We start from the raw sequence: 171,244 nt of genomic DNA on the forward strand, positions 1-171,244 counted from the left end.
TAACCCCCTTGCCTGCCCATTCATTCGCAAACGATTTGGTTAAGCCGGCAACGGCATGCTTACTGGCAGTATAAGCCGGAACTCTTACCCCGCCTTGAAATGAGAGCATGGATGCAATGTTAATGATTTTGCCAGAACCTTTTTCAATCATATGTTTGCCCGCTTGGCGGCAGATTTGAAAAACGGCATTTTGATTGACATTTATCACATCCAGCCAGTCCTCATCTGAATAGTGTTCTGCTTCGGCCCTTCGAATAATTCCTGCATTGTTCACTAAAATATCGATACGATCTGTTATAGACAAGGCATTTGCGACCAATTGAGTTGCAGCACCTTGTTTTGATAAATCTACTTTTAATGCATGAAAAATTCCACCGATTGATTCTATTTGGTTTCGAGTAGCTGACATATCACTCATGCCTGCACCGATTACAACAGCCCCTGCCTCGGCTAACCCCACTGCCATGCCTTGCCCGAGCCCACGGCTAGCCCCTGTAATTAAAGCAACCTTTCCTTCTAATGAAAAAAGTGATGTCAAGACTTTCTCCCCTTCCCTGCTGATCTTATTTTTTAATAAATGTGTTAAACTTGTCTGTTGAGGAAAGCGATACTTTCGTCAATATAAGGTTCTTTTGTTTCTTCTAATATGATATTGATAAATGGTTTCTTCTTATTAATCATATTTAAAATGAAATCATAGTTTAAAAGTCCCTTACCCACCGCAGTAGGTATTAACTGGTTATCTTCGACGATAAAATCCTTCGCATGAAGAACTACTACCCTATCACCCAATAACTCCATTGTTTCCTGTAAAATCTCTTCTTGATTTTTGTACGTATCCCTCGTTAGGAGATTTACTGGATCTAGAATCACTTGAAGATTATTAGAATCGATAGTATCTAACAATCTTCTCATTACCTTTGGAGAATAGACAGGGTGGTTCACCCCTGGTTCGATTCCAACAATAACACCAAATTTTTCTGCTTCTTGTACGAGCTCCCGGACACTTTCAACTACTTCTAAAAAAGGTTCTTCTTTGAAGTTTTCTTCGGTATAGGAGATTTCAGCGTTTACATTACCTGTTTCGGTTGCAACGATGCTGCAGCCAAAATCCCTTGCATAACGGATATGCTCTTTGAATCGCTCTATTCCTTTTCTTCTTTCAACTTGGTCCGGGTGAATCATATTGAAATAGCATCCTAACACAGCAATTTGTATATGATGTTTCGAGAATTCTTTGCCAACATAGCTGGCTAAACCTGGACTTAAACTACCATATTTGGTATTAATAGTTTCTATTGATTTACTTAAGGCTAACTGGACAGATGTCAGCCCTTTACTAGCAATTTCTTTCACTAATTCTTCTAATGGACGGTTTTCAATATCATGGGCTCTTATACCAATATTCAAATGGATCACCTTACCTATCTCTTTTAAACTAAGTATTGTATTATCGTAATTCTTCCATTTTTACATGGTCCATATCTGTATAAGTAATATTTTCACCGCACATTCCCCAGATAAAAGTATAATTACTTGTAGCTGTTCCTGTATGGATTGACCAACTTGGTGAAATAGCAGCCTGCTCATTTTTCATGATCAAATGCCTAGTTTCGTCTACTTTTCCCATAAAATGGAATACACGAGTTTCTGGCTCCATATCAAAGTATAGGTATACCTCCATCCTCCGTTCATGGGTATGACAAGGCATGGTATTCCAAACACTCCCAGGCGAAAGCATCGTTAGCCCCATTTGCAGCTGACAGCTTTCGCAGACATTCGGGTGGACATATTGATAGATTTTACGTTCATTCAGTGTTCCTGGGGCACCTGCTTCTAAAGGTGTAATTTCGTTTATGTCGATTTTTACGGTCGGATATTTATGATGTGCAGGAGTTGAGTTAATATAAAATTTCGCAGGATTGTTAGGGTCAACCGAACGGAATAACACCTCTTTGATTCCTTTACCAACATATAATCCGTCTTTACGCTGCATATTGTATTCCTCACCGTCAAGGATGACAAAACCATCTCCACCGATGTTAATAATCCCCATTTCACGACGTTCTAAGAAGTAATTAACTCCAAGCTCTTTATCGAGTTTAATCGTTAGTTCCTTATCAGCAGGTGTAACCCCGCCAAAAATCATTCGGTCAACATGAGTGTAAGTTAGATGTACCTGACCTTCTTCAAAAAGTGATTCTACTAAAAATTCTCTTCTTAATTCTTCGGTAGTATACTTTTTTATATCCTCTGGATGATGTGCATATCGAGTTTCCATTGAGCATTCTCCTTTTCCATTGTTTTCTATCATGTTTAACGATTTATTATTCCTGAACCATTTTCTACTACTCGAAAAATCTCATCTGCTGTAAATGCATTACAATCTCCATAAACGGTATGCTTTAATGCTGATGCTGCTGTAGCAAAAGCAATTGTCCGCTGTGGTGCGAGGTTTTCTAGTATTCCATATAAAACCCCGGCGGCAAATGCATCCCCTCCGCCCACACGATCTACTATAGAATCAATATGATGTATTTTCGATTGGTATAGCTCGTTGTTTGTATAGAAGTTCCCTTGCAGCTTATTTGCCGATGCCGACAGGACATCTCGGTAGGTTGAACTTATAAATTGGAAGTTTGGATACATTTCTTGTATTTTTTTATAAAAATAGATTAGTCTGTCTTCACGTTGAAGAGTTTCGTCTGCAGGCTCAATCCCTAGTAGATGAATAGCGTCTAGTTCTCCACAAAAGCATATGTCTATATATGGAAGCAGTGGCTTTATAGCGTCTGATGCTTCCTGTTGACTCCATAAGGATGAGCGATAATTAAAGTCAAAGCTCGTTTTTACACCTGCGATCTTAGCACTTTTTAAAGCTGCCAGCACAATCTCTCTTAGATTTGCTGAAAGAGCAAGAGTGATTCCTGTTATGTGGAAAAGTTCAGCCTCATGAAATATTTCATCAAAGTTTAGCTCATCGATTGAAAGCTTTGAAAAACTCGAATATTTCCGGTCATATGTTACTTGTGCACTTCTTTCACCGACACCAGATTCGAGGTAATAGGTTCCTAGTCGTTCCCCGCCTTTTACTAACAAATCTGTTTGAACAGAATGGGATTTTAAGTGTCTTTCAACTGCTTTCCCCAGCGGGTTATTGGGAACTTTACTTACGAAATATACATCGTATCCAAATTGAGACAGTGATACTCCTACATTTGCTTCCGCACCACCATAGGTCATGGTAAGCTGATTTGATTGATAGAGTCTCTCGCCCGTCAAAGTGGATAAACGCAGCATGATTTCACCGAATGTGACGATTTTTTTCATCTTGATGCCTCTCTTGCCTCGTTTACTCGATTCACATATTGCCTTGCCATTTCAGTAATTTTATCAAAATCACCTGTTTTTGCCGGGGCAACTAAATTACCACCAACACCAACAGCGACACACCCATTTTTAATCCAGTCTGCTGTATTTTCTAAGCTTACACCGCCAGTAGGCATAATGTTTACTTGTGGAAGAGGTGCTTTAACTGCTTTAATAAAGTCTGGCCCAAACTCACTGCCTGGGAAAAGCTTAATAATGTCCACACCAAGCTCAAGTGCATGTTTCATTTCTGTTATTGTCATACATCCTGGCATGTAAGGGACTTGATATAAATTACAAAGCTTTGCCGTTTCTTCATCAAAGCATGGACTTACAATAAATTGTGCTCCTGCTAAAATTGCAATACGTGCAGTTGCTACATCAAGAACTGTTCCCGCTCCAATTACAATTTCTCCATCTTTCCCATAAATAGCTGTGAGTTCTTTAATCACTTCATCAGCACCTTGTACGGTAAAGGTTACTTCAATACCAGCAATGCCGCCTTTTACACATGCTTCAGAGATTTGGATTGCTTTTTCTTTTGAATCAGCTCTGACAACAGCCACAACTCCACAATCTGAAATTCTTGTTAATACATTTAGTTTTTTCATCTATTTAGCCCTCATTCTCTTATATTCTGTGATATAAGTACTCTACTAATGAAAGAATTGCCATTGATTGTCCATATGGCATAGCAGTAACAGGAATTTCTTTATAAAACTCTTGTGTTTCACCCATCGCGGTACCAGCAGATACGTTTTGTAATTCTCCGTTTACATTAATATTTTCAATCACCGCTCTAATTGCCATTAATCCCATATCCATATATTTCTTATCAACATAGCGTTTACGGACAGATCTTAATGTTCCAAAAGCAAATCCGGCTGTACAAGAAGCTTCCAAATAGGAGGCAGGGTCTTGCAAGAGAGTGTGCCATAAACCGTTTTCATTTTGGCATAACTGTAATGCTTCTAGTTGTCTATCTAATGTATCGATTAACACCTGACGAACCGGATCCTTTTCAGGTAGTTCTACTAAATCCAAGAACTCAGGAATCGCAATGGTTACCCATGAATTCCCACGCCCCCATAATGCTTTAGCAAAGTTATGGTTTCCTTCAAACGTCCAGCCATGGAACCATAATCCCGTTTTCTTATCAAATAAATATTTAATATGTATTAAGAACTGTTTCTTGGCTTCTTCAACATATTCTGGTTTATTTAACAATAAACCAATTTTTGTTAAAGGCAGAACGCTCATCATCAAGGTGTCATCCCATAATTGCTGATAATTCTCATTACCAAACACAATATGCTGAAAACCGCCATCCTTTGTTCGTGGCATATCATGATACAACCAGTCACCCCATGTTTCTAAATATGGAAGGTAGGTAGGATTGCCTGTTTCTTCATACAAATATGCAAGCGTTAACATTTGTACCATCGTGTTAACATTTTTTTCTACTGGAGGTTCTTTAAATTGATCTTCAAACCATTTAACGATGATTGATAAAACTTCTTCATTTTTCGTTAATTTATAATATTTCATCATTCCATACAGACCGACTCCTGCTGTCCATTCCCAATAGTTAAAGCTTTTGTTATCAATTTTTCTTCCATCTGCAAGTGGAATTGCATACTTACCATCCGGATCATTTAAATTAACTAGATTTTCAATAAGCAATTCAATTTTCTTCTCAATTTCGAATTTATGCAATTTAACTACCTCCTCTTAATTGAATCGTAATCAAAGGGATATAAGGTAAACATCTGAATTTATGATAGTGCTTTCACTCTTTATTATATTTAAACTTTTTTTAAATAAAATTTAAAATTCAGTTTTCTTTTATCAAAAAACAGTGTTTCCTAATGCAAGTTAATAGAGAAAAAACTCCTTCGGTTCTTTTAGACCGTGATAATAGACTTAAATAGCCATTTTTGATAAAAGAGTACACTGTATTTTTATCATTAATATCTGAATTTTAAATTTAGTATTCAGAATAATTGAAATATAATAAAAAGTGCTTTTAACATCCTTGATTCTAGCTGAATGGGTAGCCACATGAGTCATGAGCGCTCGTTAAGAGAGGTGATCATATAATTTTTTGTAAGCGCAACCATAGCTATTGTTTGTTCCCGACTATTGGAAAATTAATTTTTAAGGAGGGTAATTAAAGTTGAAAAAACATTCAATTACAAAAAAGGTTCTAGCCACTGCTGTTGCCTTACCCCTGTTGTTATCAAATTTTTCAGGTGTTTCAGCAGAAACGATCAAGCAAACTACAAAACAAGGCCAAGGAATCCAATTAGAATATCTTGATCGTGGTTTAGTTGCTATTCCCACATCTCAGGGTGTATTTATGAGTTGGAGATTGTTAGGGAATGAAGTGAAGGGGTACTCCGAAACGGGATTGACCGGTGTAAATTTCAATGTGTATCGGGATGGTAAAAAGATCGCGACGGTCAATGACAGTACCAACTTTGTTGATAAAGAAGGGAACGCTGCTTCTAAGTATTATGTAAGTTCTATCCTAGATGGAAAAGAATTAGATCAAAGTTCTTCCGTTACGGCATGGGGAAAAGCCTATTATGATTTGCCCCTAAATAAACCGGCCGATGGTGTCACCCCAGCAGGTGAAAGTTATACTTATTCGGCTAATGATATGAGCGTTGGGGATGTTGACGGTGACGGACAATATGAATTCTTTGTCAAATGGTATCCTTCCAATGCAAAGGATGTGTCACAGGTTGGCTATACCGGCAATACTTATATTGATTGCTACAGGTTTGATGGAACACTTCTTTATCGAATTGACTTAGGTGTTAATATTCGGTCAGGTGCACATTATACACAATTCTTAGTATATGATTTTGATGGCGACGGAAAGTCTGAAATTATGTTTAAAACGGCTCCTGGTACAAAGGTTATCAAATTTGATAAAGAAGGAAAGGTAACTTCCGAGAAGTTTATTAAAATGTCTAAAAAAGACATTGCTGCTGGGTATAGCAATAATGATGATTACCGCTTGAGCAGCAAAGATTATTATAATCATGTCGTTAATATGTTTATGGACTGGGATAAGCATGAAGAAGTAGTAAAGGGTAACTGGCCAAAAACACTTGAAGAATGTTTTGGAATTGAAAAGAAATATAACTATCCGCTATCTAAAGAGGATGCTGAAAGTTTAGCGGATTATTTCATGGATGTATATGCACCAAGCAGAAGCGCCCGGAACAATTTAAGAGCATTTGAAGGCTTTATTGTGGATGGACCTGAGTATTTATCAGTCTTCAATGGAGAAACTGGTGATGAAATGGATACGATTGACTATAAACTGGGACGCCATGATGATGGTCTGATGTGGGGCGACTATGCGATGGCCAGAATTGAACCAGGTAACCGTGTAGACCGTTTCCTTTCAAGTGTAGCTTACCTGGATGGCGAGAAGCCATATGCAGTATTTGGCCGAGGGTATTATACAAGAACCAATTTGGTTACATATAGCTGGGATGGTAAAAAGATAAAGGAAAACTGGGCAGTCGACAGCGGATGGACTCCGATGAGTAATCCATTTAACGATGGCCCGCACGGTAAAGATGGCACAGATCCAGTATACGGTTCAATCACAACCCAAGGGGCTCACTCATTAAGTGCAGCAGACGTTGATGGTGATGGAAAACAAGAGATTGTCTATGGCGGGGCAACCATTGATCATGACGGTTCCTTGTTGTACAGCTCAATGGATACCATGCCAGCAGAAAGTGCAGCACCGGGTACCACTGCTAGAGTTGGGCATGGGGACGCTCTTCATGTAACAGATATTGATCCAAATCGACCTGGTATGGAAATCTTTATGGTTCATGAGGGTGCAGCGTCGGCTCCATTTGGATATGCACTTCGTGACGCGAAAACAGGAAAAACAATTTATGGCGGCTATACAGGAAAGGATACAGGACGAGGTATGGTTGGTGATGTTGATCCTTCACACCCTGGTTTAGAAACCTGGGCAGTCGGATTATGGACTGCAGATGGTAAGCAAATTAATACTAAAGCGCCTGGTACGAACATGAACATTAAGTGGTCCGCAGATATGACGACACAAATCGTCAATGGTGCAGAAAATAATACACCTACTATTGACGATTGGCAGAAAGGCAAGGTTCTTACTGCTTCAGATACACGAACAAATAATGGAACAAAGGGTAACCCAAGTTTAGTTGCTGATATTTTTGGCGACTGGCGCGAAGAGCTGTTGGTAAGGACCACTGATAGTTCTGCGATGCGAATTTATTTGAGCACAGAGGTTACAAACCATAAATTATATACGTTAATGCACGATCCTCAGTACCGGGCAGAAGTAGCAAGACAGAGTACCGCTTATAATCAGCCTTCTTATACAAGCTTTTACTTCGGAAGTGATACTGATTGGGCAAAGGTTCCGGTCCCTGAATTCATTATGCCTAGTGTTCTATCTGCATTAGAAAACGAGATGGCAGAACTTAGAAAAAATAAAGAGTTAACTGATCCGCTATTCAGTCAGTTAGACAACTCGCTTAAACAAGTAAAACACCACTTGGAAAAAGAATCTGTCCAAAAAGCATTAGAATTTATGGAGAAATTCATGGCAGAGATTAATAAGAAGAACAATGAAACCTACCTATCTTCTGAAGGTAAACTCAACTTGACCCATAACGCTCAATTATTCATGAATATGCTTAAAAAAGAGTAACGATTAGATTCCTAGATTTACAAAAGACTCGCAGCCTTTTGGCTGAGAGTCTGCCCCCCGCTCTCCGTATATAAAAAATACAGACGCCTGAATTGAATTCAGACGTCTGCTAAATTAAAGTGTTTACCTTTATTTTTAGACATTATAGTTGTTTAGAAGTTCGTAAACTTCTGTATCTAATTTCTTGGCAAGTTCGGGATTATACGTCTTTTCATATTTCGGTTCAACCGTCACCTTGCCGCCGTAAAACATAACATTCTCCACTTCTTCAATATCAATAGTTACCACACACAGCTTCATGGTCCTTTCGATTACTTCAGAAACGCGAGCGTTGCCACGCACTGAATAGCAGCTTCCCCCTCCAATCAATCTGACGACCACATTGGGATTTCTCTGGATATTTTTAATACTTGATGCTTTATGACCAAGGGCGACCTTTATTTGTGTGCCGTCCGGGTTCGCATATACCCATGAAACAACGCTCAATTGCGGAAGCTTTGTTTCCTCATCAACCCTGGGCCCAGCCTTTAGGATATAATGCCTGCATATCTGGCCCGCCAATCAGCTCATATTTTTTCATAAGGTCATCTACAGAAGCTACTCTGCCTGCTGTAAGTGCACTGAAAAAGCTGTCAGTACCATTCGGTCCGCCTTCTGGTGCTGCGCCATTATCACCTAAAAGAACAATCATGGTATTTTCGTATTGTCCCGTTTCCTTCAAATAACTGACCAGCTTGCCGACTTCTTCATCGGCCTGTGTAATGTATCCAGCATATGCCTGCATAAATCGTGTATAAAGCTTCTTTTGATCTCCTGTAAAACTATCCCATTTCCCCACTGTTGGATCCGAAGGTGCAAGCGTGGGGAAATGGGATAATGCCAAATTTCTTTTGACGCTCAAAGCGCTCCTGGCGGATGGCATCCCAGCCTTTATCATAGACCCCTTCGTACATATCAATATATTTTTCAGGCACCTGTATTGGAGAATAACCCGCGCTGAAGTCATAATTCAAAAAGAATCGAAACCTGATCCGTAATATATTGCTTAGCATGTGCTAGCACATCATCAGCTAAGCTATATCCTTCAGTCTTTGGTGCTTCAATCAGTTCATTTCCGTTTACCAGCTGTGGTTTGAACTGGCCTGTTTCGCCATCCATATAGCCATAATATCTATCGAACCATTTGACAGCGGCCAGTAATCGAATGGTCCTGCAGGTCTTACTGTATGGATAGGAGCAATGTGCCACTTTCCGACACCAAATGTGCTAAAGCTATTTTCTTTTAATATCTTGGTTACTGTTCCCGCAGCAGGAGTGACACCTCCCTGGAGGTTAGGCCGGTCGGGGCCCAATGATACATTTGCTACAAGTCCCATTCCGACAGAATTATTTTCTCTGCCGGTCAGGAGCGAGGCTCGTGTTGGTGAACATAGTGCAGTGGCGTTAAAGTTATTGTAGCGGAGTCCGTCTGCAGCCAGCTTGTCTATATTAGGTGTTTTTATTTCCGACCCGTAGGTGCCGAGGTCGGAGAAACCGATATCATCCAGAACAATATAGACAATATTTGGTTTTTTGTCGCCATTTGCGTATTGGGTTGGGTTTTTTAGAACTTTTTTCGTATTTTCTTTTGGTTTTTCGCTTGTTTTTGCGAATGAAATATTTGAACTGCATGCTGTCATAGTGGCCGTGAGGGTGAGCATTGAGCCAAGGGCGAGAGCCTTCATTATAGGCTTGGTACTAGTATAGTTGTTTACCAATTTTTCATTTCCCCCTTAATATTATGGAATATTTCTATCTATGAAACTTCTTCTCGTTCACCATTTGGTACTTAAGTTCATACCTCCCCATCTTTTTAATCAAGTAAGCGCTTCACTTATTTAAAAGTATAGGTCAGTATAATTGATTAGAGAAATATAAAATATCGTTTACAGTAATACGAATCTTGTATATATTCCAATAATTCAGTCTGCTAGTTCTACCATTTTACCTTAAGTTCCTTCGATAAAATCCATTTTAGTGTAAAAAAACACCCCGCAAACGCGGAGTCTTATAAGTCTGCAATTAGAGAAAATGGTAGAAACAATATCAATAAAGACCGTTCCATGATGATGGAACGGTCTTTTTACTAATTTTTTTGGTTTGCTTAACTTATCTAGTAAACGCCGCAGGTACCCCGCCATCTACTGTTAACATACAGCCAGTCGTTCTATCTGATTTTGATGAGGCAAAGAATGCAATTGATTCAGCGATATCTGAAGGATAGATATTAACTAAAAGAGTTGTACGTTTGCGATAGTGCTCTTCTAATTGATCAGGATCAATTCCATATGCTGCAGCACGCTCTTCACGCCATCTTGAACCCCAAATCGCTGAACCTTGAAGTACTGCATCTGGAAGAACAGAGTTTACACGAATTCCATATTCGCCGCCTTCAGCCGCAATACATCTTGCTAAGTGTGTTTCAAGTGCTTTCACAGAGCTGTAGGCAGCTGCATTCTTGCCAGCGTACACTGAGTTTTTCGATCCGATAAATACCATGTTACCGCCAATAGCTTGATCTTTCATTTGCTTGAATGCTTCGCGGGCAACTAAAAAGTAACCTGTACCTAATACATTCATATTTAGATTCCACTCTTTGAGAGTTGTTTCTTCGAATGGACTTGATGTTGCAAGACCTGCGTTGTTGACAATAATGTCTACACCGCCATATGTTAGTGCTATTTGGTCAAACGCTGCTACAACTTGCTCTTCACTAGTAACATCCATCTTAACGGCAAGAGCACGATTCGCCCCGAACTTTTCATTAATTTCAGCAGCAACCTTTTCTGCACCTTCCAAATTTAGGTCAGCAAGCACAACATGTGCACCTTCAGAAACAAGACGACGAGCTGTTGCACTACCAATTCCACCCGCACCACCGGTAACAAAAGCTATTTTTCTAGAAAATTCTGCCTCTGCAGGCGCAAGTGTTAATTTATATAGCTCTAATGGCCAATATTCAACGTTGTAGGATTCATTCTCGCTTAAAGATACGAAGTTTCCTAATGTAGTAGAGCCTTTCATAACAGCAATCGCACGATGATATAATGCCCCGCTTACTCTAGAGTTGCTAACATCCTTTCCAGAGTTCACCATACCAACCCCAGGAATAAGGATGACACGTGGAGCAGGTTCAAATATTTTATCGCCTTCATTTTTGTTGCGCTCAAAGTATTCTTTGTACTGTGCTTTGAAATTGGCAATCCCTTCTTTTACACTAGCAATTAAGGCTTCTACGTCTTTCGTTTGTGGATCCCAATTGATATAAAGTGGGACCATTTTTGTGTGGACAAGATGGTCTGGACATGCCGCACCTACTTGAGAAAGCTCTGGTGCTTGGTGACTGTTTACAAATTGAATAACATCTTCACCACGGTCAAACGTTAACAGCATTTTCTTTTCATCACTTACTGCTCCGCGGATTACTGGCATTACTTTTGCTAGGATGCTAGTTGCTTCTTCGTCGGTAAGAGATTCATATTTTTGACCGCCAAAAACTGCTGCCTCATCAATTCTTTCATTAATATATAGTTCTGCTTCATTAATAATTTCAATTGTTTTGGCATAGGACTCTTCTGAAGTTTCTCCCCACGTAACAAGTCCATGTTTTTCCATTAAGACAAGCTCCGCATTTGGGTTATTTCTTACTCCTTCTGCGATCATTTTTGAAAGTGTAAAGCCTGGCCGTACATATGGAACCCAAACAAAACGATTTCCAAAAATCTCTTCAGCAAGCTGCTTCCCATTATCAGCACAGCAAAGGCTAATAATCGCATCTGGATGTGTGTGGTCTACATGGTTATATGGTAAGAACGCATGTAATAATGTTTCGATCGATGCTCTTGGATGTTTACTATCAATCATGCAATGTGAAAGATAGGACACCATATCCTCATCAGTCATTTCATCAAGTTCAAATAGTGGACGGATATCTTCTAGGTTTAGGCCTGTAAAGTTATGAGCCTTCATTGTTGCCAAATCGGAACCGCTTCCCTTTACCCACATCACTTCTATATCACGACCGCGAAAATCCTTTTCAGTTGTCTTCATCGATGTATTGCCGCCACCCCAGTTACATACGGCACGATCTGATCCAATCAAGTTGGACCGATACACTAATTCTTCTACTCCTTTTAAAACTTGTGATGCCTTTTCAGTATCCCAAAGATTCTTTACCATCTGAATTCCCCCGTTTGTTTGTTAATATGTTTATTATATTCTGTTTTTATTATAAAACATTTTTGTTTATTTTTGAATATACAAAATAAATTTTTTTATTTTTTATTTATTTCCGTTTATATCTTTTTTTATCTGCTTTCTAGGATTCTTGCACAATGAATAACCAAACATCTTGTCCTAGGATTAAAGCGGACTCTAATTTATCTGCACGATTTCGACATAGACAAAACATACCCTCTACAGAAAGACCGCTACCATTTAAAGATAGCGGTCTACTCTTATTTAATAAGGTAAATTATGATGATTTGTTTTTATTATAAATATCAAAAGCTACTGCAGCTAATAATACAAGCCCTTTAATACCTTGCTGCCAATCTATTCCTAAACCTAGGATAGACATTCCGTTATTCATGACACCCATAACAAGTCCACCAATAATAGCCCCTGGAACCGTACCTACTCCACCATATGCTGATGCCCCGCCAATAAAACACGCAGCAATCGCATCAAGTTCAAAAAGATTTCCAGCTCTAGGTGTTGCAGCATTTAATCGAGCTGCAAATAGAAGCCCAGATAGAGCAGATAACACTCCCATATTTACAAAGACCCAGAATGTGACCCGCTTTGTTTTGACCCCTGATAAACTGGCTGCTTTTTCATTTCCACCTATCGCATAAATGTGACGTCCTGCAATGGTTTTTGTTGTAATAAATTGATAAGCCAAGATTAATAAAGCCAAGATAACTAAAATATTAGGAATTCCTTCGTAAGTAGCAAGAACATACACAAATACATTAATTAAGGCAACTATTGCAATAATCTTCAAAATGAAAATTCCTATAGGTGAAACATCTAAATTGTATTTTATTTCAGCTTTTCTAATTTTCAATTCATTGAAGATTAGAATGACAGATAGCAGAGCTCCAATGGCAAGAGTTAAAATATGAAGGTTCGCTCCACCAAACACATCTGGAATGAAACCTGAGCTAATTTTTTGAAATGTTTCAGGAAATGGGGCGATTGATTTGCCCTCCAACACAACCATGGTCAATCCTCTAAACAAAAGCATTCCTGCTAGAGTAACAATAAACGCAGGAATTTTGACATATGCCACCCAAAATCCTTGCCAAGCGCCAATAAGTGCACCAATTAATAATGAGATTATTATTGCGGCTGAGATCGGAACTTCATAATTAACCATTAATATAGCAGATATAGCTCCAACAAAGGCTGCTATTGAACCTACCGATAGATCAATATGTCCGGTAATAATAACTAAAATCATTCCTATTGCCAATACTAAAATATAGCTATTTTGCAAGATTAGGTTTGTAATATTTAATGGTCTTAATAAAATACCATCTGTTAGAACTTGAAAAAGAATCATAATTGAAACTAGTGCCAAAATCATACTGTATTGTCTCAAATTATTTTTGAAAAATTGTAAAATGTGATTTACTTTTGGTTCACGAACTGCAACTTTCTCGTTTTCAGCCGTTTTATGCGTTAACAATTGCATGTTTTGCTACCCCCTAAACCATACTTTTGGTCATATATTTCATAATACGTTCTTGAGTTGCTTCTTCTTTTAAAACTTCTCCTGTTATTCTGCCCTCATTCATTACATACACTCGATCACAAATCCCAAGAATTTCTGGCAGCTCTGAAGAAATGACTAAAATCCCTTTTCCATCTGTAGCCAACTGATTAATGATTGTGTAAATTTCATACTTTGCGCCTACATCAATACCTCGAGTAGGTTCATCTAAAATCAGGATATCAGGTTCTGAAAAGATCCATTTACTCAATACAACTTTTTGTTGATTTCCACCACTCAGATTTCCAGTTTTCTGATGAATACTAGGAGTTTTAATTTTTAATTTTTCACGGAATTTTTCCGATTCAATAATTTCTTGGTTCTTATTAATAACAAATTTGTTGGTTATCTTATTAAGGCTGGCTAATGTAATGTTTTGTTTAATATCATCCATTAAGATTAACCCGTTAACCTTTCGATCTTCAGAAACATAAGCGATTCCATGTTCGATTGCCTGACTAACATTATTCAAATGGATTTCTTTACTATCTTTATATATTTGTCCCGTTATTTTCTTTCCATACGATTTCCCAAAGATACTCATTGCCAACTCTGTTCTTCCTGCGCCCATCAAGCCGGCAATACCAACAATCTCACCTTTACGAATATGAATATTCACATTATCAATTAATTTTTGATTTGCATGCATTTCGTGAAAGACATTCCAGTTTTTCACTTCAAAAATAGTATTTCCAATTTTCGCATCCCTTTTTGGATAGCGATTCGTTAATTCTCTTCCTACCATTCCTTTGATAATTCTGTCTTCTGAAATTTTGTCTACTTTCATATCTAGAGTTTCTACGGTTTGGCCGTCTCGCAAAATTGTGATGGAATCCGCCACTTTGGAAATTTCATTTAATTTATGCGATATAATAATGGCTGACATGCCCTGTTTTTTAAACTCTAATAAAAGATTTAATAGGTTTTCACTATCGTGTTCATTTAAAGCAGCAGTAGGTTCATCCAATATTAATAATTTTACATTTTTAGATAGTGCCTTCGCTATTTCCGTTAATTGTTGTTTCCCTACACCCAAGTCTGCGATTTTTGTATTTGGTGATTCGTTTAAACCTACCTTTGTCAGCAGTTCTCTCGTCCTTAACACTGTTTCATTCCAATTGATAATTCCATTTTTCGCTTGTTCGTTACCAAGGAAAATATTTTCAGCAATCGATAGATATGGAATCAATGCCAGCTCTTGATGAATAATAACAATCCCTAATTCTTCACTTTGTTTGATGTCCTTAAATTTACAAACCTTTCCATCAAACAGAATATCCCCAGTATATGAACCATGTGGATAGACACCACTCAATACTTTCATTAAAGTGGATTTCCCAGCCCCATTTTCTCCACATAAAGCGTGAATTTCGCCCTCTTTTATCTTTAAATTTACATTTTGTAGTGCTTTGACGCCTGGAAACTCTTTTGTAATATTCCTCATTTCTAAAATTATCTTTGACATGTTTCACCACAACCTCGCAATTTTATAAAATGATTTAGTGACGGTTCTTCAACTGTCACTAAATCATTTTAATCACTAATTATTTACTTAGTTCTTCCTTTTTGTAATATCCAGAATCAACTAAGACAGATTCATAGTTTGCTTTATCAACTGAAACCGGTTCAAGCAGATATGAAGGAACGACTTTTTTACCATTGTCGTACGTTTTTGTATCATTTACTTCAGCTTTTTTGCCCTTTAAAACGGCATCAGCCATAGAAACAGCTTTTTTAGCCAATTCTCTTGTGTCTTTAAACACTGTTTGTGTCTGTTCACCTTTTATTATTGATTTAATAGAAGCTAGCTCAGCATCTTGTCCAGTAATAATAGGAAGTGGTTTAGTAGCTGATCCATAACCAACACCTTTTAAAGATGATATGATCCCGATACTGATTCCATCATAAGGTGATAAAACGGCATCTACCTTGTCAGTGGTATAGTGGGCACTTAATAGATTATCCATCCTAGCTTGTGCAACTGCACCGTCCCATCTTAATGTGGCACCTTGTTCAAATGACTTTTGACCGCTTTTTACGACTAATATCCCCGATTCAATATAAGGCTTTAATACTGACATTGCCCCATCAAAAAAGAAATAGGCATTATTATCATCTGGCGATCCTGCAAACAACTCGATATTGAATGGGCCCTTTCCTGCCTTTAAACCTAATTTTTCTTCAATATAAGAGCCTTGTTGAACACCTACTTTAAAGTTGTCAAATGTTGCATAATAGCTGACATATTTACTATTTTTAATTAAACGATCATATGCAATGACTTTAATCCCTTGCTTGTTTGCTTTGTCTAAAACATCTGTTAAGGCTTCACCGTCAATTGACGCAATTACTAAAACGTTTACACCCTTCGTAATCATATTCTCAATTTGAGATACCTGATTCTCTACTACGTCTTCTGCATATTGCAAGTCCACTTTATAGCCTAACTTTTCAAATTCTTTTTTCATATTTTGACCGTCACTTACCCATCTTTCCGATGACTTTGTAGGCATCGCAAGTCCTACAAATCCACTATCTCCACTTGTACTTTTACTTCCACATGCTGCCAACGAAAATAATAATGTAATTAACATAATTACTGACAACAACTTTTTCATCTGAATCGCCCCTTTTGTTTATTTCAAATTTTATGTTTTATTCCTTGCTATGAATATATCACCCTGTCATTTTTTCGTCTTTTCAATAAAACAACTATTTTTATAAAAATACAACTTAACTTTAAGCGCTTTCAAAAAATACTTCATAATAAAAACAAAAATTACCCACTAGGTTTGAAAGCACTTTTTGTTCGAAATTCCCCGTAAACAAAATAGAACAGTCCAAATGATTTTATTTGGACTGTCCCTTAGTACATTCATATTTGGCTAATTAAACTATATTACTCCTATTCTTTACTAGAAATCGAACTTGAAAAACCTGCACCTTTTCGATACTGGTTGGGAGATACACCCATTACTTTTTTAAAAGCAGTACTAAAATAATGCTGTGTGTCATATCCAACTTTTCCGGCAATTTCAAGAATAGAAAGTTCTGTGGAGTTTAGCAGCATAATAGCCTTGCTGATTCGCATATTTGTAATCATACTAACAAAAGAAGTACCTAATTCCTTTTTCATTATCCTGCTTAGATAAACAGGGGATACTTGCAGATACTGTGCCAATGATTCCAATGTCAAATCTGTTTCTGAAAAATGTTCACTAAGATAGGATCTCGCACGCCGGACGATCGGTGAGATCTTTAAATTTTCATACATCATTGTTTCGCAGTGTTTATAAATTTCAGAAATCGCAAATGTTTCTCCAGTTACTTGCTCAAAGTGCATATTCGGTGTCGTGTTCAAATAATTTTTTAATTTCTTTGACAACAATAATACGACATCTTCTTGTACATTTCCCCAAATACAAACTGATATAAACCCTGAAGGGTCACGAAAAACAACTTTTTGGAAGGGTTCAAGTGCTTCAGCAACGATATCTTCTGTAAAATTAAATAATTGTTTATTATTTTCATTCAATAAAGGTTTATTGATATAAATTTCATGACATTGAATGAGACCAAACTGTTTCGGGCATTCTAGAGGCAAATGTAAGAATTTTAGTTGTTTAATAATTTCAGATTCTGTCATATTCCCTTTTAGCCATTCCTGACAAAAATTTTGCTGTAAGAGAGGGATATTTTTTATGATTTGGTCTTTCGCTAATGCTAAGTACTCACTTTGCTGTTCTCTTTCTTCCAATTGTTTTCTTATACTCTGTAGGACGTTTTGTAATTGATCAGGATTTGCGGGTTTGAGAATATAATCATTAACATTTAAGCGTAATGCTTCTTGGGCATATGTAAATTCGTCATGACCTGAAATAATTATTATTTTACAGTTTGGCAAACTCTCTCGTACATGTTTAATTAAAGTCAAACCATCCATAATTGGCATATTCAAATCTACCAGCAATATGTCTACTGAATATTCGATGGCAAGTTCGAATGCTTCTTCTCCATCTTCCGCTTCTGCTACAACCTTCATATGAAGCTCTTGCCAATCTACAGATTCACGAATTCCTTCACGTATTATCGGCTCATCATCTGCAATCAATACATTCCAATGATTTTGCACACAATTTGCTCCCCTTTCTAACTCTTTCATCGCTTCATTTTTCTCTGATGGCAGGAAGGACCACCTTTACTGTTGTACCCTTACCTAATTCACTATCAATTGATATACCATAGGCATCTCCAAAAGTCAGTTTAATTCTGGCTTGGACATTAAGCATCCCATACCCGAAATTCTCACTTCCTTTATATTGCTGAGATTGAGAAAATAACGTTCCCAATTTACTTCTTAGAGCTTCAAGCTTTTCAGGAGGAATTCCCTTCCCATCATCCATTACATGGAAAACTATATTTCCTTCATGTTCTTCTGCTTTAACGATAATATGACCAGGCCCTCTCCTTTCTTTGATTCCATGATATATGGCGTTTTCTACGATTGGCTGTAATACAAGCTTTAATACATTGATCTTTTCAACATTTGAAGCAATATTTAAGGTGTAATTTAATTTATCTTGATATCTAGCTTTTTGGATCTTTAAATAACTGTTAATATGTTCCATTTCTTCTTTTAGAGGAATTATATTGTTACCTTTACTTAACCCAATGCGGAAAAGTCTTGATAATGACTCTACCACCTCAGCAACATCTACAGCACCTTTTTTCCGGGCCAGCCAATGAATTGTGTCTAACGTATTGTATAGGAAATGAGGTTTAATATGAGCCTGAAGACTTCGTAGTTCAGCATCACGTTTTTGACGCTCTTGCAGCTCATTTAGTGTTATAAGTTTATTTAATTGAACAAGCATCGTATTAAAGCTGCGGCCAAGTAACCCGATTTCATCCATTCGTTCTCCTTTGTAACGGACAGACAAATCTCCAGATTCCGCTTTACGCATAAACGACATGAGTTGCCTGATTGGTCTTGATATAGAATAGGATAAATAATAGGAGGCCCCAAGGCCAAACAAACAAACGAAGAAGACAAAACTAATCACATAAAAATGAATTTCCCTTACCTCTAATACTGATTCTTTTGTAGAAAATACACCTACAGTTGTCCAACCAGTAAAAGGAGACTTTCTATATATGAATTGAAGCTTATTGCCTTTAACTTTTTTTGAGAAATTCCCGGATTCATTCGAATGGAGCCACTCAATAGGAATCTCGTTAAGAAAGGGCTCGGATGGTGAGTAGATATTTTCGCCTTTATCGTCAATCACCATTAAATAACCTGTTTTACCTAAGCGAACATCTTTTGTCGCTTCCGATATCACTCTGAGCTTCATATCAATTAATATTACACCCTTCACTTGCTGGGTTTCAGGGTCTAAAATTGCTCGTACAACTGATACAACCTCGTCATCCTTGTAATGTATATGGCTAGTTATGTTTCTGCTGAATGGGTGCCCTAAGATTTTGAAAATCCCTTCACTTTTCACAGCAGCTTGATACCACGCCTCTTCAGTGAGGCTTTTCATCGAGCGGGTATACATGTCGTTACTGATGTACTGACCATTGCTGTTTACCACAAGAATGCCTGCTACTTCTGGATACAACGTTGTAAGCCCTTGCAGAAATGTTCGTATCTCATAATCATCCTTTACCCCTTGGCTTTGCTCGCTTTTTTTCTCGTACAAAAATTGTTTAATTTCCGGGTTAAAAGCTATCAAATAACTCATGTTTTGCATGTTACCGGCATAGAAATCCAGTGTTTTATTGACTTGACCAATTAACTGCAGTGTATTTTGGTTCACTTGTCTCTCTATAATGCGGTCTACAGTCCATCCTGTCAGAAACCCAAGACCAATAGATGGAAGAATACTGATTAACATTAAAAGAACAATTAACTTAAATCGGATAGGAAGGTTGTTAATTTTAAAAAAAAAATTTTTGTCCAATATCTTCGAATCTCTCATTTTCTTGGCGGCTCACTTTGCATAGTAATTTTCTAAATTTTCTTTAGTAACAATAGAAATCCCTGTATCAACATATGATGTCATTGGAGGTTTATCGGAAAATTCACGTTTTATTATTGGAGAATTTTTATGTTGGAGATCAAATAAAAACAGTAAAGACCAAAAACCCATCCTCCAGGTACCTTGAGCCAAGGTTGCAGATATGGTACCATCTTTAATCAGATCCAGAGTTTGTTTATCTGTATCAAAACTTACAATTTTCACTTTTTGATTCTTCTTGAGGAGACTGACGGCTTTACCGACCCCAACCCCTCCATTGGCTTCAGTAGCAAAAATACCCTTCAAATCTGGATACTTCTTTAAGAGGTTCAATGCGACCTTGCTTGAAACAAGCTGATCCCCCTTTCCATCTTTTACTGCTATCACCTCTACCCCAGTAGTTTCTTTCTTAATTGTGTCTAAAAATCCTTTTGTTCTTTCTTGATGATTTAATTGATTGGGAGATGTAATGACAGCCACTTTTCCTTTTCTCCCAATTAGTTCAATTAACTTATGAGCTGCAGTTATACCAGCTTTATAATTATCAGTCCCCAAAAAAGAAGACACCTTGTCCAATGCAGCGCCTGAATCGAATAAAACTACAGGAATACCCATATCCCGTGCTTTTTCAAAAGTTTTAGCTAATGCGTCAGGGTCGATAGCGGATATCGCAATTCCCGCAGGCTTTTTGGCAATCACCTGTTCCATCACAGTAATTTGTTCATGTATATCATGCTGCGTAGCCCCCCGGTATTCAACTGATACATTCAATTTCTGAGCTGCATCCTCAAACCCTTTTAAAGAGTTCTTCCAATAATCAATTCCTGACTGGAATGTAACCATTACGAACTTCTCACTAAATTCTCCCTGACCTTCTCCTTGCGTTAGTTGGGATAAATGCGACTCATTAATATGATAGTTATATAAGTATAGAAAGTAGACGATAAATAAGAAGGCATAGATTTGTAATAGCTTTTTCAATTATGAATCCCCTTTCAAAAAACTATCAACTTATGTATTCTGTTTACTAAAATCACTAGTGTCATTTTTATAAAAGCCCTTACATTTCAATGATTGGAAGATTCATTGAGCATAAGTTTCAATTATTGCATCATTACTATATTCTTAGCTAATAGCTGATTTATTTTTACTAACTCTGGATCAGAAAGTTCTTTATCTTTGCCATATCATACATTTTCCTGCGATAACTCTCAATACTTTTTTCTTAAAAAAATGCTTTTCTCAAAAATCTTTAACCCTTTTATCCTTGCATACATTTTGGTCTTATTAAAAAGAAGCTTTGTTAATTCCCCACTCAGGAAATAACAAAGCTTCTCAGGTACTAGTAGGAGTCAGGCTTATTTTTACTCTTGTACAATCTGGTAAAGTTCATTTCGATCAATGATGCTGCCTGTAAATTCATGCGTCAACTTTCCATCCTCGTTAAAAATAAACGTTTTGTTATCATGTAAAACTTCCGAATTCTTTTTTTCAAAATGTTAAATTGGCACTCACTTCGTCACCCTCAATCCGAATAATGCGGGGTTGGCGCATGAATTATTCATGCGCCTTTTTCAATCATCAATAGGCCTTGAGTTTATCTTTCTCATCAACCTGTAGTCTAGAAAGCATCGGCCTGTTGTTCTTCCACTCCACATGAACTGGAAGATTGAAAAACGCCGTTAGTTTTTGACTAGATATCAATTCACATGTCTTTCCATCTGCAAAAACTTGTCCCTCTTTTAGTAATAAGGTTTTAGTGAAAACTGGTAAAATTTCTTCGATATGATGTGTTACATAAATCAATGTCGGAGCACCGGGATTTTCTGCAATTTTTTCAATCGATTCTAACAGTTGTTCGCGCGCGATAAAATCCAATCCATTCGTAGGTTCATCGAGAATGAGCAAAGAAGGTTCAGCCATCAACGCACGAGCAATTAAGACACGTTGCTTTTCCCCTTGTGATAATTTTTCGTAATTTCGGTTCGCATACCTTATACAACCAAGTGTCTCCAATAGTTCAACAGCCTTTTTTCTCATTTCATCTGTCGGTGTTTCGTAAAGACCGATGGAAGCAAAGGCACCACTTAAGACAACCTCAAACGCATTATCCCCTGGATGAAATTTTTCCTGAAGGGATGAAGAGACAAATCCGATCTGTTTACGCAGTTTCTCACTTAGATAGGTTTTCCCAAATTCCATCCCCAGTACAGTTACTTTTCCTTTTGTCGGGAAATAATAGGCATTTATTAAATTTAATATGGCTGTCTTACCCGAGCCATTTAATCCAAATAAAACCCAGTTTTCTCCTCTATTAATCTTCCAATTTATATCTTGTATAATCCAATTTCCTTCTCGTAATAACGAGACATTTTCAAGCTTTAAAACCATCATTAATACTCCTTTCTATCATTCGTAGGTTGAATATAAAATTTTGGTAACCCTATTGTACCAAATTTTCAGAAAACAAAAAATAAGTCCCACCAAAATGAGGACTTAAAAAAGGGCTATGAATCTTTTAGATGTTTATTCCTTAAACAAGGACCTTTTTCAGTTTTTCCGTAAGTGCTGGTATCACTGTTTTGTAGTCGGCGATTACACCGAAATTGGCCCGTTTAAAAATGGGTGCTTCTGAATCTGTGTTGATGGCAACAACGGTCTTCGCACTGGTAATGCCTGCTAGATGCTGGCTGGCACCGGATATTCCGACCGCAATATAAAGGTCTGGAGCAACAACAGCCCCCGTTTGTCCTACCTGCAGGTTAGAAGGAACCCATCCAGCGTCACATGCTGCCCTTGAAGCACCGACTGTCCCGCCCAGTAGTTCTGCAAGGGACTGCAAATCTTGAAAGCCTTCAGATCCGCCAAGACCTCGACCGCCGGAGACAATAATTGTAGCATCCTCAAGACGGATATCTGACAAGGCCGACTGAATCTTCACCACCAGTTTTGTTAAAACGACTTCCTCTGGAACGGAGTAATCAACAGAAATGATTTCACCTATGCGTGTTGAATCAGGTACAGCCAGTTCCTGACTCTTTTGGCGAATGCCTACAACCACCTTAGGACGTGTAGTTGAATACTCCCCATATGCTTTATCACCATAAATTGGGCGCACCCATGTCAGCTTTCCGCCTTCAGTTCTAAAATCAGTCACCTCTGTTATGGCAGATGCGCCAATTCGTGTAGCCAGTCGACCTACAAGATCCTTACCCATTCTATCGAAGGAGAGGAGCAGCGTATCGGCATCAGATTGTTGGAAAACAGTGAAGAGGCTATCTACGTAAAGTTCAACCTGATATTCAGAAAGTAAAGGATTATTAATGGTATATACTTTGCTTGCTCCAAAGGCAATTGCTTCCTTTGCACCAGCCTCAGTTGCGGGTCCAACCAAGACAGCCTCCACACTTCCGGCGGTGGCACTTGCCAATCGACTGCCGAATGCCAGTGCTTCCTTGGCACCAGGGCTTAGTGATTCTTCTTGCTGATTTGTAAAGATAAGGATTTTGGACATAGTTTGAGACCTCCTATAATATCTTGAGTGCCAAGAGCTTGTCAGTCAATTCAGCTGCGAGCTCTGAGCCATCGCTGCCAGAAAGGATTTCGCAATTGACATCTCTGTTTAGGACGTAGGCCCGCTCCAATTTAGCGCCCGACTGACACCGAACATGATCTAAATCAATATCATCTGATTCAAATCGGGTAATTGGCTTGCTCCTCGCAAGTCGGATATCTTTAACCTTAGGGAGGCGAGGGACATTTGCCTCATAACTGATAATTGTAAAAACAGCTGGAAACGGAACACTCGCCACAGTATAACCGCCTTCTGCTTCGCAAGTAGACTTCACTCTGTCTTCATCCAGTTCAAGTTCGGAGACAAGCGTCACACAAGGAATCCCAAGTTCTTCTGCCATGACTGGTCCAACAAGGCCTTCCTCAATGTCACTTGCTTGATATCCGGTCAGTACAAGCTCCGCACCACCAAGGGTTTTGATTGTTTGCGCAAGGATATGTCCAACGGCCTGACCGTCGAGATTTTCCCACTCCGAATCCCAAATTCGTACGGCAGCGTTTGCCGTGAAGGCAAAGGCTCGACGCAGCACTTCCTCCGAGGATTCGTCACCCAGGCAGATGGCAGTCACCGTAGCACCCGGTGTTTTATCTCGAAGTTGAATAGCCAATTCAAGTGCGTTCTCGGCAAAAGAGTCCAAAACCATGTCGGAATCTCCATTCACCGGACGATTGGTCTCTGGGTCAATTTGAAAATAACGCGGAGTAATTTCCGGATCAAGAACATGCTTTAGGCATACGACGATATGCATCTCTAGTTCACCTCTTGTCTTTTTATTTGGTTAACCTTTTACTTCTACTCCTGCCCTTACTGCTAATCCTCGCTGGTTAGTAGGATTTGGGTATGGATCTAATGCGTACATTTCTCGTAATCGTGCAACCGCTTCTGCTGGTGGTTTTGAGTTGTAGTAACCGCGCCGGGTCATATATACTCCTGACACTCTTTTTAGGTCCGCTAGTGATTCGCACATCTTGATTCCGGCACCAAATGAGTCAACGACAGGTACGTCACCAATCCTTGAAATCCCGAAGGTTGCAAGGAAAACGTTCATCGGCCCCTCTCCTGGGACAATCACATCGGCTCCTTGAGAGATGGCAGTCTCGGCTGCTCTTCGAAATGCTGCAATAACTGGCTCAGGATTATTGAAGCCTGCGAGCACATCATCAAAGCCTGACTCCAGCGGAACAATAGGTCCGAGCTTTTCGCCGAGGCCGTACCGGGCGGCGTTTTGTCTAAGTTCGTCTGCCAATGGGGTTAAAAAATTGACTACTCCGATACGGTCTCCAAGCATGGATGCCATATGGAAGGAGGCTTGCCCATAACCAACCACAGGGATATCAACGAGCGTGCGTGCCTCCAAAAGACCTACGTCAGGAATGGTCCCAATAAACATCGCATCGTATCCTGCGGCTTCAGCCATTAATGCAGCACGAACGAACTGCTCCCGGTGCAAGTTCTGCAGGTAGAAATGAGTAATAAAATGCCCGGGGTAATGTGTGGGATATGTCTCTTCAGACATGCCATGTAGAACGACCTCCACGTCTGGTCGTGCAATCTTCCGCACATGGTTCATGATTGCATCTCGGTATTGAGGAACCCGGTCAATCGTGGTTAGGCTCTGATGCCAGATTTTCATAAAATTTACCTCCTTTTTGTGCTTTTTTCGAAAATATATATAAAAAGTTCGTTTTTGTTATTAGATTTGTTTCAAAAAAGTGTATCGATGTTTATTTTTGCGGAAATTCATCGTTTGTTAGTGAAATTTAATAGTCTATAAGCGAATTCTCAAGCCATATCAGCGGATTTCCCAGTTCTATCAGTGAATCTAATTTTATGAGCGAATTTAACCATTTTATGGGCGAATTCACCAATCTTATGAGCGAATTTTTTAGTTTTATGGGCGAATTCACCCATTCTATGAGCGAATACTAATCTGAGCCTTTCCAAGCCCATGCAATTCAATTATTTTACTGTTACCTCTTTCAATGCCTCTTGGACTGCTATCCGTCCAAAGACCGCACATTTCCCTAAAGAACTTCCGGTCATGTAACCTGCCCCGTGGAATCCACCAGTCACTTCTCCAGCTGCAAACAATCCTGGAATGGGCTCACCGTATGGATTCACCACTTGTGCCGCTGAGTTCACCGACACCCCTGCGTATGTTGCCAGCATCGCAACTGTCGACTCAAATGCATAGAATGGTGCCTTCTCAATTGGTGTTGGTTTTCCATAGTTATGTGTTAATGACTTCCTGCCGAATTCAGGATCTTCTCCATCCTCAATTCCTTGATTGTATTTGGAGATCGTTTCTTCAAAAACCTCAAGTGGTACATCAATACAGTCAGCCAAATCCTCCAATGTGTCCGCCTGGTACAGAAGGCGGCGGCGCTTCAGTAATTCCAAATCATAGAGAGGATCATCATGTACACTCTTGTTCATTACCGTTTGGTCCCAAACTTGGAAACTAACTTGGTCAGGCTGCTCGAAAGCAGCCTTTCCTAATAGTTTATAAGAAATAGACTCGTTAACGAACCGTTTCCCAAATTGGTTGACCATGATTGCACCCTTGTAGAAGGCTAACCCTTGAGACTTTACTGGTCCAGCAGCTGTAGGATGAAATCCATAGGTCCCATTCAGGTATGGTAAATCCTTTAACCAGGCCCCATGCTCACATGCCATCCGTATTCCGTCCCCATGATTTCCACGGCCGCCAATCCTTAGTGCTCCCTTTAATTGGGGAGCAAACTGCCCTAAAAGATCTTCGCTTTTTGCAAACCCTCCTGATGCAATGATTACCCCTTTGGAGGCATGCACAAATTGCTCTACCCCTTCGGCCACATATAAAACACGATCAATCCGACTATCGTCATTTTTCAATAGTCTTCGTGCCGGAGCATTAAATCGAATGGTCACGTTTGACATCTGCTTAACCCTTCGGTTAAGTGTTTGAATCGCTTGGTGTGGGTCAATAATATGTCCGCGGGGAACACTGTGACCGCTAACCGCTTCGAGTGAGCGGAACTCAACACCGTGCTCAATAAGCCAATTATATGTCTCTAATTGGTGCTGGCCATAGGCTTCAACAAGTGCCTGTTCATTCACCCCGCCGCCGACCTCGATCATGTCATCCAATAACGACTCAGTCGAATCGATGATACCTGCCTTCTCTTGCATATCTGTTCCGGCAAAGGCCATATACCCTGAGCTAAGAACCGTACTTCCGCCCAGTTCATCCTGTTTCTCAAGGAGCAGGACGTGTGCACCCGCTTCACCTGCAGCAACAGCAGCACACATCCCCGCTAGTCCGCCGCCTAAAATAATCAAATCATAGGTTTCCATCCATCAACACCCTCTTACTCTAGGTTATTTAGCACTTCTAATGCTGCCTCGCAAACCTGCATATCGTGAGTATAATGTCCGCCACTAACCCCAACACCGCCAATCAGTTCGTTATTGATTTTGATTGGATAACCACCGCCAAAAATAATCAATCTTGGAGTGTGAACAATCCCATGCAGCAATGGTGGATCATCCTTTAATCTGTCGTACCATTCGTGTGTTGCTCTATTATAAGTGGCAGCAGAAAATGCTTTATTTTGAGCAATTTCCAAACTTAATACTGGTGCACCGTCCATGGCAGCAAACGCTTTTAGGTTCCCCACGCGATCAACGATTGAGATGCTAAACGGCATACCTAGTTCTTTTCCCTTAACAAGTGCCGCCTCTAACATTTTATTAGCAAGTGCTAGACTGATATTTTTTGATTCAATAGCTGGAATTAATTTTTCCATTATGATTTCCCCTTTCAACTTTTAGAAATATTTATAAATTTACTGGTCGTCCGTAACCAAATGCTTCAATAGCGGTTGCAGTGACAGCGACACTTTTTGGTAAACATAAATCGACGATGACATTAGCAAGGTCACGTGGATGCAACCAATTGTCTTTATTCACATCAAAATCATCCATCATCTTTGTATTTACTGGACCTGGACAGACCGCATTCACTCTAATTTTGTATGGCTTTAATTCTTCACCCAGTGCTTTGGAAAATCCGAGACATGCGTATTTGGAAGCAATGTAGGCACTTCTGTCAGGACCGCCTTTTGTTCCCCAAATCGACGATAGATTGATGATCACACCGTGTCTTTTCTCCATCATTTGCGGCACGACTGCCCGAGTACATAAATAGACTCCACGAATATTAACATCTTGTACAAAGTCCCATTCTTTAACCGTCATTTCATGGAACGGCTTAAGGAGCATGACACCCGCATTATTGATTAATATATCAATCGAACCCAAACTTTCTTGTGTTGTCTGGACTGCGTGATTTATATCCTCTTCTGAACGAACATCCCCGGTAAAGGCGATTGCTTTGCTCCCAACCACCTCAGAAATATAGGAAGCAGTTTCTTTGCTTTCAGATTCATTGTCGGAAAAAACAGCAACTTTAGCACCTTGTTTCGCTAGGAGAATACAGGTCTCTCTGCCGATTCCTCTGCCTCCCCCTGTTACTAACGCCACCTTGTCTTTTAATTCCAAAAAGCCTCACCCTTTCTCAAGAAAACCATCTACTTAAACCTCTAATTTCTTTGAATCAGTTACGTAAGCAACAGCATGACCACCGGCGCGGCGGCCAAACACAAGACCCCTTAGCACAGATGTCCCGCCTGGATATTTCCCGTAATAAAGACCAGCCGTTTCACCGACTGCATATAAACCTGGAATCGGATCATGATCTTGAGACAGAACACGCCCATTCGTATCGGTAGCTAATCCACCGTTGGTGAAAACATTGGAGCAGACAATTGGATAGGCGATAAACGGAGCCTTATTAATCGGAATCGCCCAATTGGACTTTGGCGGCGTAATTCCAATCGCCTGTTTTCCATCTTTTTTATCCCAATGAAATTCACCCGGTTGAACAGCAGCGTTATAGGATTCAACCGTAGCCGTTAATTGGCCGACAGGCACGCCAATCTTCTCCGCCAGTTCTTCAATCGTATCAGCAACAATGGCCGGTTTATCGGTTTCCACAGCTCGTTCATAGTTTGGAATTTCATACATCTTTTGATCGCCGATCATATAGGCAATATGTCCAGGAAGATCGTGAAATATTGTCCGTGCAACCTCTTCATATTGCTCATCGACTGTTGTTTTCCCCTCATCAACGAAACGATTTCCATTCTGATCGACTAGAATAAAGTAAGGGTATGTCATTACAGCAGCCTCTTCCCGTTTACTTCTTGGGTCGACCGGTTCAGCATGGAAAGAATCAAATTGACCAGCCGTTTTTGCCCCTAGCTCCATTGCCATCCGGATTCCTTCACCTTTGTTAAACAATCCACCCTCGGCTACTGTCCGAACTTTATGAGCATCTCTGCCAACATATTGTGCCATCATCTCCTGATTTCCCTGAAATCCACCTGAAGCTAACACAACAGCTCCCACTTTTAATTGAAGTGAGGTTCCACCTTTGACACGCACCATTAGTCCATTCACTACGCCCTCGTCATCAAGAAGTAATTTCCAAGCAGTTGCCTCGTAAATAATCTCTACGCCAAGTCCACCTGCACGGCGGGATAGTGTGTCAACGATGGCACGACCGCCGCCTACGGGAAGCAAACGTGGCCTTGATGCGGTCAAAAACATTGTTGGCAGGTAGTCAAACTCGACCCCTTTTTCCTGGACCCAGCGAAGTGTGCTGCCAGCATCCTTGGCGAGAGTTTCTATGTACTCCCGATCGGAATAGTTGTCTGAAAAAGCCAGCATGTCTTCTACGAAGTTATCAGCAACTTCATCGAGATTCTTCATCCGCATATAGGAGGCAGTCCAACGAGAATTTCCACCCCTATGGTCATAATCAGCTCGTTCTAAAATAGCTATTTTTAAGTTCTTATTTTCCTTTTTAGCCGTTTCAGCGGCAGATAATGCGGCTGAGGTCCCGGCAACTCCACATCCAATGACTACGATGTCGTAATCTACTTTTCTCCCCACAACTTAGTCCTCCTTTAAAGTTCTTAATTTATTAAAAAAGTAAAATTACTTTTTAATTAATGACTGATTTTCTCCATACTTGTTTTCCCACTCTTTAATCTGATTGAGTTTAAAGAGTGATTGTCGCTCTTCCCACGTACAAATTAACTCGTGAACATTTTCGTGTGAACCTTCGGCTTTTAATATTCTTAACGACTCTATGATTCCTTTGATGGCAGAGCGAAGAACAGTATTAGCGCAAAGCATGATTTTAAATCCGATCTCTTCTGCTTCTTTCAAGGTAATCAGCGGGGTTTTACCGCCTTCTACCAGATTTATTACCTGTGGTATCCCTTTTAATGAGCTGGTAATTTGCTTTAATTGTTCCATGGTTGTCGGCGCTTCAACAAAAATAATGTCGGCTCCAGCTTCCGCATAGGCATTTGCCCTGTCCAATGCATCTTCCATGCCATTTACGGCTAATGCATCCGTACGGGCGATGATTGCTAGATTTTCATCTCTCCTAGTGTCAACAGCGGCTTTGATTTTCCCAACCATTTCTTCTTTTGAAATAACATCTTTCCCATTGAAGTGGCCGCATTTCTTAGGTGTAACCTGGTCTTCCATTTGAATCGCTGCTACACCTGCTCTCTCAAACTCTCTTACAGTACGGATAACATTAATCGCATTACCAAAGCCTGTATCGGCATCGACGACAATCGGAATGGTCGTCACATCCGTCATCCTTGCTACAATGTCAACCACTTCTTTTAAGGAAGTCAAGCCTACATCCGCCCACCCTAATTGAGCATTGGATATTCCAGCACCAGTGGCGTATATCGCTTGAAAGCCGATTTCTTCTATTAATCTAGCGGACATTGCATCATAAGCACCTGGTAAGATAAATGAACCAGGTTGGTGTAAAAGTTTTTGGAACTCTTTCGTTTTATTCACTTTTTATAGCCCCCCTTTTTTAAAATTATCTTTTATTAAAACTTCTGGTTATCCGATTTGAACAACTCCTTGAATCCACTCATTCTCTTGATAAGAATTTTTCACTTTTCCGAGGATTTGTTCGTGCCAAATGATAGAAAAAACACCATTATAATTGGATGCTAACTCTGAAACTGATTTTAGCGGAATCAATTCTTTCTCTTTTGTAACAATCATTTCTAGTACTTGTGATTGATTTGCTCTTCTTACCGTTACTAAATATTTTCCCGGAGCAGGCAATGTATAATGAGGCCTTACACTTAGTGAAGTACCGTCCCATTCACATGCCACTTCATAGAGACGTCCTAAAAATGCTGGCAGATCCTCAATATTTCCACTTGCCAATTTTTCACGAATGCAGGTTGAACTAATTTTCTCCCCCTGGTATTCCACTTTATCCACCTTCGTCACTTCGAGGATCCCGCCTGAATCACTTATCAAGCGGTCCATATTTCCAACTCCACGAAAACCATAGGTATAATCAAAGCCGGCAACTGCATGGACGACACCAAGATCAACTAAATACTTAGCTGCAAACTTTTCTGGGGAAAGTGACGCAAATTCTCTATCGAATTCAACGATATAAAATATGTCGACCCCCAGTTCACAGAATATTTTTTCCTTATCAGAAAGCGGCATCAGATAATCAACATGTGTCTTTCCATTGGATAAAACTGTTTTCGGATGTGGAAAGAAACTCATCACAGATAGTGAAAGATTCCTTTCTTTTGCTTTCTGAAAAGCTGTTTTAATCACTTCACGGTGTCCATTATGAATACCATCAAAAAATCCTAGGGCCATGACGCTGAGGCTTGCTTTTTGCTGATAGTCCGCTAGATTTTCCGGGTTCAAATAAATCGTTTCCATGCAGTTCCCTCCTAATCATTTAACCTAAGCCTCAATCATTATTAAATATTTTTCGTATTGCTTGAAAGACCACATAATTCTCGGCCAAAGTTTTCTTTGGATGTAATTGGCGAAACTGTTCTGTGGGTGTATAAGGCAGCAAAGTCACGTCCGATTCTTTGCATCGGGTTCCCATTGCCCACATAGGCCGAACCCGTTGCAAGGATTAAGATATCGATGGCTTCCTTACAGGACTGCACCGCATAGCCGATATTGGCCAATGCCTTGACTCTTTCAAATTTGCTCATGTACTCGCCACTTGCAGCGCAAGCATCAAGGCGGTCAGCAACTTGGTAAAAGTGCATGGCAGCGGTTTCAATTTTTAGCGATGCTTCTGCCGCTTGATGATGAGTGGTAACGGCATCACTTAGGTATTCAACCCCCAAATTCGCCGCCCTTCGATTTGGCAATTTTTCCATGAATAATTCTAAAGCTGCCTTCGCCATTCCTAAGCCCGGAACACCGATTGACATCGCCAGCGCAGGGAATAGTGCTGTATTATAGAGTGGAATATCTCGAAAATGATCAGATTGAAACTTTCCAGCAATGGCGTCTGTAAAGGATACAACCCGGTGATCTGGAACAAAAACATCTTTCATATTGATACTGTTACTTCCTGTGCCGCAAAGTCCCATTACATGCCAATCGTCCGTAATTTCCACTTGGCTCATTGGTAAAGTAATCAAGCCTTGATCAACGACGTTTCCATCTTCATCGACAATTGGCATTCCGAAGTATCCCCATGTCGCATGAAGGGAACCAGAGCAAAACGGCCAATAACCTTCTTCTATGATGTAACCGCCTTCAACCTTTTTCACCTGAATCTTTCTTGGTTCAAATACACCTGAAAAAACAATATCATCACCAGATCCGTAAATTTCATGATGCGTCATTTCAGAAAAGGATTCCGATATCATCAATTCCCGAATACAACATAGGGCAACAATCCAGCCAGTTGAACCGCAGCCACGGGAGATTTCCGTCACAATATCCGTATACGTTCTCATGTTTGTTTGGTAGCCGCCAAATTGTTTTGAGCGAAGGATATAGAAAAGGCCGGACTCTTTTAATTCGTTAATTGTGGCATCTGGAATTCTCCGAATTTCCTCTGTCTCTTTTGCCCGTTCACGTAATCTTGGTACAAACGATCGTGCCTTTTCTACCAGTTCAGTCTGTACATCCAAAATAGTACTCGTCATCATTGCATCTCATCCCTTCCCATTTGATTTAGCCCATCTATTTTAGTAAGTATTAAATGAAGTTTTGTTCATAATTAAATTTTAGAAAATTCGGTAACTTCAATCTAGAGTAAAAATCGTTTGAGTTAGCGCAGTTTTTAGATAGTTTTTATTGGTTTTTATCTAAAGAGGTATTTAATTTACACATTTAATAACTTTTTTACATTTTAAATCCATAAAAAAGCACCTAAAAGAAGATTTTTAGGTGTTTTTACTGATAGACTTATCACTCTACTTGCGGATAACCAGTTCTAACTTGCGCTTAAGCAATCCAACTTGCGGATAATGAGTTCCAACTTGCGCATAAGCCACTCCAACTTGCGGATAACCGGTTCCAACTTGCGCTTAACCTACCCCAACTTGCGGATAACCGGTTCCAACTTGCGCTTAACCTACCCCAACTTGCGGATAACTGAATTTAGTTAGTATCTAAGGGCATTCGATTCCAATCCTGCCAGAACCCGCCCGTAGTTTTCTTTTGTAATCGTTGGTGAAAGCGAGCGGTGTGAATACAGTGTCCAAAAATCACGGAAAATTCTTTGGAGAGGGTGTCCCTCATAAACAAACCCTGATCCACTGGCGAGCATCAAAATATCCAGAGCCTCTTTACACATCTGATTTGCATAACCGATATCTGCCAATGTCTTTACTCGTGCGTGACGATCCATGTGTTTCCCGCTTTCCGCCCAGGAATCAATCTCATGAACGACACGATAATAATGCATTTCAGCGGTATCAATTTTTAAAGAGGCATCAGCCAACAGAAGATGGGTGCTTGTGGCATCTTTGGAGTATTCAACCCCAATATGACTAGCTCTTCGATTGGGAAGGAATTCCTGGAAGAAATCCATTGCAGCCTTCACCACACCTAAGCCAGGCAAACCTAATGATAAGATCAGGGATGGAAAGAGTGCCGAATTATATAGTGGAATATCACGTAGGTGCTGTGAATTAAAATTTCCGTTCAAAACTTCAGAAAATGAAACGCAACGATGTTCTGGGATAAAAACATTGGTCATTTTAACACTGTTGCTGCCTGTTCCTTTTAAGCCCATCGTATGCCAATCATCCATGATTTCTAACTCATCAAATGGCACCGTCATTAAAGCTTGATCGACTAATTTTCCGTCCTCATCTGTAATTGCCATCCCAAAGTATCCCCATGTCGCATGAAGGGAGCCAGAGCAAAACATCCAAAATCCTTCTTCAACCAAATACCCGCCATCCACTTTCTTCGCAATCCATTTTCTTGGTTCATAAACCCCAGCAAATAGAACATCTTCCTCATTTTCTCCAAAAATCTCCAAATGCGTTTTTTCTGTAAAAGATTCAGCGACCATTAGTTCCCGAATCGCACAGAGCGCTACAATCCAGCCAGTTGAAGCACAGCCCCGAGAAATCTCGACAATACAATCTGCATAGGTCTTCATATTGGTTTGTAAGCCGCCATATCGTTTCGGACGGAGCATCTTGAACATACCTGCTTCCTTTAATTCCTTTATTGAGGCTTCAGGGATTCGACGAATTTCTTCCGTTTCCTTCGCCCTTTCCCTTAATTTCGGAACTAGTGAGCTAGCTTTTTCTACAAGAATATTGTCAAATTCTTTAAGTTTCGTCATTAAAGCATCTCCTCTTTTTCTTTTACTTGAGTAATAAAGCGTGAGGCGTTTTCACCGGCAATTTTCCCGAATACCGACCCTGCCATTAATCCAGCACCACCAGGGTAGTTAAAGTAGAATAGACCGCCTACCAGTTCACCCGCAGCATATAACCCGGGAATCGATTGGGACAATACATCTTGAACTTCGGTATTGGTGTTTATTTTTAAGCCGCCAAACGTAAAGGTAATCCCGCACGTAACGGCATATGCTTCAAATGGACCTTGATCCAGGGTATTTGCCCAATTGGATTTTCTTACCGCTAACCCATCTGTACAACGGCCATCTTTAATATTAGGGTTGAATGGTATATCTTTACGGACAGCCTCATTATATTCCGCTATCGTCTTTAAAAAACCTTCCTTATCCACACCGTCAAGCTTATCAGCCAATTCTTCTAAGGTATTAGCTTTTACCTTTGTTACCTTTCTTCCCCGATATTCGTCGCGTAGAAGCCCGGCTACTTTAGCATCGAATATCTGCCATGCAAATTGTCCTGGCTGCTTGAGGATCAATTTCCCATATCTCGCATAGGTATAATTTCGAAAGTCAGCCCCTTCGTCGACAAACCGTTTTCCTTCGGCGTTTACTAGGACTCCAAACGGATAGCTTAGTTTTTGGAACCCTTCTGTAAATTCAGGTAAATAACGATCTCCGCCAACTGAATGACAGCCTGACCAGTTTCCAGCTGCAAGTGCTCCAATATTTAGCGCCATTTGAATGCCCTCGCCGGTGTTAAAACGGCTCCCTCTTGCTTTTGCTAAATCCCAATTTGGACCTAAGTATCGAGTTCTCATCTCTTGGTTGGCATGAAAACCCCCAGATGCTAAGATAACTGCTTTCGCATGGACTTTTGTTGTTTTTCCATTATGTTTAAAAACCACCCCATGCACCCCATCATCATCGTGGATGAGTTCGGTCGCCATCGCATTAAATAATACATGAACACCTAAATGTTCAGCTTCCTCGTGGAGTGCACCGACTAACCCTGGACCTCCACCAACAGATTCAACAATCATTCCGCCCCAAAATTTAAAGATGCCATCCACTTTAAAGGCTTGGCGACCGTAAATCGGCACCCACCTGACTTTATGGGACTGCATCCATTTCATCGTTTCAAAGCTTTTACTTGTTAAGAGGGAAGCAAGCTCTGGGTCGGTACGATATTCCGTTATACGGCACATATCATCAAAAAATTCTTCCTCAGTATAGGAACCAAAATCTGTCATGTCTATATCTTCCTGTGTAAGGTCAGGCATAATTTGCTTTAACTCATTGACATCCTTGTAGGCAAAACGAATAGAGCCATGGGTAAACGTGCTATTGCCCCCTTTTTCAACCTCTGGAGCTTTTTCAAGCACAATGACATTGGCACCATTTTCCCGTGCAGCTATTGCAGCACACATTGCGGCATTCCCTGCCCCTACTACAACAATATCAGTTTCATAGATTTTGTTTTCCTTCATAAGACTGTCCCTCGCTTTCAAAAAAGCTGACTCAAGCTATTTCCTGAGTCAGCTTATACATCACGCTTCGATCGTTGGTTTATTCAGTTCCTTATCGCTTACGGTTTCTCCCCAATAGGTGTTAGCAATCAAGTGCTCTTCTTCCGTCCACTCGACCGGTTCCCAGTCTGGTTCAAAAATTAAATAGGATCCGCTAAATAATTCCACACGGCAGCCGCTGCCAGGGTCACATACATAGAGATAAAACGCTTGAGATACCCCATGTTTACCAGGACCAATGAATTTAATGCCTTCTTCTGCAAGAATATCAGCAGCCCTTAGGATATCTTGGGCATTATCGTGCCAATAGGAAATGTGATGAAGCTGGTTCGGTGTTTCTGCTTGCGGTCTTGAAATAACTGCAATATCGTGCACTAAAGGAGTAACGCTCATCCAGCCTGCGACAGTCGTTGTTTTATGATATTTCACATATTCACGTAGCTTAAACCCTAATTGGCTGCCTAAGTAATCGAGTATTTCACCGACATCCATGGAAGTAGCAATATTTACATGGTCAAATCGCCTTGGAGAGCAACCGCGCGCCCATGCTTTGTACGTTTGATTTTTTAAGACAGAACGTCTTTTTTCATCTGCTTTAGGTTTTTCTACATCATAGTAAATTTCAAAAGAATGCTGGCTTGGCAGTTTAAAGCGTATCGCCCTTCCTTGTCCGGCTTCTTCGCCCGCTTCAATCCAGTTAACCTCTGTTCCAGCTTTTTCAAGTAGCTGGGCAAATCCTTCCACATCTTCCGGTCGTTTCGTTCTCCATCCAATATGATCGACGTACCCTTTCTCTCCTGCTGTTAATGAGAGGGAATGATGTTCAAAGTCGCCCCATGCACGTAAGTAATAGGTTCCGTTTTTTTCTTCTGTTACTTCTAATCCAATGACATCCCTGAAAAACCATAATGATTTTTCCAAATCCGGTGTGACGAGTGCTACATGTCCTAACTTTGCAATCTCTGGTAAAGTCATCTTTATACCTCCGCTCCTAATGTTTTTTAGATTGTACTAGAGAAATAGTTTTGAATTAAATTATTAAAACTTTCTTGGTTCTCAATTTGCGTCCAGTGGCCACATTTACCGTATACATGCAATTGAACATTCTGGAGATGCGAGAGTAGGTAATAGCTAGATTCAACTGAGCAAACCATGTCATCACGTCCATGAACAAGTAAGATTGGGTTTTGGATCCGTTTAAGTGCTGTTACTGGCACAGGGACAGCTGCTGTTGCAAAGATGGATTCGTTGGAAAGATGTATTTCCGGACGCATCGCTGTCACATATCGAGTAGCAGCAAGTGAGTCAATTTCTGGGGCAAGTTTTTCCACATCATACACGAACCAGCCCATAATTTGACGCATTTTCTTTTCGGATGGATTGTCGTAGAAGCCCTTTGCCCGAGCTAGTTCAGGACTTAGCTTTGTATTCGGTGTCCCTCCAGGTCCCATTAAGACAACCCGGCCAAAACGTTCAGGATATTCTAGTAATAGTTCCAATGCAATGGAACAGCCTAACGAATTTCCAACCACGTGAGCCTTTTGTATCCCGTAGCGATCTAGCAGTTCAATCAGCTGATTTACCCAAAGGTCCATCCATCCCTGTCTGTTCTTTGGAGTTGACTCAGGATGTCCACTCTGTCCGAAGCCAAGCAGGTCTGGAGCAATACAGTCATATGTTTCACCGCATGCATTTAATGCGTATCGCCAGTTAGCCCATGCGAAAACACCTGGTCCTGAGCCATGTAAGAATAATATAGTTTCAGAATTCCCCTCACCCGAGCGATTTACAAATGTTTCAAAGTTATCCGTTTTAACTAATTGTTGAGTAATGTTTGCCATTATGAAATTCTCCTCCTTCTGTAAAAAAACAATCATGGGAATATCCATTAGAATGTAACCCTTTTCATTTTTTTATATTTTAACCCTATCTAAATTTTAGAAAATTCAATAATTTTAATCTAGAGAAAAAATCATCTGACTTCCTACTATTTTTAGATAGTTTTTATTGGTTTTTTAATTATATTTCTACGACTATTTTGTCTTCTATTTCATTCTGATCTTTCTTCGCTAATTTAAGTGTTGTAAGTGTGATTAAACTGATAAGCAGGAATCCAGCTATAATAAACATCGCTTGATTAAAATTGAAAACACCCATTATATATGGGCCAACGAATCCGCCTAATGAGGAAAGAGTGCTTACTAAAGCAATGCCTACAGGTGCAGTAGATTCTGAGAAGAAGTAAGTGATATATGCATAAAAAGTACCTGATATACCATATAAACCTGCGGAAGTAATGGAGAGCATTAAGACCATAAGTGGAACGCTTGAAACAAAAGCACAGCCAATGAATCCAACCATGGCAATAAACACACTTGCTCCTAAATGCAATTTGTGTGAGTTCGTTCGATCTGCATTCCATCCCGTAAAAAGAATCGACGGAATCGCAACAATCGATGGAATCATAGCTAACCAGCCAATTTGTAAGTTAGTCGTTGAAGATGAAGACAAAGATTTAATAATGGTTGGCATCCAATAAGAGAGTGCATTCACAGCGATAAAACCAGCGATATTAAATAAAGCTAATTTCCACAATTTTGACTCTTTCAACATGCCGAGATGAGAGGTTTTATTTAACTTGGCACTTAATTTTCGTTCCTTATCTAATTCTCCCTCAAGCCATTTTTTTTCTTCCGTCGTTAACCATTTTGCGTTAGCAGGTTTATTGGTCAAATAAAAAATAACCACAACACCTAAAATAACAGCTGGGAAACCTTCTAAGATAAACATCCATCTCCAACCCGCCAAACCACTCCATGAAATTGTATCCATGATCCAAGTTGACAACGGGGCACCGATCAACGCACTTAATGGCAAGGCAACAAAAAAGAGCGCTGTTGCTTTCCCGCGTTCCCGTGCCCTAAACCAAAACGTTAAATATAGTATGATCCCTGGGACAAATCCCGCTTCAGCTGCACCCAGTAAAAAGCGTAATATATATAAATGGGTTGCTGATTGGATAAAGCCTTGTAACACAACGACAATTCCCCAAGTAATCATAATACGGGCAATCCACAACCGTGCCCCCACCTTATTCAAAATCATGTTACTAGGAACTTCAAAGAGGAAATAACTGATAAAAAATAGACCAGACAACAAGCCAAATACTTCAGCTGTTAATGACAAATCCGCATTCATCTGTAAGGCTGCATAACCCATATTAACTCGGTCTAAAAAGGCAACCACATACAAAAGCAAAATAAATGGTAAAATTCTCTTCATTGTTTTCTTCACCGTGCTTTTTTCAATTAGATTAATAGATTGTCCTTGAGTCAAATAAATTCCTCCCTATAAATAGCTTATATTTGAAAGTGCTTACATTTTTATATTTTAGAAAATTCTGTATATCGTATCTAGAGTAAAAACTGTTGGAATTTACTCTATTTTCAAGTTGTTTTTGTTGGTTTTTATCCAATGATGAACTCAATAAATAAGAGCAATCCAATTAGGACTGCCCTTAGTTGTTTATATTTTTAGCTCTCCTAATGCCATCAGTGAGTCAAGAATTAGCAAGAGCTGATAGCTTTGGGAAGAATCCCGCAAATCTTTATTGATGAGCGTTTCAATCTTATTGATTCGATACATTAGACCACTCATAGATAAGGAAAGGTCATCCATCGTCTGCTGAAGTTTTCCACCATTGGATAAAAAGACATAGAGTGTTTTCAGTAACTCTTTTTGTTTCACATCATTTAATTTATATAGTGGTCCTAATTCTTGTTTTGCAATTTTCTTAATCCCGCTTACATTTTTTGAATTTATTAGGACACCAACTATCCCTAGATCTTTAAAACCATTAATTTTTTTATCTGTGGACATCCGTAAGGCAATTAATGACTCTTCGAAATAATCCAATATACTCTCAATATCCTCGGATTTATCGCTTATTCCGACTTTATATTGATAAGATGAATACGTTGTTTCAATATGTTTCAGGATTTTTTGCATTATAGCGATAATATTTGCTGTTTCGGGTATCAGCATTATAATCTGACCCTCATACTGACCAATTAACGCTTTATATCCTTGGATATCGAGATACTTGGCAATGGTCTCTAATATTTGGTCATAGTGATCAAAGCTATTCTGGGTGGTCTTTCCCTTCTCTTTATAATCAATTGCGGCAATATAAAAAGGGTTCTCAAGGTCAAAGCCCATATGCCGGCCACGCTTGATAATTTCCTCCTTGGAGGAATATTGCCCCTTAAGGATTTGTTCTAAAAAATACCCCTTCATTTTTTCAAGTGCTTCAAAACTTGTTTTTTCGTTTAATAGGTACAATGAGGCGGCATTAGCAACCCTCTCAATAAACATAATATCCGTTTCTGCACTTTTCCCTGGTTCATTTAAATAAAAAAAGGTACAATATCCAATTACTTTTTTTTGGACAATAATGGGAGTAATCAATCGTTCCTGATTTTCTGTCTTTATTCTAGTCGTTTCATTAAATAATGGCAGCAGGTTGTGATTATTCCTATTTTTTCGAATTAAATTCTCTTTTAGGTTGTTATTAAGACTAATATATTGCTCTTCTTTCAGCCCTGAGTATACAATTTTTTGGAAGCTTAAATCTTCAATAGAAATTGGGATTCTCAATAATTTAAAAGTGCTATCAGCAATATCCTGAAGATTGCTTCCATTCGAAACACTTTCCGTTAATTTCTTATGAAATTTAGATACGGTTTCGATAAAATTCCGCTGCTCTAACAATTGCTCATAAGTATACTCCAGTTCATCAATGATATTACTTTCATGATAGAATTTAAGTTCCTCTTGAATTTCATTTCCCCAATCCTCTTGCAGTCTTGCTTCGAAGCAGCATTCAGCATCTCCCATTGCAATACAGCTAATTTCCTTAACAATGACACTCTTCCTGCAGACAGTTGACATATAACCACTTGCATATCCAGTCAAGGTATGACATACCGGTGCTTCTGATTGGCCATGGTGCTTGATATGCTCCATTGCTTCAAATGAGTCAATCCATTTTCCTTTGCCAAGGATCGATTTAATGGTTTCTGAATCACTCATTTCGAGTATTCTTTCGGACTTCATGTCTCTAAAATGTCCCGTGCTTAAATGAAGAATCGATGCTTGATTAAGAAGGTCATTGATCGATGAACTTGTTTTCATTGCTTCTTCTGCATCACTAACACCTAAATTCCAACCATAACGAAGTAGAAACCCTTTTGCTCTTTTAGTCCCTAGATTCTCTATTAATCCTTTCCTTAGGAGGCCAAAAGCAGCAGAAGTTGAAAGGATTTTTTTATTTCCATCTTCTGTGGAGCTAGGTTTATATGATTGGGCTAAGTTACTCAATATTAATTCCCCCTCTCAATTTAAGGGTTAAAAGGAGTTTACATGGCTTTTCTTTATACTTGGAACGACTTTATTTATTTGTTCGCCAAGATCGATTAATCCATTTGAGCTACGAATTTGGCAGCGAATGACATCGCCATCCTTCAGGTATTTGCCACTGATTAATTGTCCCTCTTCAAGTAAATCCAACTTTTGTTGATAAGGAATAGCCATGTTTGATAAAAGTTCCAATACTTGTGGAGTTAAATTTAGAGCAACCCCGCCTGCAGTTCCAGTAACAATCAGATCCCCTGGGGATAAATCCATAATTTCCGAGAGCTCTGTAAGGGTTTCTGCTGGTTTGTAAAGCAGTTGATTTGAATTGGCAGATTGCCTTAATTCATCATTCACCCAAAGATTTAACTCAAGATCATGAATCAATGGCAGCTCTTCCTTGTCAAGCAAATAAAGATAAGGACCTGTTGGACAAAAAGTTCGGTAGCTCTTACCTTTCAACCATTGCCCCTGAGAAAGCTGAACATCTCGCGCAGAAACATCATTAACAATCACCAGCCCGGCGATATACTGATGAAGGTTTTCGTCAGTTATATCTGACGCCTCTGCGATTTCTGTTCCAATTACGAGACCAAGCTCCAATTCATAATCTAGTAGTTTAACATCGTGCGGCCTTACAATTTCGCTAGTGGCGCCGCAAAGGGAACTGTCAGCTTTGCTAAAAATCATATTAAATGGAGCTCGTGCAGCTTCCATTCCCGTCTCAGCACGATGCTCTGAGTAATTGACTCCCTGACAAACGATTCGTGCTGGCTTTGTCACTGGACTCAAAATGGTCACTTCATTTAATGCAACACATACTGTATTATCTTGAGTATTGATGGTATGAGCTTCTTCTTTCCCATGCTCCAAAAAATCAGCTAAACTTTGGTATGTACCTGATAAAAGGCGGATTTGATCTCCTGATACCACTCCCCATTGCTCTTTTTGTTTATGTTCAAATCTAACAACTTTAATACCCATTTTACTACCCCTCATTTTATGGAATTTTTTTCTTACAATAAAGACCCCTCACATAACGATATACAAGGAGTCTTCAAACATAAATCGTACTAGTGTTTTATTTATTTTTAACGGTTTCTTTTGAAGCTCGCTGATACTGAACCCATATGTTCAAATTCTGCTGTGAATGTATCCCCATCCTCTATGACTATCGCCTTTGAAAGAGCTCCAGCAAGAATAACTTCACCAGCATATAGAGAGATACCGTAATTTCCTAGGGCATTAGCAAGCCAGGCAACGGCTTGAGCAGGATTCCCCATTACAGCTGCACTTACAGCAGAGTCCAAAAATTCATTATTCCTAAATACATTCATGCTAATTTTGGTGAGGTCAAGCCCATCTATCTTAGCAGTTGTTTTGCCGATAACCGCCCCTGCTGAAGAGCCATTGTCTGCTACCGTGTCTTCGAACTTGATTTGCCAGTCTCTAATCCGACTGTCAATAATTTCGAGTGCCGGTACAATGTAATCGGTCGCTTCGATGACGTCATTCATTGTTACTCCAGGACCACTTAAATCTTTTTTTAAGACAAAGGCGATTTCGAATTCAATCTTTGGCTGGATGAACTGATTTAGTCCAATCGTCTCTCCATCCTCATAGATCATGTCATTAAGAAGGTGCCCATAATCAGGCTCGTTCACATTAAACATATCCTGCATTGCTTTACTTGTGAGACCGATTTTTTTCCCAACAATTACTGCACCTTTATCCACTTTATGATGAATTTGGTGCAGCTGAATTTGGTAGGCTTCATCCACAGAAATTTCTTCTGTGGATGAAGTAAAGGGAGCAATCGGCTGTTTCTCACTTTCCGCTTTCATTAGTGCTGTAGCAGCTTTTTGAATATCCATTACCATTGCTCCTTTATGTCGATGCTATTAAAGCATGGTTGTGATTTTTTTTAATTCGATGTAACAGTTGATTCCTCTATTAAAGTACGATAGCGTCCGCTATAAAAAAGAAGTGGTTCAGCATCTTCAAGCTTAATATCAGTCACCTTGCCGATAAAAAGGGTATGATCCCCTTCGACGTGCTCAGCAGTTACTTCACAGGCAATTTGGGCGACGGCACCAGCTAATACTGGTTTCCCATCAAGACGATTAAAAATGACTTCCCGTGGCTCTTTTATTTGTCCAGCAAAAATCATTGAAAGTTCCTGTTGATCCGCAGCTAAAATATTGACTGAAAATGTTTGACTTTGTTTTATTTTCTCAAGGATTTTAGCTTTTTCCCCAATCGAGATTACAACTAGCTTTGGACTAAGTGACACTGACATGAAGGCATTTGCAGTCATTCCATGCACATCACCTTCGACATCTGTTGCAATAACGGTTACACCTGTTGCAAATTTTCCCATGGCGGTTCTAAATAATCGATCATCCATTCTAATGACCCCTTTCTGCTTTTCCGATTGTGTTATTTTAAGTTATCTACTAAACTCTTATGCTTCAATCGTCGGATTGTTTTCTGGTAGTGTGTCCGTTTGGTCGCCCCAGAAGGTAAAACCAACATCCATTTCATCCAAAGTCCACACGATCGGCTCCCAGTCTGGTTCAAAGATTAGATACCCATTGGTGAACAATTCCAAGCGGACTCCGCTGCCTGGATCGACAACGTAAATGTACATAGCTTGCGAAATACCGTGCTTACCAGGACCTTTAAACTTTATCCCATTTTCAGCTAAGATATCTGCCGCCCGAAGAAGATCTTGGGCATTATCAAGCCAGTAAGACAAATGGTGAATTTGATGTGTCGATGGTGAAAATGGATCATGGCTTACTGCGATATCATGCACCAATGGTGTGACACTTAACCAGGCACCAATTAAAGATTCATCTGGAGCTTGAACACATTCCCTCATTTTAAAACCTAACTTTTCTATTAAATAATCAGAAATGACATTTGCCTTTAATGATGATAGGAGATTGACATGGTCTATTCTTCGTGGTGATACGCCGCGTGCCCATGATTTATAAGTCTGATTCTTTAATACCGACCGTTTGGACGGCTCCGCTAATGTCTTTTCCATGTCATAATAAATTTCAAAGCGGTGCTCACTTGGTAATTGAAAGCGAATCGCTCTTCCTTGGCCCGCTTCTACACCAGCTTCAACCCAATTTACTTCTGTCCCTGCTTCCTTTAGAAGCTGGGCAAATCCTTCAACATCTTCCGGTCGTTTTGTCCGCCAGGCAATGTGGTCTACATACGACTTCTCTCCTGCAGTAATTGAAAGCGTATGATGTTCAAAATCACCCCATGCACGTAAATAATGGGTACCGTTAACTACTTCTGTTTCTTCAAGACCAATTAACTCTTTGAAGAACCAAAGTGATTTGTCAAGATCCGTTGATACTAATGCAACGTGCCCTAATTTTGCGATTTCTGGTAAACTCATACCATATACCTCCTTGATTTTTATGAAAATTATCAATTAATCTAATTTTGGTAATAGTCAGATATTTAAGGTTGCACTTTTGAAAAGATTAGTAGAAGGATATTAAACAAAATAAGTATTCGGTTCTTGTCCGCACAAGACTCTTCCATAGGTTTCAATTAAACTTGATGGAGTGATAAAGCCATGTAAATGCATGGTTAAAAAATCTCGATAAACTCTTTGAATTGGGTTTGTTTCATACGTGAACATCGAGCCAACCCCAGCAACTAGGAGATCAATCGATTCTTTACATAATTGGTTCACATAACCAAAGTCTGCTTTTATTTTGACAATTTCATTTTTATCCAATACCTGTCCACGCTCGGCATAGGAATCAATTTTATCTACAGCTCGATAAAGATGCATCTCAGCTGAATCAATTTTCAGCTGCGCTTGGGCAACCTGGTGATGTGTTACTGGTGCCTCAGCTTGTTTGTTATAGAAAGTATTTCCTATACCCGCTTTTGGAAGCCTTTCCATATATAAATCCATTGCGGCCTTTGCTAGTCCCAACGCAGGTGCTACAATCGACAAAGTTAGTGAAGGAACAAAAGATGACCTGTATAAGGCGACATCTTTTAGTGGCTCAATGAGATAATGGCCTTTACTGGCTAGACGATCTAATGACACACGGTGATCTGGTACAAACACATTTTTAATATGACAGCTATTACTGCCCGATCCCTTTAAGCCCATTACATACCAGTCGTCAAGGACCTCTAATTCGTTGCGAGGAATAACCATAATAGCCATTTCTACGCCGCCGTTTTCATCGAAGATTGGAAACCCAAAGTAACACCAGTCAGCATGTGGACTTCCTGATACAAACGGCCACTGCGCTTCCTCGATAAAATAGCCGCCATCCACCTTTTTGATGTCACATTTGATTGGTTTAAAATTCCCAGCTAGGACAACATCTTCCCCTTGTTTGTAAATTTCGCTTAAAGCTTTTTCTCCAAACGTATAAGAAATCATATAATCCCTAATATTACTAAGTGCGACAAACCAGCCTGCCGACCCATTTCCACGAGAAATTTCAGTGACAACCTCTGTATATGTCCGCATATCTGTTTGATAACCGCCAAATAGATGTGGACGTAATACTTTTAACGTCCCTTCATTTTGCAAATCATCAATAATCTCTTTGGGTAATGAATTAGTCTTTTCAATTTCTTCCCCATATTCACGTAATTTTGGAATCAGAGACCTAGCCTTTTCCACCAATTCTTTTTTTGTGTCCAACACCCTTTGTTCCATTCGAGTACCCCCCGCAATAATAGTAGTTGTTCTTTCTTTCATTAGCCGTGGAAATGATTAGTTAAACACACGTTGGTTTAAATCAATGTCCTGATATTTTTCTCCTACTAACTTAGCTACTCGACGCATATGTTTCTCCATTAATCTTTTGGCCATTTTACTGTCCTTTTCTCGTAGACTATAAAAAATGATCCAATGCTCCGTTTGAGACTGTTTCCGACGTTCATCCGTGAATAACTCTTCCGGATTACCTACAAAATTCAGATAATCCCAAAGTGTCTTCGCGAGATTAAAGGTATAAGTTAACTTGGAGGCTTCATAAATGATGCGATGAAAATCGATATTTAAGCTAGAGTATTCATCAGCTGATAACCCAGGATTATCCATTTTTGTTAAGATTTCTTCCAAAAAACAAAATTCCTCTTCGTTCAGATTTAATGCAGCCTGCTCAGTCATTAATGCATCTAAATTGGCACAAACTAATAATCGTTCTAAAACCTCTTCTGGGTCAGGTCTTTTTACGAAGACACCAACCTGCGGAATAATTGTGAGAAATCCTTCTTGCTCAAGTTTAGATAATGCCTTGTGGACGGGTGTCCGGCTCATATTTAGTTTTTCCGTAATCTCATTCACATTTATCGAGGTTTCTGGTTCCCAGATTCCTTCAATAATTAATCTTTTAATATAGCGATAAGCCTTATCAATTTTCATATCATACACCTGCTATTTTCTAGGATTAGTTACCCCTATAATATGTTAATTCGCTAGCGAGTGTCTATTGTCACTTTAGGATATACTAGAGTTTTATCCTAATCTACTATAATGACGATCAAGGGTGTGTTAGTTTTAGTTTATAGGTCACCATTGAAAAAATCAGATGTTAATTTGATAAATCTTTCTTTTTGTTCGACTTGCGCCCAATGACCACAGCGCTTAAAGACATGCAGCTGTGCATTTGGCAAATAGTCCATTACATAAAGGCTGCTTTGGAGTGGTACAAAACGGTCAGCATGTCCGTGAATTAGTAAAATAGAATGGTCCATCTGTTTCAGTGCTGAAGGCGGGATAAGCATATCCGACAAATGTGATTTCGAGAAATTCTCCTCATATGATCTGCGAACTTCGGGCTTTAAAAATAGCTCTAATCGTTCTGCAACAATCTTTTCCAGCTCATCTTCTAGGATACTTTTATCATATAAAAACCAACTTAATAAATTTTTAAACGCTACAGGATCTGGGTCTTTATGAAAGTTTGCCAATTTAGCAAGTTCAGGGGTTGGTTCGGTTAAACCTCCGCCTGCCCCCATTAATACAACACGATCAAAACGTTCAGGTGCGTACATTAGTAGATGCTGGGCGATGACACCACCGAGAGAGTTTCCAACTAAATGTGCTTTTTCTACCCCTAAATCATCCATCAGTGCCAAAACCTGCTTAATTCTCTCATTCATCCACTCGGCACCATTTTTTGGGTATGTCTCAGGATGGTCTGTATTTCCAAACCCGAAAATATCCGGTGCGACTACATGAAAATTCCCATTAAAATGTGGTAATATGTGCTGCCAGTTTGATTTAGCACTTACCCCTGGTCCGCTCCCATGAAGGAATATGATCGTTTCAGAGGAGTTATCACCACCTTCATGTATAAATGTTTGATAGCTTCCTGTTTGAACCTTCTTTGTTTCAACTGCTGTCATATTCGTTACCCTCACTTTGTAAAAATAATTTTTCATGTTAATTCTTATTACTCTAAAATTTCAGTACCGTATTTTTACTACACGTATAGTGGAAAAATTGGTAATAAAAGCGCTTTCTTTAACTAACTATAATTTTACCTTTGTTCATTTGACTTTGTCAATAAATTCTGAATACTTTTTCAAAAACTTAATCGGTTTGTAAGCGCAGAGGGAATTTTTATTAATACCCTTTTATGATTAGAGGTCTTTTAATAACTTCCATTATTTCAGACGCTGGTAAGCCGTTTTCAATTAGTTGAACCATTACTTTCATATATCGATGAATATGGTTAAAATATTTTTTATATCCTGTACACAAATAGTTTAATCCTGGCTCGCCATCAGGTGTTTGAAGAAAGCGGTGTTTTGGACACTCTCCGTTGCACGCAAAACGTACTTCACATGTTTTGCAGTAGTCCGGAAGAGAGGATTTTTTATTTTCCCCAAATACTCTTTGTTTGTTAGATTCAATCATTTCAACAAATGTATTGTCGAAAATATTCCCCAGTTGGTATTCAGGATACATAAAATGATCACACGAATACACATCTCCATTGTGTTCAACCATCGCAGCCCTTCCACAAGTTTCTGCAAATATACAAGTTGTTGATGGGAGTCCAAGCCAAGAGGTAAGAGCTTGTTCAAAATTCATTACAAGAATTTTTCCTACATCCTTTCTTACCCACTCTTCAAAAATAGTGATAAGAAAGTCACCATACTTCTCTGCTTCTACCGTCCAAGTGGAAACAGCTTGCTGTGCTTCTTCCTGATTTACGGAAGGTGGTGTGGCATGTCGAAGCCCAATTTTTTTGGCTTCCATATCCGGCATTCGTTCAACAATAGGAATGAATTGAATGAACTCTACTCCTTCCTCTTTAAAGAAATGATAGATTTCAAGAGGATACTTAGAAGAATACTTTGTCACACAGACTAACACATTAAAATTCACCTTATATTTTTTTAATAGACGCAAAGCTTTCTGAACCTTATGGAATGTTGGTTCCCCTCCACGGTCAACTCTATATTCATTATGAATGTATTCCGGACCATCAAGACTAAGGCCTACAAGGAATTTATGTTTTGCCAGAAATTGACACCATTCTTCATTTAAAAGTGTACCATTCGTTTGCAGAGAGTTGGTGATTCTTTTCCCGCTACCATACTTCTTTTGCAATTCAATCACTTTCTTATAAAAATCAAGACCCATTAAGGTGGGTTCCCCCCCCTGCCAAACGAACGGAATTTCATTAACATCTTGCGATTTTATGTATTGCTGAATAAACTCCTCTAACGTTTCATCTGACATCCGAAAACGACCTTTTTCGGAAAAGAAAGCTTCTTTCTCTGTATAAAAACAATAATGGCAATCAATACAAATTGGACCTGATGGTTTGGCTAGAATATGAAATCCTTTTGTTTGTTCATAGGTTTTCTCCATTTTTATTCTCCTTCGTTTCTTAGAATATAAGCCAGTAACCCCATTGGCACTGGCTTATATTTCTTTTTTTATTTACTTAATCGCATTTCATTTTTCTACTTCAATTCATAGACGACTTTTTCAATCTCTCCTGAAAATTCGAACGTTCCTTCATTTTGGTAGGCTGGGCTTACAGGATAGAGTGTATCCTTACCGATATCCAATCCTTCGAAGGCAATTTTATATTGATGTGTTTTGTCAATACTACCTTCTCCGACTTTCCGTCCATTAATATATAGGCTTCCAATACCTTTGTTGGCTTCAGTTTTACTAAACTCAAACCGGATTGCTGATTTTCCTACAGGCACATCTTCTTTCGATTCAATTCGATAAACAGCATTTCCCATGTTGTATTCATAAACTAGCTTGTTATTTTTTATATATAACGTATAACCACTCTCATAACCTCCTAAAGCAACGAGGACGCCATCATCGGTTGCGCTGTCACGTTCAATTGGGACCGTGATGGAATAGGTACGGTTAATAATGAATGGTGAAGCTGACTCTGATAAACGGGACATTCCAGGGTAAAATGTAAAGGTATTTCTTGCACGGATGGAATCCGCAGGGATAGTTAAAAATCCTTCTCCAGCGATATCTGTCATTGGATATACTCCATATTTCCTTGCTTCCTCCTCCCATAACTTCTTCAGTTCATTTACCTTTTCTGGGAATTTTGCCGCAAGGTCATTTGTTTCAGAAAAGTCTTCTGCTACATGGTAAAGCTGCCAGATATCCTTTTCATAAGGGTCTCCTTTCTTATGGAGTGTTAACGCTTTCCAACCGTCATGATATATGGCCCGCTGCCCTTTATTTTCAAAATACTGTGTTTTCTTTCCTAATGATTTGGAACTTTTAAATGAATCGGCAAAACTCTTGCCTTGAAGGCCCATTTGCTTTACTCCCTTTATCTCCTTAGGTATATCAATTCCTAATACATCATAAACAGTGGGAGTGATATCACTTACATGTACATACTGATTGCGAATCGCTCCTTTATCTTTAATCACCTTTGGATAATAAACAATCAGCGGTGTATGAATTCCTGCTTCAAAGGTTGTAGCTTTATAGAATTTAAAAGGGGTATTACTTACTTGAGCCCAGCCAGTCGGAGATTCTGCTCCTGCTCGTTCACTTCCTATATCGTCGATATGCTTAACAACATCTTCTAATTTTTCAGGTACATCGTTATATGGGAGTGTATGATTAATCGATCCTGTATTTTTGCCCATGGAACTAGTCCCGTTATCTGATAAGAAAACAATCATTGTATTTTCCAATTCCCCGACAGAGCGTAATTTCTCAATAAAGCGGCCAATTTGCTCATCGGTATGCGTCAAAAAGCCTGCGTATGTTTCTTGGAAACGGATAAACGCCTTTTTCTCATCATTAGTAAGTTGCTCCCACGGCTTAACTCCTGGGTTAAGTCCAGGTAATTTAGTGTCTTTTGGAATAATCCCTAATTGTTTCTGCTTATTAAACCTTTCTTCCCGGATTTTATCCCAGCCTTTGTCATATACCCCTTTATACATATCGATATATTTCTTTGGAACTTGAACTGGTTGGTGCTGTGCACCAAAAGATAAGTATAGGAAAAATGGTTTTTCTGGATTCACTGAAGATTGGTCGGTTACATATTGATTGGCTCGATCCACTATATCCTCAGAGAAATGATAGTTTTCCTTCTTAGGTACATCAACCGGACTGTTATCCTGTATTAATTCTGGTCTATATTGATCACCAGAGTCCTCAAGAAAACCGTAGAAGCGGTCAAAGCCTTTGCCTAGCGGCCAATTTTCATAAGGACCAGCAGGAGTTACTTGGTGGGAAGGGGATAAGTGCCATTTCCCTAATGCGTAATTATTGTAGCTATTTTCGCTAAGAACTTCAGCAATTGTTCCCGCTTCCGGATAGATTCTGCCACGTTTGTTTTCATATTCAGGGCCCATATCAAAATTGGCTACTGTTGACATTCCTATATCATGTGGATTCCGTCCTGTAAGTAAAGCTGCACGGGTTGGTGAACACACCGGCGTTACATGGGAATTGTTATAACGAAGTCCGTTTTCCGCTAACCAATCTAAGTTAGGCGTTTTGACTTCGGATCCATAGCTTCCAATATCAGAAAAACCAGAATCGTCTAAGACAATATACACAATATTTGGTTTGGGTGAGTCCTCTCCTTCTTTTTGCTGGCTTTTTTGTTTTTGTTCATTTGTTTTCTGCTTTAAAACCTCTGCTTTTACTTCCTGACCCGTAATATTTTTATAGGAACACCCTGAAAGTAGTGCTAATGCAGAAGCTACCGCAGTTAGCTTTTGAAATGGTGACTTATTAAGTACTTTTAAACCTTTATCCAATGTATCTCCTCCTCCTCAAATCTTTCATAGTGACAAATAATAGCGATGCTTTTCAACTAATAGCCAAATCTATCATTTATTAACCTGTTTATTTTCATCAGACGATAAGAAGGTAGAATTATGAGAAATGATATTTCCCATACCGCCGCCAACATTTATCTTCTGCCCTGTCACATAATCCGATAAGTCAGAAGCCAGAAACAAACAGACTCCTGCAATATCCTCAGCCGTCCCCATTCTCTGCATTGGAACTTCTTTATTGGCAAGAGCCTCTGTAAATTGATCTCGTTCAGGACCAGGCGGCATTAATTCGTCCCAAAAAGGAGTCATGATGGGACCAGGTGAGATGACGTTTGCATGAATTCCGAGCGGTGCAAGTTCAAAGGCAAGATTATGGGTGAGACTCTCGACTGCTCCTTTAGCAGCATGGTAATGAAGGACAACGGTATAGGCGTTAAAAGCCCCAATGGAAGAGAAATTAACGATTTTACCAGATTTTTGTTTTTTCATGTAGGGTAAGATTTCCATGATTGGATTAAGGGTACCATTAAGGTTTAGCTTCATGGTTCTGTCCCAATCATTCATATTAATGTTTTCACTACTTCCGTTGGCACCAAAGGTACCTCCAGCACAATTTACTAAAATATCAATTCGGCCAAATTCCTCAATTGTACGATCTACTGTTGTTTTAATGGTTGATTGATCAGTAACGTCCACCTGATTATAGGCGCGAGCTTGTCCTCCGCCTGTTTGGATGTTTTCAGAAACGATACGGGCAGCATTAAAATCCAAATCGGCAATGACTACGGTCGCGCCTTGTTCGGCGAATTTTTTAGATGTAGCTTCTCCCATGCCCTTTGCTCCACCAGTTATAACGGCTATTTTATCTTTTAACAGCATTTTATATCCTCCTTTGCTTTTTGGATTGATGTCTATATTCCTCTTACACCGCCATCAGATACAATGGATGTACCAGTCATATAGGATGATTCATCAGAAACCATGAATAAAATTGTTTTTGCCTGTTCTTCTGGTGTGGACATTCTGCCCAATGGGATGATTTTTTCCATGTGAGGGGTATTCGGATTATCGGCAATCATTTCCGTATAGACCACACCCGGCAATAAGCAATTCACCCTGATGCCTTTTCCGGCATACTCAGCAGCTACTACCTTTGACATATGGGTGATTCCTGCTTTAACAAAACTATAGAGGGCATGGGTAGGCATGACACTGACTGCAGCTAAAGAGGTCACATTGACAATGTTTCCTGAAGACCGTTTTTCCATATGCGGAAGGACCAACTGCATGGCACGGAAATAAGAATACGCATCAAGTGCAACGAATTCATCCCAATCACTGTTTGTTAGTTCAATAAATGGTTTTTCAATAATTCTCCCTGCATTATTGATAAGAATATCAATTTGACCAAATCTCTCTAACGTACTATCTACTAAATTTATGATTTGTTCTTCGTCCGTCATATCTGTCTGTACGAAGATCGCTTCTCCTCCCTGGCTATTGATGGAATCAACGATTCTTTCTCCGTTTTCCCTTCTTCTTCCGACAACTACAACTTTTGCACCCTCTGCAGCAAATAATTTAGCGGTTGCTTCGCCAATCCCGGAAGTACTGCCCGTTACAATCGCAACTTTATTTTGTAATCTTTGTAATGAATTCCCCATCATACGTCCCCTCTCATGTAATAATTTTTTTCATATAAAAAGCTAAAATGATGAATTTTCTACTCATCATTTTAGCTTTTTCTTTGTCATTGACTTAGAGTAGCCTCAATATCCCTTTTCGGCTTCATTACCGAAATGGCCCAAATGATTGCTAATGCAACTAATCCAATTGCACTAACTGCTAATGGGAATCTACCTATATCTTGGTTAAATATATTTTGAATCACTTGAAATCCAAAAGGCCCTAAAATCCCTCCAATCCCTTGCCCTGCAACCACTAAACCTACATTTGAAGGAGCACCTACTGGAGTTAACTCAGAAACCCTAGTAAATACTCCTGGAATGCCAATACCCATCGCAAAGCCACCGAATACACTTCCAATTAAGATCATTGTTAGAGTTGGAGAGTAGTAACAGATGGCCATTCCAACACCGGTCATTAAAACAGCAAGCGGTAAATACATGGTTGGAAGTTTGTGTTTTATCTTCCCAAAAAGGAAACCAGCTATTAAAGTACCAAAAGTAAAGATGGATATAGCCAAACCAGCTTCTGTGGCATTACCTAATTTATCCGCTTGAATGACAACTGAAATATTTACTACATAGCCAAAAATTAGCGCTGAATAAAAGACCTGTCCGAGACTTACCCAATAGATTGCTTTTGGCAATTTAATCTTTACGGCTGCCTGATTACTATCGGCTTTAGATACCTGTTTCTTCTCAGGCTCGGGCAGGTAAAGGATTGTAATAGCAAGAATCCAAATAGGGAACAGGTAGGTTAGGAAACCATAATGCCACCCATAAGCATCCGCTAAGATCCCTCCAACCAATTGGAAGAAAATTGCTCCGATACAGGCAATTGTTGATGTACCAAATCCAATCAAGAAATCTCTTTCTCTTCCATCAAAGAAATCTGTAATAACGTCCACCGATAACGGCATTGTAATCCCGACACCAAGTCCTAATATCCCTCTCATAGCAATTATCAACCATAGGTTATCAATAAATGTTGGAAGGACTCCTCCGATGATGAAAAGGCTTAAGCCGACAAACAATAGTGTTCGCTTCTTGAACATTTTGGAAAGTTTACCATAAAAGAGAGCAGGAACAATTTGTATTAATCCTGGAAAAGTAGCAACTAACATAACAATTGTGGGGTCATATTGTGGAAATGCCTTAATGATGTCAGCCATTATTGATCCTGCTACCCCTGCAGCTACATCTTGGAAAGCAAGAATAACAACCAAAAACTTAAGAAAATTTCTGCTGATGGTCTTTACTGCCATTGGTAAACCTCCCATATCATTTCATAAATGTTTTGAAATAGATAATGAATCCGCTTTCAAAATAAAACAAAAATTTCGAGCAGGTTGTTTTGTTGGCCATCAAAACAACAGAACTAAAATTTTAATTTTACGTTTATTACTTTTTTAATTGTATAAAACGGTAAAAAAAGCGCTTTCTTTTACTAACTGTAATTCTACATACCTAATAAATACTTGTCAATATATTCTAAATATTTTTTATTTTTAGAATTAGAGTCGTTATTTCGCGAAAACACTAAAAAATGCCCTGAAAATTTCAGGGCATTTTTTACATATCGTTATCAAGTAAAATTTTACTGATAATCTTTGCTTATCGAGTCTATTTTTTATAATCTTTTCAAAAATTAGTAAAAAACTAACCAATCTGCTTAACCCACCAATTACTCCTCTGCTAACAATCGGTATTTTCCACTAAAATAGATTAATGGCTCAGAATCTTCAACTTTAAGATTGGTTACTCTGCCAATAAAGAGTGTGTGATCACCTTCATCATGCTCCGCTGATACTTCGCAAACAATTTGAGCAGTTGCTCTTGGTAAAACAGGTATACCCTCGAGGCGGTCAAACACAATTTCTTGTTGATTTTTCGACTGTCCCGCGAAAATCATTGATAATTCTTGTTGATCTGCCGCAAGTATATTGACTGAAAAGCTTTTACTTTGTCTTATTTTTTCAAGCATTTGTGCTTTTTCAGCAATTGAGATTACGACAAGTTTTGGATTTAGAGAAACAGACATGAATGCATTCGCAGTCATTCCATGGACATTTCCAGCCACTTCCGTTGCGACCACCGTTACCCCTGTTGCAAACTTTCCCATTGCGTTTCGAAATTGACGATCATCCATAATTTCACCTCGCTAATTTTTATTTTTCTTTATTGCCTTTTTTTTCAAACGACGATACATCCGATATCCTTTTCTCACCGCATCGACGATAAAAAATGGGATAGGCGGATGATATTTATATATATATGGTAAATAAATCTTGTAATAAGCTTTTTTTAAATCTTTCCATTTTTTGCAGTACCCTTGTTTATAAAAATCAGAAATATCAACAATATAACCTTTCCCCTCAAACATGACGACATTCTTGCCGTGAACATCATAGGGATTTAATCCAACTGACCTCGCATAATCCAAACCTGAATCAATATCCTTTATGACAGCTTCAGGGATTGGAACTCCCTTTACCACAGCATCAAACAAGGTAATACCGTTAAGCTTTTTTAGGATTAAATAATTTTCACCATAATCATAAAGTGAAGAATAACTTTTATGGTTTCCTAACCTCTTGTAAACATCAATTTCTTTTTTAAGCTCCTCGAGGCTTCGACCATAAACTTTTACCACCCACTCTGGATGAGCATCAAGTGTAAAGACCCCAGCATAATTACCGCTTCCGATCGTTTTCCATAACGGTGACATATTTTTTACAATGATAGGGTCAAACGGACTGTCAGACGTTAATTGTATTCTTGGTAATAATTCTGTTTCTATTAAATTTATATACTCTGCTTTTTGCACTTGCACACCTTCTAATCTATTAGGCATTCATTTTTTGAATAGGGTCAATCTAAGAAATGATTTTCTCCACACATCTTACCATTATGTAAGATAAAATGTTCAATAAATTTATTCAAAATTTAATGGAAATTTCTTATAAGCCATTATACACTATTAGTTAACAGAAAAATTTAGTATTCATTTGGAAATCCCCTTTTACCACTCTTGTTGAGTATACGGGTAAAGGGACAAATAGAGAGGGTTGCCATGACTTTTCCCATTTTAAATACGAAAAGACTTAAATTAATTGAATTAACACATCAGCATGTTGATTATCTATACGAGATTTTATCATTAGAAGAAGTGACCCGTTTTTATGGAACAAATCGTTTTACTTTACCTGTCGAAGCTTCAAGATTAATTGATATGTTTCATAAGAACCTGGTTGATAAACGTGGGATCCGCTGGGGTATCAAATTAAAGGAAAATCAAAGGATCATCGGCACTGTTGGTCTTAATGGTTTACATCTAAAAAATAAGCGTGCAGAAATTGGTTATGAGCTTCATCCCGACTATTGGAGGATGGGCTATGGTTCAGAGGCGATTAAAGAAGTGATCCGCTTTAGTTTTAATCAATTGGATTTATTTCGAATTGGAGCTATAGTTTACCCTGAAAATGTGTCATCCATAAATTTACTAATTAAGCTAGGCTTCTCGAAGGAAGGATTACTACGAGGGTATATCAATCAAAATGAGCAATTTCATGATACGTTTGTATTATCATTATTAAAACCAGAATGGATGAAAAGCCAGGTTTAATATCCTGGCTTTTCTTATTCCTGAAAGTATTCCTTCATTGCTTTAGCGTTTTTTACTTCCGTATTATGATAATACGGATTATTTTCTGAAGCATCTTTTGGGTCAAGATTTGTTTTAATAACTAACATTGGCGAAGGAGAGCTTTCAGCGATAATTCTGTCATTTAATTGTTCAAAATCAGGCATATTTTTATTTCCAGGCTGTCTCGGTTCCATAGTAACACCTCCTTAAAATAGCTTGCTGATTTTAGCATCTAATCATTCTAAAATCAGAACTTTTCCATCCTTTTTACGAAAAAAGAAAAAAACTAGGAAGTAAAAACCTCCTAGTTAGTTTTATTCTTCTTCTGAGCCGACTAAGAAATCAGGATTTAACTCCTCGAATTCTTCATCGTCTACGTCCATTCCCCACTCATCGTCATTGTCCTTGCAGCCTTCAGAACTGACGCGAACACAAACCTTAGTCTCGCCAATCACCTCTACAAGGAATTCCCTTTCGACATGGACGATGATTCTGTTACCATTAGGGGAAATGACCGCTTCACAGCAATTAGGCTGCTGCAGCACTCGAGCACTTATTTCATTGTCATCGAGGCAGTCATGGTCACGATACTTTAACTTAATGACATCTGTATATTGGACACGTTCTGTAACAACTTCTGTTTTGGTATTATCATTAAATGAATACCAAACATTGATGTCGTAAGAGCCATGTATCTCTACAGTCTTGCCAACCTTTTTCGCATTGTATTTATGGTTGATGATCCAACAGCCAAGTATACTTGTTGGACTATGCGCCGGGCTAATCGTATGATTGGACTGGGTGAATTTACGTCCTTTCGCTACTACGGCCTTGGTAATTATCTCTCTATAGTCTCCCATTTCGCGCGAACCCTCCTCATTCATTTTCATTTCATCGTATGCATGATATAAGACTAGTGTGATTTTTATTTTGATGAGTACTGGATAAAAGTTTAGTCATAGTTCATTTTATGCGGGATTTATAGGTGTGTGCCTTCTTGGCCTGTACTTAAAACGAAGGTTAATAAAATGGCAGGAATCAGGGGAATATAAAAGTGGATTAGATTTATTAAAACAGCTCTGTTCAACTCTGTTAAACTTGGCTGTTGATTTCCGCTCCAATCAACTTGGTTATAAATCAACATTGACCTTTAACACTGCCTAAAAAAAAGCCAGGCTTTGTTAAAAGCCTGGCTAGAGTATTAATGATCGTGATCGCAATCGTCGTGACCTTCACAAGCCCCGCCGCCATTTTGCATGCTAGATCCAGTTTCTCCTAACAATACATCGCCGCCCGTTGAAATGATAATTTCATCGGTTACAGTATTCGAAATGGTTGAGGCAATGATTTGTAGCAATTCATTCACTTCTAATTGTGATTGTTTGAAATCCTGGACCACAGGTATTTCATCCAACTCTTGCTCAATTGAAGCAATTTTATCTTCTACCTTTTTTAGTGCTTCTGGTTTTCCATAATGCTGAAGGTTTACAGCCTGCTTTTGCAATCCCTTAATGTCAGCTATTAAGGTATGAACTTTCTTATTTTCATTTAATTGAGCCTCTGCTCGTTTAAAAAAGTCAACTTCTTCTGTTTCTGCAATCATCCGTGCTAAATCAGTTGCACGTGCAACGATATCGTCTTTTGTATATTTCGCCATTTTACTTCACCTCTGCTGGTTCTAGTTCTTCCACCATTTCTCCGTTTAATGACCATGTTTTTGCTTGTGTAATTTTTACTTTTACAATCTTGCCAATCGCTGATTTTGGTGCAACAAAGTTTACAAGCTTACTCCTAGAAGTGTAGCCTGCAAGAACATCAGGATTGTTCTTACTTTCCCCTTCAACAAGAACTTCAAGGATTTGGCCTTCATGTTTTTTCATAGCTTCTAATGAAAGCTCATTCACAAGAGCATTTAAGCGTTGTAAGCGTGCTTTCTTTACTTCCATCGGAACGTTATCCTCCATTTTTGCAGCTGGAGTACCTTCACGCGGAGAATAAATAAATGTATATGCTAATTCATAACCAACTTCACGATAGAGGGACATCGTTTCTTCAAACTGTTCGTCTGTTTCGTTCGGATAACCAACGATAATATCCGTTGTTAAAGCAACATTCGGAATGGCCGCTTTGATTTTTTTAACAAGCTCTAAATATTGTTCTCTTGAATATTTACGAGCCATGATTTTTAGCACATCGGTTGAACCTGATTGCACTGGCAAATGGATATGATCCATTAAATTGCCGCCTTTGGCAAGGACCTCAATTAGACGATCATCAAAGTCACGCGGGTGGCTTGTTGTAAAACGAATCCTTGGAATATCAATTTTTCGCAATTCATCCATCAGTTCACCAAGTCCATAAGTTCCGTCCTCTAAATCTTTCCCATAGGCATTCACGTTTTGACCAAGCAAAGTAACTTCTTGGTAGCCTTGTGCAGCTAGATGACGTACTTCTTGGATAATTTCTTCTGGACGACGGCTTCGTTCCTTTCCACGGGTGAAAGGGACGATGCAATAAGTACAGAATTTATCGCAGCCGTACATGATGTTAACCCATGCTTTAATATTTCCACGGCGTACTTTTGGAAGGTTTTCAATCACGTCGCCTTCTTTTGACCATACTTCAACAACCAATTCTTTTGACATATATGCTTCATGCAATATATTTGGTAAACGATGAATATTATGGGTACCAAAAATCATATCGACCTGATGGTAGGTTTTGAGAATCTTATTAACTACAGATTCCTCTTGAGACATACACCCACAAACACCGATAAGTAAATCAGGCTTTTCCAATTTCAAGGACTTTAAATGGCCAAGTTCACCGAACACTTTATTTTCAGCGTTCTCCCTGATCGCGCATGTATTTAAAAGAATGACATTTGCATCCTCCGTGCTGTCGGTTGGTTCATAGCCTAATGCTAAGAAAATCCCAGCCATTACTTCAGTATCATGTTCGTTCATTTGACAGCCATAAGTACGGATATAAAATTTCCGCCCCTCGCCCATTCCACGAAATTCTTCAGAAATAGAAAAATCATTATGGTACTTTACTTCTTCTTTTCCGCGTTTCTTCGCTTCTGTTAAAGAAGGTGCAGTAATTACTTGTTCAAAGTACTTGCTGTAATCCTTGGCGGATTTTTTGTCCGAAGAATTAACAGACTCGACTTTCTGACCTTCTAAACGTTGTTTTTCATTCATTTGTTCAAATGCCCCTTTCTTTTCATATTACGTAATTCATCTATTAAATTTTTAAGATTTTAATCTGTGCAAAAGATGAATGAAGACTCCAGACTTTCTCCGCACATTATTATAGTATAAAGGTTAACTTGATTGAAAACAATAGAAAATCCCGTGACGTCAAGTCACGGGATTTTGCTACTATCATTAGATAAATTCAGAAACTAATTTATCAAAATAATTTTGGTCAAGATTAAGGTCAGCTTTTGCTAACGGTGCTTCCGAGTAGCCAGTGATCAGTTCTTGATAAGACTTACGCTCAGTATTTTGATAAATAAGTCCTGTAACAAGACCATTATGCTTCATTAATGTCTGCATTGCATCTTCGCGATTTGAAGGATCATAACCCTCTATATCACTAAGTTTTGTTAGATTTTCTTTAAACCAATCATAGGTGTTTACCTTATTATAAGTAACACAAGGGCTGAAAACATTGATTAAAGAAAATCCTTTGTGTTTTAAACCGGCTTCAATTAAGGCAGTTAAATCTTTTAGATCTGTAGAGAAACTTTGTGCAACAAATGTTGCTCCTACAGTCAACGCCATTTCCATCGGAGAAATTGATTGCTCAATTGACCCCATCGGAGTTGACTTTGTTTTAAAGCCTGTAGCTGAACGTGGCGAAGTTTGACCTTTAGTCAAACCATATATTTGGTTATCCATAACGATATAAGTAATATCGAGATTACGACGAATGGCATGAATCGTATGCCCCATCCCGATCGCATAACCGTCACCGTCACCACCAGAGGCGATAACAGTTAAATCACGATTAGCCATTTTAACACCCTGTGCGATTGGAAGTGAACGACCATGAATCCCATGGAAGCCATATGAATTAATATAACCGGAAATACGTCCTGAACAGCCGATTCCAGAAATTACAGCTAAGTTTTCTGGCTCTAAGCCTACATTTGCTGCCGCACGTTGCATTGCCGCTTGTACGGAGAAGTCGCCACAGCCAGGGCACCAGTTCGGTTTTACATTGTTACGAAAGTCTTTAAAAGTGGCCATTTAGAACAACTCCTTACATTTTGTATATACTTCGTGTGGTAGGAACGGATTACCATCATATTTAAGATGCTTAGTAATTTTTTCAGCATGTCCAACATTCATTTTCATAATATTGGCTAATTGTCCAGTTGCATTGTTTTCCACTACAACAACTTTCTTCGCAGAACGAACAAGCGGAAGAACTTCGTCAGTTGGGAATGGATGGATCAAACGAATATGAGCATGATTTACTTTTAAGCCATCTTTCTCTAAACGAATCATTGCTTCTTCAATAACACCACGAGTCGAATTAAAACCTACAAATAGTACATCAGCATCTTCGTGCTTAACATTTTTATATACTGGTGTATTAAAGCGGATATTTTCGACCTTACGGAAACGCTTATCCATTTGCGCAATTCGGTTTGGAGCAGATTCGGATGGTTTACCAGTCTCATCATGCTCGACACCTGTTACGTGATGAATACCATTTTTCATACCAGGGATTACACGTGGAGAAACTCCGTCCTCTGTTACTTCATAGCGTTTAAAATATGCATTGTTTTCGTTAGCGGGTATGTCCCCTGTTACCAATTTTCCACGTCTGATTTCAACCTTGTCATAATTTAATGGTTCAACCGTTTGTTTACCCAAGGATAATTGTAGGTCAGATAAAATAATGACTGGACATTGATATTCTTCTGCTAAATTGAATGCTTCAGCTGTATCATAGAATGCTTCTTCAACAGTGCTTGGAGCCATTACAATTTTCGGAATTTCACCATGTGTTCCATAAATCATCGCCATAAGGTCTGATTGTTCTTGTTTTGTTGGTAATCCTGTTGATGGACCGCCACGTTGCGTGTCAACAATTACTAGTGGCGTTTCAGTAATACCTGATAGGCCAATTGCTTCCATTTTTAAAGATAATCCTGGACCTGCTGAAGCAGTAATTGTACGAACACCGCCGTAGTTTGCTCCAATTGCCATTGTACATGCAGCAATTTCATCTTCGGTTTGAATTACAGTACCACCTAGTGCAGGTAGCTTTTTAATCAAATATTCCATTATTTCAGAAGCTGGTGTAATTGGGTAGGCTGCCATAAAACGGCATCCGCCTGCAATAGCTCCAAGAGCAATAGCGTCATTTCCAATCATGAACATCCGCTTTTTGCCATCAGCCTTTTCAAGCTCCATTGTTTGGGTGCCAACTGCAAGATTTTCCTTCATTTTATCAAAGCCAGCTTTGATCGCATCCATATTTTTTGCAACTACTTGGTCGCCTTTTTTACCAAAAATCTCGCGAACTACTACTTCAAATACATGAATATCTAAGTCTAATACAGCAGAAGTTGCACCAATTGCAACCATGTTTTTCATTAGAGAAGTTCCGAGCTCTGTCGCAATTTCAGTAAATGGAACCGCATACAATGTAGCTTCAGTATCTTCCGGCTTCTTTGGATTGAATTTTGCATCAGCAAGGATTACTCCATTACTGTGTAATTCTTTGTAGTTTACATCAATAGTTTCCTGGTCAAATGCTACAAGGATATCTAAGTCATCAGAAATAGAACGAACTTCTGTAGTACTAACTCTGATTTTATTGTTGGTATGACCACCTTTAATACGTGAAGAAAAGTGACGATAACCATACAAGTAATATCCCAGGCGATTCAGTGCAATAGCAAAGATTTCCCCAGTACTTTCAATACCTTCCCCTTGTTGTCCTCCAACTTTCCATGAAAGTTGATTGATCATGACTTACACCCCTTTGGATATGTAAAAATAAGTAGTTTTGATGATCCATTTATTATTTTAGCACTATTCCGAGTAAATCACTAGAAATTAGCCCATTTTATATAAAAAGACTAATAAAAAGGAGAAAGGATATGTACTAAACGCTTACAATTCTAGACCTATGAACTAAAAATTGCAACCCTTTAAAGCGAAATAATGTCTAAAATATGAATATTTTTTTATTATTTGAAATATACTTGCTTTCTACAAGATTACAAATAAAAAAACATGATTTATCCGCATTATACGGCGTTTTGCAATATTAATTCAAGCTATGCACATTCATGATTTGAATTTTAAAAATTATTAAAGGTTATGGTAGAATAATACTTTAATAAGTAAATATCATTTAATACCAATTAGTGAGAAATAAAACCTAAAAAATACCTGCTTGAAAACAAGCAGGTAAAGGTAAATGTCCTTTTGTTTGGTCTCCTATAAATAGTCTATCTCTTTCAACGTGGTTCTACAATTAGCTTGATAGCTGTGCGTTCTTCCCCGTCAATTAAAATATCGGTAAACGCAGGGATACAGATTAAATCAACTCCGCTAGGTGCTACAAATCCTCGAGCAATCGCTACTGCCTTTACGGCTTGATTCAATGCACCCGCCCCAATTGCCTGTATTTCCGCTGCACCTCTTTCACGCAGAACCCCGGCAAGCGCACCAGCTACAGAATTAGGATTAGATTTTGCTGAAACTTTTAATATATCCATTTCTAGCTCCTCCTTAGAAAATCCCGATCCCGCATGAGCAGTTTCATGAACAAATCAGGTTATAACATTCCACTGCTACTATATTCATTTGTCAAAAAACATATTCCGGCTTGGACAAAAAAAGAGCAAATGAAATTTGCTCTTAAGAGTAAAACGGATGGTCATCATTTATTAAAATGGGCTGTATCTTTTTTGTTAAGCCTGTTTTACGATCTAGTTCAATCATAACTGCACTTAACTGAATTCTTCCTGCGGTTGCCACTTCAAACCGGACTGGCAGACTGGTTAGGAACCTTTTAAGGACTGCTTCTCTCTCCACCCCTAAAATGCCATCATACGGCCCTGTCATCCCTACATCAGATAAATATCCTGTGCCTCCCGGTAAAACCCGGTTATCGGCCGTTTGAACATGTGTATGTGTCCCCACAACGGCAGAGACCCTTCCATCTAAATACCAACCCATTGCCTGTTTCTCACTTGTTACTTCCGCATGAAAATCCACAAAAATATATGGGGTTCTCTCCCTGGCAATTTCAACTAATTCGTCAGCTTTCTTAAAAGGACAATCCAATGGAGCCATAAAGGTTCGACCCTGCAGATTAATAACGGCAACTTCTAAATCATTGACTTTAAAAAATGCCATACCCTTCCCTGGTGTTCCTTCTGGAAAATTTGCTGGTCTAACCATATTTTTTGCAGTACCGATAAATTCAAAAATTTCACGATTATCCCATGAGTGATTACCTAGTGTTACTGCCTGTGCCCCATACCCTAAGAATTCACGATAGATTTTTTCAGTAATCCCCTTGCCTCCTGCTGCATTCTCCCCATTGATAATAGTAAAATTAGGACGATATTTTTCTTTTAATTTTGGCAAATATTCCTTTACCATGTCCCGGCCTGGTGAACCGACGACATCACCGATAAAAAGTAGATTCATTTTTGTTCCTTTCGTTAAAAAAATAGTTATTGTATAAATTGTATCACATTCAGGCATTATTTAATCGGATTAGTTGCTGCAAAAAATAAAGCGGTGCATGCGCACCGCTTTATTTTGCGTATTCAACAGCCCGTGTCTCACGAATAACTGTCACTTTAATATGACCTGGATAATCAAGCTCTTCTTCAATGCGCTTACGAATATCGCGTGCTAATCGATGAGCAGCAAGATCATCAACTGAATCCGGTCTAACTATAATACGTACCTCTCGACCTGCTTGAATGGCAAAGGATTTCTCTACACCTTCATAGGATTCCGAAATCTCCTCTAACTTTTCAAGACGGCGAATATAGTTTTCAAGCGTCTCACTACGTGCACCTGGTCTTGCAGCTGATAAGGCATCTGCTGCTGCAACTAAAACTGCTATGATAGATGTTGCCTCTGTATCCCCATGATGGGAAGCAATACTATTGATTACTACCGGATGTTCCTTGTATTTGGTTGCAAGTTCAACACCAATTTCAACATGGCTGCCTTCTACTTCATGGTCGATGGCTTTCCCAATATCATGAAGCAAGCCCGCACGACGTGCCAAAGTTTCATCTTGGCCAAGTTCAGCAGCAAGTAAACCAGACAGTTGCGCAACTTCCATTGAATGCTTTAATACGTTTTGCCCGTAACTAGTACGGAATTTTAAGCGACCAAGAATTTTGATCAGATCTGGATGGAGTCCATGAACACCCACTTCAAAGGTGGTTTGCTCACCCACTTCACGGATATACTCATCTACTTCGCGACGTGATTTTTCTACCATTTCCTCAATTCGTGCTGGATGGATCCGCCCGTCTTGGACCAATTTCTCCAGTGCTAAGCGAGCCGTTTCGCGACGAATAGGATCAAAACCTGATAGAATGACAGCTTCAGGAGTATCATCAATGATTAAATCAATTCCTGTTAACGTTTCAAGCGTACGAATATTTCTTCCTTCACGGCCAATAATACGGCCCTTCATTTCGTCATTTGGCAGGTTGACGACAGAGACAGTCGTTTCCGCAACATGGTCAGCAGCGCAACGCTGGATTGCTAACGAAAGTATTTCCTTTGCTTTCTTGTCGGCTTCCTCTTTTGCACGATTTTCGCTTTCCTTGATCATTATCGCAGTGTCATGGGTAAGTTCCTGCTCCATTCGATCAATAATGATTGTTTTTGCTTCCTCGCGCGTTAAGCTCGATATTCGTTCGAGTTCAGTTTGTTGTTTTCGTACTAACTCGTCCACTTTGCTTTCCATCTCTTCAATATGCTGTTGTCTTTGGTTTAGAGAATCATCCTTCTTTTCTAAAAGATTTTCACGCTTGTTTAACGTTTCCTCTTTTCGATCTAAATTCTCTTCTCTTTGCAGTAAACGGTTTTCTTGTTTTTGCATTTCATTTCTTCGTTCACGAACCTCACGCTCTGCTTCAGTCCGAAGCTTGTGAATTTCATCCTTTGCTTCTAGCAAAGCTTCCTTTTTCAATGAATCAGCATCACGTTTAGCATCTTCAAGAATCTGCTCTGCAGCATTCTTTGCACCTGCTACTTTTGCATCAGCAATGGATTTATGAACAAAATAGCCAACAACGGCACCGACGATAAGGCCAAGCAAAATGGAGATGATTGTAATTGGTTCCATCGTTACACCTCCTCTTGCTATGAACTTTTGTTACATTTTTCAAGTGTCGGCATGTACATTGTTTAGACTCAACATACAGCAAGCACCAAGGCTTTTTTCGAATTGTAATAATACCAAAAATGTAAAATATACATGTTAATTGTAAAGGTGGGAATATTCATTGTCAAGGCTTAGTCCTATTGGCTTTTTGAAATATTTAGAATAGGACATCATTTATTCATCCTAAAGGCTGAAATCCATTGTATTTTAACAAATAAAACTTTGTATAAAAATAACATTATGTAAAAAATGAGCAAAACCATAAATAGCTTTGCTCATCTACATTAGTCTATTAATTCAAATTGTTCATCATCGTCTTTCTCAGTGACAAATTTTTCACCATCTAAACCATAATGTTCACGGATTTTCCCTTGAATTTCGAGGCGAACATCTGGATTTTCCTTCAAGTATAGCTTTGCATTTTCACGGCCTTGACCTAATCTTTCAGAATTATAGGAGTACCATGACCCGCTCTTTTCAACAATATCTAATTCTGCGCCTAGATCAATGATTTCGCCTTCTTTAGAAATCCCTTCACCATACATGATATCTACTTCAGCCGTACGGAAAGGAGGAGCAACTTTATTCTTAACTATTTTTATCTTCGTCTTATTACCTACAATATCATTTCCCTGCTTTAACGCCTCTGCACGACGAACTTCAATACGGACAGTGGAATAGAATTTCAATGCACGTCCACCTGGTGTTGTCTCGGGGTTTCCAAACATAACGCCAATTTTTTCGCGAACTTGGTTAATAAAGATGGCGATGGTCTTCGATTTATTGATGGCTCCAGATAATTTACGTAGGGCTTGCGACATCAAACGAGCCTGTAAGCCCATGTGAGAATCTCCCATTTCGCCTTCAATTTCTGCTTTTGGAACTAATGCTGCTACTGAGTCGACTACAATAATATCAATTGCACCACTTCGTACTAATGCTTCTGCGATTTCAAGCGCTTGTTCACCCGTATCTGGCTGTGATAGCAATAACTCATCAATGTTAACACCTAATTTTTGGGCATACGCTGGGTCAAGGGCATGTTCAGCATCTATAAATGCTGCTTGTCCGCCATTTGCTTGGACTTCAGCAATCGCATGCAAAGCAACCGTAGTTTTACCTGAGCTCTCAGGACCATAAACTTCGATAATACGCCCTCTAGGATATCCACCCACTCCAAGTGCTGCATCAAGTGCTAACGAGCCACTCGGACTCGTTAAAATCCTCGTATCTGTTTTCTCTCCCATTTTCATGACAGAACCTTTACCAAATTGCTTTTCTATTTGCTTTAACGCCATTTCTAAGGCCGCTTTACGATCATTACTCACGAATCTTTTCCTCCCTTATATAAACACAAGCAAATTGCTATAATCTATTAAATTAATTCCTATTAATAATATAACCGCTTTTCGGATATTTGTCGAGTTAAAAAACGAACATTCATTCGTTTATTTTCAAAACAAAATCGTTGTAAAAAAAGGAAATTCCCCCTGACTTTTGTATCATTTTGCATTTTTAGAAGTCCGAAAAGGATAATTTCGTCTATTGTCAGACTTTTTTCTAATCCTAGTTTATTCAAAAAAGTCACAGAACGCTAATTAGCATTCTGTGACTCTTTTAAAATTCGAATGAGAAAATAGCAGCCAAATTTCACTGCACGGCTTCGGTTCGCTTCCCTTGTTCCGCCAAGGGTGATCTTTTCTACAATTGTCGGCCTTCCCTTAATTGCAATCCCTATATAAATTGCACCAACTGGCTTGCCTTCAAGTTCTTCAGGACCAGCAACACCCGTAAAACTAATCCCAATATCGGTTTTAAATACCTTTGAAGCATTTTCGGCCAGCTCTCTAGCACATTGTTCACTTACCGCACCATGAGTTTTAAGCGTTTCTTCCTGTACATGTAATAGTTTTTGTTTCACTTCATTTGAATAACAAACTACACCACCGTAAAACACTGAACTTGCACCTGAAATTGATGTTAACTCTTGCTGGAATAGTCCTCCTGTTAAACTCTCAGCGGCAGTAATCGTTAAGTTTCTTTCTTTTAAAGATTTCATTACTTCTATCAAAAGTGACGTATTATCATAGCCATATAAAAATGCACCAAGACGCTGATTTATCGTCTTTTCTAGTTCATCCAGCATAGCCTGTGCTGCATTTTCGTCCACATGTTTTGCTGTCAGTCGTAAAGTAACCTCCCCATCTCCCGCGAGCGGGGCTATCGTTGGATTGCTTTGCGCATCAATTAAATCAATAATTTCTGTTTCCAGAGCTGCTTCTCCAATTCCAAAAAACCTTAACACCCTTGAGACAATTTTCTCGTTGGACTTGTTTCTTGTAGAAAGAGCCTGGGACCCATACTGGAGAAACATCGGTTCCATTTCCTTTGGCGGGCCAGGCAGCAGCATATACGTATGACCGCCGGATTCTACAACCATGCCCGGCGCCATCCCATGATCATTTGGGAGAATGTGAGATCCTGCTAATACGAGTGCCTGCTTTCGATTATTTTCTGTCATGACCCGATTGGTCCGCTTAAAAAAAAGTTCAATCGATGCTAACGCCGTTTCATCGATAACGAGTTCTTTACCAAGCTGACGAGCAATCGTTTCCTTCGTCAAATCATCCTTTGTAGGCCCAAGCCCGCCAGAAAATATTATAATCTCTGCACGCTTTTGGGCTATTTCAATTGCAGACTTTAGCCTGTCAGGATTATCACCAACAACTGTATGAAAATAGACATTAATACCAAGCCCAGCTAATTGCTGAGACAAAAATCTCGCATTCGTATTCACAATTTGACCGAGCAATAACTCCGAACCAACTGCAATAATCTCAGCATTCATAGCAATACATCTTCCTTTACAACATAGTAGAATTAAGTTTACTTTGAATTTTTAAGGACATGACTATTTTTTGCAAAATAATCCCAGCCAGACCAGATAGTAAAAATTAAAGCCACCCATAATGACACTATATCAAAACGGAATGGTATCATTGCAAAAATTATATTATGTAATAAAAGCGATGATATCGCGACAATTTGCGCCCATGTTTTAATTTTGCCGAGCATATTAGCCGCAACAACTTCGCCTTCCCCTGCAAGCAAGAGGCGTAAACCTGTTACTGCAAACTCCCTGCTAATAATAATAATAACTAACCATGAAGGTGCATAAACATCATTCAGTTCAACTAAAACGATAAGTGCAGCCGATACGAGTAATTTGTCAGCTAATGGGTCAAGAAATTTCCCCATATTAGTGACAAGGTTATATTTACGGGCATAATGTCCGTCAACCCAGTCAGTTGCAGAGGCTAAAATGAAGATCAATGCACCGACAAAATGGGTAACTGGAAGGACGGCCCCAAGAAGTTGCATGTCGCCCCATTTAAAAGGAGCAAGCATAATAATCAAAAATATTGGAATTAATAATATTCTTGATACCGTTATTCTATTCGGAATATTCATAGTTTTCCTCCGTTTATTTATTAAAAGTGAAAAATAGTCATCTACAGATGACTATTCGTCTTTCAGAACATATTGAATCGTTATGTTCTGAACATTCGCAGTCGCTGGGACTGCATACTCAAGCTTTTGGTCATTCACATAAATTTCAGTGTCAGCAGCATTTCCAACCCTGATCACAGCCATACTTTCTGCTGATAAATCTTCTGTCTGGCTCTCAGTTGAACCTGTTTTTAGTGTTCCTTGAAAAAAGGATTTCCCTTTCCCATTTTTAATACTAACCCAGGTTTGACCTTTAGAAACCAACTTCACAATAAATTTATCTGCATTTTTTAATTCATAGGTTGAATTCCTGCCGCTGCTTTGAACTGCTGTAATTTCTTGTTTAGGTGTTTCTTCTACCGTTGTTTGTTCCTCTTCCTGTACTGTATTATCCTTCTGTTCCTCATTTACTTTCTGATTATCTTTATCATCTGCTTTTTCTTTATCAAGATTCTTCGATGTAACAATTTTAACGGGTTCATTCTGCTTACTAATTGATTCATTTGAATTTCCAGCAGCATGATTCGATATAAAGTAATATACAAGGCTTGCTGCCCCAATTACAAAAACACCGATTAATACCTTTGGCAGAATATCAAATATTTTGGAATTACCTTCAGTAATTGTTTTGTGTGTTTTCACTCTAGACAATTGCTGGGGTAAGTCATCATTATAGGTAGCAGGAATTTCGCCTTTATAGGTTTCAAAGATTTCATCAGGATTGAGGCTTAAAGCCTCTGCATACTGTTTAATAAATGCACGCACGTAGAAATTTCCAGGCATGCTCGCATAATTACCTTCTTCAATACCAATTAAATACCGCTTTTGAATTTTGGTCATGGATTGGACATCATCCAAGCTTAATCCTTTAGCTAATCGGGCTTCTTTTAGTCGATTCCCTAATTCAGTCAACTGTTAACACCTTCCAATTTATTAAAAATCAAAATCACCAAAATCTGATCCCGAGAACATGTTATGCTGATCAACGACTTCATATGTAATCTCTTCTTCCGCGTCATTCCTAAGCTCAATAATATAATCAAAATCATCGAGTGTGTATTCTGAGTTTTGTACAAAGACATCAGGGTGCTCGATTACTTTTACTGACGGCAGACGCATGATTTCTCTGACAAGCTGCCAATGACGTTCATTTGCTCGTTTTGTTGATACTATTCCATCAAGAATAAATAGATTATTTTCGTTGTACTCATCTTCAATTAATTGATTGCGGATTGTTTGTTTTAACAGTGTCGATGAAACAAATAACCAACGTTTATTTGCACAAACACTCGCTGCAACTAATGATTCTGTTTTACCTACCCGTGGCATTCCACGAATACCAATCAGTTTATGTCCCTCCTGCTTAAATAATTCTGCCATAAAATCAACTAATAAGCCAAGTTCATTCCTTACAAAGCGAAAGGTTTTTTTATCATCAGCATCTCTTTGAATATAGCGGCCATGTCTAACTGCAAGCCTGTCACGCAGTTTTGGTTCCCTAAGTTTAATTAGTTTTATTGTGTCCATAGTATGTAAAATTGACTCTAGTCGTTTAATTTGATCATCGTCTTTTGCTAAAATGAGCAAACCACGTCTTCCTTCATCCACACCATTAATCGTCACAATATTAATAGAAAGCATACCCAATAGGGATGAAATGTCACCCAATAGCCCTGGACGGTTCTTTTGAATCTCATATTCTAAATACCATTCTTTTTTCACGATATAAACCTCCTATAAAGAAGTTTCGACACTTTTCTGCATTTCCTCATCTAACCCCTATAATAAATGATTTTGGATGAAGATGAAAGTAAAAACACAGATATTCGTTTCTTTAATGGAGTTTATAGATTTATACATACAAAAAGAGAGGAGAAACCTCCTCTCTTTTAGCGGGCGCCATTATTTTGAATCAATTTAACCATGATATTTGCAATAGCTTGTTGTTCTTCTTTATCAGCAACAGACCAAAGATCAGCAAGAATTCTTTCTTGCTCGTTTTTTGGCTCTACTTGGCTTGATAAATAATCACCAATTTGAAAGGCAAGATTACTAACTGCTCCCTCACTCATACCTTCATTTTGTGCATGGTGAAGACGATCAGCAAGAAAGTCCTCCCACTGTTTCCAGTTATCTAAAACAGACATTGTTTTCCCTCCTTTAAATTAGTACAAGTTTATTTTGCGATGAAGTGAAGGGAACTATACATGAATAACTTGTGAATTTTATGTATACCAGCCACCATTTAACGAAAGGACTTGCCCGGTCATATAGGAAGATTCATCTGAGAGCAAGAAAGCGACACTCCTCGCTATTTCTTCTGGCTGACCAAGTCTTCCCATAGGTATCTCATAAGAAATCTGGTCCACCTCTTCTTGTGAAAAACTTTCCATCATTGGTGTCGCGATCGCACCAGGGGCGATCGCATTAACGCGAATGCCATTCAATGCTAATTCTTTACTTAATGCCTTTACGAAGGCAATTTGTGCACCCTTTGCGGTAGAATAGGCCACTTCACAGGCCGCACCTGTTTGACCCCAAATGGATGTAATCACGACAATGTTCCCTTTACCTTTAACAAGTAATTTCGGCAGGAGCTCTTTGGTCAGCATTAATGGATTTAGTACGTGAACATTCATTAATGCCTCTGCTTCAGGCTGTTGCAAATCAATAAGAAGTCCATATTGACTGGTTCCACCGCAATGGATGATGGCGTCTAGCGAAAAAACCTCAGAGTAGACTTTCTTATAACCATTAGGGCCGCCAAAGTCTGCTTGGATAGGAATATACTCTCCACCGTATGGCAGCAGTTTTTCGATTAGGTCTCGAATCGATTGTTGATTTTTATTATAATGCAGATACAAATGATAGCCTTTTTCAGCGAGGTTAAGCGCAATGGCTTGTCCTATTCCACCACTTGCCCCAGTGATCAGTGCATATTTCATTTCTTCACTCTCCCTCTAATAAAAAAACATTTATACGAAGAAAAAGCGCCGTGTTACGACGCTTTCACTTTTCTATTTTTTCTTTGGAACTACTTGGCAAACTGAAAAGCGTTCTTCCGAGATCACCTGAGATGCTAGTGATTGTACATCGTTTAAGGTGATTTTTTCAAGTGTTGGAACAACATCAAAAAGATTCATATCATTAAATGCATAGCGAGTAAATTGATTTGCGATATATTCAGGTGAATTGATCGCTCGTAGAAATGCACCTATCTTCTTTCTTTTCGCTCTTTCCAATTGCTCTTCATCAAAGATCATTTGGCTTTTAGCCTTCAGAAGCATTTTTTCTAGTGTTTCAGCCAGCTTATCAGGTTCACCTGTATCCCCGCCAATCATTGCAAACCCAAAGCCTTGTTCCTGCGTGTAATCAAAGGAAAAGGTTTCATCAATTAATCCTTCATTATACAATTGATTATAATTTTCTGAGCTTTTTCCAAACAATAGATCCAGTAATACATTCATTGTTAATTCATTTTTAAGCAATTCATCGCCTGTTTGGTCGACATGAATTGCTTTAATACCTAGTAAGCATTTTGACGTTTGAACATTCATTTCAAGCACTTGTTTCTTTTCAGCTGCTTGTGGGGGTTCTGCTTCAAATTTGCGCTTGATTTCAGGCATATCCTTGTATTCTTTTTTTGCTTGATTTTCTTTCACTTGGTTCATGAAACTGTTGGGGTCCACTGGGCCAACAATAAATAACAGCATGTTGCTCGGGTGATAGAAGGTGTTATAGCATTCATATAGCCAATCTTTTGTAATATGTGAAATAGACTCAATGGTACCTGCTATATCAATCTTAACTGGATGGTTCTGATATAGATTTTGGATTAATCCAAAGTATAAGCGCCAATCTGCATTATCATCATACATTGTGATTTCTTGCCCAATAATCCCTTTTTCTTTTTCGACCGTTTTTTCAGAAAAATATGGATCCTGAACAAAATCAACGAGTGTTTCAAGGTTCTTTTCAACATCAGAGGTGCTTGAAAATAAATAGGCAGTCCGTGTAAAGGAGGTAAAAGCATTTGCGGATGCCCCTTGACGGCTAAATTGCTGGAAAACATCACCGTCTTCCTTTTCAAAAAGCTTATGTTCTAAAAAGTGGGCTATGCCGTCTGGTACTTTAACATACTCCTCTTTTCCTAATGGAACAAATGTATTATCAACAGAACCATATTTTGTCGTAAATGTAGCAAAGGTTTTATTAAAACCCTTTTTAGGCAAGATATATACATTTAGTCCATTGGCTAGTTTTTCATGATAAAGCTCTTCCTGAAGCTGGTCAAACGTTATTTTCTCCATCTATTTGCCTGCCTCCGTTCCAGTTAAGAAGTATATGGTATCAATTTCAATTTTTTTTGCAACTTCTACAATTTCTTCTTTCGTTACCTTTTGCATTTCTTGAAGCCATGTATCCAAATTAATATTTGCATCGGCCACGACGTTATGATATAGAATTTCCGTAAGTCCTCTTGAAGTGTCTATCGTCTCAAGAATTTGATTTTGAATCACTGCCTTGGTTTGTGCGAGCTCTTGGTCTGTGAAATCACCATTTTTCATTGCCTCTAATTGATCATGGATAATCCCAACTGCCTGGTCATAATTCTTTAAATCAATGCCTGACATAACCATCATCAGGCCTTTGTGACTTTCAAGACGGCTCGCTGCATAATAAGCAAGGCTTGCTTTTTCCCGCACATTAATAAATAATTTGGAATGCGAGAACCCCCCAAAAATGCCATTAAACACCTGCAAGGCAAAATATTCTGGGTCCCCATAGACGATATTTGTCCGATAACCAATATTTAATTTACCTTGTTTTACATCTTGTTCTTCTTTTATTTCCTGTACCTGACTTTTTCTGTTTATTTCCTGTGGTACTAACTTTTTCGGTTTTCTGTCCTCAAAATGTAAAAGTTCAGCAGCATAATTCTTTACCTCTTCTTCATTTACATCCCCGATGATATATAAATCCATTTCGTCATTTAAAAAAGCGTTTTTATAATATTCATATAGATTCTCAGGTGTAATGGCATCTACATCTGCTGCATCTCCATTTACCTCTAAGGCATAAGGTTCGCCTTTACACATTTCTTGTATTAGTCGGACATTCGAGTAGCGCATTTTATCGTCAAAAACTGATTGGATCCTTTGTTTTTGTGTCCGCTTCTCTTTTTCTATAGTATCATGGTCAAATGCATTACCCTTAATATTTGGATTGGTTAATATTTCGGCTAACAATTCAAACCCTTTTTTTAATAATGGGCTTGGATCATTTAAGAATTTTTCATTGGCAATTTCGATCGAGAAACTCATTATATGGTTTTCACCTTTTTTCGAGAGGTCAACAAAAAAGGTGGCACCATATAACTCATCGAGATACGACCGGAGTGCCGTGGTTGTAGAATACTTTTTAGTGCTGCTTTGCAATACTTGAGGGAGAAGAGCGCGTTTGGTGACATCCTCCTTTGTTAATGGTGCTTTCATCTTCCAAATCAATGTATTCGTTTTAAATTTTTCTGTTGGTATAAAGTGTAAGTTATACCCCTTAAGTGGTGTTATTTTTTCTGTAGCAGTGGCCATTTACATTCCTCCTTAACTGTTCAAAGGTCATACTTAACAATATGTAAACATTTATCTTTATATCTTTTCCTTTGTAATAAAACCTATACTTATTACTATAATTTGACATGCTTGGTCATTACAAGCAAATACTCTTTGTTTCAAAAAAAAGAACCTCTGAAAGAAAATTCAGGGTTCTTTTTTCAACCTATTATCGATTACCTTTGATGTAGTGGGTTCCACTAGCTTTTGGTGCATCGGCACGACCGATGAATCCAGTTAAAGCTAATATGGTTAACACATATGGAGCAATTAACAAGTATACATTTGGAATTTCCTTTAAGAAAGGTAAACTTGATCCAATGATACTGATACTTTGCGCGAAACCGAAGAAGATTGCAGCACCTAATGCACCAAGTGGATGCCATTTACCGAAAATCATTGCGGCTAACGCCATGAAACCTTGACCACTGATTGTCGAGTGGCTGAAGTTAGACGTAATAGATTGTGCATAAACTCCACCACCGAGACCACCAAGAGCTCCGGAAAGGATGACACCCAAATAACGCATTTTGGTGACATTTATACCCATAGTGTCTGCCGCCATCGGATGTTCACCGACTGAGCGGAGGCGGAGACCAAATGGTGTTTTGGTAACAATAAACCATACTAAAATGGCAACCAAAATTGCTAGAAACGATGTCCAATACGTATTTTGGAAGAAGATTTTACCGATTACAGGAATATCCTTTAAAACAGGAATATCAATTTTGCTAAACCCCTTACTGATAATTCCAGTTTCACCTTTATCATAAATGAGCTTTACAAGAAAAAGGGTAAGTCCTGTTGCGAGTAAGTTAATTGCCACACCGGAAACCGTATGGTCCGCCCGGAAGGTAATTGCCGCAACCGCGTGTAATAAGGAAAAGATCGCTCCTGCAGCCATTGCTATTAATAATGCTATCCAAGGTGTAGCACTGCCAAATGTATCAAATGTAGTTAAGTTAAATACGATCGCCGAAAATGCCCCAATTACCATTAAACCTTCAAGTCCAATATTAACTACCCCAGAACGCTCCGAGAAAATACCGCCTAATGCAGTGAAGACAAGAGGAGCAGCCCATAATAAAGTGGATGGAATAAGAATGATTAAAATATCCATTAAACTCAACTTACTTCACCTCCTTCTTACTGAATCGGTCAAGAAATACTCTTATTATATAGCTTGATGCAACAAAGAATACGATTAACGCAATAATGATATCAACTAATTCATTTGGTACTCCAGCTTCAAGCGGCATGTTTAGTGCTCCTACTTTTAGAACACCAAATAGTATCGCTGAGAAAAATACACCTAGAGCAGTATTACCACCTAGTAATGCAACAGCAATTCCGTCGAAACCAACGCCTGAGAATCCACCCTTAACAGCGGCATATTCGAATGTTCCTAGTCCTTCCATAGCACCAGCTAAGCCAGCAAAGGCTCCTGAAATAACCATTGAAAGGATAATATTTCTATTAACGTTCATGCCCGCATATTGTGCGGCATGTTGATTAAAACCTACTGACCTTAATTCAAACCCTCTTGTTGTTCTTTCTAATAAAAACCACATTATAAAGCAAGATATAATAGCAAGAATAATACCCCAGTGAAGTCTAGAATAGTCAGTTAGACTTTCTAACCAGCCAGATCGTAATGTTGCTGATTTATGAATAGGACCTGAATTGTCCCCATGATCTGTGATTACATTACGAATAAGATAATTCGATACATGTAAGGCTACATAGTTCATCATAATGGTTACAATTACTTCATGCACACGAAAACGTGCTTTTAATAGACCAGGAATAAATGCCCAAAGCGCACCTGCAACTATGGACGCTAAGATAGCAAGTGGTAAATGAATAATACGTGGCAGGTCAAAAGCTACCCCTACCCAAACCGCTGCAAGCCAGCCTACTAAGAATTGCCCCTCAACCCCGATATTAAATAAGCCCACTCGGAAAGCAAAAGCAACAGCTAATCCGGCTAAAATATATGGGGTAAACTGTCTTACTACTTCCCCGATATAATAGATATCTCCAAATGCGCCATTCCATAGTGCCGTAAAGGCCGCAATTGGATTGTACCCACTAAATAACATGATAATTGTTCCAACAATGATGCCTAATAAAACAGCAATAATTGGTGTTAAAATACTTTTAAACCGTTTAGACATGGTTTTGTTCACCCGCTTCCTTTCTATTCGATCCAGCCATCAACAATCCGAGTTCCTGCTCAGTCGTTTCCTTTGGATTAACAACAGCCACGATTTTCCCCTCATAAATAACCGCAATACGGTCACTAACATTCATAATTTCATCCAATTCAAAGGATACAAGCAAGACACCTTTCCCATTATCGCGCTGCTCGATTAAGCGCTTATGAATGAATTCTATTGCCCCAACATCCAAACCGCGAGTTGGCTGTGCCGCAATGAGTAGGTCAGGGTTACGGTCTATTTCACGTCCAATAATCGCCTTTTGTTGATTACCACCAGAAAGGGCACGTGCCAAAGTGTATTCACTTGGTGTGCGAACATCAAACTCACTTATTAGCGATTTAGCCTTTTTATATATTTCACTAAAGTTTAAGATTCCGTTCTTTGAGAATGGCTTTTTATTATACGTTTGTAAAACCATGTTCTCTCCAATTGGGAAATTTAATACTAACCCGTGCTTGTGACGATCCTGAGGAATATGACCTACGCCAGATTCAGTAATTTGCCTTGGAGTATGATTGATCAATTCTTTGCCATTTAATTTTACACTGCCACTTTCAGCTTTACGTAATCCTGTAATTGCTTCAATAAATTCAGATTGTCCATTTCCATCGACTCCAGCGATTCCGACAATCTCCCCAGCACGGATAGAAAGATTAAGACCATTAACAACCATAACACCACGAGGGTCTTTAACAACCAAATCCTTGATTTCAAGTACTTCTTGTTTTGGGGTTGCTTCCTTTTTATCCGTTTTAAAGACAACCTCACGTCCAACCATTAAGCTCGCAAGTTCATTAGGGTTTGTTTCGCTAACGGTTACAGTTCCAATCCCCTTACCTTTACGAATAACGGTACAACGGTCAGAAACTTCCATAATCTCTTTAAGTTTATGGGTAATGAGAATAATAGATTTGCCTTCTTTTATAAGCGTTTTCATAATTTGTATTAATTCTTTAATCTCTTGTGGTGTTAATACGGCTGTAGGTTCATCAAAAATAAGAATTTCTGCCCCACGATAGAGTGTTTTTAAGATTTCAACCCGTTGCTGCATCCCCACTGAAATATCGGATATTTTTGCTTGCGGGTCAACCGCTAGACCATAGCGCTCTGAAATTTCACGAACTTGTTGTTCAGCCTTTTTAAGATCAATTCGACCAGCTGAGGTTATTTCTCTACCAAGGATAATATTTTCAGTGACAGTGAAGGTATCAACCAACATAAAGTGCTGATGGACCATTCCAATTCCAAGATCATTAGCGATATTAGGATTTGCAATGTTAACCGGTTTCCCTTTTACACGGATTTCACCTTGTTCTGGCTGATATAATCCAAAGAGAACATTCATCAAGGTTGATTTACCTGCACCATTTTCTCCAAGCAAGGCATGGATTTCACCCTTTTTTAATTGAAGGGTTATGTTATCATTCGCAACGAAGCCATTAAACTCTTTACGGATGTTAAGCATTTCAATTACATATTCCATCTTTTCTCACTCCCTGTGATAAGGTAAAAGGAAAAATTGACCAACAGTAGTAAGAGGTCAGACCTTTCCGAATTTTAAAAAAACAGGGAATTCCTCCCCACTTAAATCTTAAATGAAAAGTAGAATATTTATTCTACTCTTCAGTTAGGATTCATTAGAAAGGAATAAGCGAGCACTAGTTAAATCCCGCTTATTCCTCACAAAAATTATTTTACACTAAAAGTCTTTAATTCAGCACGAGTTCCTGGAACTTTTACTGCGCCTGATTTAATCTTTTCAACCCATTCTTTTACTGCAGCTTCAATCGCATCTTTTTTATCTGCTTTTGCGTTGATTGGCGCTACGCCAACCCCATCTTCAGCTAAACCGTATAATGCAACTTCTCCACCAGGGAAATTGCCATCCATTGCTTTTTTAGATAAATCCTGTACCGCTACGTCAACACGTTTTAGTGCAGATGTAAGAACAATATCTGGACCCATGTCGTTTTGGTCACGGTCTACACCGATAGCCCAAATTTCTTTACTAGGATCTTTTGCTTTTCTGTCAGTTGCTTCTTTGAATAGACCGTTCCCAGTACCACCAGCAGCATGGAACACTACGTCCGCACCTGAAGAATACATTTTAGATGAGATATTTTGACCTAATTCTGCTTTATCAAATGCACCTGCATACTGAACATCCACTTTCACTTCAGGTTTTGCAGCTTTAACGCCTGCTAAGAAGCCAGCTTCGAAACGTTCGATAACTGGGATTTCCATCCCACCGATGAATCCAATATGGTTAGATTTTGTTTGAAGTGCAGCTGCTACACCAGCAAGGAATGCTGCTTCTTGCTCTTTGAAAAGAACACTTGCAACGTTTGGTTGTTTAACTTCAGCATCAATAATAGCAAAGTGTGAATCTTTTTGTTGTTTCGCAATTTCTTCTACAGCAGCTTGCATTAAGAAACCAATTCCGTAAACTAAATCAAAATCTTGACGTGCAAGAGTATTTAAGTTAGTAGAATAATCAGCATCAGATTTTGATTGAAGGTAATCATATCCACCTTTACCTTTTGTTAAGCCATTGTCTTTACCGAACTTTTGAAGACCTTCCCATGCAGATTGGTTGAATGATTTGTCATCAACACCACCAACATCAGTTACCATTGCTACAGAGAATTTATTTGCCTTTTCTCCACCTGTAGCTGGTTCTTTACTTGTATCATCACTTTTTCCACATGCCCCTAAAAGTGTACCAGCAGCTAGTACTAGTGATAAAGCCATTCCAATTTTACGCTTCTTCATGGTATTGACCCCCTATGAATATTGTTGATTTAGTAAAAATGTTTTTATAGCAAGACTGGTTGCGTTTTCAAAAAGGATAAAAAATTAAACTCTTTTCCTTAAAACATGAAAACTAAACTTGTCCGCTTTAAAATAGTTTACCGAAAAAAGGATTGGCTCATCCATTTCATCGAAATGCATTTGTTTTAAAACTAACAAAGCAGTTTCTGGTTCGCATTCTAGAATTGGGGAAATTTTTTCATGATAGCCAATTGGCTCGATTTGAGCAACCGCGTATGTAATCCTTCGGTTTGCCTTATCTTCCAAAATACTGAAGATAGATTCTTCTGTATGGGAAAATGTTTCTGGCAATATGCGTTCTGGTACCTTGTCGACACAGTAGACGACCGGTTCTCCATTTGCGGTTCTTACCCTCTCCATCACGAAAATCTCCTCACTTGTAGAACAAGAGAAACGACGAACATCCTCTTCGGTCGGACCTTGCGTTGATGAACTAAGGAAAATTGTTCCTGGTATCATACCAGCTTGCTTTATCATGGCAGTGACACTATTAAGTTGTTCAATCCCTGAAGTAAACAATGGCTTAACATTAACAAAAGTTCCAACACCGTGGCGTCTAATGATAACGTTTTCTTCTTCAAGTATTCGCAATGCTTCACGAAGGGTGGCCCTGCTTACACCAAGCTGTTTTGCAAGATCAAACTCAGAAGGTAATTTTTCTTTTTCTTTATATACCCCATCAGCGATATCTTGCTTTAACCGATCGATTACTTGTAAATATAAATGCCGGTTATCTGATTTTATAGACATGCTGTTTCCTCCAGCCTTATTCCTTAGACATCAGACATCTGATATCATTTCTACTAATCGAAATTATATTAACACTTTTTTTCGGATAAATAAATAGCTATTAAAAAATTTGTCGAAAAAGGCTACGAGGTAATGTCACAAATATAACTAAGAATTTTCACCCATTTTCTAATTAAAATCCCTTGGGATATATGCAGGTATTATATTTATTATGATGAGACTTTAGTATCTAGTTCTATATTGTTGTAACCTCCTACTATTTTATTATTTTATTTGACTCATTATTCATAGTATGAAAAAAGCCTTTATTATGAGTTGTATACTTCAACATAATAAAGGCTGTGAAATAGAAGTTAATTAACCTGTTCCGGTCTTTCACTAATACTTTTATATTCTAACTTCTTATTCAATTATGAACTTTGTTCTTCTTTATCTTTAGGTTTTGGCTGTAAAACAGCACGTGGCTTACTGCCTTCATATGGACCAACGATACCGCGTGCTTCCATTTCATCAATTAACCTTGCAGCCCTTGTGTAGCCAATACGGAACCGTCTTTGTAACATGGAAACAGATGCTGTTTGCATGTCAATAATTAACTCAACTGCATCATTATATATATCATCATCGACCGCACCTGTTACTTCAGGAATATCATCTGGGATCATCTCATCTTGGTATTGTGCTTTCTGTTGGGAAATAACAAATTCAACCGTGTCCTCGACTTCTTGGTCTGAGAGAAACGCACCTTGAACACGAACTGGTTTGGATTCTCCAACTGGAAGGAACAACATATCCCCTCTTCCCAAAAGTTTTTCCGCACCCCCCATATCTAAAATTGTCCTTGAATCGGTTGCACTTGACACTGCAAAGGCAATTCTGGATGGAATATTTGCCTTTATTACCCCAGTAATTACATCAACGGATGGCCGTTGAGTGGCAATGATTAAGTGAATTCCCGCTGCTCTCGCCATTTGAGCAAGGCGGGTAATCGAATCTTCTACATCCGACGAGGCCACCATCATTAAATCAGCCAACTCATCAACAATTACCACAATAAAGGGCAGTAATGGCTGTTTATCATTTTCCTCTAAATTATGCTTTCTTACGTGGTCATTATAGCCCTCAATATTACGTGTACCCGTGTAGGAAAACAATTCGTACCGTCTTTCCATTTCATTTACCACTTTTTTCAAAGCTTGTGATGCTTTTTTTGCATCAGTTACAACAGGTGCTAGCAAATGAGGAATTCCATTATAAACATTGAGTTCAACCATTTTCGGGTCAATCATCATTAGTTTCACTTCATGGGGCTTTGCTCGCATTAAAATACTCGTGATAATGCCATTTATACAAACACTTTTTCCGCTTCCAGTTGCACCTGCAACAAGTAAATGGGGCATTTTATTTAATTCAGCTAAAACAGCTTCACCTGTAATGTCCCGGCCTAAGCCAATTAAAAGCTTGGAGTCAGGCTTGTCATTTTGTGTTGCTTCTAATACCTCGCGAAGCGAAACTACAGCAACCTCCGAGTTAGGAACTTCAATTCCAATTGCGGATTTACCAGGAATTGGCGCTTCAATTCTTATCCCCTTAGCAGCTAGTGCTAAGGCTAAGTCATCACTTAAACTGACAATTTTACTTACCTTTACACCTACGTCAGGATGAACTTCATATTTTGTTACAGCTGGTCCTAAATGCACCTGTGTTACTCGTGCTTTCACGCCAAAGCTTTGAAATGTCCTCTCTAGTTTTGCCGCATTTGCATGAATTTGTTCATATTCTCCACTCTGATCTGTTTTCTTTGGCAAATTGAGCAATCGAAGTGGTGGCAGCTCATAGTCAATATTCTCTACTTCCGTAAAGGTGATCGGCGGGATACTATCCTCATTTTCTTCAGAAGTTCCTTTTCCATCCTTTGTTTCTTCTTGGTGATTCTTATCCTGTGCATCTTCTTCCACATATGCCCTATCGGCAAAACTTGATATAATTGGCTCAGATGTTCTAATTTCCTCTTGGAGTGGTTGAGTTTCTGCATTTAAGACAGGCTGATTTTGTTCACGGTTTTCCTGCTCTTTTCTTCTCTGTGCGATTCTCTCTGCTTTTCGCTCTCGTTGCTTTTGTTTCCAATCTGTCATATCCGTTTTAAAGGCATCCCATTGACTTTTTGAAAAATCAACCATCACAATCATGATTTTCCCGATGAAATCTCCAAATGATTTACCGGTAAGTAAGATAATTCCAATTAAAATAAAAATAAATGCAATAATTTTCGTACCTGTTTCAGCGAATAAATAATGGAATAAGGCAAATAAAACTGCTCCAAGCATTCCCCCGCCAAGATCGGTGGTGCTTGTTTCACCTCTAAGTTCCATCATAAACAATTCCCATGTATTGCTGATAACACTAGGATCTTTAAATTTCCCATCATTGGTTAGCAAATGAAATAGGGTGACATGGCTCAAAAGCAGAATAGCAGAAGTTATAAAATAACTTCCAACCAATTTAATATGGAAGAAAAAAGGAATAGTCCGTTTCCACATCAAATAAACGCTTAACACAACAAGCCCAATTAAACTGAGCATATACCATTCTCCCATCCAAAAACGGAAGAAGATAACGGTGGCCTTCCCAACTGCACCAAGCTTTGCTATTGATATGATCGCAATAGCTAAAAGAGCCAGTGCGGATAATTCAAATTGAACGGTCTTTTTCAAATGGTTATCTCTCTTTTTTGGTTGTCTTCTTTTTTTCTTTGCCATCTAATCACCTTGTTGTTTCATTATGGTATATTTAATCCTTTTTTATATTACATCCTAAGATAAAAGGAGTTAAAAGGAAGAAAGCAGCCATTCAGGCTGCTCTTGTATCTTACACTGATTATACCATAATCTACTATTGCAATGCGGACAATCCTTCCAGGCTCGCGAAAGAAATTTTTGCGCCTGGGCATATTTGATTATCCATATAATGCTGTGGATCCGTGCTCAGAATTCGGATAATTTGAACATTTTGACCATCTATAGACTCGACTAAGAGTGGAATTCCTTGATAGCTTGCCATTTGTTGATTGCTAGGTGAATTGGCCTCATATGGAAAAATGAGTTCTGGTGGCATCATGGTATAAAGAATCATTGAATCAACACTTCATTCTTTTCTTTATGAAGATCTATCAATTCATTTAACTTTTTCATTGCCTGCCCAAGTCCGCCAACTTCATCGATGAGACCTGTTTTTACAGCATCAACCCCAATGACATTGGTACCTATATCTCTGGTTAAATTACCTTTAGCAAACATTAAATCTTTAAATGTTTCTTCGGTAATTTTGGAATGCTTTGTTACAAATTTGACAACCCGCTCTTGCATTTTATCCATATATTCAAAAGTTGCTGGAACGCCTATCACTAGACCAGTCAATCGGATCGGATGGATCGTCATTGTTGCGGTTTCCGCAATAAAGGAGTAGTCACAGGAAACAGCAATTGGGACCCCTATTGAATGCCCTCCTCCTAATACAATTGAAACAGTCGGCTTTGATATGGTCGCTAGCATTTCGGATATTGCTAGACCCGCCTCGACATCGCCGCCAACCGTATTTAAAATAATAAGGACCCCCTCAATTTTTGGATTTTGTTCTATTGCAACGAGTTGAGGAATTAAATGTTCATATTTTGTTGTTTTATTTTGTGGCGGCAGTGCTAGATGTCCTTCAACTTGACCGATAATGGTCAGACAATGAATTTTAGAATCAGTTGAAAGCTGTGGAACATTGGTTTGTCCTAGCTGCTGAATCTTTTCTATCAATGCAGAAGAAGGTTTTTCCTCTTTTTGAGGCTCCCCGCCTTCTTGGTTTTCAGATTCAATTTTTTGTATGTCGTTATTCATCCTAATACTCCCTTCAAGCATGATATTGTTTAGTATTTACCTGTAGGAGGTAATTTCATGCTTAAAATAAAAAGCACTGGATCCCCAGTGCTTTTTAATAAGAGTAATATACCATTTATGATATTTAGGTTAGCTTTTTAGATTTCCATAATTATTGGAAGAATCATTGGTCTTCTTTTTGTTTTTTCATATAAATTTCGGTTTAATTCTTCTCTAATATCCTGCTTTAAACTTGACCATTCAAAGGAATCTTTTGCAATATTTCTTTCTACAATGTCTCGAACTAGATTTGTTGAATCATCCATCAATTTTTCGGATTCACGAACATAAACAAAGCCTCTTGAGATAATCTCCGGTCCTGCAGCTATTTTCCGATCTTGTTTTGTTAAGGTCACTACCACAATAAGAATTCCATCCTGCGATAAAAGTCTTCGGTCGCGAAGGACTATATTTCCAACATCACCAACACCAATTCCATCAATTAGTATATTCCCAGATGGAACCTTTCCAGCAAGGGCAAGCTTCCCGTCTTTCATTTCAAGGATATCACCACGGTCTGGAATTAAGATTTCTTCATCGGTAAGTCCACATTCCATAGCCAATTTTCGGTGAGCTTTTAGCATCCGGTATTCACCGTGAACAGGTATTAAATATTTGGGCTTCATCAAGTTAATCATAAATTTTAATTCTTCTTGGCTTCCATGACTCGATACATGGATGGTTCTTTTACCTGATATAACATTTGCCCCGGCTCTAAAGAGCATATCAACAGTCTTGAATAAAAATACTTCACTCCCCCTAAGAGGTGAAGCAGCGATTAAAACGGTATCTCCTTTTTGAATATTAATCACTTTATCAATTTGCTTTGCCATTTTCTGCAATGCCTCTATAGGTTCACCCTGACTTCCAGTCATTAATACGACTATTTCTCGGTCTTGATAATTTTTTATCTCACTAATAGGAATGATTAAATCCTCTGCTACTTCTAAATATCCTAAATCAAGGGCAATATGATAAATTCTCTCTAGACTTTTCCCTACCACTGCGACTTTACGTCCATTCTCATTTGCTGCATTAAAAATATGCTGGATTCTATTTATATCTGAAGCAAAACAAGCAGCAATAATCCTCCCCGGTGCATTATAGAAAGCATTTGACATTTCACGCTCAACAATTGCTTCAGATGCGGTGTACCCCGGCTTTTCTGCTTCTGTACTATCAGACAACAAACATAATACCCCTTGTTCTCCGATGGATGCCATCTTCCCAATTTCTGGTTTATAAAGCTTTGTAGCCGCTTGATCAAATTTAAAATCACCAGTATAAACGATGATCCCTTCAGAGGTATGTATACAAACACCAACAGAATCAGGGATACTATGATTGGTTTTAAAGAAGCTTACATCAACAGCATCCAAGTTAATAATCGTATCCGAATCCACCTCAATAAAATTTGTTTTACCAAAATAATCTTGTTCTTTAAGTTTAGCATTTGCAAGGGCAAGTGTTAGCTTGGTTCCATAGACAGGGACATCTAATTGACGAAGTACATACGATAAAGCCCCTATATGATCTTCATGGCCATGAGTTAAGAAAATTGCTTTTACCCGGTCTTTATTTTCTTTTAAGTATGTAATATCCGGAATTACTATATCTATGCCAAGCATTTCTTCCTCGGGGAACATTAAGCCGGCATCTATGATAAATATGTCCTTGTCCACCTCAACAAGATACATATTCTTTCCGATTTCTCCTATACCACCAAGTGTAATTAACTTAATGGAATTATTTATTTTCTGTACCAAATTGTAAATCCTCCTAAGTTGAAACGAGTATACGCCGTTAACATGCGCTTCCGCTTTTTAATTTCCGATCGAGATCAGTTAGAGTTATTATACTAGATTTCTGAAAACCTTTCCAACATTTATAATAATTATGCTAATTCTAAACAAAAATAAGCCAACCGAATGATCCTTCGGTTGGCTTTAGGTAGTCATTATACCTTATTTAATAAAGTAATTAACGCTGCACGTTCTTGTTCTGTTAGCCCTACGAGAGGAAGCCTTACTGATCCAACGTCTAATCCAGTTACCTGTAAGGCTGTTTTAACAGGCGCAGGACTAGAAGCAGTAAATAAACCTTGCATGAAAGGGAGGAGATGCTGATGCAATTTTGCAGCCTTTTCATTCTCACCATTAAAGAATGCTTTTACCATTTCTTGCAATTGATTTCCAATCACATGTGAAGCAACCGAAACAACGCCTGCACCGCCAATGGAAAGAACAGGGATTGTCAGGCTATCGTCCCCACTATATAATACAAAATCATCATCCGTATTGGCAATGATGTGTGTCATTGCATTTAAATCCCCGCTTGCCTCTTTGACTGCAACAATATTAGCTAACTTAGAAAGTCTAATGATCGTCTCGGGAAGGATGTTAACTGCAGACCGGCCAGGGATGTTGTAGACCATAACCGGCAGGGATGTAGCTTCTGCAACGGCTTTAAAATGCTGATATAGACCTTCCTGATTTGGTTTATTATAATAGGGTGCGACAACCATTATAGCATCCACGCCAAGTTGCTCAGCTTTTTTTGTCAATTCAACAGATGCATAAGTATTATTGCTTCCTGTTCCTGCTATTACGGGAATCCGCTTTTTTACCGTTTTTACAACATGATCAAATAATGCCAACTTTTCTTCCTTAGTTAACGTTGGTGATTCACCAGTGGTTCCAGCAACCACAAGTGACTCTGTTCCATTTTCAATTAAAAAATTCACTAATTGCGTGGTCTTGGCAAAATCAATATGTCCTTTTTTATCAAAAGGGGTAACCATTGCCGTCGATACTCGCCCAAAATGAACCATATTCTTACTCCTCTCAATACAATCCAGCATACTAAAAACACTCATTTTCTCTTCCGAATTCATTATAAGGATTTACCATTGAATTGGTGAAATCATCTATAAATCTGAAAGATTAAATTCAAATGATTCTTCTTCTAATTGAAAAGCATCATGAAGGGCATTTACGGATTTAACCAAGTCCTCCTGCTTTACAAGTACCCAAATCGTAGTATGACTATCTGCAGATTGTAGTATCCGAATTCCATGATCCGATAAGGCCGTTACGATTTTCGAAGTAACTCCAGGAACTCCGGCAATCCCTGCACCAACAACAGAAACTTTTGCACAATGACGCTCTACGACAGGATCATGACCTAATTCGTTTAAAACCTGTATTGCTCGATCGGTCATTTCCTCTGTTACTGTATAAATTACTCCGTTTGGCGAAATATTGATAAAATCTACACTGATTCCTTCATTGGCCATCGCCTTAAATACTTCTGCCTGCAAGTAATATTGATCCTTTTTAGCGAATACCTTTATTTGCGTTACACTTGAAACGTGAGCGATTCCAGTTACAACTCGTTCCTTTATGTCACTGCCACGATTATTTTTATTTAATGAGGTTACCAAGGTTCCTAAATTATCTGAGTAGGTTGAGCGAATCCGAATGGGTACTTTTGCCTGCATTGCGATTTCAACTGCTCGTGGATGAATGACCTTTGCACCCTGATAAGCCATATTACACACTTCTGTGTAAGTTACTATGGGAAGTGGCCGTGCATTTTCTGCAATGCGTGGATCGGCTGTCATAATTCCTTCCACATCGGTAAAAATATCTATCCATTCTGCATTAAGGGCAGCACCTAAAGCTGCAGCTGAGGTATCACTTCCGCCACGACCAATTGTGGTAATATCGCCATTTTTTGCAGCTCCTTGAAAACCGGCAACCACAACAACATCATTTTTCTCTAACTCACTTAGCAACCTGTCACATTTCATTTCATTGATTTTTGCATTTGTGTGGTCGTTGTTTGTTCGGAATCCCGCTTGAGCGCCAGTTAATGCAACAGCATTAATACCCTTTTCCAATAACATACTTACAAAAACGACACTAGAAATAATCTCACCGCAGGACAATAATAAGTCGTGTTCCCGTTTTGAGATTTTGCTTAAGTTCCCATCGATTAATGAAAGTAATGTGTCCGTAGCATAAGGGTCACCTTTTCTTCCCATCGCACTGACAACGACAACCACTTTATAGCCATCAGCTAAAGCTTTCTCGATATGGCCTTCCGCATATTTCCTACCTTTTTGATCTCTTACAGATGTACCGCCAAATTTTTGAACAATAATTTTCATGGTGACACCAAAACCTGCCTTTTTGATGTAACTTTATTTTACAATACCTAATTTAACTAAACTTTCTGCGATTTGAACAGAATTCCAAGCTGCTCCTTTGAGTAAGTTATCAGAAACCACCCACATATGGAAACCACGAGGCTCATCAATGTCTTTTCTAATCCGTCCAACAAATACATCATTTTTCCCAACGCAATTCGCAGGCATAGGATATAGTTGATTTTCCGGATCATCCTGCAAAATAACACCGGGGGCATCTTTTAATAATGCTTTAATGTCATTCGCACTTATGTCATCCGCTTCAATTTCAAAATAAACAGATTCAGAATGACCTACTGCTACTGGTAGTCTTACACAAGTAGCGGAAACCTGTAATTCTGGTAAGTGCATGATTTTTTTTGTTTCATTAATCATTTTCATTTCTTCAAATGTATATCCATTGTCTTGAAATTTATCAATTTGTGGAATCGCATTAAAAGCAATTTGATAGTGATTTTTATCTGATTTGACAGGTAAAATCTTAGGCTCATATGCTTCACCGTTTAGGATTGAACGAGTTTGTTCCATTAATTCCTCGACTGCAGCGGCACCAGATCCTGAAACAGCTTGATATGTTGAAACAATAACTTTTTTCAAACCAAATTGTTGACGGATTGGCTCAAGTGCTACAACCATTTGGATGGTTGAACAATTGGGATTAGCAATAATACCATTTTGATGGTGAAGGTCCGCTTCGTTCACTTCAGGAACGACTAATGGTGTATTCTCATCCATTCTAAAAGCGCTAGTGTTGTCCACAACGATAGCACCACGTTTAACAGCTTCTGGACCTAGTTCCTTTGATACACTCCCGCCCGCACTGAATAAGGCAATCTCGACCCCTTCAAAACTCTCAGGCTTTGCTTCTTCAATGATATATTCCTGACCATTAACCTCCACTTTTTTACCAGCTGAACGTGCGGATGATAATAAAGTAAGTTTTCTGATTGGGAAGTTCTCTTTTATTAAAGTGTGAATCATTTGTTGTCCTACTGCTCCTGTTGCTCCAACAACAGCAACGTGATATCCATTTTGTTGATTCATTACAAGTTCCCCTTCCATACTAGCTGGTCATTATATTTCAAAAAGGAATTGGCCTTTATATAGCTGCCAGCATGTTATTCATATTTTTTATTATCTCATCAGTGGGTAATGAAACTCCCCACTGATGATAGAATAATTTATTTTACCATATTCCTTTAAAGAAATAACCTTTTTTGATGAATGAGGGGGGATAATTAGTCAGAATCTTTATATCTTTCTACTAACACTGGTTGAATTTGTTTCCCTTCGATCGCAGCTACGACTGTTTCTGTGAGTAACGTCATTCTTGCTACCATTGAATTTGGCTTTTTTATTGGGTCATCCTGGCCATAGGGAATAAAATAAATATTCTTTGTTGCCATTAGCCTCATTAAGTTTACTCCATTTAATCCAAGTGCATCGTTAGTCGAAATTCCGAGTACAACGGGCTTTAAATTTCTCAATGTTGCTTTCGCAGCCATTAATACTGGACTATCGTTCATTGCGTTGGCAAATTTACTCATTGATACACCAGTTAATGGAGCAATGACCATACAATCAAGAGGGATTTTGGGTCCCAGCGGCTCGGCTTTGACGATCGAATCAATGACTTTATTTCCTGTTAAATCTTCAATTCGCTGGATCCAATCCTCGCCTTTACCAAACCGGGTGTCTGTATTTTTAACTGTAAAAGTTACCACTGGCATTACTTCAGCACCGGCTTGAACTAATTTTTCTATTTCAGGGAATACTGCATCGTACGTACAATGAGAGCCAGTTAAGCCAAAGCCAATTCTTTTACCCTTTAAACTCATTTCACTTTCCCCTTTCGCTTTCGTAAATCATCTTGGAGCAGTTGAGCAAGAACATTTGCCAGAATTTTGCCGGCTGTTTTTGGTGCAACAATCCCTGGCAATCCCGGGGCAAGCAATGCTTTTATTCCCCTTTTCTCCGCATATCTAAAATCAGTTCCTCCCGGCTTTGATGCAAGGTCAATAATGAGCGTATGTGATGGCATTTTAGAAATAACCATCGCTGTTACGATTAAATGTGGTGCTGTGTTAATTAAAATATCAGTATTCTTTACTTCATTTTCCAAATCCTTCAAATGAAACGGTGTTAAGCCCATTTCAGTGATTCTTGCCAAATGTTCACTTTTCCTAGCCCCTACCTTAACTTTTGCTCCAAGGGCTGCAAATGTTCTCGCCACACTCATACCAACTCTGCCTAACCCTAGAACCGTAATATTCGACCCATGTATTGTAAAATCAGTGTGTTGGATCGCCATCATAATCGTCCCTTCTACTGTAGGGATTGAATTATAGATGGCCACATCATCCCTTTCAAATAACTGAATAAGAGTCCGTTTAGCTTGCTTGGTAATCCCATTTAAATAAGCATTGCTGATTCCTGAATAAATCGTACAATGTTCTGGAGTCTTAGAGAGTAAATCCCCTGTCAAAATAACCTTTTCATTTGAAAAGATTGTTTCTACCTGCCCTTCTAAATTTGTACCAGGCACTGGCAAGATCAGGGTATCCACTGTTGAAAAATCCACCTCATCCAGCTTTTCCTTGACTGCACCTGTAAAAGCATGATCAAGCTGTTCAAAACCAATAAGCGATAATCTCGCATCTAATTCAGTTAACTTACGGATGATTTCCAGCTGTCTGGCATCCCCGCCAATCACGGCAATCTGCATCCCTGTCAGCATGAAAACATTCACCTTCTTCTTTTTAAAAATCCTACTAAGAATTCCTTTTCTATATATCACTTCACCATCTTATGTAGGTTAACTTCATTCGGTGAGTTTTCCATACGTACTAAATAAAAAAGCCCAAGCAAGTTGACACTCGCTTGGGCTTTTTTTGCTGAAGTGATATTAATCTTCATCCGGCACATCGATTATTATCATATCTGATCCTATCTTTTTAATGTGTTGCCAAGGAACCCTGATTTCTTCCCCTTGTTTTCGGAAACCAAACCATTTTATTGAAGGTATTAGCAGTGCTTGAATTTGTCCGGTGCCTTCATTAATCTCTAAATCGGTTTGTCCAAGGACACCTAGCCGTTCTGCCTTTTTTACGTCAACAATTTCCTTTCCACTTAATTCACTTAACCTCAATACAAGATCCCCCCTTCATTTACCCCTTATTAATAGTTTATAAGTGGAAGTCCCTATTTAGACTAAGAAAAGCACAAGCGCTGTTAAGTAGACCTTTAGTAACTAGGACAACAAAAAAAGAGGTAATCCATCAGCATGGAATACCTCTTTTCATTTACGATAATGTATTCGGAAATTCTCCGTCTGGACTAATTAAAGTCACGGAATAGTTGTCTGTAAAAACGGCCTTTGTCATTTCGTCCACACTTTTTTTGGTAACTCCATCAATCTGCTCAATAATTTCATCCAGCGAACGATGACGTTTTAATAAAAGTTCATTTTTACCATTACGACTCATCCTGCTATTTGTACTTTCAAGACTTAGCATCAAGCTGCCCTTAAGCTGCTCTTTACTATTAGTTAATTCCCTTTCAGTAATGCCTTCTTGCTTTAATTTATTAAGTGTTTCTTGGATGGTTTCAAATAGTACATTCAGCTGTTTAGCACCTGTTCCACCGTAAACCGTCACAATCCCACTATCTTGATAAGCTGAATGGTAAGAGAAAACTGAATATGCTAAGCCCCTTTGCTCACGGACTTCCTGAAATAATCTCGAGCTCATACTTCCGCCCAATATATTATTTAATGTAATTAAGCTGTAGATGTCTTCATGCCCAACCTTTAATCCTTCAAAACCAATACATAAATGGGCCTGTTCCGTATCTTTCTTGCGCGAAATTCGATTCGAATGGAAGGTAGGTATATTTTCAATTGCTTGGTTGTTAGCACCTTTATAGGATCCAAAATACTTTTCGACTTCTTTAATAAATGTTTCAGATACATTGCCTGCGATTGAGATAACAACATTTTCAGGAGTATACCTTTCATGAATATATTCCTTTAACGTTTGGCCAGTAAACGTATTAAGTATTTCCTCTGTACCTAGTATTGGATATCCGAGTGGATGATCTCCATACACTGCTCTACTAAGTAAATCATGAACAATATCGTCTGGAGTATCTTCGTACATTTTTATTTCTTCTAAGACTACATTTCTCTCTTTGTTTAGTTCCTCTTCCACAAAAGTGGAGTTAAAGAACATATCAGCTAACACATCTAGTGCAAATTGGGAATGTGTATCAAGGACTTTTGCATAATAGCAGGTATACTCCTTTGAAGTAAACGCATTCACCTGTCCGCCAATACTATCAAAGGATTCGGCAATTTCCTTAGCAGACCTTGTGGTAGTACCTTTAAAGAACATATGTTCCAGAAAATGCGAAACACCATTGTTTTGTGGGTTCTCATCTCTTGAACCCGTACCAATCCATACGCCTATTGCAACTGAACGAACAGTAGGGATATTTTCTAAAACAATTCTAACTCCATTTTGGCAAGTATATTTATTAATCATCGACTTCCTCCAGTCTATATACAGAAGCTGCTTTTACTCCATCTATCATTATACTTAGTAAAATGTTTTTTCTCCAATTTTCAGTATATCTTACTGTGATTATTACTCAACTCTTTCTTCGCTCATTAACTCAGAAACTGTTCCAATTTCAAGGTTTTTTTGTTTGATCTGCGTGATTAAGCGATCGAGCGATTTCGCAGTTGCTTCTGTTGGATGCATAAGGACCATTGAGCCATTATTAATTTTTGTCATTACACGATTTATAAGTACATCTGGTGATGGTTTTCTCCAGTCAACCGTATCAACGGTCCACATAACCGTCATCATTTTTAATTCGTTGGCAACTTTTATTGTCTCATCCCGAAAACTGCCACTAGGCGGAGCAAACCAAACACATTTCTCCCCTGTAGCTGCTTCTATAATTACATTCGTTTTCACCATTTGTTCCCTTGCTTTTCCAGCCGTCAATTGTTTCATATCAGGATGAGAATAGGAATGATTCCCCACTTCATGACCAGAACTGACAATCATTTTAGCAAGATCGGGATTTTTTTTGACCCAATTTCCTTCTAAAAAAAAACTAACCTTTATATTATGTCTTTTAAGAGTAGCAAGCATCTCCGATAAATATTCATTCCCCCACGCTACATTAATAATAAACGTTACCATTGGTTTATTAGGGTTACCTTTATAAATTGGAGCTGGCGGCAAATCTTCGAGGTGAACCTTTGGCTTTTTCTGGGTAAAAACAAGGTTCTTTTCATTAAAAACACCTTTGTCTTTCATATGCTTATAGGAAGCTGCAATGTTAACCTCTCGCCCATTATAGCCCGGAATTGCCTTCCAGACCTTATCAATAGTCGCATCTATAGGCGGTATTTCATATGTAGGGGCATTTTTAACAATACTTTGATAAAGAGGGTCTGACACTTTTGCTGTTGGCAGAGCTGATTCCTTTTTTATAAAAGGATTACCCACGGCGATCCAAACTGCTAAACAAATACCAATGAGGATAAATACCTTTTTCAATTAACTTTCCCCCTTTCCATACAGATTATGTATAAGAGGGACAAGGTAGAACTTCAGGATACTGTTAGCCGCTGATTCTAAAGAATATAGAGAGAATTATTAAAACGATCATACACGGAAAAAGCCAGGGGTTGTCCCCTGACTTCCTTATCGTCTCAGATTAAATGTCCCGAGTCTCTTGTTATTGATTTTCAGCCTTTTCACGCTGTTCCTTTAAAATAGCTTTACGTGAAAGGTTTACACGGCCCTGTTTATCAATTTCGGTTACTTTCACTAGAAGTTCGTCCCCGATCTTAACAACATCCTCCACTTTACCTACACGTTCTTCGGCAAGTTCAGATACATGAACGAGACCATCTTTACCAGCAAAGATTTCCACGAAGGCTCCAAATTTTTCAATTCGTTTTACCTTACCAAGATACATTTCGCCTACTTGAACTTCACGAACAATATCTTCGATGATTTTCTTTGCCTTTTGGTTCATTTCTTGATTTGTAGAGGCAATAAATACGGTACCATCCTGCTCGATATCAATCTTAACGCCAGTTTCCTCAATAATCTTATTGATTTGTTTACCGCTCGGTCCGATAACGTCCCTGATCTTATCTGGGTTAATTGACATGGTTAAAATCTTAGGTGCAAACTGTGAAAGTTCTGATTTTGGTTCCGTAATGGTAGCAAGCATTGAATCTAAGATGTGCATTCGGCCAACCTTTGCCTGCTGGAGGGCTTCTTCTAATATTTCACGAGAAAGACCTTCAATCTTAATATCCATTTGAAGTGCAGTAACCCCTTTAGCAGTACCTGCTACTTTAAAATCCATATCCCCAAGATGGTCTTCCATTCCTTGAATATCAGACAAAACAGTATAATGTTCTCCAGATTTTACAAGTCCCATTGCAATTCCTGCTACAGGAGCCTTAATCGGAACACCTGCATCCATCATCGCTAATGTACTAGCACAAATACTTGCCTGCGAAGTGGAACCATTAGATTCAAGTACCTCAGATACAAGTCGTATGGTATATGGGAAATCCTTTTCAGATGGAATAATCGGTTCAAGGGCACGTTCACCAAGGGCACCGTGACCAATTTCACGACGACCTGGTCCTCGGATTGGGCCAGTTTCACCAACACTGAATTGAGGGAAGTTATAATGATGCATAAAGCGCTTTTCTTCCTCAATTCCAAGACCATCAAGAATTTGTACATCACCCATTGCGCCGAGAGTACAAATGCTTAGGGCTTGAGTTTGTCCACGGGTAAAAAGTCCAGAACCGTGGGTACGTGGTAAAATACTTATTTGTGAAGAAAGCGGACGGATTTCATCAATTTTTCGGCCATCAGGACGAATCTTCTCCACTGTTATTAAGCGGCGAACCTCACCTTTTACAATCTTGTCCAATATTTGCTTTACTTGCTTCATATCTTCATCTGTAGCTTCTTGTTCCACAAATTTGGCAATCACTTGGTTTTTGACTTCTTTAATGGCATCTTCACGGGCATGCTTTTCTTGGACCTGAATGGCTTTTACCATATCAGATTCGCATATTTCCCTTACTTCTGCCTCAAGTTCCTTATCTATTTCGTAAAGATTGATTTCTCTTTTTGGCTTGCCAATTTCAACGACAATTTTCTCTTGGAACTCAATTAACCGTTTAATCTCATCATGGCCATACATAATTGCTTCTAGCATAGTTTCTTCAGGAACCTCTAACGCACCTGCTTCTACCATGTTGATTGCATCTTTAGTACCTGCAACAGTTAAATGGATATCACTTTTTTCAGCTTGTTCTACAGTTGGGTTAATAACAAATTCATTGTTAACCCGTCCTACGATAACACCAGCAATCGGTCCTTCAAAAGGAATATCTGATGTACTAAGTGCTAACGAAGATCCGAACATTGCAGCCATTTCGGTAGAACAATCCTGATCCACACTCATGACAATACTAATAACTTGTACATCATTACGAAAGCCATCAGCAAATAGCGGACGAATCGGTCTGTCAATTAGTCTGCTTGCCAAAATTGCCTTTTCACTCGGACGACCCTCGCGTTTAATAAAGCCACCTGGGATTTTTCCGACAGCATATAAACGTTCCTCATAGTTAACTGTTAATGGAAAAAAGTCTAAGTTTTTTGGTTCCTTTGAGGCTGTTGCCGTACTCAATACTGCTGTATCTCCATAGCGTACCAAGACTGCACCGTTTGCTTGCTTTGCTAATTGTCCAATTTCGACAGTTAATTTACGGCCTGCCCAAACCATGGAATATTCATGTTTCAATTGTTCCATATTTTTACCCCTCTCTATCTAAATCACTTAGGAGGATGATGCGAAAGTTTTCACTTCCGCTGTACTCATCATTCTAAATCTAACTATTATTAAAAAGCTTAGAAAGCTATTGTTTAAATGCGAAATCACCTTAATAGTATGCACAAAAAAGTCATGACTTAAAAATATGTATAAAAAATTCTTTATTTTCTTTTCCTCTTTTTAAAGCTAATAAAAAAGCGGGAATAATCCCGCTTCTGTAAACTAACGACGTAGACCAAGCTTATTAATTAACACACGGTAACGTTGAACATCTTTGTTACGTAGGAATGTTAAAAGATTACGACGTTTACCAACCATTTTCAAAAGACCGCGACGTGAGTGGTGATCTTTTTTATGAGTACGTAAGTGCTCATTCAAATTGTTGATTGATTCTGTAAGGACAGCGATTTGAACTTCTGCAGATCCAGTGTCGCTTTCATGAGTTTTAAACTCATTGATAAGTTCATTTTTACGTTCTTGAGTGATTGCCATCCGGATTCACCTCCTAAATTTTACAAATCCCCTGGTACCGAGCAAGCGTTGGTGATTCGTCTTGCCAAGTAGAGGTTATTTTTAATACGTTAATAAGGATACAACTTTTCACATCAAAAAGCAAGGCTATAACGAAGTTTATTGTAGGAAAAACGCCTTTTATAAGTGAGAATGTGGAAGATTGTCTTGTTTTTTAAAATAATATAGTGAATTTTGCTTATCTCTTTCAATTTGTGCAACGAGCTCTTCAATCCCTGAAAATTTTTGTTCCTTACGTAAGGGAAGATGCCACTCGATGACCACTTCTTCACCATAGATATCTTTATTAAAGTCAAATAAATGAACTTCAACAGAAGGGTGTAAGGCTTCCTTATTAAAGGTGGGTTTATAACCAATATTACAGACTCCATTGTACCATTGGGTTTCAACTTTCATTCTTACTGCATATACACCGGTCGGCGGGATCATGTAATCGTCATTTAAGTCAACATTCGCCGTTGGAAAGCCAATCGTCCTGCCTCGTTTATCACCATGAATGACTATGCCCGATGTTGTATAAAATCGTCCAAGAAGTGATAAAAGCGCGTCTGTTTTTCCTTCTTTAAGCAAGGTTCTAATTCTAGTTGAACTAACCTTTTGATCACCTTGAGTAAACTTTGGAACGACCGAATAAGAAAATTGATCTCTTGAATGGAAGGGCAATGTTTCCATCGTCCCCTTCCCCATACGCCCATAGGTAAAATCAAAACCAGCAACTACGTGCATTACGTTTAGTCGAATAACATATTGATCAATGAATTCCTGTGGAAGCAAATTGGCAAATTCAGTAGTAAAGTTAATGATAAATAAATAATCAATACCAAGTTCTTCGATAATTTTTATTTTTTCAGATAATGGAGTAATATACTGTATCTGCTGTTCCGTTTTTCCTAATACTACCGAAGGATGGGGGTCAAATGTCATGACCGCACTGCAAATTCTTTTTTCTTCAGCATGCTTTTTTGCCTCAAGAATTACCTGTTGATGGCCACGGTGCACTCCATCAAAGTAGCCCATAGCCATTGCTAGGGGCGGAAATTCAACATTTGTTATATCGTATGGAAATCTAAGCTTAATTACTTCCAATGAAACTCACCTTTTCTATACCGTACCTTTTTCTTCTAAATCATTACGTAACACTTTAACTGGTTTAAAGAGGTCTGGCTTGCTTGGATGTTTTGAATAAATAGCAAGAGCTAGTCCATCAGCAGTTTCAGTGACAATCGGTCCGTTACTAGTTTTTAAATGCTCTGGCATTTGTAATAATGCGCCATTTTTCACTTTCTCTGCTACTTTATCATTAATTAGTAATTTCGGCAAATGAGAAAGTGCTGTTTCTAAAGGCCTTAATACACTTGAAATTGTCCCAGCCTCCATATGTTTTTCAATTTCATCAAACGTCAAACAATCCTCCAATGAAAAAGCAGCAGATTGAACTCTTTGTAAAAAGGACATATGTGCAGGGAAGCCCAGAATTTCACCAATCATTACCGCTAAAGTCCGGATGTACGTCCCTTTACTGCAACTTACCTTAAACCTAAACTGAACAGTTTCACCGATAAATTCATCACAGTCATCTAATAATTCGATGGAATAAATCGTTACCTTTCTAGTGGGACGTTCGACTTCTATACCCTTCCGTGCATATTCATAAAGACGAACCCCTCCCACTTTTACTGCCGAGAACATAGGCGGTGTTTGTTCAATTTCACCGGTTATTGAATGAAAAACTTGGAGAATCTCTTCTCGTCGAATGGTCCGATCCACTGGTTTCTGCTCCACAATTTCACCAGAAGCATCTTCAGTAGTAGTCGAAAAACCAATTGTTACTTCTCCCTCATACGATTTACCAGCATCGGTTATGTATTCAGCAACTTTAGTTGCTTTCCCTATACAAATTGGAAGCACTCCTGTTACGTCTGGATCAAGAGTACCCGTATGCCCTACCTTTTTTGTTTTTAAAATCTTCCGCAATCTAAACACACAATCATGGGATGTCAAACCCGCAGGCTTATATAACGGTAATATTCCTTCCAATTAAAATCCTCCAATCAAAAAATTATCGAAAAAAAAGGATAGACAATGTCTATCCAATTATTCTTCTTCACTTTTTTCTAAAGGCTTTTCATCCTTATGCAGTTGATGAAGAAGTGTATCAATTCGATTCCCGTAATCGATAGATTCATCCCATTCAAAGATGATTTCAGGTGTTTTACGAAGGCGAATACGGTGGCCAATTTCGGTCCGAATAAAACCTTTTGCTTTGGCCAGCCCTTTTAAGGTATTTTCCCTTTGCTCTTCATCACCTAATACGGAAATATACACTTTCGCCTGTTGTAAATCTCCTGTTACTTCAACGTCGGTAACCGTCACAAAACCAATACGTGGATCTTTGATTTTGCGACCGATGATGTCACCTAGTTCTTTTTTCATTTGTTCTCCAACACGATTTGCTCTGTGGCTCATCACATTCACCTCTTAACTTAAAGCCATTCAATCTCGGTGATCGTTCTCTCTATTTCTGGAAATGAGTCGATTAATTTCAAAGCATTTTGCAACTCATGTTCCGTCGATACACGCGTGGAAGTTACGACAACTATGGCAATTTTCGTTCGTTGCCACATATCCTGAAAGCCAACTTCTGATACAGAAACATTAAATTTCTGTTTTAAGCGTGTAAGGATTCGTTGAAGGACAGCCCGTTTCTCTTTTAAAGAATGAGCATCATAGATCATACATTCACATTCGGCCACACCGATGATCATTTACGTTCAATTTCTTCCATTACGTATGCTTCAATGATGTCTCCTTCTTTAACATCATTAAAGTTTTTAATTGTAATACCACATTCGTAACCTTGGGCAACTTCTTTTACATCATCTTTAAATCGCTTTAACGCATCAATATTACCTTCAAAAGTGACAACACCGTTACGAATTAAACGAATACCGCTGTCGCGGGTAATTTTACCATCCGTTACATATGAACCAGCAATTGTTCCTACCTTTGAAACTTTAAAGGTTTGACGGATTTCTGCTTGACCAATTATTTTTTCTTGGAATTCAGGATCAAGCATACCTTTCATTGCTGCTTCAATCTCTTCAATTACTTTATAAATTATACGGTGAAGACGGACGTCAACTTTCTCCGCTTCTGCTGCACGTTTCGCATTTACATCAGGGCGAACGTTAAAACCAATGACGATGGCATTAGACGCAGCAGCAAGACTAATATCCGACTCATTAATCGCTCCAGCACCGCTATGAATAATTTTGATGTTGACACCTTCAACATCAATTTTTTGAAGGGAAGCGGCAACGGCTTCAGCAGACCCTTGAACGTCCGCTTTAAGGATGATGTTTAAATCCTTCATTTCACCTTGCTTTAATTGATCAAAAAGTGTTTCTAGACTAACAATGGATTTTTCACCACGTTGGGCTACCAGTGCTGTTTGAGCTCGTGATTCTCCAACTTGACGTGCGGTTTTTTCGTCTTCAAACACAACGAAACGATCTCCAGCTTGCGGCACATCATTAAGTCCAGTTATTTCAACAGGAGTTGACGGACCTGCCTCTTTGACACGGCGTCCTTTGTCATTCACCATTGCACGGACACGACCAAAGGTATGACCAACAACAATTGGATCACCAATTTTTAGAGTACCGTTTTGGACTAGTAAGGTTGCAACGGATCCACGACCTTTATCTAATTGTGCTTCGATAACAGTACCAACGGCTTTGCGATTTGGATTCGCTTTATATTCTTCTACTTCACTAACGAGTAATATCATTTCTAGAAGGGTGTCAATGCCTTCTCCTGTTTTTGCAGAAAGTGGTACAAAGATAGTATCTCCACCCCATGCTTCTGATACTAATCCATGTTCAGTCAACTCTTGCATTACACGGTCAGCATTTGCAGCTTCTTTATCCATTTTATTAACTGCTACAATAATTGGAACCTCGGCAGCTTTTGCATGGTTAATCGCTTCAACAGTTTGCGGCATAACACCATCATCTGCAGCTACGACTAGGATGGTAATATCAGTTATTTTAGCGCCACGTGCACGCATTGTCGTAAAGGCAGCGTGTCCTGGTGTATCAAGGAAGGTAATCTTTTTCCCGTTTTCAACCACTTGATAGGCACCAATATGCTGGGTAATTCCCCCCGCTTCACCTTCTGTAACCTTTGTGTTACGGATAGAATCTAGCAAGGTTGTTTTACCGTGGTCAACGTGACCCATTATTGTTACAACAGAAGGTCTTTCCACTTGAGAATCATCTGAATCTTCAGTAAAGTATACTTCAAGATCTGTTGTATCAACTTTAATTTCTTCTTCCACTTCAACCCCATATTCGCTTGCAATCAATTCAATCGCATCTTTATCTAAGACTTGATTAATTGTGGCCATGACACCTAGTAAAAAGAGCTTTTTAATAATCTCTGATGGCTCACGGTAAATCTTCTTTGCAAATTCGCCCACAGTTAGAGATTCACTGAAAGTAATTTTCGCTGGAAGCTCCTTCTCTTTTCTCTTCTGTGGCTGAGCTTGTTGAACTGGTGTATGAGCCTTTTTCTTATTTTTATTATTATTATTATTATTACGATTTTGATTATTATTGTAAGGCTTGGCTTTAGCTTTATCAGCATTGTTGAAAACCTTATTTTCTTTCGATTGATTTTCTTGGTTTTGCTTTTTGCCTTCGACCGTTTTTGGAGGAGAAACAACTTTTACCTTGCTAGGAGCGGCATTTTTATCAGCAGCTTCTTCAAATGCTTTAGGAGTTTTCGTCTGAACTTGCGGCCTTTGCGTTGACTGAGCAGGTCTTTGGTTTTGACGCTGCGCTTGAGTTGGACGAGAGTTTGTTCGTTGTTGCTGCTGTCCATTTTGTCTATTCTCTGTTGTTTGCTGTGGTGCCTTGTTATCCTTTTTACTGAATGTTTCGTCAAGCTTTTTAACTTCTGCGTCTTCTATTGTTGCCATATGATTCGAGACCTCTATATTCATTTCTTTTAGTTTTGTGATGATTTCTTTACTTGAAATGTTGTGCTTTTTTGCATACTCATATACACGTATTTTACTCATCTTTTCACCCCCGCTAGATTTAATCGAGCAACGTTACCATTTTTTTGGCAAATCCATCATCCAGAACAGCTACAACAACGCGGGCTTCCTTGCCAATTGCTTGACCAAGAAGATGACGATTTTCCACAATTTTATATGGAACCTCATACGAATTACACTTATCAGTAATCTTTTTTGTCGTATTTGCAGAAGCATCTGCGGATAATAAAATGAGATGCGCCTTTCCGCTTTGAATCTGCTTCACGGTAAGCTCCTCACCTGATATGATTTTGCGTGCTCGATTGGCCAAGCCAAGCAATGACATCCATTGATTTTGTTTCATTTGGATTGTCAATTCTCCTTCTCTATAAGCTCAAGTAGCTCTTCGTATAACGAATCATTTATAGAAACCTGTAAGTGATTAGATAGGGTATTTTTTTTCTTGGCAAGTAAGACAGCTTCCTTGTCCCTTGAAAGGTAGGCACCCCTTCCGGATTTCTTCCCCGTCAGGTCGATGGATACCTCCCCTTCTTTTGAGCGAACGATGCGAACAAGTTCTTTTTTCGGTTTCATATCACCGGTTGCAACACACTTGCGCATAGGAACTTTTTTCTGATTGTTCATTCATCATTCACCTCACTTTTTAGTCCAACTCTTCTTCATAATCGAAATCAGTATCAACTTGATCATCAAAAAGCCTAATGGTTTCTTCACGTGGATAAATTCCAATCTCACGTGCTTCAGTTTCTGATTTAATATCAATTTTCCAGCCTGTTAGTTTTGCTGCTAGGCGGGCATTTTGTCCTCGTTTCCCGATTGCTAATGAAAGCTGATAATCAGGAACAACAACTGTTGTTGCTTTTTCATTCTCGTTAACCATAACATCTAAAACTTTTGAAGGACTAAGTGAATTTGCAACAAATACTACTGGGTCGGCTGACCACTTAACAATATCAATTTTTTCACCCTTTAATTCATTAACAACCGCTTGAACCCTTGCACCTTTAGGTCCAACACAAGACCCAACTGGATCTACCTCATTATTGTCCGAGTGGACAGAAATCTTCGAGCGATCCCCTGCCTCACGGGCAACTGACTTAATTTCTACGGTTCCGTCATAAATTTCAGGAACTTCAATTTCAAACAAACGTTTTAAGAGACCAGGATGTGTCCGAGATACGAATATTTGCGGCCCCTTGGTGGTCTTTTCAACTTTTGTAATAAATACTTTAATTCGATCATGAGGCTTATAACGTTCATTAGGCATTTGCTCATTTACAGGTAATAATGCCTCGATTTTCCCAAGACTTACATAAATAAATTTAGAATCGAGTCTTTGAACAATACCAGTCATAATATCTTCTTCACGGTCGATAAATTCCGAATAAATAATTCCGCGTTCTGCTTCTCTTACACGCTGAGTAACCACTTGCTTGGCAGTTTGAGCTGCAATCCGCCCAAAGTCCTTGGGTGTAACTTCCATTTCGACAATATCTTCAACTTGGTAATTTGGTGTGATTTGTCTCGCATCCTCTAAGGAAATTTCGAGACGAGGGTCAAACACTTGATCGACCACTTCTTTTCTAGCAAAAACGCGCATAGATCCAGTCTGTAAATTTAAATCAATCCGCACATTCTGGGCTTGATTAAAATTTCGGCGATATGCCGAAACAAGAGCTGCTTCGATCGCATCAATTAAAACATCTCTGGAAATACCTTTTTCTCTTTCCAGTATTATAAGAGCATCTAATAATTCGCTGCTCATCTTTGTGTATCCCCCTATCCTATATCTATTATTTCATTACGAAAAAGTAACAGCTAATCGTGCGTTGGCAACTTTTTCATAGGGAATTTCAATAGTCTTCTTACGAGTTTTAATCTTCATTTCGATTTTTAAATGTTGACCATCAAATTCTAATAATGTTCCTTCGAAGCTTTTCTCCCCATCGATCGGTTCATAAGTTTTGATAAAGACATTTTTACCCATTGCCTTTTGGAAATCTTTATCTTTTTTCAATGGACGCTCAGCTCCAGGTGAAGAAACTTCAAGAAAATAGTTATGGGGAATCGGATCAAGCTCATCGAGTTTTTCGCTGAGTTTTTCGCTAACGAGTCCGCAATCCTCAATATCAACACCGTTGTCTTTATCGATATATACGCGAAGAAACCAGCTTTTCCCTTCCTTCACATACTCAATTTCCACTAATTCCAAACCAAGTTCTTGAAAAATAGGCGTAGCCAGCTCTTCTACAACTTCCGTTACCTTGCTCATGCTTTACCTCCTTTTCCGAAAATTTCACCCATATTGTATGTAGTTCACGGAAAGTTTTATCAAGTTACTAAGAAAAAAAGATTTATACAAAAACGAAAGAGCGGGTTTCCCCACTCTTGATCACGAGAGTATTTCTTAGTATTTCCAATAAAACTATACCATAACCAACATTTTAATGCAAATAGCGCCCTAAAGCGGAAGCGCCTTGACCAGGGGCGAAAAGCATAAGACAAGCGCTGACAGAAGGCGCTTTTTGCCATCCGAAGCGATTGGCTTATGACTCGAGCCCCTAGGCGCTGGAGCAAGAAGATAATCCAAGTTAGAATAAAGAAAGCTGGTTTTGCTCTGGAAGGGATGATAGGCACCCTTGTTTGTCTAAATATTCAAGGATAGTCTTAGATACCTTTCCGCGTTGCTGTAAATCTTCTTTGGATAAAAATTCTCCTGATTCCCTTGCCTTGACAATATTATAGGCCGCATTCGTTCCTAAGCCTGGAATCGAATTAAACGGCGGTATTAAGGTATTGCCTTCAATGATGAATTCGGATGATGAAGATTTATATAAATCGTAGTTCTGGAAAACAAAGCCCCTTTCAGTCATTTCAAGTGCTAGTTCCAAAACCGTTAATAAGTTTTTTTCTTTGTTAGATGCTTCTAGGCCTTTTGCATTTATTTCTTCTATTTTTGCACGTATAGATTCTGAACCGCGCGACATTGCTTCAATGTCAAAGTCTTCCGCGCGGACAGTAAAATAAGCGGCGTAATAAAGGAGCGGCAGATGTACCTTGAAATATGCAATTCTAACTGCCATAAGTACATATGCAGCAGCATGGGCCTTTGGGAACATGTATTTAATCTTCTTACAAGAGTCGATATACCATTCTGGAACTTCGTTTTTCCGCATCTCTGCTTCCATTTCTTCACTTAAGCCTTTACCCTTACGAACTGATTCCATAATTTTAAAAGCAAAGGATGGGTCCAGTCCCTGATAAATTAGGTAGACCATGATATCATCACGACAGCCAATAACTTCACTAAGATTACATGTTTGATTATGGATTAATTCTTGGGCATTCCCAAGCCATACATCGGTACCATGTGATAGCCCCGATATTTGAACAAGTTCAGAGAACGTTGTTGGTTTCGTATCCTCAAGCATTTGCCGAACGAATCGAGTTCCAAACTCTGGAATACCAAGTGTTCCAGTTTTACACATGATCTGCTTTTCTGTTACGCCTAATGACTCGGTCCCGCTGAAGATTTTCATGACTTCAGGATCATCTGTAGGGATTGTTTTCGGATCCATTCCGCTCAGGTCCTGAAGCATCCTAATCACGGTCGGGTCATCATGTCCGAGGATATCTAGCTTTAGGACATTATCATGGATGGAATGGAAATCGAAATGTGTTGTCTTCCATTCTGAATTTCTATCATCTGCCGGGAATTGAATCGGTGAAAAATCATAAACATCCATGTAATCAGGTATAACAATAATACCACCTGGATGTTGACCCGTTGTTCTTTTAACACCCGTACAGCCTGAAGCAAGGCGTTCTACTTCGGCACCACGCAGTTGTAGATTGTTATCCTGTTGATATGCTTTAACATATCCAAAAGCGGTCTTGTCTGCGACTGTACCAATCGTCCCAGCGCGGAATACATTATCCTCACCAAACAAGACCTTTGTATAATTATGGGCCCGCGGCTGGTATTCACCAGAGAAGTTTAAATCGATATCAGGAACTTTATCCCCTTTAAAGCCAAGAAACGTTTCGAACGGAATATCGTGCCCATCCTTATGGTATTTTCCACCACATTGCGGACAATCCTTATCAGGTAAATCAAAGCCTGAACCGACAGAACCATCATTAAAAAACTCTGAATGCTTACAGGTTGGACACACATAATGAGGTGGTAGTGGATTTACCTCGGTAATTTCTGTCATTGTTGCTACAAGTGATGAACCCACAGATCCCCTTGAGCCTACAAGGTAACCATCATCCAAGGACTTTTTAACAAGCTTATGAGAAATCAAATAAATTACGGCAAATCCATGCCCAATAATACTTTTCAATTCCTTTTCTAACCTGGCTTCCACTATTTCCGGCAAGTTGTCACCGTAAATTCTCCGCGCCATTGCATAACTCATTTCACGCATTTCTTCATCGGCGCCTTCAATTTTCGGTGTATACAAATCGTCTTTAATTGGTTTAATGACTTCAATCATATCCGCAATTTTATTCGTGTTAGTTACAACAATTTCTTTTGCCTTCTCTTTTCCTAAAAATGAAAAAGCATCAAGCATTTCATTAGTTGTCCTAAAGTGAACATCGGGAAGTTCATGGCGATTTAGCGGGTTAGCTCCACCCTGGGAATTAATTAATATTTTTCGATAAATTTTATCATTTTCATTAAGGTAATGGACATTTCCAGTTGCAACAACTGGCAATCCTAATTTATCACCAAGCGTAATGATTTTCGCAATAATATCTTCCATTGCTTTTTCATCGCTAACCAATTCCATTTCAATCAACGGTGCATTTACTTCTTTCGGCATGACTTCAAGATAATCATAAAAACGGGCAGCGCCTTCCACTTCCTCTGGGGATTTTTGCATCATCCCTTCAAATACCTCACCTTTATTACAACCGGAGCCAACTAAAATTCCTTCCCTGTATTTTTGCAAAACAGATCTTGGTAATCTAGGAACTCGATAAAAATATTCAAGGTGTGATATAGATACGAGTTTAAAAAGGTTTTTTAATCCCGCTTGTGTTTGGGCTAAAAGTGTACAGTGATAAGGACGTGCCCGTTGGTAGGCATTTCCTTTCCCCATATTATCATTAAACTGGTCATGGTATTCAATTCCTTTTTCGAGGGAATCCTTTAACATTTTCAAAAGTAGATAACCGGTTGCCTCTGCATCATAAATGGCGCGGTGATGTTGGGTTAATTCAATATCAAACTTCTTAGTTAGTGTATTTAAACGATGGTTTTTCATCTCTGGATAGAGAAATCGTCCAAGTTCAAGTGTATCAATAACAGGATTCTTAGCCTTTTCAAAGCCTATTTTTCTATATCCGACATTGAGGAAACCCATATCAAAGGAAGCATTATGGGCTACAAGAACAGCATCACCAGCCCAATCACTAAAATTCCGAAGAACTTCCTCAATTTCTGGGGCGGTTTGGACCATATCATCGGTAATTCCAGTGAGATTGATCGTTGTTGCCGATAAACGGTGATGAGGATTGGCAAAAGATTCGAAGCGGTCAATGATTTCACCGTCATGTATTTTCACAGCAGCAAGCTCAATAATTGTATTGTACACCGCTGAAAGTCCCGTAGTTTCAACGTCAAATACAACATAGGTATCCTCAGCTAGTTGACGATGTGCGTCATTATAGGCAATTGGCACCCCATCATCCACTAAATTTACTTCAACCCCAAAGAGAATTTTAATATCATTTTTCTTCCCGGCACCATACGCTTCAGGGAATGATTGTGCAACCGCGTGATCGGTTACTGCAATTGCTTTATGTCCCCATTTTTTTGCCTGTGCAATCAGTGCGCTAACAGGTGTGACTGCATCCATTTGACTCATTGGTGTATGAAGATGGAGTTCTACACGTTTCTGATCTTCGGGTGCAGTATCCTTTCGGCCAACAGGCTTAATTTCATTAATATCATTTCCAATCATCACGAGGTCACGAACAAAGGTATCATTCTGTATGCTGCCTCGAACTTTTACCCACATTCCTTTTTTGACAAGCTGGAACAGGGCCGCATCCTCTTTATCGCGTGAAAACATTTTTACCATAATAGAGCTTGTGTAATCAGTTATTTTGAAGGTCAGCAGGGAACGGCCGCTCCTGAGTTCACGTATTTCCGCATCAAAAATAAACCCTTCTACAGCTATTCGTCTTTCTTCATCAACAATATCAATCAGACTTCGGAAGTCATTATTATCCTTAATGGTAAGACCAATAGTAAGCGGTCCAGATGGAAGATCACCAGATGCCTGATCCTTTTCAGCTTCTTTTCTCTGCAATTCAACCATTGCTTGAAGTCCGCGTTCTTGATCTTCCTTTTGCTTTGCAAGAAGAAATTGTTGATATTCTTCATTTTTCTCGTTACTTTTTATTACTGTCTCAATCGATAAATTGGGAAATCCAAATGATTGGTAGATTTTAGCAATCGTCTCGCCATATTTCCGCTTTAGTGCTTGTCCCTCAGTATCATTACGAACTGAAATTGTAAGCTTATTACCGTTCACTTCGGGAAGTTGTTCATGTAATAGTTTTAAAAGCGGCGGAGCAATTCCATCAATTTGCTGAATGCTATAACTCCAATAATCTCGTAATAATTCCGGTGAAATAATTTGATTTGTTACATTTATATGGAAGGAAATCGTTGCAATGTTTGAAAATGTCCGTTCAAGCTGTGACGTAAACATTACATAAACATTATAGGGAAGTATATTTTCAAATAAAAATTGAAAATGCCACTTTCTAGCTTTTTTTTCAACTAATAACCTTTCAATTTGCGCATTGTTGAAATGCACTACAACAGCATCCTCAATCAATTGCAGCTGCTGGAGCAAGAGTTGGAATCGCTCTTTTTTGCCTAGGGCATGTTCGCTCATCGTTCTCTCTCCCATCTATTAAATATCGCTTTTTTTATCTCGTCAAAAAGTAATTATATCATATGACTCAAAATGATTCGGCTTTATTCGACAGAAAAATTTCTCCATTTTAGTCAAATAGTTTTCTTTAAAAATAAGAATAGGGGCCGTATTAACGGCCCCCAAAATAAATTAAAGATTACATACTACAAGAAAAACCTTTGAATGTCATTCCAAGTTACAACTAGCATGAGCAGCATTAAGAGGGCGAATCCTATAAAATGAACCATACCTTCCTTTTGACGGTCTATCGGCTTGCCTCTAACAGCTTCGACAGCAAAAAACATTAATCTTCCACCGTCAAGAGCGGGAATAGGTAATAAGTTCATAATACCTAAGTTAATGCTTAAAATCCCTGCCCATTTCATTAAATAATAAATACCCGATTTAGCTACAGAATCTGTTGCTTGGTAAATACCAACAGGACCAGAAAGTGCATCAATTGAAAATTGGCCAGTGACTAATTTACCAACCATTACAAAAATCTGTTTCGTCCAAAAATAGGTTTCTGTGAAACCTGCCTTAATTGCTTGAATAGGAGACTTTTCAACAGGACTATAAACACCAATAAGCCCAATTTTCTTCCCTTCAACCGTTTTTTCAATTGGGGTTACCGTGATATCTAAATCCTTTTTGTCACGGCGAATAGAAAAGTCGAGCTTTTCATTTGGATTTTTCCGAATGACCTCCACTACATCAGACCAACTCGAAATTTCTGAACCATTAATCGTCTGGATGAGATCACCTTTTTTAAGACCAGCAGCCATCGCTGCCCCATCAGGAGTTATTTCACCTAACTTAGGTTCATTCGTAGGTACCCCCTGTATAAAAGCAATAATAATAAATAAAATGAATGCAAGTACAAAATTCATCATCGGACCAGCAAAAATAGCCATCGTTCTTTGTCCTAATGTTTTTGATCCGAATTGACGGTCAATTGGAGCAATCTGTGACTCGATTCCATTTTCCACGATGACTGCTTTTGGGTCAATGATAAAGGTTTTTAATACTTCATCTTCATCTTCAGGAAATCCTTTAATAACTAAATCCTTTTCGATATCAGCATATTCCACTTCAACGATCCGACAATTAGGAAACTTCTCTTTATTATTTAAGATGATTTTATTTACTTTTTCATCCTTATCAAACAACAAGCCAATACGATAACCAGGCTTTATTTCAATCATTTCCGGGTCTTCGCCAGCCATGCGCACAAATCCACCAATCGGAAGTAACCGAATGGTATAGGTTGTCTCCGCTCTTTTATGGGAAAATACTTTTGGGCCAAAACCAATTGCAAATTCACGGCATAAAATACCAGCCCTTTTTGCGAAAATCAAATGACCTAATTCATGAAAGAATACGAGTGCGCCAAAAATCACTATAAAGGCAATAACTGTAGTCAAAATAAAACCACCTTTTTTTTCAGGATAAGAGAGATTCTTTTACTTGCGCTTCCGTTTTTCTTACAGGAGTGAATGAACATATTCTCTTGTTTCTTTGTCTATCTCTTGGATTGAAGTTAGGCTAGGGAGTTCCGTGATTTGGTGGGCGGTTAGGGCTTTCTCAATCAAATCTTCAATCTGCAAGAACCGAATTTTCCCTTCTAGAAAAGCTGCCACGGCCACTTCATTCGCTGCATTCAATACCGTTGGCATCGATCCACCTTTTTTCCCAGCCTCATAAGCAAAACCAAGACAGCGGAATCTCGCGGCATCCATTTCCTCGAAATGCAATTTCCCAATCCTTGCCAGATCCAAACGTTTTGATGAAGGCAATGGCAAACGATCAGGATAGGTGAGCGCATATTGAATCGGCACTCTCATATCTGGTGTTCCAAGCTGAGCAATGATACTGCTATCGTGAAACTCAATCATTGAATGGATGATGCTTTCTTTATGAAGCAGTACATCAATTTTTTCATATGGTATATTGAAAAGCCAATGAGCTTCAATTACTTCTAAACCTTTGTTCATCATTGATGCCGAATCAATTGTGATTTTTGCCCCCATCGACCAATTTGGATGGTTTAGTGCTTGCTCCACGGTAACATTTTTCAATTCTTGCCTGGAGAGGTCACGAAAGCTCCCGCCGGAAGCAGTTAGAATTAATCTTTCAATGTTTTTCTCCTTTTCCCCCTGCAAGGCTTGAAAAATGGCTGAATGTTCACTATCGACCGGAAGGAGTGGTACATTATTTCTTTTAGCCGCATCCATAACTAAATGACCTGCAGTAACCAGTGTTTCTTTATTGGCAATAGCGATTATCTTCCCACATTCAATCGCTTGTAAAGTCGGGTTTAACCCCACACTTCCAAGAACTGCGTTGACAAGAATATCGGCTTTTTCATAAACTGCTGTCTCGATTAGTCCTTCCTGACCAAAAGTGAATTTAATATTAGGAAATTCTGCTTTTAATGTATTACAGTCATGATAGTCTTGTACAGAAACAAGCTCAGGCTGAAATTCAACAATCATTTTTCGAGCCAAATCGATATTTTTACCCACAGAAAAGGCTGCTAATGTAAATTCAGATGGATGCTCACGGATAATATCTAAGGTTTGGGTTCCTATCGATCCGGTTGCACCCAATAAGCTAATGGTTTTCAATAAAAAGTCAACTCCTAAATGTGAAGCGCACGCGCTCTATAACCAAAGGTGAAAAAAATGTAACAAGGGCCAAACAAATAATAGGCTGTCAAATCGATCAAGAATTCCACCATGACCTGGCAAGATTGTACCAGAATCTTTGACATTAAAATGACGCTTAAAGGCTGATTCAACTAAGTCACCAATTTGTCCAAAAACGGAAAGGACGATTGTAATTCCCATTAAAGTTAAAAGACCGACGTTAATGTTTGAGAGGAGTACAAATATGACAGCCACAACAACTGCACAGGCGATTCCGCCAATCGACCCTTCAACTGTCTTATTCGGGCTAATTTCGGGCCATAGCTTTGTTTTACCAAGAGCTTTTCCAATAAAATAAGCACCTGAATCAGTAGCCCAAATCATAAATAAAGAATACAAAATATAGACAAGTCCCCCATCCTGCCTCGTTTCAAAGAAAAAGTAAAAGCCAATACCTACATAAATGGCTGATAGGATAGAAAAAGAAACGTCTTCAAATGTAAATTGATTTTTGGTAATTACGGTGTAAGTTAATAACAAAAGAATTAATGCAATGCATATTTCTATTTTTGAATAATAGAAGGAATCTATAACGGAATGATATTCTCCGGGGAAGAGCAACACCCATAGAAATAAAAGTGCTAATATTCCATTAACCGAAAAAATAGGAAGTTTTTTCATTTTCAATAACTCATACAATCCGATCGTCGCTAAAAAGTACGTTAATATTACAAGTGGAAATCCACCATAATAGACAATTGGTAAAAATAGTGCAGCTGCAATGACTCCTGTTATGATTCTTTGCTTCATCTAATTTTTCAACACCTTTGTTGTTCTATATGCCACCAAACCGACGCTGTCGTTTCTGGAACGTTTCAATTGCTTCAAGTAAATGTTCTTCATTAAAGTCTGGCCATAAGACTTCTGTAAACCAAAACTCTGAGTAAGCCAACTGCCAAAGCATAAAGTTACTCAAGCGGATTTCACCACTAGTACGGATTAAAAGATCTGGGTCTGTAAAATTAGCAGTCATTAAGTAGGAAGAAAAGACTTTTTCGTCTAACTCCGTCTCGTTCAGTTTACCACTTTTGCTGTCATTTAAGACTTGCTTCACAGCATCAAGAATCTCAGCCCTGCTCCCGTAATTTAATGCAAAGTTTAATACTAATCCATCATTATTTTTTGTTTCTTCTATAGCTTTTTCTATTGCACGCAGTGTATGTACTGGAAGTTGATTTTTATAGCCCATCATTTTCACTTGAACATTTTCTTCAATTAAATCCGGTAAAAATGTGCCTAAAAATTCATCAGGCAGACTCATAATATATTCGACTTCATTTTTTGGCCTTTTCCAATTCTCAGTTGAAAAAGCATACAATGTTAAGGTTTTAATGCCGAGTTCATTTGCTAATTTCGTTGTTTTCCGAACAACCTTCATGCCCTCATGGTGACCAGCAATACGTGGTAATGCCCGTTTCTTAGCCCAACGTCCGTTGCCATCCATAATAATTGCCACATGCTCAGGAACAGGCGATTTTTTTATTTCTTCTATTTTATTTCGGAGTGTGGAAGTGTTATTTCGGTTCTTCCCAAGCCTTAATTTATTAAACATAACATTGCTCCTCCAATTAGTTAATCATTTCCTCCGAAAATTAAATCATATATCAATTCCATTGAAGCATGTGTGTTGTTATGTAATGGACATTTCGGGGTAGCATGTTTTTATCATACCAAAAAAGCATAAAGATATCTCTAATAATTAACTTATGTAAAATAGTAGGAATTAAGAATTATATTCAGACAACTTTCGGGAACAATCAATAATTCTTAAATTAAGTATTAAAATAGTGAAAAACCCCCTAAAACAGAGGGTTCTTATTTATTAACTAGGCTGTGTTAAATTTGTCTGTTGATTTCCGCTCCATGCGCTCCAATCAACAGAATTTGTAAAATCACCATTTAGTTTTAACACAGCCATTAATTAAACTTCCAAAATTTCCTTTTCTTTGTCTTTTGTAATTTGATCAACTTTACTAATATATTCGTCGGTAAGTTTTTGGATATCCTCCGAATGACCGCGAAGACTATCCTCAGTAATTTCACCATTCTTCTCTAGCTTCTTTAATTCGTCATTACCATCTCGACGGATATTACGGATAGCTACCTTCGCTTCTTCTGATTCCTTTTTGACCAATTTTACTAACTCCTTGCGGCGCTCCTCAGTCAATTGTGGAATAGCAAGGCGGATTACCATACCGTCGTTGGTAGGATTTAATCCTAAATCAGATTTAAGAATTGCTTTTTCGATATCCCCAAGGGTGGATTTATCATATGGTTGAATAACAATAAGCCTAGCTTCAGGTGTTGAAATTCCAGCCATTTGGTTGACAGGTGTTGGTGCACCATAATAATCAATTGTAATTCTGTCCAATAACGAAGCGCTTGCTCTCCCCGCACGGATGCTGGCAAGCTCACGCGAATATGACTGAATCGCTTTTGTCATACGATCTTTAATGGTAGAGATGACTTGTTTTGGCATTAATGTTTCCCCCTAACAATTGTTCCTATTTTTTCCCCCATAACGGCTCGTTTAATATTCCCCTGCTCCATAATCGAGAAAACAATCAATGGAATATCATTGTCCATGCATAAGGAGGAGGCAGTAGAGTCCATAACTGCTAATCCTTCTTTAAGAACATCTAAGAAAGACAAATCTTCATATTTAGTAGCATTTGCATCTAATCGAGGGTCTGCAGAATACACTCCATCGACATTATTCTTTGCCATTAAGATTACTTCAGCATCGATTTCCGCTGCTCGAAGTGCAGCGGTTGTATCCGTTGAGAAATATGGATTTCCTGTACCCGCCGCAAAAATGACTACCCGTTTTTTTTCTAAATGCCTAATTGCACGGCGTCGAATATAAGGCTCAGCCACCTGGCGCATTTCAATAGAGGTTTGCACCCGTGATTCAATTCCTAAGTGCTCCAAACTATCTTGCAGTGCTAAAGAATTCATAACCGTTGCAAGCATCCCCATATAATCTGCAGTTGCCCGGTCCATACCCATTTCACTGCCAATTTTTCCGCGCCAAATGTTACCGCCACCGACAACGACAGCAACTTCTACACCAAGCTCTGCTATTTCTTTAACTTGAATGGCAATCGATTTGATCACAGAAGGTTTAATTCCAAAGCTCGATTCACCTGCAAGTGCTTCTCCGCTCAACTTTAATACTACACGTTTGTACTTAGGACCGCTCATATAAACCTCCATTATGTAATTAATTCTTTTTAAAAAAGGGAACACACCGTGTCCCCTATTTAAAAACCTATTTCATTAACATTCCCTTAAAACTGTTTTGTTTTTATGCTAGAGAATAGTTTTTAATTATTTTTTAATTTGATTCATAACTTCTTCAGCAAAGTTATCTTCACGTTTTTCGATACCTTCTCCGACTTCGTAACGGACGAACTCACGGATTGTAGCACCCTTAGATTCAACAAACTGACGTACTTTTTGATCAGGGTTTTTAACGAAAGTTTGATCAAGTACACAAACATCTTCAAAATATTTTCCAAGACGGCCTTCAACCATTTTTTCAACGATTTTTGCAGGCTTGCCTTCGTTAAGTGCTTGTTGTGTTAATACTTGACGCTCATGCTCAACTTCTTCTTGTGAAACTTCATCACGAGATACATACTTTGGTTTTAGTGCAGCAATATGCATTGAAACATCCTTCGCAGCATCCGCATCTGTTGTACCTTCAAGTACTGATAGGACAGAAATGCGGCCACCCATATGAATATATGCTCCAAATGCATCATTGTCTGTTTTTGATGTAACAGAAAAGCGGCGAAGTGTTAATTTTTCACCAATCTTAGCAATAGAAGCATTGATATGATCTGCAATAGTAGCACCATTTTCCATCGTTTGAGCAGATGCTTCTTCAACAGTTGCAGGCTTGTTCTTTAGTAGATGCGCAGCTAGATCTTTTACAAGAGCTTGGAACGCTTCATTCTTCGCAACAAAGTCAGTTTCAGAGTTTACTTCTAGAATAACTGCATCGTTACCTTCAGTTACAACATAAGTTAAACCTTCTGCAGCAATACGGTCACCCTTCTTAGCAGCAGATGCAATCCCTTTTTCGCGTAAGAAATCAATTGCTTTGTCCATATCTCCATCAGTTTCAGTTAGTGCTTTTTTACAATCCAACATACCTGCACCAGTTTTTTCACGTAGTTCTTTAACCATTTGAGCAGTAATTGCCATAATGTAAATTCCTCCTTTATTTTACTATGTATCCATATCTTAGCCAATGACAGCTATTCTAAAACTTTCCAATAAAAACCTTCTTTAAAAAAAGGTGATAAAGGGTCTCCCTCTTATCACCTTTTGATTTAATTAAGCCTGAACTTGTACTTCTTCACCTTGTTTAGCTTCAAGGATAGCATCTGCCATTTTACCTGTTAAAAGCTTAACCGCACGAATCGCATCGTCATTCGCAGGAATAACTACATCGATTTCGTCTGGATCACAGTTTGTATCAACAATACCTACGATAGGAATGTTCAATTTCTTAGCTTCTGCAACCGCGATACGCTCTTTACGAGGGTCAATAATGAAAAGTGCATCTGGAAGTTGTTTCATATCTTTGATGCCGCCTAAGAATTTCTCTAGACGCTCTTGTTGTTTCTTTAATTGAACAACCTCTTTTTTAGGTAATACTTCAAACGTTCCGTCTTCAGACATTCTTTCGATATCTTTTAAGCGGCCAATACGCTTTTGAATTGTTTCAAAGTTTGTTAAGGTACCACCTAACCAACGTTGGTTAACATAGTACATACCAGAACGGCCCGCTTCTTCTTTAACAGAATCTTGAGCTTGTTTTTTTGTACCAACAAAAAGAACTGTTCCGCCGTTACCAGCAAGTTCCTTTACCCAGTTATAAGCTTCTTCAACTTTTTTAACTGTTTTTTGAAGGTCAATGATATAGATACCGTTACGCTCTGTGAAGATATATTTCTTCATTTTAGGGTTCCAACGGCGAGTTTGGTGTCCGAAGTGTACACCAGCTTCAAGCAATTGCTTCATAGAAATGACTGACATGATTTTTCCTCCTAATGGTTTGTTTTCCTCCGCTCACCTCATCTTTAAACAGAAACTGTTATGAACAGCACCATCTGATTAAATCAATGAGCGTGTGTATTAACACCATGAAATAATATAGCATATGTAATAATAACAATCAAGCATTAGTTTAATAAAAAAACAAAATCCCCAGTTAGCTGGGGATTAGTTATGATTAATTTGATCTTAATTTATCGAGTTCCATCAGAAACTTATCATTTAAAACTTTGATATATGTTCCTTTCATCCCTAGTGAGCGTGATTCAATTACCCCTGCACTTTCAAGTTTTCTTAGTGCATTAACGATAACAGAACGAGTAATACCAACACGATCAGCTATTTTCGAAGCAACCAATAAGCCTTCACGGCCATTTAATTCTTCAAAGATATGTTCAATCGCTTCAAGTTCACTATATGATAATGAACTAATAGCCATTTGAACCACTGCTTTGCTTCTAGCTTCTTCTTCAATTTCTTCAGACTTTTCTCGTAAAATTTCCATACCTACAACAGTTGCACCATATTCCGCAAGGATTAGATCATCATCGTGGAACTTTTCTTGTAATCTTGCAAGAATTAACGTGCCAAGGCGTTCCCCGCCGCCAATAATTGGAACAATTGTAGTTAAACCTTCTTTAAATAAATCTCTGTTTTCTATTGGAAAAGCTGTATATTGGCTTTCAATATCAAGATTTGATGAAGTTTCTTGAATATTAAATAAACCATTTGTATATTCCTCAGGGAATTGACGATCCTCAAACATCTTTTTCATTCTTTCATTTTCAATTTGCTGATGAATAGAGAACCCTAAAAGTTTACCACGACGGCTAACAATATACACATTTGCTTCAATCGTTTCACTTAAAGTGACTGACATTTCCTTGAAGTTAACTGGCTTTCCTGCTGCTTTTTGTAATAAAACATTAATTTTTCTCGTTTTTGTAAGTAAATCCATCTGTTTCTTCCTCCTAATAACTACAACCATTATTAAATTATTAATTAATCTTCAAATACTACATTTTTGGGGTATTTAAAAAATGAACATTTCTTCATACATGGGATTATCAGACGTTCATTTTTATAAGATAAACTGACTTAAATCTTTATTTTTCGAAATAGCACCAAGTTTATCGTCTACATACTGTGGTGTAATTGTTATCTTCTCCATCGAAATTTCTGGAGCTTCAAAAGATAAGTCTTCTAAAAGCTTTTCGAGAATCGTATGAAGACGTCTTGCACCAATATTGTCTGTATTTTGATTCACTTCAAATGCAACTTCGGCAATTCTACGAATAGCATCGTCAGAAAATTCAATTTGTATACCTTCTGTTTCCAATAATGCCTGATATTGCTTAATAAGGGCATTATCTGGTTCGATTAAGATTCTGAAGAAATCTTCCACAGTTAGCTTTGTTAGTTCTACACGAATTGGGAAACGCCCTTGAAGTTCTGGAATTAAATCGGAAGGTTTCGCCATGTGAAATGCTCCAGCAGCAATAAATAATACATGGTCGGTTTTTACTGACCCATATTTGGTCACTACTGTTGAACCTTCAACTATAGGCAAAATATCTCTTTGGACCCCTTCTCTGGATACATCTGCAGAAGAGCCTCCCGAATTTTTACTAGCGATTTTATCAATTTCATCGATAAAAATAATACCTGCTTGTTCCGCACGATAAACGGCCTCAGAATTTACTTCATCCATATCAATAAGCTTAGAAGCCTCTTCACTAGTCAGCACCTTGCGAGCTTCACGGACAGTCAATTTTCGCTTTTTGCGTTTTTTCGGCATAAAGCTGCTTAGGGCATCCTGCATATTCATTCCCATTTGTTCAATCCCTGAGCCTTGCAGCATATCAAACATGGATGGAGCTTGCTCATCTACTTCAACCGTAACGATTTCTTCCTCTAGTTGACCAAGTGCTAATTTTTCTTTGACAATTTTTCGTTTTTCAGTAATCGAATAATCCTCTTGATGTGTTTCTGGTTCAGTTGATGTATTCCCGCCTCCAAATAACATTTCAAGCGGGTTTTTATAGTTACTAGTTTTTTTGGCTGATGGCACAAGTAAATCAACTAGCCTGCTGTTGGCATTCTCTTCTGCACGTTCCTTCACACTTTGCATCCGTTCCTCTTTTACTAAACGAACAGAGGTTTCAGCAAGATCTCTAACCATGGATTCTACATCTCGCCCAACATAGCCTACTTCAGTAAACTTAGTTGCTTCAACCTTAATAAAAGGGGCACCCACAATTTTGGCAATCCTTCTGGCAATTTCCGTTTTCCCAACTCCAGTCGGACCTATCATCAATATATTTTTGGGGATAATTTCATCCCTAAGTTTTTCATTTAACAATCCTCTTCTGTAGCGATTTCTTAAGGCAACAGCAACCGCTTTCTTAGCATCCTTTTGTCCAATAATATATTGATCAAGTTTTTCAACAATTTGACGAGGGGTTAAATTAGTTGTTTTTCCCATGATAATTAGTCTCCTTCCCGTTATAGCTCTTCAACAATAATGTTATGGTTCGTATAGACACATATTTCAGCTGCTATTTCTAAAGAAGCTTTTGCTATTTCCTTTGCAGATAAATGGTCTCCTGAGTATTTCTTTAAAGCACGTCCAGCAGATAATGCATAATTTCCACCTGATCCAATCGCAAGAATTCCATCGTCAGGTTCAATTACTTCTCCTGTTCCTGAAACAAGCAGCAAATATTCACGATTCATAACAATTAGCATCGCTTCAAGCTTCCTGAGCACTTTGTCACTTCGCCACTCTTTGGCAAGCTCAACAGCAGCTCTTTGAAGGTTACCGTTAAATTCTTCTAATTTCCCCTCGAACAGTTCGAAAAGAGTAAAAGCATCTGCAACAGAACCTGCAAAACCTGCTAATACCTTTCCATTAAATATCTTTCTTACTTTTCTCGCTGTGTGCTTCATCACTACCGCATTACCAAATGTCACTTGTCCATCACCTGACATTGAATATTCACCATTATGATGGATTGCAAAAATCGTTGTCGCATGAAATTGGTTCATTAAGATGAGCCTCCCTTTGGAGTGATTTCTATTCACATTACCTCGCAGATAAGTATGTAACAGGTGAACTACCATTTACATGAAAGTTACGAAAACTGACTATGTTAACTGGAATATTTGACCTCATTACTTTATGAGTTATTTCCACCATGAAGATAAGAAATTTTACTGATGTCATGTTGATTAGGTTCAAGTGTATATTTTGAGTAATTAAATTCTATTTGTAAATACTCAATAATTAACTTTAAAAAAACATTCACATTTGTCATAATATTCACCTCGCAAGGGCTACTAAATCGTAACATACTTCGTATCCCCTTGCAATAAACTTTACAAAACTTTCACAAAGTTCTGAATTGTTTCTAACGCTCTATTTGCGTGTTCTAAATTCCTTTCCTGCTTTCCTTTAATTCTTACCGCCAGCTCTGGAAATAAACCAAAGTTAGCATTCATTGGCTGAAAATTTTTAGCGTTCGTCGTAGTAATATATCGGGCCATGCTTCCAATCGCGGTCTCCTCTGGAAATTCAAGCGGCTCCATTCCTTGTATTAAACGCGCTGCATTTATACCAGCAACTAAACCGCTAGCAGCAGATTCTACGTATCCTTCAACTCCAGTCATTTGACCAGCAAAAAATAAATCTTCACGATTACGGAATTGGTAAGTTGCTTTTAGTACCTTAGGAGAATTGATAAATGTATTCCGATGCATCACACCATATCGAATGATTTCTGCATTTTCTAACCCCGGTATTAATTGTATAACTTCCTTTTGCGCACCCCACTTTAAATGTGTCTGAAAACCGACAATATTAAAAAGTGTGCCAGCGGCATCATCTTGACGGAGTTGTACTACGGCAAATGGACGTTTTCCTGTTTTGGGATCCTCTAAACCAACTGGTTTTAACGGACCGAAAAGCATTGTTTTCTTTCCTCGTGACGCCATCACTTCAATTGGCATGCACCCTTCGAAAAAGACTTCCTTTTCAAATTCCTTTACTGGAACAGTTTCAGCGGATATAAGCGCTTCATAGAAACGGTTAAATTCTTCTTCAGTCATTGGACAATTAAGATAGGCAGCTTCCCCTTTATCATAGCGGGATTTTAAATAAACTTTCTCTAGGTCTATGCTTTCCTTTTCAAGTATCGGTGCTGCAGCATCATAAAAATAAAGGTAATCCTCACCGGTTAGCCCTTTGAGCTGCTCTGAAAGGTCTGGACTTGTCAGCGGCCCCGTTGCAATGATTGTTGTTCCCTCTGGAATTTCAGTTACTTCTTCATTAATAACCGTAACATTTTCATGGTTTTTAACCAAATTTGTTACTTTGGCGGCAAATTCATGGCGATCAACAGCTAACGCACCGCCTGCTGGAACTGAACAAGCATCCGCTGCAGCGATAATAACGGAATCAAGCTTTCGCATTTCTTCCTTTAACACCCCTACTGCATTTGTTAGTGTGTTGGCACGTAATGAATTACTACAAACTAATTCTGCAAATTTATCTGTATGGTGTGCAGGTGTTTGCTTCACTGGTCGCATCTCATATAAGCGAACTTTTACTCCACGCTTCGCAATCTGCCATGCGGCTTCACTTCCAGCTAATCCCGCACCGATTACGTTAATTGTGACATCTTTCATTTAGAATCCTCCTAATAGATACCATGGTTTTATGTAAATAAAAGGTAGTGCACGTACCTATCAATACTTTTCCCACTTTTAAGTCCATCTTGCATTGTACTATACGAATGAAAAAGAAAAAAGTTTTATGCAAAAAACGAAAAGAGTGGACTATGCCCACTCTCACTTTAACTTTGCGGTTCTTCCTTGTAATCACAATTAACGCATTGAACTTGAACACCTTTTTTTAATTTCTTTTCAACAAGCAGCCCTTCACATTTTGGGCATTCCCTCGGTAATGGTTTATCCCAAGAGATAAACTCACATTCAGGGTATTGTGTGCAACCGTAAAAGAGTCGCTTTTTCTTACTTTTACGCTCAATGATCTGTCCTTCTTTACAATTAGGGCAGGTAACACCGATTTCTTTAACAATCGGTTTTGTATTTCGGCAATCTGGAAAATTGCTGCAAGCCATAAATTTTCCGTAGCGACCCATTTTAAAAACCATAGGGTTTCCGCAATTCTCACAGTCTTCACCAGCTGGTTCATCTTTGATTTCAACAGACTGCATTTCTTCTTCTGCTTTTTTTAAATGAATTTCAAAATCTTGATAAAACTCATCGATAATATTGACCCAAGGTACTTTTCCATCTTCGATATTATCTAAGCCCTGTTCCATTTTCGCTGTAAATTCGACATCTAGAATATCTGGAAAAAACTCTAAAATCAACTCATCGATAATTTCACCGAGCTCGGTTGGAACAAATCTTTTATTATCGAGTGCCACATAGCCCCGCTTTTGAATCGTGTCAAGGGTTGGTGCGTAAGTAGACGGGCGACCAATACCAAGCTCCTCAAGTGTCTTAACAAGTCTTGCCTCCGTGTACCTTGGCGGTGGCTGAGTGAAATGCTGCTTTGGCTCGATATCCTTTTTAAACACTTCATCCCCTTCTTTAAGGTCAGGAAGCATTCTGTCTTTTTCATCCACTTGGTCATCTGATCCCTCAACATAAAGCTTGATGAAACCAGGAAACTTAATTTTTGAACCATTTGCTCGGAAAAGGACATTACCATTTTGTAAATCTACGCTCATTGTATCCATGACGGCCTGAGCCATTTGACTAGCTAAAAAACGATCCCAGATTAATTTATATAATCGGAGTTGGTCTCTTGATAAAAATGTTTTTAAACTATTGGGATCCCTTAAAGTACTGGTTGGTCGAATCCCTTCATGTGCATCTTGGGCATTCGATTGCTTTTTCTCTTTTCTTTGTTCATCTTTTAAATAATCTTCACCATATTCTGAGCGGATGTAATTAGCCGCCTCTGTTTGAGCGACTTCAGAAATCCGTGTTGAATCCGTTCTCATATATGTAATGAGACCAACCGTACCCTCTTTGCCAAGCTCAATCCCTTCATAAAGCTGCTGTGCAAGCATCATCGTTTTCTTTGCTCGGAAGTTAAGTTTTCTGGCTGCTTCTTGTTGCAATGATGATGTAATGAAGGGCGGTGCCGGGTTCCTCTTTCTTTCTTTTTTGGTAACAGATACAACTTTGAATTTATTATCATCCATTTGTTTTAAAATGGTTTGGACATCTTGTTCAGATTTCAGTTCGAATTTTCCTTTGTCAGCTAAAGAAAAATATTGGGCACTAAAATGGTCTTTCCCCTTTAAAAATTCTCCATCAATCGTCCAATATTCTTCAGGGACAAAGGCTTTGATTTCCTTTTCCCTAACAATAATTAAATGGACGGCAACAGATTGAACCCGGCCTGCACTTAAACCTTTCTTTACCTTCTTCCAGAGCAACGGGCTGATATTATACCCAACAAGACGGTCAAGAATCCTACGAGCCTGCTGAGCATCCACCAAATCCATATTAATTGGCCGAGGATGTTTAAACGACTCTTTTATCGCATCTTTTGTGATTTCATTAAAAACCACCCGGCAATCTGAATTAATATCGACAGATAAACTATGGGCTAAATGCCATGCAATTGCTTCCCCTTCGCGATCCGGGTCAGCTGCCAGATAGATTTTTTTTGCTTTTTTTGCCGCTGTTTTTAAGTCTTTTAAAACAGGACCTTTTCCGCGGATTGTAATATATTTTGGTTCATAGCTATTTTCTACATTGACCCCCATTTGGCTCCGTGGCAAATCGCGAATATGTCCCATTGATGCTTTTACTTTATATTTATTCCCTAAATATCGTTCGATCGTTTTCGCTTTTGCTGGCGATTCAACGATTACAAGAAAATCTGCCATTTAAAAATCCTCCTTAAGAGGGAAAGTGTAGAAGCGCCCCGAATCTGGCAAATGCTGTTTCTAAGGTGCTAATCATTTGAGAAGCTTTCCTAAATTCCAGTTTTACCTAATTAGACCGGAGAAAATACTTTACAAAACTGCCCTATCCCAAGTTTTTCTTTATATATTAATATGAATATTATTTATTCCATTTCCAAATATTCTTTTTTTCGAACATCTGTTGGAAAATGTATAACAAATTAGAAAATAATGCAACCTTTTTTAGCTAAATTCTCCGTTTATTCATAAAAACCTTCAAAATTAACGATTTTTAAGCAAAATTTCTTTAGATAAGAGTCTTATCTAATTTCCTCTAAAATATCCTCTGCACCGGTTACAAGTTTAGCCCCTTGTTGAATTAATTCATTTGCCCCGATAGAATATGGATTAAAAATGCTTCCAGGCAAGGAAAATACATCTCTTCCTTCATTTACTGCAAAATTCGCCGTGATGAGTGATCCGCTTTTTCGTTTTGCTTCTATAATAAATGTCCCTTTTGACAAACCGCTAATAATTCGATTTCTAGATGGAAAATGCCATCTAAGCGGCTTAGTATCTGGAGGGTATTCCGAAAGAACTAGCTGGTTTTTCATCATTTCTAGGGCTAAGCTCGTATTTTCCTTTGGATAGATATGATAGAAACCACCAGCAATCACAGCTATTGTTTTTCCTCCATTTTTTATTGCATATTCATGTGCGAGGGCATCAATTCCCCGTGCTAAGCCGCTAACAATTAGAACACCTTTGTCAATTAAACCTGGAAAAATCAACCGAATTGCATTTTTCCCATATTGAGTCGCTTGCCGTGAACCAACAACCGCAAGTTTGGGGTCTGTTTCAAGTAGCGAGAGATCACCCTTGGTAAACAATGCCCATGGCGGCTGATATATTTCTTTTAATAATGGTGGATATTCCTTATCTAAAATAGTAATGACTGTAATCTCATTTGTTTTGTATTGACGAATTTGATCACGAATAATGTCAGGATGAAGAGGTACGCTAGAAGACTTTTCTGAAGGGTTATTGGTGGTAGTGGGTGGAAACAAGCATTTTTGCTGAGGGGATTGCTTTTGTAACTGATATAAGTTCTGCAGTGTCGGGTCTTTTTTTAGCATTTGTAAAACGGTGTTCCAGGAGATATTGGGGTAATGCAGCAAGGAAATAAGTTTTTCTTTGAATTCATCCATTTAAATATTTGCCTCCCTATAGATATAAAATTAGAATAAATAGCCCCTCGTTTTTGAGGGACTATCTGAAATTATCTAGTTGCACAATTATTAGTGGGTTTTACACTTTTCGTACAAACCTTGTTCTTTTAATACTTCAATTAATGTGTCACCCATCACAGATGGAGTGTCAGCTACTTTAATACCGCATTCGTTCATAACGCGGATTTTTTCATCTGCAGTACCTTTACCACCTGAAATAATCGCACCTGCGTGTCCCATACGTTTTCCTGGAGGCGCTGTACGTCCACCGATGAAGCCAACAACAGGCTTGGTCATGTTTGCTTTAACCCACTCAGCTGCTTCTTCTTCGGCAGTACCGCCGATTTCACCAATCATAATAACAGCATATGTTTCAGGATCTTCATTAAATGCTTTTAATACATCGATGAAGTTTGTTCCGTTAACAGGGTCGCCGCCGATACCAACAGCAGTTGTTTGGCCTAATCCGGCTTGTGTTAATTGGTGAACCGCTTCGTATGTTAATGTTCCAGAGCGTGATACAACACCTACATGGCCTTTTGTATGGATATAACCAGGCATGATGCCGATTTTACACTCATCAGCTGTAATAACACCAGGACAGTTTGGACCGACTAAGCGAGTCTTTTTACCTTCCATATAACGCTTAACTTTAACCATATCCAATACCGGAATATGTTCAGTGATACAGATAGCAAGATCCAATTCTGCATCAACCGCTTCGATAATCGCATCTGCAGCAAATGGTGCCGGTACGTAAATAACGGATGCAGTTGCACCAGTTGCTTCAACAGCATCTTTAACCGTGTTAAAAACAGGCACACCTTCTACTTCCAACCCGCCTTTTCCTGGAGAGGTACCGCCAACAATCTGTGTACCATATTCAAGCATTTGCTTTGTATGAAACAGGGCTGTTGATCCTGTAATCCCTTGAACAATAACCTTTGTATCTTTATTAATAAAAACGCTCACGTTAATTCCCCTTTCTTCGATCCTATTTCACTAATGAAACGATTTTTTGTGCGCCGTCAGCCATGGATTCAGCAGCAATAATGTCTACACTTGACTCTGATAGGATCTTCTTACCTAAGTCAACATTTGTTCCCTCTAAGCGAACAACAAGTGGAACACTAAGTCCAACCTGCTTAGCTGCTTCTACTACACCCTCAGCAATAACATCACACTTCATGATTCCACCAAAGATATTGACGAAAATACCTTTTACGTTTGGATCAGAAAGGATAATTTTGAATGCCTCTGTAACCTTTTCAGCTGTCGCGCCGCCCCCAACATCAAGGAAGTTTGCGGGATCGCCGCCGTAATGTTTAATAATATCCATTGTTGACATGGCAAGTCCTGCGCCATTAACCATACAGCCAATGTTTCCATCTAAAGCAACATAGCTTAAATCATATTTAGATGCTTCAATTTCCTTTGCATCCTCTTCTTCAAGGTCACGGTACTCTAGTACATCTTTCTGACGATATAGGGCATTTGAGTCAAAGTTCAATTTTGCATCAAGGGCCATTACCTTACCGTCACCTGTAACAACGAGCGGGTTGATTTCCGCAATCGAGCAATCTTTCTCGATATAGGCATTATACAAAGCCGTCATAAATTTTACAGCTTGATTAATTAATTCTTTTGGAATATTAATATTGAACGCAATTCGGCGAGCTTGGAATGGTTGTAATCCGACGACTGGATCAATTTCTTCCTTAAAAATTTTCTCTGGAGTCTTTTCAGCAACCTCTTCGATTTCCGTTCCGCCTTCTTCAGATGCCATTAGGACAACACGTGAAGTAGCGCGGTCTAATACTAAACCAACATAATATTCTTTTTTGATGTCACAGCCTTCTTCAATAAGCAGGCGCTTGACTTCTTTTCCTTCAGGACCTGTTTGGTGTGTTACAAGTGTTTTGCCGAGGATTTCGCTTGCATATGTACGAACCTCATCAAGGTTTTTCGCAACTTTAACACCACCAGCTTTCCCCCGTCCGCCAGCATGGATTTGTGCTTTTACCACACAAACCTGTGTGCCTAGTTCTTTCGCTGCTTCCACTGCTTCTTCTACAGTGAATGCTACTTTTCCATTCGGAACTGCTACCCCGTATTTTCTGAGGATCTCTTTCCCTTGATACTCATGGATATTCATTTCCCATCCTCCTATTCAAACTCTTCTAAAAACTGACTCCGTTTTCATTTTATATAATGACAGTTACCTTGTCTACCATTATGCTAAAAAATTATATACATCTTAAAAATATTCAGAATAGTCAATCGTTTGTTTTGAATAAATCAAGGGAGTCTACACCTTATTTGGTATAATTTGTTTTCTACAATAATAAAAAAAAAACAGGCACTGCCTGATTTTTATTATTGTGTTTTATAATTAAACAAAATCCTTTACTGGTGCGAAACTTTTTCTGTGATAAGAAGTTATTCCGTGTTTTTGGATGGCTTCGATATGTTCCTTTGTTCCGTAGCCCATGTTCTGTTGAAATCCATAGACTGGATAGGTCTGTGAAATTTCCTTCATCAAATCATCTCTTGCTACTTTTGCTATAATCGAAGCCGCGGCGATAGAGATACTTTTTGAATCACCCTTAATAATAGATTCAGAGGTAAAGGGGGTTTCCAGCTTCATTGCGTCAATTAGCAATAAATCCGGCTTTGGATCTAAGGATGAGATGGCAGCTTTCATTGCTTTTTTTGTAGCTTCATAAATATTAATTTCATCTATTTCCTTGGCATGGATCATTGCAATACTGAAGGAAATCGCTTCTTTTCTAATAATCGAATCGAATTCCAAGCGTTTTTTTTCAGAGAGCTTCTTAGAGTCGTCTATCCCTGCTAAGTAAAAGTCTTTTGGCAAAATGACAGCAGCTGCAACCACCGGACCTGCAAGCGGCCCTCTACCCACTTCATCGATACCGGCAATCTTTTCATATCCTCTTTTGCGCCATTTATGCTCATAGACATTCATTTCAACAAACTTTTCTTTTAGTCGATGATTCTCCGCAAATTTCTTACTCCATCTATGTATCAGCTGTTGGACACCCTTCCGCTCATCTTGAAGGATACCCAACAAGAACGGATCAGTTTCTACTGATATATTTTCCAATTGTCGTTCAATTTCTGCGATTGTTAATTGTTTCATCTTATCACCCATTGTAATTGTTATCTTGGTCGTTATGTTAAAAAACAACAAATAACACCCAATATTCGAGATGAACTTGGGTGTTATTTCATTCCGTTAGGATATAACTAAGTCTTTTAGTTTAAATGTTTTGCTTGTGCCAAAAATTTCTTGTTCAAGTCTTCTTCCTGTCGGTGTCGCTGCAAGACCACCTTCCGCTGTTTCCCTTAAGGCAGATGGCATGGATTGGCCAATTAAGAACATCGCATGAATGACTTCATCGCAGGGGATTCTGCTTGTAATGCCAGCAAGTGCCATATCCGCTGCCGTGATGGCATTGGATGCACCCATTGCATTTCTTTTCACACAAGGAACTTCAACTAAGCCTGCTACAGGATCACAAACTAATCCAAGCATATTCTTCAATGTGATTGCCATCGCTTCTGCAGCTTGCTTGGGTGACCCACCAGCCAATTCTACAATCGAAGCTGCAGCCATACCACTTGCAGAGCCTACCTCTGCTTGACATCCCCCTGCCGCACCAGAAATAGAGGCATTATTTGCGACAACAAATCCGAAAGCCGCTGAGGTAAATAAAAATTCAATCATTTCTTGTCGGGTTGGATTTAATTTTTCTTTTACTGCAAATAATGTTCCTGGTACGACACCTGCTGAACCAGCTGTTGGCGTTGCACAAATTACGCCCATTGCGGCGTTCACTTCATTGGTCGCCACCGCTTTACTGACGGCATCTAATAAAATGGTCCCCCCCAGCGCCTTGCCACTTTTAATGTAGTTTTGGAGCAATACTGCGTCTCCACCGGTAAGGCATGTATGTGAGTACACACCGTTAAGTCCTCTTTCCACTGCTTGTTCCATAATCGTTAAGTTCTTATCCATTTTAGCAATTATATCTTCTCTAGAAAGGCCAGAAATTTCTATTTCTTGCCGGATCATAATTTCCGCTATTTTTACTTGATTGCTCTCTGCCAACTGAACAAGTTCTGCTACATTTCTAAACATAATGACACCTCCCGCTGGCTAATTAATGGTCTATTCCACCATACGAATAATTTGCGATACACTTGAAAGTTGATGTAGTTCCTCTATCACTAATTCATCAATTTTCTGATCAACTTCAATAACCATTAAAGCCATTTCTCCTTTTTCTAATCGAGAAACTTCCATATGACCAATATTAATTTGATATTTTGATAACACACTTGTTACTGCTGAGATAATACCAAATCGATCTTGATGAACAACCAAGATTGCGGGATGTTCACCGGAAAGCTTCAACGGGAAGGAGTTTAACTCTGTTATCTCAATCGTACCCCCGCCAATTGAAATCCCAACTAATTCGAGTTCGTTATCATCATTATATAAATTAATTTTTACGGTATTGGGATGATCCATCACAGCCTCTTCAATACAAAAGATCACCTCTAAACCCATTTGTTTTGCTATTTCCAAGGATTGTGGCATCCGTCCATCAAAAGTATCAAAATCTAACAGCCCTGCCACTATGGCAAAGTCTGTTCCATGTCCCTTATAGGTTTTTGCAAATGAACCGTACAATGAGATGATGGCTTTCTTTGGCAGCTGACCAAATAAGGTTCTTGCTACCCTGCCAATTCGCGCTGCGCCTGCGGTATGAGAGCTAGATGGTCCAATCATGACGGGACCAATAATATCAAATGCAGATCGATATTTCATTTAGAACGCTCCTTTACTTTCACTCAATTTATTTTACAAGATACACGGCTAAATTGCCTATAATATATAGTGGTAAATTATTACATAAAAAAGACTCTCCGCCTAGGAGAGCTTAAGCTATATTTTTTCTTTATTCAATCAAAAAATCAGTCGGTCGTTCAAATGTAATTCGACCAAACTTTTCTGACCTAATTTCCTTGATGACCAATTCTGAAACCTTATCATAATCAACGATACCACCAGCCATAAGACATCCACGCAGTACTCCTATTTTGTCAAACATCTCTACAACATCCTCAGGAAGGGTATCAAGATTGTACCGTTCTTTTAAACGATCTGGATATGCTCGTTCTAAATACTTAAGAGTATAGACAGTAAGATCCTGAAGATTTAATAACGTATCTTTGATTGCGCCTGTAACGGCAAGTTTTTTGCCGACTTCTTGGTCTTCAAATTTTGGCCATAAAATCCCCGGGGTATCAAGCAGTTCCATTTCCTTCCCCACTTTAATCCATTGTTGGGCCTTTGTCACACCAGGCGTATTTCCTGTTTTAGCGATATTTTTCTTTGCCAATCGATTGATTAACGTCGATTTACCAGCGTTAGGAATTCCAACTATCATCGCTCGGATCGCTCTTGGATTATTGACACCTCTAGCTCTTAAACGGTCAAACTTTTCCTTCAATATTTCCTTTGAAGCGTTGGCAATGTCTCTCATGCCTTCTCCCGCATGAGAATTTATTGCGAGTGCCTTAATACCTTTATTCGCAAAAAACTCAATCCATTCCCTTGTTGCTTCTTTATCAGCCATGTCAGCCTTATTTAATAAGACAAGCCTTGGCTTATGCTGAATGATTTCATCTATCATCGGATTTCTCGATGAATAGGGAATCCTCGCATCCACTAATTCAAAAATAATATCTACTAATTTTAACTTTTCCGTGACCTCTCTGCGAGCCTTAGCCATATGGCCTGGAAACCATTGGATCGTCATAGCTGGCCACCTCCCAAACTCTATTTCACTGTTACGATATGTGCATCATTTAACGGCCAGTAAACGAAACTGGTTTTACCGATAATTTTATCATAGGAAATCGTCCCAATATGCCGACTATCTTTACTGAAGCGGCGATTGTCGCCCATAACAAACAATTCACCTTCCGGAACTGTTTTACGTCCTATTTTTTCTTCCAAGGTAAATGGATCTGTTAACGGTCCATCCTCTACTTCTTTTTTATATTTATCCAAATATGGCTCTTTATACGCTTTTCCATTAACATATAATGTATCATCTTTATACTCAATTGTGTCGCCGGGCAATCCAATCACGCGCTTTATGTAATCCTTTTGCTCAGGTGCATGAAAGACAATGATATCAAATCGCTTTGGCTCACCAATATTATAACTAAACTTATTTACAATCATTCGATCCTGATCCTTCAATGTCGGCATCATCGATAAACCATCGACAACGATTGGAGCAAAAAGGAAGTACCGGATAACTGCAGCTAATATGACAGCAATCAAAAGGGCCTTTGTCCATTCCCAGAGTTCATTTTTCTTTTTTGTCATAACAATCCCCGCCATTCTCCGTAAAAAAATGTTTTATAAAATTTATTTTACATAACTTCAATAATTTTTAACACGATGGGATCATATTTTTAATCAAACTTTAATAATTTGTTAAAAAATCAGCACCAATTTATAAACTCATAATTTAATATTACAAGGGCATCAAATCGATTATATAAAAAAAAGAGCCTGCTCCCGAGCAAGCTCTTTTTCTTTTCATATTATCGAATCTCTTTAATTCTTGCTTTTTTACCACGAAGGTTACGCAAGTAGTAAAGCTTAGCACGGCGAACTTTACCGCGACGAAGTACTTCTAGCTTCGCAATTTTTGGTGTGTGTACTGGGAAAGTACGCTCAACGCCTACTCCGTAAGAAATTTTACGAACTGTAAAAGTTTCGCTAATTCCACCACCACGACGCTTAATTACAACACCTTCAAATAACTGAATACGCTCACGAGTACCCTCGACAACTTTAACGTGTACACGTACAGTGTCACCAGGACGGAAAGCAGGAAGATCAGTACGAAGTTGTTCTTTTGTAATTTCTTCAATCAATTTTTGCATCGTTTTCAACTCCTTCCAACAGACGCTCATGCACATCAAACTCTTAATCATATTGCAGCGGAACATCGTTATAAGACCACAATCTGATTCATATCAGCTCAAGTCACAAGTAGTATCATACCATAATCGCTAAACTCGCGCAATACTACTCGAATTCTTTTTTTACTTCTTTAAGCCATTTTTCCTGTTCATTCGTCAATTCTATTTTCTCAAGTAGGTCTGGACGTCTTAAAATTGTTCGCCTTAACGCTTCTTTATTACGCCATTCTTCTATTAATTTATGATTACCTGATAATAGAACTTCTGGAACCTTTAGTCCCCGGAAATCAGCAGGTCTTGTGTAGTGAGGATGCTCAAGCAGTCCTGTGCTGAAAGAGTCCTTCATATGAGATTCTTGATTTCCCAGCACTTCTGGTAAGAGTCGGACTACACTATCAACGATAACCATCGCACCAAGTTCACCGCCAGTTAAGACATAATCACCAATTGAGATTTCATCTGTTACTACATGTTCACGAATTCGTTCGTCATAACCCTCGTAATGCCCACAGATAAAAATCAAATGCTCTTCCTTTGCCAATTCCTCCGCTTTCCGCTGCTCATATCGTTCACCCTGCGGACAAAGAAGAATCACCCGTGGATTCGTATTTTTTGATTTTTCCTTGAGGGCTGTTACAGCGTCAAATATGGGCTGCGGTTTTAATACCATACCAGCTCCGCCGCCGTAGGGATAGTCATCTACAGTTGAATGTTTATTATCAGCAAACCCGCGAAAATTGACGACGTTATAGTTGACCGCAGATTTCTCAGCAGCCTTTTGCAAAATCGATTGTCCCAGTACCCCGGTAAACATCTCCGGAAATAAGGTGAGAATATCTATTTGCATCATGAAAGTAACCCTTCGATCGGATCGATTAGTATGACTTTTTCTTTCACATCTACTTTCTTGACCACATCATGGATATAAGGGATTAGTATTTCTTTGCCGCCTTTACCTTTAACCACCCAAACGTCATTGGCACCAGGAGATAGAATTTCAGAAACTTTTCCAAGCTCCTCGCCTTTTGTTGTAGCAACAAGGCATCCAATAATCTCATGGTAATAAAATTCATCCTCATTTAATGTACCAAGCTGTGTTTCAGGTACTTTTAGAATTCCATCCCTAAACTTTTCTACTTCATTGATATTGTTATAACCTTCAAATGTAAGTAATTCAAAATTTTTATGGGTTCGGCGACTTTTAACTGTTAGTTCAATCGGCGAACTAGAATTAGGCATAAACAAATATAATACATTTCCTGCCTTATAGCGTTTCTCAGGGAAGTCAGTCTTTGATATAACTCGGACTTCACCCTTTAGCCCCTGTGTGTTTACAATTTTTCCGACATTAAACCATTTTTCCATAGCTTTACACCTCTAGCGTATATCTTCTATTATTCCGTCTTTTATGATAATTGTAGGTTGCCCAATCCGCCCGTCCCATATGTCACCTATCTTAATTTCAACGAGGGCTTGTACTTCCTTTTCCTTTAACTCACTGCCTAATGGCAGCATATGTAATTGTTCGATTTGAAACTCAATAAGCTTTTCTTTTTCCAAACGTTTATTGATTTCCTTTTCAAAATGATTCTTTAATGCTCCAGGTGAATATCCCTTTGTTTTTTCCAAACGCTTCAGCTCAAATTGAAGCTGACTAATCTCCCTTTGATACTGCAGCTTTTGCGCCTCGTAATGGTCAGCTAATTTTTTCTTACTATTTTCCGTTAGAATTTGTTTTACCACAACAGTTTGAATGATTTGCAAAGAAATGCCTCCCTCGTTCATTGAACTTTGAGAACTGTCTAGCTCCAGCGCCCAGCGGCTAGTGGAATTCGCTAAACGGGCGCTTCTGCTTTTCTTATAGCAAAAAAGGGAGGAAATAATTCCTCCCTTTTATCTAGATGCAAAAAGCTATTCACCAATTTCTAGAAAAATTTTCTTTTGTTGTGATGATCCTGCTGCATAAACAACAGTTCTAATGGCCTTTGCAACGCGCCCCTGCTTACCGATAACTTTTCCCATATCTGTTTTATTAACAAATAACTGATAGGTTACACGGTTGTCATCTTCCACGACATCCACACGAACGTCATCTGGAAAATCAACTAAGGGCTTAACAATCGTTTCGACTAATTGTTTCATCGTCGTCCCTGAGTTACTTACTTAATTTTGCATTATGGAATTTTTCCATGATGCCTTGATTAGAGAAAAGGTTACGAACTGTATCAGATGGTTTAGCACCATCTTGTAACCATTTAAGAGCTAATTCTTCGTTGATGTCAACTTTAGCTGGTTGTGCAACCGGATTGTAAGTTCCAACGATTTCAATGTAACGTCCATCACGTGGTGAACGAGAATCTGCTACTACGATACGATAGAATGGGTTTTTGTTTGCTCCCATACGTTTTAAACGAATTTTTACTGCCATTTTAAATAAGCACCTCCGAATAGTTTCACACAAGATAGTATAATATCAATTCTATTATAGTTTGTAAAGTGTTTTTTCTTTACATACAGTATTACCAATTTTATACAGCTTAAAACGGCTTGAAAGGAAGTTTAAATCCCCCTTTTTTCTTACCTTTTTGCTGCATTCCTGTCATTTGTTTCATCATTTTTTTCATATCTTCAAACTGTTTCAACAAACGGTTTACTTCAGTTACAGAACGACCGCTGCCCTTGGCAATTCGGTTTTTTCGTTTAGCGTTCAAGATTTCCGGATTATTTTTCTCAGCCATCGTCATTGAACGGATAATCGCTTCAACATGAGCAATTTGCTTTTCATCGATTTGAAGATTATTTAACCCTTTAATCTTGTTTGCACCAGGCATCATCTTTAATAGTTCATCAAGCGGTCCTAAATTACGAACCTGACCAAGCTGATCCAAAAAATCCTCAAGCGTAAACGTAGCTGTCCGCATTTTTTGTTCCAACTCTTTAGCCTTTTCTTCATCAACATTGGCTTGTGCCTTCTCAATCAAAGTCAGCACGTCACCCATACCAAGGATTCTAGATGCCATACGTTCAGGGTAAAAAGGTTCAAGTGCATCTAACTTCTCGCCTAAACCGACAAATTTAATTGGTGTTTGCGTTACTGCGCGGATTGAAAGTGCCGCCCCGCCTCTGGTGTCACCATCCAGCTTTGTTAACACAACCCCAGTTAATCCGAGCTGTTCGTTAAAGCTTTGTGCCACATTGACTGCGTCTTGACCTGTCATGGCATCAACGACTAGGAAGATTTCATCTGGTTTAGTCAGTTCTTTAATATCCTTTAACTCACCCATTAATGCTTCATCAACATGAAGTCGGCCGGCGGTATCAATAAGGACATAGTCATGATGCTCTTCTTTTGCTTTCACAATAGCTTGCCTAGCAATTTCGACAGGGCTTACCTGATCTCCAAGTGAGAAAACTGGCATGTCTAATTGCTTTCCTAGTGTTTCCAGTTGTTTGATTGCAGCAGGCCGATAAATATCAGCAGCAACAAGCAATGGCTTACGGTTATACTTTTTGCGAAGCAAGTTGGCAAGCTTTCCGGATGTTGTTGTTTTACCAGCACCCTGTAACCCGACCATCATAATGACCGTTGGCGGACGATTAGACACGGCGATTTTGCTTTGTTCTCCGCCCATCAATTCCGTCAATTCTTCATTAACGATTTTAATAATTTGCTGTCCAGGTGTTAAGCTTTTCAGTACTTCCTGCCCAACGGCACGTTCACTGACCTTTTTCACAAAATCTTTAACAACCTTGAAGTTTACGTCTGCTTCTAGTAAAGCTAGACGTACTTCACGCATCATTTCTTTTACATCCGCTTCTGAAACTTTCCCTTTTCCGCGGATTTTTTGAATTGTATTTTGCAGTCGGTCGGCTAATCCTTCAAATGCCATTCATGCCGCCTCCTAATCTAAATTCTCCAACTCGGCAACAGCTTCTAACATTGCCTGCTTTGAAGGGTGATCCTCATTGAGCAATACTTTTACATTTCTTAAAAGTTTGCTGCGCTCTTGAAATTTCTGAAATAATAGCAGCTTTTCCTCATACGCCTCGAGCATTGCCTCCGTCCGCTTGATATTATCATAAACGGCTTGGCGGCTTACATCATACTCTTCGGCTATTTCTCCTAAAGAGTAATCATCTAGATAATAGAGAGACATATAGCTTTGCTGCTTTGGGGTTAACAACGAATGGTAAAAGTCATAAAGATAGTTCATTCGTGTCGTCTTTTCAAGCATGCAATCCCCTCCAATGCGCATGTTAAGTGAAAAGCCTTTACATAAGTAGTTTACAAGGTCAGAGATTATCTGTCAAGATAATACCTTTACATCAATTAATCTGCTTTTTCCACTTCATCTGCAAATAAACCATACACATATTTTTCCGCTTCAAATTCTTGAAGGTCATCCATTTTTTCGCCAAGACCAACAAATTTCACAGGAATTTTTAATTCATTGCGGATGGCAAGGACGATTCCGCCTTTTGCTGTTCCGTCTAATTTTGAAAGAACAATTCCACTAACATTTGTCACTTCTTTAAATGTTTTTGCCTGGATAAGGGCGTTTTGACCAGTTGTTGCGTCAAGGACTAAAATTACTTCATGAGGGGCCCCGGGAATTTCTTTTTCTATCACACGTTTTACCTTTTCAAGCTCCTTCATTAAATTTACTTTGTTTTGCAAGCGGCCAGCGGTATCACATAACAAAATATCTGTTTTTCGAGATTTAGCTGCCTGTATGGCATCGTACATAACCGCGGCAGGGTCCGACCCTTCCGATTGCTTAATAACATCGACGCCGACTCTTTCTCCCCAGACTTCAAGTTGTTCAATTGCACCAGCACGGAAAGTATCTCCTGCTGCTAATAGTACTTTCTTTCCTTCATTCTTAAACTTGTACCCAAGCTTACCGATTGTTGTTGTTTTGCCAACCCCATTAACTCCAACAAATAGAATGACTGTCAGCCCGTCCTCTTGAATATTTAATTTTGAGGATTGTTCTTCACCCGCATTGTAGATATCAACCAACTTTTCGGATATTACACTTTGTACTTCCTGTGGGTCTTGGATGTTCCGGCGTTTAACTTCCATTTTCAACTCTTCAATCAGTTTCATCACTGTATCAAAGCCTACATCAGCCTGGATCATGATTTCTTCTAATTCTTCAAAAAAGTCTTCATCTACTTTACGGTACCTAGCAACAAGGTCGTTTACTTTTCCTGAGAAATTATCCCTTGTTTTTGTAAGACCTTCCTTAAACTTCTCTGTCACCGTATCCGTGGATTTTGTGATTTTTTCTTTTAATTTTTTAAAAAAACTCATTTTTTCACTTCCTAATTTTAAGATTCAACAAGCTCTTTTGTTTCCTCTAAGCGAACAGATACAAGCTTTGAAACACCTGATTCTTGCATAGTTACCCCGTAAAGCACATCTGCTTCCTCCATTGTTCCTTTGCGGTGGGTAATCACAATAAATTGCGTCTCCTTACTATATCGTTTTAAGTATTGGCTGAAGCGTTGGACATTGGCTTCATCCAATGCTGCTTCTACCTCATCAAGGATACAGAACGGAACAGGCCGTACCTTTAAAATAGAAAAAAGAAGCGCAATCGCAGTTAATGCACGTTCACCACCTGATAATAAACCTAAATTTTGCAGTTTTTTACCCGGTGGCTGCGCAACAATTTCGACACCTGTATTTAACAAATCGCCTGGGACAGTTAGAACGAGGTCGGCTCTCCCACCACCAAAAAGGGTTCTAAATACCGGCTCAAAATGTTCACGAATTCCATTAAAGGTCTGTTCAAAGCGTTTTTTCATTTCTTCATCCATTTCGTCAATAACCTTGTAAAGGGTTTCTTTAGCTTCCTGGAGATCATTCTTCTGTTCATTCAGGAACTCATACCGTTCAGAGACACGCTCATACTCTTCAATCGCACCAATGTTGACATTACCAAGTTCTTCAATGGCAAGTTTGATAAGTTTGACCTTTTTTCTCGCTTCTTCAATCGATATCGTTAATGGATATTGTTCCTTTGCACCTTCAAACGATAAAAGATATTCTTCTCTTAACCGTGCAAAACGGTTTTCAAGATCGACATCCAAGCGGTTGATTTTCACTTCCTCGTCTTTTAAAACGACAATCATTCCTCGGTGGAGTCTTTTTAGTTCTTTAACTTCCAATTCTAAGTCCTCTAAGGCGGACTTTAAGGACAAACGTTCTTCTCTTCTAACCGTAATTAACTGTAATGCAGCTTCTTTATCCTGTTGTTTTCTAATTGCAGCTGTTTCTAACTGTTCTTCACCTGATGAACTGTTTGTCATTTCCGAACTTAACAGATTAAGATCTTCTGTATAAAGAGCATGCTTTTGTTCACTCTCTTCTAAATCTGCTTGTAGAAGTGTAAAACGTTCTTGGGTACTCAAATACTGTTCATTTTTAGAAGCAAACGCTACTTTTAAATCATTTATTTCAATAGTTAGAGCTTCTTTCGAGGTCAAATCACTCGACTTTTGTTCGGTAAGCTTCGCTATTTGCACCTCAAGTTTATCTATCGTTGTTTTGTATGTCTCCATTGCAATGGCTAATTCTTTTTTTCTATTTGTTAAGGTTGTTTTCTCATCAGAAAATTGCCCTTTTTCAAGGTCATAAATAGCTAAGCGTTCATTGATATTTTTCTCTTCGAGCTCTGCTTGGCGAAGGTCACCCTTCAAAGAAAGTTCATTTAATCTCAACTCTTCGCCATCTTTGCGCATTTCTTCAAGTTGTTTTTCTGTACGATGAACGTCTTCTTTTAATGACTTTACAAGTTGTTCTAGATGGGTGGTTTTTTCTTCCATCACGACTAACTTCTCTTTTAATTCTTCAAGTTCGCCTTTACGAGTTAATAAGGAAGAGTTCTTTTGTTTACTGGCACCACCTGTCATTGAACCGCCAGGATTAACGATATCACCATCAATCGTTACCATTCGGCAGCGGTATTGAAGAATTTTTGCTAATTCATTGGCGCCTTTTAAGTCTTTTGTAATGACAACATTCCCAAGCAGACTGCTCATAACCTCGGAGTACCTTTGATCAAATTTAACAAGACTTACGGCTGTTCCAATAAAGGATGAATGATTTTGGATGGAAGCTATTTGCGCGGAAGACAACGGTCTTCCCTTAATGACACTTAACGGTAAGAAGGTTGCACGGCCAAAAGAATTCTGTTTCAAATATTGGATTGCTGTCCGCCCATTTTGTTCATTATCAACCACAATATGCTGCAAAGCCCCGCCAAAGGCTGTTTCTAAGGCAGTTTCATACTGTTTCGGAACAGTCACAAGCTCGGCAACGGCTCCCTCAATTCCCTTTAGGTTTTTCCCACGTGCTTTAAGGATTTCTTTTACTCCCTGAAAAAAGCCTGAATAATCTTCTTCCATTTCTTCGAGCATTTCTTTTCTTGACTTTGCCTGTTGGAGAATTTGGTAAGCCTGATAGAGTGTCTTTTCTTGTTTTTGATAATTATTTCTTGTGGACTCAAGCTTATGCTGCTTTTCTCGAAAAGCTCCTACTTGATCTTCTATTTTTTGTTGTACTTCGTCTAATGCTGATTGGATAGTTGCTTTTTTATCCTTTGCAATTTGCCGTTCTTCAATAAACTTGTCATTCTCAACATCAAGTCGTGAACTTCTTCTTTCCTGCTGTTCCAGCTGCTGTTCAATATATTTCATTTCATTTTTTGCGCCCGCTTGATCGTTTAGCCATTCGATATATTCACTTTTTAAACTCTCTATTTTTTCTTCAATATTTTCGGTGAATAACTGCAGTTTCGCCTGTTTTCCCTTTAATTGAGTTTGTAATTCCGTGACCTGCTTTCCAAGATCCTCGGCAGACATTGAAAGGATGTCGCGATTCATTTTTAGCTGGCTAATTTTTTCCGTTAATTCCGAAATGTTCGTTTGAAGCTGTTCTTTATTTTGTGAAGCATTTTTCTTTCGTTCTTTTAAGACTTCTTTTCGGCCTTCCAGTTTTTCTAACTCCTCTGTAGCATGAAGAAGAACATTCTGCAGGTCGGTGATTGACTCATCAAATGCTGTCATTTGATCTCTTTTTTCAACTATTTTTGCTTCCTTTACTTGCAACTCAGAAGAAATCTTAAGTTCTTCCTCCTGATGTTCGTTCAACAGTTTGGAAAGTCCCTCCCATTTTTGATGAAGATCTTCAATTTCATACACTGTTAAGGCAACTTCAAATTTTTCAAGTTCCTCTTTCTTCTCCAGAAAATCTTTTGCCATCGAGGCCTGAATTTTTAATGGTTCTACTTGGCTTTCAAGTTCGTGTAATATATCATTAACACGGTTTAAATTGTCTTGTGTTTCAAACAGTTTTACTTCTGCTTTTTTCTTTCGATGTTTATACTTTAGTACTCCAGCTGCCTCATCAAATATGGTTCTTCGTTCTTCTGCTTTACTATTTAAGATTTCTTCCACTTTTCCTTGGCTAATTATCGAAAATGCTTCTCTCCCCAACCCAGAATCCATGAATAAGTCGATAATATCTTTAAGACGACACTGTTGCTTATTTATCAAGAATTCACTATCACCTGAACGGGATACTCTCCTTGTGACACTAACTTCGTTATAATCCAGTGACACGCCTTGATCCTGATTATCTAAGGTTAAAGTAACTTCAGCAAAATTTAGGGGTTTTCTGGTATCGCTTCCCCCAAAAATAATATCTTCCATTTTACTGCCTCTAAGCGATTTGGCCGACTGTTCACCCAATACCCAACGAATTGCGTCGGTAATATTACTTTTCCCACTGCCATTTGGACCTACCACAGCCGTTACTCCTGGAACAAAATCAACTCCAATGCGATCAGCGAAGGACTTAAAGCCAATAATGTCCAACCGTTTTAAAAACATTTCTTAATCCTCCCTATGCATGCAAGCTGGACTACTTACAAACATTTTGTCATTTCTAAGTTGTTTTTTCCTTTAATATGTCGAGAGCCATTTGGGCGGCATGTTGTTCGGCTTCCTTCTTTGATTTTCCCGTACCTACACCTAATTCCTTGCCATTCAACGAAACTTTCGATACAAATTCTTTATTATGGGCAGGCCCAATTTCTTGAAGAACACGATATTCAATAGCGCCTGTCCCATCCCGTTGAATGAGTTCCTGTAACTGGCTTTTATAATCCATCACATGAGAAAAAGCACCGGCATTAATTTTAGGAAAAACTATTTTCTCGAGAAATTTAATGACTGTTTCAATTCCTTGGTCCAAATAAAGAGCTCCAATGAACGCTTCAAAAACATCTGCTAGTAAGGCGGGACGCTCTCTTCCGCCTGTCATCTCTTCACCTTTACCCAACAAAACTAATTTTCCGAAGTTCAGTTCGTTGGCAAATGATACAAGAGATGGCTCGCAAACAATTGCAGCCCGAAGTTTCGTCAATTCTCCCTCTGTCATCGTAGGATATTTTTTGTATAGGAATTGTGAAACAGTTAACTCAAGAACGGCATCTCCTAAAAACTCAAGCCTCTCATTATCTTCAAAAGGCTTTCTTCGATGCTCATTCACATAAGATGAATGAGTAAAAGCTTGTTTTAATAATTTCTCGTTTTCAATCGTAATACCAATCGTATTTTGAAAACCCTTAAATAGATTTTCTTTTGCGCGATTATTTAAATCTTTTTCATTATTATTTCTGCGCATATAAAACGTCTCCACCTTGCATTAAATAATTTACACACCACTCAAGTATAAGTTTAAAAAAAGTATTTAGCAAAACGCAAAGAAACTTGGCATCACAGTTGGAAGCCAAGTTCTATTTTACAGAATAAAGCTCCGTTTGAAAACGGAGCTTTTGTGAATAAATCTAACGATTACTTCGTGCTTTGTATGTAATTAACAGCGTCACCAACTGTGCTAATTTTTTCAGCATCATCGTCAGAAATTTCCATATCGAACTCATCTTCTAATTCCATAACTAGTTCAACTACGTCAAGGGAATCAGCTCCAAGATCATCTTTGAATGAAGCTTCAAGTTTAACTTGAGATTCATCCACGCCTAAGCGGTCAACGATGATTTTTGTTACACGTTCTAATACCTCTGCCATGCCTGTTCACCTCCCCTCAAGCTATTATAGAGTATTTCAACAAAATAATACACCTTGTTTTTATTAAAATTACATTACCATGCCGCCATCTATATGCAATGTTTGTCCTGTCATGTAGGCAGAATCATCAGAAGCAAGGAATGCGGTGATTTTGGCGATGTCTTTAGGCTCTCCTAATCTTGCTAAAGGAATCAGTTTTAACATTTCTGTTTTTACATCTTCAGGTAATTTTTCGGTCATATCCGTTGTGATGAAGCCAGGTGCAATGGCATTTACGGTAATATTGCGAGATGCCAGCTCTTTAGCCGTTGTTTTTGTTAAACCAATGACCCCAGCTTTTGCCGCCACGTAGTTTGCCTGTCCTGGATTCCCACTTACACCAACAATCGATGCAATATTAATGATGCGTCCTACCCGTTGCTTCATCATTTGTCTTGTTACTGCTTTTGTACAAAGGAAGACACCTTTAAGATTGATATTAATTACGTCGTCCCATTCTTCTTCTTTCATTCTCATTAATAAATTATCTCTGGTAATACCCGCATTATTGACGAGAATGTCAAGTTTCCCAAAGCGGTCTATCGTTCCCTTAACCATTTCTGCGACTTCTTCTGAGTTTGAAACATCACATTTTACAGCGAATGCCTCTCTCCCAAGTGCCTTTATTTCATCAACAACCTCATTTGCTTTGGCTTCACTGCCAGAAAAATTAACCGCCACATTTGCTCCTTGTCGTGCAAGTTCAAGAGCGATTTCTCTGCCAATACCTCTTGATGCACCTGTTACAAGTGCTGCTTTTCCTTCAAGATTCATAGTCTTTCCTCCTTTAACGCATCTATTACAGCTTGTGCGCTTTCCTCGTCCGATACAGAATACGTTGACACTGTTTTATCAATTTTTTTGATTAACCCTGATAAAACTTTCCCAGAACCCACTTCAATAAATGTATCGACACCCAAATCAATCATTTTTCGAACGGAGTCTTCCCATTGTACCGGGGAATAAAGTTGTTCAATTAACTTATCCTTAATTTCTGAGGCAGAACTGATTGGTTCAGCAGAAACGTTTACCACGATTGGGATCCTAGCATCCCTCATTTCAATTTCGTCCAATACTTCACGCAATTGAACTGCTGCTGGCTTCATTAACACGGAATGAAAAGGGCCGCTTACTTCTAATGGAAGCACTCTTTTTGCCCCTGCTTCTTTCGCTTTCACGGCTGCAAGTTCTACCCCTTTTTTCGAACCTGAAATTACAATCTGACCTGGGCAGTTTAAATTTGCTAAAGACACAGGAAAACCAGCATCACTGATTTCTGCCGTCACATTTGATAGCGGAGTGCGATCAAGACCCAGCACAGCCGCCATCGATCCTTCCCCATTAGGTACAGCACTTTCCATAAATTCGCCTCGTTTTCTAACAGCATACACCCCTTCTTCGAAAGTAAAGGTGCCCGCTGCAACAAGGGCCGTATATTCACCTAAACTGTGACCAGCAACAAAATCAGCTTTAATCCCAGATTTTTGGAAGTATACCAATATAGCAATACTTGTTGTTAAAAGGGCTGGCTGTGTATTATAGGTAATTGTCAATTCTTCTTTTGGTCCCTCAAATATAAGTTTACTCAGTTGAGTGTTAAGCTTTTCATCTGCTCTCTTAAAATAATCCATTACCTCGGAGTGTTTCTCTGCTAATTCTTTCCCCATCCCGACGGCTTGTGACCCTTGACCTGGAAACACAAATGCTATTTTCTTCATTTCAATACTCCTTTACCTTTCTACTTTGGCAATACTCGCTTCTTCTGTTGACATTTTAATTAATCCAACAACATCGTTACTTACCATTTCCCTCGTTTGCCGGATGGCGCTAAAAATAGCTTGCCCATTCGAAGATCCGTGAGCCTTAATTACAGGTGCATTTAAACCAAACAGTGCAGCACCGCCATATTCGGAATAATCCATTGTATTCTTTAAAGTTTTAAGATTCGGTTTTAACACAGCGGCAGCTAACTTACTTGTAAAACTGCTCATTAAAGCCGTTTTTAACATTTTAAACATGGACAGTGCCGTTCCTTCAATCGTCTTTAGCACCATGTTACCCGTAAATCCATCGGTAACAACTACATCAGCTGCACCATCAAGTAAATCCCTTGCTTCCACATTACCGACAAAATTGATATTAGCCGTTTTTAATAGTTCAAAGGCCTGCTTGGTAAGTTCATTCCCTTTCTTTTCCTCTGTGCCAATATTTAATAGGCCCACTCTTGGTTGTGTAATTCCTCTTACTTTTGCACTATAAATGGAACCCATCAATGCATATTGCAATAGATGCTCAGGTTTGGCCTCAGCATTGGCCCCGACATCTAGTAAAAGGAAGCCTTCGCCGCCAATGGTCGGAAGCGTTGGTGCTAAGGCCGGGCGGTGAATCCCAGTTATCCTGCCAACCACAAAAAGTCCTGCCGCGACTAAGGCACCTGTATTTCCAGCAGAGATACACGCATCTGCCAATCCATCTGCTACCTGCTGGGCCGCTAGCACCATGGAAGCATTCTTTTTGCGGCGAACTGCTTTTACAGGCTCGTCTGTTCCGAGAATCACTTCGGTTGTATGTATAACTGAAATCCGTTCATGATCAGTTAACGTTTCATTAATTTTATTTTCATCCCCGACAAGGGTAATATGTATATCAGAAAATGCTTGTACAGCTTTTAGTGCGCCTAAAACGATTTCCTTTGGAGCATTGTCGCCGCCCATTGCATCAATTGCTAGGTTCATTTTTTTCCTCATCCTTTACCGATTTTTCGAACGGTACATTTCAAATTCTCCGGTAAAAACAAGTTCATTATTTACAAAACTTGTCACTTCGACACTTGTTCTGCCTAAGTTCCCATCGATTTTTGTTATTCTTGCCTTGGCTATGACACGCTCATTTAATTTTACCAAACGCTTAAATTGAATATTCGCCTTTGCTGTCAACGCCAATTCATCGTTAATGACGGCTACTGCTAGGGAATTTGCCTGTGCGAATACATGATGACCACGGGCAATGTTATTACGAATAAACACATGTTCTTTTTTTACATCAAAAATCGAAATGGCATTTTGATCTAATTCTATATGAATAATTTCACCAATGACTTCTTCAAGCGGAAGGGAGCGGACCTCATCATCCAATCGTTTTTCAGCAACAGTCTTAATTCGTTCCCGTAGTTCCGGGATTGATAATTCTAACCGATCAAGACGGATTGTTTGTACACTTACTTGGAATTTTTCTGCTAAATCTTCATCAGTAATAAATGGATTATCTTTTATTGTAGAGGTTAACAATTGCTGGCGCTCTTTTTTACTTTTTCTCATGAATTTTTACACCGTCCGAGATCTTATGACTAGGTACTAATAGTAGTATAAAATTTGAAATAGCAGATTGCAAGAGTTTGTTTTTTATACATAGCATCTGCTTTTTTTATTCCGGAATTCATTTAAAGGGAAAAAAACTTTATTAATCAAGCTTTTCCCCTTCTAATACAGCTGATTCTTCAAGCATTTTTCTTAAAAATTGATATTCTTCCGCTGTCCAAAAGGTTTTTGATTGGATAAGCATCATCGCATCACTTCTCGCTGTTTCTAGTGCCCGATAATCATGAACCATATCTGCAACCTTAAATTCAGGAACACCACTTTGTTTTCTGCCAAAAAAGTCGCCAGGACCTCTGAGTTCTAAATCCTTTTCACTTAGAACAAATCCATCGTTCGTTTCTGTCATGATCCGCATTCTTTCTTGGCCCACTTCTGATTTAGGACTTGCAAGCAAAATACAGTAGGATTGATCGCTGCCACGTCCAACACGTCCACGAAGCTGGTGAAGCTGAGACAGGCCAAATCTTTCAGCATCATAAATAACCATCATGGTCGCATTTGGTACATTAACACCGACCTCAACAACTGTAGTTGAGACAAGCACCTGTACTTCGTTGGTACTAAACGACTTCATTACGTAGTCTTTTTCTTCCGAACCTAAACGCCCGTGCATAAGGCCTGCTTTATAACGGTTTTGAAAGTATTGGCTTAAAGTATTAAATACATCGATTGCGTTTTGGACATCAAGCTTTTCTGATTCTTCAATGAGCGGGCAAATAACATAGGCCTGATGCCCTTTTTGTAATTCCTTTTCTACAAAAGCAAGAACGCGCTCCAGCATTTCTGGTTTTGCCCAGTAGGTTTCAATTGATTTTCGGCCAGCTGGCATCTCGTCAATAATGGAAACATCCATTTCACCAAACACAGTGATTGCAAGTGTTCGTGGAATCGGTGTCGCAGTCATAAAAAGAACGTCAGGATTCTCACCTTTTTCCCTGAGCACTCTTCGCTGCTCGACCCCAAAGCGATGCTGTTCATCGGTAATGACAAAACCGAGTCTTTTGAAGGTGACCTCATCCTGTATGAGAGCGTGCGTACCAATTAATAGATCAACATTTCCTTCTGCTAGTTCATGAAGGATTTCCTTTCTCCGTTTACCCTTAATAGAACTCGTTAAAAGCTCGCACCTGACATCAAATGGTTCTAGCATTCTTTTTAAGCTTTGCGCATGTTGCTCTGCTAAAATTTCTGTTGGTACCATTAGAGCACCTTGGTAACCTGCTGTTACACTGGCATATAAACCAATTGCAGCCACTACAGTTTTCCCCGAACCAACATCCCCTTGCAACAATCGATTCATGCGTAGGGGTGATTTTAGTTCCGCTAACAATTCATTGACAACCCGTGTTTGAGCATTTGTTAACGGAAATGGAAGACTATTGATAAAACCCTCTACCTGAGTAACTTTATAGTTTTGGCAAATTCCTGGGGAATGTTCCCGTTCAAATTTCCTTAAGGCCTGCATTTTTAGTTGAAACATAAGAAATTCTTCGTAAACAATGCGCCTTCGTGCCTGTTTCACATCCTCTTGGCTGCTCGGAAAGTGCATTGCTTCAATCGCCCCCTGTCTATCAAGAAGGCGATACTTTTTTAAGAATGCTGCTGGCAGTGTTTCTTCAATAAAATGTCCATATTGCTGGAAAGCAATGCTGATAAACTTTCGTATTCCCTTCGTTGTTAATTTCCCTCTTAATGAGTACACAGGCTCAAAATCCTTTGTCTTGGCGTTTGTGCCTGTCTGCATTTCATTTGCAGTGATCGTTTGCCGATGGGCATCCCATTTTCCTGTGACCGTTATCGTTTCATTAATAATGATTTTATTTTTCAAATAGGGTTGGTTAAAAAAGACTACTTTGATTAAATGAGAACCAACGAAAAGTCGGATCATTAGTTTGGATTTCTTCCTTCCATAATAGACAAGAGAAGGCTCGCTATGAACCTTCCCTTCCACTGTTACTTTCTCATCATGCTGTACCTCTGTTATTTCACGAAGGCGGTAATCTTCATAACGATAAGGAAAATATTCCAATAAATCTTGTATCGTAAAGATTTTCATTTCTGAAAAAATCTCAGCAGTCTCTTCACCAATTCCCTTAATGACAGTTATTGTTTGATTAAGATGTGGATTCACTATTACACGACTCCCCCACTAAGCGCTGTTATATCTATTGATATTGTTTTAATTTACTTTTTCTAACTTCTTTTTTACAAAAAGGCTGTGTTATACTTGCCTGTTGATTTCCGCTCCAGGCGCTTCGCTCCAATCAACATTGCTACAAAATCAACAATGACCTTTAACACAGCCTACAAAAAAAAGAAGGGAACTCCCCTTCTATTTTAGCGGTTCATTATTCAATTGAAAAGATAAATGAATACAACGGCTGCCCGCCGTTATGGATTTCTACTTCTACATCTTCATAAGTCTCTTCCACAAACTGTGTCAGCTGATTTACTTCTTCTTCGCTAACGTCTTCCCCATAAATGATGGTCAAGATTTCTGAATCGTCTGCGAGCATTTGTGAAAGTAATTCTTCAGCTACTTTTCCTTTGTTCTTGTTCTTTACCACAATTTTCCCCTCAGCAATACCCATAAAATCATCTTTCTCGATTTCTAAACCATCAATCTGGGTATCTCGTACAGCGAAGGTTATTTGACCAGTCTTTACGTGTTTTAGGGCATCATTCATTGCAGACTCATTGGCGTGAAGTTCCGCTGACGGATTAAATGCTAAAAGAGCCGAAAGTCCTTGAGGGACAGTTTTGGATGGTATGACATAAATATCTTCTTCTGCCACATCGGCTGCCTGCTGGGCTGCCATAATAATGTTTTTATTATTAGGTAAAATAAATACCTTTTTAGCATTAACTTCCTTAACAGCCTTCACGATATCCTCCGTACTTGGATTCATCGTTTGCCCGCCTTCTATTACGGCATGGGCGCCAATACTTCTAAATAAATCTGCAATTCCTGCTCCCATGGAAACCGTTACAATTCCGTATTCTTGCTGCTCTTTTGGCGGCTTCTGTTGTACAGCAACGGGTGCCATATGTGTTTCACCAACAATATTGGTATGTTGTTGACGCATGTTTTCAATCTTCATATTTATTAAATTTCCGTACTTTTGTCCGTAGCTTAGTACTTCGCCAGGCTGTTCGGAATGTATATGGACTTTTACAACGTCTTCATCCGCTATGACTAATAAAGAATCACCTAATTTGCTGAGGTCATTTCGGAAAACCCCTTCACTGAAAGGATGCTTGGCTGTCTTTTCCTGTTCAAAGCGAACCATAAATTCGGTGCAGTATCCAAATTCAATATCTGCCGTGTTAATATGTCCCTGGACATTTTTGTGGTGTTCAGTATTAACCAATTCATCCATAGAAAGAGATGCAGAAGGTGTATCGGGAAGTTTTTCGCCTTTTAGGACCGCAAGAAATCCTTCGTAAACAAACACAAGACCTTGTCCGCCACTATCGACAACACCGACTTCCTTTAACACTGGAAGCAGATCAGGAGTGCGCTTTAATGAAGCTTTTGCTTCTTGTAAAACTTCTTCCATAATTACAATAATATCATTTGAATTCTGGGCAGCTTGTACGCCCTTTTTAGCTGAATCCTTTGCTACAGTTAAAATGGTTCCTTCAACAGGCTTCATTACTGCTTTATACGCAGTTTCTACTCCAGCCTCGAAGGCATGGGCAAAATCATTCCCTGAAATTTGCTCTTTCATTTCTACTGCCTTAGAAAAACCACGGAACAACTGTGAAAGGATCACTCCTGAATTTCCGCGAGCCCCCATCAGCAATCCTTTAGAAAGGGCTACTCCAACTTTACCAATATGTTCTTGAACATTATTTTTTACTTCTTTCGCCCCTGATGTCATTGATAAATTCATGTTTGTTCCAGTATCACCATCGGGCACGGGAAAAACGTTTAGAGCATCAACCATTTTTGCATTTGCAGCCAAATGATTTGCACCTTGAATCACCATCTCGGCAAAACGTTTTCCATCTAAAGCTGTTATTGACACAAACTTTCCTCCTCTACTTGAGGTTCATTACACGAACTTAAGGGTTCGTCACTCGAACTCCCTGAACGTAAATATTTACCGAGTCAACGGCAAGTCCAACAGTCTTATCGAGGGTGTATTTAACCTTTGATTGCACGTTGTGGGCAATTTCGGAAATTTTCGTTCCATAGCTAACAATAATGTACATATCAATATGTAATGCCTCATTTTCTTGGCGGACGATCACGCCGCGAGTGAAATTTTCTCTTCGTAGTATTTCCGTAATTCCGTCTTTAATTTGATTCTTTGAGGCCATACCGACAATTCCATAGCATTCGATTGCCGCTCCTCCAGCGATGGTCGCGATTACTTCGTTTGAAATATCAATTTGTCCGAACTTTGTTTTTAATTCAATGGACATGAATCGTTCCCCCTCTTGAAAAAATTGCTCCTTGACTACAGTCATTTTACTATAGTCAATGCAATATTGAAAGTTATTCCTGCCTGTTTAAAATAAGAGCATTTAATTAATAGGGATGTCAAGGCTTTTTTCTTGAAAGGTAACTATTGCAATCAAATAAGTTGTATGATAAATTATTAAGGTATCTCAAGTCTAGAAAATTTGTTCAATCAATTTTCTTTTTTCAGATGAGGATCTTAAAGATAGCTGTATAAAGCTTTTGGTAGTTAAGGAGGGAAATCATTATGCCACGTCAATGTGTTGTAACTGGAAAGAAAACAACAACTGGTAACGCACGTTCTCACGCTATGAACGCAAATAAGCGTACATGGGGTGCTAACCTACAAAAAGTACGTATTCTTGTTGATGGAAAGCCTAAACGTGTTTGGGTTTCTGCAAGAGCGTTAAAATCAGGTAAAGTAGAACGCGTTTAATATGGAAAAGGCATCCGTTGAGGATGTCTTTTCTTTATATACAAAAAGTACAATTACTCTACAACCCTATTATTCCCTATTTAACCAAATAAAAAGCACCCAAATTAAACGGGTGCCATTCGTTAATGAAAAGATTATCTAGATAAAAACCCATGCTATTCGTTCTTTTTAAACGCCCCTATCATCGCACGGACAAGTCCGCCTAAAAATTTCGGCAATTTAATTGTATAGAATTTCATACTGTCCCTCCTCACAAATCTCCCCAGCTTATTCATCTCAACTTTTTTCGAACGCCCTACCATTTTATTCAAACGAACGAAATCAGTACCAAATTGTATTGCATATTAATCGTGACTTCTTATCACTATTAATATGCCTTCAGAAAATGAAAAAGTACCATATTCACTAATAAGTTCATTACTAATACATAGTGTTGACCCGATTGGAATATGACGATTTTCCAAAGGAAATTTAAAGCCCTTTAGGGTGAGATTGCTGACATTTAGCGTTAAAGGAACAAAGGAAATATATTTTTTTTTGTTTATTTTTTCAATTGTATAGTGCCCAGGTTCTTTAATAAAAATGATGTTATAGCGGTCAATCAAGCAGATATCAGCCGATTTTTTGGCTTTGAACTGATTCAGCAATAAGTGCACATTGGCAAATAAATGATCAAGTCTCCCCCCAGTTGCACCGAACATACGGATCATACTTGGATTCTGATCAAGTGCCCAATTGAAGGCTAACTCCATGTCTGTTTCATCTTTTTCCGGCTTATACTTCTTTAATTCTACTACACGTTCTTCAATAAACATTAATTCCTCAGATGATACTGAATCGAAATCCCCAAAGGCAATGACCGGAGTTATATTTCTTTTTAACAAATGATAGACACCTCGGTCAACTCCGACCCAAATTGCATCTTTCTCTAGATACTCTGTTAAATCAGGTAATAGGCTTTCAGGTCCTCCGGCTAGAATATTAATAATCATAAAACTAACTCCTTTTCCATATGCAAAAAGCCAGCGCTAAAGCTGGCTCTTATCATTAACCTCTTATTTGCGAAATTGCCTTGGCATAATCTTCTTCATTATAAATAGCCGAGCCTGCAACAAGTACATTTGCGCCGGCTTCCATGCATAGCTTTGCCGTTTCTGAATTAACACCGCCGTCAATTTCAATCTCAATGTCTAAGCCTTTTTGTTCTGCCATTTCTTTAACTTTTCTTATTTTCGGAAGTACCTCTGGTATGAATTTTTGCCCACCGAACCCTGGATTAACCGACATTAATAATACCATATCAATGTCTCCAATTATGTGCTGAATGGATTCCACGGGGGTTGCCGGGTTTAAAACAACACCCGCCTTGATACCAAAGGATTTAATATTTTGGACTGTGCGGTGAAGATGACGACATGCTTCCACATGTACGGTAATAAAATCGGCTCCAGCTTTGGCAAATGCCTCAATATATTGATCAGGGTTTTCAATCATTAGGTGTACATCAAGTGGCAGCTTCGTAATCGGACGAATGGCCTCAACAATAAGCGGACCAATCGTAATATTTGGTACAAAGTGACCATCCATGACATCGACATGAATATAGTCTGCTCCACCTTTTTCAACAGCAATAATCTCTTCACCTAATTTCGAAAAATCGGCGGAAAGAATCGAAGGTGCTATTTTTACCATCTTTAATACCTCGGCTTTCTATCTTTTATCTCCTGTAGGAAATCCAGATAATGGTCATATCGGTACCTAGGGATTTCACCTGATTCAACTGCATGTTTCACACCGCATTTCGGTTCGGTCCCATGCAAGCATCCTCGGAATTTACAATTCTCACTTGCTCTTTGCATTTCAGGAAAACATGAAGTCAAATCTTCGGCTTCAATATTGGTAAATTCTAATGAACTGAAGCCTGGTGTATCAGCTATTAATCCATTTCCAATCTTTATTAACTCCACATGTCTTGTCGTGTGTTTTCCACGGCCAAGATGCGACGAAATATCATTTGTTTTCAAATCAAGATCAGGTCTAAGGACATTTAGCAAAGATGATTTTCCTACACCTGACTGACCAGCAAAAACAGATATTTTATTATCAATGTGTGGACTTAACAGTTCAACCCCCGCTTCGGTTTCGGAAGAAGTTAGGATTACTTTATACCCTGCAGACGAATACTGCTCTGCATAAATCTTAATCTTCTTTTGCTGCTCTTCGTTTGTGAGGTCCATTTTAGTGATACAAATAAGCGGTTCAATCCGATTAAATTCAACTAGCACAAGGAAACGATCTAAAAGAACAGTACTGAAATCTGGTTCAACAGCCGAAAACACAAGGATCGCTTGATCTACATTCGCAATGGGGGGACGTATCAATTCGTTCTTTCGTGTCTTCACTTCCATAATGTAGCCTTCCAAGTCATTTTCTGCTTGAAAAACAACTTCGTCTCCAACAAGGGGGGTAATTTTATTCTTTCTAAATATCCCTCTACCACGGCATTGGATCAACTTGTCATCATCAAGAACATAATAGAAACCGCTTAATGCTTTAACAATTTTCCCTTCAGGCATAGCCACACTCCTTGTCATTCATTTCGAAAACATCAACTTATCATTCAAAATTCTGTTAACTGATTTGATAAAGAGCAAAGTAATATTAATTACTCTGTTTCTGGATAGTTAATTACGTCCTCTGCTATCACCTTGCTGTCACGAATAATCTTATAGCCCGCTTTTCCGCCATATGGAATAGTAAGTTCTATTTGTTTTTTTGTCGTTTCAGTTATAAAAAATGATTCGGCAGGTTCCGTCATACTATGATTCATATCTTCGATGTAGATTAAAACCTCTTGTTTTTGAACAGGATCTCCTGGCACTGGCACTGGGACAGTCGGTTCATAATCAATTGTTATATCTTTAACTACCGTTTTGGGCGGTTTTTCTTCTTTTCCTTTTGAAATAATGACTGATACCTTATCGCCTTTTTTCAGTTCTGTTCCAGACTTTGGTGTTTGTGAAATTACCATGCCAGCAGGAATTTTTTCATCATATTTTTCTTCTGAGACATCTAAAGTCAGCCCTACTAATAAGGCATAATCCTCGGCCCCTTTTAAATTGTATTCGGTTAGGTCCCTTAGGACAATTATTTCAGGTCCTTTACTGACTTCAAATTCTAATGCAGTATCTTCAGGAATAATTTCTTCGCCTCCTGAAGGGTTTTGGCTAATAATGGTTCCTGGTTCACTCTCATCGTATTTCTCAGTTTTCAAAATATCTTTAAAACCCCTGTCTTCTAATAAACGGAAAATATCATCATATATCCGGCCTACATAATTAGATAGCTCAATTTTTTCTTTACCAGTACTAATATATAAATTAACCTTTGCGTTCTCCTTGACTGTACTGCCAATTTCGGGGTCGGTCTTGATAACCTTTCCTTCAACCACCAGATCATCAGGAATTTCAACCTGTTTGTCAACCACTATTCCGCTGAGCTGAAGCTCAGAAATCGCATCATCAACATCCATTCCACTTACGTCAGGAATTTTGACGTCCTTAGCAGACAATAAATCAGGTAAAAATGTAACCGTTAATAGTCCGAGAATGGAAAGTATAAGGAAAGTCGAAATTAAGATCATCGGCCATTTTTTCCGCTTTTTCTTACTAGTTTTCTCCTTATTAGGTGTATCCTTTTTGGCAGGCAATATTTTATCATTACTATGCACTAATGTTTCATCAAGGTTTTTATGTGGACGGTCATTTGTTATGATTGGAATGGCTTTTGTTGCCTCATCATCAATTGGAATAATAAACTTCGGTTCATCCATTCTTTCAGGATTTAGCGCCGTCCTTAAATCCTCCTCCATTTCATCGACACTGTTATAACGATGGAATGGATCCTTTGCCGTTGCTTTTAGGACTATATTCTCCACACTTTGCGGTATAGTTGAATTCCACCTTCTAACAGAAGGTGTTTCTGACTGGAGATGTTTCAATGCAATCGAAACGGCTGATTCCCCTGAGAATGGAAGCCTGCCTGTTAAAATTTCGAACATGACAATCCCAAGTGAATAAATATCAGATTTCCGATTAGCCATTCCCCCACGAGCTTGTTCCGGTGATAAATAGTGGACAGAACCCAACACAGAATTTGTTTGGGTAATGCTTGTCGCGCTTAAGGCCATGGCTATCCCAAAATCAGTAATTTTCACACTGCCATTAGGATCAATTAGAATGTTATGCGGCTTTATATCACGATGAATAATATGATTTTGATGGGCATGGGAAATTGCAGATGTTAATTGCATCATTATGTCTAATGCTTTTTCTACACGGAGTGACGAATGCTGGTTTATGTATTGCTTTAATGTTTGCCCATTCACATATTCCATAACAATATAGTAAAGAGAATCTTCTTCACCCACATCATAAATACTAACGATATTTGGATGGGTAAGACTTGTGGCAGATTGTGCTTCTCTATGAAAGCGTCGAATAAATTCTTCATCATTGGCAAAATCAAGGCGGAGCATTTTCACGGCAACTTCTCTATCCAGTATCATATCATGTGCTAAATAGACATTGGCCATTCCGCCTCCGCCTATCATTTTAAGAATTTTATAGCGGCCGCTTATTCTTTTCCCTATAATCACTGCTCATCACCCAATTCAAAATCATTAGCATATTCTAATATGATCAGGGTAATATTGTCTTCTCCACCGTTATCATTTGCAATCTTAATTAATGTGGAAGCCTTTTGTTCAAGTGATTCTTCATTTTGAAGAATTTCAACCATTTCCTGTTCGTTTACTTTATTTGACAACCCATCCGAACATAATAGGAGAAAATCTCCTTCTTCGAACATTATCGTTTTTATATCGATTTTTACATCCTGTTCTGTTCCTAACGCTCTTAATATCCAATTTTTCCTGGGATGATGTTCTGCATCCTCTTTAGTGATTTGTCCAGTTCGGACTAACTCATTCACAAGTGTATGGTCCTCAGTTAGCTGCTGGAAGCCAGTATCATTTAAGATATAACAACGACTATCCCCCACATGTGCAATCGTTGTAAAATTTTCAGAAGCAATCACTGCCTCTATAGTAGTACCCATACCTTCGCATTCCACGTGACTTCTTGAATGGTCAAACAATAATTGATTAACCTGGAGAACATGGGTTTTCAGCCATGCTTCGGCTTGATCTGCTGTACGAATTCCTTCAGATTTCTCCCACATTTCTTGAAGATGCGTAACGCTCATGCTACTAGCAACATCACCGGCAAGGTGACCGCCCATGCCATCTGCTACGATGGCAAGACGGTGTCCATCCCGATTAACAAAAGTACCACCACTATCCTCATTATTCTGGCGAACTCTACCTTGGTCCGTTTTAAAAACAGCCTTCACTTTTGTCACCTCGTCTCCTCTTTCCGCTCCTTTGCACGAAGTTGCCCACATGCTGCAGCGATATCTGAACCTTGCTCCCTGCGAATGGTTACATTAATACCTCGGTTTTTCAATGTTTTTTCAAAAGCAAAAATTTTGTCTCTTGGAGTCCGTACATAATCTCTTTCAGGAACATAGTTTACAGGAATTAGATTCACATGACATTTTAATCCTTTTAATAATATAGCTAACTCTTCAGCATGCTCGACTGAATCGTTTACACCGCCAAAAAGACCATATTCAAAGCTTATTCTACGACCTGTCTTATCGATATAATACCTTACTGCTTCCATTAAGTCATCAAGTTTATAAGCCTTATTAATAGGCATTAGCCTTGAACGTAATTCGGTATTGGGAGCGTGGAGAGAAATAGCAAAATTAATTTGTGTATTTTCATCTGCAAATTGATAAATTTTCGGAACGATACCACTTGTTGATACGGTTATATGGCGTGCTCCGATATTAAGAGCCTTTTCATGATTGATTATTTTTAAAAATGATAACATATTATCATAATTATCAAATGGCTCACCAATTCCCATGATAACAACTGAATTTACACGCTCATCTGTTTCATCAAGTGTTTGCTGAACTTTTACAACTTGTGCGACAATCTCTCCTGCCTCTAAGTGTCTTTTTAAGCCGCCTAATGTAGAGGCACAAAAAGTACAACCTATTCGGCAGCCTACCTGTGTCGTAACACAAACGGAGTTTCCATAATCATGACGCATTAGCACCGTTTCAATGGAGTATCCATCTTGAAGTTCAAAAAGGAATTTTATGGTTCCATCAGATGATGTTTGTTGAATCGCCGTATTTAATGTTGTTAATTCAAAATGGCTAGCAAGCTTATCTCTTAAGCCTTTTGATACATTACTCATATCCTCAAATGATGTAATTCGTTTTTTATAAAGCCATTCATAGATTTGTTCGGCACGGAATGCCTTTTCAGCATTTTCAGTCAGCCAATTCTTTAATTCGTTAAGCTGCAATGAATAAATTGATTTCTTCTTAATTTCCTTAGCTGTGTTTGTCTCAGTTGTATTTAATTGTTCCAACTGTTACACCTTCTTCCTTAAAACTGCAATATAGAACCCATCTGACCCAAGATCTTGTGGGAATATCTGTAAATCAAAACCCGTAATCAATGGTTGGATAGCTTCAGGCATCCTGTTTTTAAATGATAAATCTCCTTCGAATTCAGGGTTATTCTCGAGGAATGTCTTAACCGTGTATTCATTTTCCTCTTTATCTACAGTACAAGTACTATAGACTAGGATGCCATCCTTTTTCAATAAAGGGGATACGGACATTAATAAGTCTTGCTGGATCGTACTTAACCGCTCAATATCCTTCTCTGTTTTTGTGTATTTCATATCAGGCTTTCTCCTCATTACTCCAAGACCCGAGCACGGAGCATCCAGAAGGATACGATCAAATGATTCTTTGTTGAATTTTTCTTGTATTTGTCTGGAATCAGATACGCTTGTTTTTATATTTTCTAACCCTAGTCGCTTGGCATTATCATTGATTAATCTGACTTTGTGCTGATGAAGATCAACCGATATGACTTCTCCCGTATTATCCATTTTTTCAGCGATATGTGTACTTTTACCACCTGGTGCTGCACAAGCATCAAGGATAAATTCGTTTTGCTTTGCCCCTAATGCATAGGCGGCGAGCATCGAGCTTTCATCTTGAATAGTAAACATTCCATATTTAAAAGCAATGGTAGAAGCTAAATTCCCCTTTAACGATCTGATCGCCTCAGGAATAATTGGACTTTTTTCGATTTGAAAACCATCTTCTTCTAAAATCGCAACACATTCATCTCTTGAAATTTTCGTGAGATTAATCCTAGCTGTTTGCAATGGTGCTGTTAGGTTAACTTCACACATTTCTTTTGTTTTTTCATAGCCAAATTGGTTAACCCATCGGGTAATTAGCCATTCAGGGTGGCTAGTTTCAAGTGATAGTCTTTTGTTTGGGTCCGAGACTTCCTCCATGGATGGGAGCCCTTCTCTTTGAATACTCCGCAATACTCCATTTACCAAACTTGCTATCCCCTTATGACCACGACTTTTGGCAATTTCTACTGCTTCGTAGATCGCTGCTCTGTCCGGAATTCGATCGAGATAAATCATTTGATAAAGCGTTAGTCTAAGTAAATGATGAACCCAATTGGCTAATTTTTTATTATCTTTGACAAAAGGCTCTAAATAATAGTCAAGTGCCATTCTTCTTTGTAAGGTTCCATAAGTCAATTCCGTTAGCAGTCCGACGTCTTTAGGAGACAATTCGTGTTTTTCAATTGTATTATTTAGAAGTAAATTGCTGTAAGATTGGTTTTTCTCAATAGCAACTAAACTATCCATTGCGATTGCCCGTACATTATTTATTGTTGAAGTCATTTTATTCTCCCAGCTTGGTGCCTATTGAAATTTTTGAACCCCGTAAAAATTGTTCACTCATCATTTTTGTTTTTCCAGAGGGCTGAAGTTCAATGATTTTGATTGCCGTTTCATTACCGGCTGATACCGAAAAGCCATCCGATTCTATATTAATAATTGTTCCAGGTACTTCCATTTTCTGTCCAGATACCTTTTCTGCCCGCCATATTTTTAAGACCTGACCATTCACGGTTGTAAACGCAACTGGCCATGGATTTAGAGCACGAATATGATTAAAGATTTCTTCACCTGTTTTTGTCCAATTAATTTTTTCTTGTTCTCGCTTAATATTGGCAGCAAATGTGGCTTCTTCATTGTTTTGAGGCTTAGGCGTCAGACGGCCTTCCAAAAGAAGCGGCAAGGTTTCTGCCAACAATTTAGCCCCGGCTGTACTTAATTTAATGTGCAATGTACCAACATTGTCCTCTTCAGCAATTGGGACTTCAATACTTGTTAAAATATCCCCAGCATCTAATTTTTCAACCATATACATGATGGTAACACCTGTTTTTTGTTTTCCTTGCATAATTGCATAATGAATAGGAGCACCACCACGAAGTTCTGGGAGCAGGGATGCATGAACATTTATACAACCGTATTTAGGCGCTTCTAACAGCTTATTGGGTAGGATTTGCCCAAACGCAGCAGTAACAATTAAATGTGGATTCAAGGAAAGGATTTTTTCAAGTTCTTCTTCTTGACGGATTTTTTCTGGTTGAAAGACAGGAATAGAATGTTTCAAGGCTTCTACCTTAACCGGGGGAGGTGTTAAAATCTTTTTTCTTCCCACCGGTCGATCTGGTTGTGTAACTACTCCAATGACATCATATCCATCTTTAATCAGTTGTTGTAAGATTGGCACAGAAAAATCTGGAGTACCCATAAAAACAATTTTCGTCATTCAACTTCTACTCCTTTTAACTCATCTTCCTCGAGATATCTCGTCACTTTAGATGTAAATAAAATCCCGTCCAGATGATCGATTTCATGTTGAATCGCCCTTGCTAGGAATTCTTCTGCTTCTAATGTGTATTTTCTGCCTTTACGGTCAAATGCTTCAATTTTAACAAAATTGGGCCTTGTCACTTCACCGAATAATCCAGGGAAACTTAAACAACCTTCTGGTCCAGTTTGTTCACCGGATGTTTCTAATATTACTGGGTTAATCATTTCGATTGTCCCTAATTCATCATCGATATCAACAATTGCGATGCGTGCGTCCAATCCAATTTGCGGAGCAGCTAGTCCCACCCCATCATATTCAATCATCGTGTCATACATATTATCAAGTATTTTTGCAAGCTTTTTATCAAACTTAATCACTGGCTTGCAAGTCTGCTCAAGTATCTCAGCAGGGTAATTTATTACTTTGAGTATAGGCAAATTATTTCCCCCATTAATTCCATTCTTATATAGGCGTTTTAAATTTATTAATTGCTTACATTTTCACCAAAAATGCGAAATAATAACCTTTGATGACCAGGTTACCTTTGGCTAACTTACATTAATATAAATGGATTTACATCTATTGAAACCAACAAGCCGCTTTTAGTATCTTTCTGGTGTTGATCCAAGATGGTTTTTAACATTTTTGTCAAGTTCGGTTCCCGCTTGTATTTTATCAGACATTGATAGCGATATCTATTATTAATCCTAGGAATCGGCGAGGCTGCAGGTCCTAAAACGACGGCATCCTTTGAAACCTGCGAACGTACATAATTAACAATTTTCTCTGTCGCTGTAACGACAGTCATCAACTGGTCATGACTGACTGTTATGAGTGATAGATAATAGAAGGGTGGATAATGATGGGTTTTTCGAATCATCATTTCTCTTTGGTAAAAGAGATCATAATCCTGTGTTCCCGCAAGTTCGACACTATAGTGTTCAGGGGTGTAGGTCTGAATGATGACCTCCCCCGGCAATTGATGACGTCCCGCTCTTCCGCTTACCTGTGTTAATAATTGAAATGTTTTTTCAGACGCACGGAAATCAGGTAAATGCAGCATCGTATCAGCCGAAAGCACACCAACTAGGGTGATATTTGGGAAATCCAGCCCTTTTGCAATCATTTGAGTCCCGAGGAGAATATCTGCTTTGCCATTCTGAAAATCAGTTAATAATCGTTCGTGTGAACCCTTTCGACCAGTTGTATCAACATCCATCCGAATAACCCTTGCTTCTGGGAGAATTTTACCAAGCTCGTCCTCTACCTTTTGAGTACCAGTCCCAAAATACCGAATATAATCACTGGAACACTCCGGGCATTGCTTTGGAACATGGCTTTCATACCCGCAATAATGGCATTTCATTTGTTCATTTACTCGGTGGTAGGTAAGCGATATGTCGCAGTTTGGGCAGTTCATCACATAACCGCAGTCCCGGCACATTACAAATGACGAATGACCCCGTTTATTTAAAAATAAAACAGATTGTTGTTTTTTTTCTATTCGGTCCTTTAGCATATCAAAAAGCTTACGTGAAAACATTGACCGATTTCCGTCACGAAGCTCCTCACGCATATCAATGATCTCTACTGAGGGCAGGGTTTGATTATTCATCCGGTTAGGGAGCGATAATAGATGATACACCTTCTTTTGAGCCCTGGCAAACGACTCGAGTGATGGGGTAGCGCTTCCGAGCACAACCGGACAGTTATAAGTTTTAGCTCTTTCAACTGCAACATCCCTAGCATGATATCGAGGCATATCCTCCTGCTTATAACTTGTTTCATGCTCCTCATCAATAATAATAATTCCTAAGTTCTCAAATGGGGCAAAAATCGCTGATCTTGCTCCTACAGCTACTTTTACTTCTTTACGTTGAATCTTCCGCCACTCATCATATTTTTCTCCAGCTGACAAACCGCTGTGCAAAACAGCCACTAAGTCCCCAAATCTCCCTTTAAAACGATTCACCATTTGGGGAGTGAGTGAAATTTCTGGTACAAGTACTATTGCTTCCTGTCCTCTTTCAATAACTTCTTGAATGGATTGAAGGTAAATTTCGGTTTTTCCGCTTCCTGTTACACCATAGAGCAAGAATACCTCATGTCGATTTGATTCAATCGCATTTAGAATCGGCCCAATCACGGTCTGTTGAGAATTTGTTAATGGTAAGGGCTTTGTTCGTTTAAAGGTCTTATGTTCAAACGGATCGCGGTAAACCTCCATTTCATACTCAGTAAGAAGTTTCTTTTCTACAAGTGCCTTAACAGTTGAGGATGTCGTATTTAATGCAGCGACAAGCTGCCTCAATTCGACTGGTTCGAAATGATTGATAAAATAGCTCAATACTAGTTTTTGCTTTTCAGCTTTTGCTGGAAATCGGACTACTTCATCTTTCAATTCAGCAAGCGATACAAGTGGGCGGACAAACTTACGCTGTTTCTTTTTGACCATCTCCTTAACGATGTAAAGGACTTCAAGTTTACCTTTTGCTGCTTCCTTTTGTAATAAGGGAACCACTCCATTATTCAAAGCATCTTCCCAGTCAATCATTGGATTGTTTTCAAAAAGAGTTTGAAGGGGTTCTGATAAATCAGCAGCCTCCACCCCTGCAGTAATCTTCACTTTTTTTTCGTATTTAGCTTTTAACGCGGCTGGAAGCATCACCTGAAAAGCAAAGATTTTAAAACAAAGTGTATTCTCAGTTAGCCAGTCACCCAGGTCAAGTAAATCCTTGTTTAAGATTGGCTCAAGATCCATGGGCTCGATAATTTCTCTTAATTTTTTAAATTCAGATTGTGTTTTAAGCGATGTGACAAATCCTTGGATTTTTCTCGGACCAAACGGAACGATTACCCTCATTCCCGGCTGGATTGTTCCCCACCACTGCTCTGGAATTAAATAATCGAACGCTCTATCCGTTTGTTTTGCCGGCACATCCACAATCACACTAGCTATTTCCATTTTCATCCATATCCTTCAATAGGGAAGTAATTTCTTCGATAATCCTTATTGCTACATCACTTTTTGACATAATCGGTAAATCTATAGCTGAGCCAGACCGTTTGAAAAGTGTGACAATATTTGTATCTGTCCCAAACCCTGCCCCTTCCGCTTTCACATTGTTTGCAACGATCATATCCGCATTTTTGGCATTTAATTTTTTCCTTGCATATTCTTCAACATTTTCCGTTTCAGCTGCAAAGCCTACAAGCACTTGGTTCTTCTTTCTCTTACCCAACTCAAGCAGGATATCTTTCGTTCGTTCCAACTCTATACTCGAGTCACCGGCTTGTTTCTTTACCTTATGATCATATGCAATTTTTGGACGGTAATCGGCAACGGCGGCTGTTTTAATGACTACATCCGCTGAGTCATAATACTTCAATACTGCATTATACATTTCTTCAGCGCTCTCGACCTTCACCACTTCCATACCTAATGGAGCTGGCAACCCAACCGGTCCCGAAACTAATACAACATGGGCACCTTGTTTTTTTGCCTCAACAGCAAGGGCATAACCCATTTTCCCTGTTGAATGATTGGAAATAAAACGAACAGGATCAATCTTTTCCCGTGTTGGCCCCGCTGTAACCACAACTGTTTTTCCTCTTAAGGTTTGTTGGAATTGATCGGTAAAAAATTGTTGTACATGCTGGACGATTTTTTCCGGCTCTTCCAAGCGGCCCTTCCCTACATATCCACAGGCAAGATAACCTTCACTAGGTTCAATAAATTGATATCCGTACTCAGCCAATATTGAGAGGTTCTTTTTCACAGCAGGATGGTCGTACATATGCACATTCATAGCAGGGGCAATCCAGACTGGTGAGGTAGCTGCAAGCAGGATCGTTGTTATCATATTATCGGCTATTCCACCAGCTATTTTCCCAATCGTATTTGCTGTAGCAGGTGCAACAAGGATTAAATCTGCCCAATCGGCTAAATCAATATGGGCAATGACACGCGGATTTTTTTCATCAAAAGTATCAACATATACTTCATTACGGGATAACGCCTGAAAAGTTAATGGGGTAACAAATTTCTGTGCAGATTCACTTAAAATGACTTTTACATGAGCACCAGCCTGAACAAGCTTACTTGTTAGTGCCGCTGCCTTATATACGGCGATTCCGCCTGTAACACATAATAATATTTTTTTATCCTGTACCATTATTGGATTCCCCCGCTTCTCGTCCATTTCACTCTATCTTTATTATGCTAGAATGAATGCAATTTTTCACCTTTTTCCACTCGTAATTCGACAAATTCTACATAACGAGGATAACCAAAATAAAAAAGGCTGACATGTAAGGATTTCCCCTTTTGTCAGGCCTTCTCTCAGAAATTTACTGTCAATTAATAACTATTTAAGACTACTCAGCAGATGTGTCTGCTTTTTTAGAAATTCGGTAGGTTAGTTCACCGCTGTATATTTCCTCTAGTGCTTTTCCAACATGTTTATGGGAAACGTATTTTGGCAATCTTTCATCTCTTACCTGGGACATCACGCGAGCGCGCTTCGCAGCTACGGAAACAAGCGAGTATTTCGAATCAATTTTCTCAAGCAGCGAATCAATAGAAGGATATAACATTATAATTCAACCTCCAGCAATTTTTTATAGCGGTGTTCAACACGTTCTCTGCGGCAATGCTCCGCAGTAACAATGGATTTCACGCGTTCACAGGCGCGCTCCACTTGGTCATTTTCAACAACATAATCATATAACTCCATCATTTCAATTTCTTCGCGAGCGGAAAGCAGGCGGTTTTGTATGATGTCATCTGTTTCCGTTCCTCTTGTTACAATCCGGTTCTTTAGTTCAGATAAACTTGGCGGCATAAGGAAAATAAATAAACCTTCAGGGAACTTTTCTCGTACCTGACGGGCACCCTTTACTTCAATCTCTAAGAAGACGTCTTTTCCAGCATCCAAAGTGGAACGAACATAGTCAACAGGGGTACCGTAATAATTCCCGACAAATTCGGCATACTCTAACAGTTTGCCCTGTTCAATTAATTGTTCAAACTCTTCTCTTGACTTAAAGAAGTAATCCACTCCATCAATCTCCCCATCTCGAGGTGAGCGGGTTGTCATCGAAATGGAGTATTCAAAAGCTGTATCCGGATGGGAAAAAATTTCTTTCCGAACCGTTCCTTTTCCAACCCCGGAAGGCCCAGAAAGTACAATCAGCAATCCTTTTTCCTGCATTTCAGAAATCCTACCCTTCATCAATTATTTCATCACGATCAGCTAAGCGGTGCGCTACCGTTTCAGGTTGTACAGCTGATAGAATAACATGATCACTATCCATAACAATCACCGCTCGTGTCCGCCTACCGTATGTGGCATCAATTAATGCTCCCCGGTCCCGGGCATCTTGAATAATTCTTTTTATTGGAGCAGATTCAGGGCTGACAATTGAAATAATTCGATTGGCAGAAACGATATTTCCAAATCCAATATTAATTAATTTTATCGACATGGTACTCATCCAATCATTAATAATATATTTTGACCGTCTCAAACAGTTTCTAAACAAGGATCACTCGATATTTTGAACCTGTTCTTTTAGCTTCTCAAGTAGACTTTTAATATCTACAACCTTTTTAGCAATGTTTGAATCGTTTGCTTTTGAACCAATGGTATTTGCTTCTCTGTTCATTTCCTGGACGATAAAATCCAATTTTCTTCCAATCGGTTCCATACTCTCAAGGGTTTGCAAGAATTGTTGAAAATGGCTTTTTAATCGTGTGACTTCTTCATTTATATCTGCTTTATCAGCAAAAACGGCTACTTCCGTCAAGATCCTCGTTTCGTCCAATTGCCCATTAACAAAGTCTTCCATTCTTTTTGTTAAACGCTCTTTAAAGGATTGAACAACGAGTGGAGCAAATTTCTGGAGTTCAAAAACATGTGATTCTAATTGAGATAAAATGGCGAGCAAATCCTTTTTTAATTCTTCACCTTCTGCCATCCGCATTTGTGTTAAAAACTTGGCAGCTTCTTCTGTTGCAGCCAGAACTAGATTATCAAGCTCTTCATTGCCAGCTTCACTTTCTTCAATATGTAAAAGTTCACTTCTACTTAGCAAATTCTGAAGTGTTAACGTTCCTTCAACATTATATTTTTCACGAGCCTGTTTGATAAATTGATAATACTCATCTAGCAGTTTCCAATCCACGTGGACTTTGCGGGTTACGACGCCTTCACCCTCTAAGCTAACATAAACTTCTACCCTTCCACGGCGGATATACTGATTAAGTTTCTTTTTCATTCTATCTTCTATTTTTAAAAGCTGCCTTGGCATGCGGATATTCATTTCACAGAAACGGTGGTTCACTGTTTTTACTTCCACATTGACAGAGAAGCAATCTGATTCTGTTTTAGCTCTTCCAAAGCCTGTCATACTTATAACCATTTTGTGCACATCCAATCTTCTGAAAAATTGATCGGCTAGCTATATTTTTCAAAAAAGACAAAAGGTAATAGAGTGGAATCTATTACCTTTTGGATTATAACACACTTTATTTTGTTTTTCTTAACAAAAATGACCCGGCTAGTAAAAAAGTTGGTATCGATGATAATCCAACAATCAACAGCCAATCCTTAGCTGCTACCGGCAGTGTGTGAAAAATAGGCTGTAATGGCGGGTAATAAATAACGACAAACATCAATGCAAGTGAAGATAAAACGGCCCAAACAAGGTACTGATTTCCGAAAGGATTTCTCGAGAGCACTGATTTCTCACTGCGGCAATCAAACACATGAATCAGCTGAGCCATGACAAGTGTTGCAAAGGCAACAGTTTGTGCATATTGCAACTTGGCAGGATCGTTATTGTAAACAATCATAAAGGATAGTAATGTTACCAGCCCTATTAGGAAGCCACGTGACACAACCTTCCAGCCCAGACCTCGCGAGAAAACACCTTCATTTGGACTGCGGGGTTTACGTTTCATTACATTTTCTTCAGGTCGATCGAGTCCCAGTGCCATAGCCGGCAACCCATCAGTAACCAAATTCACCCAGAGGATTTGGATAGGAATAAGCGGCAGAGGCAGCGCTAAAATCATCGCAAACAACATGACCAATATTTCACCAACATTAGAAGCCAACAAGTATCGAACAAATTTACGAATATTTTCATAGATATTTCTGCCTTCCACTATCGCAGCCTTAATCGTGGCAAAGTTATCGTCCAACAATATAAGAGAGGAGGCTTCTTTGGCGACATCGGTCCCGGTAATCCCCATAGCGACTCCAATATCAGCGGCTTTAATAGCTGGTGCATCGTTCACACCATCACCCGTCATTGCGACAATATGTCCGCGATTTTGTAATGCTTTGACAATTTTCAGTTTATGCTCTGGTGAAACCCTAGCAAAAACTGAAACATCATTGACTATTTCTTCAAGCTCTTCGACTGACATTTCGGATAATGCATTCCCATCAATGACCTTGCTTTTATTCGTTATAATTCCAAGTTGGGAGGCAATCGCTTTTGCAGTGATGACATGGTCACCGGTAATCATGACAGTTTTAATACCTGCTTCTTTACATTCCTTTACAGCCTTTTTCACTTCAGGTCTCGGCGGGTCAATCATTCCCTGAATACCAATAAGCGTTAAATTTTTCTCAGCTTCTCGTTCACTTAAAATAATCGTATTAGCCTGTATTGGTTTAAAGGCAATCGCGATCGTTCGAAGCGCCTGTGATGCGAGTCCATTTATTGCCTCCTGAACCTTCCCTTGTGTCTCTTTATTTAAAAATTGTGTTCTCTCGTCCCAAAGAACGGATTCACTAATATCTAAAATGACGTCCGGTGCCCCTTTTGTGACTATAAAATGCCGTCCCTGCTTGTCTTTAACGTGAACACTCATCATTTTTCTGGTTGAGTCAAATGGGAATTCATTTATGATCGTAAACTCATCTAATAATTTGGGACGATCAAAACCTGCTTTCATTGCACTTACCAACAGTGCCCCTTCGGTTGGGTCTCCGTCAAGAATATAATCATCATCCTTAATGACTAAATCTGAATGATTACATAACATCCCAAAAATCAGCATTTGCTGCAATGCCTTTTCATCTTTAGGATTAATATTGCGTTCATTTCTATAGAAATTTCCTCGCGGCTGATACCCTACCCCATCAACTGTCCAAGTTTGACCCCCACTCCATAAATGGGTAACCGTCATTTTGTTTTGTGTCATTGTTCCCGTTTTATCTGAACAGATGACCGAAGCACAGCCAAGTGTTTCTACTGCGGGCAATTTCCGGACAATGGCATTTTTCTTAATCATTTTTTGCACACCGAGAGATAATGCCACTGTCACGATAGCCGGCAGCCCTTCAGGTATGGCCGCAACTGCAAGAGAAACGCCTGCTAAAAACATCTCATATATGTCGTGTCCTCGCAAAACTCCAACCACTACAACCAGAACAGTTAACAGTAAGGCTACTATAATTAGTATTTTTCCCAGTTGCTCTAAGCGGCGTTGCAATGGAGTATCTTGCGCCTCTGCATTTTGAAGCAAATCTGCAATTTGTCCCATTGCTGTTTTCATACCTGTTGCAATGACGACTCCTATCCCGCTTCCCCTCGTAATCATCGTACCCATAAATGCGATATTCTCCATATCTCCTATGCCAGGGTTAGGGTTAGTTAGGATTTCTATATGCTTGGAAACAGGGACGGATTCTCCTGTAAGCGCTGATTCTTCAATTTCTAAACTTTTAGACTCAATCACACGGACGTCGGCACCGATGCGGTCCCCACTAACAAACTTCAAAATATCCCCTACCACAATTTCTTTCGAAGGAATTTTGATCCACTGACCATCCCGGAGCACAGAGACTTGTGGTGCAGATAATGCCTTTAATGCCTGTAGTGATTTCTCTGCCCGCCTTTCTTGAAAAAACCCAAGAAAGCCATTGATAATTACGATGGCAATAATAGCAATGGCATCAATATATTCGCCAAGCAATCCGGAGATTAAGGTAGCTGCGAGAAGAACTAAGACCATAAAATCCTTAAATTGACTAAAAAATAAGAGTAAAGCTGATTGCTTTTCTCCTTCGTCCAACTCATTTAGTCCGTGCAAATTAATTCTCTTTTTTACTTCTTCCTGTGATAATCCAGAAGAAAAGTCGGTTTCTAGAGACTTTTCTACTTGTTCTATCTGCATTTCATGGAATTTCATCCGACCATCTCACTTCCCCCTTTAAATACCTATAAATACCTGCTCTAAAGAAAGCTTATTCAGGGTCGTCCAAAAAAATGCTATGATATAGTGAAAGATAAATTAGAGAATAAATGGAACCCTATTGATTGGAGCGGAAATCAACGGGCACGTTTAACAGAGTAAAAATAAGACAGTATATTTTTAGTAAGCTATAATTAATTCATATGAATGTAGTAAAGGATGTTTTCCATGTCATTTGATGGTTTATTTACAAAAGCAATGGTCGATGAACTTGTTCGTTCCTTGAAGGGCGGACGGATCAATAAGGTTCATCAACCCTATAAAAATGAAGTAATTCTCACGATTCGTGCGAATGGTGTTAATCAAAAGCTGCTTTTATCAGCACACCCAAGCTACGCGCGGGTCCAATTCACGAAAGAAGCATACGATAATCCTAGTGAAGCCCCGATGTTCTGTATGCTGCTTAGGAAACATATTGAGGGGTATATTTTAGAGGATATATATCAAGTAGAAACAGACCGGATGGTAGTACTAGAAATAAAGGGCAGAAATGAGATTGGTGATATTAGCTATAAACAATTAATTATTGAAATTATGGGCAGGCATAGCAATATCGTACTGGTAGATAAAACACGAAATGTCATTCTTGATAGTATCAAACATGTTTCCTTTGCCGTAAATAGCCACAGGGCCATTTTGCCAGGACAACCTTATGTATTTCCGCCAGAACAGCATAAGCAAAATCCGTTTCATTCGAGCGAAGATGATCTATTAAGAAAAATTGATTACAATGCAGGAAAACTCGACCGCCAATTAGTTGAGCAATTTGCAGGGATCTCTCCCCTTTTTGCCAAGGAAGTTATATTCCAAAGTGGTCTTGCCAATCGTTCTACAATACCGGGAACGTTTATTCGTATGATTAAAAAGGTGGAAACCGGTGAGATTTCTCCCTCGATTATATCGTCGGGCGGTAAGGACGCTTTTTACTTATTTCCCCTTGAGCATCTAAAAGGAGAAATAAAGACCTTCTCCACGCTAAGTGAAATGCTTGACCGTTTTTATTTTGGCAAAGCGGAAAGAGACCGGGTAAAGCAGCAGGGAAATGATATTGAACGATTTATTCAAAATGAAAAAGAAAAGAATGAAAAGAAAATTAACAAACTGAAGGCTACTCTGAAAGAAGCAGAAAAGGCTGATCAATATCAACGCTCTGGCGAGTTGTTAACTGCCAATTTATATGCTGCTAAGAAAGGGATGCGTGATATTGAAGTTCTCGATTATTATGATGAATCTGGTGGAACGATTTTAATTCCGCTTGACCCCAGAAAGACACCATCTGAAAATGCCCAAAAGTATTTTTCAAAATACCTAAAGGCAAAAAATGCAGTTGAAATTGTCGTTGATCAGATTGAAAAGGCACAAGTCGAAGTAGCTTATTTTGATAATTTACTACAGCAGGTACAAGCTGCCTCACCAAAGGATATTCAAGAGATTCGTGAAGAATTAATTGAGGGTGGCTATATCCGCGAACGGCAGAAAAAGAAATTGAAAAAGGCTCAGAATGTTAAACCAATTTTAGATCACTTCTTATCTACAGATGGGACGGATATCATCGTTGGAAAAAATAATAAACAAAATGACTATTTAACAAATAAGCTGGCAGCAAGGGATGAGATTTGGCTCCATACAAAAGATATTCCCGGCTCACACGTGGTGATTCGCAGCAAGGATCCATCTGATGAGACGATTCGTGAGGCTGCCGTTTTAGCCTCTTATTATAGTAAAGCGAGGAATTCAAGCTCTGTTCCTGTCGACTTTACGAAGGTCCGGTTTGTTAAAAAACCTAGCGGTGCAAAGCCTGGATTTGTGATTTACGACAATCAACAGACGGTTTATGTAACGCCGGATGAAGAATTGGTGCTGAAATTGAAGAAATAGAAGAAAAAGAGGGCACCCGGTAGAACTGTACTGCACCCCAAAAGTTAGAGTAATATCTAACTTTTGGGGTGTATTTTTATGGCTAAATACAGCGAACAATTTAAATTAAAGATAGTAAGAGAGTATCAAGA

General features: G+C 38.8%; 156 protein-coding genes (1 of these 156 running past the window's edge). 4 read left to right on the top strand and 152 right to left on the bottom strand.

Annotation, left to right across the window (positions count from 1 at the left end; translation table 11 throughout):
• The 6 genes in view from kduD to bglB are tightly spaced (at most 44 nt apart) and all read right to left on the bottom strand, a layout consistent with a single transcriptional unit that may run on beyond the window.
• On the bottom strand, positions 1-538 hold the 5' portion of the coding sequence (gene kduD, locus J7E67_RS05605) for a 2-dehydro-3-deoxy-D-gluconate 5-dehydrogenase KduD (protein ID WP_214731193.1). The gene continues 218 nt to the left of window position 1, outside the view; only the first 538 of its 756 coding nucleotides appear in the window; it begins with the start codon at positions 536-538; its stop codon lies beyond the left edge, outside the window.
• 44 nt (positions 539-582) lie between these two features.
• Complete coding sequence (locus J7E67_RS05610; protein WP_214731258.1) at positions 583-1,416, bottom strand: sugar phosphate isomerase/epimerase family protein; 834 nt, start codon at positions 1,414-1,416, stop codon at positions 583-585.
• Positions 1,417-1,450: 34 nt separating this feature from the next.
• Positions 1,451-2,281, bottom strand: coding sequence for a 5-dehydro-4-deoxy-D-glucuronate isomerase (kduI, locus tag J7E67_RS05615; protein WP_214731195.1), 831 nt, complete (start codon positions 2,279-2,281; stop codon positions 1,451-1,453).
• Positions 2,282-2,316: 35 nt separating this feature from the next.
• Positions 2,317-3,330, bottom strand: coding sequence for a sugar kinase (locus J7E67_RS05620; protein ID WP_214731198.1), 1,014 nt, complete (start codon positions 3,328-3,330; stop codon positions 2,317-2,319).
• Positions 3,327-3,980 (bottom strand): bifunctional 4-hydroxy-2-oxoglutarate aldolase/2-dehydro-3-deoxy-phosphogluconate aldolase, encoded by a 654-nt coding sequence (locus tag J7E67_RS05625; protein WP_214731199.1) that lies wholly within the window; start codon positions 3,978-3,980, stop codon positions 3,327-3,329. Before J7E67_RS05625 ends, J7E67_RS05620 begins: the two co-directional genes overlap by 4 nt.
• 19 nt (positions 3,981-3,999) lie before the next feature.
• A complete protein-coding gene (gene bglB, locus J7E67_RS05630; RefSeq protein WP_214714390.1) occupies positions 4,000-5,085 on the bottom strand; it encodes a beta-galactosidase BglB in 1,086 nt (361 codons plus the stop codon).
• Positions 5,086-5,545: 460 nt separating this feature from the next.
• Between bglB and J7E67_RS05635 the strand changes: the two genes are divergently transcribed.
• Positions 5,546-8,098: a rhamnogalacturonan lyase gene (locus J7E67_RS05635; protein WP_214731201.1), complete on the top strand. Its 2,553-nt coding sequence runs from the start codon at positions 5,546-5,548 to the stop codon at positions 8,096-8,098.
• A gap of 135 nt (positions 8,099-8,233) precedes the next feature.
• Here the strand turns inward: J7E67_RS05635 and J7E67_RS05640 are convergent, their stop codons facing one another.
• The 42 genes from J7E67_RS05640 to J7E67_RS05845 all read right to left on the bottom strand — a co-directional run bounded on the left by J7E67_RS05640 (position 8,234) and on the right by J7E67_RS05845 (position 56,018).
• Positions 8,234-8,584 carry a PNPOx family protein gene (locus J7E67_RS05640; protein ID WP_251026586.1) on the bottom strand — a complete coding sequence of 117 codons (351 nt, stop codon included), beginning with the start codon at positions 8,582-8,584 and terminating at the stop codon, positions 8,234-8,236.
• 22 nt (positions 8,585-8,606) lie between these two features.
• A complete protein-coding gene (locus tag J7E67_RS05645) occupies positions 8,607-8,999 on the bottom strand; it encodes a sulfatase-like hydrolase/transferase (RefSeq protein WP_214714398.1) in 393 nt (130 codons plus the stop codon).
• Between the two features lie 101 nt (positions 9,000-9,100).
• A complete protein-coding gene (locus tag J7E67_RS05650) occupies positions 9,101-9,256 on the bottom strand; it encodes a hypothetical protein (RefSeq protein ID WP_214731203.1) in 156 nt (51 codons plus the stop codon).
• Complete coding sequence (locus J7E67_RS05655; protein WP_214731205.1) at positions 9,217-9,855, bottom strand: sulfatase-like hydrolase/transferase; 639 nt, start codon at positions 9,853-9,855, stop codon at positions 9,217-9,219. The genes J7E67_RS05650 and J7E67_RS05655 overlap by 40 nt, the downstream gene beginning before the upstream one ends.
• A gap of 391 nt (positions 9,856-10,246) precedes the next feature.
• Entirely contained in the window at positions 10,247-12,316 is a 2,070-nt protein-coding gene (locus J7E67_RS05660) for a bifunctional aldolase/short-chain dehydrogenase (RefSeq protein WP_214731206.1), read from the bottom strand.
• Positions 12,317-12,611: 295 nt separating this feature from the next.
• Positions 12,612-13,727, bottom strand: coding sequence for a multiple monosaccharide ABC transporter permease (gene mmsB / locus J7E67_RS05665; RefSeq protein ID WP_251026594.1), 1,116 nt, complete (start codon positions 13,725-13,727; stop codon positions 12,612-12,614).
• Between the two features lie 121 nt (positions 13,728-13,848).
• Positions 13,849-15,378, bottom strand: coding sequence for a multiple monosaccharide ABC transporter ATP-binding protein (mmsA, locus tag J7E67_RS05670; protein ID WP_214714406.1), 1,530 nt, complete (start codon positions 15,376-15,378; stop codon positions 13,849-13,851).
• 79 nt (positions 15,379-15,457) lie between these two features.
• Positions 15,458-16,531, bottom strand: coding sequence for a multiple monosaccharide ABC transporter substrate-binding protein (gene chvE / locus J7E67_RS05675; RefSeq protein ID WP_214714408.1), 1,074 nt, complete (start codon positions 16,529-16,531; stop codon positions 15,458-15,460).
• Between the two features lie 287 nt (positions 16,532-16,818).
• Positions 16,819-18,045 carry a response regulator transcription factor gene (locus J7E67_RS05680; RefSeq protein WP_214714631.1) on the bottom strand — a complete coding sequence of 409 codons (1,227 nt, stop codon included), beginning with the start codon at positions 18,043-18,045 and terminating at the stop codon, positions 16,819-16,821.
• Positions 18,046-18,079: 34 nt separating this feature from the next.
• On the bottom strand, positions 18,080-19,813 hold the full coding sequence (locus J7E67_RS05685) for a cache domain-containing sensor histidine kinase (RefSeq protein WP_251026596.1): 1,734 nt from the start codon (positions 19,811-19,813) through the stop codon (positions 18,080-18,082).
• A 96-nt stretch (positions 19,814-19,909) separates the two neighbouring features.
• Complete coding sequence (locus tag J7E67_RS05690) at positions 19,910-20,917, bottom strand: substrate-binding domain-containing protein (protein WP_214714413.1); 1,008 nt, start codon at positions 20,915-20,917, stop codon at positions 19,910-19,912.
• A gap of 600 nt (positions 20,918-21,517) precedes the next feature.
• Positions 21,518-22,327: an ABC transporter ATP-binding protein gene (locus J7E67_RS05695; RefSeq protein ID WP_214714415.1), complete on the bottom strand. Its 810-nt coding sequence runs from the start codon at positions 22,325-22,327 to the stop codon at positions 21,518-21,520.
• A 142-nt stretch (positions 22,328-22,469) separates the two neighbouring features.
• Positions 22,470-23,450, bottom strand: coding sequence for an electron transfer flavoprotein subunit alpha/FixB family protein (locus J7E67_RS05700; RefSeq protein WP_214714417.1), 981 nt, complete (start codon positions 23,448-23,450; stop codon positions 22,470-22,472).
• Between the two features lie 13 nt (positions 23,451-23,463).
• Positions 23,464-24,258, bottom strand: coding sequence for an electron transfer flavoprotein subunit beta/FixA family protein (locus J7E67_RS05705; RefSeq protein ID WP_214714419.1), 795 nt, complete (start codon positions 24,256-24,258; stop codon positions 23,464-23,466).
• Between the two features lie 30 nt (positions 24,259-24,288).
• Positions 24,289-25,143, bottom strand: a complete 855-nt coding sequence (locus J7E67_RS05710; protein WP_214714421.1) for an aspartate/glutamate racemase family protein — start codon at positions 25,141-25,143, stop codon at positions 24,289-24,291.
• A 326-nt stretch (positions 25,144-25,469) separates the two neighbouring features.
• The gene (locus J7E67_RS05715; RefSeq protein WP_214714423.1) at positions 25,470-26,846 is read right to left on the bottom strand and encodes an FAD-dependent oxidoreductase; all 1,377 of its coding nucleotides are present in this window, start codon (positions 26,844-26,846) and stop codon (positions 25,470-25,472) included.
• Between the two features lie 14 nt (positions 26,847-26,860).
• Complete coding sequence (locus tag J7E67_RS05720) at positions 26,861-27,298, bottom strand: GlcG/HbpS family heme-binding protein (protein ID WP_214714425.1); 438 nt, start codon at positions 27,296-27,298, stop codon at positions 26,861-26,863.
• A 31-nt stretch (positions 27,299-27,329) separates the two neighbouring features.
• Complete coding sequence (locus J7E67_RS05725; protein ID WP_214714427.1) at positions 27,330-28,052, bottom strand: SDR family NAD(P)-dependent oxidoreductase; 723 nt, start codon at positions 28,050-28,052, stop codon at positions 27,330-27,332.
• Between the two features lie 33 nt (positions 28,053-28,085).
• Positions 28,086-29,507 (bottom strand): FAD-binding protein, encoded by a 1,422-nt coding sequence (locus J7E67_RS05730; RefSeq protein ID WP_214731208.1) that lies wholly within the window; start codon positions 29,505-29,507, stop codon positions 28,086-28,088.
• 45 nt (positions 29,508-29,552) lie between these two features.
• The gene (locus tag J7E67_RS05735; RefSeq protein WP_214714431.1) at positions 29,553-30,440 is read right to left on the bottom strand and encodes an isocitrate lyase/PEP mutase family protein; all 888 of its coding nucleotides are present in this window, start codon (positions 30,438-30,440) and stop codon (positions 29,553-29,555) included.
• A gap of 48 nt (positions 30,441-30,488) precedes the next feature.
• Complete coding sequence (locus J7E67_RS05740; RefSeq protein ID WP_214714433.1) at positions 30,489-31,346, bottom strand: FAD synthetase family protein; 858 nt, start codon at positions 31,344-31,346, stop codon at positions 30,489-30,491.
• A gap of 41 nt (positions 31,347-31,387) precedes the next feature.
• The gene (locus J7E67_RS05745; protein WP_251026587.1) at positions 31,388-32,587 is read right to left on the bottom strand and encodes an acyl-CoA dehydrogenase family protein; all 1,200 of its coding nucleotides are present in this window, start codon (positions 32,585-32,587) and stop codon (positions 31,388-31,390) included.
• Positions 32,588-33,045: 458 nt separating this feature from the next.
• Complete coding sequence (locus tag J7E67_RS05750; RefSeq protein WP_214714435.1) at positions 33,046-34,242, bottom strand: acyl-CoA dehydrogenase family protein; 1,197 nt, start codon at positions 34,240-34,242, stop codon at positions 33,046-33,048.
• Positions 34,242-35,747, bottom strand: a complete 1,506-nt coding sequence (tcuA, locus tag J7E67_RS05755; RefSeq protein WP_214714437.1) for an FAD-dependent tricarballylate dehydrogenase TcuA — start codon at positions 35,745-35,747, stop codon at positions 34,242-34,244. The genes J7E67_RS05750 and tcuA overlap by 1 nt, the downstream gene beginning before the upstream one ends.
• 60 nt (positions 35,748-35,807) lie before the next feature.
• Positions 35,808-36,761, bottom strand: coding sequence for a VOC family protein (locus J7E67_RS05760; RefSeq protein ID WP_214714439.1), 954 nt, complete (start codon positions 36,759-36,761; stop codon positions 35,808-35,810).
• A 26-nt stretch (positions 36,762-36,787) separates the two neighbouring features.
• Positions 36,788-37,627: an alpha/beta fold hydrolase gene (locus J7E67_RS05765; protein ID WP_214714441.1), complete on the bottom strand. Its 840-nt coding sequence runs from the start codon at positions 37,625-37,627 to the stop codon at positions 36,788-36,790.
• A gap of 178 nt (positions 37,628-37,805) precedes the next feature.
• Positions 37,806-39,122 (bottom strand): MFS transporter, encoded by a 1,317-nt coding sequence (locus J7E67_RS05770; RefSeq protein WP_214731209.1) that lies wholly within the window; start codon positions 39,120-39,122, stop codon positions 37,806-37,808.
• Positions 39,123-39,311: 189 nt separating this feature from the next.
• Positions 39,312-41,165 carry a XylR N-terminal domain-containing protein gene (locus tag J7E67_RS05775; protein ID WP_214714445.1) on the bottom strand — a complete coding sequence of 618 codons (1,854 nt, stop codon included), beginning with the start codon at positions 41,163-41,165 and terminating at the stop codon, positions 39,312-39,314.
• Between the two features lie 27 nt (positions 41,166-41,192).
• Positions 41,193-42,182: a fumarylacetoacetate hydrolase family protein gene (locus tag J7E67_RS05780; protein ID WP_214714447.1), complete on the bottom strand. Its 990-nt coding sequence runs from the start codon at positions 42,180-42,182 to the stop codon at positions 41,193-41,195.
• 107 nt (positions 42,183-42,289) lie between these two features.
• A complete protein-coding gene (locus tag J7E67_RS05785) occupies positions 42,290-43,072 on the bottom strand; it encodes a 2-keto-4-pentenoate hydratase (protein WP_214714449.1) in 783 nt (260 codons plus the stop codon).
• Between the two features lie 50 nt (positions 43,073-43,122).
• Positions 43,123-43,605 carry a flavin reductase family protein gene (locus tag J7E67_RS05790; protein ID WP_214731210.1) on the bottom strand — a complete coding sequence of 161 codons (483 nt, stop codon included), beginning with the start codon at positions 43,603-43,605 and terminating at the stop codon, positions 43,123-43,125.
• Positions 43,606-43,662: 57 nt separating this feature from the next.
• Positions 43,663-44,616 carry a VOC family protein gene (locus tag J7E67_RS05795; protein ID WP_214714453.1) on the bottom strand — a complete coding sequence of 318 codons (954 nt, stop codon included), beginning with the start codon at positions 44,614-44,616 and terminating at the stop codon, positions 43,663-43,665.
• A gap of 102 nt (positions 44,617-44,718) precedes the next feature.
• The gene (locus J7E67_RS05800; RefSeq protein ID WP_214714455.1) at positions 44,719-45,912 is read right to left on the bottom strand and encodes an acyl-CoA dehydrogenase family protein; all 1,194 of its coding nucleotides are present in this window, start codon (positions 45,910-45,912) and stop codon (positions 44,719-44,721) included.
• A 57-nt stretch (positions 45,913-45,969) separates the two neighbouring features.
• Entirely contained in the window at positions 45,970-46,623 is a 654-nt protein-coding gene (locus J7E67_RS05805) for a GntR family transcriptional regulator (protein WP_214714457.1), read from the bottom strand.
• Between the two features lie 140 nt (positions 46,624-46,763).
• Positions 46,764-47,609, bottom strand: coding sequence for an alpha/beta fold hydrolase (locus tag J7E67_RS05810; RefSeq protein WP_214714459.1), 846 nt, complete (start codon positions 47,607-47,609; stop codon positions 46,764-46,766).
• Positions 47,610-47,829: 220 nt separating this feature from the next.
• Positions 47,830-49,086: an anaerobic sulfatase maturase gene (locus J7E67_RS05815; RefSeq protein ID WP_214714461.1), complete on the bottom strand. Its 1,257-nt coding sequence runs from the start codon at positions 49,084-49,086 to the stop codon at positions 47,830-47,832.
• A 95-nt stretch (positions 49,087-49,181) separates the two neighbouring features.
• On the bottom strand, positions 49,182-51,485 hold the full coding sequence (locus J7E67_RS05820; RefSeq protein ID WP_214714463.1) for an arylsulfatase: 2,304 nt from the start codon (positions 51,483-51,485) through the stop codon (positions 49,182-49,184).
• Positions 51,486-51,557: 72 nt separating this feature from the next.
• A complete protein-coding gene (locus J7E67_RS05825; RefSeq protein WP_214714465.1) occupies positions 51,558-52,385 on the bottom strand; it encodes an SDR family NAD(P)-dependent oxidoreductase in 828 nt (275 codons plus the stop codon).
• Positions 52,386-52,417: 32 nt separating this feature from the next.
• A complete protein-coding gene (locus J7E67_RS05830; RefSeq protein ID WP_214731211.1) occupies positions 52,418-53,173 on the bottom strand; it encodes an SDR family NAD(P)-dependent oxidoreductase in 756 nt (251 codons plus the stop codon).
• A gap of 83 nt (positions 53,174-53,256) precedes the next feature.
• On the bottom strand, positions 53,257-54,456 hold the full coding sequence (locus J7E67_RS05835) for an MFS transporter (protein ID WP_214714469.1): 1,200 nt from the start codon (positions 54,454-54,456) through the stop codon (positions 53,257-53,259).
• A gap of 419 nt (positions 54,457-54,875) precedes the next feature.
• The gene (locus J7E67_RS05840) at positions 54,876-55,340 is read right to left on the bottom strand and encodes a flavin reductase family protein (protein WP_214714471.1); all 465 of its coding nucleotides are present in this window, start codon (positions 55,338-55,340) and stop codon (positions 54,876-54,878) included.
• 12 nt (positions 55,341-55,352) lie between these two features.
• Entirely contained in the window at positions 55,353-56,018 is a 666-nt protein-coding gene (locus tag J7E67_RS05845; protein ID WP_214714473.1) for a protein kinase family protein, read from the bottom strand.
• A gap of 246 nt (positions 56,019-56,264) precedes the next feature.
• Between J7E67_RS05845 and J7E67_RS05850 the strand changes: the two genes are divergently transcribed.
• Positions 56,265-56,816 carry a GNAT family N-acetyltransferase gene (locus J7E67_RS05850; RefSeq protein WP_214714475.1) on the top strand — a complete coding sequence of 184 codons (552 nt, stop codon included), beginning with the start codon at positions 56,265-56,267 and terminating at the stop codon, positions 56,814-56,816.
• A gap of 14 nt (positions 56,817-56,830) precedes the next feature.
• On the opposite strand, the gene J7E67_RS05855 is transcribed toward J7E67_RS05850, so the two are convergent.
• The 87 genes from J7E67_RS05855 to J7E67_RS06285 all read right to left on the bottom strand — a co-directional run bounded on the left by J7E67_RS05855 (position 56,831) and on the right by J7E67_RS06285 (position 150,644).
• Positions 56,831-57,031 (bottom strand): hypothetical protein, encoded by a 201-nt coding sequence (locus tag J7E67_RS05855; protein ID WP_168242806.1) that lies wholly within the window; start codon positions 57,029-57,031, stop codon positions 56,831-56,833.
• Positions 57,032-57,151: 120 nt separating this feature from the next.
• Positions 57,152-57,697, bottom strand: a complete 546-nt coding sequence (locus J7E67_RS05860; RefSeq protein WP_088086429.1) for an outer spore coat protein CotE — start codon at positions 57,695-57,697, stop codon at positions 57,152-57,154.
• Positions 57,698-58,038: 341 nt separating this feature from the next.
• A complete protein-coding gene (locus J7E67_RS05865; protein ID WP_088086428.1) occupies positions 58,039-58,494 on the bottom strand; it encodes a YlbF/YmcA family competence regulator in 456 nt (151 codons plus the stop codon).
• A 1-nt stretch (position 58,495) separates the two neighbouring features.
• Complete coding sequence (miaB, locus tag J7E67_RS05870; protein WP_214714477.1) at positions 58,496-60,040, bottom strand: tRNA (N6-isopentenyl adenosine(37)-C2)-methylthiotransferase MiaB; 1,545 nt, start codon at positions 60,038-60,040, stop codon at positions 58,496-58,498.
• 186 nt (positions 60,041-60,226) lie between these two features.
• Positions 60,227-61,093, bottom strand: coding sequence for a 2-oxoacid:ferredoxin oxidoreductase subunit beta (locus tag J7E67_RS05875; protein ID WP_214714479.1), 867 nt, complete (start codon positions 61,091-61,093; stop codon positions 60,227-60,229).
• A complete protein-coding gene (locus J7E67_RS05880; protein ID WP_214714481.1) occupies positions 61,094-62,830 on the bottom strand; it encodes a 2-oxoacid:acceptor oxidoreductase subunit alpha in 1,737 nt (578 codons plus the stop codon).
• 494 nt (positions 62,831-63,324) lie between these two features.
• Complete coding sequence (gene spoVS / locus J7E67_RS05885; protein WP_026566505.1) at positions 63,325-63,585, bottom strand: stage V sporulation protein SpoVS; 261 nt, start codon at positions 63,583-63,585, stop codon at positions 63,325-63,327.
• Positions 63,586-63,727: 142 nt separating this feature from the next.
• Positions 63,728-64,525 (bottom strand): TIGR00282 family metallophosphoesterase, encoded by a 798-nt coding sequence (locus J7E67_RS05890; protein ID WP_214714483.1) that lies wholly within the window; start codon positions 64,523-64,525, stop codon positions 63,728-63,730.
• 109 nt (positions 64,526-64,634) lie between these two features.
• A complete protein-coding gene (gene rny, locus J7E67_RS05895) occupies positions 64,635-66,194 on the bottom strand; it encodes a ribonuclease Y (RefSeq protein WP_168242803.1) in 1,560 nt (519 codons plus the stop codon).
• A gap of 323 nt (positions 66,195-66,517) precedes the next feature.
• Entirely contained in the window at positions 66,518-67,561 is a 1,044-nt protein-coding gene (gene recA, locus J7E67_RS05900; RefSeq protein WP_088086422.1) for a recombinase RecA, read from the bottom strand.
• Between the two features lie 266 nt (positions 67,562-67,827).
• Positions 67,828-69,081, bottom strand: a complete 1,254-nt coding sequence (locus tag J7E67_RS05905; protein WP_214714485.1) for a competence/damage-inducible protein A — start codon at positions 69,079-69,081, stop codon at positions 67,828-67,830.
• A gap of 38 nt (positions 69,082-69,119) precedes the next feature.
• Positions 69,120-69,704 carry a CDP-diacylglycerol--glycerol-3-phosphate 3-phosphatidyltransferase gene (pgsA, locus tag J7E67_RS05910; protein WP_214714487.1) on the bottom strand — a complete coding sequence of 195 codons (585 nt, stop codon included), beginning with the start codon at positions 69,702-69,704 and terminating at the stop codon, positions 69,120-69,122.
• A gap of 51 nt (positions 69,705-69,755) precedes the next feature.
• The gene (locus J7E67_RS05915) at positions 69,756-70,655 is read right to left on the bottom strand and encodes a helix-turn-helix domain-containing protein (protein WP_214714489.1); all 900 of its coding nucleotides are present in this window, start codon (positions 70,653-70,655) and stop codon (positions 69,756-69,758) included.
• Positions 70,656-70,676: 21 nt separating this feature from the next.
• Positions 70,677-71,468 carry a DUF3388 domain-containing protein gene (locus J7E67_RS05920; protein WP_088086418.1) on the bottom strand — a complete coding sequence of 264 codons (792 nt, stop codon included), beginning with the start codon at positions 71,466-71,468 and terminating at the stop codon, positions 70,677-70,679.
• 164 nt (positions 71,469-71,632) lie between these two features.
• Positions 71,633-71,890 carry a DUF3243 domain-containing protein gene (locus tag J7E67_RS05925; protein WP_214714491.1) on the bottom strand — a complete coding sequence of 86 codons (258 nt, stop codon included), beginning with the start codon at positions 71,888-71,890 and terminating at the stop codon, positions 71,633-71,635.
• Between the two features lie 78 nt (positions 71,891-71,968).
• Positions 71,969-72,688 (bottom strand): elongation factor P 5-aminopentanone reductase, encoded by a 720-nt coding sequence (ymfI, locus tag J7E67_RS05930; RefSeq protein WP_214714493.1) that lies wholly within the window; start codon positions 72,686-72,688, stop codon positions 71,969-71,971.
• Between the two features lie 72 nt (positions 72,689-72,760).
• Complete coding sequence (gene yfmH, locus J7E67_RS05935) at positions 72,761-74,053, bottom strand: EF-P 5-aminopentanol modification-associated protein YfmH (protein ID WP_214714495.1); 1,293 nt, start codon at positions 74,051-74,053, stop codon at positions 72,761-72,763.
• On the bottom strand, positions 74,054-75,334 hold the full coding sequence (gene yfmF, locus J7E67_RS05940; protein ID WP_214714497.1) for an EF-P 5-aminopentanol modification-associated protein YfmF: 1,281 nt from the start codon (positions 75,332-75,334) through the stop codon (positions 74,054-74,056). It abuts the gene before it with no gap.
• Positions 75,335-75,524: 190 nt separating this feature from the next.
• Positions 75,525-76,484: an ABC transporter permease gene (locus J7E67_RS05945; protein ID WP_088086413.1), complete on the bottom strand. Its 960-nt coding sequence runs from the start codon at positions 76,482-76,484 to the stop codon at positions 75,525-75,527.
• Position 76,485: 1 nt separating this feature from the next.
• Complete coding sequence (locus tag J7E67_RS05950; protein ID WP_214714499.1) at positions 76,486-77,532, bottom strand: ABC transporter permease; 1,047 nt, start codon at positions 77,530-77,532, stop codon at positions 76,486-76,488.
• Positions 77,525-79,060: an ABC transporter ATP-binding protein gene (locus tag J7E67_RS05955; protein WP_214731213.1), complete on the bottom strand. Its 1,536-nt coding sequence runs from the start codon at positions 79,058-79,060 to the stop codon at positions 77,525-77,527. Before J7E67_RS05955 ends, J7E67_RS05950 begins: the two co-directional genes overlap by 8 nt.
• Before the next feature lie 206 nt (positions 79,061-79,266).
• A complete protein-coding gene (locus tag J7E67_RS05960) occupies positions 79,267-80,349 on the bottom strand; it encodes a BMP family lipoprotein (RefSeq protein ID WP_214714503.1) in 1,083 nt (360 codons plus the stop codon).
• Positions 80,350-80,433: 84 nt separating this feature from the next.
• On the bottom strand, positions 80,434-81,159 hold the full coding sequence (locus tag J7E67_RS05965; RefSeq protein WP_214714505.1) for a GntR family transcriptional regulator: 726 nt from the start codon (positions 81,157-81,159) through the stop codon (positions 80,434-80,436).
• A gap of 410 nt (positions 81,160-81,569) precedes the next feature.
• Complete coding sequence (locus J7E67_RS05970) at positions 81,570-83,918, bottom strand: DNA translocase FtsK (protein ID WP_214714507.1); 2,349 nt, start codon at positions 83,916-83,918, stop codon at positions 81,570-81,572.
• A gap of 133 nt (positions 83,919-84,051) precedes the next feature.
• The gene (locus J7E67_RS05975; protein WP_214714508.1) at positions 84,052-84,291 is read right to left on the bottom strand and encodes a YlzJ-like family protein; all 240 of its coding nucleotides are present in this window, start codon (positions 84,289-84,291) and stop codon (positions 84,052-84,054) included.
• Positions 84,288-85,043 carry a ClpP family protease gene (locus tag J7E67_RS05980; RefSeq protein ID WP_214714509.1) on the bottom strand — a complete coding sequence of 252 codons (756 nt, stop codon included), beginning with the start codon at positions 85,041-85,043 and terminating at the stop codon, positions 84,288-84,290. Before J7E67_RS05980 ends, J7E67_RS05975 begins: the two co-directional genes overlap by 4 nt.
• 137 nt (positions 85,044-85,180) lie before the next feature.
• Positions 85,181-86,848 (bottom strand): ribonuclease J, encoded by a 1,668-nt coding sequence (locus J7E67_RS05985; RefSeq protein WP_214714510.1) that lies wholly within the window; start codon positions 86,846-86,848, stop codon positions 85,181-85,183.
• 191 nt (positions 86,849-87,039) lie between these two features.
• A complete protein-coding gene (gene dapA / locus J7E67_RS05990) occupies positions 87,040-87,912 on the bottom strand; it encodes a 4-hydroxy-tetrahydrodipicolinate synthase (RefSeq protein WP_214714512.1) in 873 nt (290 codons plus the stop codon).
• Between the two features lie 96 nt (positions 87,913-88,008).
• Positions 88,009-89,253 (bottom strand): aspartate kinase, encoded by a 1,245-nt coding sequence (gene dapG / locus J7E67_RS05995; RefSeq protein WP_214731215.1) that lies wholly within the window; start codon positions 89,251-89,253, stop codon positions 88,009-88,011.
• Between the two features lie 33 nt (positions 89,254-89,286).
• The gene (gene asd / locus J7E67_RS06000) at positions 89,287-90,336 is read right to left on the bottom strand and encodes an aspartate-semialdehyde dehydrogenase (RefSeq protein WP_210427125.1); all 1,050 of its coding nucleotides are present in this window, start codon (positions 90,334-90,336) and stop codon (positions 89,287-89,289) included.
• Between the two features lie 194 nt (positions 90,337-90,530).
• A complete protein-coding gene (gene dpaB, locus J7E67_RS06005; protein WP_214714516.1) occupies positions 90,531-91,130 on the bottom strand; it encodes a dipicolinate synthase subunit B in 600 nt (199 codons plus the stop codon).
• Positions 91,127-92,029, bottom strand: a complete 903-nt coding sequence (gene dpaA / locus J7E67_RS06010) for a dipicolinic acid synthetase subunit A (protein WP_214714533.1) — start codon at positions 92,027-92,029, stop codon at positions 91,127-91,129. The genes dpaB and dpaA overlap by 4 nt, the downstream gene beginning before the upstream one ends.
• Positions 92,030-92,197: 168 nt before the next feature.
• Entirely contained in the window at positions 92,198-92,440 is a 243-nt protein-coding gene (locus J7E67_RS06015; protein ID WP_088086400.1) for a YlmC/YmxH family sporulation protein, read from the bottom strand.
• Positions 92,441-92,594: 154 nt separating this feature from the next.
• Positions 92,595-93,833 (bottom strand): M16 family metallopeptidase, encoded by a 1,239-nt coding sequence (locus J7E67_RS06020; RefSeq protein ID WP_214714535.1) that lies wholly within the window; start codon positions 93,831-93,833, stop codon positions 92,595-92,597.
• Between the two features lie 102 nt (positions 93,834-93,935).
• Positions 93,936-94,862, bottom strand: a complete 927-nt coding sequence (locus J7E67_RS06025; protein WP_214731217.1) for a polysaccharide deacetylase family protein — start codon at positions 94,860-94,862, stop codon at positions 93,936-93,938.
• A gap of 181 nt (positions 94,863-95,043) precedes the next feature.
• Complete coding sequence (gene pnp / locus J7E67_RS06030) at positions 95,044-97,158, bottom strand: polyribonucleotide nucleotidyltransferase (protein WP_214714539.1); 2,115 nt, start codon at positions 97,156-97,158, stop codon at positions 95,044-95,046.
• 243 nt (positions 97,159-97,401) lie between these two features.
• Positions 97,402-97,671 (bottom strand): 30S ribosomal protein S15, encoded by a 270-nt coding sequence (rpsO, locus tag J7E67_RS06035; protein WP_026566475.1) that lies wholly within the window; start codon positions 97,669-97,671, stop codon positions 97,402-97,404.
• 159 nt (positions 97,672-97,830) lie between these two features.
• Positions 97,831-98,796 (bottom strand): bifunctional riboflavin kinase/FAD synthetase, encoded by a 966-nt coding sequence (ribF, locus tag J7E67_RS06040; RefSeq protein ID WP_214714541.1) that lies wholly within the window; start codon positions 98,794-98,796, stop codon positions 97,831-97,833.
• 15 nt (positions 98,797-98,811) lie between these two features.
• Complete coding sequence (gene truB, locus J7E67_RS06045) at positions 98,812-99,747, bottom strand: tRNA pseudouridine(55) synthase TruB (RefSeq protein WP_214714543.1); 936 nt, start codon at positions 99,745-99,747, stop codon at positions 98,812-98,814.
• Positions 99,748-99,804: 57 nt separating this feature from the next.
• Positions 99,805-100,176, bottom strand: a complete 372-nt coding sequence (rbfA, locus tag J7E67_RS06050; protein ID WP_088086394.1) for a 30S ribosome-binding factor RbfA — start codon at positions 100,174-100,176, stop codon at positions 99,805-99,807.
• A gap of 17 nt (positions 100,177-100,193) precedes the next feature.
• The gene (locus tag J7E67_RS06055; RefSeq protein ID WP_088086393.1) at positions 100,194-100,475 is read right to left on the bottom strand and encodes a DUF503 domain-containing protein; all 282 of its coding nucleotides are present in this window, start codon (positions 100,473-100,475) and stop codon (positions 100,194-100,196) included.
• Complete coding sequence (infB, locus tag J7E67_RS06060; protein ID WP_214731219.1) at positions 100,472-102,793, bottom strand: translation initiation factor IF-2; 2,322 nt, start codon at positions 102,791-102,793, stop codon at positions 100,472-100,474. Before infB ends, J7E67_RS06055 begins: the two co-directional genes overlap by 4 nt.
• Before the next feature lie 19 nt (positions 102,794-102,812).
• Positions 102,813-103,115 (bottom strand): YlxQ family RNA-binding protein, encoded by a 303-nt coding sequence (locus J7E67_RS06065; RefSeq protein WP_088086391.1) that lies wholly within the window; start codon positions 103,113-103,115, stop codon positions 102,813-102,815.
• A gap of 8 nt (positions 103,116-103,123) precedes the next feature.
• Positions 103,124-103,396, bottom strand: a complete 273-nt coding sequence (gene rnpM / locus J7E67_RS06070; protein WP_088086390.1) for an RNase P modulator RnpM — start codon at positions 103,394-103,396, stop codon at positions 103,124-103,126.
• A gap of 19 nt (positions 103,397-103,415) precedes the next feature.
• A complete protein-coding gene (gene nusA / locus J7E67_RS06075) occupies positions 103,416-104,537 on the bottom strand; it encodes a transcription termination factor NusA (RefSeq protein WP_214714547.1) in 1,122 nt (373 codons plus the stop codon).
• 36 nt (positions 104,538-104,573) lie between these two features.
• Entirely contained in the window at positions 104,574-105,044 is a 471-nt protein-coding gene (gene rimP / locus J7E67_RS06080) for a ribosome maturation factor RimP (protein ID WP_214714549.1), read from the bottom strand.
• Positions 105,045-105,363: 319 nt separating this feature from the next.
• Positions 105,364-109,689, bottom strand: a complete 4,326-nt coding sequence (locus J7E67_RS06085) for a PolC-type DNA polymerase III (protein ID WP_214731222.1) — start codon at positions 109,687-109,689, stop codon at positions 105,364-105,366.
• A gap of 185 nt (positions 109,690-109,874) precedes the next feature.
• Positions 109,875-111,134: an RIP metalloprotease RseP gene (rseP, locus tag J7E67_RS06090; protein ID WP_214714553.1), complete on the bottom strand. Its 1,260-nt coding sequence runs from the start codon at positions 111,132-111,134 to the stop codon at positions 109,875-109,877.
• 60 nt (positions 111,135-111,194) lie between these two features.
• Positions 111,195-112,337, bottom strand: coding sequence for a 1-deoxy-D-xylulose-5-phosphate reductoisomerase (gene dxr, locus J7E67_RS06095; protein WP_214731224.1), 1,143 nt, complete (start codon positions 112,335-112,337; stop codon positions 111,195-111,197).
• A gap of 36 nt (positions 112,338-112,373) precedes the next feature.
• Positions 112,374-113,168 (bottom strand): phosphatidate cytidylyltransferase, encoded by a 795-nt coding sequence (locus tag J7E67_RS06100; protein ID WP_214731226.1) that lies wholly within the window; start codon positions 113,166-113,168, stop codon positions 112,374-112,376.
• A 25-nt stretch (positions 113,169-113,193) separates the two neighbouring features.
• On the bottom strand, positions 113,194-113,970 hold the full coding sequence (locus J7E67_RS06105) for an undecaprenyl pyrophosphate synthase (RefSeq protein WP_214714559.1): 777 nt from the start codon (positions 113,968-113,970) through the stop codon (positions 113,194-113,196).
• Positions 113,971-114,339: 369 nt separating this feature from the next.
• Positions 114,340-114,897 (bottom strand): ribosome recycling factor, encoded by a 558-nt coding sequence (gene frr / locus J7E67_RS06110; protein ID WP_098933008.1) that lies wholly within the window; start codon positions 114,895-114,897, stop codon positions 114,340-114,342.
• The gene (gene pyrH, locus J7E67_RS06115; RefSeq protein WP_168242772.1) at positions 114,897-115,622 is read right to left on the bottom strand and encodes a UMP kinase; all 726 of its coding nucleotides are present in this window, start codon (positions 115,620-115,622) and stop codon (positions 114,897-114,899) included. Before pyrH ends, frr begins: the two co-directional genes overlap by 1 nt.
• A 126-nt stretch (positions 115,623-115,748) precedes the next feature.
• Positions 115,749-116,630 (bottom strand): translation elongation factor Ts, encoded by an 882-nt coding sequence (gene tsf, locus J7E67_RS06120; RefSeq protein ID WP_214714562.1) that lies wholly within the window; start codon positions 116,628-116,630, stop codon positions 115,749-115,751.
• 132 nt (positions 116,631-116,762) lie between these two features.
• Positions 116,763-117,467 (bottom strand): 30S ribosomal protein S2, encoded by a 705-nt coding sequence (gene rpsB, locus J7E67_RS06125; RefSeq protein ID WP_088086379.1) that lies wholly within the window; start codon positions 117,465-117,467, stop codon positions 116,763-116,765.
• 196 nt (positions 117,468-117,663) lie between these two features.
• Entirely contained in the window at positions 117,664-118,443 is a 780-nt protein-coding gene (gene codY / locus J7E67_RS06130) for a GTP-sensing pleiotropic transcriptional regulator CodY (protein ID WP_168242771.1), read from the bottom strand.
• A gap of 123 nt (positions 118,444-118,566) precedes the next feature.
• The gene (gene hslU / locus J7E67_RS06135) at positions 118,567-119,970 is read right to left on the bottom strand and encodes an ATP-dependent protease ATPase subunit HslU (protein WP_214714564.1); all 1,404 of its coding nucleotides are present in this window, start codon (positions 119,968-119,970) and stop codon (positions 118,567-118,569) included.
• 20 nt (positions 119,971-119,990) lie between these two features.
• Positions 119,991-120,533 carry an ATP-dependent protease subunit HslV gene (hslV, locus tag J7E67_RS06140; protein ID WP_088086376.1) on the bottom strand — a complete coding sequence of 181 codons (543 nt, stop codon included), beginning with the start codon at positions 120,531-120,533 and terminating at the stop codon, positions 119,991-119,993.
• A gap of 330 nt (positions 120,534-120,863) precedes the next feature.
• On the bottom strand, positions 120,864-122,171 hold the full coding sequence (trmFO, locus tag J7E67_RS06145) for an FADH(2)-oxidizing methylenetetrahydrofolate--tRNA-(uracil(54)-C(5))-methyltransferase TrmFO (RefSeq protein ID WP_214731228.1): 1,308 nt from the start codon (positions 122,169-122,171) through the stop codon (positions 120,864-120,866).
• 167 nt (positions 122,172-122,338) lie between these two features.
• Positions 122,339-124,417, bottom strand: a complete 2,079-nt coding sequence (gene topA, locus J7E67_RS06150; RefSeq protein ID WP_214714568.1) for a type I DNA topoisomerase — start codon at positions 124,415-124,417, stop codon at positions 122,339-122,341.
• A 338-nt stretch (positions 124,418-124,755) separates the two neighbouring features.
• On the bottom strand, positions 124,756-125,643 hold the full coding sequence (dprA, locus tag J7E67_RS06155) for a DNA-processing protein DprA (protein WP_214714570.1): 888 nt from the start codon (positions 125,641-125,643) through the stop codon (positions 124,756-124,758).
• A 90-nt stretch (positions 125,644-125,733) separates the two neighbouring features.
• Entirely contained in the window at positions 125,734-126,636 is a 903-nt protein-coding gene (sucD, locus tag J7E67_RS06160) for a succinate--CoA ligase subunit alpha (RefSeq protein WP_088086372.1), read from the bottom strand.
• A 22-nt stretch (positions 126,637-126,658) separates the two neighbouring features.
• The gene (gene sucC, locus J7E67_RS06165; protein ID WP_214714572.1) at positions 126,659-127,819 is read right to left on the bottom strand and encodes an ADP-forming succinate--CoA ligase subunit beta; all 1,161 of its coding nucleotides are present in this window, start codon (positions 127,817-127,819) and stop codon (positions 126,659-126,661) included.
• 237 nt (positions 127,820-128,056) lie between these two features.
• Positions 128,057-128,824 carry a ribonuclease HII gene (locus tag J7E67_RS06170; RefSeq protein ID WP_214714574.1) on the bottom strand — a complete coding sequence of 256 codons (768 nt, stop codon included), beginning with the start codon at positions 128,822-128,824 and terminating at the stop codon, positions 128,057-128,059.
• Between the two features lie 96 nt (positions 128,825-128,920).
• Positions 128,921-129,826, bottom strand: a complete 906-nt coding sequence (gene sdaAA / locus J7E67_RS06175; RefSeq protein ID WP_214731230.1) for an L-serine ammonia-lyase, iron-sulfur-dependent, subunit alpha — start codon at positions 129,824-129,826, stop codon at positions 128,921-128,923.
• A gap of 30 nt (positions 129,827-129,856) precedes the next feature.
• A complete protein-coding gene (gene sdaAB, locus J7E67_RS06180; protein ID WP_214714577.1) occupies positions 129,857-130,519 on the bottom strand; it encodes an L-serine ammonia-lyase, iron-sulfur-dependent subunit beta in 663 nt (220 codons plus the stop codon).
• A gap of 130 nt (positions 130,520-130,649) precedes the next feature.
• On the bottom strand, positions 130,650-131,513 hold the full coding sequence (ylqF, locus tag J7E67_RS06185; protein ID WP_214714579.1) for a ribosome biogenesis GTPase YlqF: 864 nt from the start codon (positions 131,511-131,513) through the stop codon (positions 130,650-130,652).
• A 20-nt stretch (positions 131,514-131,533) separates the two neighbouring features.
• The gene (lepB, locus tag J7E67_RS06190; protein ID WP_088086366.1) at positions 131,534-132,091 is read right to left on the bottom strand and encodes a signal peptidase I; all 558 of its coding nucleotides are present in this window, start codon (positions 132,089-132,091) and stop codon (positions 131,534-131,536) included.
• 221 nt (positions 132,092-132,312) lie between these two features.
• On the bottom strand, positions 132,313-132,657 hold the full coding sequence (gene rplS / locus J7E67_RS06195; RefSeq protein ID WP_026566443.1) for a 50S ribosomal protein L19: 345 nt from the start codon (positions 132,655-132,657) through the stop codon (positions 132,313-132,315).
• Between the two features lie 145 nt (positions 132,658-132,802).
• A complete protein-coding gene (gene trmD / locus J7E67_RS06200; protein ID WP_214714635.1) occupies positions 132,803-133,543 on the bottom strand; it encodes a tRNA (guanosine(37)-N1)-methyltransferase TrmD in 741 nt (246 codons plus the stop codon).
• Positions 133,543-134,061, bottom strand: a complete 519-nt coding sequence (rimM, locus tag J7E67_RS06205) for a ribosome maturation factor RimM (protein ID WP_088086364.1) — start codon at positions 134,059-134,061, stop codon at positions 133,543-133,545. Before rimM ends, trmD begins: the two co-directional genes overlap by 1 nt.
• A 12-nt stretch (positions 134,062-134,073) precedes the next feature.
• The gene (locus tag J7E67_RS06210; RefSeq protein ID WP_168242760.1) at positions 134,074-134,460 is read right to left on the bottom strand and encodes a YlqD family protein; all 387 of its coding nucleotides are present in this window, start codon (positions 134,458-134,460) and stop codon (positions 134,074-134,076) included.
• Between the two features lie 147 nt (positions 134,461-134,607).
• Entirely contained in the window at positions 134,608-134,838 is a 231-nt protein-coding gene (locus J7E67_RS06215; RefSeq protein ID WP_214714582.1) for a KH domain-containing protein, read from the bottom strand.
• A gap of 13 nt (positions 134,839-134,851) precedes the next feature.
• Positions 134,852-135,124 carry a 30S ribosomal protein S16 gene (gene rpsP / locus J7E67_RS06220; RefSeq protein ID WP_214714584.1) on the bottom strand — a complete coding sequence of 91 codons (273 nt, stop codon included), beginning with the start codon at positions 135,122-135,124 and terminating at the stop codon, positions 134,852-134,854.
• Between the two features lie 109 nt (positions 135,125-135,233).
• Positions 135,234-136,586, bottom strand: a complete 1,353-nt coding sequence (gene ffh / locus J7E67_RS06225) for a signal recognition particle protein (RefSeq protein ID WP_214714586.1) — start codon at positions 136,584-136,586, stop codon at positions 135,234-135,236.
• 12 nt (positions 136,587-136,598) lie between these two features.
• Positions 136,599-136,931 carry a putative DNA-binding protein gene (locus J7E67_RS06230; RefSeq protein ID WP_214714588.1) on the bottom strand — a complete coding sequence of 111 codons (333 nt, stop codon included), beginning with the start codon at positions 136,929-136,931 and terminating at the stop codon, positions 136,599-136,601.
• 95 nt (positions 136,932-137,026) lie between these two features.
• Positions 137,027-138,013: a signal recognition particle-docking protein FtsY gene (gene ftsY / locus J7E67_RS06235; protein ID WP_168242757.1), complete on the bottom strand. Its 987-nt coding sequence runs from the start codon at positions 138,011-138,013 to the stop codon at positions 137,027-137,029.
• Positions 138,014-138,030: 17 nt separating this feature from the next.
• Entirely contained in the window at positions 138,031-141,597 is a 3,567-nt protein-coding gene (smc, locus tag J7E67_RS06240) for a chromosome segregation protein SMC (RefSeq protein WP_214731232.1), read from the bottom strand.
• Between the two features lie 55 nt (positions 141,598-141,652).
• Positions 141,653-142,393 (bottom strand): ribonuclease III, encoded by a 741-nt coding sequence (gene rnc, locus J7E67_RS06245; RefSeq protein WP_168242755.1) that lies wholly within the window; start codon positions 142,391-142,393, stop codon positions 141,653-141,655.
• 170 nt (positions 142,394-142,563) lie between these two features.
• A complete protein-coding gene (acpP, locus tag J7E67_RS06250; protein ID WP_026566432.1) occupies positions 142,564-142,797 on the bottom strand; it encodes an acyl carrier protein in 234 nt (77 codons plus the stop codon).
• Positions 142,798-142,866: 69 nt separating this feature from the next.
• Complete coding sequence (gene fabG / locus J7E67_RS06255; RefSeq protein WP_214731234.1) at positions 142,867-143,610, bottom strand: 3-oxoacyl-[acyl-carrier-protein] reductase; 744 nt, start codon at positions 143,608-143,610, stop codon at positions 142,867-142,869.
• Positions 143,607-144,554 carry an ACP S-malonyltransferase gene (gene fabD / locus J7E67_RS06260; RefSeq protein WP_214731236.1) on the bottom strand — a complete coding sequence of 316 codons (948 nt, stop codon included), beginning with the start codon at positions 144,552-144,554 and terminating at the stop codon, positions 143,607-143,609. Before fabD ends, fabG begins: the two co-directional genes overlap by 4 nt.
• Before the next feature lie 12 nt (positions 144,555-144,566).
• The gene (plsX, locus tag J7E67_RS06265) at positions 144,567-145,571 is read right to left on the bottom strand and encodes a phosphate acyltransferase PlsX (RefSeq protein WP_214731239.1); all 1,005 of its coding nucleotides are present in this window, start codon (positions 145,569-145,571) and stop codon (positions 144,567-144,569) included.
• Positions 145,572-145,586: 15 nt separating this feature from the next.
• The gene (fapR, locus tag J7E67_RS06270; protein WP_214714598.1) at positions 145,587-146,153 is read right to left on the bottom strand and encodes a transcription factor FapR; all 567 of its coding nucleotides are present in this window, start codon (positions 146,151-146,153) and stop codon (positions 145,587-145,589) included.
• 142 nt (positions 146,154-146,295) lie between these two features.
• Positions 146,296-148,344: an ATP-dependent DNA helicase RecG gene (gene recG, locus J7E67_RS06275; protein WP_214731241.1), complete on the bottom strand. Its 2,049-nt coding sequence runs from the start codon at positions 148,342-148,344 to the stop codon at positions 146,296-146,298.
• A gap of 217 nt (positions 148,345-148,561) precedes the next feature.
• Positions 148,562-150,244 (bottom strand): DAK2 domain-containing protein, encoded by a 1,683-nt coding sequence (locus tag J7E67_RS06280; protein WP_214714601.1) that lies wholly within the window; start codon positions 150,242-150,244, stop codon positions 148,562-148,564.
• Positions 150,245-150,281: 37 nt separating this feature from the next.
• Positions 150,282-150,644: an Asp23/Gls24 family envelope stress response protein gene (locus J7E67_RS06285; protein WP_088086349.1), complete on the bottom strand. Its 363-nt coding sequence runs from the start codon at positions 150,642-150,644 to the stop codon at positions 150,282-150,284.
• A gap of 284 nt (positions 150,645-150,928) precedes the next feature.
• On the opposite strand from J7E67_RS06285, the gene rpmB reads away from it, so the two are divergent.
• Positions 150,929-151,117, top strand: coding sequence for a 50S ribosomal protein L28 (gene rpmB / locus J7E67_RS06290; RefSeq protein WP_026566424.1), 189 nt, complete (start codon positions 150,929-150,931; stop codon positions 151,115-151,117).
• 155 nt (positions 151,118-151,272) lie between these two features.
• Here rpmB and spoVM read toward each other — a convergent pair whose 3' ends face one another.
• The 17 genes from spoVM to J7E67_RS06375 form a co-directional block, all read right to left on the bottom strand.
• Complete coding sequence (gene spoVM, locus J7E67_RS06295; RefSeq protein WP_035445740.1) at positions 151,273-151,356, bottom strand: stage V sporulation protein SpoVM; 84 nt, start codon at positions 151,354-151,356, stop codon at positions 151,273-151,275.
• A gap of 105 nt (positions 151,357-151,461) precedes the next feature.
• The gene (locus J7E67_RS06300) at positions 151,462-152,109 is read right to left on the bottom strand and encodes a thiamine diphosphokinase (protein ID WP_214714603.1); all 648 of its coding nucleotides are present in this window, start codon (positions 152,107-152,109) and stop codon (positions 151,462-151,464) included.
• A gap of 55 nt (positions 152,110-152,164) precedes the next feature.
• Positions 152,165-152,809, bottom strand: a complete 645-nt coding sequence (rpe, locus tag J7E67_RS06305; protein WP_088086347.1) for a ribulose-phosphate 3-epimerase — start codon at positions 152,807-152,809, stop codon at positions 152,165-152,167.
• 2 nt (positions 152,810-152,811) lie between these two features.
• Positions 152,812-153,693 (bottom strand): ribosome small subunit-dependent GTPase A, encoded by an 882-nt coding sequence (gene rsgA / locus J7E67_RS06310; protein ID WP_214714605.1) that lies wholly within the window; start codon positions 153,691-153,693, stop codon positions 152,812-152,814.
• 89 nt (positions 153,694-153,782) lie between these two features.
• The gene (pknB, locus tag J7E67_RS06315) at positions 153,783-155,774 is read right to left on the bottom strand and encodes a Stk1 family PASTA domain-containing Ser/Thr kinase (protein ID WP_214714607.1); all 1,992 of its coding nucleotides are present in this window, start codon (positions 155,772-155,774) and stop codon (positions 153,783-153,785) included.
• Positions 155,771-156,529, bottom strand: a complete 759-nt coding sequence (locus J7E67_RS06320; protein ID WP_308160559.1) for a Stp1/IreP family PP2C-type Ser/Thr phosphatase — start codon at positions 156,527-156,529, stop codon at positions 155,771-155,773. Before J7E67_RS06320 ends, pknB begins: the two co-directional genes overlap by 4 nt.
• Before the next feature lie 5 nt (positions 156,530-156,534).
• Positions 156,535-157,626, bottom strand: coding sequence for a dual-specificity RNA methyltransferase RlmN (gene rlmN, locus J7E67_RS06325; RefSeq protein ID WP_168242744.1), 1,092 nt, complete (start codon positions 157,624-157,626; stop codon positions 156,535-156,537).
• Between the two features lie 3 nt (positions 157,627-157,629).
• Positions 157,630-158,979 carry a 16S rRNA (cytosine(967)-C(5))-methyltransferase RsmB gene (gene rsmB / locus J7E67_RS06330; protein ID WP_214731244.1) on the bottom strand — a complete coding sequence of 450 codons (1,350 nt, stop codon included), beginning with the start codon at positions 158,977-158,979 and terminating at the stop codon, positions 157,630-157,632.
• Between the two features lies 1 nt (position 158,980).
• Complete coding sequence (gene fmt / locus J7E67_RS06335; protein ID WP_214731245.1) at positions 158,981-159,919, bottom strand: methionyl-tRNA formyltransferase; 939 nt, start codon at positions 159,917-159,919, stop codon at positions 158,981-158,983.
• A complete protein-coding gene (def, locus tag J7E67_RS06340) occupies positions 159,916-160,401 on the bottom strand; it encodes a peptide deformylase (protein ID WP_214714615.1) in 486 nt (161 codons plus the stop codon). The genes fmt and def overlap by 4 nt, the downstream gene beginning before the upstream one ends.
• 116 nt (positions 160,402-160,517) lie before the next feature.
• Positions 160,518-162,929 carry a primosomal protein N' gene (gene priA, locus J7E67_RS06345; protein WP_214731259.1) on the bottom strand — a complete coding sequence of 804 codons (2,412 nt, stop codon included), beginning with the start codon at positions 162,927-162,929 and terminating at the stop codon, positions 160,518-160,520.
• On the bottom strand, positions 162,916-164,139 hold the full coding sequence (coaBC, locus tag J7E67_RS06350) for a bifunctional phosphopantothenoylcysteine decarboxylase/phosphopantothenate--cysteine ligase CoaBC (protein ID WP_214731246.1): 1,224 nt from the start codon (positions 164,137-164,139) through the stop codon (positions 162,916-162,918). Before coaBC ends, priA begins: the two co-directional genes overlap by 14 nt.
• 202 nt (positions 164,140-164,341) lie before the next feature.
• Positions 164,342-164,560 carry a DNA-directed RNA polymerase subunit omega gene (gene rpoZ / locus J7E67_RS06355; RefSeq protein ID WP_088086339.1) on the bottom strand — a complete coding sequence of 73 codons (219 nt, stop codon included), beginning with the start codon at positions 164,558-164,560 and terminating at the stop codon, positions 164,342-164,344.
• Positions 164,560-165,177 carry a guanylate kinase gene (gene gmk, locus J7E67_RS06360; protein ID WP_214731260.1) on the bottom strand — a complete coding sequence of 206 codons (618 nt, stop codon included), beginning with the start codon at positions 165,175-165,177 and terminating at the stop codon, positions 164,560-164,562. Before gmk ends, rpoZ begins: the two co-directional genes overlap by 1 nt.
• A gap of 10 nt (positions 165,178-165,187) precedes the next feature.
• Complete coding sequence (gene remA / locus J7E67_RS06365) at positions 165,188-165,451, bottom strand: extracellular matrix/biofilm regulator RemA (protein WP_026566410.1); 264 nt, start codon at positions 165,449-165,451, stop codon at positions 165,188-165,190.
• 60 nt (positions 165,452-165,511) lie between these two features.
• Positions 165,512-166,387, bottom strand: coding sequence for a YicC/YloC family endoribonuclease (locus tag J7E67_RS06370; RefSeq protein ID WP_214731247.1), 876 nt, complete (start codon positions 166,385-166,387; stop codon positions 165,512-165,514).
• Between the two features lie 106 nt (positions 166,388-166,493).
• Entirely contained in the window at positions 166,494-169,172 is a 2,679-nt protein-coding gene (locus J7E67_RS06375) for a calcium-translocating P-type ATPase, SERCA-type (protein WP_214731248.1), read from the bottom strand.
• Positions 169,173-169,403: 231 nt separating this feature from the next.
• Here J7E67_RS06375 and J7E67_RS06380 point away from each other — a divergent pair, with 231 nt between their 5' ends.
• Positions 169,404-171,113 carry an Rqc2 family fibronectin-binding protein gene (locus J7E67_RS06380; RefSeq protein ID WP_214731249.1) on the top strand — a complete coding sequence of 570 codons (1,710 nt, stop codon included), beginning with the start codon at positions 169,404-169,406 and terminating at the stop codon, positions 171,111-171,113.
• The last annotated feature ends 131 nt before the right edge of the window (positions 171,114-171,244 follow it).

It is taken from the genome of Bacillus sp. ISL-46, from assembly GCF_018613205.1.

Bases quoted from the DNA above. Each gene is read 5' to 3' on its own strand.
- J7E67_RS05890 (WP_214714483.1), bottom strand. From the start codon at position 64,525: ATGAATCTACTTTTTATCGGTGATGTCGTCGGTTCACCAGGCCGGGAC.
- rpoZ (WP_088086339.1), bottom strand. From the start codon at position 164,560: ATGTTATATCCTTCTATTGATTCGCTGCTTGAGAAAATTGATTCGAAA.
- trmFO (WP_214731228.1), bottom strand. From the start codon at position 122,171: ATGAAAGATGTCACAATTAACGTAATCGGTGCGGGATTAGCTGGAAGT.
- tsf (WP_214714562.1), bottom strand. From the start codon at position 116,630: ATGGCAATTACTGCTCAAATGGTTAAAGAACTACGTGAAAAAACTGGT.
- fabD (WP_214731236.1), bottom strand. From the start codon at position 144,554: ATGAAGAAAATAGCATTTGTGTTTCCAGGTCAAGGGTCACAAGCCGTC.
- J7E67_RS05865 (WP_088086428.1), bottom strand. From the start codon at position 58,494: ATGGCGAAATATACAAAAGACGATATCGTTGCACGTGCAACTGATTTA.
- fabG (WP_214731234.1), bottom strand. From the start codon at position 143,610: ATGAATCTTGAAGGAAAAGCAGCACTTGTAACAGGTGCATCAAGAGGT.
- J7E67_RS05970 (WP_214714507.1), bottom strand. From the start codon at position 83,918: ATGGCAAAGAAAAAAAGAAGACAACCAAAAAAGAGAGATAACCATTTG.
- J7E67_RS05740 (WP_214714433.1), bottom strand. From the start codon at position 31,346: ATGGAAACGATTTATTTGAACCCGGAAAATCTAGCGGACTATCAGCAA.
- J7E67_RS05850 (WP_214714475.1), top strand. From the start codon at position 56,265: ATGACTTTTCCCATTTTAAATACGAAAAGACTTAAATTAATTGAATTA.
- rnc (WP_168242755.1), bottom strand. From the start codon at position 142,393: ATGCGCAGAAATAATAATGAAAAAGATTTAAATAATCGCGCAAAAGAA.
- fmt (WP_214731245.1), bottom strand. From the start codon at position 159,919: ATGACGAAAATTGTTTTTATGGGTACTCCAGATTTTTCTGTGCCAATC.
- rplS (WP_026566443.1), bottom strand. From the start codon at position 132,657: ATGCAAAAATTGATTGAAGAAATTACAAAAGAACAACTTCGTACTGAT.
- dapG (WP_214731215.1), bottom strand. From the start codon at position 89,253: ATGAAAATTATTGTTCAAAAATTTGGCGGTACATCTGTAAGAGATCAA.
- J7E67_RS05720 (WP_214714425.1), bottom strand. From the start codon at position 27,298: ATGGAAAAATTAATTCCAGCTATTGAATCAAAAAATATCAGTCTAGCA.
- pyrH (WP_168242772.1), bottom strand. From the start codon at position 115,622: ATGAGCGGTCCTAAGTACAAACGTGTAGTATTAAAGTTGAGCGGAGAA.
- nusA (WP_214714547.1), bottom strand. From the start codon at position 104,537: ATGAGCAGCGAATTATTAGATGCTCTTATAATACTGGAAAGAGAAAAA.
- chvE (WP_214714408.1), bottom strand. From the start codon at position 16,531: ATGAAAAAGTTGTTGTCAGTAATTATGTTAATTACATTATTATTTTCG.
- J7E67_RS06065 (WP_088086391.1), bottom strand. From the start codon at position 103,115: ATGAAACAAAATCAATGGATGTCATTGCTTGGCTTGGCCAATCGAGCA.
- trmD (WP_214714635.1), bottom strand. From the start codon at position 133,543: ATGCAAATAGATATTCTCACCTTATTTCCGGAGATGTTTACCGGGGTA.
- J7E67_RS05790 (WP_214731210.1), bottom strand. From the start codon at position 43,605: ATGGATGATCGATTATTTAGAACCGCCATGGGAAAATTTGCAACAGGT.
- rimM (WP_088086364.1), bottom strand. From the start codon at position 134,061: ATGGAAAAATGGTTTAATGTCGGAAAAATTGTAAACACACAGGGGCTA.
- J7E67_RS06055 (WP_088086393.1), bottom strand. From the start codon at position 100,475: ATGATCATCGGTGTGGCCGAATGTGAATGTATGATCTATGATGCTCAT.
- mmsA (WP_214714406.1), bottom strand. From the start codon at position 15,378: ATGTCAAAGATAATTTTAGAAATGAGGAATATTACAAAAGAGTTTCCA.
- acpP (WP_026566432.1), bottom strand. From the start codon at position 142,797: ATGGCAGAGGTATTAGAACGTGTAACAAAAATCATCGTTGACCGCTTA.
- J7E67_RS05650 (WP_214731203.1), bottom strand. From the start codon at position 9,256: ATGGATGGCGAAACAGGCCAGTTCAAACCACAGCTGGTAAACGGAAAT.
- yfmF (WP_214714497.1), bottom strand. From the start codon at position 75,334: ATGGCCACTGCTACAGAAAAAATAACACCACTTAAGGGGTATAACTTA.
- hslV (WP_088086376.1), bottom strand. From the start codon at position 120,533: ATGAACCAATTTCATGCGACAACGATTTTTGCAATCCATCATAATGGT.
- sdaAB (WP_214714577.1), bottom strand. From the start codon at position 130,519: ATGAAATATCGATCTGCATTTGATATTATTGGTCCCGTCATGATTGGA.
- J7E67_RS05795 (WP_214714453.1), bottom strand. From the start codon at position 44,616: ATGAGTTTACCAGAAATCGCAAAATTAGGGCACGTTGCATTAGTATCA.
- J7E67_RS05840 (WP_214714471.1), bottom strand. From the start codon at position 55,340: ATGGATGATCGTCAATTTCGAAACGCAATGGGAAAGTTTGCAACAGGG.
- J7E67_RS05780 (WP_214714447.1), bottom strand. From the start codon at position 42,182: ATGGGTATTAAAGTTGTTAGATTTGAACATAAACAAAAAGAGCAATGG.
- hslU (WP_214714564.1), bottom strand. From the start codon at position 119,970: ATGGGAAAAACAACTAATTTAACCCCTCGTCAAATTGTTGAAAAACTT.
- J7E67_RS05695 (WP_214714415.1), bottom strand. From the start codon at position 22,327: ATGGTTTTAAAGCTTGAAAATGTCTCGTTATTACGAGAAGGAAATTGG.
- J7E67_RS06380 (WP_214731249.1), top strand. From the start codon at position 169,404: ATGTCATTTGATGGTTTATTTACAAAAGCAATGGTCGATGAACTTGTT.
- J7E67_RS06300 (WP_214714603.1), bottom strand. From the start codon at position 152,109: ATGATTATTAATATTCTAGCCGGAGGACCTGAAAGCCTATTACCTGAT.
- J7E67_RS05835 (WP_214714469.1), bottom strand. From the start codon at position 54,456: ATGGCAGTAAAGACCATCAGCAGAAATTTTCTTAAGTTTTTGGTTGTT.
- yfmH (WP_214714495.1), bottom strand. From the start codon at position 74,053: ATGGAGAAAATAACGTTTGACCAGCTTCAGGAAGAGCTTTATCATGAA.
- J7E67_RS05955 (WP_214731213.1), bottom strand. From the start codon at position 79,060: ATGGAATATGTAATTGAAATGCTTAACATCCGTAAAGAGTTTAATGGC.
- J7E67_RS06370 (WP_214731247.1), bottom strand. From the start codon at position 166,387: ATGGTTATAAGTATGACAGGCTTTGGAAGAGCTAAAACAGAATCAGAT.
- frr (WP_098933008.1), bottom strand. From the start codon at position 114,897: ATGCCAAAACAAGTCATCTCTACCATTAAAGATCGTATGACAAAAGCG.
- J7E67_RS06170 (WP_214714574.1), bottom strand. From the start codon at position 128,824: ATGAAACAATTAACAATCGCAGAAATTGAACGACAATTGGAAAATATA.
- J7E67_RS06375 (WP_214731248.1), bottom strand. From the start codon at position 169,172: ATGAAATTCCATGAAATGCAGATAGAACAAGTAGAAAAGTCTCTAGAA.
- J7E67_RS06085 (WP_214731222.1), bottom strand. From the start codon at position 109,689: ATGAGCGAACATGCCCTAGGCAAAAAAGAGCGATTCCAACTCTTGCTC.
- J7E67_RS06020 (WP_214714535.1), bottom strand. From the start codon at position 93,833: ATGATTAATAAATATACTTGCCAAAATGGAGTTAGAATTGTTTTAGAA.
- J7E67_RS05800 (WP_214714455.1), bottom strand. From the start codon at position 45,912: ATGGAACAAAGGGTGTTGGACACAAAAAAAGAATTGGTGGAAAAGGCT.
- sdaAA (WP_214731230.1), bottom strand. From the start codon at position 129,826: ATGTTTAGAAATGTAGCAGAACTTGTTCAGTTGGCAGAGAGCAATCAA.
- sucC (WP_214714572.1), bottom strand. From the start codon at position 127,819: ATGAATATCCATGAGTATCAAGGGAAAGAGATCCTCAGAAAATACGGG.
- J7E67_RS06285 (WP_088086349.1), bottom strand. From the start codon at position 150,644: ATGTCCATTGAATTAAAAACAAAGTTCGGACAAATTGATATTTCAAAC.
- rsmB (WP_214731244.1), bottom strand. From the start codon at position 158,979: ATGACTTCAACAATAAATAATGTACGGGCAATCGCAATGGATAGTTTA.
- J7E67_RS05825 (WP_214714465.1), bottom strand. From the start codon at position 52,385: ATGCTGTTAAAAGATAAAATAGCCGTTATAACTGGTGGAGCAAAGGGC.
- pnp (WP_214714539.1), bottom strand. From the start codon at position 97,158: ATGGAACAATTGAAACATGAATATTCCATGGTTTGGGCAGGCCGTAAA.
- lepB (WP_088086366.1), bottom strand. From the start codon at position 132,091: ATGACAAAAAAGAAAAATGAACTCTGGGAATGGACAAAGGCCCTTTTG.
- rpmB (WP_026566424.1), top strand. From the start codon at position 150,929: ATGCCACGTCAATGTGTTGTAACTGGAAAGAAAACAACAACTGGTAAC.
- J7E67_RS05705 (WP_214714419.1), bottom strand. From the start codon at position 24,258: ATGCATATCGTCGTATGCCTAAAGCATGTTCTTGATCCGGAAATTACT.
- J7E67_RS05660 (WP_214731206.1), bottom strand. From the start codon at position 12,316: ATGGTAAAGAATCTTTGGGATACTGAAAAGGCATCACAAGTTTTAAAA.
- J7E67_RS05765 (WP_214714441.1), bottom strand. From the start codon at position 37,627: ATGGCAAACATTACTCAACAATTAGTTAAAACGGATAACTTTGAAACA.
- J7E67_RS05905 (WP_214714485.1), bottom strand. From the start codon at position 69,081: ATGAATGCTGAGATTATTGCAGTTGGTTCGGAGTTATTGCTCGGTCAA.
- rbfA (WP_088086394.1), bottom strand. From the start codon at position 100,176: ATGAGCCACAGAGCAAATCGTGTTGGAGAACAAATGAAAAAAGAACTA.
- infB (WP_214731219.1), bottom strand. From the start codon at position 102,793: ATGAGTAAAATACGTGTATATGAGTATGCAAAAAAGCACAACATTTCA.
- J7E67_RS06100 (WP_214731226.1), bottom strand. From the start codon at position 113,168: ATGAAGCAAAGAATCATAACAGGAGTCATTGCAGCTGCACTATTTTTA.
- J7E67_RS05950 (WP_214714499.1), bottom strand. From the start codon at position 77,532: ATGTCTAAACGGTTTAAAAGTATTTTAACACCAATTATTGCTGTTTTA.
- tcuA (WP_214714437.1), bottom strand. From the start codon at position 35,747: ATGAAGGAAAACAAAATCTATGAAACTGATATTGTTGTAGTAGGGGCA.
- rimP (WP_214714549.1), bottom strand. From the start codon at position 105,044: ATGAGCAAGGTAACGGAAGTTGTAGAAGAGCTGGCTACGCCTATTTTT.
- J7E67_RS05880 (WP_214714481.1), bottom strand. From the start codon at position 62,830: ATGATCAATCAACTTTCATGGAAAGTTGGAGGACAACAAGGGGAAGGT.
- J7E67_RS05760 (WP_214714439.1), bottom strand. From the start codon at position 36,761: ATGACTTTACCAGAGATTGCAAAGTTAGGACATGTAGCACTCGTCACA.
- dapA (WP_214714512.1), bottom strand. From the start codon at position 87,912: ATGGTTCATTTTGGGCGAGTATCGACGGCAATGGTTACCCCTTTTGAT.
- ylqF (WP_214714579.1), bottom strand. From the start codon at position 131,513: ATGACGATCCAATGGTTTCCAGGCCATATGGCTAAGGCTCGCAGAGAG.
- J7E67_RS05860 (WP_088086429.1), bottom strand. From the start codon at position 57,697: ATGGGAGACTATAGAGAGATAATTACCAAGGCCGTAGTAGCGAAAGGA.
- ffh (WP_214714586.1), bottom strand. From the start codon at position 136,586: ATGGCATTTGAAGGATTAGCCGACCGACTGCAAAATACAATTCAAAAA.
- J7E67_RS05855 (WP_168242806.1), bottom strand. From the start codon at position 57,031: ATGGAACCGAGACAGCCTGGAAATAAAAATATGCCTGATTTTGAACAA.
- J7E67_RS05620 (WP_214731198.1), bottom strand. From the start codon at position 3,330: ATGAAAAAAATCGTCACATTCGGTGAAATCATGCTGCGTTTATCCACT.
- kduI (WP_214731195.1), bottom strand. From the start codon at position 2,281: ATGGAAACTCGATATGCACATCATCCAGAGGATATAAAAAAGTATACT.
- J7E67_RS05700 (WP_214714417.1), bottom strand. From the start codon at position 23,450: ATGTCCAAAATCCTTATCTTTACAAATCAGCAAGAAGAATCACTAAGC.
- dprA (WP_214714570.1), bottom strand. From the start codon at position 125,643: ATGGATGAATTCAAAGAAAAACTTATTTCCTTGCTGCATTACCCCAAT.
- rny (WP_168242803.1), bottom strand. From the start codon at position 66,194: ATGGAACCAATTACAATCATCTCCATTTTGCTTGGCCTTATCGTCGGT.
- ymfI (WP_214714493.1), bottom strand. From the start codon at position 72,688: ATGAAATATGCACTGATCACTGGGGCAAGTGGTGGAATAGGACAAGCC.
- J7E67_RS05785 (WP_214714449.1), bottom strand. From the start codon at position 43,072: ATGGATATTCAAAAAGCTGCTACAGCACTAATGAAAGCGGAAAGTGAG.
- J7E67_RS05965 (WP_214714505.1), bottom strand. From the start codon at position 81,159: ATGTCTATAAAATCAGATAACCGGCATTTATATTTACAAGTAATCGAT.
- miaB (WP_214714477.1), bottom strand. From the start codon at position 60,040: ATGAATGAAAAACAACGTTTAGAAGGTCAGAAAGTCGAGTCTGTTAAT.
- rpsO (WP_026566475.1), bottom strand. From the start codon at position 97,671: ATGGCAATCACTCAAGAACGTAAAAATGAACTTATCAATGAGTTTAAA.
- dpaB (WP_214714516.1), bottom strand. From the start codon at position 91,130: ATGAGTTTAAAGGGTAAAAGAATTGGCTTTGGCTTAACTGGCTCTCAT.
- J7E67_RS05810 (WP_214714459.1), bottom strand. From the start codon at position 47,609: ATGACAGCAGTTGAAACAAAGAAGGTTCAAACAGGAAGCTATCAAACA.
- remA (WP_026566410.1), bottom strand. From the start codon at position 165,451: ATGTCGATAAAATTAATTAATATTGGATTTGGAAATATCGTTTCTGCC.
- rpe (WP_088086347.1), bottom strand. From the start codon at position 152,809: ATGGTAAAAATAGCACCTTCGATTCTTTCCGCCGATTTTTCGAAATTA.
- plsX (WP_214731239.1), bottom strand. From the start codon at position 145,571: ATGAACCTAGCAATTGATGCAATGGGCGGCGACAATGCTCCAAAGGAA.
- J7E67_RS05975 (WP_214714508.1), bottom strand. From the start codon at position 84,291: ATGATTCTTTATACCATGATGCCACCAGAACTCATTTTTCCATATGAG.
- rpsP (WP_214714584.1), bottom strand. From the start codon at position 135,124: ATGGCAGTAAAAATTCGTTTAAAACGTATGGGAGCAAACAAAAACCCA.
- spoVS (WP_026566505.1), bottom strand. From the start codon at position 63,585: ATGGATATATTAAAAGTTTCAGCAAAATCTAATCCTAATTCTGTAGCT.
- gmk (WP_214731260.1), bottom strand. From the start codon at position 165,177: ATGCAGGAAAAAGGATTGCTGATTGTACTTTCTGGGCCTTCCGGGGTT.
- mmsB (WP_251026594.1), bottom strand. From the start codon at position 13,727: ATGATTTTGGCACTAGTTTCAATTATGATTCTTTTTCAAGTTCTAACA.
- J7E67_RS05960 (WP_214714503.1), bottom strand. From the start codon at position 80,349: ATGAAGAAGCGTAAAATTGGAATGGCTTTATCACTAGTACTAGCTGCT.
- spoVM (WP_035445740.1), bottom strand. From the start codon at position 151,356: ATGAAATTCTATACAATTAAATTGCCGAAATTTTTAGGCGGACTTGTC.
- coaBC (WP_214731246.1), bottom strand. From the start codon at position 164,139: ATGGTACAGGATAAAAAAATATTATTATGTGTTACAGGCGGAATCGCC.
- ftsY (WP_168242757.1), bottom strand. From the start codon at position 138,013: ATGAGTTTTTTTAAAAAATTAAAAGAAAAAATCACAAAATCCACGGAT.
- fapR (WP_214714598.1), bottom strand. From the start codon at position 146,153: ATGAGAAAAAGTAAAAAAGAGCGCCAGCAATTGTTAACCTCTACAATA.
- rnpM (WP_088086390.1), bottom strand. From the start codon at position 103,396: ATGAACAATCAGAAAAAAGTTCCTATGCGCAAGTGTGTTGCAACCGGT.
- J7E67_RS05625 (WP_214731199.1), bottom strand. From the start codon at position 3,980: ATGAAAAAACTAAATGTATTAACAAGAATTTCAGATTGTGGAGTTGTG.
- dpaA (WP_214714533.1), bottom strand. From the start codon at position 92,029: ATGCTGACAGGGATGCAGATTGCCGTGATTGGCGGGGATGCCAGACAG.
- J7E67_RS05750 (WP_214714435.1), bottom strand. From the start codon at position 34,242: ATGACGAAACTTAAAGAATTTGACAATATTCTTGTAGAAAAAGCTAGC.
- priA (WP_214731259.1), bottom strand. From the start codon at position 162,929: ATGGAAATAGCTAGTGTGATTGTGGATGTGCCGGCAAAACAAACGGAT.
- J7E67_RS06230 (WP_214714588.1), bottom strand. From the start codon at position 136,931: ATGCTTGAAAAGACGACACGAATGAACTATCTTTATGACTTTTACCAT.
- J7E67_RS06215 (WP_214714582.1), bottom strand. From the start codon at position 134,838: ATGAAACAATTAGTCGAAACGATTGTTAAGCCCTTAGTTGATTTTCCA.
- asd (WP_210427125.1), bottom strand. From the start codon at position 90,336: ATGAATCAACAAAATGGATATCACGTTGCTGTTGTTGGAGCAACAGGA.
- pgsA (WP_214714487.1), bottom strand. From the start codon at position 69,704: ATGAATATTCCGAATAGAATAACGGTATCAAGAATATTATTAATTCCA.
- J7E67_RS05830 (WP_214731211.1), bottom strand. From the start codon at position 53,173: ATGATGGGGAATTCATTACAAAGATTACAAAATAAAGTTGCGATTGTA.
- rpsB (WP_088086379.1), bottom strand. From the start codon at position 117,467: ATGTCAGTCATTTCTATGAAGCAATTGCTTGAAGCTGGTGTACACTTC.
- smc (WP_214731232.1), bottom strand. From the start codon at position 141,597: ATGTTTTTAAAACGGTTGGACATTATTGGCTTTAAGTCCTTCGCTGAT.
- J7E67_RS05980 (WP_214714509.1), bottom strand. From the start codon at position 85,043: ATGAATAACGACATACAAAAAATTGAATCTGAAAACCAAGAAGGCGGG.
- J7E67_RS06105 (WP_214714559.1), bottom strand. From the start codon at position 113,970: ATGTTTAATAAATTAAGGCTTGGGAAGAACCGAAATAACACTTCCACA.
- J7E67_RS05815 (WP_214714461.1), bottom strand. From the start codon at position 49,086: ATGGAGAAAACCTATGAACAAACAAAAGGATTTCATATTCTAGCCAAA.
- topA (WP_214714568.1), bottom strand. From the start codon at position 124,417: ATGGCAGATTTTCTTGTAATCGTTGAATCGCCAGCAAAAGCGAAAACG.
- J7E67_RS05745 (WP_251026587.1), bottom strand. From the start codon at position 32,587: ATGATGACGAGTACTATTTTGGATGTACAGACTGAACTGGTAGAAAAG.
- codY (WP_168242771.1), bottom strand. From the start codon at position 118,443: ATGGATTTACTTACAAAAACGAGAAAAATTAATGTTTTATTACAAAAA.
- J7E67_RS05715 (WP_214714423.1), bottom strand. From the start codon at position 26,846: ATGGAAACCTATGATTTGATTATTTTAGGCGGCGGACTAGCGGGGATG.
- J7E67_RS05925 (WP_214714491.1), bottom strand. From the start codon at position 71,890: ATGTCTGTTTTAGATAACTGGAAACAGTGGGAGGACTTTCTTGCTGAT.
- J7E67_RS05685 (WP_251026596.1), bottom strand. From the start codon at position 19,813: ATGTTAATCAGTATTCTTCCATCTATTGGTCTTGGGTTTCTGACAGGA.
- J7E67_RS05710 (WP_214714421.1), bottom strand. From the start codon at position 25,143: ATGAAAATCTGGCATCAGAGCCTAACCACGATTGACCGGGTTCCTCAA.
- J7E67_RS05875 (WP_214714479.1), bottom strand. From the start codon at position 61,093: ATGGCCACTTTTAAAGACTTTCGTAACAATGTAAAACCGAACTGGTGC.
- rsgA (WP_214714605.1), bottom strand. From the start codon at position 153,693: ATGCCTGAAGGGAAAATTGTTAAAGCATTAAGCGGTTTCTATTATGTT.
- J7E67_RS05805 (WP_214714457.1), bottom strand. From the start codon at position 46,623: ATGAAAATTGATAAGGCTTATCGCTATATTAAAAGATTAATTATTGAA.